Source organism: Acetobacter sp. (genome assembly GCF_022483985.1).
In the GTDB taxonomy this organism is placed as follows: domain Bacteria; phylum Pseudomonadota; class Alphaproteobacteria; order Acetobacterales; family Acetobacteraceae; genus Acetobacter.
The window spans coordinates 1380623-1611308 of the sequence record NZ_JAKVME010000001.1 but is presented as its reverse complement, the minus strand read 5'-3'; the positions used below and the strand labels follow the sequence as shown (position 1 = coordinate 1611308).

General features: G+C 58.4%; 200 protein-coding genes, 1 tRNA gene, 2 other RNA genes, 1 pseudogene and 1 riboswitch (1 of these 205 only partly in view). Of the genes and pseudogenes, 98 read left to right on the top strand and 106 right to left on the bottom strand.

Features of this window, described 5'->3' with window-relative positions:
* Positions 1-470 carry the 5' portion of a YceI family protein gene (locus LKE90_RS07115; protein ID WP_291493961.1) on the bottom strand. 76 nt of this gene lie to the left of the window's left edge, so the window shows 470 of its 546 coding nt (coding positions 1-470); its start codon is at positions 468-470; its stop codon lies beyond the left edge, outside the window.
* Between the two features lie 39 nt (positions 471-509).
* Entirely contained in the window at positions 510-1247 is a 738-nt protein-coding gene (locus LKE90_RS07110) for a hypothetical protein (RefSeq protein ID WP_291493963.1), read from the bottom strand.
* Between the two features lie 132 nt (positions 1248-1379).
* On the opposite strand from LKE90_RS07110, the gene dnaE reads away from it, so the two are divergent.
* From dnaE to recO, 6 genes are all read left to right on the top strand, one after another.
* Positions 1380-4799, top strand: coding sequence for a DNA polymerase III subunit alpha (dnaE, locus tag LKE90_RS07105; RefSeq protein ID WP_291493964.1), 3420 nt, complete (start codon positions 1380-1382; stop codon positions 4797-4799).
* A gap of 80 nt (positions 4800-4879) precedes the next feature.
* On the top strand, positions 4880-5158 hold the full coding sequence (locus LKE90_RS07100) for a hypothetical protein (RefSeq protein WP_291493966.1): 279 nt from the start codon (positions 4880-4882) through the stop codon (positions 5156-5158).
* A 225-nt stretch (positions 5159-5383) separates the two neighbouring features.
* Positions 5384-6529 carry an aromatic ring-hydroxylating oxygenase subunit alpha gene (locus LKE90_RS07095; protein WP_291493972.1) on the top strand — a complete coding sequence of 382 codons (1146 nt, stop codon included), beginning with the start codon at positions 5384-5386 and terminating at the stop codon, positions 6527-6529.
* Between the two features lie 228 nt (positions 6530-6757).
* The gene (gene rpsB / locus LKE90_RS07090) at positions 6758-7546 is read left to right on the top strand and encodes a 30S ribosomal protein S2 (RefSeq protein WP_291493976.1); all 789 of its coding nucleotides are present in this window, start codon (positions 6758-6760) and stop codon (positions 7544-7546) included.
* Positions 7547-7651: 105 nt separating this feature from the next.
* Positions 7652-8557, top strand: coding sequence for a translation elongation factor Ts (tsf, locus tag LKE90_RS07085; protein WP_291493977.1), 906 nt, complete (start codon positions 7652-7654; stop codon positions 8555-8557).
* A gap of 18 nt (positions 8558-8575) precedes the next feature.
* Positions 8576-9346, top strand: a complete 771-nt coding sequence (gene recO / locus LKE90_RS07080) for a DNA repair protein RecO (protein WP_291493978.1) — start codon at positions 8576-8578, stop codon at positions 9344-9346.
* A gap of 207 nt (positions 9347-9553) precedes the next feature.
* Here recO and LKE90_RS07075 read toward each other — a convergent pair whose 3' ends face one another.
* A complete protein-coding gene (locus LKE90_RS07075; RefSeq protein ID WP_291493979.1) occupies positions 9554-10321 on the bottom strand; it encodes a 2-keto-4-pentenoate hydratase in 768 nt (255 codons plus the stop codon).
* 223 nt (positions 10322-10544) lie between these two features.
* Positions 10545-10997 carry a hypothetical protein gene (locus LKE90_RS07070; RefSeq protein WP_291493980.1) on the bottom strand — a complete coding sequence of 151 codons (453 nt, stop codon included), beginning with the start codon at positions 10995-10997 and terminating at the stop codon, positions 10545-10547.
* A gap of 45 nt (positions 10998-11042) precedes the next feature.
* On the opposite strand from LKE90_RS07070, the gene parC reads away from it, so the two are divergent.
* The 7 genes from parC (at position 11043) to LKE90_RS07035 (ending at position 20139) form a co-directional block, all read left to right on the top strand.
* Positions 11043-13262, top strand: coding sequence for a DNA topoisomerase IV subunit A (parC, locus tag LKE90_RS07065; RefSeq protein ID WP_291493984.1), 2220 nt, complete (start codon positions 11043-11045; stop codon positions 13260-13262).
* A gap of 85 nt (positions 13263-13347) precedes the next feature.
* Positions 13348-15123: a hypothetical protein gene (locus tag LKE90_RS07060; RefSeq protein ID WP_291493985.1), complete on the top strand. Its 1776-nt coding sequence runs from the start codon at positions 13348-13350 to the stop codon at positions 15121-15123.
* Positions 15120-16172, top strand: coding sequence for a hypothetical protein (locus LKE90_RS07055; RefSeq protein WP_291493986.1), 1053 nt, complete (start codon positions 15120-15122; stop codon positions 16170-16172). The genes LKE90_RS07060 and LKE90_RS07055 overlap by 4 nt, the downstream gene beginning before the upstream one ends.
* Positions 16169-16783 carry a hypothetical protein gene (locus tag LKE90_RS07050; protein WP_291493987.1) on the top strand — a complete coding sequence of 205 codons (615 nt, stop codon included), beginning with the start codon at positions 16169-16171 and terminating at the stop codon, positions 16781-16783. The genes LKE90_RS07055 and LKE90_RS07050 overlap by 4 nt, the downstream gene beginning before the upstream one ends.
* 5 nt (positions 16784-16788) lie before the next feature.
* Complete coding sequence (locus tag LKE90_RS07045) at positions 16789-17967, top strand: hypothetical protein (RefSeq protein ID WP_291493988.1); 1179 nt, start codon at positions 16789-16791, stop codon at positions 17965-17967.
* Positions 17964-19595 (top strand): NADH:ubiquinone oxidoreductase, encoded by a 1632-nt coding sequence (locus LKE90_RS07040; protein ID WP_291493989.1) that lies wholly within the window; start codon positions 17964-17966, stop codon positions 19593-19595. Before LKE90_RS07045 ends, LKE90_RS07040 begins: the two co-directional genes overlap by 4 nt.
* 55 nt (positions 19596-19650) lie before the next feature.
* Positions 19651-20139, top strand: coding sequence for an NADH-quinone oxidoreductase subunit B family protein (locus tag LKE90_RS07035; protein ID WP_291493990.1), 489 nt, complete (start codon positions 19651-19653; stop codon positions 20137-20139).
* Positions 20140-20370: 231 nt separating this feature from the next.
* Here LKE90_RS07035 and LKE90_RS07030 read toward each other — a convergent pair whose 3' ends face one another.
* Together LKE90_RS07030 and LKE90_RS07025 are read right to left on the bottom strand one after the other, a co-directional pair.
* On the bottom strand, positions 20371-21240 hold the full coding sequence (locus LKE90_RS07030; protein ID WP_291493991.1) for a CDP-alcohol phosphatidyltransferase family protein: 870 nt from the start codon (positions 21238-21240) through the stop codon (positions 20371-20373).
* A gap of 47 nt (positions 21241-21287) precedes the next feature.
* Positions 21288-21983 (bottom strand): phosphatidylserine decarboxylase, encoded by a 696-nt coding sequence (locus LKE90_RS07025; RefSeq protein ID WP_291493992.1) that lies wholly within the window; start codon positions 21981-21983, stop codon positions 21288-21290.
* Between the two features lie 181 nt (positions 21984-22164).
* Here LKE90_RS07025 and LKE90_RS07020 point away from each other — a divergent pair, with 181 nt between their 5' ends.
* Positions 22165-22869, top strand: a complete 705-nt coding sequence (locus LKE90_RS07020) for a lysophospholipid acyltransferase family protein (RefSeq protein WP_291494056.1) — start codon at positions 22165-22167, stop codon at positions 22867-22869.
* 323 nt (positions 22870-23192) lie between these two features.
* On the top strand, positions 23193-24362 hold the full coding sequence (locus LKE90_RS07015) for a DUF2125 domain-containing protein (RefSeq protein ID WP_291493993.1): 1170 nt from the start codon (positions 23193-23195) through the stop codon (positions 24360-24362).
* Between the two features lie 440 nt (positions 24363-24802).
* On the opposite strand, the gene gloB is transcribed toward LKE90_RS07015, so the two are convergent.
* On the bottom strand, positions 24803-25528 hold the full coding sequence (gloB, locus tag LKE90_RS07010) for a hydroxyacylglutathione hydrolase (protein WP_291493994.1): 726 nt from the start codon (positions 25526-25528) through the stop codon (positions 24803-24805).
* A 52-nt stretch (positions 25529-25580) separates the two neighbouring features.
* Here gloB and LKE90_RS07005 point away from each other — a divergent pair, with 52 nt between their 5' ends.
* On the top strand, positions 25581-26294 hold the full coding sequence (locus LKE90_RS07005; RefSeq protein ID WP_291493995.1) for a class I SAM-dependent methyltransferase: 714 nt from the start codon (positions 25581-25583) through the stop codon (positions 26292-26294).
* Entirely contained in the window at positions 26291-26803 is a 513-nt protein-coding gene (locus LKE90_RS07000) for a hypothetical protein (protein WP_291493996.1), read from the top strand. The genes LKE90_RS07005 and LKE90_RS07000 overlap by 4 nt, the downstream gene beginning before the upstream one ends.
* 27 nt (positions 26804-26830) lie before the next feature.
* Here the strand turns inward: LKE90_RS07000 and LKE90_RS06995 are convergent, their stop codons facing one another.
* From LKE90_RS06995 to LKE90_RS06985, 3 genes are read right to left on the bottom strand one after another with little or no spacing between them, the layout of a single operon-like run.
* Complete coding sequence (locus tag LKE90_RS06995) at positions 26831-27451, bottom strand: YdcF family protein (protein ID WP_291493997.1); 621 nt, start codon at positions 27449-27451, stop codon at positions 26831-26833.
* Positions 27430-28392 (bottom strand): cell division protein FtsX, encoded by a 963-nt coding sequence (locus tag LKE90_RS06990; protein ID WP_291493998.1) that lies wholly within the window; start codon positions 28390-28392, stop codon positions 27430-27432. Before LKE90_RS06990 ends, LKE90_RS06995 begins: the two co-directional genes overlap by 22 nt.
* Entirely contained in the window at positions 28385-29059 is a 675-nt protein-coding gene (locus tag LKE90_RS06985) for a cell division ATP-binding protein FtsE (protein WP_291493999.1), read from the bottom strand. The genes LKE90_RS06990 and LKE90_RS06985 overlap by 8 nt, the downstream gene beginning before the upstream one ends.
* A gap of 177 nt (positions 29060-29236) precedes the next feature.
* On the opposite strand from LKE90_RS06985, the gene LKE90_RS06980 reads away from it, so the two are divergent.
* Positions 29237-31087: a zinc-ribbon domain-containing protein gene (locus LKE90_RS06980; RefSeq protein ID WP_291494001.1), complete on the top strand. Its 1851-nt coding sequence runs from the start codon at positions 29237-29239 to the stop codon at positions 31085-31087.
* Positions 31088-31217: 130 nt separating this feature from the next.
* On the opposite strand, the gene LKE90_RS06975 is transcribed toward LKE90_RS06980, so the two are convergent.
* From LKE90_RS06975 to rplM, 5 genes are all read right to left on the bottom strand, one after another.
* Positions 31218-31625 carry a hypothetical protein gene (locus tag LKE90_RS06975; protein WP_291494003.1) on the bottom strand — a complete coding sequence of 136 codons (408 nt, stop codon included), beginning with the start codon at positions 31623-31625 and terminating at the stop codon, positions 31218-31220.
* Positions 31626-31782: 157 nt separating this feature from the next.
* The gene (locus tag LKE90_RS06970) at positions 31783-32046 is read right to left on the bottom strand and encodes a hypothetical protein (RefSeq protein ID WP_291494005.1); all 264 of its coding nucleotides are present in this window, start codon (positions 32044-32046) and stop codon (positions 31783-31785) included.
* A gap of 99 nt (positions 32047-32145) precedes the next feature.
* Entirely contained in the window at positions 32146-33342 is a 1197-nt protein-coding gene (locus tag LKE90_RS06965) for an NAD(P)/FAD-dependent oxidoreductase (RefSeq protein ID WP_291494006.1), read from the bottom strand.
* Positions 33343-33432: 90 nt separating this feature from the next.
* On the bottom strand, positions 33433-33924 hold the full coding sequence (rpsI, locus tag LKE90_RS06960; RefSeq protein ID WP_291494007.1) for a 30S ribosomal protein S9: 492 nt from the start codon (positions 33922-33924) through the stop codon (positions 33433-33435).
* 5 nt (positions 33925-33929) lie between these two features.
* A complete protein-coding gene (gene rplM, locus LKE90_RS06955) occupies positions 33930-34409 on the bottom strand; it encodes a 50S ribosomal protein L13 (protein WP_077812251.1) in 480 nt (159 codons plus the stop codon).
* A gap of 271 nt (positions 34410-34680) precedes the next feature.
* Here rplM and LKE90_RS06950 point away from each other — a divergent pair, with 271 nt between their 5' ends.
* Positions 34681-36213, top strand: coding sequence for a 3-demethylubiquinone-9 3-methyltransferase (locus tag LKE90_RS06950; RefSeq protein ID WP_291494009.1), 1533 nt, complete (start codon positions 34681-34683; stop codon positions 36211-36213).
* A gap of 225 nt (positions 36214-36438) precedes the next feature.
* Here the strand turns inward: LKE90_RS06950 and panC are convergent, their stop codons facing one another.
* The 6 genes from panC to LKE90_RS06920 form a co-directional block, all read right to left on the bottom strand.
* Positions 36439-37278 carry a pantoate--beta-alanine ligase gene (panC, locus tag LKE90_RS06945; RefSeq protein ID WP_291494010.1) on the bottom strand — a complete coding sequence of 280 codons (840 nt, stop codon included), beginning with the start codon at positions 37276-37278 and terminating at the stop codon, positions 36439-36441.
* A gap of 1 nt (position 37279) precedes the next feature.
* The gene (panB, locus tag LKE90_RS06940; protein ID WP_291494011.1) at positions 37280-38125 is read right to left on the bottom strand and encodes a 3-methyl-2-oxobutanoate hydroxymethyltransferase; all 846 of its coding nucleotides are present in this window, start codon (positions 38123-38125) and stop codon (positions 37280-37282) included.
* Positions 38126-39765: 1640 nt separating this feature from the next.
* Positions 39766-39840: transfer RNA gene (locus LKE90_RS06935), tRNA-Thr, on the bottom strand.
* A gap of 36 nt (positions 39841-39876) precedes the next feature.
* Positions 39877-41004: an anhydro-N-acetylmuramic acid kinase gene (locus tag LKE90_RS06930; protein WP_291494012.1), complete on the bottom strand. Its 1128-nt coding sequence runs from the start codon at positions 41002-41004 to the stop codon at positions 39877-39879.
* Between the two features lie 135 nt (positions 41005-41139).
* A complete protein-coding gene (locus LKE90_RS06925; RefSeq protein ID WP_291494014.1) occupies positions 41140-41952 on the bottom strand; it encodes an ABC transporter ATP-binding protein in 813 nt (270 codons plus the stop codon).
* Positions 41949-42734 carry an MlaE family ABC transporter permease gene (locus tag LKE90_RS06920; RefSeq protein ID WP_291494016.1) on the bottom strand — a complete coding sequence of 262 codons (786 nt, stop codon included), beginning with the start codon at positions 42732-42734 and terminating at the stop codon, positions 41949-41951. Before LKE90_RS06920 ends, LKE90_RS06925 begins: the two co-directional genes overlap by 4 nt.
* Before the next feature lie 284 nt (positions 42735-43018).
* Here LKE90_RS06920 and LKE90_RS06915 point away from each other — a divergent pair, with 284 nt between their 5' ends.
* Positions 43019-44332, top strand: a complete 1314-nt coding sequence (locus LKE90_RS06915; protein ID WP_291494058.1) for a UDP-glucose dehydrogenase family protein — start codon at positions 43019-43021, stop codon at positions 44330-44332.
* Positions 44333-44471: 139 nt separating this feature from the next.
* On the top strand, positions 44472-44642 hold the full coding sequence (locus LKE90_RS06910) for a hypothetical protein (protein ID WP_291494018.1): 171 nt from the start codon (positions 44472-44474) through the stop codon (positions 44640-44642).
* Positions 44643-44847: 205 nt separating this feature from the next.
* On the opposite strand, the gene LKE90_RS06905 is transcribed toward LKE90_RS06910, so the two are convergent.
* On the bottom strand, positions 44848-45018 hold the full coding sequence (locus tag LKE90_RS06905; protein WP_291494020.1) for a hypothetical protein: 171 nt from the start codon (positions 45016-45018) through the stop codon (positions 44848-44850).
* 428 nt (positions 45019-45446) lie between these two features.
* Here LKE90_RS06905 and LKE90_RS06900 point away from each other — a divergent pair, with 428 nt between their 5' ends.
* From LKE90_RS06900 to arfB, 3 genes are all read left to right on the top strand, one after another.
* Entirely contained in the window at positions 45447-46526 is a 1080-nt protein-coding gene (locus tag LKE90_RS06900; RefSeq protein WP_291494022.1) for a hypothetical protein, read from the top strand.
* 117 nt (positions 46527-46643) lie between these two features.
* Entirely contained in the window at positions 46644-47030 is a 387-nt protein-coding gene (locus LKE90_RS06895; RefSeq protein ID WP_291494024.1) for a hypothetical protein, read from the top strand.
* Between the two features lie 65 nt (positions 47031-47095).
* Complete coding sequence (arfB, locus tag LKE90_RS06890; protein ID WP_291494026.1) at positions 47096-47518, top strand: alternative ribosome rescue aminoacyl-tRNA hydrolase ArfB; 423 nt, start codon at positions 47096-47098, stop codon at positions 47516-47518.
* A 30-nt stretch (positions 47519-47548) separates the two neighbouring features.
* On the opposite strand, the gene LKE90_RS06885 is transcribed toward arfB, so the two are convergent.
* A complete protein-coding gene (locus tag LKE90_RS06885; protein ID WP_291494028.1) occupies positions 47549-49051 on the bottom strand; it encodes a purine-cytosine permease family protein in 1503 nt (500 codons plus the stop codon).
* A 127-nt stretch (positions 49052-49178) separates the two neighbouring features.
* Between LKE90_RS06885 and LKE90_RS06880 the strand changes: the two genes are divergently transcribed.
* Positions 49179-50099: a LysR family transcriptional regulator gene (locus LKE90_RS06880; protein ID WP_291494030.1), complete on the top strand. Its 921-nt coding sequence runs from the start codon at positions 49179-49181 to the stop codon at positions 50097-50099.
* A 20-nt stretch (positions 50100-50119) separates the two neighbouring features.
* Here LKE90_RS06880 and LKE90_RS06875 read toward each other — a convergent pair whose 3' ends face one another.
* On the bottom strand, positions 50120-52171 hold the full coding sequence (locus LKE90_RS06875; protein WP_291494032.1) for a TonB-dependent receptor plug domain-containing protein: 2052 nt from the start codon (positions 52169-52171) through the stop codon (positions 50120-50122).
* Between the two features lie 173 nt (positions 52172-52344).
* On the opposite strand from LKE90_RS06875, the gene LKE90_RS06870 reads away from it, so the two are divergent.
* Entirely contained in the window at positions 52345-52662 is a 318-nt protein-coding gene (locus LKE90_RS06870) for a hypothetical protein (protein ID WP_291494034.1), read from the top strand.
* A gap of 60 nt (positions 52663-52722) precedes the next feature.
* Here LKE90_RS06870 and LKE90_RS06865 read toward each other — a convergent pair whose 3' ends face one another.
* The 5 genes from LKE90_RS06865 to LKE90_RS06845 form a co-directional block, all read right to left on the bottom strand.
* Positions 52723-53469: a 2OG-Fe dioxygenase family protein gene (locus LKE90_RS06865; RefSeq protein WP_291494036.1), complete on the bottom strand. Its 747-nt coding sequence runs from the start codon at positions 53467-53469 to the stop codon at positions 52723-52725.
* Positions 53456-56065, bottom strand: a complete 2610-nt coding sequence (locus tag LKE90_RS06860; RefSeq protein ID WP_291494038.1) for a mechanosensitive ion channel family protein — start codon at positions 56063-56065, stop codon at positions 53456-53458. Before LKE90_RS06860 ends, LKE90_RS06865 begins: the two co-directional genes overlap by 14 nt.
* A gap of 88 nt (positions 56066-56153) precedes the next feature.
* Entirely contained in the window at positions 56154-56762 is a 609-nt protein-coding gene (locus tag LKE90_RS06855) for an RDD family protein (protein WP_291494040.1), read from the bottom strand.
* A gap of 3 nt (positions 56763-56765) precedes the next feature.
* Positions 56766-58001: a bifunctional glutamate N-acetyltransferase/amino-acid acetyltransferase ArgJ gene (argJ, locus tag LKE90_RS06850; RefSeq protein WP_291494041.1), complete on the bottom strand. Its 1236-nt coding sequence runs from the start codon at positions 57999-58001 to the stop codon at positions 56766-56768.
* A gap of 155 nt (positions 58002-58156) precedes the next feature.
* A complete protein-coding gene (locus tag LKE90_RS06845) occupies positions 58157-59137 on the bottom strand; it encodes a peptidylprolyl isomerase (RefSeq protein WP_291494043.1) in 981 nt (326 codons plus the stop codon).
* 257 nt (positions 59138-59394) lie between these two features.
* Here LKE90_RS06845 and secA point away from each other — a divergent pair, with 257 nt between their 5' ends.
* From secA to LKE90_RS06810, 7 genes are all read left to right on the top strand, one after another.
* The gene (gene secA / locus LKE90_RS06840; protein ID WP_291494045.1) at positions 59395-62115 is read left to right on the top strand and encodes a preprotein translocase subunit SecA; all 2721 of its coding nucleotides are present in this window, start codon (positions 59395-59397) and stop codon (positions 62113-62115) included.
* 170 nt (positions 62116-62285) lie between these two features.
* Positions 62286-63035, top strand: a complete 750-nt coding sequence (locus tag LKE90_RS06835; RefSeq protein WP_291494046.1) for a YebC/PmpR family DNA-binding transcriptional regulator — start codon at positions 62286-62288, stop codon at positions 63033-63035.
* A gap of 67 nt (positions 63036-63102) precedes the next feature.
* Positions 63103-64029 (top strand): glycosyltransferase family 9 protein, encoded by a 927-nt coding sequence (locus LKE90_RS06830; protein WP_291494049.1) that lies wholly within the window; start codon positions 63103-63105, stop codon positions 64027-64029.
* A gap of 201 nt (positions 64030-64230) precedes the next feature.
* Positions 64231-64992: a DUF4422 domain-containing protein gene (locus LKE90_RS06825; RefSeq protein ID WP_291494051.1), complete on the top strand. Its 762-nt coding sequence runs from the start codon at positions 64231-64233 to the stop codon at positions 64990-64992.
* 270 nt (positions 64993-65262) lie between these two features.
* A complete protein-coding gene (locus LKE90_RS06820) occupies positions 65263-66342 on the top strand; it encodes an IS5 family transposase (protein WP_011252003.1) in 1080 nt (359 codons plus the stop codon).
* A 178-nt stretch (positions 66343-66520) separates the two neighbouring features.
* Entirely contained in the window at positions 66521-67843 is a 1323-nt protein-coding gene (locus LKE90_RS06815; protein ID WP_291494406.1) for a dihydroorotase, read from the top strand.
* A 118-nt stretch (positions 67844-67961) separates the two neighbouring features.
* Entirely contained in the window at positions 67962-68336 is a 375-nt protein-coding gene (locus LKE90_RS06810) for a hypothetical protein (RefSeq protein WP_291494408.1), read from the top strand.
* A 403-nt stretch (positions 68337-68739) separates the two neighbouring features.
* Here LKE90_RS06810 and kdsA read toward each other — a convergent pair whose 3' ends face one another.
* From kdsA to tpiA, 4 genes are all read right to left on the bottom strand, one after another.
* Entirely contained in the window at positions 68740-69579 is an 840-nt protein-coding gene (kdsA, locus tag LKE90_RS06805) for a 3-deoxy-8-phosphooctulonate synthase (RefSeq protein WP_291494410.1), read from the bottom strand.
* Positions 69576-71207 carry a CTP synthase gene (locus LKE90_RS06800; protein ID WP_291494413.1) on the bottom strand — a complete coding sequence of 544 codons (1632 nt, stop codon included), beginning with the start codon at positions 71205-71207 and terminating at the stop codon, positions 69576-69578. Before LKE90_RS06800 ends, kdsA begins: the two co-directional genes overlap by 4 nt.
* 333 nt (positions 71208-71540) lie before the next feature.
* A complete protein-coding gene (gene secG / locus LKE90_RS06795; RefSeq protein WP_291494415.1) occupies positions 71541-71897 on the bottom strand; it encodes a preprotein translocase subunit SecG in 357 nt (118 codons plus the stop codon).
* Between the two features lie 50 nt (positions 71898-71947).
* A complete protein-coding gene (gene tpiA, locus LKE90_RS06790; protein WP_291494417.1) occupies positions 71948-72697 on the bottom strand; it encodes a triose-phosphate isomerase in 750 nt (249 codons plus the stop codon).
* A gap of 258 nt (positions 72698-72955) precedes the next feature.
* Between tpiA and LKE90_RS06785 the strand changes: the two genes are divergently transcribed.
* Positions 72956-74899 (top strand): peptidylprolyl isomerase, encoded by a 1944-nt coding sequence (locus LKE90_RS06785; protein WP_291494419.1) that lies wholly within the window; start codon positions 72956-72958, stop codon positions 74897-74899.
* The gene (gene trpE / locus LKE90_RS06780) at positions 74899-76422 is read left to right on the top strand and encodes an anthranilate synthase component I (protein WP_291494518.1); all 1524 of its coding nucleotides are present in this window, start codon (positions 74899-74901) and stop codon (positions 76420-76422) included. The genes LKE90_RS06785 and trpE overlap by 1 nt, the downstream gene beginning before the upstream one ends.
* A 216-nt stretch (positions 76423-76638) precedes the next feature.
* Here trpE and LKE90_RS06775 read toward each other — a convergent pair whose 3' ends face one another.
* Positions 76639-77472, bottom strand: a complete 834-nt coding sequence (locus LKE90_RS06775) for an MOSC domain-containing protein (RefSeq protein WP_291494421.1) — start codon at positions 77470-77472, stop codon at positions 76639-76641.
* Between the two features lie 121 nt (positions 77473-77593).
* Here LKE90_RS06775 and LKE90_RS06770 point away from each other — a divergent pair, with 121 nt between their 5' ends.
* The 3 genes from LKE90_RS06770 (at position 77594) to ppk2 (ending at position 81721) form a co-directional block, all read left to right on the top strand.
* Complete coding sequence (locus LKE90_RS06770) at positions 77594-79204, top strand: inorganic phosphate transporter (RefSeq protein WP_291494423.1); 1611 nt, start codon at positions 77594-77596, stop codon at positions 79202-79204.
* 5 nt (positions 79205-79209) lie between these two features.
* Positions 79210-80670, top strand: a complete 1461-nt coding sequence (locus LKE90_RS06765) for a carbohydrate porin (protein ID WP_291494424.1) — start codon at positions 79210-79212, stop codon at positions 80668-80670.
* Between the two features lie 142 nt (positions 80671-80812).
* Positions 80813-81721, top strand: a complete 909-nt coding sequence (ppk2, locus tag LKE90_RS06760) for a polyphosphate kinase 2 (protein ID WP_291494426.1) — start codon at positions 80813-80815, stop codon at positions 81719-81721.
* Between the two features lie 45 nt (positions 81722-81766).
* Here ppk2 and LKE90_RS06755 read toward each other — a convergent pair whose 3' ends face one another.
* The 11 genes and pseudogenes from LKE90_RS06755 to nrdR form a co-directional block, all read right to left on the bottom strand.
* Complete coding sequence (locus LKE90_RS06755; protein ID WP_291494428.1) at positions 81767-81958, bottom strand: hypothetical protein; 192 nt, start codon at positions 81956-81958, stop codon at positions 81767-81769.
* 40 nt (positions 81959-81998) lie between these two features.
* Positions 81999-82679, bottom strand: coding sequence for a dienelactone hydrolase family protein (locus LKE90_RS06750; RefSeq protein ID WP_291494430.1), 681 nt, complete (start codon positions 82677-82679; stop codon positions 81999-82001).
* Positions 82680-82840: 161 nt separating this feature from the next.
* Positions 82841-83818: an ABC transporter substrate-binding protein gene (locus LKE90_RS06745; protein ID WP_291494431.1), complete on the bottom strand. Its 978-nt coding sequence runs from the start codon at positions 83816-83818 to the stop codon at positions 82841-82843.
* 67 nt (positions 83819-83885) lie between these two features.
* Positions 83886-84872, bottom strand: coding sequence for a LysR family transcriptional regulator (locus tag LKE90_RS06740; RefSeq protein WP_291494432.1), 987 nt, complete (start codon positions 84870-84872; stop codon positions 83886-83888).
* A gap of 62 nt (positions 84873-84934) precedes the next feature.
* Positions 84935-85429: a 2OG-Fe(II) oxygenase family protein gene (locus LKE90_RS06735; protein ID WP_291501465.1), complete on the bottom strand. Its 495-nt coding sequence runs from the start codon at positions 85427-85429 to the stop codon at positions 84935-84937.
* Positions 85430-85582: 153 nt separating this feature from the next.
* A pseudogene (locus LKE90_RS06730) lies at positions 85583-85960 on the bottom strand (2-oxoglutarate and iron-dependent oxygenase domain-containing protein); the annotation flags it as partial.
* Positions 85960-86760 (bottom strand): hypothetical protein, encoded by an 801-nt coding sequence (locus LKE90_RS06725; protein WP_291494433.1) that lies wholly within the window; start codon positions 86758-86760, stop codon positions 85960-85962. The pseudogene LKE90_RS06730 and the gene LKE90_RS06725, both read right to left, overlap by 1 nt.
* 339 nt (positions 86761-87099) lie before the next feature.
* Positions 87100-88800: a methyl-accepting chemotaxis protein gene (locus LKE90_RS06720; RefSeq protein WP_291494434.1), complete on the bottom strand. Its 1701-nt coding sequence runs from the start codon at positions 88798-88800 to the stop codon at positions 87100-87102.
* A gap of 224 nt (positions 88801-89024) precedes the next feature.
* Entirely contained in the window at positions 89025-90035 is a 1011-nt protein-coding gene (gene thiL / locus LKE90_RS06715) for a thiamine-phosphate kinase (RefSeq protein ID WP_291494435.1), read from the bottom strand.
* A complete protein-coding gene (nusB, locus tag LKE90_RS06710) occupies positions 90019-90627 on the bottom strand; it encodes a transcription antitermination factor NusB (protein WP_291494437.1) in 609 nt (202 codons plus the stop codon). The genes thiL and nusB overlap by 17 nt, the downstream gene beginning before the upstream one ends.
* A gap of 88 nt (positions 90628-90715) precedes the next feature.
* On the bottom strand, positions 90716-91186 hold the full coding sequence (gene nrdR, locus LKE90_RS06705; RefSeq protein ID WP_291494439.1) for a transcriptional regulator NrdR: 471 nt from the start codon (positions 91184-91186) through the stop codon (positions 90716-90718).
* A 228-nt stretch (positions 91187-91414) separates the two neighbouring features.
* On the opposite strand from nrdR, the gene LKE90_RS06700 reads away from it, so the two are divergent.
* Positions 91415-92035 (top strand): copper chaperone PCu(A)C, encoded by a 621-nt coding sequence (locus LKE90_RS06700; protein WP_291494441.1) that lies wholly within the window; start codon positions 91415-91417, stop codon positions 92033-92035.
* A gap of 57 nt (positions 92036-92092) precedes the next feature.
* On the opposite strand, the gene LKE90_RS06695 is transcribed toward LKE90_RS06700, so the two are convergent.
* The 3 genes from LKE90_RS06695 to LKE90_RS06685 all read right to left on the bottom strand — a co-directional run bounded on the left by LKE90_RS06695 (position 92093) and on the right by LKE90_RS06685 (position 94484).
* Entirely contained in the window at positions 92093-92530 is a 438-nt protein-coding gene (locus tag LKE90_RS06695; RefSeq protein WP_291494443.1) for a hypothetical protein, read from the bottom strand.
* Positions 92531-92748: 218 nt separating this feature from the next.
* The gene (gene lpxB / locus LKE90_RS06690; RefSeq protein WP_291494445.1) at positions 92749-93939 is read right to left on the bottom strand and encodes a lipid-A-disaccharide synthase; all 1191 of its coding nucleotides are present in this window, start codon (positions 93937-93939) and stop codon (positions 92749-92751) included.
* 23 nt (positions 93940-93962) lie between these two features.
* On the bottom strand, positions 93963-94484 hold the full coding sequence (locus LKE90_RS06685; RefSeq protein ID WP_291494447.1) for a hypothetical protein: 522 nt from the start codon (positions 94482-94484) through the stop codon (positions 93963-93965).
* A gap of 402 nt (positions 94485-94886) precedes the next feature.
* Here LKE90_RS06685 and LKE90_RS06680 point away from each other — a divergent pair, with 402 nt between their 5' ends.
* Positions 94887-95369: a glutathione peroxidase gene (locus LKE90_RS06680; protein WP_291494449.1), complete on the top strand. Its 483-nt coding sequence runs from the start codon at positions 94887-94889 to the stop codon at positions 95367-95369.
* A 137-nt stretch (positions 95370-95506) separates the two neighbouring features.
* Entirely contained in the window at positions 95507-98428 is a 2922-nt protein-coding gene (locus LKE90_RS06675; RefSeq protein WP_291494451.1) for a penicillin-binding protein 1A, read from the top strand.
* On the opposite strand, the gene LKE90_RS06670 is transcribed toward LKE90_RS06675, so the two are convergent.
* Positions 98422-98742, bottom strand: a complete 321-nt coding sequence (locus LKE90_RS06670; RefSeq protein WP_291494453.1) for a hypothetical protein — start codon at positions 98740-98742, stop codon at positions 98422-98424. The two genes, LKE90_RS06675 and LKE90_RS06670, sit on opposite strands and share 7 nt — an antisense overlap.
* A 176-nt stretch (positions 98743-98918) precedes the next feature.
* On the opposite strand from LKE90_RS06670, the gene prfB reads away from it, so the two are divergent.
* The 13 genes from prfB (at position 98919) to LKE90_RS06605 (ending at position 112995) form a co-directional block, all read left to right on the top strand.
* Positions 98919-100050 (top strand): peptide chain release factor 2 gene (prfB, locus tag LKE90_RS06665; RefSeq protein WP_291494455.1). Its coding sequence is split into 2 segments (ribosomal slippage): positions 98919-98987 and positions 98989-100050, totalling 1131 coding nucleotides; the frame shifts between segments, so codons are not numbered across the junction.
* Positions 100051-100575: 525 nt separating this feature from the next.
* Positions 100576-101238 carry an energy transducer TonB gene (locus tag LKE90_RS06660; RefSeq protein WP_291494457.1) on the top strand — a complete coding sequence of 221 codons (663 nt, stop codon included), beginning with the start codon at positions 100576-100578 and terminating at the stop codon, positions 101236-101238.
* 63 nt (positions 101239-101301) lie between these two features.
* Entirely contained in the window at positions 101302-102321 is a 1020-nt protein-coding gene (locus tag LKE90_RS06655; RefSeq protein ID WP_291494458.1) for a MotA/TolQ/ExbB proton channel family protein, read from the top strand.
* A gap of 2 nt (positions 102322-102323) precedes the next feature.
* Positions 102324-102746: an ExbD/TolR family protein gene (locus LKE90_RS06650; protein WP_291494460.1), complete on the top strand. Its 423-nt coding sequence runs from the start codon at positions 102324-102326 to the stop codon at positions 102744-102746.
* 119 nt (positions 102747-102865) lie between these two features.
* The gene (locus LKE90_RS06645; protein WP_291494461.1) at positions 102866-103300 is read left to right on the top strand and encodes an ExbD/TolR family protein; all 435 of its coding nucleotides are present in this window, start codon (positions 102866-102868) and stop codon (positions 103298-103300) included.
* Between the two features lie 4 nt (positions 103301-103304).
* A complete protein-coding gene (locus LKE90_RS06640) occupies positions 103305-104546 on the top strand; it encodes a hypothetical protein (RefSeq protein WP_291494463.1) in 1242 nt (413 codons plus the stop codon).
* A gap of 252 nt (positions 104547-104798) precedes the next feature.
* Positions 104799-106187, top strand: coding sequence for a M20/M25/M40 family metallo-hydrolase (locus LKE90_RS06635; protein ID WP_291494465.1), 1389 nt, complete (start codon positions 104799-104801; stop codon positions 106185-106187).
* Positions 106184-107182: a 4-hydroxythreonine-4-phosphate dehydrogenase PdxA gene (gene pdxA / locus LKE90_RS06630; RefSeq protein ID WP_291494467.1), complete on the top strand. Its 999-nt coding sequence runs from the start codon at positions 106184-106186 to the stop codon at positions 107180-107182. The genes LKE90_RS06635 and pdxA overlap by 4 nt, the downstream gene beginning before the upstream one ends.
* The gene (locus tag LKE90_RS06625) at positions 107179-107910 is read left to right on the top strand and encodes a pyridoxine 5'-phosphate synthase (protein ID WP_291494469.1); all 732 of its coding nucleotides are present in this window, start codon (positions 107179-107181) and stop codon (positions 107908-107910) included. Before pdxA ends, LKE90_RS06625 begins: the two co-directional genes overlap by 4 nt.
* Positions 107911-107991: 81 nt before the next feature.
* Positions 107992-108226, top strand: a riboswitch (cobalamin riboswitch).
* Between the two features lie 105 nt (positions 108227-108331).
* Positions 108332-110455, top strand: a complete 2124-nt coding sequence (locus tag LKE90_RS06620) for a TonB-dependent receptor plug domain-containing protein (protein WP_291494470.1) — start codon at positions 108332-108334, stop codon at positions 110453-110455.
* 368 nt (positions 110456-110823) lie between these two features.
* A complete protein-coding gene (locus tag LKE90_RS06615) occupies positions 110824-111030 on the top strand; it encodes a hypothetical protein (RefSeq protein ID WP_291494472.1) in 207 nt (68 codons plus the stop codon).
* A gap of 151 nt (positions 111031-111181) precedes the next feature.
* The gene (locus LKE90_RS06610) at positions 111182-112033 is read left to right on the top strand and encodes a 23S rRNA (adenine(2030)-N(6))-methyltransferase RlmJ (RefSeq protein WP_291494474.1); all 852 of its coding nucleotides are present in this window, start codon (positions 111182-111184) and stop codon (positions 112031-112033) included.
* Positions 112030-112995: an NAD(P)H-dependent glycerol-3-phosphate dehydrogenase gene (locus LKE90_RS06605; RefSeq protein WP_291494476.1), complete on the top strand. Its 966-nt coding sequence runs from the start codon at positions 112030-112032 to the stop codon at positions 112993-112995. Before LKE90_RS06610 ends, LKE90_RS06605 begins: the two co-directional genes overlap by 4 nt.
* Before the next feature lie 372 nt (positions 112996-113367).
* Here the strand turns inward: LKE90_RS06605 and LKE90_RS06600 are convergent, their stop codons facing one another.
* From LKE90_RS06600 to LKE90_RS06580, 5 genes are all read right to left on the bottom strand, one after another.
* Positions 113368-113958 carry an IMPACT family protein gene (locus LKE90_RS06600; RefSeq protein WP_291494478.1) on the bottom strand — a complete coding sequence of 197 codons (591 nt, stop codon included), beginning with the start codon at positions 113956-113958 and terminating at the stop codon, positions 113368-113370.
* Positions 113959-113964: 6 nt separating this feature from the next.
* Entirely contained in the window at positions 113965-114519 is a 555-nt protein-coding gene (rsmD, locus tag LKE90_RS06595; RefSeq protein WP_291494480.1) for a 16S rRNA (guanine(966)-N(2))-methyltransferase RsmD, read from the bottom strand.
* Positions 114519-115295: a pseudouridine synthase gene (locus LKE90_RS06590; RefSeq protein ID WP_291494482.1), complete on the bottom strand. Its 777-nt coding sequence runs from the start codon at positions 115293-115295 to the stop codon at positions 114519-114521. The genes rsmD and LKE90_RS06590 overlap by 1 nt, the downstream gene beginning before the upstream one ends.
* Positions 115289-116044 carry a gamma-glutamyl-gamma-aminobutyrate hydrolase family protein gene (locus LKE90_RS06585; RefSeq protein WP_291494484.1) on the bottom strand — a complete coding sequence of 252 codons (756 nt, stop codon included), beginning with the start codon at positions 116042-116044 and terminating at the stop codon, positions 115289-115291. Before LKE90_RS06585 ends, LKE90_RS06590 begins: the two co-directional genes overlap by 7 nt.
* A 69-nt stretch (positions 116045-116113) precedes the next feature.
* Positions 116114-116254 (bottom strand): hypothetical protein, encoded by a 141-nt coding sequence (locus LKE90_RS06580; protein WP_291494486.1) that lies wholly within the window; start codon positions 116252-116254, stop codon positions 116114-116116.
* A 228-nt stretch (positions 116255-116482) separates the two neighbouring features.
* Here LKE90_RS06580 and LKE90_RS06575 point away from each other — a divergent pair, with 228 nt between their 5' ends.
* Positions 116483-116968 carry a nucleoside deaminase gene (locus LKE90_RS06575; protein ID WP_407066110.1) on the top strand — a complete coding sequence of 162 codons (486 nt, stop codon included), beginning with the start codon at positions 116483-116485 and terminating at the stop codon, positions 116966-116968.
* Between the two features lie 293 nt (positions 116969-117261).
* Positions 117262-118812 (top strand): trypsin-like peptidase domain-containing protein, encoded by a 1551-nt coding sequence (locus LKE90_RS06570; RefSeq protein WP_407066109.1) that lies wholly within the window; start codon positions 117262-117264, stop codon positions 118810-118812.
* 188 nt (positions 118813-119000) lie between these two features.
* On the opposite strand, the gene LKE90_RS06565 is transcribed toward LKE90_RS06570, so the two are convergent.
* The 6 genes from LKE90_RS06565 to LKE90_RS06540 form a co-directional block, all read right to left on the bottom strand.
* A complete protein-coding gene (locus LKE90_RS06565; protein WP_291494488.1) occupies positions 119001-119333 on the bottom strand; it encodes a DUF6525 family protein in 333 nt (110 codons plus the stop codon).
* Complete coding sequence (locus LKE90_RS06560; protein WP_291494490.1) at positions 119326-120549, bottom strand: GTP-binding protein; 1224 nt, start codon at positions 120547-120549, stop codon at positions 119326-119328. Before LKE90_RS06560 ends, LKE90_RS06565 begins: the two co-directional genes overlap by 8 nt.
* Before the next feature lie 175 nt (positions 120550-120724).
* Positions 120725-121915, bottom strand: coding sequence for an MFS transporter (locus tag LKE90_RS06555; protein ID WP_291494491.1), 1191 nt, complete (start codon positions 121913-121915; stop codon positions 120725-120727).
* Positions 121916-122049: 134 nt separating this feature from the next.
* The gene (locus tag LKE90_RS06550) at positions 122050-122289 is read right to left on the bottom strand and encodes a hypothetical protein (RefSeq protein ID WP_291494493.1); all 240 of its coding nucleotides are present in this window, start codon (positions 122287-122289) and stop codon (positions 122050-122052) included.
* Complete coding sequence (thyX, locus tag LKE90_RS06545; protein WP_291494496.1) at positions 122282-123190, bottom strand: FAD-dependent thymidylate synthase; 909 nt, start codon at positions 123188-123190, stop codon at positions 122282-122284. Before thyX ends, LKE90_RS06550 begins: the two co-directional genes overlap by 8 nt.
* 123 nt (positions 123191-123313) lie before the next feature.
* Positions 123314-124096, bottom strand: a complete 783-nt coding sequence (locus LKE90_RS06540; RefSeq protein ID WP_291494497.1) for a hypothetical protein — start codon at positions 124094-124096, stop codon at positions 123314-123316.
* A 201-nt stretch (positions 124097-124297) separates the two neighbouring features.
* Between LKE90_RS06540 and ssrA the strand changes: the two genes are divergently transcribed.
* The 4 genes from ssrA (at position 124298) to LKE90_RS06520 (ending at position 127604) form a co-directional block, all read left to right on the top strand.
* Positions 124298-124634: a transfer-messenger RNA gene (gene ssrA / locus LKE90_RS06535) on the top strand.
* 173 nt (positions 124635-124807) lie between these two features.
* A complete protein-coding gene (locus tag LKE90_RS06530; protein ID WP_291494499.1) occupies positions 124808-125344 on the top strand; it encodes an SspB family protein in 537 nt (178 codons plus the stop codon).
* A 42-nt stretch (positions 125345-125386) separates the two neighbouring features.
* A complete protein-coding gene (locus LKE90_RS06525; RefSeq protein ID WP_291494501.1) occupies positions 125387-127078 on the top strand; it encodes a fumarate hydratase in 1692 nt (563 codons plus the stop codon).
* 133 nt (positions 127079-127211) lie between these two features.
* Entirely contained in the window at positions 127212-127604 is a 393-nt protein-coding gene (locus LKE90_RS06520) for a VOC family protein (RefSeq protein ID WP_291494503.1), read from the top strand.
* 35 nt (positions 127605-127639) lie between these two features.
* Here the strand turns inward: LKE90_RS06520 and LKE90_RS06515 are convergent, their stop codons facing one another.
* Positions 127640-127861 carry a helix-turn-helix domain-containing protein gene (locus LKE90_RS06515; RefSeq protein WP_291494505.1) on the bottom strand — a complete coding sequence of 74 codons (222 nt, stop codon included), beginning with the start codon at positions 127859-127861 and terminating at the stop codon, positions 127640-127642.
* Between the two features lie 279 nt (positions 127862-128140).
* Here LKE90_RS06515 and LKE90_RS06510 point away from each other — a divergent pair, with 279 nt between their 5' ends.
* Positions 128141-128329, top strand: a complete 189-nt coding sequence (locus LKE90_RS06510) for a hypothetical protein (RefSeq protein WP_291494507.1) — start codon at positions 128141-128143, stop codon at positions 128327-128329.
* A 77-nt stretch (positions 128330-128406) separates the two neighbouring features.
* On the opposite strand, the gene tyrS is transcribed toward LKE90_RS06510, so the two are convergent.
* Together tyrS and LKE90_RS06500 are read right to left on the bottom strand one after the other, a co-directional pair.
* A complete protein-coding gene (gene tyrS / locus LKE90_RS06505) occupies positions 128407-129675 on the bottom strand; it encodes a tyrosine--tRNA ligase (RefSeq protein ID WP_291494509.1) in 1269 nt (422 codons plus the stop codon).
* Positions 129676-129773: 98 nt separating this feature from the next.
* The gene (locus LKE90_RS06500) at positions 129774-130439 is read right to left on the bottom strand and encodes an alpha/beta hydrolase (protein ID WP_291494511.1); all 666 of its coding nucleotides are present in this window, start codon (positions 130437-130439) and stop codon (positions 129774-129776) included.
* A 561-nt stretch (positions 130440-131000) separates the two neighbouring features.
* Here LKE90_RS06500 and LKE90_RS06495 point away from each other — a divergent pair.
* Positions 131001-132098, top strand: a complete 1098-nt coding sequence (locus LKE90_RS06495) for a cysteine desulfurase family protein (RefSeq protein WP_291494513.1) — start codon at positions 131001-131003, stop codon at positions 132096-132098.
* A 22-nt stretch (positions 132099-132120) separates the two neighbouring features.
* Here LKE90_RS06495 and hpnK read toward each other — a convergent pair whose 3' ends face one another.
* From hpnK to dxs, 5 genes are all read right to left on the bottom strand, one after another.
* Positions 132121-132969, bottom strand: coding sequence for a hopanoid biosynthesis-associated protein HpnK (gene hpnK / locus LKE90_RS06490; protein ID WP_291494514.1), 849 nt, complete (start codon positions 132967-132969; stop codon positions 132121-132123).
* A 10-nt stretch (positions 132970-132979) separates the two neighbouring features.
* Positions 132980-134404 carry a hopanoid biosynthesis associated radical SAM protein HpnJ gene (hpnJ, locus tag LKE90_RS06485; RefSeq protein WP_291494515.1) on the bottom strand — a complete coding sequence of 475 codons (1425 nt, stop codon included), beginning with the start codon at positions 134402-134404 and terminating at the stop codon, positions 132980-132982.
* 156 nt (positions 134405-134560) lie between these two features.
* Positions 134561-135763: a bacteriohopanetetrol glucosamine biosynthesis glycosyltransferase HpnI gene (gene hpnI, locus LKE90_RS06480; protein WP_291494516.1), complete on the bottom strand. Its 1203-nt coding sequence runs from the start codon at positions 135761-135763 to the stop codon at positions 134561-134563.
* 86 nt (positions 135764-135849) lie between these two features.
* Positions 135850-136482, bottom strand: a complete 633-nt coding sequence (locus LKE90_RS06475; protein WP_291494517.1) for an ABC transporter substrate-binding protein — start codon at positions 136480-136482, stop codon at positions 135850-135852.
* 6 nt (positions 136483-136488) lie between these two features.
* On the bottom strand, positions 136489-138522 hold the full coding sequence (gene dxs, locus LKE90_RS06470) for a 1-deoxy-D-xylulose-5-phosphate synthase (RefSeq protein ID WP_291501395.1): 2034 nt from the start codon (positions 138520-138522) through the stop codon (positions 136489-136491).
* A gap of 474 nt (positions 138523-138996) precedes the next feature.
* Here dxs and hpnH point away from each other — a divergent pair, with 474 nt between their 5' ends.
* Both hpnH and LKE90_RS06460 read left to right on the top strand, forming a co-directional pair.
* Positions 138997-140193, top strand: coding sequence for an adenosyl-hopene transferase HpnH (gene hpnH / locus LKE90_RS06465; protein ID WP_291492590.1), 1197 nt, complete (start codon positions 138997-138999; stop codon positions 140191-140193).
* Between the two features lie 102 nt (positions 140194-140295).
* Positions 140296-141585, top strand: a complete 1290-nt coding sequence (locus tag LKE90_RS06460) for a hemolysin family protein (protein ID WP_291492588.1) — start codon at positions 140296-140298, stop codon at positions 141583-141585.
* Positions 141586-141700: 115 nt separating this feature from the next.
* Here the strand turns inward: LKE90_RS06460 and ccmB are convergent, their stop codons facing one another.
* Positions 141701-142369 (bottom strand): heme exporter protein CcmB, encoded by a 669-nt coding sequence (gene ccmB, locus LKE90_RS06455; RefSeq protein ID WP_291492585.1) that lies wholly within the window; start codon positions 142367-142369, stop codon positions 141701-141703.
* Positions 142366-143022 (bottom strand): heme ABC exporter ATP-binding protein CcmA, encoded by a 657-nt coding sequence (gene ccmA / locus LKE90_RS06450; RefSeq protein ID WP_291492746.1) that lies wholly within the window; start codon positions 143020-143022, stop codon positions 142366-142368. The genes ccmB and ccmA overlap by 4 nt, the downstream gene beginning before the upstream one ends.
* A 232-nt stretch (positions 143023-143254) precedes the next feature.
* Here ccmA and acnA point away from each other — a divergent pair, with 232 nt between their 5' ends.
* The 4 genes from acnA (at position 143255) to LKE90_RS06430 (ending at position 149466) form a co-directional block, all read left to right on the top strand.
* Positions 143255-145948: an aconitate hydratase AcnA gene (gene acnA, locus LKE90_RS06445; protein ID WP_291492744.1), complete on the top strand. Its 2694-nt coding sequence runs from the start codon at positions 143255-143257 to the stop codon at positions 145946-145948.
* A gap of 31 nt (positions 145949-145979) precedes the next feature.
* Entirely contained in the window at positions 145980-146774 is a 795-nt protein-coding gene (locus LKE90_RS06440) for an amino acid ABC transporter ATP-binding protein (RefSeq protein WP_291492583.1), read from the top strand.
* Positions 146771-148369, top strand: a complete 1599-nt coding sequence (locus LKE90_RS06435; RefSeq protein ID WP_291492581.1) for an ABC transporter substrate-binding protein/permease — start codon at positions 146771-146773, stop codon at positions 148367-148369. Before LKE90_RS06440 ends, LKE90_RS06435 begins: the two co-directional genes overlap by 4 nt.
* A gap of 197 nt (positions 148370-148566) precedes the next feature.
* A complete protein-coding gene (locus LKE90_RS06430; protein ID WP_291492579.1) occupies positions 148567-149466 on the top strand; it encodes a LysR family transcriptional regulator in 900 nt (299 codons plus the stop codon).
* 6 nt (positions 149467-149472) lie between these two features.
* Here the strand turns inward: LKE90_RS06430 and LKE90_RS06425 are convergent, their stop codons facing one another.
* From LKE90_RS06425 to LKE90_RS06415, 3 genes are read right to left on the bottom strand one after another with little or no spacing between them, the layout of a single operon-like run.
* Entirely contained in the window at positions 149473-150447 is a 975-nt protein-coding gene (locus LKE90_RS06425; RefSeq protein WP_291492577.1) for a hypothetical protein, read from the bottom strand.
* A gap of 9 nt (positions 150448-150456) precedes the next feature.
* Positions 150457-151728 (bottom strand): AAA family ATPase, encoded by a 1272-nt coding sequence (locus LKE90_RS06420; RefSeq protein ID WP_291492575.1) that lies wholly within the window; start codon positions 151726-151728, stop codon positions 150457-150459.
* Between the two features lie 52 nt (positions 151729-151780).
* Positions 151781-152389, bottom strand: a complete 609-nt coding sequence (locus LKE90_RS06415) for a hypothetical protein (RefSeq protein ID WP_291492573.1) — start codon at positions 152387-152389, stop codon at positions 151781-151783.
* Between the two features lie 179 nt (positions 152390-152568).
* Here LKE90_RS06415 and rimP point away from each other — a divergent pair, with 179 nt between their 5' ends.
* The 6 genes from rimP (at position 152569) to LKE90_RS06385 (ending at position 159964) form a co-directional block, all read left to right on the top strand.
* Positions 152569-153180, top strand: coding sequence for a ribosome maturation factor RimP (gene rimP / locus LKE90_RS06410; protein ID WP_291492571.1), 612 nt, complete (start codon positions 152569-152571; stop codon positions 153178-153180).
* A gap of 149 nt (positions 153181-153329) precedes the next feature.
* Complete coding sequence (nusA, locus tag LKE90_RS06405) at positions 153330-154901, top strand: transcription termination factor NusA (protein ID WP_291492742.1); 1572 nt, start codon at positions 153330-153332, stop codon at positions 154899-154901.
* Between the two features lie 46 nt (positions 154902-154947).
* Entirely contained in the window at positions 154948-155619 is a 672-nt protein-coding gene (locus LKE90_RS06400) for an RNA-binding protein (protein WP_291492740.1), read from the top strand.
* Complete coding sequence (gene infB / locus LKE90_RS06395; protein ID WP_291492569.1) at positions 155616-158321, top strand: translation initiation factor IF-2; 2706 nt, start codon at positions 155616-155618, stop codon at positions 158319-158321. Before LKE90_RS06400 ends, infB begins: the two co-directional genes overlap by 4 nt.
* A complete protein-coding gene (rbfA, locus tag LKE90_RS06390) occupies positions 158318-158767 on the top strand; it encodes a 30S ribosome-binding factor RbfA (protein ID WP_291492567.1) in 450 nt (149 codons plus the stop codon). Before infB ends, rbfA begins: the two co-directional genes overlap by 4 nt.
* A 528-nt stretch (positions 158768-159295) precedes the next feature.
* Positions 159296-159964 carry a glutathione S-transferase family protein gene (locus tag LKE90_RS06385; RefSeq protein ID WP_291492566.1) on the top strand — a complete coding sequence of 223 codons (669 nt, stop codon included), beginning with the start codon at positions 159296-159298 and terminating at the stop codon, positions 159962-159964.
* A 76-nt stretch (positions 159965-160040) separates the two neighbouring features.
* Here LKE90_RS06385 and LKE90_RS06380 read toward each other — a convergent pair whose 3' ends face one another.
* On the bottom strand, positions 160041-160937 hold the full coding sequence (locus LKE90_RS06380; RefSeq protein WP_291492565.1) for a LysR family transcriptional regulator: 897 nt from the start codon (positions 160935-160937) through the stop codon (positions 160041-160043).
* A gap of 108 nt (positions 160938-161045) precedes the next feature.
* Here LKE90_RS06380 and LKE90_RS06375 point away from each other — a divergent pair, with 108 nt between their 5' ends.
* From LKE90_RS06375 to nadC, 6 genes are all read left to right on the top strand, one after another.
* The gene (locus tag LKE90_RS06375; protein WP_291492563.1) at positions 161046-161819 is read left to right on the top strand and encodes an SDR family oxidoreductase; all 774 of its coding nucleotides are present in this window, start codon (positions 161046-161048) and stop codon (positions 161817-161819) included.
* A gap of 204 nt (positions 161820-162023) precedes the next feature.
* Positions 162024-162215 carry a hypothetical protein gene (locus tag LKE90_RS06370; protein ID WP_291492562.1) on the top strand — a complete coding sequence of 64 codons (192 nt, stop codon included), beginning with the start codon at positions 162024-162026 and terminating at the stop codon, positions 162213-162215.
* A 382-nt stretch (positions 162216-162597) separates the two neighbouring features.
* Positions 162598-163785: a low temperature requirement protein A gene (locus LKE90_RS06365; RefSeq protein WP_291492560.1), complete on the top strand. Its 1188-nt coding sequence runs from the start codon at positions 162598-162600 to the stop codon at positions 163783-163785.
* Between the two features lie 227 nt (positions 163786-164012).
* Entirely contained in the window at positions 164013-164918 is a 906-nt protein-coding gene (locus tag LKE90_RS06360) for an NUDIX hydrolase (RefSeq protein WP_291492558.1), read from the top strand.
* Positions 164919-165018: 100 nt separating this feature from the next.
* A complete protein-coding gene (gene nadA / locus LKE90_RS06355) occupies positions 165019-165999 on the top strand; it encodes a quinolinate synthase NadA (protein ID WP_291492556.1) in 981 nt (326 codons plus the stop codon).
* 42 nt (positions 166000-166041) lie between these two features.
* Positions 166042-166899 (top strand): carboxylating nicotinate-nucleotide diphosphorylase, encoded by an 858-nt coding sequence (nadC, locus tag LKE90_RS06350; protein WP_291492554.1) that lies wholly within the window; start codon positions 166042-166044, stop codon positions 166897-166899.
* 212 nt (positions 166900-167111) lie between these two features.
* Here nadC and LKE90_RS06345 read toward each other — a convergent pair whose 3' ends face one another.
* From LKE90_RS06345 to hslV, 3 genes are read right to left on the bottom strand one after another with little or no spacing between them, the layout of a single operon-like run.
* A complete protein-coding gene (locus LKE90_RS06345) occupies positions 167112-167573 on the bottom strand; it encodes a SufE family protein (protein ID WP_291492552.1) in 462 nt (153 codons plus the stop codon).
* A complete protein-coding gene (gene hslU, locus LKE90_RS06340) occupies positions 167573-168886 on the bottom strand; it encodes an ATP-dependent protease ATPase subunit HslU (protein ID WP_291492550.1) in 1314 nt (437 codons plus the stop codon). Before hslU ends, LKE90_RS06345 begins: the two co-directional genes overlap by 1 nt.
* Position 168887: 1 nt before the next feature.
* Positions 168888-169478, bottom strand: a complete 591-nt coding sequence (gene hslV, locus LKE90_RS06335; RefSeq protein ID WP_291492548.1) for an ATP-dependent protease subunit HslV — start codon at positions 169476-169478, stop codon at positions 168888-168890.
* A 271-nt stretch (positions 169479-169749) separates the two neighbouring features.
* Here hslV and LKE90_RS06330 point away from each other — a divergent pair, with 271 nt between their 5' ends.
* Positions 169750-170562, top strand: a complete 813-nt coding sequence (locus LKE90_RS06330; RefSeq protein WP_291492546.1) for a mechanosensitive ion channel family protein — start codon at positions 169750-169752, stop codon at positions 170560-170562.
* A 126-nt stretch (positions 170563-170688) separates the two neighbouring features.
* On the opposite strand, the gene LKE90_RS06325 is transcribed toward LKE90_RS06330, so the two are convergent.
* Genes LKE90_RS06325 through LKE90_RS06315 form a run of 3 tightly spaced genes read right to left on the bottom strand, consistent with a single transcriptional unit; the run spans position 170689 to position 172674 of the window.
* The gene (locus LKE90_RS06325; RefSeq protein ID WP_291492544.1) at positions 170689-171186 is read right to left on the bottom strand and encodes a CinA family protein; all 498 of its coding nucleotides are present in this window, start codon (positions 171184-171186) and stop codon (positions 170689-170691) included.
* 17 nt (positions 171187-171203) lie between these two features.
* The gene (gene trpS, locus LKE90_RS06320) at positions 171204-172199 is read right to left on the bottom strand and encodes a tryptophan--tRNA ligase (RefSeq protein WP_291492542.1); all 996 of its coding nucleotides are present in this window, start codon (positions 172197-172199) and stop codon (positions 171204-171206) included.
* A gap of 43 nt (positions 172200-172242) precedes the next feature.
* A complete protein-coding gene (locus LKE90_RS06315; RefSeq protein ID WP_407066074.1) occupies positions 172243-172674 on the bottom strand; it encodes a c-type cytochrome in 432 nt (143 codons plus the stop codon).
* A gap of 135 nt (positions 172675-172809) precedes the next feature.
* On the opposite strand from LKE90_RS06315, the gene LKE90_RS06310 reads away from it, so the two are divergent.
* Positions 172810-173085, top strand: a complete 276-nt coding sequence (locus LKE90_RS06310) for a hypothetical protein (RefSeq protein WP_291492538.1) — start codon at positions 172810-172812, stop codon at positions 173083-173085.
* Positions 173086-173129: 44 nt separating this feature from the next.
* Here LKE90_RS06310 and LKE90_RS06305 read toward each other — a convergent pair whose 3' ends face one another.
* From LKE90_RS06305 to clpA, 5 genes are all read right to left on the bottom strand, one after another.
* A complete protein-coding gene (locus tag LKE90_RS06305; protein ID WP_407066073.1) occupies positions 173130-173633 on the bottom strand; it encodes an FKBP-type peptidyl-prolyl cis-trans isomerase in 504 nt (167 codons plus the stop codon).
* 157 nt (positions 173634-173790) lie between these two features.
* On the bottom strand, positions 173791-175032 hold the full coding sequence (locus LKE90_RS06300; protein ID WP_291492536.1) for an argininosuccinate synthase: 1242 nt from the start codon (positions 175030-175032) through the stop codon (positions 173791-173793).
* A 143-nt stretch (positions 175033-175175) separates the two neighbouring features.
* Complete coding sequence (gene ggt, locus LKE90_RS06295; RefSeq protein WP_291492535.1) at positions 175176-176963, bottom strand: gamma-glutamyltransferase; 1788 nt, start codon at positions 176961-176963, stop codon at positions 175176-175178.
* A 353-nt stretch (positions 176964-177316) separates the two neighbouring features.
* Positions 177317-178120 carry a type I methionyl aminopeptidase gene (map, locus tag LKE90_RS06290; protein ID WP_291492533.1) on the bottom strand — a complete coding sequence of 268 codons (804 nt, stop codon included), beginning with the start codon at positions 178118-178120 and terminating at the stop codon, positions 177317-177319.
* Between the two features lie 102 nt (positions 178121-178222).
* On the bottom strand, positions 178223-180580 hold the full coding sequence (gene clpA, locus LKE90_RS06285) for an ATP-dependent Clp protease ATP-binding subunit ClpA (protein ID WP_291492531.1): 2358 nt from the start codon (positions 180578-180580) through the stop codon (positions 178223-178225).
* Positions 180581-180883: 303 nt separating this feature from the next.
* Here clpA and ffs point away from each other — a divergent pair.
* From ffs to LKE90_RS06250, 7 genes are all read left to right on the top strand, one after another.
* Positions 180884-180978: signal recognition particle sRNA small type (gene ffs / locus LKE90_RS06280), an RNA gene on the top strand.
* An 88-nt stretch (positions 180979-181066) separates the two neighbouring features.
* Positions 181067-183079 carry a DNA polymerase III subunit gamma/tau gene (locus LKE90_RS06275; RefSeq protein ID WP_291492529.1) on the top strand — a complete coding sequence of 671 codons (2013 nt, stop codon included), beginning with the start codon at positions 181067-181069 and terminating at the stop codon, positions 183077-183079.
* A 67-nt stretch (positions 183080-183146) separates the two neighbouring features.
* Complete coding sequence (locus LKE90_RS06270) at positions 183147-183470, top strand: YbaB/EbfC family nucleoid-associated protein (protein ID WP_291492527.1); 324 nt, start codon at positions 183147-183149, stop codon at positions 183468-183470.
* A 24-nt stretch (positions 183471-183494) separates the two neighbouring features.
* Entirely contained in the window at positions 183495-184088 is a 594-nt protein-coding gene (recR, locus tag LKE90_RS06265; protein WP_291492525.1) for a recombination mediator RecR, read from the top strand.
* Positions 184089-184118: 30 nt separating this feature from the next.
* A complete protein-coding gene (locus LKE90_RS06260; protein ID WP_291492523.1) occupies positions 184119-184934 on the top strand; it encodes an SDR family oxidoreductase in 816 nt (271 codons plus the stop codon).
* 4 nt (positions 184935-184938) lie between these two features.
* A complete protein-coding gene (folB, locus tag LKE90_RS06255) occupies positions 184939-185337 on the top strand; it encodes a dihydroneopterin aldolase (protein ID WP_010666240.1) in 399 nt (132 codons plus the stop codon).
* Between the two features lie 251 nt (positions 185338-185588).
* Positions 185589-186884 (top strand): DEAD/DEAH box helicase, encoded by a 1296-nt coding sequence (locus LKE90_RS06250; RefSeq protein ID WP_291492522.1) that lies wholly within the window; start codon positions 185589-185591, stop codon positions 186882-186884.
* A gap of 112 nt (positions 186885-186996) precedes the next feature.
* Here the strand turns inward: LKE90_RS06250 and LKE90_RS06245 are convergent, their stop codons facing one another.
* The 7 genes from LKE90_RS06245 to LKE90_RS06215 all read right to left on the bottom strand — a co-directional run bounded on the left by LKE90_RS06245 (position 186997) and on the right by LKE90_RS06215 (position 194625).
* Entirely contained in the window at positions 186997-187407 is a 411-nt protein-coding gene (locus tag LKE90_RS06245) for a hypothetical protein (RefSeq protein WP_291492521.1), read from the bottom strand.
* A 10-nt stretch (positions 187408-187417) separates the two neighbouring features.
* Positions 187418-188842 carry a glycine-rich domain-containing protein gene (locus LKE90_RS06240; protein ID WP_291492519.1) on the bottom strand — a complete coding sequence of 475 codons (1425 nt, stop codon included), beginning with the start codon at positions 188840-188842 and terminating at the stop codon, positions 187418-187420.
* Between the two features lie 13 nt (positions 188843-188855).
* A complete protein-coding gene (locus LKE90_RS06235; RefSeq protein WP_291492517.1) occupies positions 188856-189065 on the bottom strand; it encodes a helix-turn-helix domain-containing protein in 210 nt (69 codons plus the stop codon).
* Positions 189066-189304: 239 nt separating this feature from the next.
* A complete protein-coding gene (locus LKE90_RS06230) occupies positions 189305-190060 on the bottom strand; it encodes an ATP12 family chaperone protein (protein WP_291492515.1) in 756 nt (251 codons plus the stop codon).
* Positions 190057-192225 (bottom strand): AsmA family protein, encoded by a 2169-nt coding sequence (locus LKE90_RS06225; protein ID WP_291492513.1) that lies wholly within the window; start codon positions 192223-192225, stop codon positions 190057-190059. Before LKE90_RS06225 ends, LKE90_RS06230 begins: the two co-directional genes overlap by 4 nt.
* Positions 192226-192227: 2 nt before the next feature.
* Entirely contained in the window at positions 192228-193202 is a 975-nt protein-coding gene (locus tag LKE90_RS06220) for an RluA family pseudouridine synthase (RefSeq protein WP_291492511.1), read from the bottom strand.
* Between the two features lie 13 nt (positions 193203-193215).
* Positions 193216-194625: a replication-associated recombination protein A gene (locus LKE90_RS06215; RefSeq protein WP_291492508.1), complete on the bottom strand. Its 1410-nt coding sequence runs from the start codon at positions 194623-194625 to the stop codon at positions 193216-193218.
* A 205-nt stretch (positions 194626-194830) separates the two neighbouring features.
* On the opposite strand from LKE90_RS06215, the gene LKE90_RS06210 reads away from it, so the two are divergent.
* A complete protein-coding gene (locus LKE90_RS06210; protein WP_291492506.1) occupies positions 194831-195160 on the top strand; it encodes a DMT family transporter in 330 nt (109 codons plus the stop codon).
* Positions 195161-195272: 112 nt separating this feature from the next.
* Here the strand turns inward: LKE90_RS06210 and LKE90_RS06205 are convergent, their stop codons facing one another.
* The 3 genes from LKE90_RS06205 to LKE90_RS06195 form a co-directional block, all read right to left on the bottom strand.
* Entirely contained in the window at positions 195273-196679 is a 1407-nt protein-coding gene (locus LKE90_RS06205; protein ID WP_291492504.1) for a sugar porter family MFS transporter, read from the bottom strand.
* A gap of 193 nt (positions 196680-196872) precedes the next feature.
* Entirely contained in the window at positions 196873-198948 is a 2076-nt protein-coding gene (locus LKE90_RS06200) for an AsmA family protein (protein ID WP_291492502.1), read from the bottom strand.
* A gap of 184 nt (positions 198949-199132) precedes the next feature.
* Positions 199133-200461 (bottom strand): MFS transporter, encoded by a 1329-nt coding sequence (locus tag LKE90_RS06195; RefSeq protein WP_291492500.1) that lies wholly within the window; start codon positions 200459-200461, stop codon positions 199133-199135.
* 189 nt (positions 200462-200650) lie between these two features.
* On the opposite strand from LKE90_RS06195, the gene LKE90_RS06190 reads away from it, so the two are divergent.
* On the top strand, positions 200651-203023 hold the full coding sequence (locus tag LKE90_RS06190) for a glucose/quinate/shikimate family membrane-bound PQQ-dependent dehydrogenase (RefSeq protein WP_291492498.1): 2373 nt from the start codon (positions 200651-200653) through the stop codon (positions 203021-203023).
* A 105-nt stretch (positions 203024-203128) separates the two neighbouring features.
* On the opposite strand, the gene LKE90_RS06185 is transcribed toward LKE90_RS06190, so the two are convergent.
* Together LKE90_RS06185 and fumC are read right to left on the bottom strand one after the other, a co-directional pair.
* Complete coding sequence (locus LKE90_RS06185) at positions 203129-204400, bottom strand: hypothetical protein (protein WP_291492497.1); 1272 nt, start codon at positions 204398-204400, stop codon at positions 203129-203131.
* A gap of 377 nt (positions 204401-204777) precedes the next feature.
* Complete coding sequence (gene fumC / locus LKE90_RS06180) at positions 204778-206223, bottom strand: class II fumarate hydratase (RefSeq protein WP_291492496.1); 1446 nt, start codon at positions 206221-206223, stop codon at positions 204778-204780.
* Positions 206224-206481: 258 nt separating this feature from the next.
* Between fumC and LKE90_RS06175 the strand changes: the two genes are divergently transcribed.
* Positions 206482-207993 (top strand): globin-coupled sensor protein, encoded by a 1512-nt coding sequence (locus tag LKE90_RS06175; RefSeq protein ID WP_291492494.1) that lies wholly within the window; start codon positions 206482-206484, stop codon positions 207991-207993.
* Here the strand turns inward: LKE90_RS06175 and rsmI are convergent.
* Entirely contained in the window at positions 207990-208913 is a 924-nt protein-coding gene (rsmI, locus tag LKE90_RS06170) for a 16S rRNA (cytidine(1402)-2'-O)-methyltransferase (protein ID WP_407066079.1), read from the bottom strand. The genes LKE90_RS06175 and rsmI overlap by 4 nt on opposite strands.
* 83 nt (positions 208914-208996) lie before the next feature.
* Between rsmI and LKE90_RS06165 the strand changes: the two genes are divergently transcribed.
* Positions 208997-210460, top strand: a complete 1464-nt coding sequence (locus LKE90_RS06165; protein WP_291501012.1) for a penicillin-binding protein activator — start codon at positions 208997-208999, stop codon at positions 210458-210460.
* A gap of 262 nt (positions 210461-210722) precedes the next feature.
* Entirely contained in the window at positions 210723-213149 is a 2427-nt protein-coding gene (locus tag LKE90_RS06160) for a TonB-dependent receptor (RefSeq protein WP_291492488.1), read from the top strand.
* A gap of 264 nt (positions 213150-213413) precedes the next feature.
* Here LKE90_RS06160 and LKE90_RS06155 read toward each other — a convergent pair whose 3' ends face one another.
* The 8 genes from LKE90_RS06155 to LKE90_RS06120 form a co-directional block, all read right to left on the bottom strand.
* On the bottom strand, positions 213414-213779 hold the full coding sequence (locus LKE90_RS06155; RefSeq protein ID WP_291492486.1) for a hypothetical protein: 366 nt from the start codon (positions 213777-213779) through the stop codon (positions 213414-213416).
* Positions 213780-214038: 259 nt separating this feature from the next.
* Entirely contained in the window at positions 214039-214995 is a 957-nt protein-coding gene (locus LKE90_RS06150; RefSeq protein ID WP_291492484.1) for a lysophospholipid acyltransferase family protein, read from the bottom strand.
* Positions 214992-215990: a tetraacyldisaccharide 4'-kinase gene (gene lpxK / locus LKE90_RS06145; protein WP_407066078.1), complete on the bottom strand. Its 999-nt coding sequence runs from the start codon at positions 215988-215990 to the stop codon at positions 214992-214994. Before lpxK ends, LKE90_RS06150 begins: the two co-directional genes overlap by 4 nt.
* Positions 215991-216004: 14 nt before the next feature.
* Entirely contained in the window at positions 216005-218212 is a 2208-nt protein-coding gene (locus tag LKE90_RS06140; protein WP_291492480.1) for a glycosyltransferase N-terminal domain-containing protein, read from the bottom strand.
* Between the two features lie 156 nt (positions 218213-218368).
* A complete protein-coding gene (locus LKE90_RS06135; RefSeq protein ID WP_291492478.1) occupies positions 218369-219763 on the bottom strand; it encodes an MFS transporter in 1395 nt (464 codons plus the stop codon).
* A 43-nt stretch (positions 219764-219806) separates the two neighbouring features.
* On the bottom strand, positions 219807-221474 hold the full coding sequence (locus tag LKE90_RS06130; RefSeq protein WP_291492476.1) for a GMC oxidoreductase: 1668 nt from the start codon (positions 221472-221474) through the stop codon (positions 219807-219809).
* A 68-nt stretch (positions 221475-221542) separates the two neighbouring features.
* Positions 221543-222475, bottom strand: a complete 933-nt coding sequence (locus tag LKE90_RS06125) for a sugar phosphate isomerase/epimerase family protein (RefSeq protein WP_291492475.1) — start codon at positions 222473-222475, stop codon at positions 221543-221545.
* Between the two features lie 91 nt (positions 222476-222566).
* Positions 222567-224813, bottom strand: coding sequence for a TonB-dependent receptor (locus LKE90_RS06120; protein WP_291492474.1), 2247 nt, complete (start codon positions 224811-224813; stop codon positions 222567-222569).
* A gap of 481 nt (positions 224814-225294) precedes the next feature.
* Here LKE90_RS06120 and LKE90_RS06115 point away from each other — a divergent pair, with 481 nt between their 5' ends.
* From LKE90_RS06115 to LKE90_RS06100, 4 genes are all read left to right on the top strand, one after another.
* Positions 225295-226344 (top strand): LacI family DNA-binding transcriptional regulator, encoded by a 1050-nt coding sequence (locus tag LKE90_RS06115; protein WP_291492473.1) that lies wholly within the window; start codon positions 225295-225297, stop codon positions 226342-226344.
* Positions 226345-226773: 429 nt separating this feature from the next.
* Entirely contained in the window at positions 226774-227691 is a 918-nt protein-coding gene (locus LKE90_RS06110; RefSeq protein WP_291492472.1) for a LysR family transcriptional regulator, read from the top strand.
* Between the two features lie 745 nt (positions 227692-228436).
* On the top strand, positions 228437-229585 hold the full coding sequence (locus tag LKE90_RS06105; RefSeq protein WP_291492471.1) for a Gfo/Idh/MocA family protein: 1149 nt from the start codon (positions 228437-228439) through the stop codon (positions 229583-229585).
* The gene (locus tag LKE90_RS06100; protein WP_291492469.1) at positions 229582-230631 is read left to right on the top strand and encodes a sugar phosphate isomerase/epimerase family protein; all 1050 of its coding nucleotides are present in this window, start codon (positions 229582-229584) and stop codon (positions 230629-230631) included. The genes LKE90_RS06105 and LKE90_RS06100 overlap by 4 nt, the downstream gene beginning before the upstream one ends.
* The last annotated feature ends 55 nt before the right edge of the window (positions 230632-230686 follow it).

Sequence of the window (230686 nt, the reverse complement as noted above, 5' to 3'; positions counted from 1 at the left end):
CGCTGATCGAAACTTGCTGTGCTGCTGATTTCGGTCAGTGTATTACGCGAAAAATGCATCCCGACCTTGAAGGTCAGGGGGTGTGTCTGTCCCCGCATCGTGAGTTTGCCAACCAGTAAGGTCTCCAATTTTCCATTTGTAATTTTCGGCTGACAATCACCAACAAAATGCATTGAGGGATGACTGTCACTGTCCAGCATGAGCCCGGACAGCATGGCCGTCCGCAGAACGGCGCTCCCCACCTTCAGGGAATTGACATCCATACTCATATCAACGTGACAGACCTGTGTTTCAGGGTCGTAGGAAAGCGCACCTGAGACTTTCTCGAATGTTCCGTCGATGGATGCCACCAGCGTCTTGGCGTGAAGTCGGGACGTCGTGTTGGCAGGCGTCAAGGTGACATGCTGTGTGGCTGCGTGGGCCATGGTGGGCGTAACAAGCAGAGCGATGAGAAGAATGTGTTTCATCATGGGACTTTCTTCCGGTGACGTGGAAATGCAACGGCGCTTTTAATGATGAGGTGGACAGATTTCTGGCGGAGATTTCTGCCACATGGTGATTTCTGCCTGACACTTTCCTGCCTTGTCTGGATCCCCCGGTGTTACGTCAGAAAAGCAGTGCGGATACTGCTTATGTGCCTCCTCGATCCATCCAGCTGAGAATGCCGTAGTTGCGACTGTAAGGCCTTGTAGAATTGTACAGAATCTTGCAAACCAGAAAATAACCCGAATATGATTCTGGTATCTGCATGCGCAATCGAGAGTCAGGGTAGTTATTTTTGCCTGAACTTCGGTTTTTGCCATATCAGGTTGTGGTTTGTTGTTTTTTATTTTTTTCCACATTTTTTGAAGTGATTTGACTGGATATTGAATATTTATCTGGTTGACCGTGTCGGCGGTAATAAATATTTTTGCGACTTCAAATCCGAAAAATATGATGAAAGATGTATTGAATGCCCACGAGAAGGGCACAAATCCACTTATGTTTTTTGCAATTGAATAGAATGGTGGAAACAGCGTCGATGGGGCTGTCGTGTAAAATAGTGTGCCCATGCCCGCGACAAGGATGCCGGATGCAATGAGTTCGGGCGTTTTCAGGTTGTTGGTCAGTATATTTTTATTTGTATCAGGAAGGGTCTGTATGTAGTTGTCAGTCAGGGCGCATGCTTCAGGATAGGCCTCATGACAATCGTTGAGTATGTTAGCCAGACTGTTTGCAATAGAACTAAGTGGCTTTTTTCTTTTCATGTTTTTTGTCATTCTTGTTTAATGTTTTTTGGTTGATATTGTTGCGGTCATATAGATCAACATTTTTGTGAATATAGTGAGGCGGAAAGGCGACCTCCCCACAAGTGCCCCGGCTGTGCTATCCTCTCTCCCATGCCACACGCCGATTTCGTCCATCTCCGCGTCCATTCCGCCTACTCCCTCAGTCAGGGAGCCATCCGAATCCCTGAACTGGTTGCGCTGGCCAAAGGGATGGACATGCCCGCCGTCGCGATCACGGACACGGGCAATCTGTTCGGTGGACTGGAATTCTCACAATATTGTTGGGGAAAAGGCATCCAGCCGATCATTGGATGCCAGATCGGCCTGCCATCTCGTGATGACCGGCCGGGTGCGCCGTCCGAGCCGATCGTGTTGCTGGCCAGAAATGAGGAAGGGCTGTCGAACCTTCAGTTTCTGTCTTCCGCGGGTTTTCTGGAAGGGGACGCGGCGGACCCGACAGTCACGCTTGATATGCTGTGCGAACGGAGCAACGGGCTTTTTCTGCTGACCGGGGGCACCCGTGGTCCGCTTTATCAGATGCTGGCCGAGGGGCAGCATGAGCAGGCGGAAACGTGGCTGGCGCGGCTGCGTGAAGCGTTCGGCGACAATCTGGTTGTGGAGCTTAACCGGTTCGGTCTGCCGATAGAGGAGGCGGTCGAACCCGGTGTGCTGGCGCTTGCGGACCGGATGCGCCTGCCGATTGTCGCGACGAATGAGTGTTTCTTTCCGCAACCCAAGATGCATGAGGCGCATGATGCGTTGATCTGTATCGCGCAGGGACGGACCATGGCGGAAAAAGACCGCTGGAAGGTCTCGCCGGAATGCTGGTTCAAGTCGCCAGCCGAAATGCGGAAACTGTTCGCTGATCTGCCGGACGCCTGTGACAACACGCTGGCGATTGCGAAAAGCTGCGCCATCAAGGTCGAAACGCGCAAGCCGCTTTTGCCGATGTGCCCAAAAGTGCGAGAGGGGCAGACCGAGGACGAAACCGTCCGCGCGATGGCGCGGGAGGGACTGGAGCTTCGTCTCTCGGCTATCAGTGCAGATGAGAAAACCGCTTCTGTTTACAGGGAGCGTCTGGAGTTCGAGCTTGAGATCATCTCGCGTATGGGATTCCCGGGTTACTTCCTGATTGTTGCGGACTTCATCCAGTGGGCAAAGGCCCATGATATTCCGGTTGGGCCGGGCCGTGGTTCCGGTGCAGGCTCGCTGGTGGCGTATGCGCTGACCATCACGGATATTGATCCGTTACCGTTCAATTTGCTGTTCGAGCGCTTCCTGAATCCGGAACGTGTTTCGATGCCCGACTTCGATATCGATTTCTGTCAGGATCGGCGCGATGAAGTGATCTCCTATGTCCGTCGCGAATATGGTGGCGACCGTGTGGCGCAGATCATCACCTTCGGAAAATTGCAGGCCCGTGCAGCAGTTCGTGACGTCGGACGTGTGCTTGGGCTGCCCTACGGCATGGTCAATCGTGTTGCCGAGCTGATTCCCAACAACCCGGCCAAACCCACCACTCTGAAGGAAGCCATAGACGGCGAGCCGAAGCTTCAGGAAATGCGGGATACGGACGAAGCCCTTCGTCGTCTGATGGAAATCGGGCAGCAGTTGGAAGGGCTTTACCGTCACGCCTCGACCCATGCGGCTGGCGTGGTGATCGGTGATCGCAAGCTTGTTGATCTGGTCCCGCTCTATCGCGATCCAAAGAGCGACATGCTCGTCACGCAGTTCAACATGAAATATGTCGAGCAGGCCGGTCTGGTGAAGTTCGACTTTCTGGGTCTGACCACGCTGACCATTCTTCAGCGTGGCGTGCGCTTCCTGAAAGGTCTTGGTATTGAAGTCGATCTTGCGAAAATACCGCTCGACGACAAGCTGACTTACGAAATGCTGTCACGCGGCGATACCGCTGGCGTGTTCCAGTTCGAAGGCGCGGGCATGAGGGATGTCCTCAAACAGATGCGCCCGACCCGTCTGGAAGACCTCATCGCCGCTGTGGCGCTCTATCGTCCCGGTCCGATGGCCAACATCCCCGATTACTGTCGTCGCAAGCATGGCGAGGCATGGGAGCCCCCGCACGAGGAAATCCGTGACATTCTGGAAGAGACCTATGGCATCATGGTCTATCAGGAACAGGTCATGCAGATCGCCCAGAAGATGGCGGGCTATAGTCTCGGTGCGGCTGACCTTCTGCGTCGTGCGATGGGCAAGAAAATCCGTGCTGAGATGGACACGCAGCGTGAGATTTTCACGGAAGGCGCGACAGGGCGCGGCATCCCGAAGGACAAGGCTGTTGAAGTCTTCGACCTTATGGCGAAGTTCGCTGACTATGGCTTCAATAAATCTCACGCAGCCGCCTACGCATTGGTATCGTATCAGACGGCGTGGATGAAGGCGAACTACCCCGTGTCGTTCCTCGCTGCCTGCATGTCGCTGGCGCGGGAACGGACGGAAAAGCTGGCGGCCCTGCGACAGGAGGCCGAGCGTCTGGGTATCCGTGTACTGCCTCCTGACATCAGCAAGTCCGATGCCGACTTCAAGGTGGAGAAGCAGGAGGACGGCACGCTCGCCATTCGTTATGCGCTGGCGGCTGTCAAGAAAGTTGGTTTTGTCGCCATGCAGGGGCTGACGGACGCGCGGGGTGGCAAGCCATTTCGTGATCTGGCTGATTTTTCCGCTCGGGTCGATCCGAAGAATCTCAACAAGATGCAGCTTGAAAACCTCGCGCGGGCGGGAGCTTTCGATTCAATGGAGCCGAACCGGGCCCGCGTGTTCAGCGCTATCGAGATGATTCTCAAGCGGGCTCATGCCCGTGTGCAGGAAATGAATAGCGGGCAGGGCGGTCTGTTCGGTGGTCCCGCCGAGCCGGAGCCGCTGCTTCTGGCAAAGGAACAGGACTGGCCCGAGTTCGAGAAGCTGTCTTACGAAGCGGATGCGATCGGTTTCCATATGACTGGGCATCCGCTTGATTCCTACAAGCCGGTCATGCGGCGGCTGGGCGTTGTTCCCATGTCCCATTTACTGCCGACAGCGGAGGGGGGGATCACCCGGGTCAAAATTGCGGGATGCGTGGTGGACCGCAAGGAGCGCCCGACCCGGAGTGGCAGCAAGATGGCCTGGCTGCGGCTCTCTGATGCAACTGGAAGTTGTGAGGTGACGCTGTTTTCGGAGGTGTTGGGACGTGTCAGGGAGTTTCTGGTGTCGGGTCGCGCCGTGCTGGTGACGGCTGATCTCAAGCTGGAAGGGGAAGCACTGCGCATCACGGCCACGGATCTGGTGGAACTGGAGGATGTGGCTTCCCAGACTGGTGGGGAAATGCGGATATGGCTTGAGGATGCTGGTGCTGTCGGTGATATTCAGGCCGTACTGTCCCGGCAGCAGGGGGGTAAAGGCAGGGTTGTCCTGCTGCCGCGTATTTCGGACACACAGGAGTTGGAAGTGCGTCTGCGTACCGGCTACCGGTTGAGTCCGGTTGTCGGACAGGCTCTGAAGATGATTTCTGGTATAACGGCAATCGAAATAAGGTGATGCAACTTTTGGTTGCATTTTTGTCTATGAAGTGACATAGTTTGAATCCTGAATAACTAAACTGTCCTCGGAGAAGCAGGATGGATATCTCGACAACTGCCTCTGCTGTGCAGACCGCCATAGCGTCTCCAGTGAAGGATGAGGCGCGGAACGGTTCGTCAGCGAATAAAGCTGCGACAAGTTCCACGGCAACGACAGGTCTTAATGCCCTGCCGGTGATCAATCCGGCGTCGCATATCGATCCGGCGCTGGGGATTGTGGTGGTCGAGACCTATAATACGACCGGAGAGGTCGTTGATCAGTATCCGACCAGCCATATGATGCAGCAATATTCTCTCTACGGTCTGTCCCAGAGTTGACTGCGCACGGTCCTGTGAGCAATCGGTCTTTGGTTGTGCAGAATATTGATTGATATCAAGGCCGAAGCATAATTCGGTTACACTGGTATGCGTATCGACGACTTGTATTCGTTGTAACGGAGGTTGATCCTTCCACGCTGTCATTGCACGTTGCCGAAAAGCGTGGAGCAGGCAGAGCCGCTCCTTGGCGCGGTAGCCGGTGCGGGTAGCGGGAGAATACAGGATATGTTGACGCAGCAGGAAAGCCGCGCAAATCAGGCGGCTGAGCTTCAGGCTGGTCAGGAGCGGGACGCCGCTGCGGTTACAAGTCAGCTTTATCAGCGCACTGGTCCTGACCTGCGTCGTGTCGGTCTTAATCGTGACTTCTGGTATCCGGTGGCGTGGTCTCACAAGATCAAGCCCGGCAAAGCTTTTGCAACACGCTTCGCCGGTGATCCCATTGTCATCGTCCGCCCTGATAATGGCGCTCCCATCTACGCTCTGGAAGATCGTTGCGCCCATCGACAGGTGCCTCTCAGCAAGGGAACTGTCGATGGTGATGTCGTCCGCTGCTGCTATCATGGCTGGTCATTTGACCGAAAAGGCTCGTGCGTCACGGTGCCTTATCTCAACAAGCCCGGTGTTGGCCGCGGTGTGAAGACGTATCCCTGTCAGGAGCGTGGCGGGCTGGTCTTCATATTCCCCGGTGATCCGGAACTGGCGCAGAGTGTGCCGGTCCCGGTGCCCTGTCAGGCCGACAACCCAGAGTTCAAGACCCGGCATTTCGATCCGCTTGTGAACTGCCACTATTCTTTCATGCATGAAAATCTGATGGACATGAATCATCAGTTTCTGCATCGGAAGCAGATGGGGCAGATCACGGCCCGCTTCATGGGGCAGAGCAAGGGCGAGAACTTTGTCGAGGCCAGCTACAGCTTCGCCCGGAAGGGCGGCGATCAGCCGCTGGCTGAACGGCTGATCTTTGGAAAGCATGACAAGACCATCGACGTCAAAGACCAGCCGGTCGATGAAATCGTCACCATTCGCACAACCTATCCTTATCAGACGCTGCAGATCAGGGATAAGGACGGCGATCTCGTTATGGATCTCTGGGTGGCGTATGTGCCCATCGGCAAGGACGAGGCGGTGACTCAGAGTTATGGCCTGCTTTCGGTCAAACGGCCGAAATGGAAATTCCTGCTTGATCTGGCCTGGCCGGTGCTGGGAATCTTCACCAACCGCATCTTCATGGAAGACAAGGAAATCGTGGAGATGGAGCAGCAGGCCTGGAAGGAGCTGGGGGGCGACCACAATGTCGAGGTCTTCCCGGTTGTGCGCAATCTGAGAGAGTTGCTGATCCGCTCGGGTGTCCCGCTGCCAGCAGAGAGCTGATTCTGGATGCGCTGACGAGGTCTGGCGCAGTCTTCCGTGTAACAGCCCCGGAGGTGACTGTTTGGTTGCAGTTGAAGCTTCGGGGTTGATTTTTTCGCGGGAAATAGTCATACCGCGCCTGCCTGTGCTCAGTGGCGCAGGACTTCACACGCAGCGTCCGCACTGGTGTCCGTTTTTTCGGATTGGGTGCGCTGCGGAGGAATAACCGGAACGCAAGGATTTTGCATCATGGCGATGCCTGATTTCACACTGCGTCAGCTCCTTGAAGCTGGCGTTCACTTTGGTCACCACACCCGCCGCTGGAACCCGCGCATGGCGCCGTACCTGTTCGGTGTGCGTAACCAGGTTCACATCATCGACCTGCAGCAGACGGTTGTCCTGCTTGACCGCGCCCTGAAAGTGGTCCGTGACACAGTCGCTGGCGGTGGCCGCGTTCTGTTCGTCGGCACCAAGCGCGCCGCATCCGATCAGGTTGCCGAGGCTGCCCAGCGCTGCGGTCAGTACTACGTCAACCATCGCTGGCTTGGCGGCATGCTGACCAACTGGAAGACCATTACGGGCTCCATCAAGCGTCTGCGTCAGATCGAAGAGATGCTCGACGGCGAAACGCAGGGTCTGACGAAAAAGGAAATCCTCGACATCACCCGCGACAAGGAGAAGCTTGAGCGCTCTCTCGGTGGTATCAAGGAAATGGGCGGTCTGCCCGATATCCTGTTCGTCATCGACACGACGAAAGAGAAGCTGGCGATCGAGGAAGCCAACAAGCTTGGTATTCCGGTTGTCGCCGTTCTCGACAGCAACTCGAACCCTGAGGGCGTGACCTACCCGATTCCGGGTAACGATGACGCCATCCGTGCGATCGAACTGTATTGCAACCTGGTCTCCGGCGCTGTTCTCGACGGTATCTCCGCCGAGATGACAGCTTCCGGTCGCGATTTCGGCGCTGCTGAAGAGCTTCCGGTTTCCGAGGCTGCCGCGGTTGAAGAAACGGCTGAAGCTCCTGCTGAAGTCGGCTGATTGAATACAGGAAGCGTGCGGTGTCCAGCCGCATGTTTTTCTGATGAAAGATTGCAAGCACGTCCCGCAGGGTGACGTGCTTGCTGCTATTGTGGAGAGAGAATCATGGCGGAAATCACTGCTGCCCTCGTGAAGGAACTGCGCGAGAAGACCGGCGCAGGCATGATGGACTGCAAGAAGGCGCTGAACGAAGCCGCTGGTGAGATCGAAGGCGCCATCGACTGGCTCCGCACGAAGGGCCTCGCTGCCGCAGCGAAGAAGTCCGGCCGTGTGACAGCCGAAGGTCTCGTCGGCGTTGTTTCCGAAGGCAAGCGCGCTGCGATGGTCGAGGTGAATGCCGAGACAGACTTCGTGGCCCGTAACGAAGCATTCCAAGGCTTTGTCGAGGAAGTGGCCAAGGCCGCTCTGACGGCTGGTGAAGACCTTGAAAAGATCAAGAACGCAGTGGTTGCTTCCGGTCGTACGGTTGCCGACGAACTGACGCACCTCATCGCCACGATCGGTGAGAACATGTCGATCCGTCGCGTTCGCGTTCTGGAAGTACCGTCGGGCGTTGTCGCCACCTACATCCACGGTGCCCTGAAGCCGGGCCTCGGCAAGATCGGTGTTCTGGCTGCTATCGAGGCGCCCTCCGAGAGCGACGTCATCATTGCTCTGGGTCGTCAGGTCGGTATGCATGTCGCGGCGACGCGCCCTGCCGCTCTGGATGTCAGCAGCATTGATCCGGCTTCCGTCGAGCGTGAGCGCACGGTGCTGAAGGAGCAGGCTCTGGCTTCCGGTAAGCCTGAAGCGATCGTCGAGAAGATGATCGACGGTCGTATCCGCAAGTTCTATGAGGAAGTCGTTCTTCTGGAGCAGGTGTGGGTTCATGACGGCGAAAGCCGCGTGCAGGCCGTTCTCGACAAGGCTGGCGTGAAGCTGGTTGCCTTTGACCGCTACCAGCTTGGCGAAGGCATCGAGAAGGAAGAAAACGATTTCGCTGCTGAAGTGGCCAAGGCTGCTGGCGGCTAATCAGCGGATCGTTCTGATATGAGCGGGGGCGGGGCATCTCTTGAGTGGGAAGCACCCGCCCTTGTTTTATCTGTCGCGCCCTTCGGAGAAGCGGATGCTCTCGTGCATCTGTTCTCTCCGGCTCAGGGTGTGTCACATGGTCTGGTCAAGGGCGGCCTTGGACGCCGTAATGCCGCAACATGGCAGAACGGCAATCTCGTGCAGGCCCAGTGGCGGACGCGTATTCCGGGGCAGCTCGGGACGATTTCCGGCGAACTGGCAGGACCAAATGCCGCCCGTGCATTGTCATCGCGCGCCAGTCTCGCCTGTCTGAGCTCTCTCTGCGCTGTCGCGGATAGCGCGCTGGCGGAAGGCGAGCCTTATCCCGGGCTATGTCAGGATAGTGCGCAGGTGCTCGCGATGCTCGGGACACAGGGCGTGGAAACGGAGATTTCGACGCTCATCCGGTGGGAGACGGTCCTGTTGCGGGACCTTGGTTTCGCACTGGATTTGTCCTGCTGTGCCGTTACGGGTCAGGCCGATGCACTGATCTACGTGTCGCCCCGTACGGGGCGCGCCGTATCCCGGGAAGGAGCGGGAGAATGGGCCTCACGCCTGTTGCCGCTACCCGGCTTCCTGATTGAGGACGCCGACTGTGGCGCACCAGAGGACTGGAGGGACGGTCTGCGTCTGACAGGCCATTTTCTCTCCCGCGACGTATTTGGTCCTCTTCATCGCCCGCTTCCCGCGGCGCGAATCAGATTGACGGATATTGTGCAGTCTTTCGTGGCGGGACCGGTGAGCGACTGACGGGCTGTCTTCCCAACGCGTTAATGACACCGCAGTCTGTGCGGCGGTCACGCGGGAGGGCGGACGCGCCTGTGTTTTATCGAACGGGTGGTGTCAGCGGCTTCCAGCGTGGGTTTCTGTAACCTCGGCTTCTGGCAGATGAGAGGTTGAAGCCTGAAAGTCTGCACAGAGAGCGGAAGAGGATCGCGTTCAGGCTCAGGGTGCGGGCTATTCTAGAAACGCTGTCACTGTTCCAAGTGTATCGAACTGGACGCTCACATGGGTCCGGTGCGGCACGAAAAATGCACCAGACAGAGAACCGGTTGTCACGATGGTTCCTGCCTCGATCGGCAGTCCGCGCCGCGCCGCATGAGCAGCCAGCCAGATCAGCAGCCGCGTCAGGTCGCCCGCCGCATTACCTCCGATCTGCTCCGATACGCGGCGGTGATCAATTCTCATCACGAACTTTTCCTGAGCGGGATCGAAGCGCCGCCAGTCTGAAAAAGCCGGACCAAGAATGAGCGCTCCGTGATTCTGCTGGTCAGCCATATGCGCCAGACGTGGCTGGGTGTCGGGTGCGATGAAGCGGGTATCCACGACCTCAATGGCCGGATGGACGCTGCCGATGGCGGATAGAACGGCATCCGGGGTCAGATCCGTGCCGACGGCTCTGTCGAAACGATAGGCGATTTCGGCTTCCACCCCGCGATGATTGAAGAAATCGGCCGGGAGGATGACACCATCTGTAAACAAGGTCTCAGCATGCAGAGGGGCGGCAGAAGGTTCCGCGTCCGGACCGGATGCGCCGACCTTCCAACCACGCACGGGACCGCTCAGGGCTGCGACATGATTCTGGACCTCATAGGCGGCTTCTTCTGAGTCCGGGATGAAATGAGGAGGAAGCGAGATGATGGGAGGCGCATCGCCTTTGCGGACGACATGCAGGGTACGCGCCAGTATCAGGGAACTGGTCGGTTTGCTGAGGCTTTCGGGCATGATCTGCCTGTGTCCGGGTGTAAAATTCTGTCTCTGATTTATAGGGCTTTAACCGGCTCGGACGAAAGACGCAGGAAAGGAAAATCCTGCTTTCCCCATTCTGCTTGTCTGAAACCGGATGGATGTCTTTCATTTTCACAAACGGAGAGCAGGTTCCTGATTCGCACGGCAGATCAGGACTGAAAGACTGCGATCTTTCCGTTTGTTCCCATGCTGAAGAAATTCACCATTCAGCGCCGATGACATGCTTTGGCTGGTTGGGACCGGGATCGGCGTTTTCTGACCAGACGCTCCAGTCCCAGCCCGGATGCTGGTTGATCTCGGCTGTCATCGCCGCCTGACTGGGCACGCCCTTCAGCGTTTTGTGGGAGTAGTCCACGAAAGCGGCCTGACTGCCCATATAGACGCACCCACACCCGATACGGTCGGCGTAAAGGTAGACGGGGCCTGTGGTGGTCGGACGATAGGTCAGCATTCCGGCCGGGATAAGATTCATCATCTCGTCGCGGGCTGTGGTATTGGCGGCATGCGCCGTAAAGCCGCTGTAAGCGAGTTGTTCACCGGTCCGGAGATACCGGTCAGCCGGTGAACAGGCGGAAAGGCCGCCCAATGTGGCGAACAGAGAGATGAGGCGAAATGTCGGACTGTGTGAAAAACCTGTCAGGACGTTGGCCAAAGCGTATCTCTCCGTTATGGGTGCGCACGACGGAGGACACAGGACATGAGTGACACGTTCGCAGGCCATATCGAGGATACCCGACTTACCGACGCCCTGAGCGAGCGGTATCTGGCTTACGCGCTGTCGACAATCATGTCCCGCTCGCTGCCGGATGTGCGGGACGGTCTCAAGCCGGTGCACAGGCGACTCATCTTCGCCATGCACCAGCTCCGCCTTGATCCCGCATCCGGGTTTAAAAAGTGTGCACGCGTCGTCGGTGACGTGATCGGTAAATACCATCCGCACGGTGACGCCTCGGTCTACGAGGCGCTCGTCCGGCTCGCACAGGATTTCGCCGTCCGATTCCCGCTCGTGGAAGGGCAGGGCAATTTCGGGTCCGTGGACGGCGATAACGCCGCCGCCATGCGATATACCGAAGCCCGGCTGACCAAGGTCGCGCAGGCGCTGCTCGAAGGCATCAATGACGACGCCGTCGATTTCCGTCCCACCTATGACGGCGAGGACGCCGAGCCGATCGTCCTGCCCGCCGCCTTCCCGAATCTGCTCGCCAATGGTGCGGCGGGAATCGCCGTCGGCATGGCCACCAGCATTCCACCGCACAATGCCGGTGAAATCTGCGCCGCCGCCGCGCTTCTGATCCGCAAGCCCGAGGCCACTGTGGCCGAGCTTCTCCAGCATATGCCCGGACCGGATTTCCCGACGGGCGGCATCATCGTCGAGGATTCGGACGCCATCCTGAAGGCGTATGAGACCGGACGTGGCGGTTTCCGTATCCGCTCCCGCTGGGAAGTCGAACAGGGCCGTTTCGGCACATGGCAGGTGGTGGTCACGGAAATCCCCTATCAGGTGCAGAAATCCCGTCTGATCGAGCAGATCGCCGACCTGCTGGTGCAGAAAAAACTGCCCCTTCTGGCCGATATCCGCGACGAAAGCTCGGCTGATATCCGTCTGGTGCTGGAGCCGAAAAACCGCACCATCGAGCCGGAAGTGCTGATGGAGACGCTGTTCAGGGCGACCCAGCTCGAAAGCCGCTTCTCTCTGAACATGAACGTCATCGGCCCGGATCGCGCTCCCGCCGTGCTCGATCTGCGATCCGTGTTGCAGGCGTGGCTCGATCATCGTCACGAAGTACTGGAGCGCCGGAGCGCCCATCGTCTCGCCGCCGTCGAAAAACGTCTCGAAATTCTCGAAGGCTTCCTCGCCGTCTATCTCAATCTCGATGAGGTGATCCGCATCATCCGCGAGGAGGATGACGCCAAGGCCAGCCTGATGGCGACCTTCCGCCTGACGGACATGCAGGCCGAAGCCGTCCTCAACATGCGCCTGCGCAGCCTGCGAAAGCTGGAGGAGATCGAAATCCGCAAGGAGCATGGCGCGCTCTCCGCTGAACGCGATGAACTCCGCGCTCTGCTGGCCGACGAAAAACTCCGCTGGTCCCGCATCGCCGCCGAGGTGAAGGAAATCGGCAGGAATTTTGGTTCTGGTCCGCTGGGCGCACGTCGCAGCACGCTCGGCGCACCACCGCCGCAGATCGACCTGTCCGCCGCTACGCTGGTCGAGCGCGAGCCGCTGACCCTGATACTGTCCGAAAAGGGCTGGGTCCGTGCCGTGAAGGGCCACGGCATCGACGCCAGCACCCAGAAATTCAAGGAAGGCGACGACCTCCGCCTCGCTCTGCCCTGTCAGAGCACGGACCGTATCTGCTTCTTCGCCACGGATGGCCGTGCCTTCACAGTCAGTGTGGGCGATATCCCGCGTGGTCGCGGTGACGGCCAGCCCGTACGTCTGCTGATGGATCTGTCCAACGACGAGGAGATTCTCTCCGTGTTCGTCATTGAAGAAGGCATGAAGCGTCTTGTCGCCTCCAGTGTCGGACGCGGCATGATTGTGGCCGATACCGACTTTGCCGCTGAGAAGCGCAGCGGAAAGCAGGTGCTCAATCTCAAGGATGACGAAAGTGCACGTCTCTGCGTCCCTGCTCAGGGTGATCAGGTCGCGGTCTATGGTGGAGACAAGCGTCTGCTCGTCTTCCCGGTCGATCAGCTCCCCGTGATGGCGAAGGGGCTGGGCGTCACGCTCCAGAAATATCCGGATGGCGGTGCGAAGCTCGGTCTCCGTCAGGCCGTGGTGTTCAGTGCGGCGGAAGGGCTGCTCTGGCCGGGCGCTGTGAGGGTCCGTGGCTTTGCCGAGCTTGAGCCCTGGGCCGGAAAACGCGCTGCCACGGGCAAGGCGGCTCCACCATGGGCGATGAAGAAAGCCTGATCTACTCCTTGCGGGTGAGCGCCCGCGTCATCGCGTTGGTTCGCATCATGCGGGACATTTTCTCATCCTGACGATCCTTATCCTGTTGCCGGTTCTTCTAGCCAGTCTGCTTTCGGGCACGCCTGAACGGTGGGTCGGGCTGCCTCCGGGGCAACAGCGGCTGGTCTGTCAGGGAATGTGGCTGATCGCGGCGATGGTTGCGCTGTTTGTGCTGCCGTGGAGCGCGGGCGTGATGTCCTCCGTTCTGCCGTTCTTCACGCCTGACCCGCTCGGTTGCCTGTTTCTGGTGGTGTTCGCCATTCTCGGCTGCTGTTCGGAGCGTTGGATCAGGCCCGGAGGACGTCTGCCTCTCGCCTGTGCGTCAGCCTGTCTGGTCGCCTTCGCCAGCGACACGGCGGCCTTGATGGTGACCGGCTGTCTGGCGCTGATACTGGCATTCCCGGAACGTCAGAAGGCCTCAGCCGGGTGTCTGCGGACGCTTCTTTTCGCCGCCGCCTGCGCGCCGGGTTCTGCTTCTGGCGTTGAATGGATGGCGATCGCCGCCGCTCTGGCCTGTACGGCAGGGGCGGGACGCAGGCAGCCTGATTTCGCAGTGGCGCCAATGCTGGAAGCCGGTTGCGGCCTGCTGCTGCTCTGCCGTGTTCTTCTCAGACCCGACAGCGTGATCACACCCGTCATGACCGCGACGCTGATTGTCGGCGGGATGATGCTGGCGTTCGGGCGTGTGCTTTCCACGCTCACCACACGTAAAGGCAGTATCGCGACTGTCGGGTTAGCTGGTCTGCCTGCCGCGCTGAGCATCAGCTCGCTTGGGTTGCTGCTCCTTGCCGGCGCGTCCGGTTCCGCCCTGACGGCGCACGTGGCGGCCAGTGCGCTGGTACTGGGGCTAGTGATTCTCTGGCCCGTCTCCATAGCGTTTCTGCGGACCGGTGGCCTGATCGCGGAAGGAGCCGGTTCGGATCAGCTCGGGCGTTTGGGAGGACTCATCCTCTTCGCGCCCCGACTGGCGGGCCTGTTCGCTGCGACATTGTTGATTCTCACCTTTCTGCCGCCCGCGAGCGGCTTCACCATCCTGTGGCTTCTGGTTGAAACGGCTCTTGGCCTGCTGCCGGATGGATTTGCCGCCGCTCTGCCGTCACTGGCTTTTCTGCTCGCGCTTGGCGTCCTTGTCGCGTTGACCGGACTGGCGGCGCTGAGACTGGCCGCGCTCCTTCTGCTCGGCAGCGCCCGCAGTCCCCGCATGGCGGCCTGCCCGGATGCGGTCTGGCCCACTCTACTACCAGTCTCCGGCTCAGTGTTGTTCGCTGTTGTGGCCGGATTGGTGCCGGGCGGCGTGCTGCGTCTGGCCGAGCCAGTCCTGCACCAACTGACAGGCGAGGCGCGTCCGACGCCTCAACCCTTCTTTACGCTGGTGGCTCCCGATGGACTGTCCTCATGGATGCCGGTCGGTGTCACGGCGCTCCTGCTGCTGATCGTGTTGATTATACGGCTGGCGCAGCAGGAGACCCTGCGCTCGCGGGGGCGTGCGCCCACTCTGAAACGCGAGATCTTGCCGGATATTCACACAGGCGAGACGACGCCCTGGCTGGGCGGGCTGACGGCACGGGCGCCGTGGCTGCCATTCGGCGAGCCGCTGATCTGGTCGGGCGTCGATATGGTGCCGTCCGCGCTGCGTGCTGTGCTGTTCCCTCAGGGACGACGCAGGATCATGTCCCGCTCGCTGATCCTGCGGTCTGGTGCGCGTTGTCTGCATAGGCTTCGACGGATGCTGCTGAAAACCGCACCGTTCGCGGACCACGCGACTGCCGTGGTGCTTGTTCTGGCAGCGCTTGGCGTTTCCCTGTCGGCGTTGACGCCATGACCATTCTTCAGATCGTTCTCTCCGTTCTGCTGACAGTGCTGCAACTGGCGCTGGTGGTGCTTGTCGGACCGCTTCTAAGCGGATTCCGCAGTTTCTTCTCGGCGAGAATGTCGGGTGTTCCCGCATCGCCTGTGCTGCGGCGCTGGTTTGTCATCGGGCGTGAATGGGGCCATGCGCCGCCTGTCCGGCAGAGCGACGCGCCGCCACTGGTCGAAGGGACGATCACCGGGATCGTCGCGCCGTTTTCTCTGGCCGCCGCCCTATGTGCAGTATTGCTTGTCCCCGCTTTCACGCAGGAACTTGGGACCGGCTCATGGTCGGACCTTCTGCTCGTGGGATTACTGCTGGTGCTGGCCCGTTTCACTGCGCTGCTGCCGGGGCTGGCCCAGCCTGCGGAGCGCGCCACGGTTGCATTCGGACGGGCGCTCGCTCTGGCGCTGGTGTTGCCCTGTCTGTTTCTGCTGGTGGCGCTTCTTTTCAGCGCCGGTGCGACGACCGGTCTTGCTTCCGTGCTGGCGGGCATGAGCCATGAAAACCCGTTCGTGGATGGTGCGCCCTGTGTGCTGGCCGGTGCGGCTTTGCTGGCGGCTGTCGATCCGGTGGAAAGGTATGATTTTGAGGAGCCGGGAAGCGATGGGGCGCTTCTGATGCTGTCGCGGGATATCGCGGCTCTGACATGGCTCACTCTGGCCAGTGATCTGATGTGGCCGGGTTCGCTGGTCTCGGTTCTCGGCAGTCCATCGTTCCTGAGTGGCTGCGGCGCGTTGGTGCTTGGTGTGCTGTGCTGGTTTCTGCGGAGTTTTCTGCTGGCGATCGTTCTTGCGACCGGTCGGGCATTGGCGCTCGGTGATCTGACTGCGGTGCGTCTGCGGGCGGCGTCGGCGCTGCTGCTGGCCGTGCTGGCGCTTCAGTTGATGACGTCTGCCCGCCTGATGCCGCCGGTCGGTGACAGGCCCACAGAAAAAACAGAAAAGGCAGAAAAGAAGGGTCCGGAAACACCGTCCCCGGAACATCCTGCCGTCCGTCGAACGGATATCGAAAAACGATGACGCTCGCGCTTGCCCTTCTGCCTCTGCTGGCTCTGCTGACGCTTCTCACGGGTCTGATGGTGACGCCGGTGACAGGGCTGCTGACGGCTCTTTCCATCCTGCTGCTGCGTCACGCGACTCCTGACCCGTTTCCTGCCGTCATTCTCTTCGCGGCGGTCAGCGCGCTGACGATCTCGATCGCTCCGGCATGGTGGCTGGGGCGCTATACGGACGAAACCGGCCCGTCGCGTGTGGCCGGAGCGGTTATCCTGTCTCTGGCGCTTCTGATTGCCGCCAGTCTGAGCCTGCCATCCGAGGACATGCTTCAGAATCCGGCCCTGCTTGCGGCGCCGTTCATCCCGATCGACGCGGCTGTGGTGACGGTGGCGCTCGGCGTGACCTTTATCGGGCTGGCCACGCTGTCGCTGCGTTCCGGCGCACGTTACCAGTTGGCCGGTCTCCTGACGGCCTGCGACGGGCTGCTGCTGACAGCGGCCAACATCCGCAATCCCTATGCGGGCTGGCTTGTCGGTATATGCGTGCTGCTGCTCGCCGGGGCGGGAACGTGGCTTGTGCGCCGTCTGTCCCTTCTGCGGCTGAAATCCACAGAGCGCGGGGAGGGCGGATTCTGATGCTCATGGCAGCGGATATCATCCTCTTTCTCAGCCTTGTCTGGCCGTTTCTCGCCGGTGTGATCATCGCGGCTTTCGGTCCGGAGAGTCGGGTGGGCGATGAGGAGACGAAAAACCGCTTCTCCCAGCTTGCCGCCAATTTCTCCCTTGTCGCGCTGGGACTGGCGGCGCTCAATGTGCCTTTCTCCCTCTATCTGGCCGCAACCGGACAAGGCGTGAAACTGGGATGGATGATCGAAGCGCCGTTGGCTGCGGTCGGCTGCCTGCTCCTGCATGCCGGTCTGGTATCGCAGTGCTTTGCACCCCCGCAGCCTGAAGAAGAGCGGGCTCTGGTCGCCCGTGATGCTGTTCCGTTCTGGACCACGGGACTGCTGGTTCTGGCCATGATGCTCTCGGAGCCCGTCGCCCGCGCGGCCATGCTGCTGTCGGCTCCTGTTCTGACCGTGATTCTGCTCGATACGGGTCCGGGTCGCGCACTTTCGGGCTGGAACACACTTCGTCGGACCGCCACGGGCGCTCTGCTGGTCTGTAGTGGATTCCTGCATCCTGATCCGGTTATCGAAGGGGTGCTCGCCGGATGTGGGTTCTGCCTGCTCGCCAGCCTGTTTCCCTGCACGGCGCTCCTGAACGTGACACGAACAGAGCGGGCAGGCGACGCTTCTGAAATCCTGCGAGCCAATGCCGCAACGCTGGCCGTGGTGGCATTGCTGGTGACTTTCCCCCTGCCGCCAGTAACCGGGCTAGGTCTGAGGGGACTGTTCTTTGCGGCGGGGCTCGGTACGCTGGCGCTGGCCGCCCTGCGACTCAGATTGCGGTCCGCGCAGCCTGCCGCGCTGCTCACGCAGGCATCCATGGGGCTTGCGGCTGTCTCCGCGGGACTGGCCCATCCTCTTGTGGCTGATCTGGCTGTATTTGGCCCGCTTGTCGCAACGCCATGGTTTTCCTTGTCCGGAAAGCCGGATTCCCGCCTGAAACTGCTGGCTGACAGGGCGTTTCTGCTGCCGGGGTTCGCGGCGCTTCTTCTGGCGGTGATGCTGGTGGCGACAACGTCCCTGCCGCTCGCGCTGCTGCTGATTGTGGCGATATGGCCCGCATTACGGCCTGCCGTCCGACTCTTCCCGTCCGGCGTCGTGGTTCCTAAGACCACCAGTGTTAGATCAGGCAGCAGGGAGGGGCGCTCATGAGCATTCCACCCATCCTGTTCGGCGGCGGTGCTCTGGCTGTTCAGGACACGTCTGCGCCCTCCGTGCGGACACTCATTCGGAGTGGCCGAAAAACCGAAACGTCATGGCGTTTTGAACTGACCGAAGACACATGGTTCGATCTGGTGGAGCGTCTGCGTGACGATCCGGCGACCTTGCTGGGGCTCTGGTGTGACGGTCGGTCTGTGCATGCTTTTTTCAATGACGGCGTGCCGGGGGGCGAGGTCGGGTTGAGACCGCTGATGGCGTCTCTGGTGCTGGACGGCCCCCGTTATCGCGGTTTTTCAGCGATCCGCCATCGGACCGCGCCGTTCGAGCGGATGATCCGCGACCTGTGGGGCGTCGAGGCCATGGACGCGGCGGACACACGACCGCTGGTGGATCGTGGTGCGTGGACGGTGACGGCTCCACTGGTGAAACGACCGGTGCCAGCCTCGGGCATGACCGACATGCCGGAGTTTTCCGCGCCGGACCCGCTGGTCGCGGCACAGGGAATGGTTTTTTCGCGTGGACCGGCATCCGGTGGCGCTGAGGGACCTGTGCATTTTCGCCTTGGTGTCGCAAACGGGCGGATCCGTACCGTCGAGACCCTGACCGGCTTTGCGCATCGGGGCATGGAAGCGCGGATGGCGGGAGTCCCGCTTGCTGACGCGGCGGGGTTGAGTGGGCGAATCCATGTGGGCGCGACGCTGGCGCATCAATGGGCTTTCAGCGCTGCAGTCGAACAGGCGGCAGGCGTGACGGTCACGCCGATGGTCGGACATATCCGTGCGATGTTGTGTGAGATCGAGCGGGTTCATACGCATCTCATCTGGCTGGCGCGGACAGCGGATGCCGCTGGAGCGGAGATGCTGGCAGCCCGACTCTACAAGGCGCGCGACATCCTTTCCCGCGTCTGTCAGGCGACCATCGGACGGCGTCTGTTGCTGGACTGCGTGGTGCCGGGTGGCGTTACGCTTGCTGTTTCCGGGCATGAACAGGTGCATCAGGATGTCGTTCTCGATGGGCTCAGAGCCCTCTGCGAGGAAATCGCCGTCTTCGGGACGGGAGACTTTCCCGATATGCAGGCGCTCTGGCAGGCAACCGGCGTTGTGACGTCCGGTCTGGTCGGTGAGGGAGTGGTGCCGAGGCGGCTGGCGGATGATCTCGTTCTGGGCGGCGCGGTTGGTCGGAGTTGCGGCAGGGGAGCCGATCTGCGCCAGTCCATGGAAGCGTATTCAAGCGTGCGAATCCGCACTCCCGTCACGATTGAGGGCGATGCCGCTGCCCGTTGCCGTATCCGTCTTGAGGATATTGCGGAAAGTCTGCGGATGATTGCCGCTTTCGGAGCCATGTTTACGGTTGAGAGTGAATCCGGGCCGTTGTCATTTCTCAGCCCGGTCAAGGTTCCTCATGAACGCTGCGAGGGGTATGCCGCCGTTGAAGGGCCGGACGGACTGATCTGTCACGTTGTGATTTTGCGGGAAGGGCGTGTGGAGCGCACGTTCATCGCTGATCCTGCGGGTGTGTTGCAGGACGTGCAGGAGATGGCGCTTTCGGGAGGCTGCCCTTCCAGATTTGATGCCGTGCGCTGTTCGTTCGGTGTTTCGGTCGCGGCTGTTGATCTGTAAGGATACTCCTGCGGCTGTTTCATGTCTGTGACAAGCCGGAAGGGAGGAGGTTACCGTGTCGACTGTTCTGATCCGTGCACTGTTCACCTCCCTGCTTGCGCCATCCGGTCCCGCTCTGCCGCCGGTTGTCTCCCGTTCTCCGCTGGTTTTCTTTCATGTGGACAGCGGTGGCTGCGAGGCCTGTAGTCTTGAGATCGAGGCTCTCAGGAAGGGTGATTACGGTCTGGCTGAAGCGGGAATTGTGTTCACGGACGCGCCCCGACTTGCGGATATGCTGCTTGTGACCGGCACCTGCACCCGGATGCAGGCTCCCGTGGTCAAGGCCGCATGGGAAGCCATGCCTCAGCCGAAAGGCCTGCTGGCGGTCGGAGCCTGCGCGATTGACGGAGGACCGTTCGCCGAGAATTACGCTGTTCTCGGAGGGCTGGAGAAGCGGGCCTCGGTGGATTGCGCCATCCCCGGCTGCCCTCCGACGCCCGATGCCATCCTGCAGGGGATCGTAAGCCTTCTCTCCCCCACACCTGCGCCCGTCATGGACGCGTAAGTCCATCCGGTCTTACGTCGGGCGTGTGTATCTGGGACGCTTTGCTTCTCATCCAACCGTCCTATGGACTGATCCTTTTTGCGGGAGAGATTGACGGGGTGTTGTCCCGGCCCCCGCCAAAGCCGGGCCTTCAGAGACTGTTTATCGCCAGTACATTGGGGTGAAGGGGACTGTGGTCCCTTCAAGGGGCACGCAAACCCGCATAAAAATCACGCCGTAAGGCCGCTGGTGTTACTGGCGGGCCGCATGTTCCGGCAGCGTCTCATCCTCGTCTTCCTGCAAGGCTTCAGCGGCTCTTCTGAGTCTCTGAAAACTCATTCTGCTGACAGGCAGCAGAGCGATATAAACGACGCCCATGCCCGCCAGAACGCCCCATGGGTCCGCTACGAGAGCGACGAGGTAAGCGCCTATGCCCAGCATCATGGGAAGGACATATTTGGCGGGCACCTTGAAGTTCTTGAAGGACCAGACAGGCAGGGTGGATACCAGCAGGAAGCCGGTCCCGATCAGACTCACTATGGGCAGCCAGGGCAGACGGGTCATCTCGTAGAGGCTGGTATAGCCGAGCTTTTCCGCCTCAAGCCCCAGAAAGAGAGGGAAAAGCGCCAGCCCAGCGCCAGCCGGAGCCGGAACGCCGGTGAAGAAATTGCTCGCATATTTCGGACGCTCTTCCTCGCCGTCGAGGCTGGCGTTGAAGCGGGCCAGACGCAGCGCCATGCAGACGGTGAACAGAATACCGGGCAGGAACGAGTAACGGCCGGCATCTTTCAGCGCCCAGAGATAGAGGACGAAGGAAGGGGCCACACCGAAGCAGAGGAAGTCGGAAAGACTGTCGAACTCGGCGCCGAAGCGGGTGGAGCCGCGCAGAAGACGTGCGATGCGGCCATCGAGGCCGTCGATGATCGCCGAGGCCAGCAGGGCAAGGGCGGCATGATGAAAACGGCCATCAAGCGCGAATCGCATGCCCATCAGGCCGCTGCAAAGCCCCAGCATGGTCAGCAGATTGGGGATGAGCCGATTGAAGGATGGCCCGCGCACACGCGCCCGGGCAGGACGGCTCCCGCGCAGGCGGCGACGCCTGCGTCTTACGCTTTCAGCCATGAACACAATGCTCCCGTATCACGGGGAAAAGACGGAGCAGCACTGGATCAGGCGTCAAGCTCGGCCACGACCGTCTCGCCGCCGATCATGGTCTGACCGACTTCCACCAGCGGCTCGACACCGGGCGGGAGATAAACGTCCGTGCGCGAACCGAAGCGGATCAGACCGAACCGCTCACCGGCTTCCAGACGCTCGCCCGGCTTGACCGAACAGACGATGCGGCGGGCGATCAGCCCGGCAATCTGCACTACGGCGACCATGCGGCCGTCCGGCAGCGTGATGCTCATGGCGTTGCGTTCATTGTCCGTCGAAGCCTTGTCGAGGCTGGCATTGAGGAACTTGCCCTCATGGTAGGCAATGCGCGTGACGGTTCCGGCGACCGGCATACGGTTCACATGCACATCCAGCACGGACAGGAACGTGGCGACCCGCCAGACGGGTGTCTCGCCCATGCCGAGTTCGATGGGAGGGGCGATCTTTTCGATCGACACGATCCGCCCGTCAGCCGGGGCCAGAACCAGACCTTCCCGCGCGGGTGCGATCCGTTCCGGGTCACGGAAGAAGTAAAGGCAGAATCCGAAGAACAGGCCGCTGACGGTGCCGATCCCCCGGGAAACCGGGCAGTTGCGGCGCCAGCCAAGATAGCGGGCGGCGACCGTCACGGCGCCGGAGACGCCAAGGAACGGATAGGCCTCGCGATGCGGGCGGGAAAGGACGAACTTGAGAGAGCCTAGGAGTGACATGTTCCCGTTCTTGGCCGTTCATCGCTGCGGAATCAAGAGAAAGGTGACATTCCGGCTCCGGCTTGCGTCATTCGGGCTTTTCTGGTCTCCATCCGCACCTGTCCGATCCGCGGGAGCGCACCGGAAAAGCTCGTCAATCCAGCCGCGAGGCCCAGCCGGGAGCCCTGTCATGAGCCCTGTCATGAGAGTGATCCGTTCTGCCCTGTTCCGGATCTATATCATCGTCATTTCCGTTCTGATGGGGTGGGCGGCCATGCCTGTGCGCCTGTTCGCGCCACGGTACGCGATGCCTTATGCGAAGCTCTGGGCGCGACTCTATCTGGCGGGCGGTCGTTTCTGCTGCGGTATCCGTACGCATATCGAGGGGCTGGACAAATTGCCTCCGGACAGGCCGTTCATCATCGCATCCCAGCATCAGTCGGCGTTCGACACGCTGGTCTGGATGAATCTCGTCCCGAAGCCTACCTACATCATGAAGGAAGAACTGCTGAAAGTGCCGCTCGTCGGGCCGATGCTGAAGCTTACGGGCATGATTCCCGTTCAGCGCGAGGGCGGGAGCAGGGCGATGCGCAATCTGCTGAAGGAAACCGAGCGGGCGGCGGCCGAGGGACGGCAGATGATCATTTTTCCGGAAGGCACCCGTATGGCCTACGGAGAGACGGTTCCCCTCAAGCCGGGGATCGTCGCCATGGCGCGGCACACCGGCCTGCCGGTCTATCCTGTCGCGACCAATTCCGGGCTCTGCTGGCCCAACAGGGGCTTTCTCAAGCGTGCGGGAACCATTTCGGTCGTTATCGGTGACCCGGTGCAGGGCGCCGGGCGCGGAGAGATGCTTCAGGCGATTGAGCGGGTCTGGAGGGAAGAGCAGGACCGTATGGGAGCCTGAAACTCTTGAATCCTCAGAAAATCTTTCCTGTGGATAACTCTGTGGGATAAAATGGCGGCTTCGAACGTAGAAAGCGGGATCCGTAAAATCTCCCGCTTTTCCCATGCTTCAATGAAGTCAAGCCTGTTTCTCGCATAAAACACAACGGTACGATTTTTTGGCAGAATACTGCGGATTTCTATAAATTTATACAATCGTATGATAATATTCTTTCCGGATGTTTCAAGGAAAACTGCTCTTCCTGAAACGTGGATGCTTCGGCTGATGAATTGTGGATAAGTTTCCCCGATCCATACCGATCCTCATATGTGCAGAGGATTTTATTGAACGGCTCCGCTGCCTGTCGGCTTGAACTGTGGTGTGGTGCAGGCCTGAGTAACGATCATGGCAGAAAAGGGAAGTATCAACTGAAACAGCACATCCGTCTTCTTGCAGTCTTTGGATCTGTTCTCGTTCTGGTTGTGATGGCCTGCGCCGGGATGATGGTCGCCAGACAGGGGCTTATCAGGAAGATTGATGCAGAACGTGTCAGCTTTCTGAAGCAGGGTTGGACTGTTTCATGGCGGGTGTCGGGGTTCAGTCCCTTTTCCGTCCCGTGGCAGGTGACGCTGCGTGACGTCCGTCTGGAAGGCCCCCTGAAAGACTCGCATCTGGTGTATGGTGGTGACGCCGTGATCCTGTCTCCCACCGGACCGTTTTCCTCTTCAGTCAGAATGGATTTTACAGGACCACAGGCACTCTTGCTGGGTCATGATCCCGACCATCCGGATCTGGCGTTCAGGCTGACCGGTAATGGCGTCCGTGCGACTGCTTTTCCGGTTGATGATGGAAAAGAAATTCACGCATCTCTTTCAGCGGACGATGACCGGCTAGAAGTGCATGCGATGCCTTTCCGGTTCGCGGACCCGATGCTTCCGTTCAGTATCGGGTTGAAAAAACTTCAGGGCAGAACGGTATGGTATCTGAAACAGAGTCGTGTCGAAGGAATGGCCGCGGATATGACGATTTCGTCTGTTTCCCTGCCTGTCGCATGGCCCGGTGTCGGTAATCTGGCCGAGCGCGTGCATGTGGCCTTTTCTGCTACTGGGATGCAGGAGGAAGACCGGAAACTGACAGTGCATATTGGGGAGGCGCGGTTTGGAGCGGCTTCTTTTTCTGTCACGGGAAAACTTGTTCTCCAGCATGATGCAGTCGGCGATTTCGACCTTACCTTACATGGTCTGGAAAAAATCGTTGATGCGATGGTTGCGGCTCGTGCGGTCACTCCGGATGTGCGTCGCATGACTCTGCTGATCGAGCGTTTCAGGGCGCAGGGAAACCTTCAGCCGCTTTCAGACGTGCAGAAAGCCGGGGATTCTGCTGCTCCTGACACGATCATTGATCTGCCGTTGAGGCTGAGAAACGGCGAGTGGATGGTCGGGGCTTTGCCCGCTGCGACCTTGCTGGAAGCGTGGCGATCAGGAAAAGACGGACAGTCTTTCCTCCATCAGTGATTTTACAGTCGGTCCACTGGTCAGACTGGTTGCGAAGCGCGTTGTCTGGCAGCGGTAGCGGGTGCTGTCGTTGCCTCCACTCAACACTGTGCCGTTTTAATATGTCGTGATGTCTGCACAGGGCAGATGAAGGCGTGGTGTGCCCAGTGCGGCGACTATGTCCGGAATATCCTCCAAATGTTGCAGCATATGGACGTCTGAAAGGAACTCTGCCGCGATGGTGCGGGATTGATAACGATGTTGTACCCATCGTCTGTTTCCTGAAATGCACTTATCGCCTTATCCGTGATTCGGACTGGGGCGGAGAGGTATCGGTTTCATCAACTGCGGCAAGCTGGTTGCAGCATGAAAAACGGAAGAAACCACATCGGGTGTCATCGGAAAATCATTTATGGTGTAAGGATTTGTCCAATAGGAACGAGATATTTACGGCCTTGAATTCATGCCTGATCTTTCTGTCGGCGTAGCCTGCCCAACTCCGCTGCTGATGTGGCCCGCAGGAAAGGGTTGCATGCCCGCTCCGACCCGAGAGTGGAGGGAACGGTTGACAGACCTTCTGCTCTCAACCGGGAGACTTCTTCAGCACGGTGCTGGAGCGCCGTGTTGTCAGGAGACACGGAAAGGGCGAAGCGCGCATTGGACGCCGTGTATTCATGGCCGCAGTAAACCAGCGTTTCGTCCGGCAGGGCGTCGAACGCGCGCAGGCTGGCGTATAGCTGGTCCGGCGTACCTTCAAACAGACGGCCACATCCAAGACTGAACAGCGTGTCGCCGCAGAAAAGCGAGGCGGGATCGTCGAAGTAGTAGGCAATATGTCCCAGAGTATGTCCCGGTGTTTCCAGAACCAGTGCCTGACTGTCGCCGAATGTGACCCAATCCCCGGCCTTCACGGCCTGATCAAGGGCAGGGAGGCGGGCTGCATCGGCTACCGCGCCGATAATGCGGGCGCCGTAACGGTCACGCAGGGTTTCGGCACCGCCTGTATGATCGGCATGATGATGGGTCAGAAAAATGCCGTCGAGCCGCCCGCCGTGGGCTTCAATGGCTGCCCGGACCGGAGCGCATTCGCCGGGGTCGACCACGGCGACCATGCCGGTTTCCGTGTCCGTCAGCATCCAGACGTAATTATCGGAAAGGGCCGGAATGGGCAGAACGGTGATCGACATGGCGGGACTCCGGTAGTGCTGCGTCTGGGAGCATTATGATACTGTACGCGCCATGCTCGATGAAGTTCGTTCTGCTGACATATTCTATGACACATCGGCGGGCGCCGGGGTCGTGCGGCTTCTTGCCCGACGCCTGACGGCCCGGTGGACGGATGTCCGGGGGCTTGATCTTCTCGGACTGGGCTGCACGGCCCCTTTTCTTTCAGGCTGGCGGGAACAGGCGACATTGACGGTGGCGGCTCGCCCTGACGTGCCACAGGAGGAGGCGCTACGCCGTCATCAGGCTGACTGCATTGTAAGCGGCAGTCACTTTCCATTCCCCGATCTGTCGTTTGACCGCATTCTCATGGTCCATGCGCTGGAGACCGCGCCGTCCGGCCGCGACCTTCTGCGTTCAGTGTGGAAAGTCCTCCGTGACAATGGAAGGCTGATCGTCATAGTACCCAACCGGCGCGGCCTCTGGGCATTGAGCGACACGACGCCTTTCGGGCAGGGGACACCTTATTCCCAGCGTCAGGTGCGACGCCTGTTGCAGGAAGCCATGTTCCATGTCGAAACATGTGAAACGGCCCTTTATCCACCGTTATTCCCTCTTCTGCGCAGTCCGCGTCTCAGCACGGCGATTGAGCGTGCCGGAGAAACGGTCTTGCCCGCCTGTGGTGGTGTGGTCATTCTGGAGGCTGTCAAAAATCTCTGGGGAGGCGTTCCGCTGACTGTAGAAAACCGAACATTCAGCCTGGGACGTCGTCTGGTGAAAGCCCGATGACGGAGTCCGTTCTGGACCGGATCGGCAGACTGGACATGGTGCTGCTCAAGGCTTCCAGCGCCACCATCGCTTTGGAGACGTGGTGTGAGCAAAGCGGCCTTGGTGTCCCGCCCGTCCGGCTGAGGGTACAGGTGGAGCACAAAGAGGATGCCCCGTTACCCGCCATCGCCGCCGGTATTTTCGGGGCGGGTGAGTCCCTGCGCTATCGACATGTCACCATGTTCTGTGGGGATCTGGCTGTGGCGCATGCAGGCAACTGGTATTCCCCGGAAAGGCTGACGCCGGACATGACCCGCAAGCTGGATACGACCACAGTGCCGTTTGGACGTGTCGTAGGGCCTTTTTCCATCAGTCGGGAAACGCTGGAAAATATTCGCCTGTGGAATAACGACAGTCCACCGCCGCCTTCGGCTCCTGTGATCCGCAACACGGCGATCGTAAAGCGGGCGGATTTCGCGCCGGTGAGTGTGGTGGAGGAAACTTTCATGGGCGTATTGCTGAATTTCTGAACTGCTGACGCGGGTTCGCCAGACTGCTCAGGTCGCGTCCACCGTATGCCGGAACGCCTTGACCGGGCCGATACAGGCCAGCAGGAACTTGCCGTATTCCCGCACAAGCAGGTTCCATGTGCCGCGTGTGAAAGGACGCTTCATGGCGGGGGGCTGCACAGGATAAGGGTTGAGGTGAACGCCGGGCAGCATGCGTCTGATTTCCAGTTCCGCCCGCCACATATGATAGCCAGCGGTGACAATGATCAGGCTGTGCAGCCTGTTGGCTTTCACCCAGTGCTTCGTTTCCGTGGCGTTTCCCGCTGTGGATGTAGCCTCCCGTCCAAGGGTGATGCGCCCTGTCAGGGTTGCGGGAAGGTTGGGAGCCAGTTCCTGCAAGGTCACTTTGGGATCGACGCCTGAAACGAGCAGCAGGCGTCCGCGCTCCTGCTCCAGCAGGGAAAGAGACGTCTCCACGCGTCCGTTGCCACCGGTGAGAACGACGATTCCGTCGGAAACAGGCGGCAGGTCCGGGGTGTGCAGGGCGCTTCGGAGAAACAGCCCGAAGCCGATGACGACCAGCGAGAGACTGGCCGTGAGAAAGAGACCCGCCGCCCGCCACCAGCCGTGTCCGGGGCGCTTTTCCTTCATGGCAGCCGTCGCAGCCATACCCGTACGATGATCTGCGCCGTCAGCCATCCGATCAGAGTGACGACAAAGGGGATGCAGCCCAGCCCGATCAGAAGGGAGTGTGGGGCGGCTCCCTGCCAGAACGCAGGCAGAGAGTCCTGCAGGATGGAAAGCCAGCTTTCACCATTCTGTGTCGCGGTCGGCACGCTCCCTGAAAAAGGCGCCATAAGATGCGTGAGAATGGCAATTGGAGGGAGGGAGACCAGTGTTCCGGCCAGCCCTCCGAGAAAGGACAGAAACGCTACGCGGGATGCGAAGCGCCGGGCGACGTAACCGTCGGATGCGCCCAGTTCGTGAAGAATGGTCACGCTTTCACGTCGTGAGCCCAGACCCAGACGCGTCGCCATCCCGATGACCGCCGCGCCGATTGCGCCTACAAGCGCTATCGCAAGGCCGGAGCAGAACAGAAGGCTGCGGGCGACCGTGTGAAGCTGGGAACGCCAGTCATCGTTCTTCTCGATAAGCGTGTCGGGCGCGCTGGTGACGAGGGTCGAGACGAGGTCATCGGACAAGACGCCGCCCGGGGTGAGATCGACCTCGATCACAGCGGGAAGAGGGAGTGCGGCTGTCCCGGCATTGCCGAGCCACGGTTTCAGCAGTGTGTCGAGTTCCTGCTCATCCAGCCTGTGCAGCCGCATGATATCCGGCGCTGTTTTCAGTGCGTCGAGCACGCTCTCAATGCGCGTGCGGCCAGCCGGACGTCCGTCTGTCACGGATGTCTTGTCTGGATCGGGAACCTGCACGGTGATCAGATTGGCGGCGCCTTTGGCCCATCTCTCCGACAGACTCTGGGCGCCGACAGCCGCCGTAAAGGTCAGGGCGATCAGCAGACTCATGGCCGCGACCATGGTGAGCAGGCTGCGGTCGGGAAGCGCCCGGGACAGGGCGAGGCCGTCGCGGACGCGTGTGTGCTTACTCATCCGAGAACAGCCGTCCCTGTCGGAGTTGCAGGGCGGGCGCGGGAAAGCGCTGGACGAGCGTGTCATTGTGCGTGGCGACGATGACGGTGGTTCCGAGGTCCGACAGTTCTCTCAGCATGCCGATGACACGCGCCGCCTGAGTGTCTTCCAGCGCATTGGTCGGCTCATCCGCAAGCAGGAGGCTGGGTCGCATGATCACGGCGCGAGCGATGGTCGTCCTCTGCTGCTCTCCGCCTGAGAGTTCGATGGGACGGGCTTTCCTGCGTTCGACAAGCCCCAGCCAGTCCAGCAGAGCATCCACTTCCTGTGAAATTTCGCCTTCCACCCGCTTCTGAAGCCGCAGGGGCAGGGCGATGTTGTCGGCAACCGAAAGAGTCGGCATCAGCCGGAAATCCTGATGGATCATCCCGATTCGCTGTCTGAGCCGCGTGAGGGTCGAGCGCTTGCTGCGTAATCCGATTTCGGTGCCGAGAATTTCCATATCGCCCGAGCGGGGCAGCGCTTCCATGTGCAGAAGGCGCAGCAATGTGGATTTTCCCGCGCCGGAGGGACCGAGCAGCCAGCGGAACCCGCCCTGCGGGATCGCGAAGGTGATGTTTCTGAGCGTGGCCTGACCTCCATCCGGCGGAGTGCCGTGATGCCAGGTGACGTCACGGAGCCGGATCATGCGAGGCATACTCCCTGAGGGATGAGGTCAGTCATGAGAAACACGTGATATCATAACGCGTTGCTGACGAAACTGTCGATCTTCGCCAGAGGACCCTTCTCCCTCTTTCACCGTTGTCGGATCATGTTTAGAAATTGGGAACCGATTATAAGGCATACTGTTTAACGAGGATGATGCGTGTCTGCGGCCAGAGCGATTACGCAGCGCGAGAGAGGAACCCGGATGCTGATTGTCTGCCCGTCCTGTGGCATCAAATATAATGTGCCTGCGTCTTACCTGACAAAGGACAGGACATTGAAGTGCGCAGGGTGCGGCACAAGCTGGGTCGTCAAGGCTGTCCAGCCCACGGCTGCTGAAGCCGTAGCGCCTTCTCCTGTGGCAGTATCCCGGTCGCCGGAACCTGAGACGCGTGATCATCCTGTAGCGACGCCGTCAGAATCGGTCGATCCCCAGACGGATGCCGTCGCCTCCGCTGTGGTCTCCGACGGTCCTCCAGTTTCTTCTGTCACTGAAGCGCAGCCGGAGGAACGGAAACCGGAAGTCTCACAGGAGGATGAACAGCCCGTCGCACCAGAGACCGAGATGGCTGCGGCTCCGGAAGAGCCGTCTTCTCCCCTGCCGCCTGCCTCTGAGGTTCTTGCAGAAGCCGCACAGCCGTCGGTCTCTCCGGAAACGGGTTGGGAAAGCAGTCTGCCCCAGCCTGTCGCCGGAGAAAAATCAGCGCCGTTTACTCATGAAGCATCGCCCCGGCTCGAAACGCCTGTCCAGAATGAAGAGCATGATATTCGGCAGGAGTCGGTTGCGGAACCTGAAATAGGACTGCAGCAGGATGTAACAGATTCCACTGTTGCGAATGGGGAAGCGGCTCTTCCGTCTGTTCCGAAAGAAGAACGGACGCCTGAAAGTGAAACGCATAGCGAGGCGCTGTCAGACGAGGCGAGGGAGCCCGTCACCTCGCAGACGCCGGACGAGACGGAGCACGAAACATTCTCGACTGTTTCCGAGCTCCCGACTGACCAGCATTTCTCCACGCGGATTACGCCCCGTCAGGAGAAGATGGTTCAAGAGCCCCAGGATGAGGAGGCGGGCGGGTTTGCGAAGCCTTTCAGTTTCCTTGATCTCCCTGTTCAGCCTTCTCCGGTTTCACCGCCCGTTGCTGAAGCGGCTCCGCCTAAAAAGAACGTCGCCTATCGCAGCATCTGGGATGATGAGCCCGAACCGGCTCCGCAGCAGACCGGCTTTGGGACAAAGCATGAGGAAGAGTCTCATGAATGGCATGAAAAGGACCTCGACGAACATTTCAACGTTGGCAACACCGGTTTTTCTGGATCAGGTCATCAGGATGAAAGTCTTCTTGAAGACTCCAAAAATTCGGATCGTCTGAAAGACGTATCAGGACATCCACAGCCGGAGCCTGAATCCGGAGCATCCCGGAACCACGCGGAAGAGAGTGACGCGTCTGCATCGCCAGCGCCGCAGGACGCGACGTTCGATGACGTCATCATGCGTCTGCGGGCCGCCAGAAATAATCCAGGCAGTCAGGAAAGTCTGGCAGGCGAGGAAAGCACACCTACTCCGGCTCCGAAAAAAACCGAACATTCGACAACGGCGCCCTGGGTGCCGGTGTGGGATCGCGTTGCCGAGCCTGAGCAGGAAGAGGCGGAAGCAACTGCTCCTGCGGAAGACCATCATGATGAGGCGATCTGGGAGCATGAGGAGGTATCGGAGGGCGATGCCACCGTGCCTTCCGGGCACATCGAAACCGCAGAAGAAACTGAGGTGGAGGAAGAGCCTGCCGCCACGCCTCGTCATGTCACGCCGGCAATCGACATATCCAGCCGCCTGCGGAGCGATGTTCTCAAGCGCACCGAGCAGGCCGAGGACAGTGGGACTTCTTTTCTCGAAAGTGCGGCTTTCTGGCGGAAAGCGTGGCTTGTCAGTGGCGTTGGGACTGTTGTCGCACTGGCGGCTTGCGCGCACTGGTTCAGCGCATTGCGTCACCTGTGGCCTGCCCTGAACCTGCTCTGAGAATAGCGGGGCAGGCGTTTCGTGTTTGAGAGGCCTGCTCCCGTCGCCGGATAGTCTTCCTCGGCGGGGGCAGGCAAAGATAGCGTCCGGTCTGCTGGAACGGCTGATCGTTTGGTCCTGTTGCCGCCTTTTACATGGACCGTGCGGCGATGGCGGACAGGGTAGCACCAAAAGCAGCGACAGCCATGAGCAGGATACCATCGAAAATCAGTCCTGATGGTGTCAGCAGATGCGAACCGAGCATGACTTCATGCGGGATGGCCTCTGAAACATGCGACATCACATCATGGGCCTGCGCGTCCACATGGCTTGCGCTGGAGGACACTGCGCTCACGACATGGGGCAGGGCCGCCCAGCCGATCCCTGCGATCAGCAGCAGTGGAGCCAGTAGCTCGGCAACCTGCTGCGCCATGTAGAACAGGAAATACAGCACAGACCAGATTCCCAGTCTGAGCAGGGAAGACAGGCCATTCGAGCTTCCGTTCTGACGTCCCGCCGAGGCGCGGGAAGGGGAATAACGGTCGTCACTGAAGCTCATGCGTTACGGTCTCTCTCTGTGGGTCCGGCAGAAGATCGACGATGATCTTCACGCCCCTATACCAGACCGGCTGTCCGCAGAACATGCTGACGGATGGCCATCCGGCGTGGCAAAAAGCCCTCAGGCCATGCCACGCCAGCGGTTCCTCTGCAATTTATTATTTGAGATAGACCTGCCCGTAGGAGGCTGCTCCCAGTCCGGGACAACTGCATGGCGCACCGACCGGGGAGGCCAGAGGCAGTTGGCAGGTGTAGAGACCGGCCTTGCATGTGCCACCGAGCGGCGTTCCGGGCGGGTAGGTGCCGGGTGCGATGGGAGTGCCTGCCTGACCTGTGCAGGCGGCCAGCGCGGCGGCGGCAAGACCGAGCACGAGCGCGCGTGCCCCACGGCGTTTTGCAGACTGGAAAACGGACATATCCATCGGAAAATCTCCTCAAGGATGAAATGGTTAGGCCAGACTAGCCGGCTTTTTCCGGGAAGTCAGTAAAAGCAGAGTGTTGCTTGTCCGGAAGGCATAACATCACTCCGAAAGAGCGGTTCCCGCAGCGTAGCCGCTCGCCCATGCCCACTGGAAATTATAGCCACCCAGCCAGCCGGTGACATCGACGGCCTCGCCAACGAAATAAAGCTGCGGCAGGTTCGTGCTGGCCATGGTGCGGGACGAGAGCGCCTTGGTATCCACGCCACCCGTGGTCACTTCGGCTTTGGCATATCCTTCCGTGCCCGAGGGAGTGAACTGCCAGTTTTTCAGGGTTTCCGCCGCTGCACGAAGCAGTTTGTCGGGCCATTCCGCCGCGGCTTTCTCACCGAGCAGACGCGGGCCAAGCTCTTCAGCAAGCCGCCGCGGCATCTGCTCGGACAGGATGGCCACGGCGTGGGCGCGTGAGCGTTCTTTTCTGGCGTTTTTGAGGGTCTCGAAAGCATCCTTTTCCGGAAGCAGATCAATCCTGATGGACTGCCCCGGTTTCCAGAAGGATGAAATCTGGAGGATGGCCGGACCTGACAGGCCTTTATGCGTGAACAGCATGGCCTCTTCGAAAATGGTTTTGCCGCTCTGTACGCGCACGGGGAGAGATACGCCGGAGAGGGCGGGCATCCAGCCCAGATCGTCGATATTGGCTTGCAGTGGCACAAGACCGGGTGCTGGCGAGACCAGAGGAATATCAAACTGGCGGGCCAGACGATGGGCCAGCCCCGTCGCGCCGAGTTTGGGAATGGAAAGGCCGCCGGTTGCAAGGACGAGCGACTGCGCCTCTATGGTGAGAGTATCGGTTTCCACCGTAAAGCGATCTGAAAACCGGACATCCCTGATCGTCTCGCCGAGGCGGATCGTAACGTCGCCCTTGGCGCACTCATCCAGCAACATGGCGAGGATCTGACGGGCAGAGCCGTCGCAGAAGAGCTGTCCCAGCGTCTTTTCATGCCATGCGATACGATGCTTTTCGACCAACGCCAGAAAATCGGCAGGCTTGTAGCGTGCCAGGGCTGATCGGGCAAAGTGCCGGTTCTGGGACAGGAAGCGGTCCGGCACGGTCTGTAGATTGGTGAAATTGCACCGTCCACCACCGGAAATCAGGATCTTTCGGCCCGGCTCGTCATTGTGGTCAAGGACCAGAACCCGTTTACCACGCTGTCCGGCCGTGAGCGCCGTCATCAGTCCCGCAGCCCCCGCACCGATGACGACTGCGTCGAATGTTTCCTGCCGTTTGCCGCTCACGCTTTCTTCTCCAGACAAAAAAAGCCGCCAGCCCGAAGGCCGGCGGCTTCCAAAACCCCCTTCCGCACGGAGCGGAAGGTGCGTTCCAGATCAGCGCTTGCTGAACTGGAAGGAACGACGGGCCTTGGCCTTACCGTATTTCTTACGCTCGACCTGACGGGAGTCACGGGTCAGGAACCCGGCTGCCTTCAGAACGCCGCGCAGTTCCGGCTCATAGTGCGTCAGCGCACGGCTGATGCCGTGACGGACAGCGCCAGCCTGACCGGACAGACCGCCACCAACGACGGTGCAGACAACGTCGAACTGGTTGTAACGGTCGGTCACGAGGAAAGGCTGTGTCAGCAGCATGCGCAGGACCGGACGGGCGAAGTAGGTGCCGATCGGACGACCGTTCACCGTGACCTCACCTTTGCCGGGCTTGATCCAGACGCGAGCGACGGACTCTTTACGACGGCCGGTGGCGTAGGAGCGGCCCTGAGCGTCGCGCTTCACTTCGTAGACAGGAGCTTCTGAAGCCACAACCTGAGGAGCGACGTCCTTGAGGTCGGCGAGCGTGCCTGTGCGTTCAATCGTTTCAGACATGGCGATCAGACCCCACTCTTCGCAATGGCGGTGTTCTTGCGGTTCATCGCGGCGACATCCAGCTTCACTGGCTGCTGGCCGTCATGCGGATGCTCGGAACCGGCATAGACATGCAGGTTACGCATCTGGGCGCGCTGCAGCGGGCCACGCGTGATCATACGCTCGACAGCTTTCTCGACGACTTCGCCGGGGTGCTTGCCGTTCAGACGCTGCGTGATCGTGCGCTGCTTGATGCCACCGGCATAACCGGTGTGGTAATGGAAAAGCTTCTGATCGACTTTATTGCCGGTCAGCTTCACTTTCTCGGCGTTGATGATGACGACATGGTCGCCGCAATCAACGTGCGGGGTGAACTGCGGCTTGTGCTTGCCGCGCAGACGCGCTGCAACAAGAGTGGCGAGACGGCCAAGAACGAGCCCTTCGGCGTCGATCAGGATCCAGTTCTTCGTCACTTCCGCGGGCTTAAGCGAGCGGGTGGTTTTCATTGTTTCTATGTCCGTCCAGAAATCTTGAGCGGTTCGGGTGGGGCCTTATGCGTAAGCTGAGATGGTCCGTCAAGAGAAAAGACGGAAGAAAAATATCAATTTCATTTTGTTCTTTTATTTATAAGGATTATTTTTATACGGTAACATTATACCGTAATATCGGATGCTGCAAAAACCGCAGAAATCCGTGGGTGGTTTTTCCTGATGCTCTTGAAGCAAGGCCCTGATATGTAAAAGGAACCAAGGCTGATCAGAGGGTTGCTGTCTTAACATGAACCGAGAAACCACGCGCCGCACCATCATTACCCTGTCCGCTCTTGCGGTTATCGGACTCGGCTCTGCGGGGTGGATCTGGGTCCACAGGGAAGCCAACCACGAACTGATCGAGGCGCTGGAAGACGCGAAGACCCATCTGCCACCGGGCGTTGAATTCACCTGGAGCAAGGCTGTCGCCCTGCCCACCAGTCATGGTGCGCGGCTCACAGATGTCGTGCTGAAAGACCCCACCGGTACGATCTCCGCCGCCACGATCGAACTGATTGGAGCTGTTGTCGGCTCTCCGACGGAGAGTAAAGGCGCGCCCGATCACAGTTCCCTGCATTTTGATCATGTCATTGCCTACACGCTTCAGGTTACGGGAACCGGAGGCTCCATGCAGGCGAAACGGCTGTCGCTGGACGGCATCATGCTGCCGCCGCCGACTGAAGATCAGGTCAGCAGCCTGATGATGGATCATGGGGAGGCGACGCAGGCTGTTCTCGCCTCGACTGATGGACTGGAAAGCGCGAGGGCCGACCATATCATTCTGGATCAGTACGGGACGGGGCGGGTCTCCCGTCTGACCTTCGAGAAGCTTCAGCTTCATTACGGCGACCATCCTGTGAGGGATGCCAGCATTGGACAACTGGTGTCAGACGGGTCTGATCTGGCGGGGCTGTTGCAGTCGTATCTGAAAGGCGATGGTCTGCTGTTTCACGATGGCAATCAGTCCATCATTGCTCAGGATTTTCTTCTCAAAGGAGAAGTGGATGGGCCGGGAAGCGCAGAAGACCGTCTCGCGGGATTTGAAAAGGCCCATCTGCACATCGATACGGATGGTCAGAAAAGCCGTGTAACGGAGAGTCTCACGCATTTCAGACTCTGGCCGACCGGTCCGCGCACCATGGGCATCAAGACGCTTGGATATGAGAAATTTGACGCGGCGATTGTGCTGAACGCGATTGTGGATCGGGGGGCGGACGTGGCCCATGTCACGGAGTTTGATGTGAATGCGCCTGAATTTGGACATCTGAATATCGCGGGCGATTTTACCCAACTGGTTGCACAGCAGGGAACCCTGCCTCAGCCTCAACTCCTGCATCTCGATTTTTCATGGCGGGATGCGGGGCTTGTTCCCCGTATTCTCAACAACGCCGCGGTCAATCAGGGTATGGATCCTGATGCCTATATTACCCTGCTGAGACGGACATGGTCGCCTGCGGGCACGCCGTCAGACAGCATGGGAGCACAACTCGCCGGATATATCGCAAATCCGGCGGCAGGTCCTCTTACCGTCATGCTGGCGCCGGAAAAACCTGTGCCGCTTCTGGCGCTCGCGGTAATCCCCGAGGCTGTGACGCACAGGCAACTGGCGGAGTCTCTGGGGATGAGCGTGCAGGGGCCGACATCCGCGTCAGGCGACGACACGCACGCGCCAGACCCAAACATGACAACCGACGAACCGGTTGACCCTGAAGTGCTCGCTCCGGGGGCATCGGTGGCGCCCAAGATGGGTGCGCCTGCCTCTTCCACAGAAAAACACTGAGGGCGGAACTGCCGGGTTGTTGAAGAGCCTCCACAACCCGGTCATCTTTTCAATAATCGTTTCAATACTGGGCACAAGACATCGTGCTGCTGGTTTCGCGGCGCTGGCGTTTTGCAACAGGGAAGTTTTTCAAAAGATCATCTGTGTCTGTAAAGGTTCAGAGAGCGTTTGCTCTCTGAAGATAAATCTTCAGGGTGTGTTTCCATCCCTGAATGAGTTCTGGAATTATTTTTTCCTGACGACCACATTGTCAATCAGACGTGTGGCGCCAACTCTGACAGCCAGCGAGATCAGCGCCTCGTCGTCGATGTTCTCAAGTTCTGTCAGGGTGTGAGGATCAGCAACACTGATATAATCCACGCAAAAATCAGCATCCTTTGAAAGAATGTCGCCAATCAGCGCTCTGATGGTCGATGCATTGCGCTCACCCGCAGCAATGTGTCCCTCCGCCTTTCCAAGACTGTCATGCAGCAGGAGAGCCCGTTCCTGCTCGCTTTTACTCAGATAGGAATTGCGACTGGAGAGTGCGAGGCCTTTTTCATTGCGGACAATATCGCAGACCACAACCTCAACGGGAATGTTCAGGTCAGTGACCAGTTTGCTGATCACGGCGCATTGCTGCGCATCTTTCTGACCGAAAAAAGCCTTTGTCGGCTGAATGATATTGAAAAGCTTGGCAACGACCGTGGCGACACCAGAAAAATGTCCGGGACGGAAAGCGCCTTCCAGTGGTCTCGAAACCTCTCCAACATCGATACTCGTGTCGAAACCCGGTGGGTAAATTTCGCCTGCATCCGGTGTGAAAACGAGAGAAACACCGGCTTCCCTGAGAAGCGACAGATCCCGTTCGAGGGCTCGTGGATAACGGTTCAGGTCTTCATCTGGCGCGAACTGTGTTGGATTCACAAAGATGCTGACAGCAACAGCGTCACATTCTTCCTGCGCGCGGCGGACAAGACTGAGGTGTCCTTCATGCAGGAAACCCATGGTCGGGACGAAACCAAGCGTGCCATCCAGTCTGGCCCGTGTTTCGCGAGCGGCGGCGATAGTGGAAACAATCTGCATGTCAGTGATCTTTATGGTCCAGAGAGGCAATTGCCGCAGTGAGTTCGTCAGGGTCCATCGTGGAACTCTGCGCGTCTGTTGGAAAAGCGCCTGAGCGAACATCCTCGGCATAGGCGCGGACAGCCTGTTCCATGGCGGCTCCGATATCGGCAAACCGCTTGGCATGACGGGGGGGGCGGCCTTCAAACAGGCCAAGAATATCGTGCCAGACCTGCACCTGTCCGTCACAGCCGGCCCCTGCTCCGATGCCGATGACGGGAATGCCTACTTTTTCAGACACGGCGGCGGCCAGCGGGGCGGGCACGACTTCCAGCACAAGCGCAAAAGCACCGGCCGCTTCGAGAGCAAGAGCGTCTTCAATCAACTGGCGTGCCTCGTTCGCACGACGGGCCTGCACACGCAGGCCGATCTGGTGCTGTGACTGAGGTGTCAGCCCCAGATGCCCCATGACCGGCACACCACAGTCAACCAGACGGCGGATCTGCGGTGTAATGCTTTTCCCGCCTTCCAGTTTGACAGCCTGCACACCTGACGACTGCATGAGACGGCGGGCAGAGGAGACCGCGTCCTCGATAGTGGCGTAGCTCAGAAAAGGAAGATCCGCGACAACAAGCGCCTTTTGGCTGACGCGCATGACGGCGGCGGCATGTCGCTCCATATCTTCAAGGGTGACAGGCAGCGTTGTGCTGTGTCCGAGCATGACCATGCCCAGTGAATCGCCGACAAGCAGAACGGGAGCGCCCGCACGTTCGGCAATAAGGGCGGACGAGCAGTCATAAGCCGTTATCATGGCGATGCGCTCGCCATTCCGCTTCATCTTCTGCATGTCAGCGACTGTAACCCGCATCTCCGTCTCCGTTGTTCGGCACGTTGGGGCGCTGTTGTGCCTTACTCCGGCGGGAAGACCAAGGGGGAGGCGCTTCGGGAACTGATCAACTCAGGCTGAATGTCCTGCAAGCCTATGTATGACCGTTCATGATTGTGACCATTCATTAGCCGGGTCAGTAGTCGGGAAAGCCATGGATGTTGAACACAAGCGCGGACCTGTTCGACGGAGATTGGGGGTGTCATGCGCTTCACGGTGTAGGGTGAAGCTGAACGAGGGGATGCTCCCTGTCCTGATTTTGAAAAAGAACAATCCAGCATCTCCGCTCAGGTTGCGGACGAATCAAAACGCACCACATGCGCTGAAGGCACGGGAACACCTTCTTGGTCCGGATATCCCGGAGGAGTTCTTTATCGGATGGAAGAAGGCGCAGTGCAGCGGGCGGTTACGGTAACCGGGATGTATTCCAGATGCTCGCTGCATGGCGAAAGAGAATAACGCTCTCAGCGCGTTAAGATAACTTCGGTTTTCTCATTGGCATTTGTATGCGCAGGGGTGAAAATCGTTCCTCCCTGTGGAGACAGTCCATACCCGGAACTCCGGGCTTCCCACACGACGCGAGCTGCTACGTACCAGTCACCGACTGGTAAATTGTCAAAATGGAAGCTCCCGGATACGTCACATCTGGTTTCCCGCTTATAGACCAACGCCTCAGGATCACGATTTATAACCTTTGAATAATGAACTTCGTGAGTTATCTCCTGCTGGTATACGTGGTATATTTCTGTGGTATAGGCGCTCTTTGGAAAAAGAATAACTTTGTTTCCGGCGCAGGTTCTGACATCCCCGCCTCGCGTTCTAAGAAATGCCTGCCCATAGATGGTCGCAGTTCCTGGCTGCTGAGACCACGCTACGTCAGCAGGGTTAAAAACAGTTTTGATTGTATAGGGTGATGCACATGCAGCAAGCGCTGAGCATGCGGCAACGGCAGCGAGAAAGCTCCTGAACATCAATTATCCCCGAAAGTGTGACGGATAGAAACAGTTTGAATAATTGTCCTGTCTCGTCACACGTGCAACGGCTATTCCTTAAACTGATCGCATACCAGTCCGCGTCGCGGCCAACGCTTGCTCGTATCGTGCGTGGCTAACGCAGCCATTCAGACGTCGTGAGGAAGGGCTGGCCAGGCTACGACTCTATCTACTCGCCCGCTCACGATGCAGAGCGGCGAGTGATTGAGGCGGAACGTCGCGAGATAGAGCATATCATGCGTGATCGTGAATGATGGCGGGACTATGCCCGCGCCCTGTGGCGGCAAGCGTGGGCCGCAGGGCTAATCCCTTGCCGGTTTCCCGATACTTGAACCCCATCTCCGTCCTCGTAGGTGCTGTCGGCGGCATTGCGTCAGTTCTCGTGCTGACATGGGCGACAATCAGGGCGCGGCGGAAGGATGATCCGTTTGGGTGACGTATTCCGGACCGAGTGCGATGCTTGAGGGGAGGGACGGGGCTTGTGCCGGGTGGTGCGAGGGTGTTTGAGTGGTCGCAACGGCCAGTTTTGATAGCAGAAAATGTATCCGGCTTTTTGTCCGAGGTCATGTGCGCTTTGGGCGCATTATGCGCCGCGTGCGTCGATAAAGAATCGTTGATTTCTGCGGAAAATGGTGCCGGCGGAGAGATTCGAACTCCCGGCCTTCGGTTTACAAAACCGCTGCACTACCACTGTGCTACGCCGGCAACGTGGCGGGGTATATCGCGTGTCCGCTCGGAGCGTCAAGGGTCTTCGTCAGGCAGGGAAACCCACCGGGGAAGCGTGCTCAGACCGGCGCAGGTCAGGCGTCCGCCGGGCAGGAAATCAGGCGCTCCGGTGATGCCGGGGGCGGAGAGGGGGAGCTGGCGTAAAACCCGCACGGCGAGAAAGCCGAAACACTCGGCTTCCAGGGCATCGCCGTTCCAGCCAAGGCTGTCTCCCAATAAAACGGGGGCGTTCAGGGCCTTTTGCAGCCCTTCCATCAGCACGGGATTATGGCGTCCGCCGCCGCAGACGTACCAGACGTCGGGCTCTTCCGGAAATTCTGTGCGCGCCACGGCGGCGATGGTGAAAGCAGCGAGAGTGGCGGCGCCATCAGCGGGAGAGCAGCGGGAAACTGCATCGAGAGCCGCGATGAAACTCTGACGGTCAAGGGATTTCGGGGCGGGGCGGCTGAAATAGGGATCCGCGAGAAGCATGTCGAGAATAGCCTGATCGACATGCCCGTTCCGGGCCAGCGCGCCGTCCGTATCACAGGCCACGCCTGTATGTCGGAGCGCCCAGTCATCCATCAGCGCGTTGCCCGGCCCGGTGTCGCAGGCGATGATCTCGCCACTCCGCCCGAGGAAGGTGACATTGGCCACGCCGCCGATGTTGAGGATGGCCACCGGTCTCGGAGCATTCTGCAAAAGCGCTGCGTGATACCAGGGCGCGAGAGGCGCTCCTTCGCCACCGGCAGCGACATCGGCGCTTCGGAAATCATGCACGACCGGAAGCTGTGTTTTGCGTGACAGCAGCGTCGCATCACCAATCTGCCAGGTCCGATGCAGGGCGGGGGCATGGTAGATCGTCTGGCCGTGAAAACCGATCAGATCGACGGGACCTGTCTGGAGCCGCAAGGCTTGGACGGCTTGCACATGGCGTTCTGTCAGAAGCCGTTCGAACTCCAGAACTTCGGGCGAGTCCGGCGCGAGGTATGCCGCATGGTCGAGAAGTGTTCGGGCACACTGACGAAGATCGGGATCATACGGCAGGGACAGAGAGGGGCCACGTTCAAAAACCGTAACGCCGTCCGTACGGATGACGGCGGCGTCCACTCCGTCGAGCGATGTGCCGCTCATCAGGCCGATCACGTTGAGTGGACGACTCATGACGACAAACTCCGGCTGGACAGGGACAGATTCTGGAGCGGTATCCGTTCAGACTGAATCACGGATACCGCTCCAACTCAGTGTTTATCGAGCCACTTTATCCGACCAGACGATTCCGTCCGATCAGATGTTGCTCTAGCGGCGGAGTTCCATGGAGATCGGGCCTTCACGGCGACCGTGCGTGAACTGATCCACCATGTCGTTGCCTGAGTGCATGAGTGAGGAGGCTGGTCCCTGCCACACCAGCCTGCCCTGATACAGCATGGCAGCTTCATCGCCGATCCGCTGGGCGGAGGCCATGTCGTGGGTAATGGCGATGGCGGTCGATCCCATCGTTTTCACGCAGTCGACAATCAGCCCGTCAATGACCGCGCCCATGATGGGATCGAGGCCGGTTGTCGGCTCATCGAAGAACAGGATCTCGGGCCGGTCGGCGATGGCGCGGGCGAGCCCGACGCGTTTCTGCATGCCGCCGGACAGTTCGGAGGGGGAAAGGTCACCGACCGATGGGTCGAGACCGACCTGTTCCAGCACGGCGTTTGCCCGCACCCGCGCTTCCGCCCGCGACAGGCGCGGATGCTTTTCGGAATGTCTGGTGGGTTCAGGGGCAAGCAGGCCGAAGGCGACGTTTTCCCAGACCGGCAGACTGTCGAACAGGGCGGCGTTCTGGAACAGCATGCCGATTTCGCCGATCCGTTCTTCCCGCTCACGGCGGGGCGCACGCAGAACGTCCACCCCGTCAATCTCGATCAGACCTTCATCCGGCTGGATAAGTCCCAGAATGCAGCGGAGCAGGACGGATTTTCCCGAGCCGGAGCCACCGATAATCACGAATGAGGTGCCTGTCGGGACATCGAGATCAATGCCGTCGAGCACGACTTTCGTGCCGAAAGCCTTGCGGAGTCCGCGAATACGGATTTTTGGCGAGGAAGGTGTGTTGTCTGTCATTGCGCGAAGAACAGGTCTGTCAGGAGGTAATCGAACGCGAGCACGAGGATCGACGCGGAGACGACGGCGGAGGTTGTGGCGCTGCCCACGCCTTCTGCGCCACCCCGACTTGTGTAGCCGTAGTAACAGCCCATCAGGGTGATGAGGAAACCGAAGACGGTCGCTTTCACCAGCCCCACCATGACATCTTCGGTTTTCAGGGCGTTCATGGTGGCGGCGATATAATTGTCCGGCGCGAAGCCGAGCTTGACTGTTGCCACCGTAAAACCGCCTGCGACGCCGAGAATATCTGCCACGACCACCAGCAGGGGAAGGGCGATCACACCTGCTGCGAGGCGGGGGGCGACGAGATATTTCATCGGATGGGTGCGCAGGGTCGTCAGGGCGTCGATCTGGTCCGTCACCCGCATGGTGCCGATCTGCGCCGCCATGGCGGCGCCCACGCGGCCTGCCACCATGAGGCCGGCCATGACCGGACCGAGTTCGCGGGTCACTGCCAGCACGACGATGTTCGCGATGGCGCTTTGTGCGTGGTACTGTGCGAAACCGGTGTAGGACTGGAGGGCGATCACGCCGCCCGAGAACAGGGCTGTTAGTGCTACGACGGGCAGGGACAGGAAGCCGGTGTCCGTAAGCGACTGGAGAAAGACGCGCCAGTAAAAAGGGGGGCGGAAAAAGCAGGAAACCCCTTCCAGAGCAAACAGGGCTATGGAACCTGCCCCTCGCGTCACGACAAACACCGTTCGGCCCAGCAGGGCGACAAGATCAAGTAAGGTGTTCATCCGGCGTGTTTGGTCCTTGCCTCTGGAATGTGCCAATTTTGCACAAACAACAGCATTACAGTCATATAGCCGTAGCCGGTCAGCCGAATGGCGTCAAAACTCGTTTTTGCTTTGAATCTGTTTTGCTGAGGTGAGAGTCCTAAAAAATCTCTCTGGAACTGTTTTTTTTCTGGTCTTGACCGCGAGGGACCGGACAGGTTCAAGTCTGTGCGATTTCGGGCGGGCGCCCTGTTCGTCTGATGACAGGCCCGGAAAATCGGGAGGAGACTTCGGTGCGTATTGCAATGATCGGGGGAGGCTATGTCGGCCTCGTTTCGGCTGCGTGTTTTGCGGAATTCGGAATTGAAGTGGCTGTGGTTGAAAACAGCCCGACACGTCTGGCCGCTCTGCAGAAAGGCCAGATTCCTATCTATGAGCCCGGCCTCGACAAGCTCGTCGAATCGAATATGCAGGCGGGACGCCTGTCTTTCGGTGATGACATCGCCTCTGCTGTAAAAGACGCGGAGGCTGTGTTTATCGCCGTCGGCACGCCGCCGCGGAATGGCGATGGCGCTGCGGACATGCAGTATGTCCATGCGGCGGCGCAACAGATCGCCCGATCGCTGACCAACTATGCGGTTGTCGTGACGAAATCGACGGTACCGGCCGGCACCAGCCGCCGCATCGCCGAGATTATCCGGGCCACGCGCCCCGATGCCGATTTCGACGTCGCATCCAATCCCGAGTTCCTGCGTGAAGGCAGCGCAATCGGTGACTTCATGCGTCCGGATCGTGTGATCATCGGTCTCGACAAGACGGCTCCTGATGGCGGCGCACGTGCGGAAGCTGTCATGCGCAAGGTCTACCGTCCGCTGTCTCTGATCGAAGCGCCGCTGCTCTTTACGTCGCTGGAGACATCGGAACTCACCAAATATGCGTCCAACTCGTTCCTTGCGGTGAAGATTTCCTTCATCAACGAGATGGCCAGCCTGTGTGAAAAGCTGGGTGCTGATGTGCATGATCTGGCCAAGGGCATGGGGCTTGATGGCCGTATCGGCCGCAAGTTCCTGCATCCGGGGCCGGGCTATGGCGGTTCCTGCTTTCCGAAGGACACGCTGGCCCTGTCGCGTATTGGTCAGGAAGCGGGAAGCCCGTGTCGTCTGGTCGAGACGACCGTGCAGGTCAACGATGCCCGCAAGATCGGCATGGCCGGTCGTATCATCGCAGCCTGTGGCGGTTCGGCGGAAGGCAAGACGATTGCGATCCTCGGTCTGACCTTCAAACCTGAAACAGACGATATGCGTGAGGCTCCGTCGATCCCCATTCTGCATCGTCTGGCGGAAGCCGGGGCGAAACTGCGGGCGTTTGATCCGGTTGGCATGGAAGTGGCCGCACCGATGCTGCCGCCGACCACGACGTACTGCACCGATGCCCTGGATGCCGCCAAGGGAGCGGATGCGCTGGTTGTGCTGACGGAGTGGAATGTCTTCCGAGCACTCGCACCCAAGGCGCTTGTGGAAGCCATGAACGGCAAGGTTGTCGTCGATCTGCGTAACATCTTTGACCCGGCGGCGATGCGCGCAGTCGGTCTGGATTACCAGTCGGTCGGTCGTCCCTGAGGTTAAAATGTCAGGGAAGACGCTGTATGTGCTTCCCTGACGCCCTGCTCAAAGCTGGCAAATAAACTTGATATGACAGAGGGGAAGATCTTCGTTATCTTCCGCGTCAGCAAGTATGTGTGCAGGGAGGATGGACAGGATGGAATGGCAGGGTCTGGTGTCCATGCTCATTGCTGTTTTCATGTTTTTCGTTCTGCCGCTGCTGCTTGGCTTTGTCATTGTGATCAGGGATGCGCGTTGGCAGGCTGAACAATCCTGTTGCCCTAAGCCCCGGCGGATCATTGCGAAAGAGATTACGGTTTCCAGATAGGTAGCGTCTTCGGTCTGCGGGCCCGGGGCTTATGCTCTGAACTGAGAGCAGCGTGCGCACACGGATCGCACGGTCAGGCGCGCTGGCTTTTCTGAAATACTGAAATCATTTCTGTTTTATCCTGTGGATATCGGAGGATAAAATTTCCACAAACATATCGTGGTATTCAGGAGGCAGCGTTTGATGGCTGCCTCCTGAATTCTGTTTAGTTGTCAGTCGCACGGTCTACTGCGCGACCAGCCTTTTCAAGTGGTCCTTTCGGCGGATCGACAGTATCGCGCACTTTTTCACCAAAAGTCCGCTCGTGTGGCTTGCAGGCAGTCAGACTGGCACAGGCTACTGAAAGCGCCAGAAGAGCAAAGAGAGTGGAACGCATGGATAGCCTCCTGTAGATTTCCAGAAAGCGTATCAGGACGTATAAAGTTCCATTTTTTGATGCGTTTTTTTGTAAAAACGCCGCAGCGTGCACACTGTGTGGGCCGCGCTGTCCTGGCTGTTTTGAGGACATCCACACAAAATGTCATTGGAAAGAAACATCCTGACTGTCAGGAAGGATTTGTTTCTTATCATCATTGTTCAGTCATTTTAAGAAGCAGGAATGATTCGGCTCCTGCGTAGGGGACGGTTATAGAAAGTCGGGTCATTGAGTCGCCAGTTCATTTGTCTGACCAGAATCTGTTTCTATAAATCTGTTTTATTTTCAACAAAAAGAATATGATGTATGGTGTATTTTATCTTCGGTCTATGGATTGGTGGGTTTGTTGGTGTTTTTATAAATATAATTTTTAACAAGTCATAATATACATGAAAAATCGTCTTCTGTTTGTTTTAAAGTCCCGTGAAGGTCACTGGGGCTACGGTTCGCGTGAATCTGGTCTTTCAAACTCTGTCCGTTTCGTCGTGGATATGCTCAATGCCGGTGGTGTTGAAGCACAATCTGTTGAAGTCGCAGATAACAATTCGATTGATCGTGAGGTAACAGCCTACAGGCCTACCCATGTGATCATTGAGGCGTTCTGGGTTGTGCCGGACAAGTTCGATGTTCTGAAAAAACTGCATCCAAATGTGCAGTGGATCGTCAGGGATCATTCGGAAACCCCATTTCTTGCCAATGAAGGCATCGCCTTCGGCTGGACCGTCGATTATCTGCGACGCGGTGTTGAGGTCATGTGCAATGCGCCGCGCGCCGTGTCGGATATGGCGGTTGTGGCGATGGGCTGTGGACTGGACCCGTCCGGCATTACCTATGGGCCGAATGTCTATCCGATCCCGCGTCTGTGTGACATCGCTCTTCATGCCCGCCAGCAGGGTGTCGTCAATATCGGGTGTTTCGGGGCTGTGAGACCCCTGAAAAACCATATGACACAGGCGATCGCCGCCATCGCATTTGCTGAATCCATCGGCATGGTTCTGCGCTTCCATATCAATGCAACGCGTGTGGAGGGGCAGGGCAGCCCGGTTCTGAAAAACCTGCGTGAACTCTTTGCCAGATCGGATCATGAACTGGTCGAGCATGGGTGGATGCCACATGCGGAGTTTCTGACCGTGCTTTCCGGGATTGATATTCTCATGCAGGTCTCCTTTACGGAGACATTCAATATTGTTGCCGCTGACGCGATGGCCATGAGTGTTCCGGTTCTGGTGTCATCCGAACTTCCGTGGATTGGTCATTACGCACATCGAAACCCGACCGACGCCGCTGACATGGCGCAGGGACTGTATGCGATCTGGAATGAAAATGAGCATGAACGTCTGAGCCGACTTCTGAAACAGCGGCGCGACATGGAAGTGTATTGCGCACGTTCGTCGGCAACATGGCGGCGACGTTTCGGTGGAGGGACCCGACTGTCTGACATGGCGCTGCGGGACGTGGCGAATGCCTGACTGGGCCTTGTTCTGCGGTCTGGGGGCGATCAGTGCAACGCTCATCAATGCTGGACTGGTCACCTGTTTTGTCTGGATAAGGAAGAAACAGGACCAGACATACTGGGATGCAAGGAAGTGAAGGCGTTCCTTCTGCTCTGCGTCCTGTGTCTTGGGTGTGAAGGGTGCACGACAATCCCCGCAGAAGCGCAGCATGATCTGATTGGAGTTTCCCGTTCAGATCTCGTGGCATGTGCGGGCGTACCTGATCAGGACGAAACAAGGGATAGTCAGGAAGTCCTTGTCTGGAAAATTGAGAAGTCCGGGAGCGGTACATTTTCCATTTCCGCGCCTCTCGATGTTGCCATGACCATCAACACCAACGGCGCCTGTCATGTCATCGCCAGCATAAGGGATGGCAAAGTCGCGCGAGTGGCTTATACCGGCCCTTCCTCAACCTGGCAGGGGAAGGACGCGGCCTGCGCTCCAGTGTTGCGGGCCTGCGTTACTTCTGCCGGAAAATAGACGGTGATCGTGTTCGGGCGAGCGTCAGAAGCCCGCCGTCAGGTGGAACTGGAAATGTTGGTAGCATGAAACAGACTATTCTGCCTGGTGTGGTTCTTGATGAAGATGATCTTGAGATCACCTATATTCTCGCTTCAGGCCCCGGTGGACAGAACGTGAATAAGGTCGCGACGGCTGCCCAGTTACGATTCAATCTGATCAGTGCTCAGGGCATACCGGAACGCATCCGTCTTAAAGCACTGGAACTGGCAGGAACACGGGCGACCCGTGATGGAGCGATCGTCATCACCGGCAGGCGCTTTCGCAGCCAGCAGAGAAACCGTGAGGACGTTATTCAACGCCTGATTGACCTGATCAGGGAGGCGGCGCATCGCCCCGCATTCCGTGTCGCGACGAGACCGGGACGCGCCGCCCGGCAACGGCGTTTGGATGGCAAGGCTCACCGGTCTGGCATCAAGCAGAACCGCAAAGTCAGGTCTGACGACTGACTGGACTATCAGTCGTCAGAATGCCGGGGTCTATTTCCACATATCGTCCATGACAGGCACAGCCGAGGCTTCTGTCGGCACAGCGACCTGCATGGATTTCAGCTCAGCTTCGCTTTTCGCAATGGCAGTTTCTTCCGTCTTCAGATCCAGAGACCGGCTCAGCAACGCATAGACACTGCCGGAAACGATCAGCCCGACAAGCCATCCGATATCGACCCCGCCAAGCATTTTTGCGATCGGTCCGGTATAGATTTCAGGCAGCACGGCGAACGGGATCGTGATAATAAACCCGATTGCGTAGGCCAACAGGCCACGAGATTGCCACATACCGTAGATGCCACCATCGGGCATGAAGAGGTTTGTGATGGCGTAACGACCTTTGCGGACCACAAAATAATCGACCAGATTGACCGCAGTCCACGGCACCAGCAGATACAGCATGACCGTCAGGGTCGCGAAAAGCAGCCCGATGGCGTCCGAAGGACATTTCAGGGACAGGCCTGTCCAGATCGCGGCAACGGCGATCACGGTCAGAATACGGGCGCTGCGGGTCGGATTGAGCGGGCGAAAAGAGTCTATTCCGGTCAGGATGGTCAGCATGCAGCTATAGGCATTGAGACCCATCGTTGCGATCAAGGCGACGACAGATGCAAGAGAAACAATCGATCCAAACCCCGGAAAGACCGCGTCGCCTGCCTGATGGAGAGCGACCAGTCCGTCAGAAGCGCCAAGGCGGGTTGCAAGCCATGCGCCGAGTATGATGAGCCAGATGGCGGAGGACGACGCGCCGAACATCACCGCCGTGATGATTGAAACCGGACGGGTATTGCGCGGCAGATAGCGGGAATAATCGGAAACATATGGCGCGTAGGTGATGTTGTAGCTGGCGCTGGCGGCGATCTGTCCGATGAAGGCGACCCAGCTGAACCCGACGATGGTTGGTGCAGCCCCTCCGGCGTGGCCCGTCAGGATCGCGCCCGTGAGGATGATGTAGAGAGGAAGAGAAACGTAGAAGCACAGCTTGAAGATCGTGTGCAGGCAGTCATGCCCATAGATGGCGAACAGGGCGGCGATGATGGCCATGCCGATCGTGACGGCGGTGATATTCCAGCCGAAGATCCCGTTCAGGCCAGCGGAAAGCAGCACCGTGTCAACAACATTGAAGCCGATAAACGTGACCAGCGTCCCAATCAGGACGAGAGATACCCCTCGGTAGCCGAACTGGGCGCGGGATTGAATCATCTGCGGCAGGCCCAGTTCCGCGCCCTGTGACGCGTGAAACGCCATGAACAGCGTGCCGAACAGAATGCCGATGATACCCGCCAGCGCCGTGTAACCAAGTGAGAGACCCATGCTGGGTCCGACAAACCCGATGGCGATGGTAAAGAACTGGAAGTTGCCCAGAAACCAGAACGGTCCCTGATCGGCGACACGACCATGACGCTCGTTCTCGGGTACATAGTCGATGGAGCGGGTTTCGATCCCTCCCTGACGGGAGGGAGTGTCCTGGGTGAGGGTAGGTGTGGCTGACATCGAGTGCCCCTCTGAAGGATGTCTGGGGGTAGAACGATTTGTATTCGTAATGATATGGCGCGCGTATTGACAGGGCCAATTCCAAATCTAAGATTCAAACATTGATTGAAATCGATGTTTGGGTGTCATGCTTGGTAGCCTCAGTGATCTGGACCTGCGTCTGATCCGTGTTTTTCTGGCGATTGTGGATGCAGGAGGAATTTCCACGGCGCAAAGCATCCTGAATGTCGGGCAGTCCACGATCAGCACTCAGTTGGCGACGCTGGAAACACGACTGGGCTTTCGACTCTGTGAGCGCGGTCGGGGCGGATTTCGACTGACGGCAAAAGGTGAACGCTTTACGGAACTGGCGCGTCATCTGGTGGGCGCCATCGAAGATTTCAGCGTTCAGGCCCGTAACATGGACCGTCGTCTTGTCGGCAGCCTGCGGATCGGGATCATAGGCCATACGCCGTTTAGTGAAAATATCCGGATCAGTCAGGCCATTGCTCGTTTCAGGCAGCGGGATGAAGCCGTCAGGCTGGATATCCGCGTCTGTTCACCCGGCGAACAGGAAGAGCGTTTGCTGAGTGGAACGCTTGATATAGCGATGGGATATTTCTGGCACAGAATACCAAGTCTCCAGTTCACACCGCTTTTCATCGAAAGGCAGGTCGCCTATTGCGGACGGGATCATCCCCTTTTTTCGCAGGCTGGACAGATCTCGCAGGCGCAGGCCTGGGAATATGACTGGGGTTGGAGGACGTACCCTCTTCCACAGTCAGTCTTTCCAGACAGTCCCAAATCCATCACGGCGACAGCGGACAACATGGAGGCCTTGGCCATGCTTGTCCTGTCGGGACATCATCTGGCCTTTCTGCCGCAGCATTTTTCCAGATCTTATGAAGAACAGGGGCTGATTGCCCCTCTGAATACACAGGTGCTGCGATACGATGTGATGTTTCACGCGGTTACACGGCAGAGACAGAATCTTGGCGACATACCAAAAGCTTTTCTGGAAGACCTTGCCAGCGTCCATCTCTCCACGGTCCCGGAGATACTGTCATAGCCGGAACTGGCGGTATCTGGTCAGAAACCTGCTGTCAGACCGGCAATAATACGACGGTCAATTCTTAAGCCGGATGTTTCTTTAAGCCGGGCGTCACCAAGCTGCTGTCCGCTGAGTGACAGCCGGAAATGCTCGTCGATTTTCCAGCCTACACGCGCGTTCAGCGTCACGAAATCCTTTACTTTAATGTCCTTGAGCTGAAACGTGGAAAAGTCAGCGGCGACATCCTGATAATGTGACTGCCATCTGGCGTGAGCACTGAATTCCACCTGTCCCAGAACATACTCAAAACCACCAATGACTGTGTTGACCGGTGTCTGCCGCTGGAAATTGATGGCGGAAGATTTGTTAGGGTCACGCACAGACGCCATGGCATAGCTCAGATCCCAGTGGAGGTTGAAATCCGTTTTGCCTTCCAGACGGATTTCGCCACCGGCATCATCGACCCGATTGTAGTTTTGAGGAAACATCGTGAGCGATGCGGGAGGAACATAAGAATAGTTTGAAGCGAAAGGTGTTCCGAGCATCTCACTGGTGCGCTGGGCGAAAAGGGCAATGGACAGGCTGCCGTCCAGTGGTTTGATGCCGTGTGAATAATTGAAGCCAATATTGATGGTTGTCGATGGCGCCAGCGAAGGATTATTGATAATTGTTACAGGGCCAAGCATTGTCGTTGGCGCAAAATCAAAGAGCGCGGGAAGCTGGATGCCCCGGGCTGCGTTCAGTCCAAATGTACCCAGATCTCCGGCATCGTAGCGAATGCGGCTGTTGAAGCTTGGTTCCACGTAATATCGTGCCGGGGCCGTGGGAGCATTAACCATAATGGGACTTTTGACGGACGACACGAGAAAGGAGTCCACGCGAACGGCGTTCGTCAGAGTGAGTTCAGGCAGGATACGGTAGTCCCAGACGGCAGATCCAGATGCCAGCATATCGCTTTCACTGCCTATTTTCGTGCCGGCCTGTGTCCCCGAGAGGCTGGAATAACGATATTCCACTCCAAGGCGTAGATCATTCTTACTGTTGATGGCAATTGTATCGGAAAGCTGTGAGACCGTCGTTTCCAGATCATAGCCGAATCTGATTGGAATAATGGTTCCAAAAGCGGCGATATCGTCAGTTGCCTCGTTTATGAACGAGTTTTGATAGGCCCGGAATTCGATCAGCCCCCAGTCAGTGTCGGCAGCAAGACGTCCCTCAAGACTTTTCGCTAGGGGGCGCGAGGTGAAATAGGTGCCGATATCGAGCCAGAAAGGGCTGCGTTCCTGATCAATCGTGCCGGTGAGTCCCCACTCAATGCGGGGGGAAATCTGTCCACGGAATTCCAGAGCGGCGTTGATATTGCTGGTCTGGGCGGGAACGTTCCGGCCACTGCGCCGGTCATATTCATCCGACCTCAGACCGTTGAGCGAGAGTTTCGCCGCGAACGCATCTGAAAATTTATGGGACGCGACCAGTTCCCCAGCGAACCCGTTGAGGCTGCCTCCCTCAACATGCACGTAGCTTTTGTTTTCGTGCTGAGGATCGCGTGTGACGATGTTGATCACACCGCCGGACGCGTTGAAGCCATACACGGCTGAGTTGGGGCCTTTAATAACTTCAATCTGCCGGATGTCGCGTATCGAGACGGGAAGGGCTCCCCAGTCCGTGTAGTTATATCCATCGAGATAGACCTGCCGTCCGTCGATAAGGACCAGCGTACGGGAACCGCCTGCCGCGTCATTTCCACGGATCGAGACATTTGCGCTCAGAACGGAGTAACGCCTTACATCCACACCCGGCACCATGCGTAGAACTTCAGGCAAGGTTTGCGCGCCGGAAGTCCTGATCTGCTCTGCCGTGACGACCTGAATATCCGTGGGGAGTTCACTTGCCCGTTGCGGCTTGCCTGTAGCGGAACTCGTGATTGGCTCGTTGAAGAGTTTTTCAAACGTGCCGTAATCCAGATTCTGGGCGTATGCCTGATGGTCCGGAAATATCAGGGAACAGAGAGCAAGCGCCGTACTGAAAGACAGAACGGATGAAAACCGCAGACACAGACGGTTATGACGCTTGGTGGCAGGCACCGACATTTGACCCACATTCAGACTATCGACTGACTATGTGGTCAACCAGATTACAGCTTGGTTAAAATGCCTTCCTGAAAACGGAGGAAAGCAGTCCGCGGGATGTGAATGGAAATCAGGACGCAATAGGGTTACGCTTCAGGTCACGATGCGATGAAGACGTCAGAGGAAACAGCCATATGCAAGCGCAGTCGCCAGACAGCCCATCGGACCCACATGCGGGAGAGAATGATGCGGCGCACGATGCAGCAGGTCTTTCCAACACTGATCTTGTCACACCATCCCCGGTTCCGGTGAATGATCCTGCTCCTGTTGTGAGGTCGGGCGCCGTCGCTGCCGTAACACCGTCAGCAGCGGATGATGCCGCCAGTCAGGACAGGATGGACGGTCCTGCGTTCAGGGAACTGGCCCAGATGATTGGTGCGATGGCGTTCGTCGCACTCCTGACCGCTGCGGGCTGGCATGCAGCCCATTACTCAGGGGCATGGCCCTACTGAACGAGCCCCTGTTCCCCGTTTGCGTCCTTCGGCTGAGACAACCCCATGCTCCCGGAGCGTTTACTGGTGACGCAGCGTGACGACCAGCACATCCCGGAATGCGGGCCGGTCGGGATCGACCGGTTCGATTGGCGTTACGCCGTGGTAAACCATGTGATCATTCACGAAAGCAGCGTCCATCGGGCCGGTCAGGGTGAAACTGCCGACTTCGTTCCCCAGCAGGTCATGGATGCTGGTGGTTCCGTTCCCAACATTTTCCCGCTGCACCATCATGACAAGAACCCAGTCGACACCATCGCGGTGAAGACCTTCCGGCGTTGGTTGGCCCGTCATTTCCCTGCCGGTTTCGATCCTGAACTGGTGCACTTCCGCATGCCATGTTTCGGGCTGTTCAGCCTCGGGGGTCAGATCGGTCGCCAGCCGACTGACCAGTGACAACACCGCTTTCATGACCGGATGCTCGCCGATCCGTTTTTCAATCGGATCGAACCAGCGCTCGATCCCGCCATTCAGGGTATTGTAATCACGGCTCTGGTAATGCGGCTGGTGCTTTTTCCGAACGACGGTGTTCTTCGACAGGGCAAAGGTGGCGTGGCGGCGTCGGCGGTAACGACCGCCGTCAGCCATATAGACATCCATGCCCAGCCGCTGCCAACTGGCGGCGAAACTCTCCCAGTCAGTCATGCCGTAGTCTTCCAGAAGGGCGTGCATCTGCCCCGCAGGAATATGCGCGAAGAATCTGTTCCCTGTTGCGGCCTCGATCTCGTTGAGCACGGCCTCGGTCAGGTCTTCGTCAGGTTTTGTCATGGTCGGGTTTTTCCGCAGGGTTCTCGGTCGGCTCTTCTGGCCGAGCCGGAGACGAAGAAGGGGTGTTGGCGTTCGCTGCATGGCCATCGGTCGGGGACTGTAGCTCTCCCGAAATCACGAGAGAGGTGCCCGGCGCGGAGGCCGTGTAGGAGGTCGGTGTGTAGAACCTGATGTTCGCGGCCGCCATGCGGTTGGCGATCCGCTTGTAGAATTCGCGCTGGACTTTCCACTTCATCATCGCGGCGGTCCGGATGGAGCCGACCAGCACCGCGCCATTGGAGTCAGTCTTGTCCACGCCGAGATCATTGTAGTCCGAGTAGATGATCGTCTTGAACGCGTCTTCCTTGCGCATTTCCGTGACCGTATCCGCCATGACCTTCACCACGCGGGGTATGTCCTCGGACAGGTCGACCGTCTGGTTGACGATGATCTGGTTGAAGTCGCGTCCCGTGTTGGCGATTGAGGTGACGGAGGAGAATGGGATGATGTGCAGATCTCCATTGATCGCACGCACCCGCACGGTCCGGATGGAAAGATGTTCGACCGTGCCGGAAACGCCGCCCGTCGTTACCCAGTCGCCGACCTGAATCGCATCCTCGACCAGCATGAAGAAGCCTGTGATGAAGTCCTTCACAAGGCTCTGGGAGCCGAAGGCGATGGCGGCACCCATGATCCCGGCGCCGGTCAGCAGCGGCGCGACATTGATGCCGATCTGGGAGAGGCTGGTCACAAGCACGATGATGATGATGAGCGCCAGCATCACGGTCCGAATGATCGGCAGCACCGTTTTCAGACGGGTCGCACGCATGCCCTGACCTGTCCGGTTGAATTTCTCCAGTTGGCGGTTCAGGAGCGCATTGACCACTTCCCAGATTGTGGCCGCCACCGAAATGGCGATGACAAGTGTCATGACCGCTCCGAACAGACGCGAACCAAGCGGGCTGGAAAAGAAGAAGTGGAGGCTGCTGATGCCCCATGATTCAGTCAGACCGACAAAGCCGATGAACACGATCATCGTTGTGAGCGCACCCCGTACGAAGGGGTAGTAGCGGTCCGCGCGTTCCTGAAATTCCGGATGTTTCTGGGCCAGAACCGGATCGATACGGAAAAGCCGGTCCTGCCAGCCATATGCCAGCACGGCCAGAAGCCGGGTCAGGGCGACGATAAGAACCGTCAGCAATGTCGTGCGCAGGATCCAGTCATAGCCGCCTCGGAGATGGGCGGCCCAGACGAGCCACAGCGCCGCGTCCAGAAAAAGCGCCGGAATCCACCAGAAACGCGCCAGCGTCAGCATGAAGGACCAGAAGCCGTTCTTGATCTTAGCCTGTTTGGGAGCGATGGTTTTCGCAACGATGGGGCGAAGCCGCCAGATGAAAATGGCGATCAGAATGTGCTCGATCAGAATGACGGCGCGGATCATTGCTTCCGTGCCGCGATTGGAAAGGTCGAACTCTCCGCCCAGCACGGACAGGCAGACCACGATGGATGGCGCGGCCACAAGGAAATTCCACCAGCGGGTCAGCATCCGCGCCGTGCTGTCGGAAACAGGCGCCAGACGGATCATCGGAGAACGGGGCGCCAGCGCTGACTCCAGAAGCACGAACAGGAACCGTGCGACCGCATAGGCTTCGGCCAGGGTTTCCGTAACGGTTTCCGCCTGTGTCGTGTCGGTGGCGAGGGCCGAGCCTGCCATGGCTACACCCAGAAACAGTAGAACGGGCAGCAGTTTGAGGCCGAAATGACCCAGTGCATAAGGCACACGGGCAAGAAATTTCAGCGTCTCGATCTGTCGGCGCTGATCATCCGCGCGCGTTTTGAGCGTGTTGATTTCTTCCGTCTGTGCGCCATTCGCCTTCGCCAGAGCGGCGGCTGCTATGGCGGCATTCTGATCGGCCTCGTCCTGAGCGGTGTCGGCATCTGGACTGTCCTGAGCCGACAGGCTGCTATTTTCCCGTTTCTCACGCTTTTCCGCCCGGATGGTCACTGTTTGCAGGGGCTTGTGAAGAGCGAGAGATGCGCCCCATTCAACCAGCATGGCGACGATGATCACCAGTCCCGCCCGCCATAACGTGCCGAGAAGCAGGGCGCGGGTCTGCGGGTTGGAAATCTCTGCCTCGAACCATCTCCCGACCGTTTTCAGGTCAGTGAACAGTCCGAGAAAGTTATCCAGATAGCTGCGGAAGGTCTGCTTGAGGGAAGAAACGCTGGACACCAGATCGCTATGGAGGACCACCGCGTTCTGCGACACCAGCGCATCACCCGTCGCTGCCGGAGCAGCTGCGGTCGCGGCTTCCGGTGTTACGGAAACCCCTTTCACCATCAGGGAAAGCGTGTGGGTGAAGCTCTCTCTCTGCTTCGGATCGTTCAGCACGTTCAGGAGTTGCTGCGCCTCCTTGGGAGAGAGGGCGGCGCCATTGCCCGGGGAAGCCGAAGCCGTGGCTGCCGTGCTGTCAGCCGCCAGAGCATTCTGTAATGTGACGGGAGATATCAGCAAAATGGCGGCAAAGAGCCAGCAGATCAGGGAGAGGTGCCGTCGCGGTCGTGATCGCTTGATGGCCGGGGCGCCGGAACGATGATCCACGTTATTCACCTGCATCCTGTCTTCACCTCATCTGGTTTTAGTGTCTGTTTTTGGTTGGAAACTTCCCGATCCGGATCAGGTGAAGGTCCGGATCGGGAGCGCGTCAGCCGACGTGGTCAAAGCGCACGATCCGCTCCCGGCGGAGAACCAGCGTGCGGGCGACCATATCGTGCAACCCCTGCTTGCGTGGCGTGAAGGCAATCATGATCACGCCAATGAACAGTACGGGAAAAGACACGAACATCTTGACCAGATTGCGGATGAGGGACCGTAAGAGTGAGATGCGGCCTCCCGTCAGATCGCTCACACGCAGTCCCAGCGCCAGCTTGCCGAGCGAAGCTCGCAGCGGCGACGCTTCAAGCAGGACGAAGTAGAGCAACTGGAACAGCAGAAAATGCGTGCCGGTGTCATGGATTTCCACATGCGGCCAAGGCATGTGAAAACTCGTGGCAAAATCGGTATCCCGGAAGGCGACCTGATACGATGGAGTGTCCCCCTGCCACTCTTCCAGCCGGACAGTCGGCAGCGTGAAGATGCCCACGACCAGACTGATCACGCTCAGCAGGAAATAATCCAGCACGGCGGCTGCCGTCCTTACCCAGAAACCGGCATAGGCCAGCATCCGGCCATCGGGCGTCAGACTACCTGCTCCGCCGATAATGCCTGTCTGTGTCGGCGGCGCACCCCAGCCGGGAGGAAGAGAGTCGGACATCGATCAGCTCCTGTAAGAGCCGTTGATATCGATGTAGCCATGCGTCAGATCGCAGGTCCAGACGGTTGATCTGCCGTCACCGAGGCCGAGATCAACGTCGATGTCGATATCCTGTCCCTTCATGTGGGCAACGACCGGTGTTTCATCATAACCTTCCACGACGGTCCCTTCGCTGGCGATGGTGACACCGCCGATGGTCACGGCCAGCAAATCCCGGTCCGCCGGTTCGCCGCTTTTGCCGACAGCCATGACGACACGGCCCCAGTTGGCGTCTTCTCCGGCGATCGCCGTCTTGACCAGAGGGGAGTCCGCAATGGCTTTCGCAACGATGCGGGCCGACTGATCGGACACGGCGCCGCTCACACGGACACGAATCTGCTTCGTCGCGCCCTCGCCGTCACGGACGACCATAAGCGCCAGTTCAAGCAGAAGATCGTTCAGAGCGTTCCGGAACGGGGTCAGACGCGGGTCATCAGCGTTGGTCACGACCGGATTGCCCGCTTTCCCCGTTGCGAAAAGCAGCACCATGTCGGAGGTCGAGGTGTCCGAGTCGACCGTGATGGCGTTGAAGCTCTGGACAGTGCCGGAGGACAGCATGGCCTGCACGACAGAGGCGGGCAATGCCGCGTCCGTGGCGACGAAAGAGAGCATCGTGGCCATGTCGGGGGCGATCATGCCGCTCCCCTTGGCGATGCCCTGAATGGTGACCGTCACGCCGTCGATTTCGGTTTTTCTGACAGAGGCCTTGGGGAAGGTGTCGGTCGTCATGATGCCACGGGCCGCGGCTTCCCAGCCATCTTCCGTCAGGGCGCTATGAAGGGCGGGCAGGGCCGCCGTGATCCGTTCAGCCGGAAGCACTTCGCCGATGACGCCGGTGGAGGCAAGAAAGACCTCCGTGGCGGCGCAGCCCGCAAGCGCAGCTTCGGCTTCCGCCGTGGCCCGGCAAGTCTCGACCCCGGCCTTGCCGGTGAAGACATTGGCGTTTCCGGCATTGACCACCAGCGCCCGCGCCAGACCGCCCTTGAGCGCAGTGCGGGACCAGTCCACCGGAGCGCCGGGACACTTTGATTTGGTGAAAACGCCGCCGACCGTCGTTCCGGCATCGAATTCCGCGACGACCAGATCCGTACGTCCCTTGTAGCGGATGCCTGCGGCCACGGCGCCGAGGCGCACACCCGGAACGGTGCCGAGAACGGGCAGGGGCGAGGCGAGGGGAGAGACGGGCAGAGGCTTGGCCATCGGTGACGAACCTTGTGCGGGATGGAAACGGCAGGACCGGCGATCCTGAATTCCCGAGGGACAGGATATAAACGAAAAAGGAAGAACGTCGGGGAGACGTTCTTCCTTTGTCTTTACCGCAAGCTGTCAGGGGAGGCCATAAGGCCCCCTGCTGATTATTTCGCGGGAGAGGCTGTCGGGTTGCCTGCGATGGCGGGCTGCGCCCCTTCCGGCACCGGTTTTCCATCAGGTCCGAAGCGGACGATCTTCACTGCGGAGGTCGCCTTATCAACCGCGCCGCGAACGTCCTGCTGGATCAGTTGCTGACGGATCTTGTCCTTGACCTCGTCTTCCTTCGGCACCGGCACAGTACGGTCCGCGAGAACCTGAATCACATGATAGCCGAACTGGCTCTTTACTGGTGTCTGGCTGTAGGTGCCGGGCTTCATGTTGAAGGCGGCATCGGAGAAAGCCGGAACCATGTCGCCTTTCTTGAACCAGCCGAGGTCACCGCCATTGTTCTTGGCGCTGCCTTTGTCGGTCGAGAGGCTCTCGGCCAGCGTGCCGAAGTTGGCGCCGCCCTTGAGCTTCTTGATGGCGTCCTGCGCTTCAGCTTCGGTCTTCACGAGAATATGGCGGGCATGCACCTCTTTCTCGGGAGTCTTGCTGGCGTAGTTCTTGACGTAGAAGTCGTGGATCGCGGCGTCCGTGAGCTGCGGCACGACCTGCTTGGAGAGCCATGCGTTCTGGAGGGCCGTGTTCGCGGCGGTTTCCATCGCGGTTTTCACTTCAGGATCGTTCTGCAGGCCGTCCTTGCGGGCGGCAATCTGGATCGCCTTCTGATCGACCGCCTGATTCACCAGCATCGGGAAAATCATGTTCTGCGGCATCTGACGCAACTGGGGCGGCATGTTCGCGGCTGACTTGCGGATGTCGTCGAGCGTGATCTTCTCACCATTGACTGTGGCGATCACGCTGTTCGGGTCCATTGGAGCCGGGGCGGGTGCGGACTGTGCGGCCGCGCCACTGGCGGCGGCAGGAGCCTTGGAGGCCGCAGCATCCGCTGCATGCGCGCCCTGAACACAGACGGAGGAAAGGAGCGTGGAGGCAAACAGAGCTGTCGCTGCAAAAAGCGAGCCCGAGCAGGAAAAACGCATCAGTAAGAAACCCAGTGTGAACAGAATGGGCGCATCATGGCCGACCCTGAAGACACCCGCAAGGGCATGGTGTAAGTCTGTTTTGTTAAGAAATGGCCACTTTCCCGAGGGCGTGCCGGGGGCATCGGTTGACCCTGAGCAGTGGCGGCTTTATCTGAGTGGGCGCACACCGTCGGCTTTTCGGTCCCTGTCTGTGCTCAAGATGCAGGGCAGGAACGCGGGGTCGGCTCCGGGTGTGCTGTTCCGGAAAGGTCTTCATGTTCGCCTCGCTCGCTCGCGCCCTCTTCGGCACTGCCAATGACCGTTCGCTCAAAGCGTTTCAGCGCCGCGTACCTGAAATCAATGCGCTTGAGGCTGGTATCGCCCCGCTTGATGACGACGCCCTCGCTCACAAGACGGTAGAGTTCCGGGAGCGTCTGGCTCAGGGAGAAACGCTGGACGGCCTGCTGCCCGAAGCGTTCGCGGTCTGCCGGGAAGCCTCGAAGCGTGTGCTCGGGATGCGCCACTTCGATGTGCAGCTCATCGGCGGCATGGTGCTGCATTCCGGCAAAATCGCTGAAATGCGGACCGGTGAGGGCAAGACCCTCGTCGCGACACTCGCGGTCTACCTCAATGCATTGAGCGGCAGGGGCGTTCACGTCGTCACGGTCAACGATTATCTGGCGCGTCGTGACGCCGAGGAAATGAGTCGGCTGTACGGCTTCCTCGGTCTGACGACCGGTACAATCGTGCCGAACCTGCCCGATGAGGCGCGTCGCGAAGCCTATGCCTGCGACATCACCTACGGCACGAACAACGAATTCGGCTTCGACTATCTCCGCGACAACATGAAATACCGGCTGGAAGAAATGGTCCAGCGGCCTTTCAACCACGCCATTGTCGATGAAGTCGATTCCATCCTGATTGACGAGGCCCGGACACCGCTGATCATTTCCGGTCCGGCGGAAGACAGCTCGGAGCTTTATCGTGCCGTGGATGCTGTCATGGCCGAGCTGGTCCGGGACCCGGCGGCCTTCGACAAGGACGAGAAGCTTCGCACGGCGATCTTGACGGAAACCGGCTCTGACAGGGTGGAAGAGCTGCTTCGTGCAGCGGGCGTACTGAGCGACGGTGGCCTGTATGACGTGCAGAATGTCGCCGTCGTCCACCATGTGCAGCAATCCCTGCGCGCCCATACGCTGTTCTCGCGCGATGTGGATTACATCGTTCGTGACGGCAAGGTGACCATCATTGATGAGTTCACGGGACGTATGATGGATGGCCGCCGTTATTCGGATGGTCTGCACCAGGCGCTTGAAGCGAAGGAGCATGTCGAGGTCCAGCAGGAAAATCAGACGCTGGCCTCCATCACCTTCCAGAACTACTTCCGGCTCTATCCCAAGCTGTCTGGCATGACCGGCACGGCGATGACGGAAGCGGATGAATTCGCGGAAATCTACAAGCTGGATGTGGTCGAAATCCCGACCAATCTCCCCGTCGCCCGCAAGGACACGGATGACGAAATCTATCTTGACGAGGCGCAGAAATTCGCCGCCGTGGTCAAGCTGGTTGAGGAAATCCACAAAGGCGGGCAACCTATTCTGGTCGGCACCACGTCGGTCGAAAAAAGCGAGGCGCTTTCCGCGCTGCTGAAGCGCGACGGCATTCCGCACAATGTGCTCAACGCCCGTTTCCACGAGATGGAAGCCGCGATCGTGGCGCAGGCGGGTGCGCCCGGCGCGATCACCATCGCCACGAACATGGCGGGACGCGGCACGGACATCAAGCTCGGCGGCAATGTCGAGATGCGGACTCAGCAGGAGCTGGGACATATTACCGACCCGGCCGAGCGTGCGGCGGGCGAGCAGGCCATCCGTGACGAGGTGTCGAAGAATCAGGCCATCGTGAAGGCTGCGGGCGGTCTGTATGTGATCGGCACCGAGCGTCACGAGAGTCGGCGTATCGACAATCAGCTTCGTGGCCGCGCGGGTCGTCAGGGTGATCCCGGAAACTCACGCTTCTTTGTATCGCTTCAGGACGACCTGATGCGGATTTTCGGGTCCGATCGCATGACCGGCATGCTCCAGAAAATGGGGATGCAGGAAGGGGAAGCGATCGTTCATCCCTGGCTGAACAAGGCTCTGGAACGCGCGCAGAAGAAAGTCGAAGCCCGCAACTTCGACATGCGCAAGAACACGCTCAAATATGACGACGTCATGAACGATCAGCGCAAGGAGGTTTACGCCCAGCGCCGCGAATTCATGACGCAGGAAGATGTCGCCTCGCTGATTGTGGAAATGCGCGAGGAACTGATCCTTTCTCTGGTTGACCGGCACATTCCGGAAAAGGCTTTTGCCGAACAGTGGCAGACAGCCGAACTCGCGGAAGAGGTGAAGCGTATTTTCAATCTTGATCTGCCGCTTGCCGAATGGGCGACGGAAGACGGGATGGACAGGGAGCAGGTCGCGGCCCGGATCGAGGATGCAGCCGCGCAGGCGCAGGCTGTCCGGACCACGAATTTCGGCCCCGACATCATGCGGTATCTGGAAAAGCAGATTCTGCTGACCACGTTCGACTCCGTCTGGAAAGAGCATCTGCACGCGCTGGATCAGCTTCGTCAGGGCATCGGTCTGCGGGCCTATGGCCAGAAAGATCCGCTGAACGAATACAAGCACGAGGCCTTCCAGCTCTTTACCTTCATGCTTGATGAGATGCGTGAACGCGTGATCACGCTTCTGGCCCGGGTGGAGATGGCGCCACCGCCCGAGCCGCACCCTCTTGAAGGTATCGGAGAGTTTCATCCCGATCCTCACGTGGAAGGGTATGCCTCTGAACCGGCGCACTATACCGGCGCACCGGCTGCCGTGACTATGGAACCGCCGAGTGGCGGGGCTATTCTCCCGGACGATCCTTCCACATGGGGAGAGACGCCGCGCAACTCTCTGTGTCCATGCGGCTCGGGTCTCAAATACAAACACTGTCACGGGCGTCATGTCTGAACCCCGTTCAGGACATCCTCCGGGGCTCTGAACGCGCCGGATAGCGGGAGTTTTCTCCCGAGCATTCTCTTTGGCTTGGGGCGTTTTCCGGTGGGCGTCTGTTCCCACCGGTCCGGCCCCACATAGCCGACATTCATCCAGATACATTCCGTCAGAACGAGGACAGCGAGATGGCAGGCCATTCGCAATTCAAGAACATCATGCACCGCAAGGGGGCGCAGGACGCCAGACGGGCCAAGCAGTTTGCCAAGGTCATCCGTGAAATCACGGTGGCGGCTCGCTCCGGCCTGCCTGACCCGTCTTCCAACCCGCGCCTGCGCGCTGCGATTTACGCAGCCCGTGAAGTCAACATGCCGAAGGATACTGTCGAGCGCGCCATCAAGAAGGCGACCGGAGCGGGCGGCGGCGATGATTACGCCGAAATCCGTTATGAGGGCTATGGCCCCGCTGGCGTTGCGGTGATTGTCGAGGCTCTGACGGACAATCGCAATCGTACGGCGAGCGAAGTGCGGGCGGCTTTCTCGAAATACGGCGGTTCGCTGGGCGAAATGAACTCCGTCTCTTTCATGTTCAACCGTCTGGGCGTCATTACCTATCCGGCCAGTGTCGCCAGTGAAGAGGAAATGCTGGAAGCCGCGATTGAGGCCGGGGCGGATAACGTGGTTTCGACTGAGGAAACGCACGAAATCACCTGCGAGGTTGAGTCCTTCTTCGCAGTGCGTGACGTTCTGGAGCCGAAGTTCGGTGAGCCTCTCGCCGCCAAACTCGACTGGCGGCCGGAAAATTCCGTGGCGCTGGATGAGGAAAAAGCCCGCGGCGTCCTGAAACTACTGGATGTTCTTGAAGATAACGACGACGTTCAGAACGTCTACGCCAACTTCGACCTGTCCGAAGAAGTGGCTGAAGCGCTCTCTGCGTAATTCTTTCGCCTCGCGGTTCGGTCGCTTCACTTAAGAAGTGCTGAACCGCTGAAATGAAAGTCCGCTTATGCGCATCCTCTTCATCACCGCAACACGTCTTGGGGATGCCGTCATTTCGACGGGGCTGCTCAGCTATCTGATTCAGGCGCATCCTGACGCACGATTTACAGTCGCCTGCGGCCCGGTTGCCGCAGGGCTGTTCCAGCGTATGCCGCAGCTTGAGCGTGTCATTGTCATGACAAAGCTAGCCTATGACCGGCATTGGCTGGAATTGTGGAAGCAGTGTGCCGGGATGCGCTGGGATATCGTGGTCGATTTGCGGGGGTCAGCCATCAGCCTGCTTCTGAGGACGCGCGCCCGTCGTGTCATGCGCGGGGGAAGGCGGTCCGGACGACGGATCATTCATGTTGGCGAGGTTCTGTCGCTGTCTCCACCGCCGATGCCCGTCGTCTGGACAGCGGAACAGGACCGGCGGCTTGCCGGGGAGATTTTCGCGGACGCGGATGTGATTGCTTTCGCTCCGACTGCCAACTGGATCGGAAAGGTCTGGTCTGCGGAAAATTTTGTTGCGCTGTGGGCGCGTCTTGAGAAGATTTTCCCTGAAAAAAAACTGGCGGTCTTTTATGGCCCCGGTGAAGCTGAACGTGCTCTGGCGGCCCCCGTTCTGGCCATTCCGGGCGCGATCGACGCAGGGGGGCGGTTTTCTCTCGCGGAAACAGCAGCCATGTTGCAACGCTGCTCTCTCTTTGTCGGCAATGATTCCGGGTTGATGCATCTGGCCGCAGCGGCAGGGATACCGACTCTGGGGCTTTTTGGACCATCCCGCAGCAGTGAATACGCACCTTCCGGACCTCATGCCGACTGGGTGGCTGCACCGGGGCCTGAAGGGAGTGCCCCAATCAGTGGTCTTGCACCTGACAGGGTGGTTGACCGGATTGTTTCCATGATGCAGCCGCATGGAGGCTGTGCGCCGTTATCCGTATCGGAAGCATGATTTGGAGTAATGGTGGTGGTTCGAGGATTCTGGTATTTGATGAGTGTGAATTAACGCTGTTTATTCCTAGTGCTTACTATTTCTGGAGTGACGGAAGTATTTCTGATTTTCTTCAGTTCAGTTTTTATCAGCATTTCAATTGTAAAACAGAGGCTGGCAGAGTACACACGTGTCTGAAAAAAGATAAAGGCGGATTCAGTAATGAGTTTGAAGATATACGTAGCCGGGCACAAGAAGTTTTGTCCGCCGTTTGATTCGGCTTATGTGCCTGTCATAGGCGGCATGAGCACGCGAGAAAACAGGGACGAGATTGCCGATTTTATCGGTGATGACACTGGAGATAATATCTCGGACCTGAACAGTATCTTTTGTGAACTCACCGTTCAGTACTGGATCTGGAAGAATGATCACAGTTCAGAGTTTGTCGGTCTGAATCATTATAGAAGATATTTTTCCAAGAAAGATCATGGAACCAATCTTTATTATAAACACGTGAATGACGTTAAAGTCGTTTGCGAAGGTGACGAGATTGCCGCCGGCAATGATTTTGATTTTTCCAATGTCGATATGATCGCCCCAATAAGGCATCACGGCGAGCCGGTTCTGCGCCAGTATGCCAGACATCACGTTCTGGATGATATGCTTCTGGTCAGCGAGCAAATCCGGGATATTCAGCCTGCCTACGTCAACGCATGTGATTTCTATTTCAATAATTGTGACTATTTTCATCACACAAACATGATTATAGCCAGAAAAGAAATATTTGACGCCTATTCAGAGTGGCTCTTCAGCATTCTGATGCCGCTCGCTGATAAAAAATTCTTTTCAAATTACGATAATTACCAGAAAAGGGTTATGGGTTTTCTTTCCGAGCGCCTCCTGTCAGTCTGGATTCTTAAAAACAGACGGGACTTCGCTATCGAGGAAAGAGGTTTTGTACAAGTAAGGGAACTGTCAGCATAACGGGAGAGAGTAGTGCTGGCGGTTGATGTCCGGTGAGCTGTTGAAACACGGCTTGCCGGATTTTTCATTTTAGCGGGATGAAATGCAGGAAAACCGGGCAGTTTCCGTGTCCGGAAATTCAGATTTCGATTCCCGGTTTTTTGTATTTCAGGCTAGAACGCTCCCAGCCAGAATGTCGGATACACAGACCTGGAGGGTTCTAAAAACCTCTTGGTATTGAGGCCTACGCTGTGATTCCATTTTTCTGGTTCTGGTTGGAGGAATGGCGCTATGAAACAGGCGGGATTTTTTGACGTTGAAGAGCGGCTTGCTCGGTTAAGCGGTCTTGGCGACCAGCTTGAAGCGTTTTCCCGGACTGTGGATTTTGAGGTGTTCCGCCCGGAACTGGACAAGGCACTGGCCTATTCAGACGGGAGCAAAGGCGGGCGTCCACCGTTTGATCCGGTGCTGATGTTCAAGATCCTGGTGATCCAGACACTCAACAATCTGTCCGATGAACGGACGGAATACCTGATCAACGACCGTCTCTCCTTCATGCGCTTTTTAGGTCTGGGGCTGTCGGACCGTGTACCTGATGCCAGAACGGTATGGCTGTTTCGAGAGCGTCTGACCCAGGCTGGTGCGATTGGTGGTCTGTTCAATCGCTTTGACGCAACCCTGCGTAACGCTGGTTATCTGCCGATGTCAGGCCAGATCCTGGATGCCACGCTGGTAGCGGCTCCGAAGCAGCGCAATACCAATGCGGAGAAGGCGGATCTGCGTGAAGGACGGATCCCTCAGGACTGGCAGGACAAGCCGTCAAAGCTGTCCCACAAGGACAGGCATGCGCGCTGGACCCTGAAGTTCACGAAAGCGAAGCGACAGGAGGACGGGAGTATCCCTGCAACAGATCTGGCCATCCCGTTCTTTGGCTATAAATCGCACATCTCCATCGACCGGAAATTTCGGCTGATCCGCAAATGGAAGACGACAGATGCCGCCGCCAGTGATGGCGCGCGATTGAGGGAGGGCCTGCTTGATAAAAGCAATACAGCTTCAACGGTCTGGGCAGACACAGCCTACCGCTCAAAAGCCAATGAGGACTTCATGGAAAAGCAGGGCTTTGTCTCGAAGGTTCACAGGAAAAAGCCGCATCTCAAGCCTATGCCACGCCATATCCAGAGATCCAACGCAGGAAAGTCCGTTATCCGGTCGCGTGTCGAGCATGTCTTTGCCGATCAGAAATCACAGACGGGGCTGTTCGTCCGAACCGTAGGCATAACGCGGGCCACCATGAGGGTCGGGCTGGCCAATATCGTCTATAATATGCGCCGCTTTCTCCTCTTGGAGCGGATTAACGCCGCCGCGTAGCAATCCAGAGCAGGAAACCATCGCTCTGCTCAAAACCCAGAGTAAAAGTTAGACCAGGGAAGCAGCAGTCAACACGCTAAAAACCTGAAATCAGGCACAAGAGAAGTCAATCAAAGGTTTTTCGAACCCTCCACCTGTCTGTTATCCTTCGCAAGAGTGTTACTGAAAGAGACGCCCCATGCACTATGACCTGATTATCCGGAACGGCATCTGCATCCTGCCCTGGGGTGAGGCGCGGACGGATGTTGGTGTTATTGCTGGGCGTATAGCAAGCATCGATGTGTCCTCAACGGCTGAAGCGCATGAAGTGATCGATGCGCAGGGGCTGCATGTGCTGCCCGGTCTGATCGACGCGCATGTGCATCTGCGTGACCCTGGGAACCCGGCTGTTGAAAGCATCCCGACGGGGACAAAGGCTGCGGCTCTTGGTGGCATCGCCACGGTGTTTGATATGCCGAACACCAATCCTGCGGTAACGGATGCTGAAATGCTGCGCTGGAAGCAGGAATATGCTTCTCGCGAATCCTATACCGATTTTGCATTCTATGTTGGCGCGACACGTGAAAACACCAAAGACCTCGGTGAGTTCGAGACGTTTGATGGTGTTTGCGGGATCAAGGTGTTCGCTGGATCTTCCACAGGCAATCTGATGATCGAGGATGATGAGGGGATCGAGGCCGTACTGCGCCACGGTCATCGCCGCGTCTCGTTTCATTCTGAGGATGAATATCGCCTGCGCGCCCGGAAAACCCAGTTTGGTCAGACCGGCATGCCCTGCTGCAACCACAGCATCTGGCGTGATCCTGAATGCGCGTTCCTCGGCACGCGTCGTATCACGGCATTGTCGGTGAAAACGGGCCGTCCGGTGCATATCCTGCACACGTCCACGGAAGAAGAATTCAAATTTCTTGAGAACTACCGCCATCTTGTCACGACGGAAGTGCTGGCCAACCACCTGACGCAGATCGCGCCGGAATGTTATGACCAACTCGGCAATCTGGCGGTGATGAACCCTCCGATCCGCGAGGAACGACATTTCGAGGCGGCGTGGCGCGCCCTGCAGAACGGGATGGTCGATGTGGTCTCCTCCGACCACGCGCCACATTCGCTGGAAGCGAAAGCCAAACCCTGGCCGGAATGCCCGTCCGGCATGACCGGCGTGCAAACGCTGGTGCCGCTGATGCTGGATCACGTTAACGCCGGTCGCCTGTCGCTGTCGCGTCTGGTGGACGTGATGGCTGCCGGTCCCGCCCGTGTGTACGGCATGATGGCGAAGGGACGGCTGTCAGTCGGCTATGACGCCGACTTTACGCTCGTGGACATGAAGGCGGAACGTCGCATCACCAATGACTGGATTGTCACTCCTGCGGGTTGGTCGCCCTTTGACGGCAAGGAGGTGAAAGGCTGGCCGATGGCGACGATTGTGCGTGGAAAAGTGGTGATGCGTGAGGACGAGATCCTTGACGCGCCGACAGGGCGGCTGGTGCGCTTTCTGCCCTGAAAAAGCCGCGACTTCGCAGCATAGGCGGGAGCCGGGCAGGGCTGGTCCGAATCGAAAATACGACCAGTCTCCTGCCGATCATGCCAACAGAATCCGGCTCAGACCGGAAGGAACATGTATGAAAACGACGTTTGCAATTTGTGCCGCGACTTCCCTGCTACTGCTCGGCGCTCCGGCGCACGCGGAGGGACTCTGGACGGCTGCCGGATGTGGCGCCGAGCCTTCCGCGCCGACACTCGATGTTTCCAGCGTTGATCGTTACAATGCCAGCGTGGACAAGGCGGCAAGTTATGAAAAGGCTGCCCGGGCCTATAATGCTTGCGTAGCGAAAGAAGCGACACGCCAGCAGACGGTCATCAGCAACGAAGCGAAGGGAAAGATGGAGCATATTCAGGAAGGCAGTTCAGCCGTTCAGAAGCGGATTGCCACCAACTTTTCCAAGTTTACGACGCAGTTGAAGACGGCGGGTACGAAACTCGGCAAAGAGCACTGAGACAGACGAGGCTTATTTAAAAAGCCTCGGAAAAGGTGTCGCCTTTTGAATAATACCAACCAGCCTTGGCAGTGACACAGTGAAAGCTGCCCGCACCCGGCAGGGACCGTAGGCCCCTGCGCCCTGGTAAATACGGTTTCCAAAGGCCTATGGTAGGGTTCGGGGCAACGCCCCGGAAAACGTCCTCACAAGAGTCAATCTTTTCCCGGGTTAGTATAAGGTGACACCCCGAAAATAGTCTCTTATCGGCTAGACGTTACAGGCGAATTTTTAGAGTGGCATCCATTCAGACTGGATCATGGATGCCGCTCTAACTCGTTGCTTATCGAGCAACTTTATCCGACCAGACGATTCCGCCTGATCGGATGTTGCTCTAATACCGCCTTGGCCTCAGGAGCCAGCATCACTGGTCCATAGCAGCTTTGGCCAGAGCATCGAACGCCTGAAGCCTGCGGATCACAGCGGGCATTTCCTTCAGCGGGATCATGTTCGGCCCGTCGCTCGGCGCTGTGTCAGGATCTTCGTGCGTTTCAAGAAAGACGGCAGCCACACCAATCGCCACGGCTGCGCGTGCCAGAACGGGCGCGAACTCACGCTGCCCCCCTGAGGCGGTTCCAAGTCCACCGGGTTGCTGCACGGAATGCGTGGCATCATACACCACCGGGTATCCGGTGCCTGCCATGATGGGCAGGGAGCGCATATCGTTGACCAGCGTGTTGTAGCCGAAGCTGGTACCGCGCTCGCACAACATGATCCGTTCATTGCCGGTCGAAGCGATCTTTCTGGCCACATGGGTCATGTCCCACGGTGCAAGAAATTGTCCCTTTTTCACGTTGATCGCAGCACCGGTTTCACCGGCCGCCAGGAGCAGGTCCGTCTGGCGGCACAGGAATGCCGGGATCTGGAGCACATCGACCGCCTGAGCAGCCGGAGCGCACTGCTCTGGACTGTGAACGTCCGTCAGAACAGGTACGCGGAACTGCTCGCGGATATCCGACAAAATCTGGAGACCCTTCTCCATGCCAATGCCGCGCTGGGAGCCGATACTGCTCCGGTTGGCCTTGTCGTACGAGCTTTTGTAGATCAGCCCGATCCCGGCCTCACCACAGATTTCCACCAGTGCCGCCGCCGTATCCACGGCATGGGCGGCGGATTCGATCTGGCAGGGACCGGCAATCAGCACCAGCGGCAGGCTGTTGCCGATTTCCAGATCACCAAGGCCTATTGTCTGCTGGAGACTCACGCTTCTTTCGCCTTGTCGGCAGCCGCGCCAATGAACCCGGAAAAGAGCGGGTGAGGAGCGAAGGGACGGGAGATCAGTTCCGGGTGATACTGCACGGCGACAAACCAGCGATGGTCGGGATATTCCACCACTTCCGGCAGAATGCCGTCCGGTGACAGGCCGGAGAATTTGAGACCGGCGGCTTCGATCCGGTCACGGTAATGCACGTTCACCTCATAACGGTGACGATGACGTTCCCGGATGGTTGTCGTACCGTAAATGGCTGCCGCACGTGAGCCTTCCGCCAGCTTCGCCGGATAGCCGCCAAGGCGCATCGTCCCGCCAAGCTCGCCACCTTCACGACGGCGCAGCATCTCGTTGCCGCGTGCCCACTCGGTCATCAGACCGACCAGAGGCTCCTTGGCCGGGCCGAACTCGGTGGAGGTAGCGTCGGCGATGCCTGCCAGATTGCGGGCGCACTCGATGACGGCCATCTGCATGCCGAAGCAGATACCGAGGAACGGGATGTTCTTCTCACGGGCATAACGCACGGCTTCAATCTTGCCGCCTGCGCCACGTTCCCCGAACCCGCCGGGAACCAGAATGCCGTCAACGTCATCAAGACGCTTCAGGGAAGCGGGGTCTTTTTCGAATGACTCGGCTTCAACCCAGTCCAGTTTGACCCGGACATTGTTGGCGATGCCGCCATGCAGCAGGGCCTCGTTCAGCGATTTATAGCTGTCGAGCATGGCCGTGTATTTGCCGACCACAGCGATGCGTACTTCGCCCGCGGGCTCGCGGATGGTCTCGACAATCTTCTTCCAGCCGGAAAGGTCAGGCTCCTGTGTGTGGGGCAGGCCGAAATAATGCAGGACTTCCGTGTCCAGACCTTCCGCATGATAGGACAGCGGGCACGCGTAGATCGTATCCACATCCCGTGCGGCGATGACGGCCTGCGGACGGACATTGCAGAAATTGGCGATCTTGCGACGCTCGTTTTCCGGAATGGGACGGTCACAGCGGCACAGAAGAATCTGCGGCTGGAGACCGACGTTCTGGAGTTCCTTGACGGAATGCTGAGTCGGCTTGGTCTTGAGTTCGCCCGCTGACGGAATCCACGGCAGCAGCGTGAGATGCACGACCATGGTGTTCTCGACGCCGAGGTCGTTGCGAAGCTGGCGGATGGATTCGAGGAACGGCAGGCTCTCGATATCACCGACCGTGCCGCCGATCTCGACGAGGCAGAAATCCAGCCCCTCCGTGTCCGCAACCACACGTTCCTTGATGGCGTCGGTGATGTGCGGAATGACCTGCACGGTCCCGCCGAGATAATCGCCACGGCGTTCGCGGGCGATCACCTCTGAATACACACGCCCTGTCGTGGTGTTGTCGGCGCGTGTGGCGTTTACGCCGGTGAAACGTTCGTAATGGCCGAGATCAAGATCCGTTTCGGCGCCGTCATCGGTGACGAAGACCTCGCCGTGCTGATACGGGCTCATCGTGCCCGGATCGACGTTCAGGTACGGGTCAAGCTTGCGCAGCCGGACCTTGTATCCACGAGCTTGCAGGAGAGCGGCAAGGGCAGCCGAAGCAATGCCTTTGCCGAGCGAAGAGACCACACCACCGGTGATAAATACGAACCGCGTCATGGAAGGTCTCCCTACACCGAGCAGGTGGGGGGAGGGAAGGGCTGAATTACCTCCGCGCCCCCGGAAGATGATTTTCTCCGGAACAGACTTTCTTTTTGTCTGAGTGGACGTCGGCCAGAAACGTCTTTTCCTGAAAATAAAGCGGATTACAACCCAGTCTTTCGGGAGAGAGCACGGGCGCGGCGCAGCATTTGTTTAGCAAACCGAGATCAGCGGAACAGGGTCTCTCTGTATGATTCGGAGAACAGCCAGAGTGCATCGCGGCGGTCAAAACAAAAGCGCAGAGGAGGACTCCTGCGCTTCGTCTGAAACCACACCATAAAAGGCCGACTGTTACGGGTGCTGGGTGGTTCCCTCAGCATCCACAGGCTGTGTCTGCTGGGCTGGTGCGGTTGCCGCGGGTGCAGTCGATGCCACAGGCGGCGGAGCAGCCAGAATGTCATGGCTGCCGCCACCGGACACAGCGCCACGGTTCATCACGGCGAGCAGAAGGGACAGCAGCATGAACGCCGTCGCCAGCCCTGCGGTGGTGCGGGTCAGCAGATTCGCCGTGCCGCGACCGGACATGAAAGCTCCCATGCCCTGTGACGAGCCGATGCCGAGACCGCCTCCCTCGCTGCGCTGGATCAGCACGACAGCAATCAGGGCGACGGTGACAATAAGATGAAGGATCAGCAGGGCGGTGGTCATGGACTATCCGGTCGAGAGGTCAGAAAGGTCGCGTCTGAAACAGAAAGGTTTCAGTTCGCGGGAACGGCGCGAATGATGGACAGGAAAGCGTCCGGCTTCAGGCTGGCGCCTCCGACCAGAGCACCGGCCACATCCGGGATGGAGAGGATCGAGGCGGCGTTGCCCGCATCCACGGAGCCACCATACAGAATCCGCAGGGATTTGCCAGCATCGCCGAACTGACGCACCAGCTCCGCACGGATGAAGGCGACGGTCGCCTTGATGTCTTCCGATGTGGCGGCGAGACCCGTGCCGATGGCCCAGACCGGCTCATAGGCCACGATGCCGGTGAAACCGTCGGGCAGGGAACCCTTGATCTGCCAGCCGAGCGTGTCTTCCGTCTGCCCGGACTGGCGCTGATCTTCCGTCTCGCCGATGCAGACGATGGGTGTCAGACCCGCTTTCGTGGCCGCGACGGTCTTTTCACGGACCGTCTCATCCACCTCGCCATGATCACGACGACGTTCGGAATGGCCGAGAATGACGTGTGACGCCCCGACATCCTTCAGCATGGACGGTGCGATGTCACCCGTATGAGCGCCCTTGTCATTCTTGTGACAGTCCTGTGCGCCCAGAGCGACAGTCGAGCCGTCCAGTGTCTGGTGAACGAGAGACAGGTAAGTGAAGGGCGGGCACACCACGACGTCCACACCCGGAACAGGCTCTGCCGTCAGGCTGGCGGTGATCTGCTTCACGCGATCGACGGAGTCGGCGCTCAGGCCGTTCATCTTCCAGTTGCCGACAATGATGGGTGTGCTCATCGGAACGTCTCTCCTGTGAGATTCGGTCAGAACGTCTGGCGACGCTGGTCCGGCCTCTGCGGGTCAATGTGGGACTGCTCCCACCTGTTGGGGTGCATGGCTACCCTATCGGGGTCCGGCCATGCAAGAAGCAGTCCATTCTGTCAGGGGACCGACCCCGGTTCTGGTCAAGACGGAGCAGGATGAATATGGTGCCCCGCCCGGATGCGGTGTTTGGCCGTCATCCATATTCTGCCTTCTTCGCGGACCCGTGACTGCATGATTTCCTTCCTCCGCCGCTTTGTCGTTGAATCCTGGCTGGGTCGTGTCCTCGCCATCGTCATCTTTCTGGCCTTCGTGGGCTGGGGAGTGGGCGACGTCCTGACCAATATGGCGGACGATCCGACCATCGTGGCGAAAGTCGGCTCCCAGAAGATCACCACCCGTGACTTCGCGGCGGCCCTGCAGGCGGAGATGCCGCGCATCGCCCAGCAGATGGGTATGCCGGATGTGGCGCACATTCCCGCCAACGTCCGTCAGCCGATGGCCAACGAGATTCTCCAGCGGCTGGTCGGGCAGGCGCAGATTCTGGAGGCGGCGAAAAATTACGGTATCCACGTGCCGGACAGCGCCGTGCGGGACGAGATTTTCGCCATGCCCTATTTTCAGGGCAAGAACGGCCAGTTCGACCGCCAGAAATTCAACGCGGCCATGGCCAATGCCGGTATGACCGAACAGCGCCTGATCGGACTGGTGCGTGACGATCTGACCGCCCGCGCCGTGATGGAGCCCCTGTCCACGGGCGCGCATGTGTCTGATCTGGTGGTCGATCACACCTATGGTTTCGAGACGGAGACGCATGTGCTCGACGTGCTGCGTGTTCCTTTCGCCTCACAGGCCGACCCTGCCACGCCGGACGAGGCGACCCTGAAACGCTTCTACGACAACCATCCGTGGATGTTCCGTAGTCCGGAATACCGTCATGCGCGCATCGTGGTGCTGTCGCCGGAGACTGTCGCCAACCAGTCGCCCGCGACGGATGAGAAACTGCATCAGCTCTATGACGCGCAGAAAGAGCGCTTCAACCAGCCTGAGTTGCGCAGCGTCCAGCTTGTGACATCGTCCGATCAGGCCGCCGCACAGGCTGTGGCGACGCTCTGGAAAGGCGGGGCCGACTGGAACCAGATTCAGGTGTCGGCAAAGAACAGCGCGGCGGTTGAATTCAATGACGCCCGCCCGAGCGTTCTGCCTTCCGCCACGCTCCAGAAGCTGGTTTTCGGTGCGGAGCAGGGCAGCGTTCAGGGACCGGAAAAGACCGATACCGGATGGATTGTCTTCCGCGTAACCAGAACGACGCCTCCGCATGCCGAAAACTTTGACGCGGCGAAGTCGACGCTTCGTGATGAAATCGCGAAGGCGAAGGGACCGGCGATGGTCAGCGCCAGCGTGCCGAAACTTCAGGATGCGCTGGCCGGGGGCGGGATGGACTCCATTCCTGCCGATCTGGGCGCTGCTCCGGCAGCGGGTTTTCTGGATGCAAAGGGTATGACGAAGGACGGCACGCCTGCGCCGCTACCGGCATCGGGCGCTCTGCGTGACGCCATTGTCGCACGGGTGTTCGAGCAGGCCAAAGGGGCTGCGTCCCAGTTGATCGAAGCGAAGGGGCCGTCGCAGCAGGGCAAGCCGTCTGACTCCCTTGGCTGGTATGCTGTCTCCGTCGATGACGTCACGCCAAGCCAGCCGCAGCCCTATGACGCCGTGAAGGACCAGGTTCTGGCGGCATGGAAAGAGGAAGCGCGTCATCACGAAGCCGATCAGGCCGCCACAGCGCTTTATGTTGCAGCCGGTCAGAAGGGCGGTGTGTCAGCAGTCGCCCCCACAGGTAGCGATCTTCAGAAGGACGTGATGGTGTCGCGTGCCCGTCCTGTCGAAACCCTGCCGCGTGACCTGATGGGCATCGCTCTTAGGATGCCTGTCGGCCGGAGTGTCATGGTCGAAGACGATAAGGGCTTTCTGGTCGCAACAGTGACCGCCGTGCGGCACCCTGATCCGAAGTCCGATGCAATCGGCATCGGTCGTGTGCGGGATGGCATGACTGAGTCCCTGTCATCCGACATGACGGCGGCATTCATCCAGAGTCTTGGTGAGCGTTACAAGCCGAAGATCATCGCAGCCGGTGTTCGTGCTGCCATGAGCGAGGCTGGCTTTGGAGATGGTTCGTGATGCGGCTCGCCACTCTTGATTCTCCCTCCCGTGCGGCCTGTGCAGCCGCATGGGAACGTGGAGACAGCAGCGTCGTTTTCGCTGTGGATGCTGCCGATCTGCTGACACCGGTCGCCGCCTATATGCGACTTGCGGCCATGAACGGTTCGGACGGACGGAACACGCTGCTGCTGGAATCCGTTGAAGGCGGCGCGAGCCGGGGCCGCTACTCCGTCATCGCCCTGAAGCCGGATCTGCTGTGGCGCTGTCATGACGGCAAAGCAGCGGTCAACCGGAATGCGATGACCGACGCCGAGGCTTACGTGTCTTTGGACGAAGCGCCGCTGGAGAGTCTGCGCAAGCTGATCAACGAAAGCCGCCTGCAACTCGATGACAGCCTTCCGCCCATGACGGCGGGAGTCTTCGGTTATCTGGGTTATGATATGGTGCGCCAGATGGAGCGTCTGCCGAATGCGCCGGTGGATGACCTCGGTCTGCCCGAAGCCATTCTCATGCGTCCCGGCCTGTTCGTCATTTTCGACACGGTGACGGATGAACTGATTCTTGCGGCTCCGATCCGGCCTCGTGCGGATGATCAGCCGGACATGGCCTTTGATCGGGCCACGCGGTTGATTCAGGAGGCGCAGGCCTGTCTTGCCGCACCGCTGACCGTGCCGCAGGAGTCGGCAGTTGAGGCTCTTGAGCCGCCGCATTCCACCTATACGGAAGCGGAATTTGAAGATGTGGTCAGGCGTATTCAGGACTATATCGCCGCTGGAGACGCGTTTCAGGTTGTCCCCAGCCAGCGTTTCTCAACACCGTTCGGTCTGTCCTCGCTCGCGCTCTATCGTTCCCTGCGCCGGATCAACCCCGCGCCATTCCTGTTCCATCTGAACCTCGGTGGCTTCTCTCTGGTCGGATCGTCACCGGAAATCCTTGTGCGTCTGCGTGACGGCAAGATGACGGTGCGTCCGCTGGCCGGAACGCGTCCGCGTGGCGCGGATGCGGAGGAGGACAAGCGCCTTGAGGAAGAACTGCTGGCTGACGAAAAGGAACGGGCCGAGCATCTCATGCTGATCGACCTTGGCCGAAACGATGTCGGCCGCGTCAGCATTACCGGGTCGGTCAAGGTGACCGAGAAGTTCATCATCGAACGCTTCAGCCATGTCATGCATATTTCCTCGAACGTCGAAGGTATGCTCAAGCCGGAACTGGACGCGCTCGACGCTCTTGTCGCCGCATTCCCGGCTGGTACGCTCACGGGCGCGCCAAAGATCCGTGCGATGGAGATCATCGACGAGGTCGAGCGGACCCGCCGTGCGACCTATGCCGGATGTATCGGTTATTTCGGCGCGGGCGGCGACATGGATACCTGCATCGGTCTGCGTATGGCGGTCGTGAAGGATGGCATGATGTATGTGCAGGCAGGGTGTGGCGTTGTAGCCGACAGTGTGCCGTCACTGGAATGTGCGGAAACGAAGCACAAGGCGCGGGCGTTGTTTCGTGCGGCGGAAGATGCCGTGCGGATGGCGATGCGCGGCTGAGAGGGTTGCAGGAGCTGTTTCCAAAAGTTTTTGAAAAAAGCTTCAGAAAAACGTCTTTTGGGTGCAGGTGGTATTAACGGTCTTGCGTGTCTCTTCCTGTTGGAAAGACTTACGGGACGCTACCCCGAGCTCCTGCCAAAAGGGGCGTCTCTGGAAACCGTTTGTTTACAACGGACTTGGGGCCGTTCCCGTATGGAGTTCAGGGAAACGCCTGCGTCATTCAAGAGAGTCTGACCGCTCCACCGTTGCTGGCCTGAACTCAAGAATTTCCACCTCTTCACCGACAGAAACCCGCCCTGTGCGCTCCACGAGCGCATTCTGGCCGAACATCACGCCCCCTTCCTGTTTTCTGAACCGTGCCAGAGTAGCCAAGGGTTCTTTCCGGTCGGGGATGAGGCCTGTGTCCTGATCCACGGTGGTCATCACACAGCGGGAGCAGGGTTTCACCAGACTCAGTTCCGCGCCGCCAATCCGTATCCTTGCCCATCTGTCTTCTTCCCACGCTTCTGCGCCGGACACGACGAGATTGGGACGAAAACGGTCCATCGGGACGGGAGCGTCCAGACGGTTGTTCAAATCGTTCAGTGAGGCAAGCGTCGTGATCAGTACCGGAAAGCCATCCGAGAAAGAGTTTGTAAAAACACGGTCATCCCACTGGCGGCGGCGGTCGCTCTCGGGGCAGGGCATGTAGACCAGACGACAGGGCATGCCGATGATCCCGGAGACCCACAGGGCGGCGTCATCACCCGCATCAAGAGCCTGAACCGTGTCTTTCCATACCGTGACGGGGCGAGCCTCTCCAGTGGGGCGTCTGACCCTCAAATCCGGCTGGCCGTTGTGCGTGAGCCGCAGACCTTCCGTCGTGATCGAGACATTTATTGTCGCCATCACCGGATATCTGCGTTGGGTGACGAACTGTCCCTCGTGATCAACGATCATCCAGCGGCGATCCTTGTCCGGTCCCCACGGACAGAGCAGAAGCTCCTGCATTGAAAGACCGTGCAGGCTTTTCACGGGATGAATGTGAAGAGAGTGCAGAAACAGTCGCATGAGACACTTTCAACAAATTTCAGAAGTGAAACGAACAGGCCTGTCACAAAACTATCACTGAATCTTTCAGGGACGGGTTGGCTAGAAGGGCTTCAGGTTTCCTTACTGAGTGGTTAAATACATGTCAGATACAACAGCCGATGCCATCCCCGCAGGACGGCCGGATATGCGGGGAGGAGAACACCCCGCTTTCCGGATGTTCTTTCAGGGTATCGTTTTCGTTGCCCTGGGGTTCGTGGGTTACAGCGTTCTATCGGATCTTCATACCGCAGGTGGTCAGGGCGTAGCCATTGGCGCATTCGTCCTGCTGGGCCTTGCTCTGCTCATCGCCCTCGGGTTTGAATTCGTCAACGGCTTTCACGACACGGCAAACGCCGTCGCGACTGTCATTTACACCAACAGCCTGCCGCCTCTGGTCGCCGTCGTCTGGTCCGGCATGTGGAACCTGCTCGGTGTTCTCGTCTCCTCCGGCGCGGTCGCCTACAGCATCGTCTCCCTGCTGCCAGTCGAACTGATCCTTCAGGTCGGAAGCGGCGCGGGTCACGCCATGATCTTCGCGCTTCTGCTCGCGGCGATCATCTGGAATCTGGCGACATGGGCGATGGGTATCCCGAACTCCTCCTCCCATGCCCTGATCGGCTCCATCATGGGCGTCGGTATCGCCAACCAGCTTATGGCTCCTCACGGCATTGCCACGCAGGGTGTGGACTGGGCACAGGTCACCAAGGTCTTCAAGTCCCTGCTGTTCAGCCCGATCTGCGGTTTCGCCCTGTCGGCCGCCCTGCTGGTTCTGATGAAACTCACCATCCGCAGCCGCAAACTCTACGAAGCCCCGAAGGGCGACCAGCCGCCGCCGTGGTGGATCCGTGGCCTGCTGATCGGCACCTGCACCGGCGTGTCCTTCTTTCATGGTGGGAACGACGGTCAGAAAGGCATGGGCCTGATCATGCTGATCCTCATCGGTGCGGCTCCGACAGCTTATGCCCTCAACCGCGCCATGCCTGACAGCATGACACCGGGCTTCGTGCAGTCCGCTGATTACGCTGCCGAGGCTTTCCGCTCGCATGTTAACGGAACGCCTGCTCCAAGCATCGAAGAGGCCCGTCACATTGTGAGTGACGCCCTGCGTGATCGCAATGTGTCTGGTCCTCAGGTCTGGTCGGCGCTTTCGGTCCTGTCTGACTCCGTGTCCTCGGCTGTGAAAAGCTATGGTTCACTGCGGAGCATGCCGTCCGCTTCGGTCGCCAACGTCCGCACGGACATGTATCTGACGTCTGACGCCATCCGCACCATGAAGGCTGGCGACACCTTCTCGGCTGAAGAGAATGGCCGTTTCAAGAAGTTCATGGCCGCGCTGAACGAAGGCACACGCTTCATCCCGATCTGGGTGAAGATCGCCGTCGCCATTGCGCTTGGTCTGGGAACCATGGTGGGCTGGAAGCGCATTGTCATCACTGTCGGTGAGAAAATCGGCAAGACGCACCTGACCTACGCTCAGGGCGCCGCCGCCGAGATCGTCGCCATGGGCACGATCGGCCTTGCCGAAGGATACGGCATGCCGGTTTCCACAACACACATCCTCTCCGGTGGTGTCGCCGGAACAATGGCTGCCAATGGCTCGGGTCTCCAGTGGTCCACCCTCAGGACGATGGCGCTCGCATGGGTCATCACCCTGCCGGCAGCCATGATGATCAGTGGTGTGCTCTACATCCTGCTGCGTCAGGTTTTCTGACTGGTATGAAACGGGACGTTCTGTCCCGTCTTATCGGAGCCGTCATTCTGGGAGGTCTGTCCTTCCGGCTGGCGGCTCCGGCACTGGCAGCGGACAATCCTCCGGTCACCGACGTTCTTCCTTCCGGTGTTCCGCTTCCTTTTCCAAGCACAGCCCCCGACAGCACGCCTCAGGGATGGGATACAACCCTGCTTGGCGACCCCGTCGGCGCGCGCTCCCGGCTCAGGGCTCATGGTGTCCGCCTGCATCTTCAGGATGTGGAGGAGCTATGGGGTGTCGCTTCCGGCGGCCTCTCGCGTGGCGCGATCTATGACGGCGCAACAATCGCTACTCTCAACCTCGATACGGCGCCTCTGTTCGGCTGGCATGATGGGCTGTTCAACATCAGCGCCATCCAGCTTCGGGGGCGTTCCGCTACGGCTGACCGCGTCGGCGCGATCAACACGCTGAGCGGTTATGATGCCGGTGGCCGGAATACCCGCCTGTTCGAACTCTGGTATGGTCAGGGCTTCTGGAACAACCGGCTTGATATCCGGCTTGGGGCGATTGATCCCGATACGGAGTTCCTTGTCAGTGACAATGCCTCCCTGTTCCTGAATGCTGATTTCGGCTGGCCCGGCGTGCCATCGGCAAACCTCTACGGAGGAGGGCCATCATGGCCGCTGTCGGTGCCGGGTATCCGCGCCCGCATCATACCAACCTATCCGGTCAGCATTCTTGTCGGTGTGATGGACGACAATCCGACCGGAGGTCCGTTTTTCAGTGAACGATCCGTGCTGGATATGAACCCGTCCGGCACACGGTTCAGCCTTTCGACAGGCGTTCTCGCCATGGCGGAGGTGGATCTTTCCGTTGATGCCGCTGTTTTCAGTGACGCCCCGACAGGCGCGTTGCCCGGTGTGTGGAAGCTGGGCGGTTTCTATGACAGCGGTTCGTTCCCGGATCGTCGTTACGATACGCGGGGTCATCTTCTGGCGACGAGTGATTCAAACGGCCAGCCCCTGATGCATCACGGCAACTGGATGATCTACGGTATTGTGGACCAGACGTTCTGGAATCCGGACGGAGACGCGCCCAAGGCGGCCAGCATTTTTACCAGAGTCATGGGGACAGGCGGGAAACAGAACAGTCTGTCCTTTGGTATTCAGGCGGGTTTTACGTTCCACGGTATCGTGCCATGGCGTTCTCAGGATGTGCTGGGACTGGCATGGGGGATGAGCAATTCCGGAAACCGCGCCTGGAGTTTCAATCAGGACAGTCTGCGGGAGGGCGCGGACGGCGTTCTTCCTCTACAGGCGGAGCATCATGTCGAACTGACCTGGCAGGCACCGGTCTGGAACGGCATCAGCGTGCAGCCCGATTTTCAATATATCCATCATGTGGGTGGAGGAATACTCAAGGCATCTACAGCAAGGCGCGTGCGTGACGCTGCGGTCTTTGGTCTCAATGTGACGACCAGTTTCTGATTGTTTGTGTATTTTCTGTTAAATCTCTCAGTATTTCTTGTAAATATCATGACCGGACAAGGAATTTCTGCCACATCATGGGTCATGAAACTTTCCGGATCGTCCTGATGATATCGGAATATCAAGAGCAGGAGAAACTGTGGTGAGCGAAGAACGAACAGCCTTGTCTGCTGCCGAGGAGCGGCTTCGCACACGCGAGGACATTCTCGACGATATTGACGAAGAGTTTGAGCTTGAACTCGACGACCGGCGTTTTGAGGGAGAAGCTGTAGAAGGCGGCTCTTTCCGTCGGACCTATTTCCGTGAACTTCTGCGCATGCAGGGCGAACTCGTCAAATTGCAGGACTGGGTGCAGGAAACCGGCTACCGTCTTGTCGTGCTGTTTGAAGGCCGTGATTCCGCTGGCAAGGGTGGCGCCATCAAACGCATCACCCAGCGTCTGAATCCCCGTATCTGCCGGGTTGCCGCTCTTTCCGCACCGACGGAACGTGAGCGCACACAGTGGTATTTCCAGCGCTATGTCAGCCACCTGCCGTCTGCCGGTGAGATCGTTCTGTTCGATCGTAGCTGGTATAATCGCGCCGGTGTCGAGCGGGTCATGGGTTTCTGCACGGACGACCAATATGAAGAGTTCTACCGCTCTGTGCCCGAGTTTGAGCGCATGCTGGTCAGAAGCGGTATCAAGCTTGTGAAATACTGGTTTTCGATCACGGACGATGAGCAGGAGCGCCGTTTCCACGCCCGTATTCAGGACCCGCTGAAGCAGTGGAAGCTCAGTCCGATGGACCTTCAGAGCCGCATCCGGTGGGAAGACTATACCCGCGCCAAGGAAGAGATGCTGGAGCGTTCAAGCATTGAAGAGGCCCCCTGGTGGGTCGTGCAGGCTGTGGACAAGAAAAAAGCCCGTCTGAACTGCATCAATCACCTGCTCTCACAGGTGCCTTATGAAGCTGTGGAACGCCCGCTGGCGCAGTTGCCGCCGCGCAAGTTCAATCCGGACTATGAGCGTCAGCCAACACCTGAATCGCTGATCGTGCCGGAAGTTTACTGAATACGGGCTGGGGAGAGGCGGATAACGCCTCTCCTCGCTTTTGGGTCAGGAGGCGGAAGGCGGGCTCGCAACCGGCGCTGCTTCCCGTGAGGGTGCGCTAGTTGATGTTGGGGCCTTGCTTCCCATAGCCCTGCTGACGAGTGTGACCAGCAGGCCTGTTGCCGCGACACTCACTGCTATGATCAGGCTGGCCACAGGCATCTGCCGTTTCTGGAAGTCCGGTGTCATTCCTTGCATGAGCTTGTCCTCCATGCGGATTGTGCGGCCTTACGGCCGCTCATGTATGCAGGCTGGCTTTCAGGAACTCGACGCTGCGCTCCCATGCCAGACGGTTGGCGTCGGCATTGAAGCTGGAACGATCCCTGTTTCCAAAACCATGTCCTGCATCGTCATAAACGTATAGCTCGACTTCGGGATGCGTCTCACGGATGATTTTTACGTCCTGATGCGGAATGGAGGTGTCTTCTACACCGAAATGCAGTTGCACGGGGCAGTGAGGTGTGGCGTCCTTGTGAGCCGCAATGCCGCCACCATACCAGCTGACAGCGGCTCCCAGATCGTGCGTATGGGTCGCGGCGTCCCAGGCCAGCGTACCGCCCCAGCAGTAGCCGATGATGCCTATCTTGCGGCGGGGGGCGTGATGCCTGAAGTGTTGCACGCAGGCATGGAGGTCGGCGAGCGTATCGGCCAGCGGGATTTCGTTCCGCAGACGAAGCCCTTCCTGCACGTCTTCCGGGCTGTATCCCAACTCGACGTTGCGTTGCGCGCGATCGAAAACAGCGGGTGCGAGCACCGAGAAACCAGCAGCGGCGAATTCGTCCGCTACATTTCGGATATTGTTGTTTACGCCGAAAATTTCCTGCACCACGATCAGCGCATAAGGCGCATCCTGCGCTCCGGCTTGCCAGGCGGAAAATTCATGACCATCGGCGGCGGTCAGGGTAATGCTCGAATTCATGACAGTGTCCTCTCGGCAGAAAAGCGTTGTCGTCTGCGCCTGATCCTGAACCGATAAGGGAAACTGTCAATGTTAGGAGAGCCGGATGAGATCTGCGTCCCGAACAAAACAGCCAGGCATGTGTTTGCATATATTTCAGACACATGCCGGGCGAAAGGCCGTTAAGGCTGGATCAGGCTCGCATCAAGGTAAGACGGGACATTCTGCGGTGTTTTGTAAACGTCGTAACGGATGTTGAATGCATCCGCATTGCGGGTGGAACCCAGAAGAGAGGATAGCCCCTCCGTTCTTTTGTAGATTTCACGGTTTCCTTCGATGGTCAGCAGGTGGGTGCCTTTGAGAAGTTTTGTATAGCTTGCCGGTGGAAGACCCACACGGGCAGACATGATGGCGACGGCGTCATCGCGTGTTTTCGGGTCCCTGATGTAGGCCACCACGCGGTCCCAGACTGAAATAAGCCGCTTCCATTCCTCTCTGTGCTCTTTCAGACTTTCCGGGCTGACGGCCAGAACGTCGTAGATAAGGCCTGGCGCTTCCCGTGATGTGAAGAGTGGTCTGGAGCCGGGAACCTCCCGAAGCGCCTGTCCTGAACTAGGTTGCCAGGCGGCAATGGCGGCGACTGAACCTGAAGCAAGAACCTGCGGTGTTTCATTGGTTTTTGTGTTGACCAATGTCACGTCCTTTTCCGAAAGTCCGACCTGCTTGAGTGCCGTCAGAAGCATGAGGTGATCGACAAGTCCGGTTTCCACGGCAATTTTCTTTCCCTTCAGTTCGGAGAGGGATGAGATGCCCGGAACTGCGATGATCATGTCATTGCCGTCAGAATAGTCATTAGCCATGACGATGATGCTTTTCCGACCGGATGAGCCCGTGACAAGAACATCGCCATTTGTTGCCGCTATGGCATCAAGTTTTCCTGCCGCGTAGGCATCCAGCGAGGCGCTGTAGTCGAACCATTGAAAATTGACGTCGATACCAGCTTCCTTGAACCAGTTTTTCTCGATGGCGATCTGCCAGGCCACAAAACCGGGCCAGTCACTGAAACCGACCTGTAGAGGAGCGGCCTGCGCCGAGCCGAGGGTGGCCAGTGATAGGCTGAGAGCCAGCGCAAGACGTTTAAGTCCGTATCCTAACTTCATGAGAGTTCCTTTTTCGGGGATGAAGGTGTCGCATGACGAGTTGGTGGCACGAGCAGATAACTGCGTTTCAGGGGCTTTGCTGCATCTCCTTTCCTGCCGTTCTTGAAATGATGACATTCACGATCAAGGATGCCGCAGTGCCGTCCGGGGTCTCCGCGCGCGTGATCATGTAGATCGGATAACGCGGAAGAATCTCCTCAGGCAGAAGCGGAACAAGTTGTCCGGTCTGGACATCTCCGGCCGCGAAATCTGTTGGTAGAAAACCGATTCCCACACCAAGGCGAATAAGCCGGCGCGCCTCGCTCAGCGTGTCAGCCTGCCCACCGATATGGCGACCCAGCCCATGGCGCTTCCGGAATGAAAAAAGTTCCTGCGGCTCGTCATTTCCGGTCAGAATGAAGTTGTACTTCGAAAAAACTTGAGGTTTGTACTGTCCGGGATCAGAAAGAAGCGATTGCAGCTCCTGAAAGATGCTGGAGGAAGCGTGACAATAAAGCTGCTGCTTTTCGCATCCCATCAGCACATAACGGAGAGTGTCCCGGGGCGCATTGTCGCAGCTTATGCCAATATCAGCATCCCCTCTTACGACAGCTTCAATTGTGTCACGCCAGGGCGCAACGTCGATGTGGAGGGAAACGGATGGATATATTTCATGAAACATGATGATGGTGTCATCAACAGCGCGAATTCCAAGATCGGCGAGCATGCTGAGCCTCAGGGTCCCCTCAATACATCCGGCGGCGGCGGCCGCATGCTGGGGGATTGCCATGACACATCCGGCCATTTCCCGGCACAGTTCAAAAACAGCCTTTCCGGATGGTGTCAGTTCTATTCCTCGGCTTGATCGGGTGCAGAGAGTGAAACCGATATGATTCTCAAACCGCTTGAGAGAAGAGCTAAGACTGGGCTGCTGTCGTCCTGTTGCTCGTGCAGCGGAGCCTATGCCTCCATATTCAACAATAGCCAGAAAATCCCTACAGAGATTCCAGTCAACCTTACGGATAAAGGCCTTGAGGGTCTGTTCTGTGGGAGAGACGACCTTTTGTGTTTTCACCTTCATTCCGTTCCGATTTGAAAAGACTGTCGCCGACAGAAAAGCGAAAAACTATTATGGCGTTACGCGTTCAGATGCCGTGATTCCTGACCAAAGGAGGAGAGCGCCAGTGAAGAGTCTGGCAGAATCAGGGTTCCATCTGCAAGACGTTGTTTCAGATAGGTAAATATCTGGGCTGTCTGCGCAAAAAGATGCTCCCCGGCCAGAAGGCTCTGTGTCGGGAGAGCGGGGTTCTCCCGACCGGGCAGCGGCTGTACTCGTGTATTATAGTCCAGAGAGAAAAATAAGGGGAACGAATAGCGTTCCTTTTTTACTTTTCTTACCCGATGTGATGTGGCGATAAACTCCCCTCCGCTGAGAAGTTCTAGCATATCACCAATATTAACGATGAAGGCGTTTTCGATCGGAGGAGCATCAATCCACTGTCCCTGACCGTTCATGACTTCCAGACCGGGCGCCGTTGCACGCAGCAATGTGAAACATTCGAAGTCAGTATGCGCGCCGATGCCCGCTACATCGTGTGCTGTCGGATCATAAGGATAATGGATCAGTCGCAACTGGCTGGGCGGTCTGGTCAGGCTGGCTTCAAACGCATCAGCGTCCAATCCCAGAGCCAGGGCAAATGCTGATATCAGACGACGACCTACATTAAAAACACTGTTGTAATAAGAAGTTATTATTTCACGGAACTGCGGAATGGGCGGCCACTGGTTGGGGCCAAGGAGGGGATTGCCGGCAAGGTAGTCAGGGTCGTCGGAAGGCAGATCCAGTGACAGATCGAAGGCTTCCTTGAGGTCTTTACTGCCGCCTGAGAAAACTTCTTCGCCATGTGGCACGTAGCCGCGATGATTGGAGGATTAGCCAATATAAAGGGCCATTTTTTCTTCAATGGGTAGATCGAAAAAGGTTTTTGCTTCGTTCAGCATATTGGAGAATAGCGAAGGCTCCATGCCGTGACCCGTGATGTACATGAAGCCGACATGCCTTGCCGCATGGGCGAGGTTTTCAACGACAGTCAGCTTCTGTTCGGTCGTGCCGTTCAACCCTGACATATCAATGACAGGTATTGTCGTGAAATGACTGTCCATCACTCGCTCCCTTCCGTGGATATCCGATGCCATCTGTGTGTTATGTTTTTCCCATTGGACGCGATATCGGCTATCGTGACGATGTTTTCTCCCGACAGATCAAACTGGAATAATGAACCTGTTTTCCACGGTAGAGTTGAATTGTGGATGACGAGTGGACCACCAGCCTCGGCGATTTTGCCAAATGAGATTTCACAATCAATCAATTGGCGGGCGATCTTTTCGTTCGAGGCCTGACTGACCGCTTGGTGTAATGTCATGTCTGCGGGAAGAGAAACGCTTCGATCTCTGGCGAACATGAAATCGCGTCCGACCATGATAAAAGCCGCCCTGCAACCGTTGGTCTTATCCACGAGTTGAAAGTTCAGCGGAATTGATGAGGTAAACCCTTTTTCACGGTGCCAGTGCTCCGTGTAGGGCAGATCTCTTCCTGTCTCTACCAGTATATTGTTCTGCCAATGGAGAAACCCCGCATCAGCCAGACTTTGGGCGGGTTGATAGTCGATCAGCCGAACCCATTCGTATGCGGCACCGTTCGTTCGAAGATGTCCCGCAAAACCTTCCTGTCGGGACAAAGCGAGACAGTCCTGATGCGTCAGATCGTCACGGCATTTTTTGTTCGGGAAAAGAGGCAGAGACGCGGGCTGGCGAAGATCGATAAAATGGTTCTTCCCCTGCAACCAGAAGACTTTGGTGCTTTCATCACGGCTGCCATCGGCCCACTCAATAAGACTACGTGTCCATAATCCGACAAGACTGGCGATATCGATTTTTGATCTGGTGATTTCCAGGCAATCCATCTGGGGCCTCTTATCTAAACACCACCGACGACTGTTTTTTCACATATCATAATGGAATCGTAACGTATAAATGGTCAATATTTTTCATAGATATGATCTATGGGGAGTGACGATTCATCGTCGAGGTTTTTTGAAAAAATTTTTTGATTTGAATATAAATTCAATTATATAAAAATTAAATTGAATTATAATTATTTTAAATGGTATTTTATTTGTAATTATAGATTAATTTTTTATAAAAGTACATATTTCTATTTTTATTTATTAATAAGGGCAATCCAGTAGCGTCTGCATAATGACAGGGATACCGATTGCCTTGCAGATAGATTAAGTGGCGTCCTAAACACCACACAGTTCAGGCGTAAATATCTGTGCTAAAGTTTCACCGGATGAAGTGATTTTGAAATTTCCAGTAAGTCTCTCAAGTCGTTTTGCCTGACCGTCCAGAGCGTTTGCGGCTTTTGTGCTTTGCGTTGCCATCGCCGCATTCTTCTGGGTCATGTGGTCAAGCTTGCTCACAGACTCATTGATCTGTGCCAACCCCTGTGCCTGTTCCTGGGCGCCTGTGGCGATGTCAGACATCAGATTATCCATATGGAACATCTCGGCCATGATGGACTGCAGGGCTTTGCCAGCGGTTCCCACCATTTCAACACCCCGCTGAACCTGAATGTCGGAACTGGAAATCAAGTCCCTGATCTGTTTTGAAGCGTCGGCGGAGCGTTTCGCGAGCTGACGGACTTCGGAAGCGACCACGGAGAAACCCACTCCAGCCTCACCCGCACGTGCTGCCTCAACAGCGGCATTCAGCGACAGCATGTTGGTCAGAAAGGCAATTTCATCAATCATGCCGACAATCTGCGAAATTGACTGTGAAGTGTTTCTGATCTGCTCCATGGCCTTGACAGCGTTGTTCACAACCTCGCCGGATCTGGCGGCATTGGTGCGGACGTTGGATGCAAGGGTGGACGCATCCTTGGCGCCGTCAGCGCTCCGGGTCACGGCATTTGTAAGCTGGTTGAGACGGGAGGCTGTTTCTTCCAGACTGACAGCCTGCGTTTCCGTGCGCTGGGCCAGATCGACCGAGGCTGTGGTAATCTCGTCAGCTCCCCGGCCAACTGTCGTGACCGAAGAGGAAATGGCGCCAATGGTCTGATCGAGGTTCTGGATGGCCTTGTTGAAGTCGTGCCGGAGACCTTCGTAAGTGCTGTCGATTGGTGTGGTGAGGCGGTAATTGAGTGTATTGCTGGCCAGCTTCTTCAGGCCATGCTCGATTTCATTGATGGCCTGTACGCGTCGGGTAATGTCGGTGGCGAACTTGACGACCTTGATAATACGGCCTTTCCGGTCAAAAATCGGATTGTAGGAGGTCTGCAACCAGATTTCCTTGCCATTCTTGCCGATCCGCTTGCACTCGGAAGACACAAATTCACCGGCTCGCAGCTTGTCCCAGAAAGCGGCATATTCGGATGTCTTCGCGACACTCGTTTCAACAAACATGCTGTGATGACGTCCTTGTATTTCCTGAAGATCGTAAGCGACAGTTTTCAGAAAATTTTTATTGGCCGTCATGATCGTGCCATCAGGCAGAAATTCGATAACGGCCTGCACACGGGAAAGCGCCTCCAGCTTTCCTTTGGAATCGGTTGCTTCCATAACGGAGCCGGTAATGACGGATGCAAGCTTTACGATCTTGTACACGTTGCCGGAGACGTCACGCACAGGGGAGTAGGACGCCTGCAACCAGACCTCATTGCCATCTTTTCCGATACGCACACACTCACCAGTCACGCATTCGCCACTGGCCAGCTTCTCCCAGAAAGCACGATATTCCGGACTGCTGGCGTAATCCGGTTCGGCAAAAATACTGTGATGCCGACCGATGAGTTCCTCGGATTTATACCCCATTGCGTGACAGAAATTTTCGTTCGCGCTTAGGATAATGCCCCGGGTGTCAAACTCGATGACCGCAAATGACTGTCGGAGCGCTGCCAGTGTTGCTTTCGCATCCGCCCAGCCACCGGGCCAAGATTTTAACATTTTATACTGTCCTTAAACCTGTCAATTCAGTCCAGTATAAAATCTAAATAGATAATTTTTTATTTCCATTTTTAGGTGTGTTTTTAATTCAGCATTTAATGGTGCTGAGCATCAAGGTTTCTTGCGGTTGAGACAATATGTCCTGTTCCTGAAGAACGGGTAGGGAGCAAGGTCAGTTTCTCCGAAGGCTCTCACCATTTTCGCTGGGCTTGCAACAGGCCGGATCAGAAATGGCTCCAGCCCTGACGCCGTAGCGGGAAGGGTGAGCCATCGTGACGGAGGACCTGCACGCCCTTCTGAGCGCTGACGAAGTCTCCAATCCGGGTGACAGCCACTCCCTGGGCTCTGCATCGACTCAGAAGGGCCGGTGTCTGATCATCCGGAACAGCCAGCAACAGTTCGTAGTCATCGCCGCCGGTCAGACAGAGAGCAAGGCCATCATCGTCAGCGACAACGGTGCGTGCGGCGTCTGACAGCGGCACGCTATCGACATTGAGACGAGCCCCCAGACCGCTCTCCCGTGCAAGGTGGCCGATATCCTGAACAAGTCCGTCTGACACATCCATCACGGCATGCGCGATACCCGAAAGATCCAGCCCAAGTCGGGGTTGAGGAAGGCGATAACGTTTCGTAAGCCAGCCTGTGGAATCGGCAACCCTGTTCTGAAGCGCCAGAAGACCGAGCGCTCCGTCCCCTATGGTGCCGGTGACCCATAGTCCGTCACCATTCTGCGCTCCATTGCGTCGCAGGGCGTGGCTGGGCGAGACGTCGCCAAGAATGGTGAGGGAGAGAACCAGAGGGCCGCGCGTGGAGGTCGTGTCACCACCGAGCAGGGAGACTCCGAACAGCGCCTGATCTTCAGCCAGCCCGTCTGAAAACGCTTCAAACCACGCGTCATTGTAACGACCGTCAGCTTTGGGGCAGGCAAGCGTCAGTAGCCACCCGAACGGACGGGCACCCATGGCCGCCATGTCGGAAAGATTGGCGCGCAGCAGTTTGCGGCCAATGGTGTCGGGTGGATCATCGGGGAGGAAATGGACGCCTTCGACCATGGCGTCGGCGGCGATCACCAGTTGCTTTCCGGACGGCGGTGTGAACACCGCCGCATCGTCAGTGAGATCCAGGGCGTCCCGTCCGGCGAGGCGACGGAAATGACGACGAATAAAGGAAAATTCGTCCGGAAGCGTGTGTGAGAGGCTGTCCGTGGGCGAGGTGGGGTCAGGCCTGTCCGTCATGGGAATGGTCCGTTTCTGCGGCGGCTTCCGTCAGGACGTGAGCCGCAGGATCATTCTCCGGCTGTTCGGATACCACTGCCGCTGCGTCATCGGATGCGGCGTCTTGAGTCGAAGCCGTTTGGCGTCTGGCGACGGCGTCGAGAACGCCATTCACCAGCTTGGGCTCATCACCAGAGAAAAAGCCATGTGCAACGTCGAGATACTCATTGATGATGACGTTCACCGGCGGCGCGTCTTTTTCTTCCATTTCACAGATCGCGACGGCAAACAGGGCCCGGAGCACTGGATCAAGGCGCTTGACCGGCCATGTCGGAGGCAGGACCTCCGCCAGCAGTTCATGGATATGGGCTGTGCCAGCGTCCGCCTGACGGGTGAGGCGGGTGAACAGCGTCACGTCGGCTTCAGGGATGAAACCGTCGTCGAAGGTCTCTCCGGCGAGCGTCGTACCCAGACGATGCTGGACAAACTGGATGATGACACTGTCCGCAGTGTCATTGCCCTGTTCGATCTGAAACACAGCCTGAACGGCGGCGACACGGGCGGCGGTGCGCGGACGCATGGCCGGGCTCAGTCGGTCGTCTGAATGGGCCATGATCGTGCCTCCTGCCAAATGGTTATCCAAGGGGGCGCTAAATGACGCCTTTGGGGCGTAAGGTCCAGCCCTTCGGAGCATTGATGTCTTATTTAGTCTTCTGGTTGCGCCGGTCATCGATACTGGTGAGGATTTCCGAGAAGTCCTTTGTCTCGCGGAAGTCCCGGTATACGCTGGCAAAACGGACGTAACCGACCGCGTCGATCGCATGCAGCGATTCCATGGCGAGTTCGCCTACCCGTGTTGTGGAGATTTCGCTTTCCCCGGAGGCTTCCAGTCGCCGGACGATGCCGCTGACCATCTGTTCGATCTGCTCTTCCGAGACCGGACGCTTGCGAAGCGCGATCCGGATGGAGCGGGAGAGCTTTTCCCGATCGAACAGGGCGCGGCGTCCATCGGCTTTCACAACGGTCAGTTCACGAAGCTGGACACGTTCAACGGTCGTAAAGCGTTGTCCGCACGTCGCACAGGCGCGGCGGCGGCGGATGGATGTTCCGTCTTCGGCGGGACGGCTGTCCTTCACCTGTGTTTCGGCTTCACTGCAGAAAGGGCACCGCATCGCTTACTGTTCCTGATCCCGTGCAGACCGGAGCCTCCGATAACGGCGCCCTGTTCCGCACTTTCATGGCTCCTGCGACCGTCGCGCAGGAACTGTTTTTCATAATTCAGTGGTATATCGCCAAATCATCCGGGAGTCCCGCCCGCAACCCGGGGCTGTTTCCGCAGAGTCGCAGACGGGCGGACATGAACCGGGGAAAATGAAGCGGCATGCGGAAAGGAGCGGGGTGTGAGAAGTCTGTATGGTTCGTGGAAAGGCGGCAGGGCTATGGGAAAAGGCGGTGTGTTGCGACGTTATCTGACGAATGCGCTTGGCGTTTCCATGCTTTTGTCTGCTTCCACGGGATATGCCGACTCAACACCACTGCCTCATGAGGACGAACTGAATACCGAGGCCGTTAAGACCGGTTTCACCATCGCTGTTATTCCCGGGCAGGAGCATGCCGCGAAGGATGTGGTCATAAAAGGCGGATGGATGCAGCATGTCGGGGCTGGGCAGCACTATGTCGCCGCCTATTTCGAGCTGGAAAACAGTTCGGACACATCGTACCTGATCGACCGGATTTCTTCTCCATCCTGCTCGACCATGTTCGGTTATCATTCCGATCTGGAGGTTGGCACACTGACGCGACAGCTCTTCACGCATCTGACCCTGCCGGCAAAACAGATGCTGGTCTTTCCGCCGGGCGGTTATCATCTTGTCTGCAAGGTCGCGGAGGGGAAGGCGGTGGAGCAGGGGATGACCATTCCCGTGCAGTTCCATTTTCTGGGGGGCTCGGAAAAAACGGTCAGTTTCGAGGTGCGTGGCACCAGAGCGCATCAGCCGGTGCCACGCTCTACGGCAAACTGAATTGAGCAGGATGGACCGACAGGAGAAATCCGGAGTTTTCTCCTGTCCGATGCTTTTTTACCAGGTGCCGAGAAGGGACTTGGTGGCGTTCTTGGTCGCCGTGAGCTGTGACTTCTTGGCCTTGTAGGAACTGTCGATATTTTCCCTGCGCGTAGCCACATCGTTCTGATAGTTTTTGAGGCCGCCACTCACCTTGTTCCGGGCATTGGCGGTCTGAGTGTTTATGCCGTCCTTGTATCCGTTGACCTTGTCACTCACTGCTTTTTCACGGGCCGACACATTCTGGCTGTAGGAACTGGCACGGTTTTCGAGATTGGATCGAGTGTTCGTGACGCTCTGATTGACGGCGTCTTGACCGCTCTGACGCACGCCTGAAAGCAGGGAAGAACCAAATGACTGCTGGGTTGCCGGGACCGTGCTCTGGGCATGCACATCCTGCGCCGCAATGGCGAGGGAAAGGGCAGCAAAACCTGCGAAAGCCAAGCGCTTCATCATATATTCCTGATGCTGTTTCTGGTCATCGTCCTATCGTTGTCCTGTCTCCTGAATGAGGCAGAAAAGTTACCTACTGTAACAAGTGGCGGATTATGACACCATGTCGCACCGGGGATGGGCGCATATTCGGTTCAAACGGACATGTTTAAGCTGCTGAAGGCGCGCGATAGACAGGGTGTTAGGGCAATTTAACTGAACCCGCGTTCAGCGGGATTGCCCTAACTTTCCGGATGAGGAGAGGGCAGACTGGCAGCCTTTTCCCGAAGAAGACTCAGGATTTCCGATGCGGCCGCATCAGCGGGTGTCGACTGGCCCGGTGCGCGAAGGCCGGTAAGCAGGGTCTGAAACCCTTTCTTCTGACGGGCCTGAAGGAGAGGATCAGTCATGAGCTGGATAACCGTCTGCGCCAGTTTGTCCGGACGGCAGTCTTCCTGAAGCAACTCCGGCACGAGCGCTTCCCTCGCCAGAAGATTGACCATGGCGACATGGGGAACGCGGATCAGGCGACGGGCGATCGCGGCCGTGAGCGGATTGACACGATAGGTCACCGCCATGGGCACTCCAGCCAGAGCCAGTTCGAGAGTCGACGTGCCTGATTTTGTCAGGGCGGCGCTGGCGGCTGCGAAAGCTTCATGTTTTTCCGTGATCTCCGTCACGATCAGCGGTTGCACCGGCCAGAGAGCTGTTGCCTTTCTGACGGTGTCCGCCACGATCGGAGAGACCGGAATAACCGGGACGATATCCGGCATCCGTTTTTTCAGAAGCGTCAGCATGGCGCCGAAAACGGGCAACAGGCGAGGGGCTTCCGAGCGTCTGCTGCCGGGCATCAGAATCAGGATCGGGGCTGCGTCCTGTAGATGGTGCTGTTGACGGAATCGATGGGCATCCCCTCTGTCGGCTTCCGACTGGAGCACCGGATGACCGACGAAATGCGCGTCAAGATCGTGCTTCTGAAAGAAGGTTTCCTCAAAGGGAAGCAGGACGAGGAGTTTTTCCCATAGACCGGGGAATTTCCGCACACGGTGTTCCCGCCATGCCCAGACCTGCGGCGCGACATACTGGACGCGCGGAATACGCAGCGGGGCGATCCGGCGCAGCAGCCGGAGTGAAAAGCCGGGACTGTCGATGGTCACAACCAGATCGGGCCGCAGGGCTTCAATGTTGGTGACGGCTTCGTCAAGACGGCGGGAAAGTGACCGTATACGGGGCAGAATCTCCACCAGCCCCATGACGGCAAGATCTCTCATGGGGAAAAGACTGATGAGACCCGCCTCGGTCATGCGGGGGCCTCCCACCCCGGCAAAGCGGACATCGGGCTGCTGCTTTCGTAGGGCGGCCATCAGGCGCGAACCCAGCACGTCTCCACTGGCTTCTCCTGCGAGAAGCCAGATCAGGGGGGCGTCAGTCATGGAGTAAGGCTATCCGGACCTGATCAGGAGCAGCGCTGGCTGTCGAAGCTCTGTTTGGCTGGACCGAGAACGTGGAACCGAAGACGCTCGGCAGCAGCGGAGAGTCGCACACCACGGCTTTTGACGTTGAGGTGCAACTCGGTGCCCCGTTGATTCTGGAGCGCCATGTTGCCGGTGCCGCTACCGGCGGATGCCTCGGTGTTGACGGCCCAGAAAGTGCTGTCGAAGTCTTCGACAGTGGCCAGCCCGGTGACCGCGCCCTGCACGCAGGCATTGGAATAGCCGATGGCGGGCGCTCCGCCACCTTCCACGCGGATGGCATAGTCAGCACTTTTGAAATGCAGGATGCCGTTGCCCCACGTGTAGCCGGGGCCGAGATTGGCCTGCGTGATCCGAAAGACAATCCGGTCCGTATTATCGGCCCCCGGAGCGACCATGTCCGTGGTTTCGGCTGGAACCGATGCGGCCAGCGCCACCTTTGCCGGGACGATGCCAAAGCCGGTCACGGTGATCATCATGGTCGCGGCCAGAAATTGTCGGGTCAAGGTCGCACTCCTTATTCGGCGTTTCCCACAGACAACGGGCATTTTCAGACCGACTGGCAGAGAGGGCAGGCCGTCAGGGCTGCTGTCGCGTGCAGGAGACACCTTTGTTTCATCTCTTTTCATCTCCTGCAAGAATGTTTGTGAAGCCCGGAGGTTGCTCCATGAAAGCATTTCCCTTGACCGGCTCATTTTCTCCAGCGGTCCTCCGCCTCTTCCGGGCTTCGGAAGCCGTTTCGTGAACTGGCGTTGTTGGCAGTTTCTCCTGATGGAAGCCATGTCGTATCCCGGCTTTGCGAGATGGTGCGGGTGCACATTATACTGTTCCGGTTGTCCATGCCTCTCGACAATCTGCGGAGACATGGGCAGGAAAATGAGACGCATCAGCCAACGGAGAGCGGCAAAATGTCCTGTGCCTATGATTTCAGCCTTCCCGGTCTTCAGGGTGGTGTCGTGGATCTCGGGGCCTGGCGTGGAAAACCGCTCCTGATTGTCAACACGGCCTCGAAATGTGGTTTCACGCCGCAATATGAAGGTCTCCAGTCGCTCTGGTCGGAAATGGGGCATGAACTCGTCGTCGTTGGCATACCGTCCAATGACTTCGGCCAGCAGGAGCCAGGGAGCGCCTCAGAAATCGCCACCTTCTGCGCCCGTAATTATGGTGTGAGCTTTCCGATGACGGCCAGATGTCACGTCAAGGGCGCTGAAGCCACCCCGCTGTTCCACTGGCTGGCGGGAAAGGGCGGTTTTTTCGCCCGTCCACGCTGGAATTTCTTCAAGTACCTGATCAATCGGGAAGGGCAGCTTGTAAACTGGTTCTCCAGTATAACGTCTCCGACGTCAGGCCGTGTGCATGACGCCGTCAATCGCGTCGTGCTGGGAAGCTGAGCTGCCCACCGACGCGGAGGCTTTTGTCTCGCGTTGGGGCTGTCCATAAAACCGCCATAAGTCAGAACCAGAATCCCTGCCGTTTTCCAGCTATGCCGGGGGCGACGGCATCCCGTGACGGTGATAGAGACCCGTATATGATATCCCGCCCAGTTTTCTTCCTGCCGCTCTCCTGCAATCCGGTTCCTGCCGGTTACCCGCACCATCCGGAAGGACGGGGCGCTGTGCTCGGCGGTTCCATCGCAGACGCATGGAGCGCTCTGGTGGTGCAGGCCTCAGACCTTTCCGGCGGCCGGAACCGGCCTGATCTGCGTGTGTCTTCCAGCGATCGGCTGGAAGGCGGTTACGGCGGTGGCAACTTTGGTGGCGGTGGTTCCGGCGGCGGTAGTGGTGGCGGTGTGCGGCCACCGTTCCGGGGTGGCCCGCCGCGTCGTCCGCGTTTTCGCATGTGGCGCAAGCTGCTTGGAACCACTGTGGCCGTGCTGCTGCTCGGAACCGCGACGGCGGGCGTGGTCGTGTGGTACAAATATGCCGGTCTGGTGTCGGACCTCCCCACCGTGGAGGGGCTGCGTTCCTATCAGCCGCCGGTGATGAGCCGCCTTTATTCCGGTGACGATCGGCTCATTGCCGAGCTTGCGGCGGAACGACGGGTCTTCGTGCCCTATTCAGCTATCCCGGACCGCGTGAAGAACGCTTTTCTTGCCGCAGAAGACCAGAAATTCTGGTCCCACAAGGGCATTGACCCGGTCGCCATCCTGCGCGCCGGTCTCACGGACCTGTCCCGTGGCAAGGGGCGACGGCCGCTTGGCGCTTCGACCATCACACAGCAGGTCGCCCGCATCATGCTGCTGGGCTCGAACGCCCTGTCGATGGAGCGCAAGGCCAAGGAAGCCCTGCTGGCTCTGCGCGTGGAGCAGGTGCTGCCCAAGGAGAAGATTCTCGAAATCTATCTCAATGAAATCTATCTGGGTGACGGTGCTTACGGCATCGGCGCGGCGTCGCAGGCCTATTTCAACAAGCCGCTCGATCAGCTTGATGATTCCGAAGCGGCTTTTCTGGCTGCGCTTCCGAAGTCTCCAACCAACTACAATCCTTACCGTTATCCGGAAGCGGCCCGTAATCGGCGCAACTGGATTCTGGATCGTATGCAGGAACTCGGCTGGCTCGACGCCCAGTCTGCCGAGGCGGCCCGACAGGAAGCGCTCTCCACGAAAAGCTTCCGGCGGCCCGGACCCGCTCCCGGCTCTGAGTGGTTCAGCGAGGAAGTACGTCGCGAGCTGATCGAGAAATATGGCGTGCAGCAGACCATGCAGGGTGGTCTGGACGTGCACACAAGCTTCGACCCTGTCCTTCAGACCTCCGTCACGGCGGCGTTGCGGGATGGGCTTATGGCCTATGACCGTTCGCATGGTGGCTGGCGCGGTGCCGTCGGGCATCTCGACACCGTCACCCGAAGCGCCGCGCAGGACGAGGCTGCATGGACCGCCGCACTGGCCGCGGCGCCACATCCGAGGGGTATGCTGGATCGCTGGCGTCTGGCGGTCGTGCTGGATTCAGGTAACGGCACGGTCGGCTGGCTCGAAAGCGGCACGCCTCATCGTGCTGCGTTGCTGGCGAAGGATATGGGCTGGATGCGGGTCTATCGGGCGTTGCGCCCCGGCGATCTGCTGATGGTCGAACCGCAGGCCGAGGGCGGTCGTGTTGCGATCCGGCAGATTCCACGGGTCGAAGGCGCGGTCGTGACGATGGATGTCCACACGGGACGCGTGCTGGCCATGTCGGGTGGCTGGTCGTTTGAATCCTCGCAGTTCAATCGGGCTTCGCAGGCGATGCGTCAGCCGGGATCCTCCTTCAAACCGTTCGTCTATCTGACGGCGATGGAGCAGGGGGTTTCCCCGTCCCAGAAGTTTGATGATTCCGCCGTTTCCTATGGAAGCTGGCATCCGAACAATTATGAAAAGGATTTCTGGGGCGCGACGACGCTGCACGACGCGCTGAGGGAATCCCGCAACCTCGTGACCATTCGTCTGGCCGCGCATATCGGCATCAAGAGCGTCGCCAGGCTGGCCGAGGATATCGGGCTGGTGCAGAACATGCCGCATGTGCTGCCCGCGGCTCTGGGCGCTGTGGAGACGACCGTGCTGCGCGAGGCCGGCGCTTACGCCACCATTGCCAACGGCGGCCACAAGGTCACGCCCACCCTGATCGACGATGTGCAGGATCGCAACGGCCATATCCTCTGGCGACCGGAGGGGTTGACACTTTCATCTTTGGCTCAGGCGCAGACACCGGCGGTGTCGCCCTCTGGAACCGAACCGAATGCCGTCTTCCCGGATGCGGGGCAGGGCGATAACGCTTCCGCCCGCGCGTCTCAGTCGCCGTCTGGCGGGACAGTTGTTCCGGAAGCGGGGCAGTCGGATGTGCCTGCTCTGATGGACACGCGGCCGGCTGTCAGCAGCGAAGCCAGCGCCTTCCAGATCACCACCATGTTGCAGGACGTGATCAAACGCGGCACTGGCCAGCAGGCAGGAGTTGGAATCGACAACCCGATCGCAGGCAAGACGGGAACCAGTCAGGATTTCAATGACGCCTGGTTCGCGGGCTATTCAGCCGATCTGGTGACGATTGTGTGGATCGGGTTCGATCAGCCGCAGTCGCTCGGCAAGAACGAGACAGGCGGCACCATCGCCGGTCCGATCTGGAACCGGATCATGAAATCGGCTCTTGAAGGGCGGCCAAAGCTGGATTTCCCTGTGCCTGAAGGAGTGACGCTTGTGCGTTACGATACCGGTCGTGGTGTGACCGTCGATGCGTTCAAGGACGATCAGGTGCCGGGTGGCAGCTCCAGCTTTGCCGCAGGCAGTCCCGGAACGGGAGAGCTGACGGCTGCGGATACAGGCGCGGAAAATCTGCCTGATTCTGAAAGTGACATGTCGTCTGGTGGCGCTTCCGAGAGCAGCGCGCCCAGCAGTAGCGGTAGTGGGACAAATTCTGCGGCAACACCTGCACCAGCGCAGCAGCCGTCGGGTGGCGATATTGGCATGGGTGGGCTTTATTGAGGAGCAGAAGGAGAGGTTGGTCTCAGTATCCATGTCGTGATGTAATCAGGATCAGTTACGATTTCCCCTGTCTGTCTCAGTCGGTATTCTCCCGGTTCGGCGGGATGAAGCGACTGCATATCCGGGGGGAGATTGTAGGTGCTTCCTTTCCGTGAGCCTTCGAGACGGAGTGTAATGCCTCTTTCCGGGTCGCAGTGTGTGACGACACCGAAAAACTGTTCGTATGAGCAGCTGTCTCCCACCTCGCGGGTCAGGCCGATCAGCAAGGTGCAGCCGATAAGGTTTTTTGCAAGGGTTTCGTCCCAGAGGCGCATGCAGGCGACCTTTTTCTGTCGATCGGATGAAGTGCCGTTATTTTTTATCGTTCAGGTTGAAGCAAATTTAATGGGCTCTGTTTCCTCCTCGTTTTATTTGTGAGGGATGACAGCCGCGCCGCCTGCCTGTATTCAGCCCCGTTCAGATTAACCCCGAAAGACGGAGTCACGGTCGCATGTCCGCCGAGACAGAAGCGCTCAACGAGCAGATCAAGCAGTCGGTTGCGCTGCTGAGGAGGCATCTTTGACTGGGATGTCGCCCAGGGCAGACTTGCCGAACTGAATAACCGGGCCGAAGACCCGGATCTCTGGAATGATGCCGAGGCCGCGCAGAAGATGATGCGCGAGCGCACGCTTCTGGCCAACCAGATCGAGGGTGTTCAGAACCTTGAAAATGAGGTCGAGGATACGCTCGAACTCATCAGCATGGCCGAGGAAGAGGGCGACGCCGACATGGTCGCCGATGGTATGAAGACGCTCCACCGTCTGGCTGAAGAAGCCAAGCGTCGGGAGACGGAAAGTCTTCTGTCGGGCGAGGCGGATTCGAACGATTGCTATCTTGAGGTGAATGCAGGGGCGGGCGGCACGGAGGCTCAGGACTGGGCCGAGATGCTGCTGCGGATGTACAGCCGCTGGGCTGAGGCGCATGGTTACAAGCTGACCATGATCGAAAGTTCGGAAGGCGAGCAGGCGGGGCTGAAATCGGCGACGCTTCAGGTCTCGGGGCCGAATGCCTATGGTTGGCTGAAGACGGAAGCGGGCGTGCATCGTCTCGTGCGTATCTCTCCGTTTGATGCGGCGGCACGTCGCCAGACATCCTTCGCTTCGGTCTGGGTCTTCCCGGTGGTCGATGACACCATCGAGATCGAGATCAACGAAGCTGACCTGAAGGTCGATACGTTCCGTGCGTCCGGCGCGGGTGGACAGCACGTCAACAAGACGGAATCCGCCATCCGTATCACCCATATCCCGACCGGCATCATCGTGGCGTGTCAGACGGACCGTTCCCAGCACCGGAACCGCGCGACGGCCATGGGTATGCTCAAGGCGCGCATGTACGAGGCGGAACTTCAACGGCGGGAAGCGGCTGCTGCCCAGACGGAAGCCGCCAAGACGGATATCGGCTGGGGGCATCAGATTCGTTCATACGTTCTCGCGCCCTATCAGATGGTGAAAGACCTGCGAACGAACGTTGAAAAGGGTAATCCGGACGCCGTGCTTGATGGCGATCTGGATGATTTCATGGCGGCATCTCTCGCCGCACGCGTTGGAGCAACCCGCTCCGAGGCCAGCGCGTCCGCGCAGTAAGAACAAACGGGGTTCCGTGGTTGAGCCGGAACCCCGTCATTTAGAAATTCTTAAATTAAATTTAGATTAGCGTTCTCCTTGATTGGAGTGGGCTTTTTTTGCCATCGTGACGGGTCATGGTCAGGTCGTTCTGATGCTGGTCTGATGCGGATTTTGGCCAGAAGCGCTGTCGTCCGGGTTTTCCGAATAACGCCATAAATATGACGTATGACGTCATCTTTTCGTGAGGATTCAGCAAGCTTGCGTATTGCGGTAAGAAAAATCTTCCTATAACTATATCGAAATCGAAACATTTAGGATTCTGTATTGTGCAGGATAAATACATGGGAAATGATGTGCGCAAGGAAAGGTTTGGTCTCTTGACATCTGCTCCCGTCGATAGCCCAATCACGGTATTGCAGATGCCTCGCAGATGCGTCTCGCTGTTCTCCGCCGAAAGACGGGGAATGGTGGGGCTGTCGTCTGTTGTCGCAGGTATGCATCAAGGTCGAGCCGTCTGACATCAGACCAGGGAGAGTTTTGAGTATGCTGGACTACGCGCAACAGCGGCGTGACCCGACATTAAAGATTGCTGGCGTCTCAGGTGTCGCAGTGGTGTGCGGGATTCTTGGCGTGGTCTATTTCACCTGGAAAGATAAGGTGTCGGTGCCTGTCATACAGCCGCCGATCAAGGCGACTGTCATTCCGGAGGTGAAACCACCGCCGCCACCGCCGCCACCGCCACCCCCGCCGCAGTTGACTTCGCCACCGCCGCCTTATGTGCCGCCGCCGAAGATCAAGGTGCAGCCGCCACCGCGTCCGGTGGTGCATCATGTGACACACACACCGCCCCCCAAGCCGATGCCTCCGGCAAAGGTTACGCCGAGCACTCCGGTGCAGGCTCCCGTCGGTCCACCGACTCCGGATCATCTGGCTGGTTCCACGCCGTTGAACCGCGTCGAGCTGCATTATCCTGAAGAGGCGCAGGACGAGGGGCGGGAAGGGCATGTCACACTTGTCTGTGACGTGGAGCCAACAGGAATGACTGATAACTGTACTGTAACAAGCGTAAAGGGCGGTCAGGACTTCGCTGCTGCGGCGCTTCAGTACGTGCGTAAATCACGTTATCAGCCGGCTACCGCCAATGGTGTTCCTGTCAAGGAATTCCATCACACCTATACGATTACTTTCAGCCTGAGTGACAACTGACCGTATTTGAAGCTGTGGCTGTTCCACAATGCTATGGTTCTACCAGATGAGGACACTGACTCGATGATCCGACTGCTACGCCGCCTGCCTTACTCCACGCTGGCCATTCCGTCGCTGGCTGTTCTTCTGAGCACAGCGGCTCCAGTGGTGGCGCTCGCTCAGGATGCGGCTGCTCCTGCAGCGTCAGCTCCCGCTCCGGATGCAGCCCCTGCTGCGGAAGCCCCCGCTCCGGACGCAGCCGCGCCTGCCCCGGCTGCTCCTGCGGCCGATGCTTCTGCGCCGGCTCCAGCCCCTGTCGCCGCAGCGCCTTCAGACGCTTCAGCTCCCGCTGCGCCTTCCGAGGCTCCTGCTCCGCACGCGGCTCCGGCGACGGCTGTTGAAAATCCCTATGGACTGGGCGCCCTGTGGGGTAACGGCGATATTATCGCACGCGCCGTTCTGGTGATCCTCGTGGTGATGTCGATCGGCACATGGTACATCATGATCACCAAGTTCCTTGAGCAGGCGAAGCTTTTCTCTGCCGATCGTGACGCGACGAAGCACTTCTGGACCAAACCCTCCCTTCAGGAAGGTGCATCCGCGCTGAAGTCGTCTTCTCCGTTCCGCTACATTGCCGATACAGGCATTGTTGCCGCCGACCATCATGAAGGTACGATGCAGGAATCCATCGACCTGACCGACTGGACATCTTCTCAGATCCACCGTGCGGTTGATTCCGTGCAGAGCGATCTTCAGAGCGGTCTGGCGTTCCTCGGCACGGTTGGCTCAACGTCTCCGTTCGTGGGTCTGTTCGGCACGGTCTGGGGTATCTATCACGCACTGACGGCCATCGGCATTGCCGGTCAGGCTTCCATCGACAAGGTCGCCGGTCCGGTGGGTGAATCCCTGATCATGACGGCCATCGGTCTTGGAACCGCTGTTCCGGCTGTGCTTGGCTACAACCTGCTGGTCCGCCGCAACAAGACGGCCATGGAGCGTATCCGTAACTTCGCAGCCGACCTCCAGTCCATCATGATCGGTGGTTTCCGTCATGGTTCCGTTCGTCCGGGCAAGGATGCTTCTTCTCCTGCTAAAGGTGCCTGATCATGGGGATGTCTGTAGGCGGAGGCGATGACGAGGACACCGTCCTCTCGGATATCAACACGACACCTCTTGTGGATGTCATGCTTGTTCTCCTCATCATCTTCCTCATCACTATTCCTGTGGCGACACACTCGGTGAAGGTTGACCTGCCTAAAGACGTCAATCAGCCAAGCAAGATCATGCCTGAAAACATCACTCTGGCTGTGACGCCGGATGGTCAGGCCTGGTGGGATCAGACACCCATCCGTGATCATGCGGACCTGCTGGCGAGGCTGGAAAAGGTTGCGGCGAAACAGCCGCAGCCGCAGATCATGATCCGTGGCGACGGTAATGCCCGCTACGAGGCCGTCGGCAAGCTGGTGGCCGCCTGTCAGGAAGCTGGCGTGCTGCGGGTCGATTTCATTACCGAGACGCCTCATAGCTGAGGCGTCACTGGAAATGATCTGCACGTTTCAGGTGCATGTGTCGTTTGTTACCAATAAAACCGCATCGCAGCGCACCACGTGCCGGCGATGCGGGGCTCAGATGAGAAAGTGATTCTTCCATGGGTATGAATCTGGGATCCGGAGGCGACGAAGACGAAGGTATCGTCGATATCAACACCACACCGCTCATTGACGTGATGCTGGTTCTCCTGATCATGCTGATCATCACGATTCCGCTTCAGACACAGTCGGTTTCGATGAATCTGCCACAGGGCGATCCTCCGCCGCCGACAGAACAGCAGGACAAGGTCATCACTGTCGCGATCGATTTTGACAATTCGGTCACTTGGAACGGTATCCCCGTCGCCAATGAAAATGATCTCGTCGCATTGTTCCAGTCCGCTGCTGCTGAACCGGAGCAGGCGGAAATGCATATCAATCCCAATCGTCTTGCAGATTACAAGACGGTGGCTCATGTTCTTGCCGATGCGCAGCGTCTGGGCATCAAAAAGCTCGGTATTGTCGGGCAGGACCAGTTTATGGGAGCGCAGTAAGGCCATGTCTTTGCGGTTTATTCGTCTATCCTTCGCAATACGTGTCCTTTGTCTGACGCCTCTGTGCCTGACCACTCTTTCTGCCGGTCGTGCCGAGGATAATCTCAACCCCGCTGTCGCAAAATCGCTTGAGGCAGCCGGGCATGCTCTTTCCGCGCACAATTACGCCGAGGCCATGAAGGATGTGACGACCGCTGACAGCGTGTCGGGCAAGTCCGATTATGATTCCTACGTGATCGAGCAGATGCGCGGTGCCATTGCGTCACAGTCCGGCGATCGTGCTGTGATGCAGACCTCTTATGACAAGCTGATCGCCTCATCCAGAACGCCGCGCGACACCAAAGCGCAACTGTTACAGGCCGAGGCAACGGTCGCTTACACCGCGAAGGATTACCCGGCCGCGGCAGCCGGATTTGAGCGTTATCTGAAGCAGATCGGGCCGAACACAGATATCGAGAAATACCTGATTCAGGCTTATTATCTCCAGAAAGACTACGCCAACGCTGCCCGTGTGCAGAAAAAGCTGGTCGAGGAAACGCTGAAAGCGAAGAAAACGCCGTCCGAAAACGAGTTGCTCATGCTGGCATCCTGCCAGACACAGCTCAAGGACACGGCGGGGCAGATGCACACCTACACGCTGCTGGCCACCTATTATCCGAAACCGGATTACTGGGAGCAACTGCTGCACAGTCTCGTCACCAACAACAGATTGCCGCCTGCGCTTCAGCTTGATGTGTATCGTATTCGTCTGGCCGCAGGAAATCTGAAACTGCCTGCCGACTTTATAGACGCCGCTGAAATCGCGACCCAGATGGGACTGCCGCGTGTGGGTTTGGACATCATGTCACAGGGCTACACGCTTGGTGCTCTGGGGAAGGGCGCGGGCGCTGACCGCGAACTGAAACTGCGTAACTTCATCAGCGCGGCAGCCGACAAGAAACAGGCGTCGATTGCTGCGGATGAGGCTTCTGCCGTCAAGGCGAAGACCGGCGACCAGCTTCTGTTTGTTGGCTACAATTACGTCTCCTTCGGTCAGGCCGATAAGGGCCTTTCCCTTATGAAGCAGGCGATCGAAAAAGGCGTGGTGGATGCTGACATGGCGCGGCTGCGACTGGGAGAGGCCCAGATGGACGCCGGTCAGACAGCCAACGCCATTGCGACTTTCCAGACGGTTGCTGGGGACAATGCTGCGCACGATATCGCTCAGCTCTGGATACTGAAGCTGAAAAGCGTCGCGGGTAAGTAAACAGACACAGCGGCACATCGTATCCACTTGTGATACGAGTGGTGTCGCTGCCTTCTGGTCGGCATGCTGAAAGTGTCATGTGACTGGCCTGAAAAATGCCAGTCACATGACATTCGCTTTGATGTTGCTGTGTCAGTAACGCGAAACATTGCCCGACACATGAATAACCGGCCAGACATTCCATAAGACTGTTTCCAGTGTCATGATGCTTCCGCCTCAGCGACGAGAGGCGGATCAGACAGGAAGCACTCAATGCCCGGACAGATTGACGCTCTGCAGAAAGTCGATGACAATCTGGAGGCGGCTCTTGCGCGTCTTTTCGCGTTCCTGCGTATTCCCAGCATATCGACGCAGACATCTCACGCGGAAGATTGCCGTGCCGCAGCCGAATGGCTGAATGCGGAACTGTCTTCTCTGGGCTTTGCAGCCACCATCCATGAAACACCGGGTCATCCGATCGTCACGGCGCGCCGTGCAGGGTCTGCGGGTGCACCGCATGTGCTGTTTTACGGGCATTATGATGTGCAGCCGGTCGATCCGCTCCCACTCTGGAAGAGAGACCCTTTCGATCCACAGCTTGTAACCAATCTTGACGGCGCGCAGGAAATTCGCGCCCGTGGAGCAGCTGACGACAAAGGGCAGGTCATGACCTTTGTGGAAGCCTGCCGCGCCCTGATTGAAAGCGCCGGAGAGTTGCCCGTAGGCGTGACAATCGTGATCGAGGGTGAAGAAGAGTCGGGGGGAGAAAATCTTCTGCCTTTCCTCAAAACGCACAGCGCGGAACTGAACGCTGATCTGGCTCTGATCTGCGATACGGGCATGCTGGATGCGAAAACACCGGCTATCACCACAATGTTGCGCGGCATGGTTGGTGAGGAAGTCACGATCATCGCTGCGGATCGTGATCTTCACTCCGGTATGTTCGGGAACGCTGCCCGGAACCCAATACAGGTGCTGTGCGACATTATTTCCGATCTGCGGGACGGGGCGACAGGCCGTGTCACGCTGGCTGGATTTTATGATGGCTTGGCGGACATTCCGGCGAGCGTGCGCGAGCAGTGGCGCAAGATCGGCCCGACGGACGAAGACAGTCTCGGTGCTGTCGGGTTGCGCTGGCCAGCGGGAGAGCAGGGATATTCCGCGCTGGAGCAGACATGGTGTCGGCCAAGCTGTGAAATCAACGGGATTTCCGGAGGATATGAGGAAGACGGTTTCAAGACCGTCCTGCCTGCCCGTGCGATGGCCAAGATTTCCTTCCGCCTTGTAGGAACACAGGACCCGGAGACCGTTCGTGCCAGTTTCCGCGAGCATGTGCGCGTGCGCGTGCCATCTGACTGCACGGTCGAATTCAAATCACATGGCGGTTCTCGCGCCAGCGTGGTGCCTGCCGACATGCCGCAACTCGCCAGTGCGCTGGCCGCGCTCACCGAGGAGTGGGAGACGCAGGCCGCCGTTATCGGTTGCGGCGGTTCCATTCCCGTGGTCGGGGAAGTGAAAGAGGCGCTCGGTCTCGACACGCTGCTGATCGGGTTTGGTCTGGATGATGACCGTATCCATTCGCCGAATGAAAAATACAGCCTGACATCCTTTCATAAGGGCACCCGGTCATGGGTGCGCGTCCTGATGGCTCTCGCGCAATGACACGCCTCCCACTCGCCCTGACAATGGGTGATCCTGCCGGGATTGGTCCCGAGATCACTGCTGGCGCATGGCGGACCCTGCGGGATGAAGAGGCGGTTTTCGCATGGCTGGGTGATCCCGCGTGTCTTCCCTCGTCATTGCCGGTGAAAGAAATTGAAACAATTGAGCAGGCACCATCTGTTTTCAGGGATGCGCTTCCGGTTGTCCCGCTCGGGCTGGCGGCCCCGGTCACGGTCGGTGAACCTGACTCGGCCAACGGCCAGACGGTGATCGACAGCATTGCCCGCGCTGTTGGATTGGTGAAAGCGGGTGTGGCGGGTGGCGTTGTCACCAATCCCATCAGCAAGGCCGTGCTGCGCCGTGCGGGTTTTCCGCATCCCGGTCACACGGAATTTCTTGCTGAACTCTGCGATGTTCCGGGACGCGAGGTCATGATGCTCGCCAGTCCCATGCTGCGCGTGGTGCCGGTGACGATCCATGTTTCCCTGCGCGAGGCGCTGGAAACGCTGACCGAAGACATGATCGTCGAGACAGGATTGACGACAGCTCTTTCCCTCCAAAGGGATTTCGGCAATACCCGGCCCAGACTCGCGGTCGCGGGACTGAATCCCCATGCCGGCGAAGACGGGATGATGGGCCGGGAAGAGATCGATATGATCATCCCGGCGATCGAACGCCTGCGTGACAAAGGGATTGATGTTATTGGTCCGATGCCGCCCGACACCATGTTCACGGAGACCGCTCGGCAGAAATATGATGCAGCTCTCTGCATGTATCATGATCAGGCGTTGATACCCATCAAGACTCTGGACATGGCGCATGGGGTGAATGTCACGCTTGGGCTTCCCATCGTCCGTACATCCCCGGACCACGGCACGGCGTTCGATATCGCGGGCAGAGGGATTGCCGAAGCGACCAGTCTGGTCGCAGCGCTCCGGCTCGCCAGTGTCCTGTCTGAAAATCGTCTGAACTACAAAGGAGGGTTGCTCTCATGATCCAGCATCAGCGCCTTGGGGTGAATATTGATCACGTCGCCACCATTCGCAATGCGCGTGGAGGCACGCATCCTGATCCGGTCGAAGCGGCCCTGCTGGCCATAAAGGCGGGTGCTGACGGGATCACCGCGCATCTGCGCGAGGACCGGCGTCATATTCGTGACGAAGATATGAGTCGTCTCAGTGCGACCCTGCGTGCTCCGCTGAATATGGAAATGGCGGCAACGGAAGAAATGGTGGCGCTGGCCTGTAAACTGAAGCCGCACGCCTGCTGTATCGTGCCGGAGCGCCGGGAGGAGGTAACCACGGAAGGCGGGCTGGATGTCGCCGCGCAGATCGAAAGCCTGTCTCCGATGATAAGAAAACTCCGGGACGCTGGCATCAGGGTTTCGCTGTTTGTCGATCCTGATCCGGAGCAGATCGCGGCTTCCGCCGCCTCGGGTGCGGCTGTGGTTGAGTTGCATACCGGAGCCTATGCCCACGGGAAGGAGGGAGAAATCGTCCGCCTGAAAAAAGCGGCGAAGCAGGCGGCGGGTCTTGGGCTGGAGGTGCATGCCGGACATGGTCTCAGCTTCGGGAATGTTGCGCCGGTGGCTTCCATCCCGGAGATCGTGGAACTGAATATCGGGCACTTCCTGATCGGTCAGGCGATTTTTGATGGGTTGCCCGCCGTGGTGCAGGAAATGCGTCGGCTTATGGATGCCGCCCGCGCCAGTCTGACGCCCTGATCTTAAACCGACATTGTGGCGTGTATGCCACAGTCTGTGTCCTGATCTCTCAGGTGTGATTGACTCACTTTAACCTGCCTGTAATCACATCCTCATGATGGTTCCCACAAGACGCGTTCAGACCGTGTCCGAGGGATGAAAAGGGAACCGGGTGCGGTGGTTGATCGCCTATGCCCGGACTGCCCCCGCAACTGTAAGCGGTCAGGATGTTCGTCCGGTGTCATGCCGGCCCACTGGAGCGTTCCATCTCCGGGAAGGGAGGACAGTCCTGTCACACGCCGCGAGTCAGGAGACCTGCCATCATACCGGATGTTGCGGACGAGGCGTGTCGGACGGGGTGATCTGACAGGTTGGCAAGGCTGCGTGAAAGCGTGGACGACCTTTTGCTCGTGGCAACGCAGACAGTCACGAGCCAACCACAATGCCCTTTCGCGCCCTTTTGCTAACCGGTGCCTCGGTTCTTTCCACGCTTCTTGTGACCACGACAGCGCAGGCTGCTGATGCGGTTGTGGACACGAAGAAAGCCGCCGTCCGGCCAGTCGTCCACACTGCTGACGTGCCAACTGTCCGCTCCATTCTGTCCGAACACACGGATACTTGGCCTGAAGCCATTACGGTGAGCGCAGCCCGTCGGCCGATCAAGGCTGACGAGATCGGCACGGCCATGACGATCGTCACCGAACAGCAGATTCAGACCCAGCAGCGCCGTTCTCTGTCGGACATACTGGAAAGACAGCCCGGTCTGAATGTCGTCAGCACGGGAGGCATGGGGGGTACGACAGCCATTTTCATGCGCGGAAACAACTCCAACGAGGTGAAAGTGCGTCTCGATGGAATGGATGTGAATGACGGCAGCAGCACGTCAGGCGCGTTTGACCCGGCGCAGTTCATGACGGATGGACTGGGCCGGATTGAAATCCTGCGTGGTCCGCAGAGCGGTCTTTACGGCGCCGACGCCATGGCGGGTGTGATCGACATGACCACTGCGAAAGGGCAGGGACGCATCAAGCCTTTCGTGCGTGTGGAAGGTGGTTCCTATGGCACGTTCAATCAGGTGTTTGGCGCACGTGGGAGCCTTGACCGGTTCCACTACAATTTCGAACTGTCTCATTACAGGCAGACCGGTTTCCACTCGATCCCACGTTATATCGAACGCTATATCGGTACATTTTCGACCGTTACGAAAGAGCAGCGCGAACGGGGCAATACCTACGACAACCGCAGCGCGAATGTCCGTATGGATTATGACGTGACGGATAATTTCGATCTCGGTCTCACTTCGCGTCTGATGCAAAGCAATTACCGTTCGTATAGCTCCTACGAAATGATGGACGAAGCCTATGGTGACGCCCAGCGCGAGCGGCAGCGGACGATCCAGAACGAAGCCATTGTGCGCGGTACGGCGCATCTCCGCTCGTGGGGCGGTCTGTTCGATCAGGTGATCGGGCTGGGCTACATGACCAACTGGCGCAATTTTACCTACATCGGCACAGGCGCGGACGGGGGGGCGCGTCTGAACGATCCGAACTACTATCGGTCCTCGCGTCTGAAAATTGACTGGCACGGAACGCTGGATCTCAGGAAATATGGTTCCTTTCTGGTGGGTGCGGAACATTTCCACGATACCTATTACGGCAACCAGAGCGATGGGACGGGAACCAACGACGCGCCTTACAGCGATCGCGCCAGCATGGATACGACGGCCGGATATGGTCAGTACCAGGGAAACTGGAATCAGATTCTTTACGGTGCAGCCAATATCCGTTATGATTCAAACTCACGTTACGGACATTATGTGACATGGCGCGTTGCGCCAGCCATCCATATCCCCGGCACCGGAACCATCATCAAGGCCAGCGCGGGTAACGGCTTTCATGGACCGTCTCTCTACCAGCTTTTCGGGAGACTCAACGGAAGTTATTACAACTATCAGGGAAATCAGAAACTGCGGGCTGAACGCCTGCTTGGTTACGATGTGACCGTGGAGCAGAAGCTGGCGCATGATCGTCTGCATTTCGGCGCAACATGGTATGAAAATCATGTGCGTAACCTGATCCAGTCAACAACGACCTATTCAGCTTTTACAACTCTTTATTCCTACGCCAACGTGAATCGTGCCCGTATGTATGGCGTCGAGGCTTTCCTGAACTGGAAAGCGCTGGACAGTCTTGAGTTCAATCTCAATTATACATGGACTCACGCACGCGATACGACGGATGATCAGCCACTTCAGCGTCGCCCGCAGCACAAGTTCAACTTCAACACGACATGGAAGCCGATCAAGGATCTCACCCTGTCCGGCAATATTCTTTATGTCAGCGGCTGGCGCGATTACCCGGTCTACGCGGCGAGCGGCAGCTATTGCCAGACATGCGCCAAGGGGCATGGATATTTCACGATCGATCTGGCTGCCAGCTATCAGATCAACCGCTACCTGACGGTCTTCGCCCGTGCTGATAACCTGCTGAACCGCCAGTTTGAAAACCCGGTGGGTTATCTCCAGCAGGGCCGCGCCGGGTATGGCGGATTTACGCTGAGCTACTGAACGCTTTTCTCGTATGCCGGTCACGCGGAATGTTTGTGTGACTGGTGTACGCCAGTAAGAAATCATGTGTAAAACAGGGTATTTCGAATATCCTGTGTGAACACGGATAGTTCTTTGGCTTGGAAATGGTTGCGGTCATCAGGCATACCGAACCGTGATCCGCTGGTGTAAGAGTCCGGCAGGCTAAGACAGCGGTTGTCGTCCGTGGGTATGGCGGGGACCGTTAAAGTCAGTCAGCGCCATTTCTCTCGCATATGCTCCAGAGGAATGGCGGGTGACTGTCACTCTTTCGGGTATTGAGACATTTTCCTCGTGTTTCTGCTTCTTCCGGAGTTCCTAAAAGGCCCTCAGATTATGGAAACATTTTCATGAGTCTGCTTAGATCACTCAGAGAGCTTGCATATTCTGATGCAGGATATGAAGCGTATGATGATGTTATCGTCATTGATGGTCATGACGGTTTTGTACAGGAAGAGAATTTTTCTCAAAATATGCTGATTAATAATGTGGATAATGATACTTGTGGGATGGACTTTGATGACCGGAAAGCCATCGTTATTGGAAATGCCGTATAAAAATTCATGCACGGAAAGTCGGCTGTTGTGGGACTTGAACCAGTTCAGTTTTGTGCAAGGGCATTGATGCCCGGTCTTGTGTGATCTCTGATGCTCAGACCGCTCCAGCCGGTGTGTTTGAGAGCGGAGCGCCGACTGCTATAGCGTCGGTATGAACTATCGCCACCTCTATCACGCAGGCAATTTCGCCGACTGCATGAAGCACGCGCTGCTGACAGCCCTGCTCCGCGCGCTTAGTCGCAAGAATACGCCGTTCTCCGTCCTCGATACCCATGCGGGGATCGGCCTGTATGACCTGACCTCTCCGCAGGCGGAAGCGACGGGCGAGTGGCGGGACGGCATTGGTCGTCTGCTGGAACTACCTGCCGACGCGCCGGATCTTGAGCCGCTGAAAGACTGGCTCGCTCTCGTGCGACAGGTGATGAAGGAATATGCGGGAAAGATGATGTATCCCGGTTCGCCGGAGATTGTGGCCCGCTCACTGCGTTCCGACGACTCTCTGGTCTGCTGCGAATTGCATCCGGAAGATCAGCGGGCTTTGCGGCGCCTGTTTCACAACAATCCCGCCATAGCCGTGCATCACCGTGACGCTTATGAAGCCGTGACGGCTCTGTTGCCGCCCAAGACGGCCAAACGGGGACTGGTGCTGATAGACCCACCCTTCGAAGAGCGCTCCGAGTTTACTGACCTCGTCAGGGCCGTGATCACAGCGCGTCAGCGTTTCCCGTCCGGAATTGTGGCCGTATGGTATCCGATCAAACATCGTTCTCCACCAAGAGCCTTTTTCAACGCGTTGCAGGATGCCGGGCAGAGAAACCTGCTCAATCTGGAACTGACCATCCGTCCTCCGCTCGACCCAGCCCTGCTGAATGGCTGCGGCCTGCTGATCGCCAACCCTCCATTCAGATTTGACGAGGAAGGTGCTGCCATTCTCTCCACGCTGTGCAAATATCTCGGAGACGGAAACACGGAATCCCTGGTGGAGTGGGTTGTGCCGGAATGAAGCGGATTGCGGTCATCGGGGCAGGATCATGGGGCATCGCGCTGGCGCTTCAGGCGGCGCGCGCCGGAGCTGCGGTGCAACTGTGGGCCCGTAATCCCGCGACGAGGCTGCCGAACGGCGCGATGCCGCGTCTTGCGGATCATCCGCTTCCCGAAACCGTTACCGTGACAGACAGCTTGCTGATGGACGCGGATATGGTCCTGTCCGTTGTCCCGATGAAGTATTTTGCTTCCGTGCTGAAGGACGTGCGGACATCCGCGCCGGTCGTTCTGTGCTGCAAGGGCGTGGAGCCGGAGAGCCTGCGTTTCCCGCTCGATATTTTGCGTGACGGACGGCCAGACCTGAATGGCGCGATCCTCTCAGGGCCGAATTTTGCTCATGAGGTGGCTGATGGTCTGCCTGCTGCCGCAGTGATCGCCGCCGCGCAGCCGGGGCTGGCCCGCACTCTGGCGGATTTGCTGGGAACATCGCGTTTTCGTTTGTATGACAGCACGGATATCGCTGGTGTGCAGCTTGGCGGGGCGGCGAAGAATGTCATCGCCATTGCGGCGGGCGCGGCCATTGGCGCGGGTCTCGGCGAGAATGCCCGCGCCGCGCTGGTGACACGCGGACTGGCTGAAATCAGTCGTCTGGCCGGAGCGCTGGGAGGGCAGGCCGCGACGATGGCGGGGCTGGCTGGTGTGGGTGATCTGCTGCTGACCTGTACGGGTGGATCATCCCGCAACTATCGTGTCGGGCTGGCGCTGGGGCAGGGCAGCACTCTGCAACAGATTTCCATGACTCTCGGCGGCGTGGCTGAGGGGGTGGCGACCGCGGGTGCGCTGGCGGCTCTTGCGCGCCGGAAGGGGGTTTCCGTGCCGGTGATTGATGCCGTGACCGATCTGGTGGAGAGCCGGGCTGATCTGGAAACGGTGATGAACGGTCTGCTGATGCGGCCTGCCGGATCGGAGACGGGGCTATAATGTTTTCGGAGTAATGTCCGATGTCTGGCCGGACAAGGTTACGCGATGAAAAATGAGTTGGAGTGGTCTCCGTGGTCCGGTCTGAACGGAAACTGCCCTGAAATTTTTACAGATTCGTCCGATTTTCTGTTCCGTGAGACTGATGGAGGTCGGAGATGGGGCAGTCACCAGTCTGGCAATCATACGACAGCATAACGGATTGAGTTTTGCGGAGGTTGATGTTTGCTCCGCCCGCGCCCGCAAGGACCCACAGGCCGCGGGCTTGAGTGTGTTGGAGGCAAACGGTTTTCAAAGGCGCACCTTGGATGGGGTTCGAAGCACCGCCCCGTAAATCTCCCTGACATAAAGAAACACGCAGAAAAACCGCTGGTATCACTCCGCTTTCTCGGTCGCCATGATGCGCCCGCTGGTCATGTCGGCCAGCCGATGGGTGACATCCTCAACCTGCTGAACAGGAACGGCCACGACATAGGAAGCTCCTGTCGCATCAAACTCTTCGCTTTCGATGACGGCATCCAGAGCGGGAAGTCGTGATCCCACCAGCGCCAGATCGCTGAACGGACAGTGGAACGTCAGCCGGATACGCTCGATCACTTCGACGCGTTCCGCCAGTCGCAGGCATTCGGCTGCGGTGCCGCCATAGGCCCGAACCAGTCCGCCTGCACCGAGCTTCACGCCGCCGAACCAGCGTGTGACGACTACTGCAACCCGATCGAACCCCTGTGCTTCAATGACTTGCAGGATGGGGCGTCCTGCCGTGCCGCCCGGCTCGCCAGCATCATCACTGCGATAGCGGGCGCCGATCTTCCATGCCCAGCAGTTATGGGTGGCGTCGGGGTAGGAAACCTCCCGGATGAAGGTCATGGCGGCTTCTTCGGTCTCGACCGGAAGAGCCATTGCCAGAAAACGGCTTTTCTTGATTTCCTTCTCGAAATCCGCCCGTCCGACCAGCGTCTCGACCATCTCCGATCAGCCCTGTCGCCACACCCACAGGCGGGCTGCGCCATGAGCCCGCTCGGCCAGAATCTCCGCTCCCTCGACAGGCACCGGCTCGTCGCGCCCGGTTTCAGTGACGATCAGAGCACCGGGGGCAATCCAGCCAGCAGAGGTAAGGGCGGCGAGCGCCTGCGCGGGTAGGGACTGGCCGTAGGGCGGGTCGAGAAACACCAGTCCACAGGGTGTCGAGGCGCGCGGCGGCTTGAGAACGGTCGAAGCCAGAACGCGGCTCATGTCCTGCATCTGACAGTCGTGTACGTTTGTCCTAAGTGCTGTCAGGGCCGGGCGGTCTGTCTCGAAGAACGTACAGAATGCGCCGCCGCGTGACAGCGCCTCCAGCCCGAGCGCTCCTGTTCCGGCAAAACCGTCCAGCACATGGACGCCCTCGACACACTCCCGGCCTCCCCACGGCGCATGAAGGAGCATGTCGAACAGCGCCTGTCTCACGCGGTCAGCGGTGGGGCGGGTGGCCTTGCCTTCCGGAGCCGTCAGCGTTCGTCCGCGTCGTATCCCGGCGATAATCCGCATCAGCGGCGTCGCTTGGTGTCGATCTCCACGTCGCGTGGAATCTGCGTCTTCATGACCCGTCCGGGCACTTCTTCCAGTTCTCCTGGCTTGAGTTCCCCGAGAGGGAACGGGCCGTAGGACGTGCGGAGCAGGCGGCTGACATGCAGGTTCAGAGCCGTCATGACACGGCGGATTTCACGGTTCTTGCCTTCCCGCAGGGAGACGGTCAGCCACGCATTGTCGCCTTTGCGGGAGTCGAGCGAGGCTTCGATGGGACCGTATTTCACACCCTCGATGACGCAGCCCTTTGCCAGTCCGGCAAGTTCCCGCTCGTTGACCACGCCGAACACACGCACACGGTAGCGTCGTAGCCAGCCGTTGGAAGGCAGTTCCAGACGACGGGCCAGTGCGCCGTCATTGGTCAGCAGCAACAGACCTTCACTGTTCAGGTCCAATCGCCCGACGCTGACGACGCGCGGCATGCCTTCGGGCAGTTTTTCGAAGACTGTCGGGCGACCTTCCGGGTCACGGTGCGTCGTCACCAGTCCGTCGGGCTTGTGATAGCGCCAGAGGCGGGTGTGCTCCGGACCCTGCACGAGGTTGCCGTCAACGGAAACGGCATCGGTCGCGGTTACGAAGGTTGCCGGATGTTCGACCACGGCGCCGTTCAGTTTGATGCGGCGTTCTGTGATCATCCGTTCGATATCGCGGCGGCTGGCGACACCACTGCGGGCGAGCCATTTCGCGATACGATCGCCGCGTGCGTCTGTCGTGTTTTCGTTGCTGTCGTCTACCATACACCGTCTCCCGACACTGTTGCGTTCTGCGCGGCTTCGACAAAAGCCGTGAATAACGCGAGATCTCCCGGATCGATAAGAAATTCCGGATGCCATTGCACCCCGACACAGAACCGCGCCGAAGGGTCTTCAATCGCTTCGATGATGCCATCTTCCGCCCGTGCGGACACCCGGCCACGACCCGGATCACGGACGGCCTGATGGTGCGAGGAATTCACCGCCATCGTGCCACGCCCGACAATTGTACCGAGTAGAGAATAAGGCTCGATGGTGATGATGTGTCCGGCCTGATCGCGTGGATTCGGCTGTTCATGGGGGAGGGCATCGGGCTTTTCGCTTGCAATGTCCTGAATCAGCGAGCCATCCAGCGCTGCGGCGAGAAGCTGCATGCCGCCGCAGATACCGAGCACCGGCATGCCGCGCTCCATGGCGGCTTCCAGCAGCGCCATCTCCGCTGCGGTGCGGCCGGGTTTCAGCGTGGTCGTGGCTTCACTGCGCTCTTCGCCGTAGAGCGCGGGGTCGATGTCAAACGCGCCGCCGGTGACGATCAGCCCGTCCAGACGGTCGAGAATCCTGCCAGTCAGGCAGGGCGCGTAGGGAAGCGCTACAGGCAGCCCGCCAGCCTTGATGACGGCGCCCATATAGTTTGCCCGCAGGGCGTACCAAGGGAACGCGGAATACTGTCCGGCGCCGCCTGGTTCCTGATCGAGTGTCACCCCGATAAGGGGCATGGGAGCGAATGAGTCCATATCGCTCCCATTAGAGGAAACACTCTCCGTCGTATATGGCGACCGACCTGATACTCAGTCGGCTATAATTCAGGACTGTGGCTTGTTGCTGTGCTGGTGAACACGGTCAACCTTGACGTGCACAGGTTCCTGTTTTGAATGAAGATGATCTGATGCTGCAAAAGCCAGGCCGATGGTGGCGGCGGCAAGAACCAGTGTCAAACTCTGCATGACCTCTCCCCCTTCCACGCTTGCCGATGTCTTTGTGACGTCGGCAGCCAGTGATAATTCAGTGCGGCGCTTCCACATCCCATCGTGACAATGATGGAGAATTGTTACAGGCCGTGATACGCACTGTGACAGAGAAAAACTTAAGGAATCAAGCTAAAAACACGGCTTCTGACATTTTTTCGCCACAAAAAATTCCCGGTTGGGTCTCCGCTATTGAAACAGAACGTGATGAAGAACCTTCAGCTCAGATATTCCGGCGGAATTCAGCCCTGTTCCGGCATGGATCTGGCGCTGGTTGAAGCGCGCTCCGCCGCCAGCCGTGGCGAGGTTCCTGTCGGTGCTGTCGTTCTGTCAGCGACCGGCGTTTCCCTGTCCGCCGCCGGAAATGAGGTCGAGGCGCGAGGCGATCCATCAGCACATGCCGAAATGCTGGCCATGCGGAAGGCGGCTCAGGTGACTGGCTCCATGCGTCTGGAGGGCTGCACGCTTGTCGTCACACTGGAGCCCTGTCCGATGTGTGCGGCGGCGGCGGTGCATTTCCGTGTGAAACGAATCATCTTTGGCGCGTACGACCCGAAAGGTGGAGGAATCGATCATGGACCGCGTGTCATCGATCATCCGGCCTGCCTGCGTCACCCGGAGATTGTCGGAGGCGTGAGGGAGAGGGAGAACAGCCTGCTCCTGAAAGGTTTTTTCAGGCAGTTGCGCGATTAAGCTCAGGGCAATCCTTCACGCTCGATAGTCTGGAATGACCAAATATTAATACTTGGCCGTAACGGAATGTCAGGCCCGGCGAGACCGGGTTTCCGGGCTTCCGTCCGGCTTTTTAGAGTAGGTGTGTCCGCCGGAAGTAACGGACGTTTCATCTCTCCGTATGGCTGGCGTTCGGTGGGGTGAGGCAGTTTCCCTTTTGTATCAAGGAGACGGATTGCTCTTGCAAGCATCTCCGACCATCATCGGCCGGGGGTCGCAAGACGACCCGGTTCAAGGGATTTATCGGAAAAGACATGCCAGTAAAGAATTCGTCGATCCGCCAGACCCGCAAGCGTTTCATGACGACGGCTGCCGTCATGGCGGGTCTCGGCACCATCGCGCTTGCATCGCCTCTCGTGCCTGCTCTGATTCCATCGGCTCTGGCCGATGCGCCCGGCCCCATCCAGCCGACCAGTCCGAACCGGACCATTCCTGATTTCGTGACGCTGGTGAAACAGGTGAAGCCTGCTGTTGTGTCCATCACCGCCATGATCCATCCGGATGCAGGCGAGGGCGAAGAACAGGGCATGCAGCAGTCGCCCTTTCCGTTTCCTTTTCCTTTTCAGATGATGCCGCAGCAGCAGCGTCAGGCAGTGGAAGCACGTGGATCAGGCTTCATTCTTTCTGCTGACGGGTTTGTCGTGACCAATAATCACGTCGTCAAAGGGGCGACGAAGGTCACGGCGACACTGGATGACGGGACGACCCTTCAGGCCCGGGTCATTGGCCGGGATCCGAAAACCGACATCGCGCTGCTCAAGCTGAACAGCACCAGAAAGCTGCCGTTCATTGAACTCGGCGAGTCTGATGATGTGCAGCCGGGCGAATGGGTCATCGCCGTGGGCAACCCCTACGGACTCGGCGGCACGGTCACGGCGGGCATCGTTTCCGCGCTGGGCCGCGATATCGGCGATGGTCCTTACGACAACTTCTTTCAGGTCGATGCGCCGATCAATCGCGGCAATTCGGGCGGACCGCTCATCACGCAGGATGGCAAGGTCGTCGGTGTGAACACCGCCATCTTCTCTCCGTCCGGTGGATCAATCGGCATTGGCTTTGCCATCCCGTCCGATACGGTGAAAACCGTGGTGTCGCAGCTCCAGAAGACGGGACATGTGACACGCGGCTATCTGGGCGTTGAGGCGCAGGTCATTTCCCAGTCCATGGCCAGCGCGTTGAACCTAAAGCCTGCTACGCCGGGCGCTCCGCCTGCTGGCGCGCTGGTCGCCAACATCACGCCTGACAGCCCTGCGGCCAAGGCGGGCGTCAAGGCAGGCGATGTGATCGTCAAGCTGAATGGCAAGACGGTTGAGACACCGCACGCGCTGGCGGTGAAAGTCGCCTCGATCACGCCGGGAACGGACGCTACGATCACGGTGCTGCGTAACGGTGTGTCGAAGGATATGACTGTTCACATCGTGAATCAGTCTACAGCGAGCACGCCTTCGTCCGCTGGTGCCGGAGCGCATGGCGAGAAGATCGGCGTCAGCCTGCAACCGCTGACCGGTGACATCCGTCAGCAGCTTGGGCTGGATCATTCCGTGCATGGCGTGGTTGTGTCGGATGTGCAGCCCGGTTCTCCGGCGGATCAGGCCGGTCTACGTCCCGGCGACCTGATTCAGGCTGTCGGTGAGCAGGCAGTGGAAACACCTTCCGCGACCGTTTCTGCTGTCTCGGCGGCTTTGAAGGCGCGTCATGCCGTCATGCTGCGGGTTCTGCGCGATGGTCAGTCGCTGTTTGTCGCAGTGTCTCTGGATGGAAACTCTGACAACAACGCACCGTCTTCCGACGACGACGGTCAATAAACGGGAGCAAGCCTTCCCTCCCGTTTGAGGAGGGATGGCTGGTTTCAGAGTGGCGGGCGCACGGATTTTTCTGTGCGCCCGTTTTTGTAACAGCAGGTATTGTGCTTCTTTGTGAGGTGCGGACCAAAATCCTGAAAATCTGTTCTCCTCTGTGTGCTTACAAAACCGTTCTGAATCTTCGCTTCGGTTTACCGTAGAACAGAAACGGACGCCGCATCATGAGGCAGCGTCATGCCATATATCTCGCCATAGCGTGTGGCGAAGGCCTCGCGTTCCAGCCGTTCGCAGTAATCGAGATAGCGGAGCAGCGCGCGTTCCGCCCGTGCCGTCCGGCCGTAAATACCCTTGTAGTGTCGCCAGAGGATCATCACGTTGACCGACCATGCGTCATAGGCATGTTCCGTCACGCGCCTGCGGATACTGGCGGGTAACGCATCGAACGCCACCCAGTCATCCCCATCATAACGACGCCACATCTCGTGGCGGAGGGTCCGTTCGTTGCTGATGGTGTTTTCAGGCACCTTCCAGTGTCTCCTGCTGCCCCCAGACCGGGAAAGGGTCAGGCAGATGCGCGAAGAGCAACGGATCGAAACGGTCTTCTTTCAGGTCAGGCACAAGGCAGGCGTTCAGGGCGGCGCTGATGGCGGCCTCGTCCATCTCCGCTGTGCCGATAAAGACGATTTCCTGTCGTCGATCTCCGTAAACTGGGTCCCATTTCGAAAAAATCAGGTCTCGCCATTCATCACTGTCAGGCCAGTGTTCTTTTGGGATGGTGGTCCACCAGCGTCCAAGCGCCTGCGTGCGGACCAGCGCGCCCGCCTGTCCCAGTTCTCCGACCCACTCGGACCGTGTTGCCAGCCAGAAATGACCTTTGGCCCGGATGACGCCCGGCCATATGCTGTCGATGAAGGACTTGAACCGCTCCGGCGCCAGCGGGCGGCGAGCCCGCCAGACAAAACTGCGGATTCCGTATTCCTCGGTTTCCGGTACATGGTTCTGAAATTCGAACAGTTCCTTGTACCAGAGTGGATGCTTGTGGGCCTTGTCGTAATCGAACCGGTGAGTGTCCAGAATCTGCGCGCAGGGGACGACGCCGTGATCCGCCTCGACGATATCGGCGTCGGCGTTGAGCGCCTGAATGATCTTCCATGCTGCATCCCGCTGCTCCGGCGTGGCGCTTGAAACCTTGTTCAGGACCACGACATCGGCGAACTCGATCTGTTCGACCAGCAGATCGACGAGTGCGCGTTCGTCACCTTCACCTGCGGTTTCGCCCCGGTCATGCAGGAAGTCCGTTGAGCTGTAATCTTTCAGCAGGTTCACGGCATCCACGACTGTCACCATTGTATCCAGCCGGGCAATGTCGGAGAGACTTTCTCCGGCTTCGTCACGAAATTCGAAGGTGGCCGCGACGGGGAGAGGCTCCGCAATGCCGGTCGATTCAATCAGCAGGTAATCGAAACGGCCTTCCTCTGCGAGCCGCCGGACTGCCTGAAGTAGATCGTCACGCAGCGTGCAGCAGATGCAGCCGTTGCTCATCTCGACCAGCGTCTCGTTCGTGCGGGAAAGGTCGCTGCCACCCCGCACCAGATCGGCATCGATGTTCACGTCGCTCATGTCGTTGACGATCACCGCGACCTTCCGGCCTTCGCGGTTGTTCAGCACATGGTTGAGAAGCGTCGTTTTGCCCGCTCCAAGAAAGCCGGAAAGAACGGTTACAGGAAGTCTTTCGCTCATGACGGCCTCATCCCTTCGGTTGCGATCTAATGACTATTATATGTTATGTTATAACATAACAATACGTGACCAATGATTGCATGACGGAAGAGTGGCGACAGACGCTCGTTGTCTGAAAGACCTCTCTGAACCCGAAGCTGACTGTCCGGGTTCAAAGTCAGATGGGTCTTCCTGATCAGTGGCTATGCGTCAATTTCCAGGGAAAAGCTTTCGGGCTTGCGAGACCGATCCCGATGCCGAGCACGACGATGGAGAGTGATACCGAGGTCAGCACGCCGAAGCCGGAGAAGGACAGAATCTGGCCACCTGCTGCTGATCCCAGCAGAATGCCCACATTGCTGGCGCTATTGATGGCGGCTCCGGCAACGTCTGCCTGCGTTGCGTTGGCGCGAATGGCGCCCGACATCACGAAAGGTACGATGGCTGAAAAGCCGATGCACCAGATGGTGATGGCGACGATGCACTCCCATCCGGTCAGGATATGGCCGGCCATCAGCCCCATGCCAAGCAGCATCAGAATGCCCGCGCAAAGCAGCCCTATAGCGGGACAGTGATCCACCATCAGGCTCGCCATCCATAGCCCGACAATGCTCAGGCTGCCGGTGATGAGGAGAACGATGCTGAGATCATTTTCCGTAACGCCGTGCTGAAGGAGGAGCGGTGTTACGTAGGTGTAGAGCAGGTTGTGGGCAAGGAAGAAGACCACGTCCACGAGCACCACGAGGCCGAAGCTCCGGATCGCCTCGCGGGAGCGGATGGTCGGCACGCCGCCGGGTGCGGAAGAGGAGGGAGCGGGCACAGGCGGCAGTTTGAGCGTGATGAAGATCAGAAGCAGGACAGCCAGTCCCGTCATGATGAACATGGCGATGCGCCAGTTCGCGAAATGTCCGATCGCGGCTGATCCCGGCACGCCGAGGATCGCACCCAGAGAGGTGCCGCCATAGACGAAGGAGATGGCGCGTCCGGTCATGGCTGGCGGAACAAGCCGCGCTGCGTAGGCTGCGACGACGGACATCAGCACCGCGTGGGCAAGCCCTCCGATCATGCGCCCAAGGCAAAGGACAAGAAAGCTGGGCGCCAGCGCGACGACGAGATTGGACACGATGTATCCGGCGAGAGACACCAGCACCAGCATCTTGCGGTCCATTTTGCCCGTGACGATGGTCAGCGGCACGGCGCCGAAAGCCACCATGAGAGCGAAGGCGCTGACCGCCAGCCCAGCCTGACCTTCCTGAATATGGAAAGCCTGTGCCATATCCACCAGCAGGCCGACGGGTGCGACTTCACTGGTCAGGGCGGTAAACGTGCATGCGAAGAGCGCGCACAGACCGACTATTGTCGAACCGGAAAGCGATTTGAAGAGCATGGTGTCCCTGAAGCAAACAACGGCATGTCCTGCCCGCGCAGGACCGTTTCCAGCCATAACTCAGAAACAGGAACAATGTTTATATTTTATGATGAGATCCGGACTGCATCAGCAAAGCTACTCTGAGCGGGCTTTTACCGATGTGATCCGGTTGTCATATCGGCCGGAGAAAGCTGCCGCAGCGTGTTCTTCATGATTGTTGATGCGGAAGGATCTGCCGATCTGTCGGGAAAGACGAATGTCAGGACTCCCCAGATACTCACGAGGAAGATCGCTGCGACGACAAACGGTGTAAAGGTCGGGGCCTTGCGGACTGGACGCTTTTCCGGAGCCTGCCCGGAGGAAGATGGGAAAAGCGTATCGTCCTCAGCCATGCAGCACCTTCTGGAATTCATCCCATTCGCGCCGTGACAGGCCGGAATTTTCCTGTGTCACCGTTTCACCCGCCAGCATCTTGCGCAGCAGGGCGACCATGGTGGCGGAGAACGTCACCGCACCGACGCGATATTCGCTGAACGCGGAAGCTGCGATCGGCACCCATGCTTCCAGCATGGACAGCATGACTTCGGCGTAGGCGCGGATTTCATACTGCGCATGCGGGTCGATACGCAGGGAGAGGAAGTGCATCAGGTTGTGCAGGTCCACCTTCCAGTACCACTGGGTGTAGGTGTTCAGCGTCAGGTTCATCCGCGCGAGTTCACGCGCCAGACCGGGGCCATTATCTGTGTCGAGCAGGTTTTCATAAGTGTCGTAGCAGCGGATTGCGTCATCACGCAGCAGGTTCATCACCTTCGCGGCGGTCTCGGCATCCAGCACATCACCGCGTCCCTGCCGGTTGCTGGCGCTCTGGGCGGCCATATGCTCGGGTGAGGGGAGATAGAACTCCCTGTCCATAATCGAATAACGCGCCGAATACTCGTTCACGTTGGCCGTGCGATGGCGAATCCACTGCCGGGCGATGAAGATCGGAAGCTTGATGTGGAATTTGATCTCGCACATCTCGAACGGCGTCGAATGACGATGGCGCATCAGATAGCGGATCAGGCCGGTGTCTTCCGAGACCTTGCGGGTGCCGCGGCCGTAAGACACGCGGGCGGCCTGCACGATGGCGGCATCGTCGCCCATATAGTCGATCACACGCACGAAACCGTGGTCCAGAACCGGGTGGGCCTTGAAGAGAATATCTTCCAGCGCGGGCACGGTCGGGCGCTTGGTCGTGGCTGTCGTCTGGCCATGCTCTTCGATTTCGGTACGCTGGGCGTCGGTCAGGGGCATGGTCATCCGGCCTTGTGTCTGGGGTCTGAAACGGGTGGCTGCGAGGCCCGCAGCCGTTGAGGAACGGCCCTAGCACACGGCGGGGATTATAGGGAGAGAGGGCAGGGAAATGGTTTCTTTCGATCAGGGACCGGAATTACCCTCTTTTGCTGGCATCGGTGTTTGATGTGGTAGGGCGATCTCCTGAATTTTGAAAATCTCCAAAGGGTAAAGCGCTGCCGACCAAGGGTTTGCTGGGTCATAAAGAACCGTCGTGTTGGTCTGAAGTTTTTGCAGGATACGGGTACCCTGATCGGTCTGGCCAAATAATGAAAATGTGCGTTGGATCGTTCGGGTACACCCATCCTGCCGGGAATAGCGGCACCAGATTTTCAGATAAGGTAAGCCTCTGCGTCGTAAAAGACAGGATTCGCTGATCGTACCAGCTGTTGGCACGCCCCGCATGAGAAGTCGTCTCTCTTTCCAAAGAAGCCACCAGTAGGGACCTGCGGAGCGGAGAATAGTAAAGCCGGCAAGGATTGTGACGAAAAAAGCCATAAAAGTCAGTTGTTGCCCTGATGCGGCAAGGGAAGAGGACTGAATGTTCTGTTCAGGGTTCTTCAGACGGTAGCGAATGCTGATAATTTTGCCGATTTCTTCCTGGCAGCCATTGATAAGCTGCGTCCTGCCTTCTCCGTGAAACGTTGCTCCGTTCAGCGTGGTGAAGGAATAATTTAATACACAGATCCAATGACTGCGTTTCCTGTTGTTCGCGTCGTGTTCCTCGACGGGAAGCGCCTGTTCAATAATGGCGTTCGTAACTTGCTCCTGTGTTTTCCAGTGATGGAGCGAGAGATATACGGCGAGAAATGCGATTCCGATTACAGGGAAGATTGTCAGAATCAGAGCGATACCAGCCAGACGCATAGTCGGATCTTTGGGGTATCGTCCGATGATAGTGCGCGGGACTGGACAGTCGAGCTCAGGAGGGATGATCCAGACGGATGGCATCTCGGCCGCAGGTTCTCCGTTGTTCAATTCCGACATTGATCGATCATCGGCGGAATGAGTTTATATTTTTTGAAGAGATTTACCGTGCGGGGGCGTTCTTCATCCGAAGAATGGAAAGACCTTGCGGAAGGAGAGACATGCCCCTATCTTCGCCGGTGCAGGAGGGTTCGACCCTTGGCTATGGCGATAAACGGAATTTGAAATAAGCGTTGTGGACCCGGGGGCGGTACCCGGCGTCTCCACCATGAAAACTCCCGACTGGTTTTGGGCCAGTCCGGGATTGTGGGGACGAAACAGGCTCGACACGCGTGGTAAAGACTTTCCTTTTGCCCGGCATTGTACCGCCGTCATCGGGCTAACTTACAAGTGCCAACGATAACTCAGAGGTGCTCGCTGTCGCTGCATAAGCGATAAGCGCGGTTCGGGAGGGCACCGGGCAACAGAAGCCCTCCCACCTCACAGATCATGTCTGTCTGAAGGCTTCACCTCTCCGTTACAACGGAGGGTTCGCCGCGTCTTGCCTTCCGGCAATCTTTGCCGCATCCATGCCCTGAGATAGTATGTCGCGTGCAGACGCGTCAGGTGGTCCCGGAATGACAGAGCGGGCAGAAGACAGGGGATTTTTCCATGACAGACATTCTCGACGGTGGTGGACCGGGCGGCGATCTGCCGGAGAGCATGTTGCCTTATGACGTCTGGATGGAAGACGCCTACCGCGAAGTCATGCTGCGTGCGCTCGAACATGTGAGCCGGGAAGGGCTTGCGGGCGGCCATCATTTCTATCTGTCTTTCCGGACCGACTGGCCGGGCGTGGATATTCCATCGCGTCTGCGCGCCCAGTATCCGCATGAGATGACGATCGTGTTGCAGCATCAGTTCTGGGATCTGAAGGTGGACCGTGAACAGCGCTGTGTCTCGGTCGGACTGTCCTTCGGAGGAGTCGGCTCGATACTCACGATTCCGGTGACGGCCATAACCGGTTTCGCGGACCCGCATATCCAGCTCTCAATGCGTTTTAACCCTGTGGAAAAAGAATCGCGTGAAGCCGAAGTGGCGGATGCGGAGACTGTCCCTGAGGTCGCGCCGGAAGATCTGGCCCAGAAAGGGGACGCCGCTGTCGTGAGTCTCGATGCCTTTCGTAAAAAGGGCCCGAAGCCGAGCTGATGCCGCAAGACCCAGCCGGACGCCCGATCGGAGACTGAGACGATGACTGCTGACACCACCGCGCCGAACGCTCAGGCGCAGAAGGCCGCGTCCAAGACGCCCGCGATCAAGGATTTTGCCTACGCGCCGCTGTTTCAGCTGGGCAAGGATGAAACCCCCTACCGCAAACTCGATATCGGCGGGGTCAGCACATCGAAGGTCGGTGACAGGACCATCCTGCATGTCGAACCGGAAGCTCTGTCCGCGCTGGCGGCGGAGGCGTTCAACGATATCGCCCACCTGCTGCGACCTTCTCATCTTCAGTCGCTCGCCAACATCCTCAAGGATACGGAAGCGTCCGACAATGACCGGTTCGTAGCACTCGATCTGCTGAAGAACGCCTGCATCGCGGCCGGTGGCGCCCTGCCGATGTGTCAGGATACCGGCACGGCCATCGTCGTCGGCAAGAAAGGTCAGCGTGTCTGGGTTGAAGGCAACGATGACGAGGCTTTCGCACGCGGCGTCTACAAGACTTACACGACCACGGCCCTGCGCTACTCGCAGATGGCGCCGCTGACGATCTTCGAGGAGAAGAACACCGGCACCAACCTGCCTGTGCAGGTCGATGTCGCCGCCAATCCGGGGGATTATCACCCCGAGGACTATGATCTCCTGTTCGTCGCCAAAGGTGGCGGCTCCGCCAACAAGACGTTCCTGTTTCAGGAAACCCGGGCGCTGATCTTCAACAAGGAGACGTTGCTGAAGTGGCTGGAGACCAAGCTCCGTACGCTGGGCACGTCGGCCTGCCCGCCGTATCACCTTGCCATCGTGCTGGGTGGTATGTCCGCCGAACAGACGCTCAAGACCGTCAAGATGGCCTCCACGCACTATTACGACTCGCTTCCTGAAACGGGCAACGAGAACGGACAGGCGTTCCGTGACAGGGAGATGGAAGCCGAAGTCCTGAAACTGACGCAGAAGCTCGGTATCGGCGCGCAGTTCGGTGGCAAGTATTTCTGCCACGACGTGCGCGTGGTGCGTCTGCCGCGTCATGGCGCGTCCTTCCCGGTCGGTATCGGCGTCTCCTGCTCGGCGGATCGTCAGGCCAAGGCGAAGATCACGGCGGAAGGCGTGTTCCTTGAGCAGCTTGAGCACGATCCTGCCCGTTTCCTGCCCGAAACGACCGACGAACATCTGGGTGGAGAGGCCGTTCAGATCGACCTCAACCGTCCAATGGATGAGATACGCAAGGAACTGTCGAAATATCCCGTCAAGACACGTCTCTCCCTGACCGGCACGGTGGTTGTGGCGCGTGATATCGCCCACGCCAAATTCAAGGAGCGTCTGGAGAAAGGCGAGGGGCTGCCGCAGTATCTCAAGGATCACCCCGTCTATTACGCCGGTCCGGCCAAGACGCCGGCGGGAATGCCGACAGGCTCCTTCGGTCCGACGACGGCTGGTCGTATGGACTCCTATGTCGCTGATCTTCAGAAAGCTGGCGGTTCCTATGTGATGCTGGCCAAAGGTAACCGCTCCAAGGCCGTGAAGGATGCCTGCCAGACCTATGGCGGCTTCTATCTCGGTTCGGTCGGTGGTCCGGCGGCGCGTCTGGCCAAGGACTGCATCCGCAAGGTCGAGGTGCTGGAGTATCCGGAGCTTGGCATGGAAGCGGTCTGGAAGATCGAAGTCGAGAACTTCCCGGCCTTCATCGTCATTGATGACAAGGGTGATGATTTCTACGCTGGTCTGACCTGATCTGCCGATAATCCGCTCTGTACCGGGGGAGGGCTTGCTTTCCTCCGGCAACGCCGTTCAATAGGCATTATGAAAGTGATGCCATGTCCTCGGCGTCGCAGGGCGGATACGCTTCAGAGTAAGGCATTGTCTCATGCGCTTCACCGTTGATCGACTGGACCACGTTGTTCTCACCGTCCGTGATATCGAGGTCTCGGCATCCTGGTATCAGCGTGTTCTCGGCATGGAACGTGAGGAATACGGCCGTCACAACCGAACGGCGCTGAAGTTCGGCGGCCAGAAGATCAATCTGCGTCCGGAAGGCATGGAGGGGTGGGAAACCGCGCAGTTCGCTTCCTGCGGCACCAATGACCTCTGCTTTATAACAGCGGTCGCCAGTGAGGATGTGATCGAGCATCTCAGCGGCTGTGGTGTGAAGGTTGTCGAGGGGCCTGTCGCCCGTCTCGGAGCGCTTGGTCCTGTGACGTCGGTCTACTGTCATGACCCGGATCAGAACCTGATCGAAATTGCTTCCTATCAGGGATAGGTCGCGCCGTTTGTATTTCTGTTTTTTGTAGGGTTCTAGTTGGACTTTACATCCAGAAGCTCTGAAATACTTATTTGCAGCGCCTTGCAAATGTCCAGAAGTTCTTCGGCATCTGGTCTCGCCTGACAGTTTTCGAAAACTGTCAGGCGATCTTGATCTATACCTGAAAGCGCAGAAAGCTGCTCAAGCGTCAGGCTACGCTCCTGACGTATTTTTTCCATGGTAGTGCCGATAATTACTGTTAACTCGTTCTGCATCCATTTTTTTCCACTGTATTCTCTAATCTGTTGAAAAAACTCAAACGATAAGTAAATCTCATATTTTCCGATATGGATACATAAAAATATCGTCTTTATAAATCTATGTTCCGGAAAGCATTTTTACTTTGTCTTTAAAATAAAACCAAAAAATTAACGGTATTTTAACGATTTTAATGCCGAATCGTGCGAAATGTTATATAGTTTTTCGAGGCGAAAGAGCTGTTAACGACACAGCTGATGCTTAGTTGTCTCAACCGAATTTTGAAGGCTGCTATCTTGAATTATTTTACAAGATGCCTGATTGTTTTCGCGGATGAAGCCTATAAAAAAGGCGATCATAGAATTGCAATAGCATGTATTAATGCAATTTATCAGTCTTACGATGGAAATACAGATATCGCTCTTCGTATGATAAATTATTTATCTGATGATTCTATTGTTTCTGAATTGCAGGATACTGCGTGATTTTTACCGTAACCCCAGAAATATTTTTCTATTTCTGGAGTCAGTAAACCATTAACGGTAAAAAAACTGCGTAACAATTACACGGGCTGCACAAGAATGTGATGCTTCTTCCCTGACGAAAGCTTGATCGAACCGTCTTCAGCGTCTGCCAGTGAGACGATCTGGCCCTCGTCCTTGACCTGCACATCGTTCACGCGTGCGCCACCACCGCGGATCAGACGGCGTGCCTCGCCATTGCTGGTGGCAAGGCCGGCTTCCGTGAAGATACGGAACGCAGGCATCCCTGCTTCAAGCTCAGCGCGCGGTAGAGTGCGTGTGGGCAAGGCTGTGGCCGTAGTTCCCGCTTCAAACACTTTGCGGGCCGTTTCCTCGGCCTCTTCTGCGGCGGTTCGCCCGTGACACAGAGCCGTTGCTTCGGTAGCCAGAATTTTCTTGGCCTCGTTGATGCTGGCGCCCTCAAGAGCGCCGAGACGATCGCATTCTTCAACCGGCAGGTCCGTGAACAGCTTGAGAAAACGCCCGACATCGGCGTCCTCAGTATTGCGCCAGAACTGCCAGTATTCGAACACCGGCAGCTTTGCAGCGGAAAGCCAGACAGCCCCTTTGGCGCTCTTGCCCATCTTGGCGCCGGAAGCCGTGGTCAGCAGTGGAGCGGTCAGGCCGAACACCTGCTTGCTGTCCGTACGCCGGACAAGGTCGATACCCGAGACAATATTGCCCCACTGATCCGAGCCGCCCATCTGGAGCGTCACGCCGTAACGGCGGTTCAGTTCACGGAAATCGAAGGACTGAAGGATGGAGTAATTGAATTCGAGGAAGGTCAGCCCCTGTTCCCGCTCAAGACGCGAACGGACGGAGTCAAAGGACAGCATCCTGTTGACCGAGAAATGCACACCCACTTCACGCAGAAGCTCGATGTAGGACAGCTTGTCCAGCCAGTCGGCGTTATTGGCCAGAACCGCATCGGATGGACCTGTGCCGAATGTCATCATCTGGCGCAGACCGCCTTCGATCCCGGCGATGTTTTTTGCGATGGTCTCGTCCGACATCAACGAACGGGCTTCCTCACGGAAAGATGGATCGCCGATCTTCGCTGTGCCGCCGCCCAGAAGGGCGACGGGACGATGCCCGTGTTTCTGAAGCAGCCGTAGCATCATGATCTGAGTGGCATGACCGACATGCAGGCTGTCTGCGGTCGGGTCAAAGCCGATATAGCCCGTGACAGGTCCGGCGAGCATGGCTGCATCAAGCGCTTCCGCATCCGTACACTGGAAGAGAAAGCCGCGAGCCTGAGCTTCGCGCATGAAAGGGCTACGGAAATCTGTGGGAGAGGTCTGCTCTGTCATCACCGGTCCTGTTCGTCTCGCGGCGTTGCTTTACCACGAGGGACCGGCGGACGGAACCGCAGGACAGTCTTGCGGGCAACTGTCCTGCGAAAGTTCTGTCAGTCTGCGGCGAGAGCCAGACTGCGACGCGCCATGACCGTGCCGACATGGTCTTCAAGCGCATCGACCACCTGATCGGCCTGCTTGGCGAAGATGTGGTCGGCTTCCGGGAAGATGCGGTAATCGACCTGTACGTTCTTCTGCGTGTTCAGCTTGTCCACCAGCTTGTGGATGGCGGGCTCGGGAGCCAGATCATCCTTGCCACCGGCAATCATCAGGCCGCCGCAGGGGCAGGGGGCGAGGAAGCCGAAATCGTAATGCGCGGCGGGAGGAGCGACGCTGATCCAGCCGGTGACTTCCGGGCGACGCATCAGCAACTGCATGCCGACGAACGCGCCGAAGGAATAGCCCGCGATCCACAGCGCACCGGCGTTCGGATTGACGGCCTGCATCCAGTCGAGGGCTGCTGCGGCATCGGAGATTTCGCCGATACCGCCGTCATAACGTCCCTGCGAACGGCCAACGCCACGCGAATTGTAGCGCATGACGGAAAAGCCCATTTTTTCAAATGAACGATACATCGCGTAGGTGATGCGGTTGTTCATGGTCCCGCCGTGCAGCGGGTGAGGGTGGAGCACAAGGGCGAGCGGCGCATTCGGCTCGCTCGAGTGATGGTAACGTCCTTCAAGGCGGCCATCAGGGCCGGCGAACATAACCTCAGGCATTATGTTTCCGCAATTTTCTGGTTTCCGTCCCTGGGCATGACTGGAAACCTGTTTAGAGGACTCTGTCCGGAAAGAAGCGATGCCTCGCATTCCCTCCCGGGTTCGAAAGCAGAAACCTCTGAAATCAGAGGCACATACCGGCCTTCCGAAGACATTCACCTGTTCCGGAAAGCCGTCATAATGTTTTCACTTGCGTGACATGATGGGACGCTTAATCTACCACTATTCGGGTCAAAATGTGCGTATAACCTGCTTCAGTCGGGTAAACCGTGCCTTGCACCAGCCGCAATCCTTGTTCCCTCGTGGCGTTCAACGGCCACTCTGGTCTCTCTGGCCGGACAGCCAGCCAACCAGTGTTGACTTGGCAGCAGGACCATCCATTATGGTCTCCGGACTGCGGCATTGCTGCAACAGGCTCCGGACTTGGTGGACGCGATCAATGTTTCCCACGAATCGTGTTCCTTGGGCCACATATAGCGGTTTGAGAACGCAGTTTGCCACATAAATCGTACATTTGTGATCAAAGTCATTGAAAATGGCCGAAAAACCAGTCCGGTTTCCGTGATCTACCTTGATGCCAACGCGACAGAACCGTTGCGTCCGCAGGCCCGGGACGCGGTCATGGACGCCATGGTCCTTGTCGGCAATCCTTCGTCACCTCACGGCGCAGGACGTCAGGCCCGCACTCTTCTGGATCATGCCCGACGCAGCATTTCATCTCTCCTCGATGTGCATCCGGACAACTGTATTTTCACGTCAGGAGGCACCGAAGCCAACACGCTGGCGGTGAGAGGTCTTGGTAAAGGACGTCGTCGGCTTGTCGGCGCGACGGAACATGACGCCGTGCGCAAGGCGTCGGATGATATGGACCGGGTGGAGGTGCTGCCGGTTCTGCCTGATGGCCGGATTGATCTTGCCATTCTTGAAGAAAGGCTTGCAGACCGTTCTCAGGAAACGCTCGTCTGCGTCATGCTGGCGAATAATGAGACCGGCGTCATCAACCCTATCAGTGAAGTCAGCCGCCTCTGTCGTGCCGCGCAGGCGATGTTGCATGTCGATGCGGTTCAGGCTGTCGGGCGTATGCCGGTCAGCGTTCCTGAACTGGGTGCGGACAGCGTTGCGCTTTCAGCTCACAAATTCGGTGGGCTCAAGGGGGCTGGTGCTCTGGTGCTGGCCGGAAATGGGCCGGTTGTCGTCCCGCCCATGCAGGCCGGAGGCGGACAGGAGCGGGGACGGAGAGGGGGAACGCAGGCTCTTCCGGCCATTGCCTCCATGATGGCCGCTCTGGAGGCCGCTCTGGCGCATCCCGTCGATCTGAGCACTCTGCGTGACAGGCTTGAGAGCGCGGTTTTGCAGCAGGGGGCTCGGGCCTGTGGCGCGGACGCTCCCAGACTGTCGAACACATCCTGCCTTGTGCTGCCGGGAGTTCGCAGTGAGGCGCAACTGATTGCGCTGGATCTCGCCGGATTCTGCGTCTCGGCAGGCTCGGCCTGCTCCTCCGGCAAAGTCGGGGGTTCGCATGTGCTGCATGCGATGGGGCTGGATGATCTGGCGGGTAACGCGCTGCGTGTTTCGTTGCCGTGGAACGTGGAGGCCCGGCATGTGGATGAGTTCATCCTCGCTTACGGACAGATGGCGGAGCGGCGGAAAGCTGTTTGAAGGCTGGGACAATTCCCCTCAGTCAGCGCGAAAGATCGCTCCATCCAATCCGGTCAGTCCGAGAGTCGGCCAGTCCGGCCTGAAAGCCGGGGCTGCATAATGCCGCCAGTTCGGCTTCATGCTCATAGGTGGGCATGAGTCTCTGAAGCAGCGCGTTCTTGTGCGTGGCGGGATGAAAATAGATTTCCGAGACGCCGTCGGGCAGATGGGCTGCCAGAGCCGCGACCCGGTCCGCTGTCATGTGACCGCTCCACTCGATGCCGAAGCACCAGTCGTTCGTCGCCATGCCCGCGGAGCGGGCCTGCCAGCGAAGCAGCTTCGTCCAGTGGCGCAGAGCCGCTGCGCCGAAACTATCGACATAGGTGCCAGCGGCCATCAACGGTTCTGACGGCTCAAGCGGCACTCTGACGGCGCGGAGGCCATGCCGCTTGCCGCTCTGGATCATCAGCTTTCCGACAGTCGGATGCAGATGCATGTGCTTGTGGGCGTTGGCGTGGTCGAGTGTCAGGCCCGTTCGGGCGAAGGCCGCGAACTGGGCTTCAATCTCGGCCGCAAGCTGACGCCGTACATCAGGGCGGAAGAAATAGTTGATGCCGAGCTTCAACTGGTCGGACGGAAACTGTCCATCAGGCGAAACCAGCAACGGAATTTCGGAAGGGGGAAGGACGCATGGCCCTTCGATCACCACCAGATGCAGCCCGACTTTCAGGGTTGGGAGGCGTCTGGCGCGTTCGATGGCGTCCTCGACCGCAGGACCGGCCATCATCAGGCTGGCCGTGGAGAGAACGCCATCGCGGTGCGCGATCTCGATCGCTTCGTTGACTTCGACGGACAGGCCGAAGTCATCGGAGGAAATGATCGCGCGCCGCATGGTCGTCTGATCAGGCGGCGTTACGGTCACGCAGGAAGTGGAAGAACTCCACGCCCTCACGCAGACGACGCTTCATCATCTGCGGGCTACGTACCATCTCGCTGACAATGGAGGCGATCTTCGGAGCGCGGAAGTAGAACTTCTTGTAGAACTCCTCCACGCCGTTGAAGATTTCCGTGTGCGACAGGTGAGGATAGTGCAGCGGAGCCATCTGCACGCCGTTTTCGTCGATCAGCTCAGCATGGGACTCATCGAACCAGCCGTTCTCGATCGCTTCCTTGTGCAGCGCCGTGCCCGGATACGGAGCGGCGAGAGACACCTGCAACGTGTGCGGATTGATGTCCTTGGCGAACTTGATGGTTTCCTGAATGGTCTCCTTCGTCTCGCCCGGCAGGCCGAGAATGAAGGTGCCGTGGATCTTGATTCCCAGCTCGTGGCAGTTCTTGGTGAACTCACGCGCCACTTCGACGCGCATGCCCTTCTTGATGTTGTGCAGGATCTGCTGGTTGCCGCTCTCGTAGCCGACGAGGAGCAGGCGCAGGCCGTTGTCCTTCAGGATTTCAAGTGTCTTGCGGGGGACATTGGCCTTGGCGTTGCAGGACCATGTGACGCCCAGCTTGCCGAGTTCACGCGCAATGGCTTCGGCGCGCGGCAGATCGTCGGTGAAGGTGTCGTCGTCGAAAAAGAACTCTTTCACCTGCGGGAAATACTGCTTCGCCAGACGGATCTCTGCGGCCACATGCTGCGGGCTGCGCGTGCGGTAGTGATGACCACCGACCGTCTGCGGCCACAGGCAGAAGGTGCAGCGGGACTTGCAGCCGCGACCCGTATAGATCGAGATATACGGGTGCATCAGATAGCCGATGAAGTAGTCTTCGATCTTGAGGTCGCGCTTGTAGACCTCCGTCACGAACGGCAGGCTGTCCATGTTCTCGATCATGGCGCGATCACGGTTGTTGACGATCTCGCCTTCGCTGTTGCGATAGCTGATGCCGTCAACATCCTTGAACTCGCGACCTTCGGCGATTTCCTTGATCGTGAAATCGAACTCGTTGCGGGCGACGAAATCCACGACCGGAGCCTTGAGCAGACTTTCTTCCGGCTGGACCGCAACCTTGGCGCCGACGAACCCGATCTTGATGTTCGGGTTCACGTCCTTGATCATCTGCGCGACTTCCACATCCTTCGAGAAGGAGGGGGTCGAGGTGTGGATGATGACCAGATCGCGGTTTTTCACATCCTCAAGAATCGGCTCCATGCCGATGCCAGCCGGAGGCGCGTCGATCAGACGGCTTCCTTCGACAAGGGCCGCAGGCTGGGCCAGCCATGTCGGATACCAGAAAGATTTGATCTCGCGCTTGGCCTGATAGCGCGAACCGGCGCCTCCATCGAAACCGTCGAAAGTGGGAGGCTGCAGAAACAGGGTCTTTAACATGCGCGAAATCCTTGATCTGGGCATTCGCCGAAACAAAAAGTTGCAGACGGGTATCGCCAGCGGGGGCGCATGGCAAGTGTCCTCTGCAGAAAGATGCGTAGTCTGGCGCCAGACGCGGCTGGCGGCTCGATCCTCTGATCCATGTCGATGAGAGTTTCAGGAACTGTCGTTTGGAGAAAGTGGGGTGCCGACAGGCGGAACGGAAGGGGTCACCGCAGGATGGGGCGTGACATGCATGGTGTGCCCCCGCCAGTCGACCCGTGACCCGGTCATGCTGCCGACCATGACTGCGGCGGAAAGCCAGTCGCGCAAGGGCAGCAGAAGCAGCGGGACGAGGGATTTCTGCCCGACGGTCCTGTCCATCGCAAACGCGCAGAGCGCGCGAAAGGCCCATCCCCACAGAAAAAATGTCAGGAAACCGGGCGCGTGGGGTTGCAGGAGCGCGGCGAACGATAACCAGAACAGGGGAAGCTGGATGGCGGAGGCCAGATAGCCCGCCGGAGCAAGGGCGCGGACCGTCCGTCCCCAGCGCAGTTCGTGGATGAGCAGGTCCGTGAACGTTGTTTCCGCGATCGTCGTCCATGTCATGGTTTCGGCGATGGCGATGTTTTGCCCATTGGTCCGGACAAGGCGTCCGAGAATGGCGTCATCGGCGACATGAGACACCAGAGCCTGAAAGCCGCCGACCTGCTCAAGCGTGTCGCGGGAGAGGGCCATGGTCGCGCCGAGGCAGTCCTGCCGGCCAAGATAGCGTGACAGGAGCACGCCGGGCAGGAAGTTGTGGTTGATCTGGCAGGCTGCGAACAGGCGCGGGATGTTCCGGCTGGCGGGCAGGCCTGCATAAACTGTGGTCACCAGCCCCGTGTTTGGCCCCGCGTCCGGCGGCACAAGCTCTTTGACAACCTGTTGCAGGTAATCCGGGCTGACATGGATGTCGGAATCGGAAATGACCAGCAGATCGTGCCGGGCTTTCGGCAGCATGTTGATGAGATTGCCAACCTTGCGGTTATCACCGTGCTGCGTGCCGTTGATGACCAGGCACATGTCAATATGCGGATGACGCTTCTGAAGATGCTCAACGATGTCGATGGCCGGATCGTTGGCGCGCTGAACCCCGAAAACAATCTGGAATGACGGATAGTCCTGCGTGCAGAAACTTTCGAGAGCTTCCGCCAGCAGTGGTTCATCGCCATGCAGGGGCTTCAGGATGGTGACTGGCGGCTGCTGGCCACGGGCAGGCATCGCTTTCTTCTCATCCGAACGAAAGCGAATCACCAGCGCCGTGCCGAGCGCGGCCTGAATGGTTCCCGCGACACCGATTGTGTCGCAGAGAATGGCGAGATCGTGCAGCAGGGTCATCAGGGCTGCCGGATAGCGGTCATCTGCATCGTGTCAAATGCAACGGCAGAAAGACCGGTCACAGGCAGGCTCCGAAACATGGGGAATCAGTCCTCCGCGAAGGTCTTCACTTTTTTGTTCAGAACGGCGATGAGGCCGTTCACATCACTGGACGCCAGTGTCGGACCAAAGTCGGAGCGCTGGACAACCACCTGGCTGATATGCCCTTCCAGCAATACATCGACAATCTTCCAGCTGCCATTTTCCTGACGCATGACATAGTCGATTTCCGTTCCCTGAGGGTTTTCATCGGAACCGATATGTGTCGTCACCTTCTGCTCGGAAGCGACGGCAAACGGACTGATCTCCGGAGAAAGGATGAACTTCGCTCCTGAACCCGGCTTGAAGCTCGAAAGGTAGCGGGCAACCGTGTATTCGCGGAACGCGGCCATGAGCTTCTGTTTGTCATCGGCGGAAAGCTGTGCGTAGCGTGACGCGCCGATGGAAGAGCGGAGAACGCTTTCCAGATCGTACGACTGATCCACGACGGGCGCGAGCTTGCTTGTCCGTGCGGCGAAACTACCGGAATTCGGTTGCTGGATTGCGTCCAGCGCCTGATTGAGAGCCTGAACCGGCGCGGTGACGGCAGCGGCGTCCTGCGCGTGCGCACCGAAAGACTGGAAGGAAAGAGAAACGCCAAGGACAAGGGCTGACAGGGCCGGGAACCGTAGTCTGGTCATTTGCTTTTATACTCCTGAGGCCATTCTCACAGATGAAGACTGTTGCTCAACGATCCCCAACGCCTTGAGTGCTGTCTGGACGATATGGGGAGCGTTGAGGCGTGCCGTGTTGTATTGCTCGAACTGGCTGTCATGGTCGATGAACGTATCGGGGAGCGTCATGGTGCGCAGGCGGACGTGATCGAGCAGGCCGGTCTGTGAGAGATGCTGGGCGACCAGCGATCCGAACCCGCCGACAGAGCCTTCCTCGATGGTGATCAGAACGGCATGGTCGCGGGCGAGTTGCTCGACAAGCTGCGTGTCCAGCGGCTTGGCGAAGCGGGCGTCGGCCACAGTCGGCGGCAGGCCGTGCGCGGCGAGCTGGTCGGCGGCCTTCAGCGCCTCTTCCAGACGCGGACCGAGCGACAGGATGGCGATGCCGCCCTTCTCGCGCCCGGACTGCTGGCCCATCTCACGAACGATGCGACCCTTGCCGATCTGGATGATCTCGCCCTTCGCGGGCAGCTCGAGACCATAGGTGTTGCCACGCGGATACCGCAGCGCGATCGGACCTTCGTCGAACTCGCAGGCCGTGGCCGTCATGTTCAGAAGCTCGATCTCGTCGGACGGCGCCATGATGGTCATGCCCGGCAGGCAGCCCAGATAGGCGATGTCGAACGAGCCTGCATGCGTCGCGCCATCAGCGCCGACCAGACCGGCGCGGTCGATGGCGAAGCGCACCGGCAGCTTCTGCAGCACCACGTCATGCATGACCTGATCGTAGGCGCGTTGCAGGAAGGTGGAGTAGATCGCGCAGAACGGACGCAGCCCTTCCGTCGCCATGCCGGCGGCGAAGGTGACGGCGTGCTGCTCGGCGATGCCGACATCGAAGAACCGGTCGGGGAACTTCGCCGCGAACTTGTCGAGCCCCGTGCCGGACGGCATCGCGGCGGTGATGGCCGTGATGCGGCTGTCCGTGGCGGCGCGATCGACCAGCTCACGGGCGAAGATGTTGGTCCAGGACGGCGGTCCCGGAGGGGCCTTCTTCTGCTCGCCGGTGACGACGTTGAACTTCGCCACGGCGTGATACTTGTCGCCCGCCGCCTCGGCCGGCTTGTAGCCATGGCCCTTCTCGGTGATGACATGCAGCAGGATCGGACCCTGATCCGTGTCGCGCAGATTGCGCAGGATCGGCACGAGCTGGGTCAGGTCGTGCCCGTCGACCGGGCCGACATAATAGAAGCCGAGTTCCTCGAACAGCGTGCCGCCGGTGATCATGCCGCGGGCATATTCCTCGGCCTTCTTGGCGGTGCGTTCCAGACGGTCCGGCAGTTTCTTCACGAACTTCCCGGCGAGGTCGCGCAGGCCCATGAACTGGCGCGAGGACATCAGGCGGGAGAGGTAGTTCGACATCGAGCCGACCGGCGGCGCGATGGACATCTCGTTGTCGTTGAGGATGACGATCAGCCGTTCCGCGCCCTCACCGGCGACGGCGGCGTTGTTCATCGCCTCATAGGCCATGCCGGCGGAGATCGAACCGTCGCCGATCACGGCGATGACATTGCGCTCGCGGTAGGACGGGTCGTCTTCGGCGCGCAGATGGTGCGCCACGGCCATGCCGAGACCGGCGGAGATGGAGGTGGAGGAGTGGGCCGCGCCGAACGGGTCGTATTCGCTCTCCGAGCGGCGGGTGAAGCCCGACAGGCCGCCCGGCTGGCGCAGGGTGCGGATGCGGTCGCGGCGTCCGGTGATGATCTTGTGCGGGTAGGCCTGATGGCCCACGTCCCAGATCAGCCGGTCGTCGGGGGTGTCGAACACGGCATGGATGGCGACCGTCAGTTCCACCACGCCCAGCGATGCGCCGAGGTGACCGCCTGTTGTGGACACCGTCTCGACCGTCTCCGACCGAAGCTCGTCCGCGACCTGCTTGAGCTGGTCGATCGACAGGTTCCGCAGGTCAACAGGCTGCGAAACACGGTCCAGCAGCGGAAAACGACCACGCGTGGGGATGGGCTTGCTGTCACCTGACGAAGGCTGGGAGGGAGGTGTGTTCTGGGTCATGATCTAGTCACATCCATCGTCTGTGTATCGCCGACAGGCTCGTCTGTGTGAGTCGTTGAAACGCCTGTGTTTCAAGGTGTTCGCATGGCCGCTGACAGGGTGATGTCCGGCGACATGACAGGTGTTCGGGCTCATGAGACCCATGTGGTTGCAGACAAACAAAACGTCGGATCGATAAAAAAAGTCTGGCCTGCTTGGTCGTGTTTCAGTGTGCGTTGCAAGGGTCGTTTTCCGAATGGCCTGTTGGTGTGGTCTTATTGCAACAGATCGTCAATCTGCACTTGAGCGCGGGAAGGCGGTTATTATATAGGCATCAATCCGAATGCGTGGTGCCGTAGATGCACACACGCGCCATGACTTGTCTGCAGGCCTGAGCCACGAGACGGTTTCTATTCTTCTTTCCGGACATGGCCATATTATGTCCGCAACTTGATTGGATGTCGGTGCAGGCGCCGACCTGAGGAGCAGAGCGTAATGGCGGTACCTTTGATGCAGGCTGTCCGGGTCGGCGCGTATGTTGTGAAGCAGCATATTACCCGCAGGCAGCGTTATCCCCTCGTGCTGATGCTGGAGCCGTTGTTCCGCTGCAACCTCGCCTGCGCGGGCTGTGGCAAGATCGACTATCCGGCGGCTATCCTGAACCAGCGTCTGAGCCTTCAGGAATGTCTTGACGCGGATGCCGAGGCCGGTGCGCCGGTTATCGCTATCGCTGGCGGCGAGCCTCTCCTTCACAAGGAGATGCCGGAAATCGTCCGGGCGCTGATCGACCGCAAGAAATATGTCTATCTCTGCACGAATGCCCTTCTTCTTGAGAAGAAGATGGACGATTTCGAGCCGAACCCGTTCTTCTCATGGGACGTTCATCTTGACGGCGACAAGGACATGCATGACGCGTCCGTCTGTCAGGAAGGCGTGTACGAGCGTGCTGTCGCGGCGATCAAGAAAGCCAAGGCGCGTGGTTTCCGTGTCTCCATCAACTGCACCCTGTTCGACGGTGCGGACCCCAAGCGGGTGGCGTCCTTCTTCGATGAAGTGATGGCCATGGGCGTGGACGGCATCATGACCGCGCCGGGCTATGCCTATGAGCGTGCGCCGGATCAGGAGCACTTCCTGAACCGTCAGAAGACGAAGCAGTTGTTCCGTGAGATTTTCCGTCTCGGCAAGGGGCACAAGTGGCGCTTCACGCAGTCGCCGCTGTTCCTGAACTTCCTTGCTGGCAACGAGACCTATCACTGCACACCGTGGGGCAAGCCGCTCCGCAACGTGTTCGGCTGGCAGCGTCCGTGCTATCTGCTGGGTGAAGGCTATGCCAAGTCGTTCAACGAACTGATGAACGACACCAAGTGGGATGACTACGGCACGGGCAACTATGAAAAGTGCGCCGACTGCATGGTCCATTCCGGCTATGAATCCACGGCTGTCATGGATGCGGTGAAGCGTCCGTGGCATATCGCCAAGGTTGCGCTGTTCGGACCTGAAACCGAGAAGCCGATGGCGCCGGAAATCTCGCTGGCGAACCAGCGCCCTGCTCAGTACAACTATTCCGAGCAGGTCGAGGAAAAGCTGGAAGAAATCGTTGCCCGCAAGAAGCCGGCCAAGCCGCCACGTGTTACGACCGTGGTCAGCGCTTCGGCCGCGGAGAAGGCTGTCCCTGCTGACGCCGCGGATTGAACTGCGCGTTAGATAATCGGCACAGACTGCATTATATGGGGGCGGAACCGATGGGTTCTGCCCCTTTTTTCTTTTTGCCCCAGCTCCCTGCGTTCGGATGCCATGACTGTTTCCATTCTGATTATTCTGCTGCTCGTCATACTGAACGGCGTGTTCGCCATGGGCGAACTGGCGCTGATTTCACTGAAACGGCCCCGGCTCGTGATGCTTCAGAGTCAGGGGGTGAGAGGAGCTGAGCGGGCGCTGAAGCTGGCGGATGATCCGCAGCGCTTTCTGCCGACGGTGCAGATCGGCATGACGCTGGTGTCGATTCTGGAAGGCACCTTCGGCGGCGTGAAGATTGAAGCGGCCCTGACGCCCTGGCTGGCCCAGTTTCCGGCACTGAAGCCGTTTGCCGAGGATATTTCCATGGTGGTGGTCGTGTTCGCGATCACTGGCCTCATGCTTGTGCTGGGTGAACTGGTGCCCAAACAGCTTGCGCTCCAGCATCCGGAAACGATTGCGGCAGCTCTTGCATGGCCTCTGGACATGCTGGGCAAGATCGCACGGCCTTTTGTCTGGTTTCTCAGATTGTCCTCCGATCTGGTGCTGAAGTTTCTTCGGGTGTCAGTGGCGGATCGCCAGACACTGACCGAAGAGGAGTTGCGGGCTGTCCTGCTTGAAGGAGCCCAGTCCGGTGTGCTGGAGCATGAAGAGCGGACGATGATCGAACGTCTTCTGCGTCTGGCGGACCGGCCCGTCCGGGCCATCATGACGCCCCGTAACGAGATCATCTGGATCGAGCGCCATGCGCCGCGTGACGTACTGGTATCCACGCTGCGCGCGACCACTTTCTCCCGGCTGGTCGTCTGCGAGGGCGGAGTGGACAATCCGGTCGGCGTGATTCTGGCCAGCGACATGCTGGACCGCCTGCTCGACGGGATGCCGGTGTCGATCGAAGCAGGACTCAGGCAGCCGGTGGTCGTGCCCGACTCTATTTCCGCGCTGGATATGCTCGAACGGATGCGCTCGATCCCGCTGGGTATCGCTCTCGTTGTGGATGAATACGGTTCGTTCGAGGGAGTCGTGACTGCTTCCGACCTGTTCGATGCGATTGTCGGTGAGGTCAACGAGCATGGTCAGCACACCCTGCTGTCAGTCAAACCCGGTGACATTGTGATTCTTGAAGGGTCAGAGCCCGCCGATGAGGTGAAGGACCGGCTTGGCTTGGGCGATCTGCCGGGTGAGGGGGATTATCACACGCTGGGCGGTCTGATTCTCGCCCTGCTGCGTCGCGTGCCCGCTGTGGCGGATAAGGTTGTTTTCTCCGGCTGGCTGTTTGAGGTGCTGGAGATGGAAGGGCGTCGTGTGACCCGTGTTAAAGCGAGTCGGCAGGCGCTGGCGGAAAATTAAGGCAGTTCCACTGAATCTCTGGATCCGGTGGAACTCATCTAACGCGTTGTTTATCTGCTATTTTCTAGGTTTGAATGTGGCCAGCCAGACTGGGTCTGCCCTGAAAAACCGTTCTCTATTCCACCGCGGCCCGTAATCCCGCACCGGCTGCCAGCGGGCAAAGTGGGAATGCTCCGGCAAGAATAGCCAGAAGCAGTTCCATATCTGGCGCCCAGACCAGACCACTGCGGGCGGAATCGACGGCCGCCGCGCCAAAAATCAGAACAGGCGTGACGAGAGGCAGCACAAGCAGCGGCAGCAGGACGCCACCACGTCTGGCGCCGAGCACAATAGATGCCGCCATGCCGCCAAAGAGCGACAGGGCGATGGTGCCGGGGATCAGGCCCGCCATCAGAGCAGGAAAAGTATGTGTCGGCAGATTGAGCATGACCGCCATCGGAAAGGCGGCGATCAGAAGCGGCAGGCCCGTCGTCAGCCAGTGCGCCGTCATTTTGGCCAGAGCGACAAGAGAAGGAGGGAGCCCGGTCAGAAGCAGGTGGTCCAGTGACCCATCTTCCAGTTCCGAGCCGAAGAGACGATCAAGCGGCAGTAGCGCAGCGAGCAGGGCGCAGACCCAGATGACGCCCGGAGCCATGCGCCGCAGCAGTTCGGGCGAGGGGCCAAGCGCCAGAGGAAACAGCGCGCCCACGAGAATGAAAAACAGAACCGCTCCAAGCGTGTCCGCCCCGTGACGCAGTGCCAGACGCAGATCACGCTCGATGATTCCAAGAAAAAGGCGCGTCATGCGTCGATGAACTCCCCGGCCCATTCCTCTACCGGCACACCGGCAAGAGTCAGGTGACGCGCATTCTCAAGAGGCAGAGGGACATGAGTGGTGATGATGATCATGCCGCCCTTTTGCCGGTGGTGACGGAACGCTTCGCCAAGGCGCTCGACGGAGTGGACGTCCAGCCCGAGACTTGGTTCGTCCAGCAGCCAGAGAGGAGCCTGCGCGAGAAGCACGCGAGCCAGTGCCGCGCGGCGTTTCTGCCCGGCGGAAAACAGTCGTACGGGTGTGTCAGCCAGCGGACGCAGATCGAAGCTGTCGAATGCTTCATGGAGAGAGACGCCATGCGCGAAGACGGACAGATTCTCCGTCAGGGTCAGGCCCGGCTTCAGGGCGTCCTGATGGCCGAGATAGGCAATATTGTGGGCATAGGCCATGCGGTCGGAGAAGACATTCTCGCCCTGCCACAGAAGTTCACCAGAGTCAGGTTTTCTCAACCCCGCGAGTACACGCATCAGGGTACTTTTGCCCGCGCCATTCGGTCCGGTCAGGATCATCGCCTCGCCTGCCGAAAGGGAAAGGCTGACCTGATCAAGCACAAGGCGCTCGCCACGGAAGACCGTGATGTTCCGTGCTTCAAGCGTGGCGGAAAAAGAGGCGGTGTCCGGGATGGGTCTATTCTCCTGTTTGTGACCACAGGAAAAGAGTTTTTCGCTCTGCTCGCGCTCTTGTGGTCATCGGTGCGCTTGTGCGTGGATGTACTCCCGGTATGTTCTAGCACCGATCAGAGATCAAGCCGGTGGCTCGGGACTCTTCCCGGGTGAAGGCGCTTCCTCCGTGCTTGCTGGAGGTGCTACCGGTTCGACATACCAGCGGGATGCTGTTGTCGCGGAGGGATTTTTTATGAAAGCGGTTGGGCACGATTCGCTGAAAACCGGGCGTGAGCTCAAGGTTGACGGCAAGACCTACCATTATTTCTCCATCCCGGAGGCCGAGAAGACCATCGGAAAGGTCGAGCGTCTTCCGGCAAGCCTGAAAGTGCTGCTCGAAAACGTGCTGCGTTTCGAAGACGGGCGCTCCTACACGCCGAACGACGCCAAGGCGATCGCCGAGTGGCTGGAAAAGGCCCAGAGCTCGAAGGAAGTCCCCTTCAAGCCGTCGCGTATTCTCATGCAGGATTTCACCGGTGTTCCGGGTGTGGTTGACCTCGCCGCGATGCGTGATGGCATCGTGCAGCTGAAGGGTAACCCCGAGAAGGTGAATCCTCTGGTTCCGGTCAATCTCGTTATCGACCACTCCGTCATGGTTGACGTTGCTGGCACGCCGGATGCGCTCCAGAAGAACATCACCATGGAGTTCGAGCGTAACGCCGAGCGCTATGCGTTCCTGCGCTGGGGTCAGGAAGCGTTCGAGAATTTCTCGGTGGTGCCGCCCGACACGGGTATCTGCCATCAGGTCAACCTCGAATATATCGCGCAGGTCGCCTGGACCGCCAATGTCGGCGGCAAGGACTACGTCTATCCCGACACGCTGTACGGCACGGATTCCCACACGACCATGGTCAACGGTCTGGGCGTTCTCGGCTGGGGTGTGGGCGGCATCGAGGCGGAAGCCGCCATGCTCGGCCAGCCCATCGCCATGCTTATCCCTGACGTGATCGGCTTCCGTCTGACGGGCAAGCTGCCGGAAGGCGCGACGGCGACCGATCTGGTGTTGACCGTCACCCAGATGCTCCGCAAGAAGGGCGTGGTCGGCAAGTTCGTCGAGTTCTTTGGCCCCGCCCTCGACCACCTGCCGGTGGCCGACCGCGCGACCATCGCCAACATGGCTCCGGAATATGGCGCGACATGCGGCTTCTTCCCGGTTGACGACCTGACGCTCGACTTCCTGCGTGGCACGGGTCGTGACGAACATCGCATCAAGCTGGTTGAGGAATACTACAAGGCGCAGGGCATGTTCCGCACGGCGGAAACGGCTGAGCCGGTCTTCACCGACACGCTGGAACTCGATCTGTCCAAGGTCGTGCCGTCCATTTCCGGTCCGAAGCGTCCGCAGGACCGTGTCGTTCTGACCGAGGCGACTTCTGCGTTCGAGAAAGAGCTGACCACCGGCCTTGGCGTTGCGGAAGCCGACAAGGACAAGAAGTTCCCGGTCGCCAACACCAACTACGAGCTGGGCAGCGGCGATATCGTCATCGCGGCGATCACCTCCTGCACCAACACGTCCAATCCAGCCGTGCTTATTGCCGCAGGTCTCGTCGCCCGCAAGGCGCGGGCTCTGGGGCTGACGCCGAAGCCGTGGGTGAAGACCTCTCTCGCCCCGGGTTCGCAGGTTGTCACCGATTACCTGAACCGTGCCGGTCTTCAGGCGGATCTGGACGCGATGGGCTTCAACACGGTCGGCTATGGCTGCACGACCTGTATCGGAAACTCCGGCCCGCTGCCTGACGACATTGTCGACACGATCGAGAACAACAAGCTCATCGCCGTGTCCGTGCTGTCCGGCAACCGTAACTTCGAAGGCCGTATCTCGCCGAACGTGCGTGCGAACTATCTCGCCAGCCCGCCGCTGGTCGTGGCCTATTCGCTGCTCGGCACGATCCGCAAGGATATCACGACGGAGCCGCTCGGCACGTCAAAGGATGGCAAGCCGGTTTACCTGAAGGACATCTGGCCTTCGAACAAGGAAGTGGCCGATCTGATCGGATCTTCCATCTCTCGTGACGAGTTCATCAAGCGTTACAGCACGGTGGATAAGGGCACGAAGGAATGGCAGGATCTCAAGGTCGCCACCGGTTCACAGACCTACAAGTGGGATACGAAGTCCACCTACGTTCAGGATCCTCCGTATTTCAAGGACATGGCCGAGGAGCCTGCCAGCACGACGAGCAACATCACGGGCGCGCGTCTTCTGGCCCTGCTGGGTGACAACATCACCACGGACCACATTTCTCCAGCCGGTTCGATCAAGAAAGACTCGCCTGCGGGCAAGTATCTGATGGAGCATGGCGTCGAGCCGAAAGACTTCAACTCCTACGGCTCGCGTCGCGGTAATGACCGGATCATGGTGCGCGGCACATTCGCCAACATTCGCATCAAGAACGAGATGTGCCCCGGGACGGAAGGTGGCCTCTCCAGGTTCGCCGATGGCAGGCAGGGCTTCATCTATGATGTGGCCATGGACTATAAGGTAAAGGGCACGCCCCTCGTCGTCATCGGCGGCAAGGAATACGGCATGGGTTCGTCCCGTGACTGGGCTGCCAAGGGCACGCTGCTTCTGGGGGTGAAGGCGGTTGTCGCCGAAAGCTTCGAGCGTATCCATCGGTCCAACCTTGTGGGCATGGGCGTTCTGCCGCTGCTCTTCAAGGAAGGCACGGATCGCAAGACGCTGAATCTGAAGGGCGACGAGACCTTCGACATCATCGGACTTGAGAAGATCACGCCACGCATGGACGTGACGCTTGTCATCACCCGCGCCGATGGGACGACAGAAAAAGTGTCACTACTTTGTCGCATAGATACGCTGGACGAGGTCGAATATTACCGTCATGGTGGCATTCTCCAGTACGTCTTGCGTGGGATGCTGAAAGCTGCCTGATACAACTCCGTCTTTTCATGACGATGGCAAAATGGCTGGTCCGGATAATTCCGGGCCAGCCTTTTGTGTAGAAACGGTCCTTTGCGCTGAATCGATCAGTAAATCGTTCGATTCAAACAAGGTGCTCAATGGAGTGTCTCTGACCGTTGAACGGGGAGAGCTCATCTCGATCATCGGTCCTTCGGGATGCGGGAAATCAACCTTTCTGAGGTGTCTGAATTTCCTGGAAATTCCCGACGAAGGCACTGTGACGATCGCTGATGACAGCATCCGGCGTTCAAGTGGCCCCTGGAAAGCTTCCGACGAAGCGCTGGCGCACAGATTGCGCGCGCATGTCGGTATGGTGTTCCAGTCGTTCAATCTTTTCCCGCATCGCACCGTGCTCGACAACGTGATGCTTGCCCCGCGTGTCGTGAAGAAGGTTTCGCCCGCAGTCGCCGAGGCAGAAGCGCGTGAACTGCTCGCCAAGGTCGGTCTTGAGGCGGCGTGCCTGCGTTATCCGGCCACGCTGTCCGGCGGCCAGCAGCAGCGTGCGGCCATTGCCCGCGCGCTCGCCATGCGTCCCGATGTGATGCTTTATGACGAACCGACTTCCGCGCTCGATCCGCGTGTGGCGGAAGAAGTGCTCGAAGTCATGCGGGCGCTGGACCGGGAAGGCATGACGCAGATTGTCGTGACCCATGACATGAGTTTCGCCCGCGCCGCCTCCGACAAGATCGTGTTCATGGATGGTGGCGAGATCATCGAGATCGGCGACCCTGACGAGATGTATGACAACCCGCGCGATCCCCGGACGCGACGCTTTCTTCTGGGAGCCTCGGCATGACTTCCGTTCTTTCGCGGCTTCGTGCGCGCTTTCTGGTCGGTTTCGCTGTCGTTGGGTTCGCTTTCCAAGGCGCTTCGGCGTGGGCTGAAGGCACTCCCGCCGCGGAGCAGTCCCAGCCGGAGCCGGTAACGACGCCCGCAGCGACCGACCCGTCTTCCACGATTATGAAGTGGGGTGCTGACGGTACTTCCAACGTGCCTTACACTTTCCACGATCCCTCCGACGAAAACCGTATCAGCGGTTACGAATATGACATCATGGAGGAAATCGGCCGCCGTCTGGGACGTGAGGCGCAGTTCGTGCAGAATGACTGGGATGGTCTGATCCCCGGTCTTGAGCGCAATTTCTATCTGATGGTCATCTGCGGCATCGAAATGACGCCGGAGCATATCGAGGCAGTCGATTTCAGCCAGCCTTACTACATGACCTCCGAGCGTATCGTCGTGCGCCGCGATCAGGCCGGTCTTGATTCTTACGAACGTCTGGGTGGCCATGTCATCGGCACGGTGAAGGATACGCTGGCCGAACGCATGATGGGCGAGCGCCACGACATCACCGTGCGCGGCTATGACGAAGAATCGAACATGTTCGAGGATCTTCGCAACAAGCGCCTCGACGCGATCCTCATCGACGGTCCTATCGCGCTCTATTACGGCGAATCCGACCCGGCTTTCCGTATCGTTGGCCCGCCGGTCGGTCATCTTTCTTATGGCATCGCGTTTCCGAAAGGCGGCAATGTTGAACTGCGCAAGCAGGTCGATACGGCTCTGAAATCGATGGTCGCGGATGGCACGCTGCACCGCATTCTGGCGCGCTGGAATCTGTGGACGCCGGAAATGGCGGCGTGGACCGGTGATCACAGCCAGCCCGGAATCGCCCCGACCGAATGGGAGCGCTATATCGCCGCCACAGCCCCGGCCAAGGGCTGGAAAGCCCGTTTTGATCGTTATGTCAGCTTCCTGCCCCTGATCGGTAAGGGCGCTGCCATGACACTGGCGGTCTCCGCCTGTGCGATGGTGCTGGCGGTGGCGCTAGGGCTTATTCTGGCGCTGACGCGGCGATATGGCCCCGCCTGGGCTGCGGCGCTGGCGACGCTCTATATCGAAATCATCCGTGGCACGCCGCTGCTGATTCAGGTGCTGTTCATTTTCTATGGACTGCCCGGCATCGGCATCCGGCTTTCTCCCTTTGTCGCCGGTGTCATCAGCCTCGGGCTGAACTATGCGGCGTATGAGGCGGAAAATTACCGCGCCGGCCTGCAATCGGTTGCACGAGGGCAGATGGAAGCGGCGACAGCCCTCAACATGACGAATGCTCAGGCTCTGCGTTATGTCGTCGTGCCGCAGGCCTTCCGGGTCGTGGTGCCGGTGATGACCAACGACTTCATCTCTTTGCTGAAAGATTCATCGCTGGTCAGCATCATCACCCTGACGGAGCTCAGCCAGACCTATGTCCGCCTGTCCTCCACCTATTTCGATTATTTCGGGACAGGGATGATGGTCGGTGGGGCCTATCTGCTGCTGGGACTGCCGTTCGTGCGCCTTGCCAGAATGGCTGAACGCCGTCTCGCCGTCAGCGAGCGACGGGGCGGTTAACGGGATGACTGCCGGGTGTGAAAGATTTTTTTCGCACCCGGCTGGCGACCCAGTGGTAAATCATTCAACGGAAATGCCTGTTTAAATAGCATCTTTCGGGCCAATGCATTTTTGGTATGTGCGGTTCACACTCCAACGCATTGTGCATAAATAAACATACGTTCATGATTGCCGCGCAACTTTGATCTGATTGCGCGATGGACCTTCTTTCTGCTCTTCACAGCTTTGTCCGCGTTGCCGCGACGGGCTCATTTTCAGCTGTTTCCCGCGAAACAGGAGCCAGCCAGCCGACCATCTCACGTCACATCGCCCTGCTGGAAGCGCATTACGGCACCACGCTGTTTGCCCGCACCACCCGCAGTCTGATGATGACGGAAGATGGTCGCAGTCTGCTCCCGCATGCGTATGAACTGCTTGAAATCCTTGAGACAGCCGAGACGGTGCTGGGTCGTCGCCGCGCCTCCGTCTCCGGTCTTGTCAGATTTGGTGTTACTACGGCGTTTGGTCTGTATCTGACGAACCGGATCAAGGATCTCCTGAACCGGCATCCCGACCTGTCCGTCGAACTCGTCATGCGGGACGGATTTGGTGATCTGGTGGAGGAAGGGCTGGACCTCGCCATCCGGGTTGGCGAGATTGCCGAGGGATCGCTGATCGCCCGCAAGCTGGGTGCTGTGCAGCGGTCTCTGGTGGCTTCAACCCGCCATTTTACGGCGAAATCGTCGCTGAAACATCCCAATGATCTGACTGGTGAGCCGTGTGTGGTCTTTACATACGGGGGTGGTCGGCAGGACTGGCATTTCTTCAATCCTGAAGGAGAGGAGAGCGTGGTTGCGCCGTCGGCGGTGTTCAGGGCGAACTCCAGCGAAGCGGCTCTTCATGCCGTGCAGGCGGGAGTGGGAGTAGGGCTCCTGCCTGAGTTTCAGGTCAGGCATCTGCTGGAAACAGGAGAACTGGCCGAAGTGATTCCCGGCTGGAAAGTGCCGCCAATGCCGCTTTATGCAGTGCATACCGGACCCAGAACACTCCCGTTGCGCACGCGCACGGTTCTGGATTTTCTGATCGAGATTTCTTCGGACGTTCTGGGACCGACCTGACGGCTCTCAGGTTGGAAGCGCGGCTGCCGTGCCGTGCCACGCGGGATCGGATGCCTCTGGACGGATTCTGTCAGGAGAAGGCTGTAAGGTTCCCTTGTAGCCCTGCATCAGTACAGGGGCCCATCGGGTCAGCCATTCCTTCACATCCTGCATGAAACGTCCGGAAAATGGCGATGTTCCCAGCCCTTCGGGAGACCAGTCTGACAGGGATGTTTTTATGCGTGCAGTCCCGGGGTCGGCAGGGCTCAGCGCGATCATGACGTTCTCGAAGTTTTTGCCGCCATCAGGCGTATTGACGACATAATCCCATGAAGCGACTCCCCAGACCGGCGGCATGGGGAATCCGAGCAACTGGAGACGCCCAAAAGCCCAATTGATGTCGTCCCTTGAACGGATATCTCCCTGCGGTGTGAGGGTGACGCCTGTGGCGATGCACTGAACGGCATCGGCTGGCGCATCCAGCTTACGTGTGAAGTAAGCCTCTTTTTCGTGGCAGGAGTGAGGGCTCATGACGGAAGACGGCACACTGGCTGTTGTCGCCTGAACAAGAATGACGCCGGTCACGACACCTCGATCTGTGCGAATGAGAATATTGCTGGAAATCTCTCCGTGTGGCCCACTCGTCTCGGTCAGTACCGGGTGCCATATGCCTGCGGGCAGAGGAAGCTGACGTCCTGCCAGAGGCATGAGATCGAAAAGTTGAGCTTCAATGGGGGGCACTGCGCCCTGTGCCGTCCCGTAGTCATGACTATCATTTCCAGTCTGACCGTTCTGGCCCGTTTCATTTCGGACATTCTCGGGGGAGGCCGTATCGCTGTCCGGAACAGCCGCCGGATGATGTGCGAATTTCCCCAGAGGAGAATAGAGACCGACGAGCCAGTCCGGCGGGTACAGGGCCGTGATGCCGCCGAACGCGACCATACTGACGAGAGACAGCCGCCATAAAGGTGCGCGACGCCACAAACGCGAAAAAGCAGACATGAAATACCGTCAGGCTGTCAGATGAGGACGTGCGGGCGAGAGGGATTCGGTCACCACCTGAGCTGTGATACCACCGTCAGCACGGGCAATGCGCACCATCTTCGCTCCCTGTTGGCGGGCGACGATCAGCGATTCACTGACCATATCCTCGATGGAGCGGGCGAGGTCACGGGCCGACGCGCTGTCGCCCAGCCGACTCTGGCGTTGCATGACGTCGAACAGGATCGAAGGCTCGATACCCCCAGGCTCGATGGCGAGACCGTAGCTTTCGATTATGGTCTCGATTTCCAGCGCGGCCACGCGGGCGATGTCCAGACCGCGTAATGGCCGGAAGACAAAGATACGGTCAATCCGGTTCAGAACCTCGGGTGCGAAACCGGCCTGACGCAGCGCTTCCACCGACTCGGCGCGCATCCGGTCAGGATCATCGCCCAGACGGGCGACGATCTCGGACAGTGCCTCGGTCGCGATGTTCGAGGTCAGGATAAAGATGGCCTTGGTGGCGGAAACATGCGCTCCGGTCGAGGCTTCCGTCACATAACCGTCGTTCCAGGCGACGAGAAACTGCTTGAAGACGTCCGGGTGGGCTTTTTCGATTTCATCGAGCAGAACCACCGAGTCCGGCTCATCCTTGAGACCGCCGGTCAGCTTTCCATAAGTGTCCGAACCGACATAGCCTTTCGGTGACCCAAAAAGCTGCGTAGCAGCATGGGGGCTGGCCATCTGGGTCATGTCGAAATGCATGAGCGGTCTGTCGAGCTGACGGGCCAACTGCTTGGCGAGGTAGGTTTTGCCGGTGCCGGGGGGGCCTGCCAGCAGAAAGATGCCAACCGGTTTGCCACGGACCTGAAGGGCGAGGCGTCGGCGAAGCTGGTTGGCCATGTCCTCGCAGACCGGATCCTGTCCGATGACCCGGGCACGCAGGTTGGCGGCCAGCTCTTCCGCGTCGATGGCTGAGTCGCGCTGCTCGCGCGCCATCAGTTCCTCAAGTGCCTGTCTGTTGGTGAGTCGCGCCAGAACGTCCATCATCCATCCCCTTCTGCGGAGCAGGCCTTTCCGGGCCAGCTTTTCCGAGCGTACTTCAAAAAGAAGACCCATCAGTGTGAAGAAGGCTCCGGTAGCGGCCAGAACGGGCCAGAGCGGAGCACACCATTTCATGAAATGATCCAGAGAGGCGAGTGAAAGATGCAGGCTGGCCGCAGCCTGAATGCTCGCAAGGATCAGAAAGATCACCATCATGACCGGCATGAACCGGTTGAGCATGGGAATCAGACCCTTCATGGGGCATCTCCCCGGAAACGTGGGTCAGGGAAGCCCGTTGCGACGTGATCTTTCATTGAACAATTACCGTAAGCGGAAGAGTTTCGCCCTGCTGAAGAGAAGGAAGCGCTTCGGGTCCGAGGACCGTCACTGCTCCTGATGTGATACCGGCTGGGCCGGTTGGCGAAATCGCGGCTATCGAGACTTCCCCGGCGATCGTGATCGGCAGCACGATTGGCTGGGGTTCGGGTGTGAGATGCACGACCCTCCTGACGGAGCCGGAAGTCACGGCGATGGTGCCTCCCGTTCCACTGGCATCGAAGAGCGGCATGACGGCCAGCCGGTAATCACGGCGGTTGATGCCTGCAAGGATAGAAGCCTGCTCCTCTTGTGAATATCCCGCCTGCTTCAGGGCCGCGGGAGCATTTTCGGGCGAGATGTAGGCGAACTGGCCTGCAACGGAAAGTCGGCCGGACGATATCTCGTTCTGCGGGCTCTGTGGCGCTGAGAGCGGTGGCTGATTACTCGTCCCGTCCTTTGTCGCGTTTCCGTTGGCCATCCACGACGCGCCGCCTGCCACAACCATAAGTGCGGCTATGGCGGCGACCATTAGCCCGGTTCCCCGATTCTCGGGGTCTTTTTCCGGCTGCCGCTGAGGGGAATAGGGAGAGTGTGCTGTCATTGCCGGTTCTAACTAAGGCATGGGGTGTTGCAGCGATGCAAGGGGCAAACGAAAAAGATACAAACCTTTATTCATTGTAATAAAATGACTTGCAGAGAGGGAAACAATTTCACCTTGCGATTTTATGGCCGGTGACTTAAACGAACGTCATTCCTTTCATTTTCGCTCTTTTTTGGGGGGTGGCCGGTTCGGTCGCCTTTTTTGCTGTGGACGAAGATCATTCGACTCATGTTGGCCTTGAAGGGCGAATTGCCGCGCTCATCACACCCTCTGTAGAGGATCTCGGGTTCGAGATTGTCAGGGTGTCTGTGCTGGGGCGTGAAGTGCCGACGGTGCAGGTCATGGCTGACCGCGCCGATGGCACGCTGATCACGGTTGAGGACTGTGAGCAGATCAGCCATGCGGTTGGGGCTGTCATGGATGTGGAAGATCCCATTCCCGGCAACTGGACGCTGGAAGTGTCCTCTGCCGGAATTGATCGTCCATTGACGCGCCCGAAGGACTGGGAGCGCTTTGCGGGGCATCTGGCGAAAGCCGAGGTTCTGATTCCGGTCAACGGACGTCGCCGTTTCTCGGGGATTGTGCTGGGAGTCTCGGGAGAAGGTGGCCGGATGCGTCTGGATGATGGAGAGGAAGTCGTTCTTCCGTTCCGGGAGATGAAGAAGGCCAGGCTTGTGCTGACAGATGCTCTCATTGCCGCGACGCAGGCGATGATGAAGCCTGCGGTGCAGGAGGATGAAGGGGCGGAAGAGGCTCCGGCTGAAAAAAAGAAGTCTAAAACCCGTCATTGAGGCGGTCAGGGGTGGTAAAACCCGGCTTTTGATATCATATGCAGGCCTGAGATTGTCTGGAGCGTGTTCTTCAGGTGGGTTTCGGCTTGCGGGATTGGGCTGATGTCCGGGGATATCGGCGTCTGGTCTGTCGTGGAGTTGTGATGAGTATGGATACCTCTGTTGCACGTCCCGAGCTGCTTCTGGTGGCTGACGCGGTTGCTCGTGAGAAGCTGATTGACCGCGAGGAAGTTCTCGAGGCGATGGAGCAGGCCATTCAGAAGGCCGGTCGCGCCAAATATGGCCACGAAAAAGATATTCGTGCGACCATCGATCGCCGGACTGGCGAGGTTCGGCTGTCCCGCTGGACGGAAGCCGTCGAGACCGTTGAAAATGAAGAGACCCAGATTCCTCTTCACATCGCCCGCAAGTTCAAGCCTGAAATTCAGCTTGGCGAGCATCTCATCGATCCGCTGCCACCGATTGATTTCGGTCGCATCTCGGCTCAGACCGCCAAGCAGGTGATCGTCCAGCGCGTGCGTGAATACGAGCGTAAGCGCCAGTATGACGAGTTCAAGGATCGCGTGGGCGAGATCGTCAACGGCACGGTCAAGCGCACGGAATACGGCAACCTTATGGTCGAGATCGGTTCCGCCGAGGCGCTGCTGCGTCGCGATGAGCTGATCCCCCGTGAGACGTTCCGTAACTCGGATCGTGTTCGTGCCTACATCTATGATGTGCGCGACGAGCCTCGTGGTCCGCAGATTTTCCTCTCCCGCACGCACCCAGCTTTCCTTGCGAAGCTGTTCGCGCAGGAAGTGCCGGAAATCTACGACGGTATCATCGAGATCAAGGCGGTTGCCCGCGATCCGGGATCACGCGCCAAGATGGCGGTGATCTCCCGCGATGCGTCCATTGATCCGGTCGGCGCCTGCGTTGGTATGCGCGGTTCCCGTGTGCAGGCTGTTGTGGCCGAGTTGCAGGGCGAGAAGATCGACATCATTCCGTGGAGCCCGCAGGCGGCGACCTTCGTGGTCAACGCGCTGGCTCCGGCTGAAGTCAGCAAGGTCGTGATGGATGAGGAAGCTGGTCGCGTCGAGGTCGTCGTGCCTGACGATCAGCTCAGTCTCGCCATTGGCCGTCGCGGCCAGAATGTGCGTCTGGCCAGCCAGTTGACCCGCTGGGATATCGACATCCTCACCGAGGCTGAAGAATCCGAACGTCGTCAGGAAGAATTCCGTCGTCGTACGGCGCTCTTCGTTGAAGCGCTGGATGTGGACGATGTGATCGCCGGTCTGCTGGTGACGGAAGGCTTCGATACGATTGAAGAGCTGGCCTATGCCGATCAGGACGAACTCGTCGGGATTGAAGGTTTTGACGACTCGGTCGTTGAGGAACTGGTGCGTCGTGCGGAGACCTATCTGACGCGCAAGGAAGAAGAGCTGGACGAAAAGCGTGTCGCGCTTGGCGTGACCGATGAAATCGTCGAACTCAATGCCTTCACGAATCAGATGCTTGTGACGCTGGGAGAGAAGGGCGTGAAGACGCTCGACGACCTCGCTGATCTGGCTGGCGATGAACTGGTGGAAATCCTCGGTTCGGAAGCGATCGACGAGGATGCGGCCAACGAAATCATCATGCTGGCCCGTGCGCACTGGTTCGATGATGAAGAAGCTCCAGCAGAGGCCGATGCGGAAGCGTCGGTCGAGGAGGTGTCTTCTGAACACGACACCCACCAATGAGCGCCCTTCTGAATTAACAACTGCAGATAGCGGGTTCACAGCGGAACTGAACGGGGGTAGTGATTCCCCCGACAGTGACGATGTTTACGAAGAAGACGAACGCGGCCCTCTGCGTCGTTGTCTTGTGACACGTGAGCGTCTGGCGCCTTCCAGCATGATACGGTTTGTCGTGGCGCCGGATAAAACTGTTGTGCCTGATCTGGATGCGCGTCTGCCCGGACGGGGAATCTGGTTGAGTGCGCGTCGGGATGTGCTAGAAACCGCACGGACTCGCGGGGGCTTTGCCCGGGCCGCACGATGTCAGGTTGTCATTCCTTCTGATCTGGCTGGTTTGATCGAGGCAGGGCTTCTCCGTCGTGTGACGGATGCGCTTGGCCTCGCGCGTCGGGCAGGTCAGGCGATCTGCGGTTATGCCAAGGTCCGGGAATGGATCGTGGCGAGTTCGGCAGGTCTTGTCGTGCAGGCATCGGATGGAAGTCCGGATGAATGTGTCAGGCTTCTGTCTGGCGCGCGCAGCCTTCCTGTGGTGAAGCCACTGGATGCTGCGCAACTGGGAAAAGTATTTGGTCGTGAGCACACGGTGCACGCGGCTCTGCGGGCCGGCGCGCTAGCTGACCGGTTGAAGCAGGATAGTAAACGTTTTGCAGGGCTTGCCGATGTGGCGGTTCTGCGGACGCCGGAAGTTTCCGGCGAGCGGGTTGAACAGGCGGATAGATGAGCGAAGGCAACGATCAGGATCAGGGTAAGGGACGTCTGTCCCTGCGGCCAGCGGGCCGTTCTGAAGTAGGACACACGGTCGATGCCGGATCTGTGCGCCAGAGCTTCAGCCATGGTCGCTCGAAGGTAGTGCAGGTCGAGGTTCGGAAGAAAGCGCGACCGGGTCCTACGGCCCCGAAAGCTGGCGTGTCCGGTGGACGCGGTGCTGGCGGTGGACGTCAGTCGGGCAAGAGAGGTTTGACGGAAGCGGAACTCGCTGTCCGGCAGCGTGTGCTTGAGGAGCAGCGCAAGGAAGCTGCCCTTAAGGAAGCGCAGCGTATTGAGCAGGAAAAGATTCAGATTCTTTCCGCTGCCGAGGAAGCGCGTCGTCGTGAAGAGGATGAGCGCCGGGCAGCCGAGGAGCGTGAGCGGGAAGAGCAGGAAGCCAGGGAACGCGCCGAGCTTGAGGTTCAGGAGGCGAAGGATAACGCTGTCGAAGCCGCTCCGAAGCCTGCTGCCCAGCCAGTGGAAGAGCGCGGTCCGATAGTCTCCGATAAACCCATTCCGGGCACGGTCACTCTGGCTCCTCCTCCCAGCCGACTGCGTCCATTGGCAGAACGCGCGATCATGCCGAGCAAGCCGCTTGTGCAGACTCGTCCGGCTGCGTCAGCGCCTTCTTCCCAGCAGCCTGCTGGCGCTGCGGGTGAAACCCTGCGTCTGCGTGGTGGGCGTGAGGGTGATGATGATCGCCGTGGTCCCGCCCGTAAAGGCGCTGTGGCGCCGCCAAAGAAAGGTGCGGGCGCTGCGAAGAAGGATAACGGAGGACGTCGCACCGGCAGGATTGACGTTCAGGCTGCAATCGAGGGTGATGACGACAAGACCCGTTCGCTGGCGTCCGTGCGTCGTCAGCGTGAGCGTGAGCGTCGTCAGGCCGAACTCGAACGCCTGCGGACCGATCAGGTGCGCGTTGTCCGTGATGTGATCCTGCCTGAAACCATTACTGTTCAGGAACTCGCGAACCGTATGGCCGCCCGTCAGGGCGAAGTCATCAAGGCGCTCATGAAAATGGGTGTGATGGCGACGGTCACGCAGTCGATTGACGCGGATACAGCCGAACTGATCGTCGAGGAATTCGGCCATCGTGTTCGCCGTGTTGCTGAAAGCGACGTCGAGATCGGCATTGAAGGCGTTGAGGACGAGGAAGGTGATCTCCAGCCGCGTCCGCCTGTCGTGACGGTCATGGGTCACGTCGATCATGGCAAGACGTCCCTGCTGGATGCCCTGCGCACCACGGATGTCGCTGCTGGAGAAGCGGGTGGCATCACGCAGCATATCGGCGCCTATCAGGTGAATCTGGCTTCCGGCGCGAAGATCACGTTCATCGACACGCCGGGTCACGAGGCCTTTACGGCCATGCGTGCTCGTGGCGCTTCGGTTACCGACGTGGTGGTGCTGGTTGTGGCTGCTGATGACGGTGTCATGCCGCAGACGGCGGAAGCGATCAAACATGCGAAAGCTGCGAACGCGCCGATCATTGTTGCAATCAACAAGATCGACAAACCGGGAGCCAATCCCGACCGTGTGCGGCAGGACCTGCTGAGTCACGAGCTTGTCGTTGAATCCATGGGTGGTGACATTCAGGACATCGAGGTGTCCGCGCTGAAGCGGACAAACCTTGACAAGCTTGAAGAAGCCATCCTGCTTCAGGCGGAAATTCTTGACCTGAAGGCAAACCCGGCCCGTGCGGCTGAGGGTGCGGTGATTGAAGGTCGCCTTGATCGGGGTCGTGGTCCGGTGGCGACCGTGCTGGTCCAGAAGGGCACATTGCGCAAGGGTGACATCGTTGTCGCCGGAGCGGAGTGGGGGCGTGTTCGCGCTCTGGTCGATGACCGCAACCGTCAGGTCACTGAGGCAGGACCGTCAATGCCGGTTGAGATTCTCGGTATTGCGGGCGTGCCGGAAGCAGGCTCCTCCTTTGTTGTCGTGGATAACGAGAACCGGGCGCGCGAGATTTCCGAATTCCGCCAGCGCAAGATCAAGGAACACACGGCGGCGGGCAAGACTGCCGCTCGTGGAACGCTTGACCAGATGCTCGCCCGTATTCAGGCCGGAGTGCAGAAGGAAGTCGCGGTCCTCATCAAGGCTGACGTGCAGGGGTCCGCGGAAGCGATCAAGACCACTGTCGAGAAGCTTGCTCATGAGGAAGTCGATGTCCGCGTGCTGAACGCGACGGTCGGCCAGATCACCGAGAGCGATGTTCAGCTTGCCAAGGCGTCCGACGGCGTGATCATCGCTTTCAATGTCCGTGCAACGTCTCAGGCTCGTGAGATGGCGCAGCGTGATGGCGTGGACATTCGCTACTATTCGATCATCTATCAGGTTGCTGATGATATCGAGCAGTTGGTGAAGGGTAAGGTTGCTCCGAAGCACCGCGAAAAGTTCCTTGGTTATGCGGAAATCCGTCAGGTGTTCAACATCACCAAGGTCGGCAGGGTTGCCGGCTGCTATATCACCGAAGGCGTCGTCAAGCGTGGCTGTGGCGTGCGTCTGCTGCGTGACGGTGTGGTCATCCATGAGGGCGATCTCAGCCAGCTCAAACGCTTCAAGGACGATGTCAAGGAAGTGGCTCGTGGCTATGAATGCGGTCTTTCCTTCGCAGGTTACAACGATCTGCGTGAGGGAGATGTGGTTGAGTGCTTCGAGATGGAACTGGTGCCAGCGTGAGCCGGGGTTCCAGCCGACGTTCGGATGGAAAGGGGCCGGCGGGGAAACTCGCCGGCCTCGCCGCATCCGGTCCCTCCCAGCGACAGCTTCGCGTCGCGGAAGAGGTCAGGCGCGTACTGGCGGAAGTCTTCGCCCGGACCGAATTCCGTGATCCGGAACTTTCCGGCGTGACCATTACAGTGACGGAAGTCCGTATTTCTCCTGACCTGAAGCACGCCACGGCGTTCGTTTCCGATCTGGGGAAAGGGGATGTCGAAAAGCTCCTTCCGGCCCTGAAGCGTGTAGCCCCTTATCTCAGGACACAGCTATCACACACGCTCCGTCTGCGTATCGCTCCGGAAATCCATTTCCAGCCGGATACGGCTCTCGACTATGCAATGGAGGTTGATGCCCTGTTGCGTCGGCCAGAAGTCCAGAGAGATCTGGATGAGGATGAAGAAAGCTGACGTCAGTCTGGTGGAAAACCGTGTGATGACGGTTTGCTTGTAAGCTGAAAGACGGCTCTTCCTCCGGATTTTTTAGAAGACGTTGTGTGTTTTCTTACTTTGGCTGTTGCAAATGGATGAATGCGATCGGGATATTGCATCCGTCTGATTTCAGTGATGAAAAAGCTTCTGGTTGTCCGCATTCTTTCTGATGAAGGAGACCAGAGGGACATCGTCATGAGCAGTAGAAGCTCTCATTGATTTTTGCTGTGTGGTGTCCTTTGGGAACGATTGTTCACAGATGCCGCCTGTTGTGTGACATTGTGAGTATTACATAAGAAATTTTTCTTTTCGCCTTTGCGTTTCATTAAAAACGGCAAGCAAACTCCCTCTGCAACAAGCCAGATGGAACAAGCGTGTGTATTGGCGTGGCCTACAGGCGACATTTCACGGATATTGTCTGTTTGAAAAACATACGCAATTCCGGCTGCGGATTGGGGACAATTGGTGCTATCCCAGTCCATACAGCGATAATGTGGGATTGTTCAGATGAGTGAAGGCCGCCTTGTCATAGGCACCAAGCGTTATTCTTCATGGTCCCTGCGAGGGTGGCTTCCTGTAAGACTGGCTGGCCTGAGCGTATCGGAAGAAGTCATACCCCTCCGTCAGCCGGACAGTAGCGTGCGGATAGCGCATGCTTCTCCCAATGCCAAAGTTCCTTTTCTGGAACATCGGACTGTGAAGGTATGGGATAGTCTCGCAATTGCGGAATACTGCGCGGAACTAAAGCCAGAACTCTGGCCTGAAAATAGAGACGCGCGTGCGATGGCGCGATCCATCTCTGCTGAGATGCATTCAGGATTTCAGGGTGTCCGCTCTGCGATGCCGATGAATCTGGGAAGAATCCAACGCCCTCTTAAAGAACCTCTGTCGGAAGCTGTCACAAAAGATATTGCTCGCATTGATTCAATCTGGGCGGAAGCGCGGCATCGTTTCGGTGGAGAGGGCGCGTATCTTTTCGGTCATAGCTTCACCAATGCAGACGTTGCCTTTGCTCCGATTGTCGCGCGTTTTCTCAGCTATGAGGTTGATGTCTCTGATGTGTCGCGGGCCTATATTGAAGCTGTTCGCAGACATCCTCTGGTCGAGCGATGGTATGAGGAGGCCGAAGGCGAGCCCAGAGAATGGTTGGTCGATGCTTTCGAGACTATTGAATAAAACACGTCAGGATCAGCTTTTCCTTGAAAAACCCATTGTGTCGGACCACGAAACTGCCCTGCTGAAGCTGACAGGTTCAAAGCTGGTTCTTCAGTAGTTCACTGATCCAGTCTGCGAAAACCTGAAGCCTTGAAGACCTGTGACGCCTCTCCGGATAGAGAAACGTCAGGGGTAAGGGGGGAGCCCGCCACTCTGTCAGGACCTCGACCAGTTCACCACTGATGAGGTGATTTCTGACGTCGTAAGCCGGGATCTGCATCAGGCCCGCCCCGGCGAGACAGCAGGCAATAAGGGCTTCTGCGCTATTGACCGTGACACGTCCCTGCACGGGACAGGTCTTTGATTCGCCGCGGTAAACCCATTCCCATTCTTCGATTCGTCCTGTCGCGGGGGAGGCGTAGCGAATAACCTGATGGTCTGGAATATCCTGCGGAGTATGCAGAATGCCGTGAGTCTTCAGGTAGAGCGGGCTGGCGACATTGATCACCTGAAGATCCGCGATATGCCGCGAAATCAGGCTGGAATCCGCCAGCGTGCCGACCCGTAGGGCGCAGTCCACGCCATCTTCCATCAGATTGACGGAGCGATCCGTCACACCCAGTTGGATGTCGATTTCCGGATAGGCGGCAAGGAATGTGGGAAGCGCCGGCGCGACGATCAGGCGGCCGATACGACCGGGCATCTCGACGCGCAGAAGCCCCCGCGGAGAGCCGCGTTTCTGCTGAAACAGGCTTTCCATGTCCTCCATATCGGCAACCAGTTGCAAGGCCCGTTCATAAAACACTTTCCCATCGGTCGTGGGCGAGACAAGCCGGGTTGTGCGGGAGAAAAGCCGTGTTCCCAGCTTTGTCTCAAGCTGCTGGATAGCGGTTGAAACACTGGAACGGGGCAAGTTCAGGGAGCCGGCGGCACGGGAGAAATTCCCTGTTTCCATCACCCGAATGAACACACGTAACAGATCAATCCGGTCCACGGCACCCTCCCTATTGTTCGCTATTCTTGATCAGTGTTGTCTGAAATCAAGAGATTTTTCGTAAAAATTCGAACGTTAGAATGAGGGCAGTCGATAGGGAGACATGTCATGACCGATCATGGTCTTAAAGGTAAAACCGCACTGATTACCGGTGGAGCCAAGAATCTCGGTGCGCTGATTGCACGTGATCTTGCAGCGAACGGGGTGGGGGCCATAGCCATCCATTATCACGGTCCGGAAACCGCCGCCGATGCGGAAAAGCTTGTCAGCGAACTGAATGGTCAGGGTGTCAAGGCTGTCGCCTTTCAGGGAAATCTGACGACCGCCGCTGCCAACAGCAAACTGTTCGAAGACACAGTGGCGGCCGTTGGTCGTCCGGATATCGCCATCAATACGGTCGGCAAGGTTCTGAAAAAACCCATCCTCGATATTTCGGAGGATGAATATGACAGCATGTTCGCCATCAACAGCAAGGCAGCGTTCTTTTTCCTGAAAGAGGCTGGCAAGCATGTGAAGGACAACGGCAAGATCGTGACCATCGTGACATCGCTGCTGGGCGCCTACACACCGTTCTATTCCACCTATGCCGGTTCAAAAGCGCCGGTGGAGCACTTCACGCGCGCGGCATCCAAGGAGTTCGGGGGGCGCGGCATTTCCGTGAACGCCATTGGCCCGGGGCCGATGGACACACCGTTTTTTTATGGTCAGGAAGGCGCGGACGCCGTGGTCTATCACAAGGCGGCCGCAGCCCTGTCACCGTTCAGCAAAACCGGTCTGACGGATATCGAGGACATCGCGCCCTATGTGCGGTTTCTGGTGTCGGAAGGCTGGTGGATGACGGGACAGACCATCCTCGTCAATGGCGGTTATACGACCAAATAACGCTGTCGCGGCATGCGCGCTGGCTGGCGCTGGCTGTTGCCGCCAGCCGTAATGATCCGGAGATTTATGACTATCGGGCCGCGTCCTTTCTGTCTGGTCTGACGGATCAGCGGACGCGGAGCGAATAGGCCGTCGAAGAAACAGATCACTGCGAAACGCGCGTGGTGTGGTGGCAGACTTTACGGATTGCGAGGACGCGCGGCTGTGACGAATGTGGGATGGATCTGTCTGGCTGCCGTTCTGGCGGGGTGCGTGCTTTTTACCGGGATGCTGATGCTGGTTTCCGGACGTGCGGAGCGGGCGGCAGAGGCGCAGCGCGCGTCCGCAGAGGTGGGCAATGTCGCCATGAACAAGGAGGTGATGACGACGGAGCTGGTGAATACGGACCCCGAATGATGCGATGCTGGATGGAGGGCTGAAAGCGGGGACGTTCTGATGCGTCCTTGTGCCGGAAGCCTGAGCGAGGAGTGATGCTGGCCCCGACGAAGGGTGCCGCGCTGGGGCGCATGCTGGTTGGTGCTGGGAGGCTGCATGCCTCCGGCGCTACTGTGTCCTTCTCTCGTGATCTGATTCAGCGGCGGATCAGACCGCACTGAGCGGTGAGTTGGCCCCGGCTCCGCTGTTGATAACACATCGGTCCATACAGGATGGGGCGGTCTACGGGGGCAGGTGCGGGGCGTGAAGGACACTGGACGAGAGCGCCCTGTTTCCTCTGGTATGAACCCGACGGAGGGCGCTACGTTCAGAGCCTTCCTTGTTCTCTCTTTACGGACTCTTCATGCCGCAGGATACAGCCGGTCATCACCACTTCCTTCGCAATCGTGACGGTCATCATGCCGCAGTCACGAACGAGGAACTCTTCTTCGATCTGGTTTATGTCTTTGCCATCACGCAACTCAGCCACGGCCTGCTGCATCACCTGTCACTCTTCGGAGCCCTGCAGACGGCGGTAATCTGGCTCGCCGTATGGCTGGGCTGGCAATATACCGGCTGGTTTACAAACTGGTTCGACCCGCGCCTGCCTGCGGTGAGGGGCGTGCTGTTCGTCATCATGATTCTCGCCCTGCTTATGGGAGCCGCCATCCCGGATTCCTTTGCGGAACACGGGCTGCCTTTTGCGCTCTGCTTTGCGGCGATGCAGGTCGGGCGCAGTGCTTTTGTCGTCGTCTGGCTGCCGCGCACTCACCCTCTTGCGCCGAACTACCAACGTATTCTGGCCTGGATGCTGGTTTCCGCCCTGTTCTGGCTGACAGGCGGCGTGGCGGCAGATCCCGTGGTTCGCCTGACCTTGTGGTGTATCGCCGCTCTCTGCGAATATGTGTCGCCGATGTTCGGCTTTCCCTTTCCCGGTCTTGGACGGTCCATCTCGAAAAGCGACTGGACGATCGAAGGCGCGCATCTCGTCGAGCGATGCCAGCTTTTCGTGATCGTGGCGCTGGGTGAGGGGATCATGGCGACAGGACTGTCCATGGCCGAGAACCAGAACTGGACGCCGGTTTACCTTGTCTCCTTCGTCACCAGTTTTCTGGGAACGCTGGCCATGTGGTGGCTGTATTTCGGCACATCCGGAGAGGCCGCCAGACACCGGATCACACAGGCCGATGATCCGGGGAAAATGGGTGCGACCATCCATTATCTGCATGCGGTGCTGATCGCCGGGATTATCGTGACCGCCGTGGGAGCCGACCTGCTGATGGAAAATCCTCTGGAAGGGGGCAGCCTGTCTTCCGTGCTGGTCATGACGTCCGGTCCGGTGCTCTACCTGCTTGCCAGTGTTCTCTACCGCAGGATTGTCTCAGGCTATTTTGCCCTGTCACACATCATCGGGATTGTTGCTCTGCTGGCGCTGATCCCTTTCGATCTGCATTTTTCCCGACTGACAGATGCTATCCTTGTGACCGGTGTGATGCTGGTGCTTGCATGGGATGGGCAGCGTACCGGGCTTCTCCGAAGTGCGACAGGTTGATTGGTGGTTCGCCGGAGAGGTGCTTTTCAGGCCAATTGCCGTGGATGATTGGCATGGGTGACTGAAACGCTTTCTCAGCCCCGGCTGCTCCTGCTGGGGCGGACATCGTACGAGAGGCCGGAAACCCACAATGCCCTCCGCTGTCTGATGGTTGCAAGACTGTAAGGGAGCAGATGCGCCAAACGGGGTGTTGCGGGCAGTAACGGAGAGCGGTATCGGCCTATCCCATGAATGAAACAGCGCATTGCAGAACTGAACTGGTGGCCGTGGTGCTTGGTCTGGACACCGCTGTCACGAAAGAGCCTCAACTGCGTGTGCTGACGACCGGCGAGGGGAATGGGCTTCCATCGGGTCCGTTGCAGGCGGGGCAGGCGTCTCTGCAACGTAGCCTGCGTCACTGGGTTGAGAACCTGACCGGCTTTCGTCTCGGATATACGGAGCAGCTTTATACATTCGCTGATGCAGCAGACGATTTCGGTAATCGCGCAGTGCGGATTTCCTATATGGCTCTGGCGCGCTCCTCCCCGGAAATGTCGTCATGGCAGTCTGTGTATAGGTATTTTCCCTGGGAGGATCGGCGGTCGGATATGACGCATGCGTCTCTGATCCCGCTTGTCAGTTATATGAAAAGCTGGATGTCCGGCAATGGAAAGCGTTTGTCCCGCTGTTCGGTGGCGTTCGGTCTGGATGGCCACGAATGGAACGACGAACTTGTGCTGGATCGGTACGAACTGCTCTGGGAGGCTGGCCTTCTTCATGAAGCAGGAGTCTGCGAGACGACGCTGTTCGAAGATTCTCTTGGACACGCCATGAAACATGACCATCGCCGTATTCTGGCGACGGCGCTTTCGCGTATCCGCGCCAAAATCCGTTATACGCCAGCCGTGTTTGACTTCCTGCCTCAACATTTCACCCTCTTGCAGCTTCAGCAGGCAATGGAGACACTGGCAGGCCGTCGCATGCACAAGCAGAATTTCCGCCGTCTGGTGCAGCATCAGTCTCTGGTGGAAGAGACCGACCTCTTCGATCCATCCGGACAGGGAAGACCGGCGCGGCTCTATCGTTTCTGCGAGGCGTCGTCCCAGAACTGCTACCTCGCCGGAGCCAAGCTGCCCTTGCCGCCACTCGCCTGACAGGTTTCCTCTCTGAAAAGTGTGTCAATGTTCACTTGAGTCGGTTGGTCTCAGTCTTTATATGCTCAATATGAGCATAATGACGATGCAGGCCGATCCGATGACGACGCTCCTCGCGGACCCCCGAGACACTCTCTTCCAGCCTGTTGCGGGCGTGATGACGCGGCATGACTGGGACAGACTCTACGCGGATGATATCGAAGCGATCCTGCGCCTGAAGCGTGAGAAAAACGCCGTTATCCTCGCGCATAATTATCAGACGCCGGAAATTTTCCACTGCGTCGCAGATATACGTGGCGACAGTCTGGCACTGGCGCGGGAAGCCTGTGGTCTGGATGCCGATGTCATCGTGATGGCGGGCGTTCATTTCATGGCGGAAACCGCCAAGCTGCTGAATCCCGCCAAGACGGTGCTGATCCCGGATACGCACGCAGGATGCTCGCTGGCGGAGGGGATTACGGCGGACAATGTCCGGGCGCTCAAGGCAACCTATCCCGGCGTCCCTGTCGTGACCTATGTGAACAGCACGGCGGCGGTCAAGGCTGAAACCGATATCTGCTGCACATCGGGCAATGCGAAGAAAGTCGTCGAAAGCCTTGGCGTGCCGCGTGTCATCATGATCCCGGATGAGTTTCTGGCGAAAAATATCGAAGCGGAAACAGGGGTCGAAATGATAACCTGGCCTGCGCACTGCGAGGTTCATGAGCACTTTACGCCGGAAGAAATCCGCCAATACCGTCGTATCCACCGGGGCGTTGTGGTCATTGCTCATCCTGAATGTCCGCCGGAGGTGGTTGCTGAAGCCGATTTTTCCGGCTCGACAGCACAGATGGTCGACTGGATCGCGCGGGAAAGACCTGAAAAAGTGCTGCTGGTGACGGAATGTTCCATGAGCGACAATCTGTCGCTGCTTTATCCGAACACGCGGTTTGTGCGCCCATGCAATCTCTGCCCGCACATGAAGCGTATCACGCTGGCAGGGATCAGACGGTCTCTGGAAACGCTCCAGACGGAAGTGACAATTCCCGTGGCGTTTCAGGAACCTGCCCGCCGGGCTGTCGAGCGTATGCTGGCCGTGTAAATGGCTCGGATCATCGGGAAACTTCTCCAGAAGGGTGATCTTATGAACGCAGCCTATCTTCTTCCTCCGATCATGTGGGAACCGATGGTCAGAGGCGCACTTCTGGAGGATTTCGGCATTGGCGGCGATGTCACCACAGAGGCGCTCGGGCAATCAGACATTGTCCTGCAAGCCGCCTTCCGTGTGAGAAAAGCAGGTGTGATCGCAGGATTACCCGGCGCGGCGCTGGTGTTTTCCCTGCTCGATCCTGCGGTCCGGTTCGAGGCTCTTGTCGGGGATGGGCAATATGTCGAAGAGGGGACGACGATTGCCAGAGCAAGCGGTCCGGCCCGGGCCATACTGGGAGGAGAGAGAGTAGCGCTCAATCTGCTGTGTCATCTCAGCGGTATTGCCTCCACCACGCGCATCATTGTGGATGCCGTCAGCGGCACGAAGGCCCGTGTGTGCTGCACACGAAAAACGCTTCCCGGTTTGCGGGCTTTTCAGAAATACGCGGTGCTCTCGGGTGGTGGCTCCAATCATCGTTACCGTCTCGATGATGCTATTCTCATCAAGGACAATCACATCGCACTCTGCGGTGGCAGTATTAGAGCGACGCTCGATGCAGCCCGACGCCGGGCTGGACATCTCATGAAGATCGAACTTGAGGTTGACACGTTGGAGCAGCTTGAGACAGCGCTTGAACATGGTGGCGCCGATGCGTTTCTGCTCGACAACATGAGCACGGATCAGTTGCGGAAGGCTGTCGCGCTGATTGATGGGAGGGCCATCGCGGAAGCTTCAGGTGGCATAAGGCCTGACACGGCACGGGCCATAGCTGAGACCGGTGTCGATATCCTGTCTCTGGGCTGGCTCACGCAAACGGTGACTGCTCTCGATATCGGACTGGATATCGTATAGGCGTTTTGTCTCTCACGAAATTTGGCGGGTGTGAGAGACGCGGGCGTGTCGTGTCCTTTCGTCAGAACACGACAAATGCTGTGCCACGAAAAAACGATAATGAAAAATGATTGGACGCCAAGGCGTTCTGACAGTCTGCAATCATTCCGCCAGACGCTTGAGTTTTGATATGCCGGTCACGTTTTCCTCTGAAAATAGCAGAGGAAAACAGATCATTCCTCAGCGAGACGACTGCTTTCCTGAGCCGCAGCCGAACGGATGGCCCGCGCCATCGCTTCCACGCCGTTGCCCCGATTGGTGGAGAGCGCCTGCACCAGCCCCAGATCGCTCAGGAAGGATGGTTCTGTCTCAAGGATTTCTTCGGGCGTCCGACCGGAATAGACCCGCAGCAGGAGCGCTACGAGCCCCATCACGATGGCGGCGTCCGATGCGCCGGCAAAATACATCGCCCCGTCATCCATCCGGCCTTCGAGCCAGACCTGACTCTGGCAGCCGGGGACACGGTGCGCGTCATCCTGCCACTCCGGGGGGAAAGGCGGCAGCTTGCGCCCCAGTTCGATGATGTACTGATAGCGGTCCATCCAGTCATCGAACAGCGCCAGTTCGTCGCCAATCGCTTCGATGGCATCCGCCGCAGTGCCGTCCTCCGGACGGACGAACGCATCGCCCGCCATCAGAGAATAAACCGGCTGAGATCACCCTGTTGGGCAAGAGGCGCCACACGCTCACGGACGAGATCCGCGTCGATGGTGATGGTCTCGCCTTCATGTTCGGAGGCCGTGAAGGACACCTCTTCCAGCAGTTTTTCCATGACCGTGGCGAGGCGTCGTGCGCCGATATTCTCGACACGCTCATTCACGTCCGCAGCCAGTTCGGCCAGAGCATCCACTGCCCCATCCGTGAAGGCGAGAGTTACACCTTCCGTGCCGATCAGAGAAACATACTGCTTGCACAGGGAGTGTTCCGGCTCGGTCAGGATGCGGCGCAGATCGTCACGGTTCAGTGGCTGAAGTTCCACACGGATGGGCAGGCGGCCCTGAAGCTCCGGCAGCAGGTCGGACGGCTTCGCTAGATGGAACGCGCCGGACGCGATGAAGAGGATATGGTCGGTTTTCACGAAACCATATTTCGTCGAGACGGTCGTGCCCTCGATCAGCGGCAGCAGGTCACGCTGCACACCTTCACGAGACACGTCCGCGCCCCGGAAACCCTCGGAAGAGCGGGCGCAGACCTTGTCGATCTCATCGAGAAAGACGATGCCGTTATCCTGCACATGCTGCACCGCGTCGCGGTTGAGCGCATCATTGTCCAGCAGTTTGTCGGCTTCCTCACGCACGAGCTGTTCGCGGGCAGCGGTGACGGTGAGGCGGCGGGTCTGTGGCGCACGGCCCATGATGTTCTTCATCATGTCGCCGAAATTCATCGGGCCGCCGGGCATCATGCCGGGCACATCGCCGCCGCTCTGCGCTGCCGGATCGGGCGCGATGGCGATCTCGATTTCCTTGTCGTCCAGCGTGCCGCCACGCAGGAGCTTGCGGAAGTGCGACCGGGTATCGGCGGAGGACGCTTCACCGGCCAGAATGGTCACCAGACGCTCTTCGGCGGCTTCCTCGGCGCGGGGCCGCACGTCCTTGCGGCGCTGTTCACGCAGCATGACGATGGCGTTTTCCACGAGGTCGCGGATGATGCTCTCCACGTCCCGACCGACATAACCGACTTCGGTGAACTTGGTCGCCTCGATCTTGATGAAGGGAGCCTGCGCCAGCTTGGCCAGACGACGGGCGATCTCGGTCTTGCCGCAGCCTGTCGGGCCGATCATCAGGATATTCTTGGGAACGACTTCCTCGCGCAGCCCTTCGGGAAGCTGTGCGCGGCGCCAGCGGTTGCGGAGCGCAATGGCGACGGCCCGCTTTGCATCCTGCTGACCGATGATGAAGCGGTCGAGTTCGGCGACCGTCTCGGCGGGAGAGAAATGATTGATGGTCATGTTACGCCGCCTTCTCATCGTCTGAGCGCAGGATTTCAATCGTCACCGAATGATTGGTGTAGACGCAGATATCTCCAGCGATCTTCATGGCCCGCCGGGCGATCTCGCTGGCCGTCAGCCCTTCAATCGGCAGCAGGGCGCGCGCGGCGGACAGGGCGTAATTGCCGCCAGACCCGATGGCGATGATGCCGTCTTCGGGCGAAAGCACGTCGCCATTGCCTGTCACCGTGTAGGAACCGTGCTGGTCAGCGACGATCAGCATGGCTTCCAGACGACGCAGATAGCGGTCCGTGCGCCAGTCTTTCGCCAGTTCCACGCAGGCCCGTTCCAACTGGTTGGGAAAACGGTCCAGCTTGGCTTCCAGCCGCTCCAGAAGCGTGAACGCATCGGCTGTCGCGCCGGCGAAGCCAGCGAGAACCTGATGTTTCGAGCCGATGCGCCGGACCTTGCGGGCATTGCCCTTGACCACAGTGGAGCCGAGGGAAACCTGACCGTCTCCAGCCATGGCGACCTCTCCATCCCGGCGTACGCAGATGATGGTGGTGCCATGCCAGCCGACAGGATCGTGGGGAGAAGACTGATATGTGCTCATGGCTGACAGAGATAGTCCTTCCGGAGGCAATCTCAAGGGGGAAAGGGTTCAGGATGTCATGACAATGGGAAGCGGACAGTGTGGCGGAGAGTGTCGTGCCCTCAGACACAGGCGTTTCTCATGATCCTCCGGCGGTCATGGCCGGCGGTCATGAATGGAAGACGATCCGAAGACATGCCTGCGGTGCCGGAGGCGCGGGGGCTGTCATGATCCGCTCACATTTAGGCTGTAAGCAAACAGGCAGAGACCTATCAAACGATCGAGGATACTGATGGAAAAGCAGGTTACGTCGCTCTGGATGCAGCTCAACAACTGGATGCCTGTCATCCTGGGTTATGTGGGGCAGTGCGTTCTTGCCCTTGCCGTGCTGCTGGTCGGCTGGACCATCATCAACATGGTGGCGCGCGCCATGGGACGCATGATGGCCGCCAGTCATGTAGAACCGACTTTGCGTGGATTTCTTCTCAGCGTCGTGGGGCTTCTGCTGAAAGCGCTGCTGCTGATCAGCGTGGCGTCAATGGTCGGGATCGCGACGACCTCCTTCGTGGCCGTTCTCGGCGCGGCGGGACTGGCTGTCGGCATGGCGCTTCAGGGCAGTCTCGCCAACTTTGCGGGTGGCGTCCTGATCCTGCTGTTCCGGCCTTTCGAGGTCGGACATTCGATCAGCGCGGGCGGCAGCACGGGGACTGTGGTTTCGATAGAGATGTTCCGGACCGTGCTGCGGGATGTGAACAATGAATTCATCTACGTGCCCAATGGCGCGCTTTCGAACAATGTCGTGATCAACAGTTCACAGGCCGAGAGCATTGTGACGACGGTGGGGCTGCTGATTGACTACAGCGACGATCTCGACAAGGCCCGTGCGCTTCTGCTCAGCCTGTTGCAGGGAGACGAACTCGTTCTGAGCACACCGGCTCCGTCAGTGTCCTTTCTGCCGCAACCGGCGAACATCGCCGTCTCACTGGGCTTTCACTGCGCTCCCGGCAACAGCGCGGCTTTGACCGCGAAATACGCGGAAGCCGCGATCAAGATACTCAACCGGGAAGGTTATCATCTTGGCATCAGCGCACGCGCCAGCTCGTGAGAGTCTGACCGGGCTTCAGCAAAGTGAGGCTGTCCGAAATCCATCGGGCAGCCCGTTCGTTTGTCGGTATGCAGGCCGGTCGTATCTGACCCGTCTTGTGAACCGGCAATCAGAAGGGCCGCAAACTCAGATGGCGCTCTGTATCAGATCAAGAGCGTGCAGGACCGCCTGAGCGCGGACCTCCGTTCTGTCTCCGGGAAATATCCGTTTCTGCGTGAAGGCCGGTCTGCCGGTGCGTTGCAGGCCGAACCAGACAAGCCCGACCGGCTTTGCGTCACTTCCGCCGTCAGGACCGGCGACACCCGTCAGAGAGACGGCGATGTCCGCGCCGGGTGCGTGGGCAAGCGCTCCTTCAGCCATCGCCTGCGCCACCTGCTCGCTCACCGCGCCCCAGCGGACAAGCATGTGCTCCGGAACATCGAGAGCGGCCTGCTTCATGGCGTTCGAGTAGGTCACGAGCCCGCCCGTGACCGCGGCGGAAGATCCGGCATGCGCCGTCAGGGCTCCCGCGACCAGACCGCCCGTGCAGCTTTCCGCCGTCACGACCATCAAACCCGCCGCTTTCAGGTGCTCAAGAACCGTTGAAGATTTTTCAAGAACTTCAGCAGGCAGGATGACTGTCATGACGTTTCTCCCGATGGCTATTTCAGCAGGCCGACAATCCGCTCCACCTCATCGACGATCGGGTTGGCGATGGCCGCCGCCCGGGCGGCTCCGGTTCGCAGCACATGATCGAGATGTCCGGTGTCTTCGAGCAGACGGCTGGCCTCTTTCGCAATCGGCTCGATACGGGCGATCATGACATCCGCCAGAGCTTTCTTGAAGGGGCCGAACCCCTCACCGCCATGTCGGGCGAGAACCTGTTCCGGTGTCAGATTTTCCAGCGCCGCGTACAGGCCGACAAGGTTGCGGGCTTCCGGCCGATCCGCCAGTCCGTCCGGCGAGGAGGGCAGGGGCTCCGGGTCGGTTTTGGCGCGACGGAGCTTGAGTGAGATCGTATCGGCATCGTCTGTCAGGTCGATGCGGCTCTGCGCGGATGGGTCGGATTTTGACATCTTCTTCGAGCCGTCGCGTAGACTCATCACACGGGCGGCCTGCGGTGGGACGAAGGCTTCGATTCCCTGAAAGAACTCGACTTCGTAGTCGTGATTGAATTTCTTGACGATATCGTTCGCCAGTTCGATGTGCTGGCGCTGGTCATCGCCCACCGGCACCCTGACCGCCTTGTAGGCCAGAATGTCGGCGGCCATCAGATTCGGATAGACGTATAAACCTGCTGAATGGTTCTCGCGGTCCTTACCGGCCTTGTCCTTGAACTGGGTCATCCGGTTGAGCCAGCCGAGACGGGATACACAGTTGAAGATCCAGCCCAGTCGCGTATGGGCGCTGACAGCGGATTGATTGAACAGGATATGTTTCTCGGGATCGATTCCAGAGGCGAGCAGAACTGCGGCCTGCTGGCGGGTCTGCTCTCTCAGGTCGGCAGGATTCTGCCAGACCGTCAGAGCATGAAGATCAACCAGACAGAAGATACATTCATGATCTGCCTGTAGTGCGACCCAATTCTGGATCGCGCCGAGATAGTTGCCGAGGTGAGGAATACCGGTTGGCTGGATGCCGGAAAATACACGTGTCATTCTTGCTGCTCAGATCCCTGGGTCGCGACAGTCTGCCCCTGTCTTAAGGCAGAGGATGTTGCAGGTCGAGTTTCGCGCGCATTTCTGCAACGTCTCCCGCCGAAATGCGATGGGCGCGGGCTGCGGCGATGTCTTCCGGCTTGATCTCCGGAGCAGGTTTTGTCTGACCCTGTTGGGAGAGCCATGACAGAATGGTGGCGGCTTCCTGATCCGAGAGATACCGGAACAGAGGCATTTCGGCGCTGTAAGGCATGCCTGCCGCCCTGATCGGGCCACTGACGCCGTTCATGAGGACGGCAGCCAGATAGGCCCGTCCCTCCGGTGTCGCCGCGATGCGGTCGATCCGTCCGCTTAGCGGTGGCACGGCGCCTGCCATGCCTTCTCCGCCGTGATGGCAGATGCCGCAGTTGGAACCGTACAGGTAGTGGGGGCTTTTGTGACGGGAACACCCTGCTGGCAGCATGAAAACCGCCATAAGTAAAACGAGCTTTTTTCGCGTGGAAATGCGAGAGATGTTATGGGAGGGCAAACGCATGAGACCTGCCTGATATCCGGATCATTGGTCGCAGATGGCGTGTCTTGCCACTCTGGAGCATGGAAGGAGTTCTGAATGAAACCTGTGACATCCTGTCGATATCTTTTCCTCGCGGCGGCCTGCGGGCTTCTGCTTTCAGTCGTCTCCCCGACGGTTGTATTGGCTGCGACACGCGAGGAACAGACGGCTGCCTGCAAAGGTGATGCTCTGAAGCTCTGCGCGTTTTCGATTCCCAATGAGAAAAAGATTGCGGCATGTCTGCAAGCGAAGCGTGACAGGTTGAGCCCGGCCTGCAAGGCGATGTTTCCTGAGAAGAAATCAGGAAAGAGGCCCGCAGGCAAAAAGAACTGAGTGCCGGAACGAAAAAGGCCGGGTCTGAGACCCGGCCTTGCCGCTTACTGCTGTTCGCCGTGTTCGACGCCCAGAAGCTGAATCTTGAAGATCAGCGGACTGTTTGACGGGATGATGCCCATCTCGCGCTTGCCGTAGCCCAGCTTGGCCGGGACATAGAGCATCCAGGTGTCCCCCACATGCATCATGGGGAGCGCTTCCATCCATCCTTCGACCAGACCGTCCAGAGGCATACGCATGTAAGCGCCCTGACCGTGCTGGTCGGAACTGTCGAAGATGGACCCGTCCGGCAGGCGGCCTTCATAGATCAGCATCATGCTGTCGCCCTTGGCGGGCGAAGGACCATCCTTCGGTCCCGAAGCCAGAACCTTGTAAGCCAGCCCATCGGGAAGAACCTTGACGCCCGGCTGGGCGATTTCCTTCTGCATGATCTGCTCAGGCGTCAGTTCCGGCTCTTCGTGACTGCATCCTGCGATGGGCAGGCAGAGCAGTCCGCCCAGAAGCAGGGTAGGGAGGCGGATTGAAGTCAGTGAAGAACGCACAGTCATTCCCTCAAAACATTTTCCGAAGTGTCACCGGACGGTGATGGCCGTTCCTTAAAGTCATTCCACTGAACGCGGGTGCAGCGGAATTGTTCTCATTCGCTGCCTGTCGAACATCTGCATGTGATCAGGTGAGTCCACCTGATCACGATCTGCTTCTGCCCTAGAGCGAACCACCCCGTCGGCCGATCTGACTGCCCAGACGCAGGCGCAGGGCGTTCAGCTTGATGAAGCCCTGAGCATCCTGCTGGTTATAGGCGCCCTGATCGTCCTCAAAGGTGACGACGCGGGTGTCATACAGGCTGTTCGGGCTTTCACGGCCCACGCAGATCACATTGCCCTTGTAGAGCTTGAGGCGCACGCGCCCCGTGACGGACTGCTGGGACGTGTCGATCAGGGCCTGCAACATGCGGCGTTCCGGCGAGAACCAGAAACCGTTATAGATGATCTCGGCATATTTCGGCATCAGGCTGTCCTTGAGGTGCATGGCCTCGCGGTCGAGCGTGATGGATTCGATGCTGCGGTGAGCCGTCAGCAGGATCGTGCCGCCCGGTGTCTCGTAAATGCCGCGTGACTTCATGCCGACAAAGCGGTTCTCGACCAGATCGAGACGACCGATGCCGTTGATCTTGCCCAGTTCGTTCAGCTTCGTCAGCAGGGTGGCCGGAGACATGGCGACGCCGTTGATCGCCACCGGATCGCCCGAGACGAAATCAATGGTGATCTCGGTCGCGACATCCGGTGCGGCTTCCGGCGAAATCGTGCGCTGGAAGACAATTTCTTCCGGCCCGATAGCAGGATCTTCCAGCAGCTTGCCTTCGGAGGAAGAGTGCAGAAGGTTCGCGTCCACGGAGAACGGGGCTTCGCCGCGCTTGTCCTTGGTGACAGGAATCTGATGCTCTTCCGCGAACGCCAGCAGGCGGGTGCGGGACGTCAGATCCCACTCACGCCACGGGGCAATCACGTTGATGTCGGGCTTCAGCGCATAATAGGCCAGCTCGAAACGGACCTGATCGTTACCCTTGCCGGTTGCGCCATGCGCGACGGCGTCGGCGCCAACCTGTTCGGCAATCTCGATCTGGCGCTGGGCGATCAGCGGGCGGGCGATGGATGTGCCGAGAAGATACTGGCCTTCATACAGCGTGTTGGCCCGGAACATGGGGAACACGAAGTCCTTTACGAAGGTCTCGCGCAGATCTTCTACGAAGATTTCCTTCACGCCGAACATTTCGGCTTTCTTGCGGGCCGGTTCCAGTTCTTCGCCCTGACCGAGATCGGCGGTGAAGGTGACGACCTCACAGCCATAAGTGGTCTGGAGCCACCGCAGGATGACTGAAGTATCGAGGCCGCCTGAATAGGCCAGAACGACCTTCTTGATCTGTCGGGTGCCTTCGGCCGGGGCCATGCGCATTCTCTCCGGGTTTCTGCGGTGGTCGGGTGATGAACGGCGGACTTGATCCGCTGCTCCGTTTGGGGCGTCAGTAGCACCCGCTTCGGTGTTGCACTAGCCCCAAGGCAGGCCAGCGCAGCTTATTGGGATCAAATGTTTTACTCACCCACCGCAGAGCCGCCCGGATGGCGATGGTCGGCGCCGCCGGACAGGAGCATCCGCTCGTTGCGGGAGGGGGCGAGAATGCCCGTAACGATCCCTTCCGGGATGCCCCATGCCGCATGATCGTGAAAAACATAGCCCTGTTCGCTCAGGGTCTTGGCGACGGCAGAATCAACAGCGTCTTTTTCAACTTCAATGGTCGAAGGTTCCCACTGTTCGTGAAAGCGCGGCAGATCAATGGCCTGCTGGATGTTCAGGTGATAGTCGATGACGCCGGTGATGACCGACAGCACGATGGTAGGGATACGTGAACCGCCGGGGCTGCCGATGACCATGACCGTCTTTCCGTCTCTGGAAACGATGGTCGGGGCCATTGAGGAAAGGGGAGTCTTGCCGGGCTGGATGGCGTTCGCCTGACTGCCGATGATGCCGAACATGTTGGGGGCGCCAGGTTTGGCGGAGAAATCATCCATTTCATCGTTCAGGAAAAAGCCGGTGCCCGGCGCCATGACCCGCGCTCCGAACCACCCGTTGAGCGTGTAGGTGGTGGAAACCGCCATCCCCGAAGAGTCCATGACCGAGAAATGCGTGGTTTCATGCTTTTCCCTGTCCAGTGTCTCTATGTCCGCCGCTGGAGAAGGTGCTGTGGTCGAAGGCGCGGGAGACCCCGCTGTCAGGGTTTCCGACTTCACGGCGCCGGACTTCGGCAGGCCTTCCCGGACCTGCACGGCATATCCGGGGTCCAGCAGATGATCGACGGGATTTGAAACAAAAGCCGGATCGCCCAGATCGCGCCGATCGGAATAGGCATGACGCATGGCCTCGATCTGCTGACGCAGGGCCGTAGCGCTGTGCAGCCCTTCCGCGCCGAGATCATAACCGGATAGGATCGTCAGCATTTCACAAAGAGCAATGCCGCCACCGCTGGGAGGAGGCGCGGTGTCGATGTGAAAGCCGCGATAGGAGCAGGTCAGCGGGGGCATGATACGCGGTCTGTAACGGCTGAAATCGGCCATTTGCAGAATGCCGCCGCTGCGTTTGCCCGCATCAACGACCCGGCGGGCTATACTGCCTTTGTAGAAGACATCCGCACCATGGCGGGAGATTTCTGAAAGAGTGCTGGAGAGGTCGGTCTGTACAAGCCGGTCGCCGGGTTGGAAGGACTGACCATCCGGTCGTAGAAAAATCTTGCTGACAACAGGATCAGCGCCGAATTCCTTTTCAAAGGGACGGAGCAGGGCGACATCGCCTTCCTCCAGCACAAAACCTTCCCGCGCCAGATGAATGGCGGGCTCCATGAGCTTGGTCCGGGAAAGATGCCCCCAATGTTCCCGCACATATTCAAGGCCAGCCACGGTTCCCGGAATGGCGACGGCCTTCCATCCAGCCGTCGAGAGTGCGGGAACGACTTGTCCGTTGGTGTCTTGAAACATGGTTGCTGTCGAGGCAAGCGGCGCTTTTTCACGGAAATCAATGAAAACAGCCTCTCCCTGACGGGGTTTCAACACCATGAAACCGCCACCGCCGATGTTGCCTGCCGCCGGATAGACCACGGCGAGAGCATACCCTACGGCGACGGCGGCGTCGGCGGCGTTTCCACCCTGCGCCAGTATTTTAGCGCCGACTTCGGAAGCAAGATGCTGCGCGGTGACCACCATGCCGTGGCGACCCGTCACCGGTCTGTCGGACGCGGGTGGCTGCGCGGACGCCGTATAGGCCAATGGATCAGGAACACCTGATGGGAGTGCGGGCGTCTGCGCCCAGCCGTTGGTGCAAACACCCATACAGGCGATAAGGCCTGTTGTGAGCGAGAAGAAAGTCTTTCTGTGTTTCTTCCGTGAGGGGATGTGGACTGAGACGGAAGACGGCACGGGCACGATCCTGCTTCTGTGAAGAACAAGGAAGTTTCAGAAGACTTTCAAAACCTTCCAGAGAGCTGTTTTTTAAATCAGGAGAGGGCTCTGGTGAAGCTTTTTCGGGCAGGTGTTCCGGGAACGCCTTTTAAAAAAACAGTCTCGCAAGTCGATTTTTTGTAGATGATATAGGCAGAAATCTCTGGCGATCTGCATTTTGCGGCAGGGACGCACGCCAGAGATTTCTTGCGCTTTCTGTCAGCGTAAGGCTTTGCGAAAGCTGATCACGCGCCGTAGGGCGGGTGTGTATAGCCTTTCGGGGAGAGCGTGAAAATCTCATACCCGTTTTCCGTCACGCCCAGCATATGTTCGAACTGTGCTGTCAGGGAGCGGTCACGTGTGACGGCTGTCCAGCCATCCTCAAGAATTTTCACTTCCGGCCTGCCGATATTGATCATCGGCTCGATGGTGAAAACCATTCCTGCTTTCAGTTCCAGACCCGTTCCCGGCTTGCCGAAATGAAGGATATTCGGTGCGGCGTGGAACGTGCGGCCAATGCCGTGTCCGCAGAAATCTTCAACGACGGAGTAGCGCTGCTTCTCGGCGATGGTCTGGATGGCATGACCGATATCACCGAGCGTCGCACCCGGACGCACCTGTTCGATGCCCGCCATCATGCACTCATAGGTAACATCAATGAGTTTTTCGGCTTTTTTGGGAGCTTTGCCTGCAATATACATGCGGCTGCTGTCCCCATACCAGCCATCCAGAATACAGGTGACGTCGATATTCAGGATGTCGCCATCCAGCAGTTTACGATCACCCGGAATGCCGTGGCACACGACATGGTTTATCGAGATGCAGCAGGATTTTGGATAGCCGCGATAGCCAAGTGTGGCGGGGGTCGCGTTATTCTTGAGCGTGAATTCGTGAATGATGGTGTCGAGTTCGCCAGTCGTCACGCCAGGACGCACATGCTCGGTGATCATATCCAGCGTCTCGGCAGCCAGTTTTCCCGCGGCGCGCAGGCCCTGAAAATCTGCTTCGGTGTGCAGGATAATCCCGTTGCGTGCTGATTTGCCCTCCATCCTCTCCCTCTTTTTTGCCTGTTGTGTGGCGGACAATGCCGCTTATGACAGAGCGGCGCAAGGGAAGGCGCCCCTGCTCATGAAGCAGGGGCGCTGTTTCGCTCAGGAGGAGAGGCCGTTCGTATCCTGCTTTTCCTCGCCTTCTTCCGGTGCGTCCGCAACCGGCGAGGACGTGGCGTTTTCAAGATATTCGAACGAAAGTTCGCCATCCTTGACGGAGATTTTGACCGCTCCGCCTTTTGTCAGTCGACCGAAAAGAAGCTCTTCGGACAGGGGTTTCTTGATCGCATCCTGAATGACCCGGCCCAGAGGACGGGCGCCATACAGACGGTCGTAGCCCCGTTCCGCCAGCCATTCCTTGGCTGCGGACGACATCTCGATCGTGACGTTCCGGTCCGCAAGCTGCGCTTCGAGCTGGAGCACGAACTTTTCGACCACGCGACCAACCGTTTCCGGCTGGAGATTGCCGAACGGAATGATCGCGTCCAGACGGTTGCGGAACTCCGGCGTGAAGAGGCGTTTGATCGCTTCCTGATCCTCGCCTTCGCGTATGTCGCGCCCGAAACCGATAGCCTCCTTGCTCAGATCAGCCGCACCCGCATTGGTCGTCATGATGAGGATGACGTTGCGGAAATCGACCGTCTTGCCGTTGTGGTCGGTCAGTTGCCCGTGATCCATGACCTGCAGCAGCACGTTATAGAGATCCGGGTGCGCCTTCTCGATTTCATCCAGCAGCAGCACGGCATGCGGATGCTGATCCACGGCGTCCGTCAGCAGACCACCCTGATCGAAACCGACATAACCCGGAGGTGCGCCCAGCAGGCGGGAAACCGAGTGACGCTCCATGTATTCGGACATGTCGAACCGGATCAGTTCGATACCGAGCGTGCTGGCCAACTGGCGGGCGACCTCGGTCTTGCCGACACCGGTCGGACCGGAGAACAGATAGTTGCCGATCGGTTTCTCCGGATCGCGAAGACCGGCACGCGCCAGCTTGATGGCGTCCGAGAGCGTCTGGATGGCCTTGTCCTGACCGAACACCATGTTCTTCAGGTCGCGCTCCAGAGCCCGCAGAACTTCCTTGTCGTCAGCGGACACGGTCTTGGCCGGAATGCGCGCGATCTTGGCGATTGTGTCTTCCACGTCCTTGAGCGTGATGGTTTTCCGGCGCTTGCTTTCCGGCAGCAGCATCCGTGACGCACCGGCTTCGTCAATGATGTCGATGGCCTTGTCCGGCAGCTTCCGGTCGTGAATGTATTTGACCGACAGTTCCACGGCCGCGCGGATGGCCTCGTCCGTGTAGCGGACCTTGTGATGTTTTTCGTAGTTCGTCTTCAGACCACGAAGAATCTTCACGGCGTCATCGAGATTCGGTTCCTCGACGTCGATCTTCTGGAAACGACGGACGAGGGCGCGGTCTTTCTCGAAGTGCTGGCGGAATTCCTTGTAGGTCGTCGAACCGATGCAGCGCAGCGTTCCAGCCGCCAGAGCGGGCTTCAGCAGGTTGGACGCGTCCATCGCGCCGCCAGACGTCGCGCCCGCGCCGATGACGGTGTGGATTTCATCAATGAACAGGATTCCTCCCGGATTCTGCTCAAGATCGTGCACGACCGCTTTCAGCCGCTCCTCGAAATCACCGCGATAGCGCGTGCCTGCCAGCAGAGTGCCCATATCCAGTGAATAGATCGTGGCGTTCAGCAGGACTTCCGGCACATCGCCTTCCACGATTCGTTTGGCCAGACCTTCGGCAATGGCTGTCTTGCCGACGCCGGGGTCACCCACATAGAGCGGGTTGTTCTTCGTGCGGCGGCAGAGAATCTGGATGGTGCGCTCGACTTCCGAGTCACGACCGATGAGGGAATCGATTTTTCCGTCGGTTGCCTTCTTGTTCAGATCGACGCAGTAGGTGGCCAGCGCTTCTCCGGTCTTGGAGGCGGAGCCCCGTCCTTTTTCCTCGCTGCCGGTCTCGTCTTTTTCAGCCGAGCTCGTTGGCGTGCTGTTCGAACTCCTCCGTACGGAGCGATCCGGCGCCTTGGCGATTCCGTGCGAAATGAAGTTGACGGCGTCGAGGCGTGTCATGTCCTGCAATTGCAGGAAATAGACGGCGTGGCTCTCACGTTCGGCGAAGAGGGCGACCAGTACATTGGCTCCCGTGACTTCGTCGCGGCCCGTGGACTGCACATGAATGGCGGCACGCTGGATGACGCGCTGAAACGCTGCGGTCGGCTTCGGCTCTGTCGTGCGCTCGGCGGTCAGACCTGCCAGATCCTTGTCGAGAAACTCGGTCAGGTCTCCCCGGAGTTTATCCAGATCAACGCCACAGGCCCGGAAAACGGTTACAGCGTCCGGATCGTCAATCAGAGCAATCAGAAGATGCTCAAGCGTTGCGTATTCATGATGCCGCTCACCCGCCAGCGTCAGTGCCCGGTGCAACGTCTGTTCGAGATTGCGTGACAGCATGATCAAGACACTCCTTTCGCCGTCTGGCGTATAGGGGCGCGCCGCCTGAACGTGGCCCCGTCATCATATTTGGGCTGTTCCGAAAGAAATGCCAGCCATAAGACGGGCCGCCACGGAAAAAATTTCATGACCCTGTCACTTGCCCGAGAGAAAATCCGAGGAAAACGTTGGTCTCCTGATCCTGAAACAATCAGGTTTAAAAGCTGTTAGGAAAGGGAAAGCGCAGGGCGGGAGAGAGCGCGCCAAAAAATTGTGTTTCGATGACTTTGCGCCGGGCCGGGGCGTGTGTTATCGACTGCGCCGGGAGATCTGTGACGGACGGGCGCCTTGCCAACCCGGTCAGATCCGGAAGGAAGCAGCCGCAGTAAGTTTTGCTCGGGTTGTTGCAGGTCTCTCACCTTCCTCTGAACAGGAAATCAGATCCGCACAGAGGCTGCGAAGCCCGGCTCAAGCCTGCGCGGGCTGAAAGCGGATTGACCGGAACCTATGCCAGACAGTGATAGAGAGGCGGACGACGATCTGCCACTGCCGCCGAGTGAGGGAATGGGCCTGTTCTTCGGTGAGCCCTCCGCAGAGACGCCGAGTCCTGCCGCTCCCCTCTCATCGGACGCGGGAGTTGTCCCGGCACCGGAAAATCCCGTGGAGCCGTCCCTACAGAATCCCGCGAAGCCCGCTGCCGCCTATCGTGTTCTGGCGCGTAAGTATCGACCGGCAACCCTCGACCAGCTCATTGGTCAGGATGCGCTCGTCCGCACGCTCAGAAATGCCTTTGCTGTAGGACGCGTCGCGCACGCCTTCATGCTCACCGGTGTCCGGGGGGTAGGCAAGACCACCACGGCCCGAATTATTGCCCGTGGCCTCAACTGCATCGGTTCTGATGGCAAGGGCGGTCCGACAGCGGACCCTTGCGGTGTCTGTCCCAACTGCGTGGCCATTCTGGCGGACCGGCACCCCGACGTTCTGGAAATGGACGCCGCCTCCCGCACAGGCGTCGATGACGTCCGCGAGATTATCGAGGCCTGCCATTTTCGTCCGATTCAGGGACGCATGAAGGTCTTCATCATCGATGAAGTGCATATGCTGTCCCGCAACGCTTTCAATGCGCTGCTGAAAACACTGGAAGAGCCGCCTCCGCAGGTTACGTTCATCTTTGCGACGACCGAGCTGCGGAAAGTGCCGATCACGGTGCTGTCCCGCTGCCAGCGATTCGATCTCCGCCGTGTCTCCCAGTCAGAACTGCTCTCCTTTTTCACAGGCATTGTCGAAAAAGAGCATGTCTCGGCTGAACAGGAAGCGCTGAAACTCATCGCCCGCGCGGCCGACGGTTCGGTGCGTGATGGTCTGTCCCTGCTGGATCAGGCGATTGCGCAGGGTGCCGGCACGCAGGGGGCGAGCGACGACAGCGTGACGGAAGTCGGTGTGGCTGCGATGCTCGGTCTGTCCGACCGTGCGGCGATCTTCGATCTGTTCGACTGCCTGATGCGTGGCGACGTGACGGAAGCCATCCGGCTGTCCGACGGCATGTATGATCGCGGTAATGACCCGGGATTGATGCTGCGTGATCTGGCCGAACTGACGCACACGGTCACGCGTCTGAAAACCGTCAAGGGACTGGAAGACACACTTGAACTGCCGGAAATGGAGCGGACACGGGGCGTTGCTTTCGCGGGTTCGCTGTCGCTCTCCACGCTTTCCCGTCTCTGGCAGATGCTGCTGAAAGGGATTTCGGAAGTCGATGATGCGCCGCTGCGTCGTGAGGCGGCTGAGATGGTGCTGATCCGCCTGTGCCACGCCGCGACCATGCCGCCGCCGGAAGAGTTGCTTAAAAAGCTGCGTTCCGGTGAAGCCGCACAGAATGCCGCCCCCGTAAGCCGGGTAGCGGATGATGGTCGGGATGCGCCTCACGCCCTGATGTCACCGTCCAATGATGGAAGCAGGCGTCAGAGAGTCGCCAATGAGCGTTGGGGCGATATCGGTGAGGGGCCGTCCGAGCCGATCCCTCTGGCGAGAGCGACCGCGCCAGAAGGTCCGCAGGCTCCGCGAAGCTGGCGGGAACTGGTGGCCTTCGTGAAAGAGAGCCGCGAGGCGACCCTGCACGGCCATCTGTGTCATTCCACCCATCTGGTGACCTTCTCCCCACCTCTGGTCGAGGTGCGGATCGACAGTCCGGCGCCTCCGGACCTTGTGAAACGGTTGCAGGAAATGCTCCGCGCAAGTTTCGGTAATGAGTGGATGGTGCGGACGGCAGAGGCTCAGGGCGAGCCGACGCTGGCCGAGCAGAGTGCCGAGATCATCCAGCTTCATAACCGCAGATCATCGAATCACCCTCTGGTGCAGGCGATTCTGGGTGTGTTTCCGGATGCCGAACTCGGCGATGTGCGGGATCACACTCTGGACGATCATTACGGATTGCCACCGGAGGATTTCAGCGCTCTGGATGCGGAGCCGCTGGCAATAGGGCTTGACCCGGAACTGGACGCCCCCGAAGAACAGGACTGACGGTTTGATGCTGGCCCGACTGCGCCTGTGGTCGCCAGCCATCGTGTATATGCAGGGATGATTGAACATGAAAAATCTTGCCGGACTGATGAAGCAGGCTTCGCAGATGCAGTCGAAGATGGAAGAAATGCAGGCCAGTCTCGAAAAAATCGAGATTCAGGGGGCTGCGGGTGCAGGCATGGTCGCCGTTACGCTCAGCGGTAAAGGTGATCTGAAAGCGATCACGATCGACCCGAAGCTGGCTGATCCGACCGAGATGGAAATGTTGCAGGATCTGATCGTCGCCGCTTTCGCCGATGCCAAGGCGCGCCTCGACAAGAGGGCTTCTGATGAAATGCAGAAGGTCACGGGGGGCCTGAACCTGCCGCCGGGACTGAAGCTGCCGTTCTGAGCCATAGCGGTCCGGTTCTGACGGATGGCTGTCGCCGATATTGATCACCTCATCGGTCTGATCGCCCGCCTGCCGGGGCTTGGTCCCCGGTCGGCGCGACGGGTGGCGCTGGCGTTGTTGCGCGATCCACAGCGGCGGATGCTTCCGTTGGCGCGTGCGATGGAGAGCGCCGCCCTGTCGGTGAAGACCTGTTCGGTCTGCGGCAACCTCGACGTAACCGATCCCTGCCGTATCTGCGCCGATCCCGACCGTCCGCATGACCTTGTGTGTGTTGTCGAAACTGTCAGTGACCTCTGGGCGCTGGAACGGGCAGGCGCGCATCGAGGTGTGTATCAGGTGCTTGGCGGCGTGCTGTCAGCGCTCAAGGGAACTGGTCCGGAAGACCTGAATGTTGCTTCCCTGTTCGAACGGCTGAGGGAGGGTTCCATACGGGAAGTCATTCTGGCGCTGGGCTCGACCGTGGAGGGAGCGACGACCATGTACTGGCTACAGGAAAAGATTGCGCCCTACGATGTGGTGGTCAGCCGTGTGGCGCAGGGCGTTCCGATGGGGGGGGCTCTCGATGTGCTGGATGACGGCACGCTGGCGGCGGCGGTGAGCGCCAGACGGTTGATATAGAACGCCTGAACGAGAGTGAAGAGAGACGGAATGACCGCTGAAGCTTCCCTTGCCGGGACATTGATTTCCCCGGACATTCCCCGCATCGCGTTCATCACGGGTGGCGCTCAGCGACTGGGCCGTGCCATGGCGCTGGCATTGGCGGGCGCGGGCTTCTCTTTAGCGGTGCATTATCGATCCGGCGAGGATGACGCCCTTTCCCTGAAGTGGGAAATTGAAGGCATGGGACAGCAATGTTGCCTGCTTCGTGCCGATCTTGCCGAAGAAAAAGACGTCACAGGACTTATCGCGAAGGCTGCCGCTGAACTGGGCGGACCTGTCGGTGTTCTTGTGAACAATGCGTCCACGTTCGACAGGGACGAGTGGAACACGGTCACCCGTTCAAGCTGGGACGCGCACATGGAGCCCAATCTGCGGGCGCCTTATGTGCTGACACAGGAGTTTGCGAAACAGCTTCCCGCTGGTCGGGAAGGGATGGTGCTGAACATGCTCGACGAGCGTGTCTGGTCCCTGACACCGCATTTTGTCAGCTATACTGTTTCCAAATCAGCCCTCTGGACGCTGACCCAGACCATGGCGCTGGCGCTGGCTCCCAAGAAAATCCGGGTCAATGCCATCGGTCCGGGACCTGCGCTGCCGAGCGCACGCCAGACGCAGGAACAGTTTCAGGCGCAATGTCAGTCTGTGCCGCTTGGCCGCGGAACATCGCCTGAGGAAGTGTCGCGTGCGCTGCTTGCGTTTCTGATGCTGCCGTCAGTGACTGGGCAGATGCTGGCGCTCGACGGCGCGCAGCATCTTCAGTGGTATTATTCGCCGTCGCCGTCCAGCAATGTGGTGGAAGAATAGAGCAATGACGATCCTCGCACCCTGGCCCGCCGATCTGGCTGTAAGACGGCTCTTTCTCAAGGATATGATTGTTGACGCCTATATCGGCGTTTTTCCACATGAACAGGGTGTGACGCAGCGTGTTCGCATCAATGTCTCGTTCGGTGTTGATGACAGCCGGGATCTGACGGAAGGCGTGGATGATCTCAGCCGTACGGTTTCCTACGAGACGGCTGTGCTGACGATCCGTCGTCTGGCGACGGAGACGCATACTCAGCTTGTAGAGACGCTGGCCGAGCGCATCGCCATTGAGGTGATGAAGGATCGCCGGGTGAGGGTTGTTCGTATCAGTGTTGAAAAACTCGATATCTTTTCTGATCTTGATTCGGTCGGGGTTGAGATTGAGCGCTGGGCGACGGAGTAGGGCAGGCGGATTCGTGTTTTGAAACCGTGAGCCAGAGTGTGTTGCCGTCATTTATGGATCTGAGACCGCATCCGGGACGGTAGGTGTCATTGAGGCATGTTCCGTGTGTCGGAAGTGCGGCTGGAGGGGCATGACAACATCAGTCCTCCCTACATTGACGCCGTCCGGCTTCCCCCGTAAAAGCCCGCTTTCTGACCTAGCGAAGCCCGATTAGGCGCAACCTTACTGAGCGCTGGAGGCGCCGCTTGACCATGTCCATCACTTTTGACGATCTCGCCCTCGCACCGACCCTGCTGCGCGCTCTGGGCGAGGAAGGCTATGTCAAGCCGACTCCAATTCAGGCCCAGTCCATCCCCTTGCTGCTTGAAGGGCGCGATCTGCTGGGCATGGCGCAGACCGGGACGGGCAAGACGGCATCCTTCGTGCTGCCGCTGCTTCATCGCCTTGCCGAGGCTCCCCGTCCGGCACCCAAGGGTGGCGCCCGCGTTCTGGTTCTTGCGCCGACCCGTGAACTGGTCTCCCAGATTGCTGATGGTTTCGAGAGCTTTGGCCGCCATCTGAATTTTCGGATCACAACGATTTTCGGCGGCGTCAGCCAGTTCCATCAGGTCAATGCGCTCAGGGAAGGGGTGGATGTCATTGTCGCCGCGCCGGGACGGTTGCTGGACCTGATCGAGCAGGGACTGTGTGATCTTTCCCAGCTTGAGGCGCTGGTGCTGGATGAAGCCGACCAGATGCTGGATATGGGGTTCGCCAAGCCGATCGAGCGTATTGTCGCGACGCTGCCGAAAGAACGGCATACGGTGCTGTTCTCGGCAACGATGCCAAAATCCATTGCGGCTCTGGTGGATAGTCTCCTGACTGATCCGGCGAAGGTTGAGATTGCCCCACCTTCAACGACGGTCGACCGGATCGAGCAGTCGGTCATGTTCATGGATGCCGCGCACAAGAAAACAGCTTTGCTGGCGCAATTCCAGCAGACGCCTGATATCGGGCAGGCTGTGGTTTTCACCCTGCAGAAGAATATCGCCAACGAGGTCTGCGCGTTTCTCACGGAAGCGGGCATTACGGCTGAAGCGCTGCACGGCAACAAGTCGCAGGGGCAGAGGGAACGGGCGCTTGAAGCCTTTCGGGCTGGCGACGTGCAGGTTCTTGTGGCGACGGATATCGCGGCGCGTGGTATTGATGTTGATACCGTCACGCATGTTTTCAATCATGACCTGCCGAGCCTGCCGGAAAGCTACGTGCATCGTATCGGCCGCACGGGTCGTGCAGGACGCAGTGGTTTTGCCATCACCCTCTGCGATGCGGAACAGCGTGCGTGGCTGCATGATGTGGAACGTGAAATCGGGCGTACGCTGACCGTTCACACTGACCATGAATGGCACTCGGAAGAGGCGCGGAACTCGACGATGCGGGCGCCAGTGCTGGGTGGCGGTCCGGTCAAGCAGGTCAAGCCGCAAAAGGTGCGTGAGCGCAAGATCTGGACCGATGAAGAGAAGCGGGCCGCGCGGGAGGCGGCAAGAGCAGGCAAGGAGCCAGCCTGATCGGTCAGTGGGGCTGCGGATAGTTTCTTGTCTGCTTGATAATGTTCAAAACAGTAATCAACTGAAAACGCATTCATGCAGCGGAAAAGTCTTCCGCTGCATGAACTCAGGGTCAGTAGCGCCCATCAACCAGCGTTACATCCTGACCGACGAACACCGTGCCACCCGCCGCTGTGCGTCCGATGGCAGCGCTGTCCTGCCATACCTGCGTGCGATCAAGCAGAAGAGTGATCTCCGGAACAGGCAACAGGATGGAAGCGTTTTTTCCTGTATTGTCCCAGTGAGAGAACTCCCAGTAGACAATCGGCCCGTCATTGCCGCTGTCCGAGGTGAACAGTCCGATCCCGGCGCAGACAGGGTAGGTCGTGTCCGGTGCGGGAAAGACGAGATCGACTTCGGGGCGCGTTTCACTGCCGCCGCCAAGGGCCATGAAATTCACAGGAACCCGGTTGTATCCTGTGAGGGTCAGTTCCGTCCATCCGGGGAGCATAAGACCTGCCCAACCTTCGAAAAAATAGCTCATATATAATGCCTTATCCATATTGGGCGACGGTCAGCCAGGACGGACCGCCATCACCACCGTTTTTATAAGTGCCGCTGGGGGCCACGCAGGAACCGGAGCCGCCGCTGCCGGGATCGCCGGGTTTGCCGGTTTCACCCGAACCTGATTCCCATCCTCCAGCGTAATAGGGCGCACGGGCGCCGCCCGCGCCGCCATACCCAAAGAAGTAATTTTCTGAAACACCGGACACATGTCCTGAAAATCCGCTCTGTCCTGTCGCGTTTATCAGAACTGTAATGCCGGTTGCGGTTGTGACCTGAACAGAACCACCAGCTCCCGCGCCGCCGATGATGGCGACGCCACCGCCCTGTGCGACAAGACCACCAAACCCTCCTGTCACGACAACCATGTTTCCGAAGGCTGCTGATCCGCCCGCATTGCCGGTCATGGCGGTTGAAGAGGATTGTCCGCCCCGTCCACCCGCTCCGAGTGTTGCGGTGACAGGCCACTGTAATTTCGTGACATCAACCATGAAACGGCAATATCCGCCCGCGCCGCCGCCGCCGCCTGTTCCTCCCTGAGTGGAAGAGCAGGTGGGAGCGCCGCCACCGCCACCGCCACCGCCGCTGAGTTCTACAATCAGAAACTTTGTGCGTGACTGGATAGAAATCTGGAGAACGTTATAGCCGCCGGCAGTGGCGGTCGGTCCCAAATAGATATCGCTTTTAAGAAGGTTTCCCGCCGACCAGTTTGTAATGAATGCTGTGGTTGCAAGAAGATTTGATGAATCTCCGGCTGCCGGTGTCGGTGCGGTCGGCGTGCCGGTGAAAGTTGGTGAGTCTTTGGGAGCGAGAGCCGGGATCTTGGGATAAAAAAGACTGTCATTATCAAGAGAGATCATGGACTGCGTGACGCTTGTCGCATTCGCAGGCAGATCAATGCGCCAGAGCGCAATGGCGTTCGCCGGGGGCGTCGTGGCTGACATGAGCAGCGTTGCCACGGCTGCACGCTGTGTCGGCTGCGCGCCCCCTGTATCGTCCTCACCCGAGAGCGTTTTGGTGTTGTCGGAGGCATCCAGATAACGCAGCATCGTGGAGCCGGTGTCACTGAGTCCGATTGTTGCGTAAATATAATAGGTCTGGGCAGAACTGGTGGATGACGTCAGGGTAAAACTTGTTGCTGCCGCTGTATACTGACGCATGATGATGGTGCTGTCGGAGGCAAGCGTGCCGTATGCGGATGAATCCGCAGTAGCTCCTTCATTGATCTGTCCGCTGGCGACATTGACCACCAGATCCGATCCAGAGCAGGTGGCGGCAAGACCACTTGCAAAGGGGCCGGGTCCACCCATGGTCATTGCAACGGCCTGACCGATGGCGCGTTCAGTGTTGCGCTGCGCAATCAGGGTATCAGTATCGGCAATGACCTGAGCAGGATAAACGATCACACGATCCATGTGTGTGCTCCCCTCAGACTGACGCCTGTGATTTGTAATCCGGCAGTTTGTTGAAATATTTGTTGGCGGATTCAGTGGAGATGAGCGTTCTTCCGCCGAGTTTTTTAGCTTTTATATGGCCTTCGGCAAGAAGCTTGTAGCAATACGTGCGGCCAATTCCATAAATTTTGCACGTGTTGCTGATATTCATAAATTTTAATTCGGCTGGTTTTTCTTTATTCACTTATGAAATCCTTTTTGAACGCAATCATATGCCAGCGGACCCGGTGGAGAATATGCGGTGTCCCAAGATGTTCATGCTATCAAAAAGGGATGTTCGTATATGGTTCGGTGGAATCAGACGGATGGAAACGGCCGGTTTTGACAGCCCTGCACCCGGGCGGGATAAAGTCGGAAAGGATTTTATCCCGATATCACGGAATGAATAAAGAATTTGACGGAACGGAGTTTCGTCCGTTCCGGTTATTGGCTTGCGGCAAGAGAAACAAACCGGGCAGCATCCGTCACGTCAGCGCTCATTGTCGCAATACGATCCAGATGCGCCACGTCTTCGCCCCAGCGCTCCATCTGCGCCCGTTCGTCCAGTGTCGCGAGAGCAACGGCTTGATCGACGTCCAGACGACCATCAATCACGGCCAGTCCCAGTGTCAGACTGCCAAGAGCTGGCACACAGACACCGAGTGCGGCCAGAACGGCGTCACTGCGTTCGGACAGAACCTGTTTGAGTTTTTCCAGAGAGGCTGGCGGTTGCGGAACAGGCATCAGACCATGCGTCACGATCAATGCGACGCCATAGGACTCCCGCAGCCAGTCCAACCACGGCTTCCACAATTTTTCCTGTCTGACGCTCAGTGGATCAGAACTTTCGGCGCGATAGCAGAGCAGGTCATGCTCACCAAACCCGGCCAGTGTTTCCACTGAATGCTGGCGGTCGGGTGTGACGCGCTCGATCATGGTGCCTGCAATGCGGGTCAGAGGAAGATCTTCTGCGGCAAAGCGTTTTTGTGGATCATCCATACCCGCCGCCTGCCATTCGGCAGCCATGGCTTCGGCCAGAGTACGAGAATGCACCTGAAGAATTTCACGTCCCGGAAGCCGGACCGCCTTGCCATCGAGCAGAACGGCAAAGCCATTGTCCGCAGGCTCTATGCCTGCCTGCGTCCAGAAGCGCCTGCGCGGTGCGGGACCATCTGCCGGGAACTTCTTCCTGTCGTTCATCGCAGGAGGCCTTTCAGCATGTTCATGATGCCACCTGCCTTGTTCGCTGGTGGGGGCGCGGCAGCCGGACCGGCGACACCCTCTCGCGCCGTCGCCAGCAGATCGGGGCACTGATCACCTGTATCGCTGGACCCACCGATCGAGATGGCGAAACGTCCATCAGCGCCGGGCTCAAGACGCGGTTGTGGTGTGTCCACCGTGCCGGTGACCGCGACAGGAGAGGAAGCAGCGGCGCCACCGACACCGATCCGTGGCGAAAGATGAAGATCAAGAGCTCCGTTGGTGAGTTTCACGGTGCCATGTCCGGTCAGGGATAGCAGATCGGATTCCAGCCCCAGCCGATTGATCGTGGCCAGTCCGTCGGTGAGCTGCATGTGCGCACCGAAGCAGCGGAGCGCGAGCGTGCCGCGTATGGGAATGTTGCGACCGAGAATGGCCTCAAGAGCCTTGCCGTCCACACGCCCGCCGACCATTGACAGGCCGACATGGCCCGTCGCGGTCTGCTCCCACTCATCAAGCCCGGACCCGTCGGCGGTGACAGTGCCCACGACCTGCATGGAACCGTTCACAAGAGGCGGCATGCCGGTCGAGGTCTGCATCATCTGGGTCGGAAGGACAAAGGGCGCTGCCGTGATGGTCAGATGCGGCGCAGCACCGGAAGCGTCGTAGACGATCCGTCCGGACTGTGCGATGCCGCTGGTGTTGCCGGTTCCAGTTCCGAACAGGGGATCGACTGTCAGTCTGGCGCCCCCGACGGTGACATGGGCGGAAACGGCCTCCCAGGCGACGGACTGCCAGCTCATGCGCTGCGCGCTGACATCCAGCGATCCGGCGGAGGTCTTCAGCAGAGACGTCGGGTCAGCCTTTTCCAGCACGCTCAGCGGAGCGGAACTGACTATCCCCCCACTGACCCTGAGCCCCTGAAAGCCCGGTTTTCCTGCGCCAAATGTCAGTGCCGGAAGAGCCCCATGCACGTCGAGTGAGGTCAATCGACCGCCCAAAGCACCATCCACCGTGATGGAAGCCTCTCCCTGACCTAGTGACAATGTCACAGGCATGGGCACCTTGTCCGGGGTGCGGAGCGCCTGCGTGGTCTGGGTCAGCGTCCCAAGGGTGCCGTGGACCGTGACCGGTTGCGCATCCAGTTGTCCATTCAGTGAGATGGCGACGCGCTGGTCATTATCGTCAGCATCGAGGGCGATGCTGCTGGCCCTGAGACCGAGCATCAGTTGTTCAAGACTGGTTGGCCCCGCACGGAGATGCAGCATCCGCAGGGAGGGGGTGCGTCCGCTGCCCGTCACGCCAGCCTGAAGCGAGACCGCCGTTGCATCGGGCAGGCCTGCATTGGGGAAAATCGTTTCAAGATCACGCAGCTGGTCAATGGCGCCGTTGATCTGGATATCGTAACCCGCATCATGCAGAGGGTCGGCGACCACGCCGCCGATCTGGATCTGTCCCGCCTTCCGTTTGTCGACCGATAGGGTGGCGGTCAGATTGAGCGGCCAGGGTTGTCCGTCGGTCGGGGGCAGCGGACCCGTCGTCCCACTGACCGTGAAATGGCCACTGCCATGATGACCGCGCACATCGATTTTGGCCATTGTGCCGTCAAGACCGGTCAGGTCGGCGCGATCAAGATCAGCCGTGCCGGTGATATGGTTTCGCTCATCGCTCCACGAGGCCGCTCCGTCCCTGAGATGAAGGGAGGCGACCGCAAGATTCCAGTGCTGGCGGCTGCCTGAAGCGGCATTGTCACCCACGCCGCCGGAAGATGGGAGCGGTGTCAGAATCCAGTTGGCCGCGCCGTCGGATGTGCGCTCAAGTGTCAGATGCGGGTCGGACAGGCTGACATCATCCAGCACGACCCGATGATGGAACAGCGGCGAAATCGCCAGCCGCGCGCGCACTTCATTGGCCGTGAACATCTCGTGGTTCGGGCTGCCGGGGATATTGGACAGCCCGACGCCCTGCGCACTGATCCATGGATAGGGCAGAAGCCAGACATGCAGCGAATCAATGCGGAGTGTCCGGCCTGTCTGGTGTTCGACGGCCTCGACAAGACGTGTCCGCATCCATCCGGCATCCATGAACGCCGAGGCCAGAACCGTACCGCCCAGCAGCACGGCGAGACCGCCGACACCGAGGCCAAGCTTCGTCTTGAATTTCATGCTTATCTCCTGCGGGGAGCCGGGGTTGAGCCCGCCGTAAAGCCGAGCGCCCTGAAGGTTTCTTTCATGTGGGGCGGCAGTTCGGCGCTGACTTCCAGCCAACCGCCCGCCGGATGTGGTAGGACAAGGCTTCGTGCGTGCAGATGCAGGCGATCGGTGAAACCATCCACATGCGCCTTGTCGCCACCATATTTCGGATCACCGAGAATGGGCGTGCCCAGTGATTCACAATGAACGCGCAACTGGTGCGTGCGACCGGTCAGCGGCGAGAGACCAAGCCACGAGAATTTGCGTGCCGCGGAGTCCAGCACCTCATAGTCAGTGCGGGCGGACTGCGCGTCTTCATCGTTACGGTCGGCGGCGATGGTGATCGAACCCGGTCCGGCGCCAAGGCGGGCGAGAGGCTGGTCGATTTCACCGGACATCGGATCAGGACGCCCGACAACAACGGCCCAGTAGGTCTTCTTCACATCGCGACCACGGAAAGCCGCCGCCAGCTTCGCGGCGACGCCCGGCGTGCGGGCGAGCAGCAGTAGGCCGGAAGTGTCACGGTCAATACGGTGGACGAGGCGGGGGCGCGGGTCATCACCTTCACGTAGACCATCGAGCATCATATCCACATGCTGCGTGATGCCGGGGCCGCCCTGAGTCGCCAGACCGGATGGCTTGTTCAGCACGATGATCTGCGGGTCCGAATAGATCACCATCTTCCGGATTTCGCTGGCCAGCTTGGGGTTCAGTGCTTTCGGCACATCACGGGAGGGCTTGGCGGCCATGGGAATGGGCGGCACGCGCACGGACTGCCCCGGAACGAGGCGGGTGCTGGCTTCAACACGCTTGCCGTCCACGCGAATCTGTCCCGTGCGGCAGAGTTTCTGCAACGCGCCCTGCGTCAGATGGGGGTAGTGGCGACGGAAATACCGGTCGAGGCGGATGTCCGCCTCATCTTCACTGACCGTCAACAGGGTCACACTCATACTCTTCCGCGCCTCACGATTGCTTGCCGTCTTCTGCGCGGCTTGCCCTTATTCCGGCCCATGTGTCCAGTCTGCGACGCACTTCCCGTTCAAAGCCGAGCCCTTTCGGGTTGTAGAAATTCTGCCGTTTCATGCCGTCCGGGAAGTAGTTCTGGCCAGAGAAACTTTCTTCCGTGTCATGATCGTACTGATAGCCATCGCCATAGCCGATCTCTTTCATGAGCTTGGTCGGCGCATTGAGAATATGGGCTGGAGGCATCAGGCTGCCCGTGGCTTTCGCCGCCCGTCGCGCCGCGCCATAGGCCTTGTAGACGGCGTTTGATTTCGGCGCGGTGCCAAGATGCACCACAAGCTGCGCCAGCGCCAGTTCACCCTCGGGCGACCCCAGCCGCTCATATGTTTCCCACGCGGCAATGGCGAGGGGCAGGGCGGACGGGTCGGCCATTCCGACATCCTCAGCCGCGAAGCGCGTCAGACGGCGGGCGATGTAACGCGGGTCTTCACCGCCTTCGAGCATCCGGGCGAACCAGTAGAGCGCCGCATCCGGATCGGAACCGCGTAGAGACTTATGCAGCGCGGAAATGAGGTTGTAGTGCTCTTCGCGGTCCTTGTCGTACAGCACGGCGCGTTTGGCCAGAATGCGCGCCAGTTCCTGCGGATCGAGAGGTCTCTTCGCCTTCAGACTGAGAATCTGCTCGACCATGTTCAGCAGGTAACGGCCATCGCCATCCGCCATGGCGCGCAGGGTGGCGCGGGCGGATTCGGTCAGCGGCAGGGTGTGCTGCGTTTCTCCTTCCGCCCGGACCAGCAGAGCTTCCAGCGCCGGATCATCCAGACGACGCAGCACCATGACCTGACAGCGCGACAGCAGCGCCGAATTCAGGGCGAAGGACGGGTTTTCCGTGGTCGCGCCAACCAGCACGACCGTTCCGTTTTCAACGACGGGCAGGAAACCGTCCTGCTGGGCGCGGTTGAAGCGGTGGATTTCGTCGACGAACAGCAGTGTTCCGCGTCCGGATTCGGCAAAGCGACGGGCTTCGTCAAACGCCTTTTTGAGATCGGCGACGCCGGAAAAAACGGCGGAGAGCTGCACGAAGCGTAGATTGGCGGCTTTGGCCAGCAGACGGGCGATGGTGGTCTTGCCGACACCGGGACCGCCCCAGAGAATGAGGCTGGCGAGAGAGCCACGCTCCAGCATCAGAGTCAGCGCGCCGGTCGGACCAAGCAGTTGCTGCTGGCCGACAACGTCGTCAAGCGTCGTGGGGCGCAGCCTGTCGGCAAGAGGCTGCGTGGGAGCATGTCCTCCCCTGCGGCCCTGAAAGTCGCCGTTATCCTGCCCGTTTCCTGATCTTGTGGACTCTGTGACGCTGCCGCCAAACAGATCACCGCCCGGTCCGGGCGGGACCTCACGCCGCGCTGTCATGACTGGTCTCCCTGTCGTTCATTGTTCGTTCATAGCGCGAGTGGCGTCTGGATGCGACCTCGGCGCGCTGTTATTCAGGCTGGAGCCACCGAACATCTTCATCGGGTAAACCTGCGCATGCAGACCGGATATGCGCCGGGGCTGGCCGACAGCCCTGCTAGCGGGCATGATTGTTTCAGACCCAATCAATGAAGCAGGACAGTTCATGCCTTATTTTCAGCTGATCATCGCGATCTGCGCCGAAGTGCTCGCCACGTCCTGTCTGAAGGCGGCTGATGGTTTCACCCGGCCTCTGCCTTCTGTGGTGACACTCATCGGATATGGCGTGGCGTTCTATTTCCTGTCGCTCACCCTTCAGTCGATCCCTACCGGCACAACCTATGCCATCTGGTCTGGCGTAGGGGTGGTGCTCGTCACGTTCATCGCATGGATTGTGCAGGGCCAGAAAATTGATGGAGCGGGTCTGGTCGGGATCGGGCTGATTCTGGCCGGTGTGCTGGTGATCAACCTGTTTTCAAAAAATTCCGCCCATTAAAGCGAGATTGGGTGAGCCCGCTTCATCACGATCTGACGCTTTGCCTGTTTCTTTCAGAAAAGGCTGGATGGTTCGGTGTTCGGGAGAGAGTTTCCGGAGAGTTTTGACAGACTTACTGACCGGCATCCCGCAGCCGAACGCCGGAATTGATACGCTCTTCGATATCTTCCAGTGAACAGCCTCGGGTTTCAGGCACAAACATCAGACCCACGACAAAGAACAGGATATTGAAACCGGCCAGACACCAGAAGACGCCAAAATCACCAATCATCGTCATGCTGGAGAGAAAGATGTTGCTGATCAGCCAGTTGGAGGTCCAGCTCGCCAGAGTGGAGCAGGACACGGCGAATGTGCGTCCGCGGAGAGGCTGGATTTCAGAGCCGATGATCCATGGCAGAGGCCCCTGACCAACGGCGAAAGCAGCGATGAACAGCATCAGGAAGCCCATCGCAACCATACTGGCTGTCATGGAAGTCGCGCCGGTCCAGAGCAGTGTGCCAAAGCCCAGCATCGCCACAGCAGAGAAAAACGTGCTGATTCCCAGAAGACGTCGCCGTCCCCACCGGTCCATGAGCGCGACCGCCGCCAGTGTCGCCAGTGCGTTCATCACGCCGATGGCGGTCGTGCACCATACGGAACTCGATGAACTGAAGCCCATATGCCGCAGGACAGTCGGGGCATAATACATCAGCACGTTGATACCGGAGAATTGCTGCAATACCTGCAGGGCGATCCCAAGAGCGAAGGTGCGCCGGAAATTGCGGTTTGCAATCAGCAGGGCGGCCCCGGCTGATTCCTCACGACCAAGCTGCTGGTCGATGCGTGACAGTTCGGCATCGGCTTCCTCCGCCGACTCTCTTACGCGCAGCAGAACCTCACGGGCTTCCTGACGACGCCCCTTGGTCAGAAGCCAGCGCGGAGAATAGGGGAGAAGCAGTGTGATCAAAAGAAACAGCACCGTCGGCACACTGAGCACGCCGAACATGATCCGCCAGTGGCCGCCCGGTGTGAGCAGGCTGTCGGATGTGAAGGCCAGCAGAATCCCGATGGTGATCATCAACTGGTAGGAGGAGATCATCGCGCCGCGCCGGTCCTGCGAGGCGATTTCGGCGATGTAGAGAGGAGCGGCGAAGGCCGCCAGCCCCACGCCCAGCCCCAGACAGGCGCGTCCGCCGATCATCATGCTGACGCTGTTCGCCAGTGCGCAAAGGCCGGTGCCGCTCAGGAACAGGCCGCCTGCAACCAGCAGGGTTCCCTTGCGTCCCCACCGGTCAGCAATGAAAACCGCCAGCACCGAGCCGAAAGCCGCCGCCAGCATGAGCGAGGACACGATCCATTCCGTCGTGCGGTCGTTAGTCCGGAACTCGTCGCGGATAAATCCCAGAGCTCCCGCAATGACCCCGGTATCGAGCCCGAACATGAGTCCCGCGAGACCAGCGGCCAGAGCCAGAAAGAGCGTGGTGCGGCGCACACGCGCTGAAGCATCCTGCCGGGCGGATGTCGCAATGGGAGAAGGCATCGGGGTGTTGTGACCTCTTGTGACGCGGCAGGTTCATGACCTGTCTGTGGATAGCCTTTTGTGCCGTCATCCTGACAAGTCAATGAATTCTTAGAGCGACACCCGTTCAGACTGGATCACGGATGTCGTTCCAACTCATTGTTTATCGAGCAACTTTATCGGACCAGACGATTCCGTCTGATCGAATGTTGCTCTAAGGTTTCAGCTTTTTCTTCCAAGCGGCCTTTACCTCAGCCGGACTCATTTTTCCGCCGCTGGCTGCCGGGGCGCCACTGGATGCGGCATTCTCTTCCACACCGCCCGGAGCCTTGCCAGAAGCGGGGTTGCTATTCACTTCCTGTAGGGCCTTTTCACAGAGCGAACCCTTGCCCACCCCGAACTGCACGGTCGGCAGAAGCGCCAGTGGCGGAAACACGAAGCCAAGCCCGGCGGATGCTGCGGCGCGACCGAGAACTTCCGCACCGGGCAGCACGGTCGGCGATTTCAGGGGGCCTGTGATGTTGATGGCCCCCGGGAAGGAAAGGATGGTGAAGCCGGTCGAACGGGTCGTCAGGGAATAGTCGATTTTATTGGTCCGGAAATTGATGTCTCCACGACCGAGCGTGCGTGTGTCCTCCGTGCGGAGCAGCATGGAGCGGGTGCTGGCGACGCCGTTACGCAGTGGCATGTCGGTCACGAAACATTCCACCTGAGAACGGGACGGAAGACCGAGCGCCGAGAGCACGGCGTTACCCAGTTGCAGTCCGAGAGCCGCGGGAATGAGCGCCGAGATATCGCCGCCCTTCACCAGAACCAGAGTAAGGCCGCCATTGCCGCCCGCCATGAGGGACGCGACCGAGTTGCCGGTGGATGTCAGGCTGAAACGACCGCCGATCACGCCCCCCTGCGCGCCAGCGCCAGTGGCGGTGCGGATGATATGGGCCAGATCAATGCGGGAAAAATCCACCTTGGCCTTGACGGCAAAGTTCCTGTCATCCACCGGCGTCAATGTCGCGCTGCTGGCCAGTGTGCCTGTGCCGACACCGAAATTCAGCTTCTTCACATCAATCGCGCCGTCCTGAACGGTGAATTCCGCGTTGATATCATCCAGAGGAAGCTGCCTGTTCTGGATGTGCTCGCCTTTATAGGTGGCATGGGCGTTGACGGCGCGGAGCCGGGGCACATTGATCGGTGTATCCGGCAGGACATTCGGGTTCCGGGCGTCCGCCTTTTGCTCTGAGACGGTCCTGTCACCCGGCTTCGCGCCGATAAACCCGCCCAGATCCTGAATATCCACGCGATGTGAGCGGAGCGATGCCTCAACAAAAGGCACAGCCTGATGCGGATCGACGGTGAGGGTGCCGCTCAGATCGCTGGAACCCATGTGGCCGGTAAAGCTTTTGAAAGCGATATGCTGCTGGTCATAATCCAGCTTGCCGCGAATGTCGTAAGACGGAGTCTGTGGGATGGGCACGCCCGTCAGGGGATAGAGCAGCGACATATCAGGACCGGACAGATGCAGGACAAGCTGCGTTCCTTCAAAAGCCAGCGGATTGTTCACGCTGCCCTTGAGCGTTACCCGGGTGGCACCGTTCCTGACGTCCAGATTGATCGGGTAGGGCGTTTTGACATTCTGGAGCGACAGGAGCGCCCCACCGACGAAATGGCTGCTGATCGGCTGTCCGGCATAGCGTCCGGTCGTATCCATGATGAACGTGCCACGGTCGTTGTCGGAGGTCGGCGGGGTAGTGTGCATCTGAGCGGTCATATCCGCGCGAAGCTTCTGGTCCCGGACATGCAGATGGCCGTCGCGGATATCGAACTCTTCAATGTCGGGCAGGGTGACAGCGTCTTTTTTGCTGTCGGCTGCGGATTTCCCGTTGTCGGAAGTGAACGTGTAATTGTTGCTCCCGTCCTGACGCCGCTGAATGTCCGCTCTGGGGGTATCGACCGCAATGCGGGGCAATTCCGTCCGACCGTGGAAAAGCGCCAGCAGGCGTATTCTGACCAGCAGATGGTCCGCCGTGAAAAATGGCGTCGTGTCTGATCCGAAAGCATCGGGCTGTTCGATTTTCACGCCGTCAACACGCACTTTCGGCACGAGACCGACACTGACATGCAGATGTTCAATGGTGGTCCTGCGTCCGAGGAGCGCGGTCGCCTGTCGATTGACCAGAGGCACGAACCAGTCCCATGACCAGAACGTGATGAGCAGAAGGATCAGCACGACCGGAGCGCCAAGGCCGATGAACAGTTTTCTGTGGCGGCTGAACTGGGAATGACCGGTCATGGGAGTCCGTAAAGGCTGTGAACAGGGCTGTCGGGCAAAACAGAACACAATATTTGTGTCAGTTTAACGTAAATCCTGTGTCCGGGTTCGTCCTGACCGATAAGGATACTACCCGGGCGGCATCCTGTGTGAGGAACAGACAGGACGCCGGATGGTCGTGACGGTCAGGCCGTTCCGGCAGTCTTCATGCGGAAAGGGTCCGGGGGGCGAGGCGGTTCTGCTGTCGACCGGACATCAGCCATAGTCCCGCGCATCCCGCCATCGCAGCAAACGTGACATAAATCGCGGGAGCCAGTGGTGTGTAGGGAGTGAGTGAGGAGATGACGGCGGGCGTCAGGCCACCGAAAATCGCGTAGGCGATGTTGTAGGCGAGAGAAACCCCCGAAAAGCGCACTTTCGCTGGAAAGGCGCGCAACATTCCAACCGGGACCAGTCCCACGAAACCGCAGCAGAGCCCGGCAAGTCCGGCCCGGACGGGCAGGGAGTGTGGAAACTGCTCTGGCAGGCCATACAGCGCGAAGGCGCCGACAGCGAGCAATGGTCCACAGATGAACCCCATCATGCTCAGGGAAACCCTGTCCGTCAGGGCGCTCACCGAAATGACCGAAACTGTAAGGCAGAGGGTGGCGACAAGACTCGCCAGCATGGTTTCGGAAGCCGGGATATGATGCAAGGTCTGCATCAAAGGCGGCATCATCAGGATCAGCACGACAATCGCCGCTGTCAGGGTCCATGTGGTCAGCATCGAGCACAGGATGGAAAAGCGATGATCGCGGAGGAGAATGCCGGCGGGCAGGGAAGAGGCGGTTTCGGCGCGCTGGTGCATTTCACGGAACACCGGCGTCTCATCCAGCCAGCGGCGCAGGATCATCGCGCCAATTCCGAAGATTCCTCCGACAATAAAAGGAATACGCCAGCCCCAGTCGCTCACGGCAGTCGGGGCAAGCGCCGCGTTCAGTGTCAGAATAACCAGCGACCCGAGCAGGATGCCACCGGTCAGCCCGCCAGTGAGAAGACCCGTCGCCAGGCCCACACGCCCCGGCGGAGCATGTTCGGCGACGAACACCCAGCCGCCCGGAGCCTCGCCGCCGATGGCCGCGCCCTGAGCCACCCTCAGGAGCAGCAGGAGCAGGGGCGCGACCGGCCCAAGCGTTTCATAGCCGGGCAGAAGGCCCATCATCAGCGTGGGAAGCGCCATGAGCAGCACGCTGAAGGTGAAGACTTTCTTGCGTCCGGCAAGATCGCCGAAATGCGCCATGATGAGCCCACCGAGGGGCCGGGCCAGATATCCCGCGCCGAACAGTCCGAAAGTTTCCGTCTGTCTGAGCCATGCAGCCTGACTGGCCGGGAAGAAATGCAATGCGATGAGCTTGGCCAGAAACGCGAAGATCACGAAGTCATAAAACTCCAGCGCACCGCCAAGCGACGCCAGAACCAGAATGCGAATCTGCGAAAAGGACAGGACACTGGACGATGTGGTTACTGCCGGAGAAGAGACTGAAGACGAAGACATGAGCCGTAATCCATGCGGCGTCAGGCGGCAGGAAGGGCAGCGCTGAACGGGTAAGGCGGCGCTTATAGGGGAAAGTCCGGACAAATCCCACAGCTGAGGTTTTTCGGCTTTTCGTTGACAACCGGAGGCAGTCTCATCTGTTTGTGCATGAATGCCATGTGTGATGCACATCGAAGAGGTCCCGAATTCATGACAACGCGTTCTGACAGGTCCGGAGGAATGTTCGTCGTCACTGTGCTTGCGACCGCCCTGCTGGGGCTGGTTCTTGCCGGTGGCGGATTGTGGCTGGCCGCTCTGGGCGGGTCGCTGTTTTATGCGCCGTGCGGTGTGGCGGTTCTTCTGACCGCCTTTCTTTTGTGGAGGCGCAATGCAGCGGCGCTGTGGCTTTACACGCTCATCGTTTTCGCCACGCTCATCTGGGCGGTGCTTGAAGCCGGGTTCGACTTCTGGACATTGGCGCCGCGTGGCGACCTGATCCTTCCTCTCGGGGTGTGGCTGCTTCTGCCGTTCATCACCCGTCACCTCGGACGCGGCGCGCAGGCGGCCCGTGCTCCTCTGGCCGCGGGCATTGTCACCGGTATCGTGATCTTCGGTTATGCCCTGACGCAGGATCCTCAGGATATCGCAGGCAGTCTGCCACAGGCGACAGCGGATGTGGTTCCCGGCGACGCGGGGCAGGTGGCGGACTCTGACTGGGGAGCCTATGGCCGCACCCAGTTCGGCGATCGCTACTCACCGCTCAGGCAGGTGACTCCGCAGAACGTCAGAAATCTGAAAGTGGCGTGGACGTTCCGTACGCACGACTTGAAAGGACCGAACGATCCGGGTGAGATCACGGATGAGGTCACGCCGATCAAGATCAACGACACGGTCTATCTCTGTTCTCCGCATCAGAAGCTGTTCGCTCTGGATGCCGCGACCGGACAGCAGAAATGGGTCTTCGATCCGCAGATCAGATATAATTCCACTTTCCAGCACATGACCTGCCGTGGCGTGTCCTATGCGGAAACAACCGACGCTACTGACGATTGTGCCTCCCGCATCTTCCTGCCGACCAATGACGGGCGTCTGTTCGCCATCAATGCGAAGACCGGTGCGCGCTGCTCGGCTTTCGGTAGGAACGGCGAGATTGATCTGACCGACGGCATGCCGATGAGGGAGCTTGGTTTCTATGAACCGACATCCCCGCCGGTTGTGACGGGCAGGCTCGTCATCATCTCGGGCGCCGTGACCGACAATTATTCCACACATGAGCCGTCAGGTGTGACACGCGGTTTCGACCTGCACACCGGTCAACTCGTCTGGGCGTTTGACACCGGCAACCCCGATCCGAACGTGCTGCCTTCCGATACGCATAAATATGTCGTCAACTCCCCGAACTCGTGGATAACCTCGTCCTATGACGAGAAGCTGAACCTGATCTATATCCCGACGGGTGTTTCCACGCCTGACATCTGGGGCGGCCACCGTTCGGCGGATCAGGAGCGTTATGCGTCCGGTCTGCTGGCGCTGAATGCGGACACCGGGGAAAAGGTCTGGTTCTATCAGACCGTGCATCATGATCTGTGGGATATGGATATTCCGTCCCAGCCGAGTCTTGTGGACATTCATCAGGCTGACGGCACTGTTGTTCCGGCAATCTACGCTCCGGCCAAGACCGGCAATATCTTCGTGCTGGATCGCCGTACGGGGGTGCCCGTGGTGCCTGCTCCGGAAACCCCTGTGCCGCAGGGTGCGGTGGTGGGCGACCATCTCTCCCCTACACAGCCTTATTCCGAACTGACATTCCGTCCGAAGAAAAATCTGACGGATGCGGACATGTGGGGGGCGACCATGCTGGATCAGCTTGTCTGCCGCATCCTGTTCAAGTCGCTACGTTATGAAGGGCCGTTCACACCGCCTTCCACGCAGGGAACGCTCGTGTTTCCGGGCAATCTCGGCATGTTCGAATGGGGTGGTCTGGCGGTTGATCCTGTCCGGCAGATCGCCTTCGCCAACCCCATCGCCATTCCTTTTGTCTCGAAGTTGGTGCCTCGTGGTCCCCGCAACCCGGCAGTTCCGGCGGAGGGCGGTGGTCCTTCAGGGGGAGAAATCGGCATCCAGCCACAATACGGCACGCCGTTTGGTGTCGAGTTGAATCCGTTCCTGTCGCCGTTTGGCATACCCTGTAAACAGCCCGGATGGGGCTATGTCGCGGGCATTGATCTCAAGACGAACAGGATTGTCTGGATGCATCGAAACGGCACCACCCGTGACAGTTCGCCCCTGCCGTTCGGCTTCAAGGTCGGCATCCCCGGTCTGGGAGGGCCGATAGCGACGGCGGGCGGCGTGGCGTTTCTGACTGCCACAGCCGACGATTACATCCGTGCCTATGACATGACGACGGGGCAGCAGCTCTGGGAAGACCGTCTGCCTGCGGGTGGTCAGTCAACGCCGATGACCTACGAGCAGAATGGACGTCAGTTCATTGTGACGGCTGCGGGCGGGCATGGTTCGTTTGGCACGAAGCTTGGTGATTATGTCATCGCCTACGCGCTGCCAGATGAAGCAAAGGCGCCGTGACGAAGTGAGCCATTCTGGAGAAACGTCACACCCTGTGGTGTGACGTTTCTATCCGGACAGGAAAACACCAGATGGGGGCGAGGATTATTCCTCGCCCTTTTTTTATCAGCCACAGGCATGGGCGAATGTGCCCGTCCAGTGTGCGTGCTGATTGCAATCCGGAAAGGCTGCCGGCGTCGAGTTGCCGCCATGCCATGGGTCGAACTGGCTTCCGCAGCCACCCTTGTAGGGAGTGGTGTTCGTCCAGTGGCTCCAGTCGGATTTACAGCCGCTGTAATGATCCTTGCCGACGCAGTCCCAGAAGTTCTTGTCGTTGCCGGAGGAGGAGTGACCGGAGCAGTCTCCGTGACCCTGCCAGGGAAGTGGCGAAGGGCTGTTGTTGGAGCAGGAACCGTGGCCGCCCCACCATGTCGGTGTCGTGCAGCCGTCATTGTGGTGATGATGCTCACTTCCACCACCGTTGTTACAGCCGCCTCCCGTGTTGTCATCACAGGAACTGGTGTGATCATGGCCCGGCGGCCATCCGCTGACAATCGAGGAAGACAGGTTGCTGTCGGCGATCACATAATCACCAGCCTTGTCCAGCGTGACTGTCAGGGAACCGGGCGTATAGCCATTTTCCGTATTGATGTTGCCGAGTGTGATGGTCTGATTGTCACTTGTCGCGATTGTCAGCGTATAGCTGCCGTTGCTGTTGGCGGAGTAGCTGGCAGAGACAGGAACGACACCACTCGAACCATTGATGGCGAATTCAGAGTTCTCGGAAACATTGTTGAAAACAGTGCTTACGTTTGAATAGTTCTGATCGAGCACAACCATGTTCTGTGTCGAGGGATCGAAATTGACAGTGCCGCCCGTTCCGTTCCCCTGTGTGTAGACAGTGCTGCCTCCCGCCAGATTGACGGTCATCAGGCTGTCCAGAACGACCCCCGCAGATTCCGAGCCCAGCGTGGAATGGTTCAGGTTGATCGTGCCGTTGCCTGAAAGGCTGCCGCTTGTGATGGTGACATTGGAGCTGTCATCAATCGTCAGGGTTCCGGAAATATGGTTGATCCCCAACTGAACCGGTGAAGCTGTGTCGATAATAAGACTGCCTGTGTCGAAAATCTGTAGTGCGGATGCTGTAAAGACGGGAGTGGCCGAGGCGCTGGAGCTGTCGCAGGCGGTAATTTTCAACGTCCCGTAATCGCCAATGGTCAGGCTGGGAACTTCAGTGGTGTAGGCGCTGCCGATGACGGCTGTGACAGGAGCCGATTCTGTCCCGGTTATGTTGATCTCATGATAATCTGTCGGCAACTGGCCTGAATTCCAGTTTGTCGGGTTCAGAAAGTCAGTCGATGTCTGTCCCGTGAAATAGTCAGTGGCATTCTGTACCATGATAACGCTCAGCCTTTTGCATGTTTTGTTACCGTTGGATTGCCTGAGGAAGTTTTCCTCTCAGTAATCTGGAAAAAATAATACATCATTTTTGTCATTGAGAAGATATTACAGATTGTTAATTTTTTGGATTTATATAAATATCAGAACGAAAAATCCGGACGAAAATTTAATATATAAAGTAAATACAAGAACTAATAAGGTTTCACTGACGACGATCTGGAAAGGGTAGTATAAATTAAAAATCAAAATATCATATTTTATACGTATAAATTAAAAAATAAGGCGCAATTTCGTCTATAAATATATAATTATAGACGAAATTATCGATTTCTTATTTTAGAGATCATGTCTGATGGTATGACGAGGAAGAACGCTCAGGCTCCTTCAAGTCCCCGACCGACCATTAGCTTCGGATTCACATACCTGTTGAAAGTCTCTTCATCCACGCCGGACGCGAGGGCGGCCTCCCGAAGCGTCTCACCTTTCTCCATGGCGCGATGCGCGATGGCCGCCGCCTTGTCATAACCGACAGCCGGATTGAGGGCCGTTACCAGCATGACGGAGTCTTCAATGTATTTCTGAAGGTTTTTTTCGTTGAGCGTGGTGCCGTCCACGGAAAAGATGCGGAAATTGTGGCATCCGTCAGCCAGAATGCGAATGGCGTGGAGCACGTTTGAAACGACGACCGGCCTCATGACGTTGAGTTCAAGATTACCCTGCGCACCCGCAAAGGCCACGGCGGCATCATTGCCCATGACCTGCGTCGCAATCATGACCATCGCTTCGCACTGGGTCGGGTTGACCTTGCCGGGCATGATGGAAGAGCCGGGTTCGTTCTCAGGGAGATGAAGCTCACCCAGTCCACAGCGTGGCCCGGAGCCAAGCCAGCGCATGTCATTGGCGATTTTCATCAGTACCACGGCAAGCCCTCGAAGCCCTGCGGACGCCCTGACCATGGCATCCAGACCACCAAGCGCGGCAAATTTGTTCGGAGCGGTGACAAAGGGTTTACCGGTCAGCTCGGCAATTTTTGCGGCAATCGCTCTGCTGAATCCCGAAGGAGCATTCAGGCCGGTGCCGACGGCCGTGCCTCCGGCGGCAAGCTGAGCCAGTCCCGGAATGGAGGCTTTTAAAGCATCGAGAGCATCTTCAAGCTGCTGGGCCCAGCCGGACCATTCCTGCCCGACGGTGAGCGGCACAGCATCCTGAAGATGGGTGCGGCCAACCTTGACGACATCCATCCACTGTTCGGATTTGCTGCGGATGGCACCAACCAGTGCTTCAATCCGGGGAATGAGAGTATTCTCGATTTCCAGCAGCGTCACGACATGCATGGTCGTGGGGAAGGAGTCATTGCTCGACTGTCCCATGTTCACGTCGTCGTTGGGGTGAACGGGTTTTTTGGAGCCGATTTCACCGCCGAGAAGCTGGATTGCCCGGTTGGCGATCACTTCATTCGTGTTCATGTTGGTCTGGGTGCCGGACCCGGTTTGCCAGACGAAAAGAGGAAATTCGCTGTCGAGCCTGCCCTCAATGACCTCGTCACAGGCGCGAACGATGGCATCCGCTTTCCACTGAGGAAGCCTGTCCTCGGCAAGATTGACCAGAGCAGCGGCCTTTTTGACAACTCCATAGGCCCGGCAGAGCTCAATCGGCATGACATCTCTGCCGATTGAAAAATGAACAAGGCTTCTCTGGGTCTGTGCACCCCAGTAGTGCTGTGCGGGCACCCCTATCTTGCCCATTGAATCGGCCTCAACGCGCACGCCCTCGGCGTTAACGCCTATGGGGATATCCCGAATTGTAAAGGTGTCGTTCATATCTGGCTCCGGTAAAGATTTTATCCAGACTAGCGATTGATGAAGGTTCGGGGGTGGAATCTCGCGAAGCTGTGATCTTTATATGCTTTTTGCAATGTATTTACCTGAGCTTCTTTTCATCTTTATTTCGAAGAAACGGTGCCAGAGGCGTTTCATGGGAAGTTAAAGATTTATCCATGAATTTCGGTTCAACCTGTAGCTCAATTCCGATGGCAGCTTGGGTGCTTAGCCGATTGTGCAACCGAGAGAACAGGCTACATGACCAGCGATCATAAAGTCCTTGATATCGACAGCAGACTCAGCTTTCTCGGTCTGGGGAAAGCGGAACTTGATCAGTTGGAAGGACTTGTCGGGGTTATTTCCCGGGCTCTCCCCCGGGCTCTGAATGATTTTTACATCAGAATCAGCGAAACTCCTGAGGTCGCCCACTTTTTTACAAGTGAGGAACAGAAGGCGGACGCAAGCTCGAAGCAGTATCAGCACTGGAGGAAAATAGTCACCGGACGGTTCGGGGCCGATTATTTTCGTGATGTGGAACGGATCGGGGTCACGCATGCCCGTATCGGACTTGACCCCAGATGGTATATCGCGGGCAATTCCCTGATTATCGAGTATATCGTTGAAGCAATCGTTCAGGAGGACTGGCCCAAGGTCGTGGGGGGAGGGTTCGTTCGAAAGCCCCGGATCACAGGGAATGAAAAGAAACTTGCCAGAGATCTTGGCCTGCTGGTCAAGGCGACGATGCTGGACATGGAGCTGGCGGTGACGTCAGCCCTCAACGAGCTTGAAAAACAGCGGAAAATGGCGAAACAGGAGCAGGAAGAAGCTCTTGAAATGCTGGCCATAGCTCTTGAGCGGGTGGCGGAGGGCAATCTTGTCCAGTCAGTGGACGCCAAGTTGTGGGAAAAATCCCCGCGACTGGGAAGCGCTTTTGAAAAGTTGCTGAATGGTCTTGGTGGGTTGATTTCCTCCGTTCGGGAAACCGCCGAAAAAGTGGAATCCGATGGGCGCGCTGTGGGTGAGGCGAGCCGTAAGGTTGCGCAACAGATGACTGTGCAGGTCAGCGGTCTTGATACGATCGTTCACACGATCGAAGATGTGACGGTTTCTGTCAAAAAGGTCGCTGATCAGACGGTTAATGCGGACAAGGCAGTAAAGAGCTGTTGCAAGGAAGCGGAAAGAGGGCAGGAGATCGTGTCCGACGCCTCTGTCGCAATTACAAAGATTTCGGTTTCATCCGGTCAGATCAGCCAGATTATCGGAATGATTGATGAAATCGCTCTGCAAACCAATCTGCTGGCTCTGAATGCCGGAGTAGAGGCGGCGCGCGCTGGCGATGCCGGAAAAGGTTTTGGGGTCGTTGCCCAGGAGGTGCGTGCTCTGGCCGGTCGCTCAGCTGATGCCGCCAAACAGATCAAGTCTCTTGTCTCTCTGAGTGTCAGGGATGTCGAAGAGGGAGTGAAGCTGGCTGGCGCTGCGGGAAGCGCCATTGGCAACACAAGGAGTTCGGTTGAAAGTGTTGGGGGGCTGATTGGTCAGATCGCGGAAGCATCAGCCACGCAGGCGACGCGTGTTGATGAAATCAGCCGGGATACGCTGCGGCTTGCGCAGGATACAAAACGGAGTGCTTCCGTTCTGCACAACACGATCAAGATAGGTCAGGAGCTTGAGGTGAGTTCATCCCAACTGCTGCAACTGGTCACGAATTTCAAGCTGCGCAACTCAGCTAATGAACACACCTCTGCCCTGTCCGCGGTTGAATGGAGTTAATCTCCGTTCTTCTGTCGCAGCGCCATGAGTTCGAGTGCGCGGGCGTAGACAGTCTTTTTCGGCAGGCCATTGGCTTTGGCCACAAGAGCAGCGGCATCTTTAACTGACTGACTGGCCAGTGCTGTTTCAAGCTGGTCATCCAGAGTGTCGGCATCCTGTTCGAGTTCATCGAATGGGCCAACGAGAACCGTGATTTCGCCTCTGGCCACCGTTTCTGCATAGAAAGAGGCCAAGGCGCCGAGCGTGCCGCGTTTGGCTTCTTCAAAACGCTTTGTCAGTTCCCGCGCAACTACAGCAGAGCGGTCCGCGCCGAAAATGTCTTTCAGATCGCTGAGCATTTCCGCCAGACGATGAGGGGCTTCGTGCCATATGAGCGTGGCTCTCAGGCCCGCTCTTTCCGCGGCATGCAGAGTGGCGAAACTCTCCTTTCGGGCAGCGCTTCGCGGCGGAGCAAAACCCACAAAAAGAAAGGGATGAGGGGGCAGACCTGAAAGGACGAGGCCTGTCAGTGCGGCATTCGGACCCGGAACAGCGGTGATGGTGATGTCCGCGTCGATTGCGGCGCGCACCAGCCGATATCCGGGGTCGGACAGGAGGGGCATTCCCGCGTCTGAGACAAGAGCAATCTGCTGCCCTCCCAGAAGGCGGTCGATCAACCCCGGAACCCGCTGCCGTTCGTTGTGTTCATGGAGAGGTTCAGCGCGCGTGCTGATGTTGTGCTCAGTGAACAGACGCGCCGTCACACGCGTATCCTCGCAGAGCACAAGATCTGCTGATCTCATGGCCTGAACCGCACGAGGCGAAAGATCGCCGAGATTGCCGATCGGCGTGGCGACGAGAGTCAGAAGCCCGCCTTTCTTGGGCGCGGCCGGTTCATCCTCGTCGGTCTCTTCTTCAGACCGGACATGACGCAGCCGCATTCCTTCGCTATGGGAGGAAGCATCATCAGGGTAACCCTCCGCCTGTGGCCCGACAGGCAACCGTTCATATGAAGAGGCGGACGATGGATCGGACATGCAGGTTCCTGTCGCGAGAGGCGGCTGATACTAAAATACATGGTTGTGACGTTACGATGCGGCCTGTCGGCAAGAGGAACGTAACGCGCAGTATTCTGCGGCATACCAGCCGAAACCTTGCGCGTCACCTTTCGGGCGTGGCGCTTCTGGCGCTCGCTGCCTGTAGTTCGGGGGGCACCAGCGGTCCGGGAGGGCTTGCTGGGAGCGATCAAACCGTGTCGGCTCCGAATGTCGGGGTGCTGCTGCCTCTGACCGGAGCGAACGGGGTGCTCGGCAATGAAATGCTGGCTGCCGCAAAACTGGCGCTGTCAAAGCAGAGCGGGACACTGCCTCCCCCCAAGCTCGACATCCATGATACGGCGCGGGCAGGCGGCGCTGCGCAGGCCATGCAGGCAGCTATTGCATCCGGGGATGGTATCGTTCTTGGGCCTCTGACCAGCGTTGATACGGCGTCCATCAGCCCAATGGCTCTGCGCGCCGGTATTCCGGTTATTGCCTTCACCAGTGATCTGGCGCAGGCCCGTCTCGGGGTCTGGGTGTTCGGCATTACGCCGCAACAGCAGGTTTCGCGTCTCGTCGATGCTGCAAGGCAGGAAGGCCGCCATCACTTTGCGGCTTTTCTGCCTGACACACCGCTGGGTCACGCTATGGGCGACGCACTCGTGCGCTCCTGTCGTGAAGGTAGTCTTGCAGACCCACTGGTCGTCTATCATGCCGGCGGCTCTGAAGCGATCCGAAGCGGACTGGCCACTCTGAGCGCCTATGACAGCCGGGTCGCAACAGCATCCGGCCAGACGACAGGGCCTGCGCAGGACCTGCCCGAGGATCTGGCGGCAGCCCTGTCGTCAGCTTCGAAGGCAAGTGTGAAAGCTGACGCCCAGTCTCCGGGTGACCCAAAAGCCTCTCCTCCAGAGCAGGCTGCAAAAGCGACGCCTTCCGATACATCTTCTTCAACCTTGTCGGCTCCTCCGTTCGATGCCCTCCTTCTGGCCGATACGGGGCTGGCTCTGAAAAACGTGATTGATGCACTCAAGGCCAATCAGGTTTGTTCCAGTGATGTCCGTCTCATGGGGCCGGGTCTGTGGGGGGCCTTCGCTGGAAAGCTGGGAGCTGTAGCCGGAGCCTGGTATGCAGCGCCGGATCCTGCGGCCCGTACACTGTTCGTGCAGCAGTTTTCGGCCCAGAATCACCGCGTTCCCAAGCCGCTGGCTGACCTGTCATACGATGCAGGCACGCTGGCGCAGTCGGTCTACACCGCAACCGGCGGAAGAGGATATCCGGTCGATCTGCTCACGCAGCCTCAGGGATTTTCCGGTGTTGATGGCGCTTTTACGCTGACTGGAGACGGTCAGACTGTACGCAGACTGGGGATTTTCGAAATTCAGTCTGGCGGTGGTGCCCGTATTCTTCCTGCCCACAAGTCTGCGGCTCCGGCTCCCGGCGCTTCCTGACACAATCCCTGATCTGAATCGTTTCGAGCCGTCTCTCTTTTTTTTGGGAGGCGGCTTTTTTTATGTTCGGCTCAGAAAGAAAGTGTCTTTTCGTTTTATTACAAAATGTTGAGAGACATTCCGCAAAGCACGACGGCTGAGATCAAGCCGAAAGAAGCAGTTTCCGATAATTACGAAATGTAACAATATCGTGTGATGATATTGCGAGCCAATCGCATTTACGACATAGCGATGACATCTTATGCCACGAGATGTAGGAATTATGACGAATCGTTTCATCCGCCATACATTGCGGCCCACACCGCTCACAGCCGGATTGACTCTGGCCTGTTCAGCTTTTCATCCACAGGCCGCTGATGCTGGAACGGTGAAAACACGCCATGCCCACTCCCGAGTGGCGATACACAAACCCGTATCAACGCAGAACGTGCCGCTGCAGGCTTCTGGCGCTGGAGGGGCGACCGCTACAAACACAAGCGCCCATGCGGTGAATACGGGCGCGAAAATTCTGGAAACAGGACCGCATTCAGAAAATATTCTGGTGCGTGGTCGTAGTATGAATGTTCTGACGCAGGATATGGGCTTTGGCCGTATGCCTCAGGATGTCCTGCATACGCCGCAGACGGTGAACGTCGTGCCGAAAGTCCTGATGGAGCAGCAGAACGTCAAGTCTCTTGAAGAAGCGCTTCGGAACGTGCCCGGTATTACCGCATCCGTAGGTGAGGGTGAGGGCGGCATGAGCGGAGACCAGTTTCTGATCCGCGGATTTCAGGCGCAGAATGATATTTACCAGAACGGTTTGCGCGATTTTGGCGTCTATAGCCGCGACAGCTTCGATTATGATCATGTGACGGTCATCAAGGGACCGTCCTCCGAAGTCTTTGGTAACGGCACGACGGGTGGCGCGATCAACGTCACGACCAAGGTTGCCCATCTGGGGAACAATTACGGCGGTAACTTTTCGGGCGGTTCCGGGGCTTATTATCGTGGCACCCTCGATCTGAACCAGCAGATCGGTGAGCATACGGCCATCCGTATTACCGGTATGGGCAATGAAAACGATACTGTCGGCCGGAATAATGTGTATTCACACCGTTGGGGACTGGCTCCGTCCATCGGGTTTGGCCTTGGCACCAAAACGACGTTTACGCTCGAATATTTTCACCAGAGCGATGACCGGATGCCTGATTACGGCGTCCCTGTTATCACGCGTCCGGGCGCCACGGTTGGAAAACCTGCGACTGAATACGGACTGAATCGTAAGAACTGGTATGGTACGACCTACGACAAGGACGATTCATCGACCGACATGCTGACGGCGCGGCTCAAGCATGAATTCAATGACCATATTACGGTGTTCAATGATCTTAAAGGCGGCCTGTACAGCCGTTACTATTCAGCATCGCAGCCCGGATGCGACACGACCTGTGCGAAAAATTTCTTTACCAACCCGTCAGCGGCCATGATCAACAGACGTGGTCATCTGGGTGGGCCTGAGCCCTATCAGCAGGATGACTGGTCTGTTCAAAACGTTTTGTCCACTCTTGCCAAATTCAATACCGGTTCTGTCAGGCACCAGATTATAGCCGGCATTGATGTGATGCATGTGTACGACCGCCGCAAGAATTATGCCTACAATTTCAATGGCCAGAACGGCACGCGCACTGATACGACCAGCATGATCAATCCCTCGATGGTGCAGCCGGGTCTGCTGCTCGGTGGGCTGGGACAGTATCAGAAAAATCTGGTGAATATTCCCAATGGCGTAGGGAACAAACTCTACAAGACAGGCGATGCAACGGATGTCGGTGCATTCTTCTCTGATCAGGTCTGGCTTGTTCCATGGTTTTCGATCAAGGCCGGTTTCCGGTGGGATCACTGGAACAGCCATTATGCCGCGACTGACGGCGCAACAACTGCCGACACACGGCTGCATCAGCAGCAGGATACGTTCAATCCCAATGTCAGCCTGATGTACACGCCGACCGACAACGCGATGGTGTATTTCAACTGGTCGGAGTCCACCACGCCTCTGGGGCTGTATGTAACGAACAGCAGTGAGCCGATGACCGTCAATGGCTCGAAAATGCATCCAGAGCGCAGTCGTCTTTACGAAATTGGCGCTAAATATAACGCATTTAAGGGGCGTGTCGGCTTTACCGTATCAGCTTTCCGCCTTGAGAAGTCGAACGCAATCCTTGGGAGCGACAGCAACAGCTCTGTGATAGCCTCCAGTGACCGCCAGCGTAATCAGGGCGTGGAACTTGGCGTCTCTGGTGAAATCATGAAAAACTGGCAGCTTATCGGGACATATGCCTATTACGATGCGACGACCACATGGTCCACGACTGCGAGCAATGTGGGCAAGCACGTTCTCTATGTCCCGAAAAACTCTGCGACTCTCTGGACAACTTACACAGTCGCACCGGGTAAGCCCTGGAACCTGATGTTTGGTGGTGGGCCGACCTGGCGTGAGGGTGTTTGGCTGAACGCGGGAAATACAGCGCGGGTCCCTGCGAATCTGGACTGGAGCGCCGTGGTGTCTCACTCGTTCCTGAACAATCACTGGCGTATAGCCATGAACGGCTACAATCTCGCCAACCGTCTGAACTATGCCAATCTGTTCAGCGATCGTGCCGTGCCTGCCGTCGGTCGGACATTCCTGTTTTCTGTCTCGGCCAATTACTGATCCGCTCACTATCTGCCGGACGGGACCAGCTTCATGCCTGTATGAAGATGGTCCCGTCAGCCCAGAGACTTACAGGTTGAAGAGAGACAAGCCGCTTGCCGATATATCGTTGGCAGGCGTTTATTTTTCAGATTGGATGAGTGGTGTACATCTCTGCGATGGCTTTCAGCCTGTATCGGAGTGTTCGTTCCCACGATGGGCCGGTGACGACCAAGCAGTAAATGTCAGAATTCACGCTTGCAGTGGCGAGACATGAAATCAGGGTCAGGCCGCTGCGACGGAGCCCTGTAGAGGAAGGGCCGGACGGATGAAGTCGAGCGCCATTTCAAAGGAATTCTCGTGGCTGAGGACGTTGCCGCGAAGAGCGTCAACGACAACCCAGTGTGTGCCTTCCGGATGGACGACGTAAGCAGGGCTTGCGTTCTCACGGACCCAGATCAGAGCCTGCTCCGAGTCTGCGAATGTCGCTTCATCGTCGATGCAGATTTCTGCATCGCAGAGTCCCATACGCTTGCCGGCTTCAAGCCAGCGGCCGAGATATTCGCGATGGCGCGGTAGAATAACGGCCATGCGAAACGGGATAACATTCGAAGGGAACACTGACGGTTCGGTCTGCATTGCCTGGGACATCCCTGATCTCTCCTCTACGTTCTGAGCAAACGGTATGGGCTTCTCTCTCGGCTCGCCAGTGAGAAAGAGGGAGGAGCGCTTCCAGAAGAGGCAGGTTTGGAAAACTGTGATCAAAAAGATACAGAACGATAAGGTGTGGTAAAATTTAAGCATAAAAAAAAATCATTTTTGGATAATATACGCACAAAAAATAGGCATAAAGTGCAAAAGAAGATCGTTTTGTAGGCGGAAAGACGTCTTTGCGATCAGAATCGTCGTCTTATTTGAATTGATTCGACGTCCCGTAAAGCTCTTTCGACCAGCGTCGGTGCAACCACAGCCAGCTTTCGGGCCGGGCCCGGATCCACGCTTCCAGCCTGTCATTGATGGCCTGCGTCAAAGTCGCGACATCATTCTGCCGGTTGCCGGTGTCCAGAAGAGGCATCGGTGGTTCCACCACGATCCGCAACCGCGCCGGTCCAAGACGTTGCACATAACCCGGGATAACGGTGCAGCGGAATTTCAGGGCCATCGCCGCCAGCGCGGGCGCTGTCATGGCGGGTCGATTGAAGAACCGCGTCTCAATACCGTCATTCATTTTCTGATCGACCAGCATGCCAAGCCGATGTCCGGTCGCTACCCATTTCAGCGCGTCTCTGGCCCCCCTCGCGCCCTTTGCGAACAGGGGAAGTGGATCGGGCATCGCGGCGTCACGCAGGTCACGGATCATCCGATCGACCAGTGGGTTGGCTGCGGCACGATAAAAGGAGGCGAAACCCGCACCATATCTGGCAACGCCCGGAGGGAGCATTTCCCAGTTGCCGATATGGCCCGAGACAAAAAGAACCGGGCCATTACTGCGGGCTGCGGTCAGCAGATGCTCTTTGCCGGTCACTTCGAAACCCGGTCCTTCCGGCGTGTTTTCCTTCAGCGATGCGATATGCGGAAATTCTCCGACGGTACGGCCAAGGTTATCCCATACTCCTCTGATGATGCGTTTCCGTTCGGTGTCGTCCAGTTCCGGCATGGCGAGGCGGAGGTTGGTATCGGCCACTTTCGAGACAGGTAGCAGCGGACCAATGCCCGCGCACAATCTGCCTCCGATATTGGAAGACGTGTCAGGTCGGAAGCGCCGCAGAAACCATAACGTGCTGCGGGCAGTCAGCGCTTCCAGCTTCATGAGCCGCGACACCGATGCGGGATTTTCTCTGGTATGGTTTGAGGAAGCTGAAGTCATAACTGGCGCGTCCGTTCTGTCAGACGATCGAGGATTGAGTCCAATTGCTCCGGGTCGGTCCATTCCAACCCTACATTCACGATCAGGATTTTCTCACAAAAGGTTTCGGGAAGCCGTGCCGCATCTTTGGGTGTGGTGACCAGCCTAGCACAATATTGTGCGGCGAGATTCGACAGATGAGCAAGATCGGTGGCGGTGAAAACATGATGATCAGGAAAGGGAACGGCTTTCACGGGAACGACGCCCTGTTCGTTCAGACAGGCAAAGAATTTGTCCGGACGGGCGAGACCAGCAAAAGCGATGACCTTTTCGTGGCGTAATGTCGCGATGGACTGTTCCATCCTCAGGCCCGCTTTCAGGATCGGATAACGAACTCTGTCCGAAAGGTTTTTCTCAACGCCGCATAAATCCTGCCCCGTGATGACAATGGCGTTCGCGGCAGCCAGTCCTGTGTCGAGCGGCTCGCGCAACGGCCCGGCAGGGAGGACCCGCTGATTGCCGAACCCGACTGCGCCATCGACCAGAACGAAGGAGAAATCCTTGTGCAACCCGGGATTCTGGAAACCATCATCCATGATCAGGAAGGTGGCTCCGGCTGCGATGGCGGCACGGGCTGAAGCGGCACGGTCGGGGCCGACCCAGCAGGGGGCGGCAGCGGCAAGGAGGAGAGGCTCATCGCCGACATCCTCGGCAGTGTGGCGGGCAGGATTGACCCGCAGCGGAGTCTGTCCCTTTACTGCCTGTCCACGGTAGCCGCGTGTCAGGCAGTGAACCGCTACGCCCCGTTGATGCAGGCGGTGAACAAGATCAAGTACAGTCGTGGTTTTACCGGTTCCGCCCACCGTGAGGTTGCCCACGCACAGCACGGGAACCGACGCACGCCAGCCGGAGCGTCGTCTGCGCCCTGTTGCCACCAGCCCAACAATGACCGCCAGAGGATTCAGCAGACCGCTCAGCAGACCGGGCGGGCGAAACCAGAAAGCTGGCGCATTCAGACGAAAAAATCCGGTCATGGGTAGCCGCAGGTCCGGTAGATGAGGTCCGCCAGCCGGGACGGTAGAGTCTGGTCACGGGTAGCAACCCGCTCTCCTGCCTGACCGAGTGCCGCTGCTCTCGTCGGATCGTCAAGCAGGGTTTTGACTGTGCTTGCCAGATCCTGAGCGGAGTGGACCACGATCACGGCCTCCTCAAGAGTGGCGAAGGTCTCCTCGAAATTGGCGATCGCCGGGCCTGTCATGATCGCGCATCCCAGCCGGGCCGGTTCAAGCGGATTATGTCCGCCGCCTGTTATCGCACTGTCAGGAGCAATCAGGCTGTTTCCCATGAAAACGATATGGGACAGGCGGAACAGGGTGCCGAGTTCCCCAAGTGTATCGACAATCCACACGGGATCTGCCGTATCCGGCCACTGACCTTGCGCGCGACGGGGAGGCTGGCCGGCGGATGGGAAAGCGGCCTTTACTTCTTCGGCAATGGCAACGCCCCGTTCGGGGTGACGGGGGGCGATGATTGTCAGCAGATCGGGGTGAGTAACTCTCAGAATTTTCGCAGTTTCAAGAATCTGCGTTTCTTCACCGGGATGAGTCGAAGCCGCGACCCATACGGGGCGTCTGCCTATAGCCCTGCGAGCGGTGTCCAGCACGGCGACATCCGCGACAAGAGGCGGGGCCGCTGTTTTCAGATCACCGTCACAGAACACGCTCGTTGCTCCCATCATCCGGAAACGGGCGGCGTCTTCCGGCGAACGGGCTGCAATCCATGACAGCGCGCCCATCATGTTTTCCGCCATGCGGGGCAGTTTGCGCCATCCCGTGAGTGCTGTGCGGGACAGCCGACCGTTCAGCAGCATGATCGGCAGTTCCGTCGCGTTACAGGCCGCGATCATGTTCGGCCACAACTCACTCTCGGTCAGGACCAGTCCGTCCGGTCTCCAGTGGCGGAGAAAGCGCTTGACCCACCGTGGCACATCGAGCGGAACGAAACTGTGCAGAACCCGTCCTGTCCGCATGGCGTCAGGCAGTTCCCGCGCCAGCGTTGCGGCGGCGGTGACGGTGCCGGTCGTGACAAGAAGTGTTGGTGCCGAGGGTTTTTCCAGAATGGCCCGGATTACCGGAATGATGGAGAGGGTTTCACCGACACTGGCCGCGTGCACCCAGAGAAGCGGTCCATCGGGACGGCGCATCGCGGCGAAGCCGAGACGTTCTCTGGTGCGGTCACGGATTTCCTTGCCGCGCCGTACCCGTATCCGAAGCATGGCAATCAGGCCGGGAGCGAGCAGGGAAGTCAGCAGCGACCAGAGTATGGGAGGACTGATAGATGATGGTTTTCGCGGTGTGGTCGGCGTACCAACAGTCCCATTCACGACAGCCTGCTCCGGCATGGAGGCGAGCGTGTCGAGGTAGGCTTCGGCCTGCATTCCGGCCTCATCCTGAACAGTGGTCAAGCGAAGAGTGAGTGTCTGGCTGGCTGTGTCACGATTTCCCGGTTCCACGGAAACAGGTGTGCCGCAGACGATGCGCCCGCGACCAAATGGCAGCGGGATGATCATCCGGTCCCATGAAGGCGCATGCAGACAGGTGCACTGCACGCCAACCGGCAGGATGGGGATGCCGGTTTTTTCAGCAAGCGCGAGAATACCCGGCTGCACGATACGGCGTGGTCCTTTCGGGCCATCCGGCATGACGGCGACAGTATGCCCCATCACCAAAGCCTGACGGATCTGACGGAGAGCCGCGGCTCCGCCCTTGTTCTTGCCCTTCTTGTCGGACGAGCCGTGGATTGGCGGAATTCGCCATGGCGTGACAATCCGGGCGATCAGTCGTCCGTCATTGTTACGGCTGATCAGGACATGCAGTCGCATGGAAGGATTGCGCGGCTCCGTCCACCACCACAGCGCGGGGGAAAGGGCGAGCGCCTCATGCCAGAAAGCGACGAGCAGCCCTGGTTGCGTCCCGTCACCGCGCTCCTGTAGCAAAAGCGCTCTGGCTTCCGGAGTGGCCTCAAAGCGCCAGCGGGTCGTGCGCAGGGCGAAGCCGAGCCAGCCACGAATGGTTGCCTCAAGGAAACGCTGGCCCAGACTGGCGGAAACCGTGCTGGAGGAGGGTGCGGAACCGGCCTGCATGCTGCGGGGGTAGCATGGAGAGGGGGAGGCGGGAAAGGCGGGCATAAGACAAGGGAGATAGGCTGGACGGCGCGACAGATACCGTTCCGTCGGCATCGTTCCTGAAAACGTCTCTGCGCCGTTACGGCTTCCATCGAACTTCTGATGCTATGGTTGCTTCAGCAGAATTGAATGGTTCCGTTCCGTCGCGACCCGTTATGACAAGCTTCAACCCATTGTCCTGCTGCTGTATAATTCGCTTCAATCGTCATTCTACTGAACTGGTGGCGCGCTGTGGGCCAAGTCCACTGGTTCCGTGATCTGATGCAGATAAGAATCGCGGGGGAAGAGCCAGATCATGCCAAATCCGAAAAGAGCGGCGATCACGGGGAGCCCGATGAATCCCATGGTGATCCATGACGACAGGCTGGCGTCGGTCAGCCGATGATCGGTCGTGTAATGTCCCCAGACCAGAAACTCGGCCAGCATGAACCCGGCAAGGCCCTGCGATACTTTTGTCACCAAAGAATTCAATGAATAGGCCAGACCGGCGGCCCGGATTCCCGTGGTCGAAACGCCGTAATCAATGGCGGAAGCCAAAGTCGTGTAATAGAGCGGGTCCGCAATTCCAAAGGCGAATGTCCCGACTGCGAATGCGATCATGAAGGCCGGTATGCTGGCACTGCTAATGGCAGCCACGGAGAACGCCACAACCTGAATGGCAAGCATGAGGAGGAATGTGCCGCGCTGGGTAAAGCGTGCGCTGAAGGCGGGAGTGAAGATCGCGCCCGCGAAACTCATGAACATCGCAACCGTCAGGATCACGCCTCCGAACTGGGCATCACGTCCCAGAACAATTCGGGCAAAATACAATGCGAAAGCGCTGTAGGATGAGAAACTGATGAATTTCAGAAACACCATGATATTGCAGATATGCCAGAGGCGGTTTCGTGCGAGCGACTTGAGCAGCGTCATGATCGTGTGGGTTTCAGCCGGTAGCTGCTGACGCAGCCGGCAGACCCGTGCCGTGAATATCCACAGCAGCGCTCCGCTGATCGACAACCCCGCCATGTAGAAACTGAAACCCATACGTCGGCCCGGCAGGGAATCAGACGTCGCCAGCATTCCAACCAGCGGCAATGTCAGCGCGGAAATCGCGAATTGACCGATATTGCATCCCATCATCCGAAATGAATTGAGACGGACACGGTTCTGTATCGTGACTGCGATCATGTTGCCCGCCGCGCCGTAGGGCGTATTGACGGCGGAATAAACCAGTCCAAACGCAATGTAAGTCACGTACGCCCACGCCAGTTGCGCGGTGTGGCCGCCGGGTGCGGGGACGAAACACAGGAATGAGAAAATACCGAAAGGAATAGCGAATATCTTCATCATGCTGAGCACGAAACGCCCTCGCGTGATGTCGATGAAATATCCGACGAGAGGGTCCGCGAGCGCATCGAACACACGCGCGACAAGAAGCAGTATCGACAGTTCAGCGGGCAGCAGACCCACCAGATCCGTGTAGTAATACATGAGATAGGAGGAACTCATGCCCCACATGAGATTCGATGAGAGATCGCCGCTTCCATAGGCTATGTTTTCCAGCCAGCCGATCCGTTCGGGCGCAGCCTCCTGACGCCGCGCGCCAATTTCCGCACTTCTCATCCCGTTGCTCCCAAAGCGTTTCGGAGAAGATCGTTCGCCGTCCTTACAGATGGCCAGCCTTCAATTCAGTGGCAAGATACTCACAGGCGCGGACAGTCAGCGCCATGACGGTCAGGGTCGTTCCCAGACTCCCGCCGGTGGGGAAACTGCTCGCATCGGTCACAAAGAGATTTGGCACGTCCCACGACTGATTATATTGATTGAGGACCGAATTGCGGGGATCACCACCCATCCTCGCTCCGCCGCTCTCATGAATGGCGGCTCCCATCACCAGCGTCCGGGGGAACATCCAGCGAATGACCGCGCGGGAAATCCGCCCCGCTTCGGGGAACAGGCCACGCCCGCGTTCCTTGACCTGTAGCATCGAAGCTTCGACATCGACCTGCCCGCCAGCGGCCTCGATCATATCGGCACACTCGGTGGCCTGCGCGGTCAGCATCGCACGCTCATTCTGGTGCAGCGCACACTGAATTCGGGGGATCGGCACTCCCCATCGATCTTGGCGTCTGGGATCGAGGCTGACGAAATTGTCGAAATAGGGCAGCATTTCGCCGAAACCCATCACCGATATATCGACGCGACCAGCGTGCCTTCCGCGACGCCCGATTGATCCCTGAAATGTGTATCCACGCGCAAACGCGTTTGACACGTCGTTGTCCCGGTTCCTGTAGCGGGGGATGTAGAAGCCTCCGGTGATGCCGTAGAACGGGTGGTGGGGCAGAGCCTGTGCCGAGACAGGTTGCGTCGCTGCCGGAACACTCCCTGAAACGATACTGACGCACTGATCCATGAAATAATGGCCAACCAGACCGGAACTGTTGCCCACGCCGCGCGGAAAGTATTGGGACGTCGAGTTCAGGAGCAACCGGATGGATTCAATTACCGATGCGCAAAGGACGACCGACTTCGCCTTGACGACATGCCGCTGCTTTGTCTGCCGATCGGCATATTCGACACCGGTCGTCTTGTTTGTCTGTGGATCGACCAGAATCTGTGTCACGACCGCATCGGGACGAAGCTTCAGGCGACCGGTGGCCAGCGCTGCGCGCAAAGCGACCGGTAGCGGGTTGGCTTCCGCCGGGACATATCGCCATGATGTGACATGACGGTTCTTCCACCGTGCGCTGACTTTTTCTCCGAAGGCGACTTCCTCCGCCGTCAACATGGCGGGCTGATCGTAACAGCCGTCAGGCGCGGAGGCGAGTTTGTCGACATTTCCATGCAGTTTCAGGAAGCGTTCCACCTTGCCGTAGTAAGGCTCGATATCGGCATATGAAATAGGCCAGTCGACGCCCTGACCATCGCGTTCGTGCCCTTTGAAATCCGCGTCGGTCCACCGGAACAATACGCGTCCGAACACATGGAGACGCCCGCCGACCTGCCGTCCGCGAAGCCATAGATACGGTGCTTTTCTTGAAGCTTTGTAGGGATGGACCCAATCCTTGACGAAGAATCCTTTGAGTTTTTCATTGAAAAAAGCGACGCGGGCCTGAAGTGGTTGTCCGGCCAGAGTTGCGCGGATACGGGGCCACAACTGGTTGTCATTTGCCTTCGCTGCCTGAGTTTCAGCCGCGTCGAAGTCTTTCTGGTCGACGGCCCGACCTGCTTCCAGAAGCATGACCGTCAGGCCCTGTTCGGTCAACGTCTTGGCCGCGAAACTGCCGGCGGCACCGGAGCCAACCACCACGGCGTCGTAGATTTTATCGTTCATCGGGTAATCTGCTTTTTTTGTCTGAAACTGCGAAATGTTCTGTCATGCTCATCATGCAATTGCGTCGCTCAAGGAGCGTCCTGCAGGACATGAGCTGCAAAACGACATCCATCTGTGATGGTCGGCACAGGTGCGGGCGACGCATCCAGTTCCAGAATGATCGGTCTTGGATGGGGTAACTGAGCGGTGGCGACGGCAAGCGCCTGAAAATCGATTTTCCCCTGGCCAAGTTCACTAAAATAGTCACGATGACGTTCGTGGATTTTCTTGTCGATCGGCGTGTCCCGCGGCATTGGAGCCGTTGCGTCTTTCCAGTGCGAAAGTCTTACCCTTTCCCGATATCGGCTCACTATGGTCGCCGGATCGCCCCCTTCCAGAAAAATATGTGCAGAGTCCGGGCAGAAATACACATAACGGGGATCGGTCAGTAGCAGGAAGAGATCGATATCCCTCGGCGCACAGAACATCGTATGCGCCTCGGTATGCAGTGCGAAGTCGATCCCTTCCGCCGCCGTAGCCATTCCAATCCGGTTAAGAAAATCCGCGATCGGCAGCGCAGTCGCCATATCGACGAAACCAGATGGCGTCACACCGTAGGTGCGGCGCATAGGCAGGCTCGCCACGATGGCGCCGCCGCTCAGTTGCGCCAGAAAATTCGCTGCCTCGCCAATTTCCCGGATCAAATCGGTTGGTAGATCCTGCCCGCCATAGGGGTCGACACGTTCAAGATCTACGCAATACGAAGAAATGATGGTCAATCCGTACGTTTCCAATTCCTTTCGGATGTTGGTGATCGATCTGAAAGCCTGAAGCAACGAGCGCCAGTCAAACGGAGCGAATGTGAGTTCGACCTCACGCGCCCCACCAGCTTGAATGGCCGCAAAAATCCGTCTCCAGAACGCCGACGGATCTGCCGTTGCGACGTTGATGATTTCGGCCGCACATTCTACGCCCCAGTAAACGGGGTTGTAGAATGTGATCAGATCGACTCCAAACTGCATAATTCAGCCTTATTTCTTGAACCCAACATATGTGAGATCGTAGGGAGCACGCTTTGACCGTCTCCCCAGAGAATGGAACACCAGCTTCCGTTCAGAACGTCGCATCAATATTAAAACCGTATGTCCGAGGCGGCATGTATCCATACCGGTAGTAGCCGCCGAACGTATTCTCGTCAGCCGTTACAAATACGGTTGAATTTTCAAGGTTTCTTACATAGAAACCAACTTTCCATTTTGCATATCGATCGGCACCAGCGAATTGCGGAATATAATCAACATTGACATTGGTCATGCTGTAATACCCCTGCTTTTCGTTGTTGTAGTTATAGAACATCAGATAACTGGGAGATGTCATCTTCGACTGGACATGGAATGCGAGGCGTCCGGTTGGTATCGCGAACCTCCGGTCAAGCGACAAACCAAGCGTATAATCAGGAGCTTGCGGAAGTGCGTTTCCAGCGTACTGGACGTTGACCCCGTTCGTCTCCGCCTGGAAATTCGTGAAACGGGCATGAAGCCACTGACCAAACAGCCCGATTGTTCCGATATAAGGCAGAGCTGCGTTGACGTTGAGTTCCGCGCCATAGACCTTGCTGCTGCCAGCATTGATGATGCGTTCCGCTGCTCCATAGGTTGTGCTCACAAGCTGCGTAACCTGCTGGCCGGTATATGTCTCGTAAAAGCCGTCCATATCGACGTGCAGTCGATTGTGCCAGAGCACGCTCTTTAGCCCGCCTTCATAGGCAAGGACCGTTTCTGGACCGTAGGCGTTGATCTCGGTAAATCCGCCAGGCTTGTAACCTGTATCAGCCTTGAAATAGAGAAGTTCAGTCGGCTTGAACTGCCATTCCGCACCGGCATGCCACGTTGCCTTGGTCCATGAGGCGTTCGCATTCTGCTGAGTCGAACTGAACGTGAAAGGGGGCGCAAGCTCGTTGGCGCTCTGGATCGCGCCGACGCGATCCTTGGTGTCCCAATTGTAGCGTACGCCGCCGGAGATCGAGAGGCCGTCTATGAGCTTGACCTTAACATTGCCATACCCGGACAGGGACCGGGATGTTACGTCATACTGATAACCATTCAGTCGTGTATTGTTGGAATAGCTTGTCGGTGTGCCGTCGTAACTGAACAGGCTGTTATCTTCTTCAAAATAATAGGCGCCAGCCTGCCATGTCACACGCCCGCCATTATGTGACGCAAAACGGATTTCCTGATTTTGTGTTCTGGGACTCTCGTTGGCGTTCCAGGTATCGATAGATGCGAAAGGGGGGGAATTGGACGGGCCGCCGTAGTTTCTCGCCTGCTTCATTCGCATGGCGTCGTATCCGCCGATATAACTGATATCGAAGGGATTGAGATGATAGGTCCAGGTCCACCGCAGGGTGCGCTCAAGCATGTCGAGTCCCGATGGGGAGGGATTGTCAAACTTGTGCGAATTTATCTTGGGTTTTTCATGACTGACAGAACCGTCGGCATTGTAGGAAAACGGAATGAGTTCGATACCCTGCCCATAGCCGCCCTGATGCGTCATCTGGAATTCCAGAAGCCCATCCAGATGCTCGGTCGGCTGAAACGCCAGTTCGATACGCCCTGATTTCGCATCCTCGTCGTCGCCACGTCCGTTGGGTGGTGTGACCCGGTATCCTTCGTGCGAACGGGATGTAAAGGCGACACGAGCCTGAACCTTGTCGGTAATGGGAACGTTGACCATCCCGTCGAAAATCAGCGTGTCGTAATTTCCATATGTGAGAGCAACCTCACTTTCGAATTTCTTTTTTGGTTTTGCCGTGACGATATTGATCGCGCCGCCGACCGCATTGCGTCCGTTAAGCGTGCCTTGGGGGCCTCGCAGAACTTCTATTCTCTCCATATCGAACAGAGTGGAATTCAGCGCGTAGGTTCTGTTGAGATAAAAGCCATCTATATTAACGGAAACCGCCGGATCTCCGACTTCGGACGTATCGCGGCTGGAAATGCCTCTCACGGTAATTATGCTCTGATTTCCAGACGCAGCCAGACTGACATCTGGAGCGATTGCAGATAGCGATGCAAGGTCATGGACGTTTTGCGATTTGATCTGCTCTCGTCCATAGACGCTCATTGCGATCGGCGTTTTTGAAGTCGTTCCGACCCGATGTTCAGCGGTCACGTTGACCGTCTCCAACTGCCCCTGAACACCTAATTCCGCCGCAGAAGAAGGCCGTTTTCCACCGGCCACCTTGCGTGGAGCCGGGGATGTGGGCTGATGCCGCTTGCTTGAATTCGCGGCGTGAAGACGGCCGGGCTTTGCGGCCTGAACCGTTTCGGCCGATGCGGACAGAACAGAAATTGGACTCACTGAACAGCACAGCAGGACAAGGAACGTCGCTGTGCCGACAGAACACCTCTTATACGTCATCGTAGATTACCCCGCAGCAGGAAAACTCAAGAGTTCCCATATCAGCCATTTCGTTCCGGAATCGTTATGGCACCCGGTTGTCATATCATTCGGATGGTGAGGTCACAACGAGGCTTGAGTGCTGATAAATTTCGAAATGAAATCAAAATGATTGGTCAGAGACGGAATCGAAACGAAATATCTTTCTTTATGAATGACCTACCTATATCGTTATGTCAGTTTTGCATGTGGAACGTTTTTTCTGAAGCATGTTGTGTGAGACATGCGGTGGATGGAGGTAGTAAAATTATGGCACGCGGTTGCCAATATTGGGACAAATGAATTGGATCGGTGGTAAGAGGTTCATAAATCAGGAAACCGGTGATCAATTTCGCGGTCGGCGCGTCAGTTCAGGCCATCAGGGACCGAGACGGGAGGCAATGTGAACAGCACAAAAGGAAATTCGGGCGATGCAGGCGCTCCGCGTGTCAGGCTTGCTGATGTGGCGCGGTCGGTCGGGCTGAATCGTTCGACGGTCAGCCGTGCGCTGTCCAATCCCGATCGGGTGAATCCGGAGACCCGCAAGCTCGTTCAGGAAGCTGCGCGTCGAATGGGATACACTTTCAACCATTCCGCCCGAAGTCTCAGCAACGGACGCACGGAGACGATTCTGGTCGCGGTGCCCTCCCGGGGTCAGCAATCCATCTCTCCCGTCGTCATCGACGTTCTTCGCGGTGTCTTTGATGAGGCGAACCGGCAGAGTTACGGCGTCCTGATCCGGGAGGCCAATCCAGGTGACGTGTCATCCCGTGCTTATTGCGCTCTTCCCGGCGGGATTGCCGATGGCATTCTGAGCATTTCCGGCACGGCGCAGCATATGCGCCATACCGGACTGACTGTCGAAAGCGCTGGCCTTCCCATTGTCAGTCTTCTGACAAATCACGTCTCACGACAGATACCCAGTATTGTCGCGGCCGAGGAGCAGGGGCTTTACGAGTTGACCAGCTACCTGATTGATGCCGGTCACAGAAAGCTCGCCTATGTGTCCTGCGCGCCAGACAGTGAACATGATGTTCCGAGATATCGTGGGTTCTGTCGCCGGCTTGCCGAGAGCGGATTGGAGGACGACCATGTGGCCTTCATGGGAGGGCGTCTTGATTTTCCGGGTGGCGTTGTGGCTGCGGAGAGCTTTCTTGCCCTTTCCGAACGTCCCACCGCTGTCGCCTGTGTCAGTGACGAGGTCGCCATGGGTTTCATCCGCAGGGTGAAGGACGCCGGGCTACAGGTGCCTGACGACGTGGCTGTGGCCGGATATGATGATCTGGCGGGGGCTGCCTATAATTGCCCCAGCCTCACGACAGTCTCGCAGCCGACCTATGAGATCGGCGTGGCGGGCGCCCGTCTGCTGATCGACATCTGCACGGGGCTGACGAGCGCGAGCCCTCAGCTCGTGATCATGCCGACCACACTTGTCCGTCGTGAATCAGCATGACCCACTGTTCACATCTGACCATGAATGCCGTGAGTTTGTTCACCAGACCGTGCCACGCGGTCGCCGGTTATCCTCAATATCGCGACCTGCCGGAATACGGCATGGAAGACCGTATTCCCGACAGAGGAGACCGTTTCTTTCGTCACGGCCCGTCGCTTTGGCAAGCCGAATGCGATGGGCCTGATCGTGGGCCGGTCGCGTTCCGGGACGGGACGACGCCGACACCGGAGCGATCGTATTCGCGTCGGGCCTCCGCAGCCGACGGGGATGATAGGGCGGACGAACCAAATTGCCCCGTGCGAAGGCAGCGAGCGGTGAGAGAAAAGGTCTTTTTATTATAATTCATTTTCTAAACGTCAGATATTCCGATCGGATGACTGTCGTCCTGTCAGAGACCCTTCCTTGAAAGAGCGGATACGGAGAGACACGATGCACTTCACGTTGAAGCAACTCCGCTATTTCGTAGCGGCAGCCGAAGTCGGATCGATTACGGTGGCGTCCAGACGGGTTCATATTTCCCAACCGGCGATTTCGGCCGCGATCGTTCAACTGGAAACCATGCTCAATGTGCCCCTGTTCATCCGTCATCATGCTTCAGGTCTCTCGCTGACGCCGGAAGGGCAAAGCTTTCTGCGTGAAGCCCGTAGTCTTCTGACTCACGCTCATGATCTGGAACTGTCGGCCACGGGCTTGTCCGGCCAGATCGTGGGGTCGGTCGAAGTCGGCTGTATGACGACGCTGTATCCCTTCGTCGTTCCGGCTCTTCGGAGGCGTTTCAAGGAGAAGTACCCGCAGGCCGATCTGAAGTTCGTTGCGGGCCACCATGCGGAACTGGTGGAGAAACTGCGCGGTGGCGATATCGTCGCCATACTGTGCTACGACATGGAACTGCCACGCGACGTCGCGTTCGAGCCTCTGTCTTCTCTCCCTCCCTATATCTTCGTTGCGGAAAGACACCCACTGGCTCACAGGGACGCCATCCACCTGAACGAGATCATCAAGGAACCGTTCCTGCTTCTCGATCTTCCATCCTCTCGTGATTATTTCATGTCCGTATTCGGAGAAAACGGATGCCGACCCACCCGGATCGCTCCTTTTCCCAGCATGGATATCATTCGCAGTCTCGTCGCGCATGGGGAGGGATATAGTCTGGCGAACGCCCGCCCCCGAAACAAGGCATCCTATGATGGCTCCCTCCTTTCCTACGTGGCGATCAAGGACCCGGTTCCGGCCCTGACATACGGCACCGCACAGATTCTCAATGCACGGGCAAGTCCCAGAACGAGCGCCTTCATCCAGTTCTGTCGGCATCTGCTGAAAGACCAGCCGCTTCCGGGCAGCGAATGATCTCCCTTGCACATCCAGCGTCGTCGTTCTGACGAGAGCCGCCGGAAAGCCACCGCACGCGTCCAGTAATTCGCGCAGGATGTATTCGTCAGTCTTGTGGACATGATCCATCGACCCTGAACCACATATGATGGCTGGCAAGCTGCGTCGTTTGTTGAATATTCAGTAAAAGTTAAAAAATATATCGTTCTGAATTGCAGTTTTTGTAAGAGGTTCTGAATTGAAAAGCAGCCCGTCTTCCTTGCGCGACATATCGGAATGGAGGTTGGTGACGGCAATCCCGATGCAGGCCGGTGAACCTCAGTCCATGAAAGTAATGCGCTTCCAAAATAGGTAGTTTGAGTCATGGGTGTCCTCAAATGCCCTGACCCGCATCCGGCAGGTCAGTCTTCGGTGATGACAGCGTCTGTAAAAAAGCCATCGATCAGAAAAAGAGTTTTTTTCGAATCATCGGAACAGAAAAAAAGTTGCAATACCCCCTCGCCGAAGGGGTGGTAGATCTCCTCCATAAGGCTGATGATGTCGTTTCCGAATCAATCTACGGATGTATTCATGTCCAATACGGTGACCGAAGCCGGAGCCGTTCATAAGGCCCCACCGGAACACAGGGCGGCTTTTGCGATCTGTTCGTTGTATGGTTCGGCGAAAACATGATGCTGGCCGTCGCGTCCGCGCGCAGCAAGATCAGGCTGCGTCAGGGCCACCGATCATTCATCGTCACGACGTGAGAGGGCATGAGATCGCCATGACGGAAAACAGACAATTACGCCTCGGAATGGTGGGAGGCGGACCCGGTTCGTTCATCGGACCTGTTCATCGCATGGGAGCCTTGCTGGATGGACGGTTTACGCTGGCCGCTGGCGCTTTCAGCCGCACACCGGAAAAATGTAGGGAGCAGGGCGTGAGGTGGGGCGTTGACCCTGAACGGAGCTATGTCTCGTGGGAGGACATGATCACCGGAGAACGCATGCGCCCTGACGGGATCGATGCGCTTGCCATCGTCACCCCCAATTACATGCATTATCCGGTCGCTCATGCTGCCCTGCGGGCTGGTCTTCCGGTCATCTGTGACAAGCCGGTCACCACCACACTGGAGGAAGCGGAGCAACTGCGGGCGCTCGTCCGGGAAAGCGGCGTTCCCTTCGCCATCACCTACACCTACGCCGGATATGCGATGATCCGCGAGGCCCGGGCCAGGATTGCCGCTGGTGCGCTTGGAGCGATACGGAAAATCGTCGTGGAATACTGGCAGGGCTGGCTTGCGACCTCCGTCGAGACGGAAAATCTTCAGGCGCAATGGCGCACCGATCCGAATCAGGCCGGTGCCGGCGGCTGCATTGGCGATATAGGCACCCATGCGTTCCATCTGGCTGAATATGTGACCGGATTGCGCGTCAAAGCACTCTGCGCAGATCTGCCGCGTGTCGTTCCGGGACGCACTCTTGATGACGATTGCTCCGTCCTCCTGCGGTTTCAGGATGACCAGCCCGGCCTGCTTGCCGCGTCGCAGGTCGCGACCGGAGAGCGGAATGGCTTGAGGCTACGTGTTTATGGAGAAACCGGGGGGCTGGAGTGGTGTCATGAGCATCCAGACAGGCTTCGTCTGCTGTGGCCCGATGCACGGGAGGAAATCCTCTATCAGGGGGGTATCGGCCTGAGCGACGCGGCACGACGTGGAACGCGCCTTCCTGCCGGTCATCCTGAAGGCTTCATCGAAGCTTTTGCGACCTTGTATCAGGATTTTGCCGACGTGATCAGTGCGGGTACATGCCCTGACACCAACGGTTTTCTGCCCTGTATAGAGGATGGCGTGCGTTCGATGCATTTTATCGAGGCCGCCATAAAGTCTCATGCAACACGCAGTTGGCACATATTGGAGGATTGCCTGCCATGAACGCGATCAAGGGGCCGGGAATTTTCCTCGCCCAGTTTCTCGGCCCTGATGCTCCCTTCAACTCGCTTGAGGGGGGGGCGCAATGGGCGGCCCAACTTGGTTATGTCGGCGTCCAGATTCCATGCGATCCTCGGCTGATCGATCTGAAACGTGCAGCCGAAAGTCAGGATTATTGCGACGAAATCAAAGGAAGTCTCGCTCGATACGGAATTGAGATCACCGAACTTTCGACGCATCTTCAGGGGCAGCTCATCGCCGTACACCCTGCCTATGACGCGCTCTTCGATGCTTTCGCTCCGGAGGCTGTCCGCGGACGGCCTCATGAACGGACGGTCTGGGCGACCGAGCAGCTTCATCTTGCCGCCCGGGCCAGCCGTCGTCTGGGACTTGCCGCGCACGCAACCTTCTCCGGATCGTTTGCATGGCCCTATCTTTATCCTTGGCCGCAGCGCCCCGCCGGTCTGATTGAGGAAGCCTTTTCAGAGCTGGGGCGACGCTGGAAACCGATCCTCGATACGTTCGACGCGGAAGGCGTCGATCTTGCCTATGAGGTTCATCCCAATGAGGATATTCATGATGGCGTCACCTTCGAACGGTTTCTCGAAACCGTAGAAACGCATCCACGGGCCACGATCCTCTACGATCCATCCCATCTTCTTCTACAGCAAATCGACTATCTGGCTTTCCTCGACATCTATCACGACCGTATCAGATGTTTTCACGTCAAGGACGCCGAATTCCGGTCGAATGGCCGCAGTGGCGTGTATGGTGGCTATCAGCCCTGGCGGGACAGGGCCGGACGGTTTCGGTCTCCTGGGGACGGCCAAATCGATTTCAGGGCGATCTTCTCTTCTCTGGCTACCCATGATTACAAAGGCTGGGCCGTTCTGGAATGGGAATGCGCTCTGAAGGATGGACAGGCCGGAGCGAAAGAGGGGGCGGCCTTCATTCTCGAGCATATCATTCCGCCCGCGACCAATGCGTTCGACGATTTCGCCGCCGCTTCAATCGATGCTTCAACGCTCCGGTCCCTTCTGGGCATTTGAAATACATCGATCTGAACTGGTCAGATGCCCCTTTTGCTGCCGCACATGTAGCGAA

What these genes read in the sequence shown, in the direction of transcription:
- LKE90_RS07095 (WP_291493972.1), top strand. Translation starts at nt 5,384, where the DNA reads ATGTTGACGCAGCAGGAAAGCCGCGCAAATCAGGCGGCTGAGCTTCAG.
- LKE90_RS06195 (WP_291492500.1), bottom strand. Translation starts at nt 200,461, where the DNA reads ATGTCTTCGTCTTCAGTCTCTTCTCCGGCAGTAACCACATCGTCCAGT.
- LKE90_RS06345 (WP_291492552.1), bottom strand. Translation starts at nt 167,573, where the DNA reads ATGGCGGGCGATGCGTTCGTCCGTCCGGAGGACGGCACTGCGGCGGAT.
- LKE90_RS06650 (WP_291494460.1), top strand. Translation starts at nt 102,324, where the DNA reads ATGGGGATGTCTGTAGGCGGAGGCGATGACGAGGACACCGTCCTCTCG.
- LKE90_RS06525 (WP_291494501.1), top strand. Translation starts at nt 125,387, where the DNA reads ATGACTGCTGACACCACCGCGCCGAACGCTCAGGCGCAGAAGGCCGCG.
- LKE90_RS06125 (WP_291492475.1), bottom strand. Translation starts at nt 222,475, where the DNA reads ATGCAGTTTGGAGTCGATCTGATCACATTCTACAACCCCGTTTACTGG.
- LKE90_RS06540 (WP_291494497.1), bottom strand. Translation starts at nt 124,096, where the DNA reads ATGCGTCTGGCTGGTATCGCTCTGATTCTGACAATCTTCCCTGTAATC.
- LKE90_RS06315 (WP_407066074.1), bottom strand. Translation starts at nt 172,674, where the DNA reads ATGGCGGTTTTCATGCTGCCAGCAGGGTGTTCCCGTCACAAAAGCCCC.
- LKE90_RS06300 (WP_291492536.1), bottom strand. Translation starts at nt 175,032, where the DNA reads ATGGCCCCGGCCGAAGGCACCCGACAGATCAAGAAGGTCGTTCTGGCC.
- LKE90_RS06105 (WP_291492471.1), top strand. Translation starts at nt 228,437, where the DNA reads ATGACGGAAAACAGACAATTACGCCTCGGAATGGTGGGAGGCGGACCC.
- tsf (WP_291493977.1), top strand. Translation starts at nt 7,652, where the DNA reads ATGGCGGAAATCACTGCTGCCCTCGTGAAGGAACTGCGCGAGAAGACC.
- LKE90_RS06375 (WP_291492563.1), top strand. Translation starts at nt 161,046, where the DNA reads ATGACCGATCATGGTCTTAAAGGTAAAACCGCACTGATTACCGGTGGA.
- LKE90_RS06975 (WP_291494003.1), bottom strand. Translation starts at nt 31,625, where the DNA reads ATGAGCTTCAGTGACGACCGTTATTCCCCTTCCCGCGCCTCGGCGGGA.
- LKE90_RS06160 (WP_291492488.1), top strand. Translation starts at nt 210,723, where the DNA reads ATGACGAATCGTTTCATCCGCCATACATTGCGGCCCACACCGCTCACA.
- LKE90_RS06175 (WP_291492494.1), top strand. Translation starts at nt 206,482, where the DNA reads ATGACCAGCGATCATAAAGTCCTTGATATCGACAGCAGACTCAGCTTT.
- parC (WP_291493984.1), top strand. Translation starts at nt 11,043, where the DNA reads ATGAGTGACACGTTCGCAGGCCATATCGAGGATACCCGACTTACCGAC.
- LKE90_RS06625 (WP_291494469.1), top strand. Translation starts at nt 107,179, where the DNA reads ATGATCCAGCATCAGCGCCTTGGGGTGAATATTGATCACGTCGCCACC.
- LKE90_RS06185 (WP_291492497.1), bottom strand. Translation starts at nt 204,400, where the DNA reads ATGGTACAGAATGCCACTGACTATTTCACGGGACAGACATCGACTGAC.
- LKE90_RS06205 (WP_291492504.1), bottom strand. Translation starts at nt 196,679, where the DNA reads ATGCCTTCTCCCATTGCGACATCCGCCCGGCAGGATGCTTCAGCGCGT.
- LKE90_RS06560 (WP_291494490.1), bottom strand. Translation starts at nt 120,549, where the DNA reads ATGAGCGAAAGACTTCCTGTAACCGTTCTTTCCGGCTTTCTTGGAGCG.
- hpnK (WP_291494514.1), bottom strand. Translation starts at nt 132,969, where the DNA reads ATGCGGCGCGCGATCATTTCCTCCGATGACTTCGGCCTGTCCGTCGAA.
- LKE90_RS06765 (WP_291494424.1), top strand. Translation starts at nt 79,210, where the DNA reads ATGAAACGGGACGTTCTGTCCCGTCTTATCGGAGCCGTCATTCTGGGA.
- LKE90_RS07005 (WP_291493995.1), top strand. Translation starts at nt 25,581, where the DNA reads ATGCTCGATGAAGTTCGTTCTGCTGACATATTCTATGACACATCGGCG.
- LKE90_RS06860 (WP_291494038.1), bottom strand. Translation starts at nt 56,065, where the DNA reads ATGCAGGTGAATAACGTGGATCATCGTTCCGGCGCCCCGGCCATCAAG.
- nusB (WP_291494437.1), bottom strand. Translation starts at nt 90,627, where the DNA reads ATGGCCCATTCAGACGACCGACTGAGCCCGGCCATGCGTCCGCGCACC.
- LKE90_RS06810 (WP_291494408.1), top strand. Translation starts at nt 67,962, where the DNA reads ATGAAAACGACGTTTGCAATTTGTGCCGCGACTTCCCTGCTACTGCTC.
- hpnH (WP_291492590.1), top strand. Translation starts at nt 138,997, where the DNA reads ATGGCGGTACCTTTGATGCAGGCTGTCCGGGTCGGCGCGTATGTTGTG.
- LKE90_RS07025 (WP_291493992.1), bottom strand. Translation starts at nt 21,983, where the DNA reads ATGTCACTCCTAGGCTCTCTCAAGTTCGTCCTTTCCCGCCCGCATCGC.
- nadC (WP_291492554.1), top strand. Translation starts at nt 166,042, where the DNA reads ATGAACGCAGCCTATCTTCTTCCTCCGATCATGTGGGAACCGATGGTC.
- LKE90_RS06240 (WP_291492519.1), bottom strand. Translation starts at nt 188,842, where the DNA reads ATGGATCGTGTGATCGTTTATCCTGCTCAGGTCATTGCCGATACTGAT.
- LKE90_RS06825 (WP_291494051.1), top strand. Translation starts at nt 64,231, where the DNA reads ATGAGTTTGAAGATATACGTAGCCGGGCACAAGAAGTTTTGTCCGCCG.
- LKE90_RS06570 (WP_407066109.1), top strand. Translation starts at nt 117,262, where the DNA reads ATGCCAGTAAAGAATTCGTCGATCCGCCAGACCCGCAAGCGTTTCATG.
- LKE90_RS06275 (WP_291492529.1), top strand. Translation starts at nt 181,067, where the DNA reads ATGCCAGACAGTGATAGAGAGGCGGACGACGATCTGCCACTGCCGCCG.
- LKE90_RS06950 (WP_291494009.1), top strand. Translation starts at nt 34,681, where the DNA reads ATGAACCGAGAAACCACGCGCCGCACCATCATTACCCTGTCCGCTCTT.
- LKE90_RS06165 (WP_291501012.1), top strand. Translation starts at nt 208,997, where the DNA reads ATGGATCGGACATGCAGGTTCCTGTCGCGAGAGGCGGCTGATACTAAA.
- thiL (WP_291494435.1), bottom strand. Translation starts at nt 90,035, where the DNA reads ATGACGGACAGGCCTGACCCCACCTCGCCCACGGACAGCCTCTCACAC.
- LKE90_RS06245 (WP_291492521.1), bottom strand. Translation starts at nt 187,407, where the DNA reads ATGAGCTATTTTTTCGAAGGTTGGGCAGGTCTTATGCTCCCCGGATGG.
- LKE90_RS06270 (WP_291492527.1), top strand. Translation starts at nt 183,147, where the DNA reads ATGAAAAATCTTGCCGGACTGATGAAGCAGGCTTCGCAGATGCAGTCG.
- LKE90_RS06305 (WP_407066073.1), bottom strand. Translation starts at nt 173,633, where the DNA reads ATGACTGTGCGTTCTTCACTGACTTCAATCCGCCTCCCTACCCTGCTT.
- argJ (WP_291494041.1), bottom strand. Translation starts at nt 58,001, where the DNA reads ATGGCCAAGCCTCTGCCCGTCTCTCCCCTCGCCTCGCCCCTGCCCGTT.
- LKE90_RS06325 (WP_291492544.1), bottom strand. Translation starts at nt 171,186, where the DNA reads ATGACAGTCATCCTGCCTGCTGAAGTTCTTGAAAAATCTTCAACGGTT.
- LKE90_RS06330 (WP_291492546.1), top strand. Translation starts at nt 169,750, where the DNA reads ATGGAAAAGCAGGTTACGTCGCTCTGGATGCAGCTCAACAACTGGATG.
- LKE90_RS06920 (WP_291494016.1), bottom strand. Translation starts at nt 42,734, where the DNA reads ATGAACACCTTACTTGATCTTGTCGCCCTGCTGGGCCGAACGGTGTTT.
- LKE90_RS06660 (WP_291494457.1), top strand. Translation starts at nt 100,576, where the DNA reads ATGCTGGACTACGCGCAACAGCGGCGTGACCCGACATTAAAGATTGCT.
- ccmB (WP_291492585.1), bottom strand. Translation starts at nt 142,369, where the DNA reads ATGACGCGCCTTTTTCTTGGAATCATCGAGCGTGATCTGCGTCTGGCA.
- LKE90_RS06615 (WP_291494472.1), top strand. Translation starts at nt 110,824, where the DNA reads ATGAGTCTGCTTAGATCACTCAGAGAGCTTGCATATTCTGATGCAGGA.
- LKE90_RS06880 (WP_291494030.1), top strand. Translation starts at nt 49,179, where the DNA reads ATGCTTGGTAGCCTCAGTGATCTGGACCTGCGTCTGATCCGTGTTTTT.
- panB (WP_291494011.1), bottom strand. Translation starts at nt 38,125, where the DNA reads ATGCGGGTTACAGTCGCTGACATGCAGAAGATGAAGCGGAATGGCGAG.
- LKE90_RS06970 (WP_291494005.1), bottom strand. Translation starts at nt 32,046, where the DNA reads ATGGATATGTCCGTTTTCCAGTCTGCAAAACGCCGTGGGGCACGCGCG.
- hslU (WP_291492550.1), bottom strand. Translation starts at nt 168,886, where the DNA reads ATGACCATCAATCATTTCTCTCCCGCCGAGACGGTCGCCGAACTCGAC.
- LKE90_RS07045 (WP_291493988.1), top strand. Translation starts at nt 16,789, where the DNA reads ATGGCAGCGGATATCATCCTCTTTCTCAGCCTTGTCTGGCCGTTTCTC.
- infB (WP_291492569.1), top strand. Translation starts at nt 155,616, where the DNA reads ATGAGCGAAGGCAACGATCAGGATCAGGGTAAGGGACGTCTGTCCCTG.
- LKE90_RS06620 (WP_291494470.1), top strand. Translation starts at nt 108,332, where the DNA reads ATGCCCTTTCGCGCCCTTTTGCTAACCGGTGCCTCGGTTCTTTCCACG.
- LKE90_RS06820 (WP_011252003.1), top strand. Translation starts at nt 65,263, where the DNA reads ATGAAACAGGCGGGATTTTTTGACGTTGAAGAGCGGCTTGCTCGGTTA.
- LKE90_RS07020 (WP_291494056.1), top strand. Translation starts at nt 22,165, where the DNA reads ATGAGAGTGATCCGTTCTGCCCTGTTCCGGATCTATATCATCGTCATT.
- rpsI (WP_291494007.1), bottom strand. Translation starts at nt 33,924, where the DNA reads ATGTCTGAAACGATTGAACGCACAGGCACGCTCGCCGACCTCAAGGAC.
- LKE90_RS06645 (WP_291494461.1), top strand. Translation starts at nt 102,866, where the DNA reads ATGGGTATGAATCTGGGATCCGGAGGCGACGAAGACGAAGGTATCGTC.
- LKE90_RS06930 (WP_291494012.1), bottom strand. Translation starts at nt 41,004, where the DNA reads ATGAGTCGTCCACTCAACGTGATCGGCCTGATGAGCGGCACATCGCTC.
- LKE90_RS06580 (WP_291494486.1), bottom strand. Translation starts at nt 116,254, where the DNA reads ATGCAGAGTTTGACACTGGTTCTTGCCGCCGCCACCATCGGCCTGGCT.
- LKE90_RS06440 (WP_291492583.1), top strand. Translation starts at nt 145,980, where the DNA reads ATGGCTGGTCCGGATAATTCCGGGCCAGCCTTTTGTGTAGAAACGGTC.
- nusA (WP_291492742.1), top strand. Translation starts at nt 153,330, where the DNA reads ATGGATACCTCTGTTGCACGTCCCGAGCTGCTTCTGGTGGCTGACGCG.
- LKE90_RS06220 (WP_291492511.1), bottom strand. Translation starts at nt 193,202, where the DNA reads ATGAGTGTGACCCTGTTGACGGTCAGTGAAGATGAGGCGGACATCCGC.
- LKE90_RS06905 (WP_291494020.1), bottom strand. Translation starts at nt 45,018, where the DNA reads ATGCGTTCCACTCTCTTTGCTCTTCTGGCGCTTTCAGTAGCCTGTGCC.
- LKE90_RS06590 (WP_291494482.1), bottom strand. Translation starts at nt 115,295, where the DNA reads ATGGTAGACGACAGCAACGAAAACACGACAGACGCACGCGGCGATCGT.
- LKE90_RS06835 (WP_291494046.1), top strand. Translation starts at nt 62,286, where the DNA reads ATGGCAGGCCATTCGCAATTCAAGAACATCATGCACCGCAAGGGGGCG.
- LKE90_RS06515 (WP_291494505.1), bottom strand. Translation starts at nt 127,861, where the DNA reads ATGCAGAACGAGTTAACAGTAATTATCGGCACTACCATGGAAAAAATA.
- LKE90_RS06720 (WP_291494434.1), bottom strand. Translation starts at nt 88,800, where the DNA reads ATGTTAAAATCTTGGCCCGGTGGCTGGGCGGATGCGAAAGCAACACTG.
- LKE90_RS06600 (WP_291494478.1), bottom strand. Translation starts at nt 113,958, where the DNA reads ATGGTCGAGACGCTGGTCGGACGGGCGGATTTCGAGAAGGAAATCAAG.
- LKE90_RS06670 (WP_291494453.1), bottom strand. Translation starts at nt 98,742, where the DNA reads ATGCGCCTCTGGGACGAAACCCTTGCAAAAAACCTTATCGGCTGCACC.
- LKE90_RS06225 (WP_291492513.1), bottom strand. Translation starts at nt 192,225, where the DNA reads ATGAAATTCAAGACGAAGCTTGGCCTCGGTGTCGGCGGTCTCGCCGTG.
- hpnJ (WP_291494515.1), bottom strand. Translation starts at nt 134,404, where the DNA reads ATGTTAAAGACCCTGTTTCTGCAGCCTCCCACTTTCGACGGTTTCGAT.
- LKE90_RS06610 (WP_291494474.1), top strand. Translation starts at nt 111,182, where the DNA reads ATGAACTATCGCCACCTCTATCACGCAGGCAATTTCGCCGACTGCATG.
- LKE90_RS06230 (WP_291492515.1), bottom strand. Translation starts at nt 190,060, where the DNA reads ATGAACGACAGGAAGAAGTTCCCGGCAGATGGTCCCGCACCGCGCAGG.
- rsmD (WP_291494480.1), bottom strand. Translation starts at nt 114,519, where the DNA reads ATGCGGATTATCGCCGGGATACGACGCGGACGAACGCTGACGGCTCCG.
- LKE90_RS06635 (WP_291494465.1), top strand. Translation starts at nt 104,799, where the DNA reads ATGCCCGGACAGATTGACGCTCTGCAGAAAGTCGATGACAATCTGGAG.
- tyrS (WP_291494509.1), bottom strand. Translation starts at nt 129,675, where the DNA reads ATGACAGAGCAGACCTCTCCCACAGATTTCCGTAGCCCTTTCATGCGC.
- LKE90_RS06215 (WP_291492508.1), bottom strand. Translation starts at nt 194,625, where the DNA reads ATGACAGCGCGGCGTGAGGTCCCGCCCGGACCGGGCGGTGATCTGTTT.
- map (WP_291492533.1), bottom strand. Translation starts at nt 178,120, where the DNA reads ATGGAGGGCAAATCAGCACGCAACGGGATTATCCTGCACACCGAAGCA.
- LKE90_RS06915 (WP_291494058.1), top strand. Translation starts at nt 43,019, where the DNA reads ATGATCGGGGGAGGCTATGTCGGCCTCGTTTCGGCTGCGTGTTTTGCG.
- LKE90_RS06770 (WP_291494423.1), top strand. Translation starts at nt 77,594, where the DNA reads ATGTCAGATACAACAGCCGATGCCATCCCCGCAGGACGGCCGGATATG.
- LKE90_RS06605 (WP_291494476.1), top strand. Translation starts at nt 112,030, where the DNA reads ATGAAGCGGATTGCGGTCATCGGGGCAGGATCATGGGGCATCGCGCTG.
- secG (WP_291494415.1), bottom strand. Translation starts at nt 71,897, where the DNA reads ATGACCACCGCCCTGCTGATCCTTCATCTTATTGTCACCGTCGCCCTG.
- LKE90_RS06140 (WP_291492480.1), bottom strand. Translation starts at nt 218,212, where the DNA reads ATGCCGACGGAACGGTATCTGTCGCGCCGTCCAGCCTATCTCCCTTGT.
- LKE90_RS07030 (WP_291493991.1), bottom strand. Translation starts at nt 21,240, where the DNA reads ATGGCTGAAAGCGTAAGACGCAGGCGTCGCCGCCTGCGCGGGAGCCGT.
- hslV (WP_291492548.1), bottom strand. Translation starts at nt 169,478, where the DNA reads ATGAGCACATATCAGTCTTCTCCCCACGATCCTGTCGGCTGGCATGGC.
- nadA (WP_291492556.1), top strand. Translation starts at nt 165,019, where the DNA reads ATGACGACGCTCCTCGCGGACCCCCGAGACACTCTCTTCCAGCCTGTT.
- LKE90_RS06385 (WP_291492566.1), top strand. Translation starts at nt 159,296, where the DNA reads ATGAGTGAAGGCCGCCTTGTCATAGGCACCAAGCGTTATTCTTCATGG.
- LKE90_RS06190 (WP_291492498.1), top strand. Translation starts at nt 200,651, where the DNA reads ATGACAACGCGTTCTGACAGGTCCGGAGGAATGTTCGTCGTCACTGTG.
- LKE90_RS06830 (WP_291494049.1), top strand. Translation starts at nt 63,103, where the DNA reads ATGCGCATCCTCTTCATCACCGCAACACGTCTTGGGGATGCCGTCATT.
- LKE90_RS06500 (WP_291494511.1), bottom strand. Translation starts at nt 130,439, where the DNA reads ATGCCTGAGGTTATGTTCGCCGGCCCTGATGGCCGCCTTGAAGGACGT.
- pdxA (WP_291494467.1), top strand. Translation starts at nt 106,184, where the DNA reads ATGACACGCCTCCCACTCGCCCTGACAATGGGTGATCCTGCCGGGATT.
- recO (WP_291493978.1), top strand. Translation starts at nt 8,576, where the DNA reads ATGAGCGGGGGCGGGGCATCTCTTGAGTGGGAAGCACCCGCCCTTGTT.
- LKE90_RS06555 (WP_291494491.1), bottom strand. Translation starts at nt 121,915, where the DNA reads ATGCTCTTCAAATCGCTTTCCGGTTCGACAATAGTCGGTCTGTGCGCG.
- secA (WP_291494045.1), top strand. Translation starts at nt 59,395, where the DNA reads ATGTTCGCCTCGCTCGCTCGCGCCCTCTTCGGCACTGCCAATGACCGT.
- LKE90_RS06640 (WP_291494463.1), top strand. Translation starts at nt 103,305, where the DNA reads ATGTCTTTGCGGTTTATTCGTCTATCCTTCGCAATACGTGTCCTTTGT.
- LKE90_RS06210 (WP_291492506.1), top strand. Translation starts at nt 194,831, where the DNA reads ATGCCTTATTTTCAGCTGATCATCGCGATCTGCGCCGAAGTGCTCGCC.
- LKE90_RS07000 (WP_291493996.1), top strand. Translation starts at nt 26,291, where the DNA reads ATGACGGAGTCCGTTCTGGACCGGATCGGCAGACTGGACATGGTGCTG.
- tpiA (WP_291494417.1), bottom strand. Translation starts at nt 72,697, where the DNA reads ATGAGCACACCCATCATTGTCGGCAACTGGAAGATGAACGGCCTGAGC.
- LKE90_RS06725 (WP_291494433.1), bottom strand. Translation starts at nt 86,760, where the DNA reads ATGGATTGCCTGGAAATCACCAGATCAAAAATCGATATCGCCAGTCTT.
- LKE90_RS06815 (WP_291494406.1), top strand. Translation starts at nt 66,521, where the DNA reads ATGCACTATGACCTGATTATCCGGAACGGCATCTGCATCCTGCCCTGG.
- LKE90_RS06150 (WP_291492484.1), bottom strand. Translation starts at nt 214,995, where the DNA reads ATGACTTCAGCTTCCTCAAACCATACCAGAGAAAATCCCGCATCGGTG.
- LKE90_RS06995 (WP_291493997.1), bottom strand. Translation starts at nt 27,451, where the DNA reads ATGGCTGCGACGGCTGCCATGAAGGAAAAGCGCCCCGGACACGGCTGG.
- LKE90_RS06925 (WP_291494014.1), bottom strand. Translation starts at nt 41,952, where the DNA reads ATGACAGACAACACACCTTCCTCGCCAAAAATCCGTATTCGCGGACTC.
- LKE90_RS07110 (WP_291493963.1), bottom strand. Translation starts at nt 1,247, where the DNA reads ATGAAAAGAAAAAAGCCACTTAGTTCTATTGCAAACAGTCTGGCTAAC.
- LKE90_RS06775 (WP_291494421.1), bottom strand. Translation starts at nt 77,472, where the DNA reads ATGCGACTGTTTCTGCACTCTCTTCACATTCATCCCGTGAAAAGCCTG.
- LKE90_RS06800 (WP_291494413.1), bottom strand. Translation starts at nt 71,207, where the DNA reads ATGACGCGGTTCGTATTTATCACCGGTGGTGTGGTCTCTTCGCTCGGC.
- ggt (WP_291492535.1), bottom strand. Translation starts at nt 176,963, where the DNA reads ATGGGTGTTTGCACCAACGGCTGGGCGCAGACGCCCGCACTCCCATCA.
- gloB (WP_291493994.1), bottom strand. Translation starts at nt 25,528, where the DNA reads ATGTCGATCACCGTTCTGCCCATTCCGGCCCTTTCCGATAATTACGTC.
- trpE (WP_291494518.1), top strand. Translation starts at nt 74,899, where the DNA reads ATGCGGCTCGCCACTCTTGATTCTCCCTCCCGTGCGGCCTGTGCAGCC.
- LKE90_RS06550 (WP_291494493.1), bottom strand. Translation starts at nt 122,289, where the DNA reads ATGGCTGAGGACGATACGCTTTTCCCATCTTCCTCCGGGCAGGCTCCG.
- LKE90_RS06870 (WP_291494034.1), top strand. Translation starts at nt 52,345, where the DNA reads ATGCAAGCGCAGTCGCCAGACAGCCCATCGGACCCACATGCGGGAGAG.
- dxs (WP_291501395.1), bottom strand. Translation starts at nt 138,522, where the DNA reads ATGACCCAGAACACACCTCCCTCCCAGCCTTCGTCAGGTGACAGCAAG.
- LKE90_RS06425 (WP_291492577.1), bottom strand. Translation starts at nt 150,447, where the DNA reads ATGTCTGCTTTTTCGCGTTTGTGGCGTCGCGCACCTTTATGGCGGCTG.
- trpS (WP_291492542.1), bottom strand. Translation starts at nt 172,199, where the DNA reads ATGACACGTGTATTTTCCGGCATCCAGCCAACCGGTATTCCTCACCTC.
- LKE90_RS06530 (WP_291494499.1), top strand. Translation starts at nt 124,808, where the DNA reads ATGACAGACATTCTCGACGGTGGTGGACCGGGCGGCGATCTGCCGGAG.
- LKE90_RS06310 (WP_291492538.1), top strand. Translation starts at nt 172,810, where the DNA reads ATGAAACCTGTGACATCCTGTCGATATCTTTTCCTCGCGGCGGCCTGC.
- LKE90_RS06100 (WP_291492469.1), top strand. Translation starts at nt 229,582, where the DNA reads ATGAACGCGATCAAGGGGCCGGGAATTTTCCTCGCCCAGTTTCTCGGC.
- LKE90_RS06695 (WP_291494443.1), bottom strand. Translation starts at nt 92,530, where the DNA reads ATGATGAAGCGCTTGGCTTTCGCAGGTTTTGCTGCCCTTTCCCTCGCC.
- panC (WP_291494010.1), bottom strand. Translation starts at nt 37,278, where the DNA reads ATGCAGATTGTTTCCACTATCGCCGCCGCTCGCGAAACACGGGCCAGA.
- LKE90_RS06845 (WP_291494043.1), bottom strand. Translation starts at nt 59,137, where the DNA reads ATGCGTTTTTCCTGCTCGGGCTCGCTTTTTGCAGCGACAGCTCTGTTT.
- LKE90_RS06855 (WP_291494040.1), bottom strand. Translation starts at nt 56,762, where the DNA reads ATGTCCGACTCTCTTCCTCCCGGCTGGGGTGCGCCGCCGACACAGACA.
- folB (WP_010666240.1), top strand. Translation starts at nt 184,939, where the DNA reads ATGACGATCCTCGCACCCTGGCCCGCCGATCTGGCTGTAAGACGGCTC.
- LKE90_RS07050 (WP_291493987.1), top strand. Translation starts at nt 16,169, where the DNA reads ATGACGCTCGCGCTTGCCCTTCTGCCTCTGCTGGCTCTGCTGACGCTT.
- LKE90_RS06130 (WP_291492476.1), bottom strand. Translation starts at nt 221,474, where the DNA reads ATGAACGATAAAATCTACGACGCCGTGGTGGTTGGCTCCGGTGCCGCC.
- LKE90_RS06755 (WP_291494428.1), bottom strand. Translation starts at nt 81,958, where the DNA reads ATGCAAGGAATGACACCGGACTTCCAGAAACGGCAGATGCCTGTGGCC.
- arfB (WP_291494026.1), top strand. Translation starts at nt 47,096, where the DNA reads ATGAAACAGACTATTCTGCCTGGTGTGGTTCTTGATGAAGATGATCTT.
- LKE90_RS06985 (WP_291493999.1), bottom strand. Translation starts at nt 29,059, where the DNA reads ATGATCCGGCTCCGTGACGTCACCTGGCATCACGGCACTCCGCCGGAT.
- nrdR (WP_291494439.1), bottom strand. Translation starts at nt 91,186, where the DNA reads ATGCGGTGCCCTTTCTGCAGTGAAGCCGAAACACAGGTGAAGGACAGC.
- LKE90_RS06110 (WP_291492472.1), top strand. Translation starts at nt 226,774, where the DNA reads ATGCACTTCACGTTGAAGCAACTCCGCTATTTCGTAGCGGCAGCCGAA.
- LKE90_RS06655 (WP_291494458.1), top strand. Translation starts at nt 101,302, where the DNA reads ATGATCCGACTGCTACGCCGCCTGCCTTACTCCACGCTGGCCATTCCG.
- clpA (WP_291492531.1), bottom strand. Translation starts at nt 180,580, where the DNA reads ATGCTGTCACGCAATCTCGAACAGACGTTGCACCGGGCACTGACGCTG.
- LKE90_RS06250 (WP_291492522.1), top strand. Translation starts at nt 185,589, where the DNA reads ATGTCCATCACTTTTGACGATCTCGCCCTCGCACCGACCCTGCTGCGC.
- LKE90_RS06430 (WP_291492579.1), top strand. Translation starts at nt 148,567, where the DNA reads ATGGACCTTCTTTCTGCTCTTCACAGCTTTGTCCGCGTTGCCGCGACG.
- LKE90_RS07100 (WP_291493966.1), top strand. Translation starts at nt 4,880, where the DNA reads ATGGATATCTCGACAACTGCCTCTGCTGTGCAGACCGCCATAGCGTCT.
- LKE90_RS06475 (WP_291494517.1), bottom strand. Translation starts at nt 136,482, where the DNA reads ATGACCAGACTACGGTTCCCGGCCCTGTCAGCCCTTGTCCTTGGCGTT.
- rpsB (WP_291493976.1), top strand. Translation starts at nt 6,758, where the DNA reads ATGGCGATGCCTGATTTCACACTGCGTCAGCTCCTTGAAGCTGGCGTT.
- LKE90_RS06585 (WP_291494484.1), bottom strand. Translation starts at nt 116,044, where the DNA reads ATGGACTCATTCGCTCCCATGCCCCTTATCGGGGTGACACTCGATCAG.
- LKE90_RS06990 (WP_291493998.1), bottom strand. Translation starts at nt 28,392, where the DNA reads ATGAGTAAGCACACACGCGTCCGCGACGGCCTCGCCCTGTCCCGGGCG.
- LKE90_RS06520 (WP_291494503.1), top strand. Translation starts at nt 127,212, where the DNA reads ATGCGCTTCACCGTTGATCGACTGGACCACGTTGTTCTCACCGTCCGT.
- hpnI (WP_291494516.1), bottom strand. Translation starts at nt 135,763, where the DNA reads ATGACCCTGCTGCACGATCTCGCCATTCTCTGCGACACAATCGGTGTC.
- LKE90_RS06885 (WP_291494028.1), bottom strand. Translation starts at nt 49,051, where the DNA reads ATGTCAGCCACACCTACCCTCACCCAGGACACTCCCTCCCGTCAGGGA.
- LKE90_RS06865 (WP_291494036.1), bottom strand. Translation starts at nt 53,469, where the DNA reads ATGACAAAACCTGACGAAGACCTGACCGAGGCCGTGCTCAACGAGATC.
- LKE90_RS06745 (WP_291494431.1), bottom strand. Translation starts at nt 83,818, where the DNA reads ATGAAGTTAGGATACGGACTTAAACGTCTTGCGCTGGCTCTCAGCCTA.
- LKE90_RS06420 (WP_291492575.1), bottom strand. Translation starts at nt 151,728, where the DNA reads ATGAAGGGTCTGATTCCCATGCTCAACCGGTTCATGCCGGTCATGATG.
- LKE90_RS07075 (WP_291493979.1), bottom strand. Translation starts at nt 10,321, where the DNA reads ATGCCCGAAAGCCTCAGCAAACCGACCAGTTCCCTGATACTGGCGCGT.
- LKE90_RS07040 (WP_291493989.1), top strand. Translation starts at nt 17,964, where the DNA reads ATGAGCATTCCACCCATCCTGTTCGGCGGCGGTGCTCTGGCTGTTCAG.
- LKE90_RS06750 (WP_291494430.1), bottom strand. Translation starts at nt 82,679, where the DNA reads ATGAATTCGAGCATTACCCTGACCGCCGCCGATGGTCATGAATTTTCC.
- acnA (WP_291492744.1), top strand. Translation starts at nt 143,255, where the DNA reads ATGAAAGCGGTTGGGCACGATTCGCTGAAAACCGGGCGTGAGCTCAAG.
- LKE90_RS06575 (WP_407066110.1), top strand. Translation starts at nt 116,483, where the DNA reads ATGAAGAACCTTCAGCTCAGATATTCCGGCGGAATTCAGCCCTGTTCC.
- LKE90_RS07055 (WP_291493986.1), top strand. Translation starts at nt 15,120, where the DNA reads ATGACCATTCTTCAGATCGTTCTCTCCGTTCTGCTGACAGTGCTGCAA.
- LKE90_RS06785 (WP_291494419.1), top strand. Translation starts at nt 72,956, where the DNA reads ATGATTTCCTTCCTCCGCCGCTTTGTCGTTGAATCCTGGCTGGGTCGT.
- LKE90_RS06675 (WP_291494451.1), top strand. Translation starts at nt 95,507, where the DNA reads ATGATATCCCGCCCAGTTTTCTTCCTGCCGCTCTCCTGCAATCCGGTT.
- LKE90_RS06155 (WP_291492486.1), bottom strand. Translation starts at nt 213,779, where the DNA reads ATGTCCCAGGCAATGCAGACCGAACCGTCAGTGTTCCCTTCGAATGTT.
- LKE90_RS06460 (WP_291492588.1), top strand. Translation starts at nt 140,296, where the DNA reads ATGACTGTTTCCATTCTGATTATTCTGCTGCTCGTCATACTGAACGGC.
- LKE90_RS06435 (WP_291492581.1), top strand. Translation starts at nt 146,771, where the DNA reads ATGACTTCCGTTCTTTCGCGGCTTCGTGCGCGCTTTCTGGTCGGTTTC.
- LKE90_RS06910 (WP_291494018.1), top strand. Translation starts at nt 44,472, where the DNA reads ATGGAATGGCAGGGTCTGGTGTCCATGCTCATTGCTGTTTTCATGTTT.
- dnaE (WP_291493964.1), top strand. Translation starts at nt 1,380, where the DNA reads ATGCCACACGCCGATTTCGTCCATCTCCGCGTCCATTCCGCCTACTCC.
- LKE90_RS06360 (WP_291492558.1), top strand. Translation starts at nt 164,013, where the DNA reads ATGAATGAAACAGCGCATTGCAGAACTGAACTGGTGGCCGTGGTGCTT.
- rsmI (WP_407066079.1), bottom strand. Translation starts at nt 208,913, where the DNA reads ATGCGGCTGCGTCATGTCCGGTCTGAAGAAGAGACCGACGAGGATGAA.
- LKE90_RS06415 (WP_291492573.1), bottom strand. Translation starts at nt 152,389, where the DNA reads ATGACAGCACACTCTCCCTATTCCCCTCAGCGGCAGCCGGAAAAAGAC.
- LKE90_RS06200 (WP_291492502.1), bottom strand. Translation starts at nt 198,948, where the DNA reads ATGACCGGTCATTCCCAGTTCAGCCGCCACAGAAAACTGTTCATCGGC.
- LKE90_RS06680 (WP_291494449.1), top strand. Translation starts at nt 94,887, where the DNA reads ATGTCCTGTGCCTATGATTTCAGCCTTCCCGGTCTTCAGGGTGGTGTC.
- LKE90_RS06260 (WP_291492523.1), top strand. Translation starts at nt 184,119, where the DNA reads ATGACCGCTGAAGCTTCCCTTGCCGGGACATTGATTTCCCCGGACATT.
- recR (WP_291492525.1), top strand. Translation starts at nt 183,495, where the DNA reads ATGGCTGTCGCCGATATTGATCACCTCATCGGTCTGATCGCCCGCCTG.
- LKE90_RS06875 (WP_291494032.1), bottom strand. Translation starts at nt 52,171, where the DNA reads ATGTCGGTGCCTGCCACCAAGCGTCATAACCGTCTGTGTCTGCGGTTT.
- LKE90_RS06365 (WP_291492560.1), top strand. Translation starts at nt 162,598, where the DNA reads ATGCCGCAGGATACAGCCGGTCATCACCACTTCCTTCGCAATCGTGAC.
- rplM (WP_077812251.1), bottom strand. Translation starts at nt 34,409, where the DNA reads ATGAAAACCACCCGCTCGCTTAAGCCCGCGGAAGTGACGAAGAACTGG.
- fumC (WP_291492496.1), bottom strand. Translation starts at nt 206,223, where the DNA reads ATGAACGACACCTTTACAATTCGGGATATCCCCATAGGCGTTAACGCC.
- lpxB (WP_291494445.1), bottom strand. Translation starts at nt 93,939, where the DNA reads ATGACTGACGCCCCCCTGATCTGGCTTCTCGCAGGAGAAGCCAGTGGA.
- LKE90_RS06135 (WP_291492478.1), bottom strand. Translation starts at nt 219,763, where the DNA reads ATGAGAAGTGCGGAAATTGGCGCGCGGCGTCAGGAGGCTGCGCCCGAA.
- thyX (WP_291494496.1), bottom strand. Translation starts at nt 123,190, where the DNA reads ATGCCCCTGACCGACGCCCAGCGTACCGAAATCGAAGAGCATGGCCAG.
- LKE90_RS06900 (WP_291494022.1), top strand. Translation starts at nt 45,447, where the DNA reads ATGAAAAATCGTCTTCTGTTTGTTTTAAAGTCCCGTGAAGGTCACTGG.